Below are 222,837 nucleotides of genomic sequence, written 5' to 3' on the forward strand. Positions count from 1 at the left end.
AGGGCGCCAACGAGATCGCCCGGCGGGCGCGGGGCACGCCGCGGATCGCCGGGCGTCTCCTGCGGCGGGTGCGGGACTTCGCCGTGGTGGCGGAGGCCGAGACGGTGACGCGGGCGATCGCCGACCGGGCGCTGCAGCTGCTCGACGTGGACGCGGCCGGGCTCGACGTGATGGACCGCAAGTACCTGAGCCTGATCGCGCGCTCCTTCGGGGGCGGCCCCGTGGGGATCGAGACGATCGGGGCGGCCCTGTCGGAGCCGCGCGACGCGATCGAGGACATCATCGAGCCGTATCTCATCCAGCGCGGCTTCGTGCAGCGCACCCCCCGCGGCCGCGTCCTCACCCGGCACGCCTACCGCCACATGCAGCTGCCGGAACCCGGGGCGGCCCCGGTGGCCGCCTGAGGCTGCGGCCCGACGGACGGCGGCCGTGCCGGCGGATGGCGACGCGCCGCCCGCCCGTCCCTCAGGCCCTGCGACGCACCGCGCCGGCGTCGTGGTCCATCCGCTGGAGCAGGGCGGCGAGGGGCATCGGCCGGCCGATGTGATAGCCCTGGACGTAGCGGCTGCCGTGCCGCCGCGCCACGTCCAGCTGGGCCTGCGTCTCGATCCCCTCGACGATCCCGTCGAGACCGAGGTTGCGGCACAGGTCCAGGATCGTGGAGATCAGGCTGCAGCCCCGGTCCGTGTTGATGTCGACCATGAAGCTGCGGTCGATCTTGATCTTGTCCAGCGGCAGGCGGTGGACGTAGCCCAGGCTGGAATAGCCCGTCCCGAAATCGTCGAGCGCGATCTTGATGCCGAGGCTGCGCAGGGCGGTGATGGCCGCCTTGGCGTGATCGAAGTCGCGCATCAGGGCGGTCTCGGTGAGTTCGAGCGTCAGCCGGCGCGGGTCGAGGCCGCTGCCCTGCACCGCGGCCAGGATCGCCAGGACGGTCTCCGGCGAGGCGAGATCGTGGGCGGAGAGGTTGAAGGACAGGCCGGTCTCGGGCGGCAGCCGCGCGCCGTCGGCGAGCGCCTTGCGCAGAAGCAGGAGCGTGACCGTGTGGATCATGCCGCAGCGCTCGGCTGCCGCGATGAACCGGTCCGGTCCGACCTGGCCCAGCGACGGGCTCGTCCACCGCGCCAGACCCTCCACGAAGGCGATCCGCCCCGTCTCCGTGTCGAGGATCGGCTGGTAGTGCAGGACCATCTCGGCGGCGAGGTCGGCCGTCCGCAGGGCCGTCTCCACCGCCTGCTCGGCATGGATGGCGTCCTTGTGCTCCTGCGAGAACAGGGTCGTCGCGCCGCGCCGCTGCTCCTTCGAGTGGTAGAGCGCGTAGTCGGCGCGGTCGAACAGGGCGTCCGCGTCGCGCGTGGCCTTGCAGGAGACGGCGAGGCCGCCCGAGCAGCCCGTGACGACCCGGATGTCGCCGATCCGCGTCGGCTGCTGCAGCGCCGTGCAGATGCCGTCGCAGAAGGCGAGCGCCGCCGCGGCCCCTTCGGACGCTCGGAGAATCACGCCGAATTCGTCGCCGCCCAGCCGCGTCACCACCACGTCGGCGCTGGCGAATTCCGCGAGGCGCCGGCCGGCTTCCGCCAGGACGCGGTCGCCGACATTATGCCCGTAGGTGTCGTTGATCGGCTTGAAACGGTCGAGGTCGAAGATGGCCAGGGCGAAGGGCGCGCCCGCTTCCGAGGGCGAGCGGATCGCCTCGTCGAGCTTCTGGAAGAAGTAGCGGCGGTTCGGCAGGCCGGTCAGGCTGTCGGTCTGGGCAAGGCGCGCATTCTCCTCGGAGAGCCGGCTCGCCACGGCCTGGGACGCCACGAGGTCGACGAAGGCCCGGTAGTTGGTGTTGAGGGTCCGGACCATCACCACCGTCACGAAGGCCGTGTTCGCCGCGATGGCGAGGAAGACCTTGTTCCCGCTCGTCACGCAGCAGAACAGGAACACGCTCATGACGATGCCGGTCACCAGGAAGGCCGCGACCGGCAGATGGGTCAGGCAGAAGATGCAGGCGATCACCGTGACGGCCACGAAGATCGCCGCGTGGCCCTGCTCGTAGGGGCCGCCGAACCCGGTCAGGACCATCGCCCAGACCACGAAGACGATCGAGAAGAAGATCGTGAGCACCGTGGTCCGCCGCAGATGATGGACCGCCTGCGCCTCGCTCAACGTCTCGGGCCGCAGGCGCAGCCAGTGGACCCCGCGGATCAGGCACAGCGAGATCACGACCGCCGGAATGCCGAGCGTCAGGATGGCGGGCGCCAGGGCATAATGCGTCGCGGCGAGCGCGCAGGCATTGACCGAGAGCAGTCCGTAGAGGGACGGGACCTGTTTCTGCAGTTCCGCGAGCTGACGGATGGCGGTCAGGCCGCGCGGGGATTTGGTCAGCGCCGCGATCAGTGTCGACAGAGCGTGTTTCGGGCGGTTCATTGGATCTGCAGCTGCGCGATTTTCGCATTACTATTTTCCTTTCATTAAGGAGCCATTTAAGCGGCGCGCGCGGGCGGTGGTCAGGCACGACCCGGATTCGCGTCCTGGACAGCCCCGTCGCAACAGCCCCGGACGCTTGGCTCGCCGACCGGACCGATCTTCGATCGCGGCCGGCACACCGTGATGGACGGGGCTGGACCGTGATCCGTCTTGTCGCGTTGGACAAATCGTGAATTATTTACTGTATTGGTCTTTCGTTTCTGTGCGGCAATGAAATATTCTAGATCAATACAATTGTTCGGTTCCGCGCATTTCAGGTGATCCGGGAAGGCCTCCGATTGCCCGCAGGGCGCATCCCGGCGATGATCGTCGGGACGGCCGCCACGCGGCCGCCGGAACGTGTCTGGAGAGTGGTCGATGAGAATCCCTGCCCGTGCCGTCCGGCCCGCGATCCTCGTGGGCGGCCTGCTCGTGGCCGCCGGGCCGCACGGGGCTGCGGCCGGACCGGGGCGGCCCGAGACGATCCACGTGACCTTCGCCTGTCCGACGGGGCGGACGCTGGCCGTCACGTTCGTGAACGGCGCGGGGCCGGAGCAGGCAATCGTCCGGCCGGGCGACGGCGGCGCCGTCACCCTGCCGGTGCAGCTGAGCGGGTCGGGGTTCCGCTATGCCGACGCCACCCACGAGCTGCGGGGCAAGGGGCGGTCGGTCACGTGGACCGACGGGTCCGGCAAGCCGATCACCTGCACCGATCAGACGCCGGCCGGCTCCGGGCCGCGATAGGCGGTGCCGCATCCGGGCCGCCGGGTCCGGACGCGGATGCCTCCCGTCCGGTCACGCTTCGTGTCCCGGCGCGCCGGGCCGTCGGGACGATCCGCGTCGCGGCGGCCGAGCGGATCCGGGCGGTGAGACGCCTGCCATCGGGGCGATCGCCCAGGAGGCCGGATTCGCCAGCCGCGTGCGGATGCGCGGCGCGATCCGCCGGGCCGCTCGCAATCGTCCGAACCCGCGGGGCCCGTCACGGGCCGGTCACGGGCCGGTCACGGCCCGGACATGGCCGCGTCATCGCGGGTCGCGCCCGTTGCGAGCGGCGCTCCCTGGCCCGGCCGCGCGCGACCCGCTAGGAACCGCCCGTCCCGGAGACCGAAGCGTCGGCGTCCGGCGGCGGCCCCCCTCGACGCGGAGAACACCCTTGCCTGCGGCCCCGTCGCGCTTCGACGCCGTTCTCCTCGATCTCGACGGCACCCTCGTCGACAGCCTGGCCGATCTCCGGACGGCCCTCAACGCGACCCTGGCGCAGGAAGGCCTGCCGCCGGTCTCGGCCGCCGCGGTGCGGGCGATGGTGGGCGACGGCGCCCTGGCGCTGCTGCAGCGCGCCCTGCGGGCCTCCGGTGGCGACGCCGACCGGGCGGCGGAGCTGCTGCCGGCCTTCCTGGCCGTGTACGAGCCGATCGCGGCGGCCGGCACGGCCCTGTTCCCCGGCGCGGCGGAAGCCGTCCGCGCGCTCCGGGAGGCGGGCCTCGCGCTGGCGATCGTTACCAACAAGCCGGCCCGCGCCACCGGCCTGATCCTGGATGCGGTGGGGCTGACGCCGCTGATCGACACGGTGGTGGGCGGCGACACGCTGCCCCAACGCAAGCCCGATCCCGCGCCGCTCCGGGAGGCCCTGCGCCGGCTGGGGGTCGAGCCTGGCCGGGCCGTCATGGTCGGCGACATGCACCACGACATCGCGGCGGCCCGCGCGGCGGGCGTCGCCGCAATCCTGGCCCGCTACGGCTACGGGCGCCCCGAAGACGCAGACGCCGCCGACGCCGTCCTCGACGACATCGGCGGCCTGCGGGTCCTGATCGGGGCGCTGCCCGGGCCGCTGGCGTCGGGCCGCGCCCCGGCCTCCTAGCGCCTCGCCGCGAGGGCGCGGCGGCCGGAGACGCCCGGCGCCCGGGCGGTCCGTTCGCGGAGGGCGGCCGGCAGCGGCGCGAAGCGGGCCGCGCCGGACGCGGTCAGGGCGCCGCGATGGCCTTCTCGACGAAGGCGATGACGCCGGCGATGTAGCGCTGGATCGGGATGCCGCGCTTCCGGTGCTTGGCCCGCTTCACGTACCAGTCCTGCAGGAGCGGCTTGATCAGCGCGGCGGTGAGATCGACGTCGGCGACCGCGAAGACGCCCGCCGCAACGCCGCGGGCGAGGACCTCGGCGAAGATGCGCTCCGTGGCGGCCTCGCTCTCCGTCGCCATCGTCCGGGCGGGGGCCGGAAACCCCTTCGCCTCCATGAAGGCGAAGACGAACCAGGGCTGCATCGCCTCGGTCAGGCGGATATGGGTCTCGATCAGCCAGCGCAGATGCGCGGCCGGGTCCCCCTCGATCCCCGCGGGAGCCTGCCGCAGGACGGCCTCGGCCGTCTCGGCCACCTCGGTGAGGATCATCACCAGAAGCGTGTTCTTGTTGTCGAAGTACGAGTAGAGCCCGCCCATGCTGAGGCCCGAGGCCTGCGCGAGGTCGCGCAGGCTGGTCTCGTGGAAGCCCTGCCGGCTCGACAGCTTCAGCACCGCCTCGATGATCCGGGCGAGGTTGGCGGTGGCGACGTGATCCTTCCGGACGCTGATCCGGTCCCGGTGCCGCGCCAGGATCCGCGCGCAGATCGCCTCGGTCGCGTAGGCGTCCTTCGCCGGCAATTCGGCCGGACGGGCGGACGGGGGAGCGTCAGCGGGTCTCATCGATCCATCGTCGCGCGGGCCGGTCGGGGCGACGGCCGAAGACGGTCCCCGTCCCTTGGCCCGTTGCCCGTCGCCCTTAGCGCGTTGCCAGATCCGAATCCAGGCGATAAAAAGCGAGCGCTCGCTCGATTTTTATCGCCTGGGCCGGCACAGCAGGTGGGCTCATGGATTTCACCATCTCCCCGCGCGTCGAGGATTACCGCGCCCGGATCGCGGCCTTCGTGGACACGCACATCCTGCCGCTGGAGGCCGATCCGACGGCCTATGACGGCCACGGCAACATCAGCCTCACCGAGCTGGCCCGGCTGCGGGGTCTCGCCCGCGACCAGGGCCTGTGGTGCCTGCAGCTGCGGCCCGAGACCGGCGGCGCCGGTCTCGACAGGGTCGGCATGGCGGTCTGCTACGAGGCCATGAACCGGTCGATCTTCGGGCCGGTCGTGTTCAACGCGGCCGCGCCGGACGACGGCAACATGATGGTGCTGGAGAAGGTGGCGACGCCGGCCCAGAAGGCGCGCTGGCTCGCGCCGATCGTCGACGGACGGGTCCGCTCGGCCTTCGCCATGACCGAGCCGCATCCCGGCGGCGGCTCCGATCCGGGGATGATCCAGACCCGGGCCGAGCGGCGGGGCGACCGCTACGTGGTCACCGGCCGCAAGTGGTACATCACCGGCGCCGAGGAGGCCGCGCACTTCATCCTGATGGCGCGCACCTCCGACGACGCGCGCAAGGGGCTGACCGCCTTCCTGTTCCACAGGGACCAGCCCGGCTGGCGGATCCTGCGCCGCATCCCGATCATGGGGCCGGAGGAGCATGGCGGCCATTGCGAATTGCTGTTCGAGGGCCTGGAGATCCCGGCCGAGAACGTGCTGATGAGCGAGGGCGACGGCCTCAAGCTCACCCAGATCCGCCTCGGGCCGGCGCGGCTGACCCATTGCATGCGCTGGCTCGGCCTGTCGAAGCGCTGCGTCGCGATCGCCCGGGCCTATGCGGCCGAGCGGCACGGCTTCGGCGTGCGCCTCGCCGACCGGGAGAGCATCCAGCTGATGCTCGGCGACCTCGCCATGCGGATCGAGATCGGGCGGCTCCTGGTGATGAAGGCCGCCTGGGCGCTGGACCAGGGCAGCTTCGCCCGCAAGGAGGTGTCGATGGCCAAGGTGCACGTGGCCAACCTCCTCCACGCGGCCGCCGACACGGCGATCCAGATCAACGGCGCCCGGGGCTATTCCACCGACACGCCGCTGGAATGGATCTACCGCTACGCCCGGCAGGCCCGCCTCGTGGACGGCGCCGACGAGGTCCACAAGATGGTGCTCAACCGCAATCTGGAGGCCGAGGGCGACGCCTTCTGGTCGTGGGGTGTCGGGGCGTGAGCACGGCCTCGTCCAGGCTGTCCGCTGTCCCATCCGCCGATCGGCCGAGTAAGCCATGGAGCCCAAGACGATGACCGATGTCGTGATCACAGGCGCGGTGCGCACCGCGATCGGCACCTTCGGCGGCGCGCTCGCCGGAACGCCCCCCTCCGTCCTCGCCGCCCGCTGCGTCGCCGAGGCGCTGCGCCGGGCCGGGACCGCGCCCGAGGCGGTCGGCCACGTGGTCCTCGGCAACGTCATCCCCACCGAGCCTCGGGACGCCTACATCGCCCGCGTCGCCGCCCTGGAGGGCGGCCTCCCCAAGGAGGTGCCGGCCATGACGGTCAACCGCCTCTGCGGCAGCGGCCTGCAGGCGATCGTCTCGGCCGCGCAGTCCATCCTGCTCGGCGACGCGGAGATTGCGGTGGCCGGCGGGGCCGAGAGCATGAGCCGCGCGCCCCACCTCCTGACCACCGGGCGGACCGGGTCGCGCATGGGTGACGCCGTCCTCGTCGACTACATGCTCGGCGCGCTGAGCGACCCGTTCGGCAACGGCCATATGGGCGTCACCGCCGAGAACGTGGCCGAGCGCTACGCCATCCCCCGCGCCATGCAGGATGCCTTCGCGGCCGAGAGCCAGGCGCGCGCCGCCCGGGCGATCCGCGAGGGCCGGTTCCGCGATCAGATCCTGCCGATCGACGTGCAGCGGAAGCGCGAGACGGTGGCCTTCGACACCGACGAGCACCCGAAGGCCACGAGCGCCGACGACCTCGCCAAGCTCCGCCCGGCCTTCTCCAAGACCGGCAGCGTCACGGCCGGCAACGCCTCGGGGCTGAACGACGGCGCCGCCGCCCTGGTCCTGTCCAGCGCCGCGCAGGCCGAGCGCGACGGCGCGACGCCGCTCGCCCGGATCGTCGGCTACGCCCATGCGGGCGTGGACCCGTCCGAGATGGGCATGGGCCCGGTGCCGGCGGTGCGGCGCCTGCTGGAGCGGACCGGGCTGCGGGCGGGGGATTTCGACGTCATCGAGTCGAACGAGGCCTTCGCGGCCCAAGCCTGCGCGGTCTCCCGCGCCCTCGACCTCGATCCCGACACGGTCAACCCCAACGGCGGCGCCATCGCCCTCGGCCACCCGATCGGCGCCACGGGGGCGATCATCACCGTGAAGGCCCTCTACGAGCTGGCCCGGACCGGCGGCCGCTACGGTCTCGTGACCATGTGCATCGGCGGCGGCCAGGGGATCGCCCTGGCCCTCGAGCGCGTCCAGTGACGCGGCCCTGAACCCCCATGCTGGACGCAGGTCAAAGGACGGCGCTCTGCGCCTGGATCGGCCGGGCCCTGGGGGCCGGGACGGTCACCCTCGACGACATCCGGCCGCTGACCGGCGGCTCGATCCAGGAGAACTGGATGCTGGCCTGCCGTGTCGACGGCGGCGAGCGGGGTTTCGTCCTGCGCAAGGACGCGCCGGCCACCATCGCGTCGAGCCGCCCGCGGGCCGAGGAGTTCCGGATCCTGCGCGCCGCCTTCGCGGCCGGCGTGCGGGTGCCGGAGCCGGTCGGATTCTGCGCCGATCCGGGCGTGGTCGGGGCGCCCTTCGCCCTGATGGGGCTCGTCTCCGGGGTCGGGCTGGGGCCGCGGGTGGTGAAGGACACGCGCCTCGGCGGCGACCGGGCGGCCCTGGCCGAGCAGCTCGGGCGGGAGCTGGCCCGGATCCACGGAATCCTGCGGGCCGATGGCCCCGGCCGCGCCGCCCTGGCGGACGACCTCGCCTTCCTCGGTGCGCCCGACGCGCATCCGGCGCTCACCGAGATCCGCACCCTGCGGGCGAATCTCGACGGGATCGGCGCCGTGCGCCCGGCCCTCGAATGGGGCCTGCGCTGGGCCGAATGCCACGCGCCGCCCTGTCCCGAGCCGGTCCTGGTGCATCGCGACTTCCGCACCGGCAACTACATGGTCGATGCCGAGGGCCTGACCGCGATCCTCGATTGGGAATTCGCCGGCTGGGGTGACCCGGTCCAGGATATCGGCTGGTTCTGCGCCGCCTGCTGGCGGTTCGGCCGGCCCGACCTGGAGGCCGGCGGCATCGCCCCGCGGGCCGCCTTCTACCGCGGCTATGAAGCCGAGAGCGGACGCAGGATCGACCCGGAGGCCGTGCGCTACTGGGAGATCATGGCGCATCTGCGCTGGGCGGTGATCGCCCTGGAGCAGGGCCACCGCCACGTCTCGGGCCAGGAGACGTCGCTGGAGCTCGCGCTCACCGGCCGGATGGCGCCCGAACTCGAAGCCACGATCCTGCGCGAGACCGCGCCCGAACGATGGGGAGCCCGATGAGCGCCGCCTTCCCGGACGCGCCCGCGGGCGCCGCCCTCCTGGCGGTGGCCCGGCAGAGCCTCCTCGACGAGGTCGCCCCCGCCCTGTCGGGGCGCCAGCGTTACGTCCTGCTGATGGCCGCCAACGCGATGGGCATCGTCCTGCGGGAGATCGAGCAGGAGGGTGCCGCCGCCGAGGCCTGGGCGCGGGTGCTTGGCGTGCTCTCCGCCGAAGGGGACGCCACCGAAGGGGACGCCGCCGCGCCGGCGGCTCTGGTCGCAGCCATCCGCGCCGGCCGCTGCGACGGCGACGCGGCGCTCCACGCGGCACTGGTCGAGACGACGCGGATCGCCGCCAGCATCTGGAAGGCGCCCGGATAGCGGCCCGCGGGTCGCGTCGCCCCGGCGGGTCTCCCGGCGTCCGCGACCGGGGCGGGCGCGGGAACGACGGCCGCCGCGACGGCGCGTTACCTCAGTAGGTCCGGCCGGTGCGCTGGCGCCGGTCGAAGCGGCGGCCGACATAGGCGATGAGCTTCGGCACGATGAAGGCCGTCAGGATCTTGCGCAGCATGGGGGCCTCCTTCAGCGGGTGCGGCGGACGAGCCAGCCGGCCGCGAAGGCGAGCGCGGCCAGACCCAGCAGGGTGTTCGTGCGGTTGGCCTCGACCGTGCGGATCGCCTGCCGGCCGTAGACCGCGCCACGGCGGCGCACGTCCCGGGCGCGTTCGCGGCCCTCGCCGATGAGATGGTCGGCCCGCGTCCGGGCGGCCTCGGCCAGATGGCGGCCATCGTCGGCCAAATCCTCGGCCCGGTCGCGGGCGCGACCGTAGGCATACTGAGCGCCGCCGGCCACTTGGTTGACGGCGCCGCGCACTTGGCGGGCCGGGTCACCGGTCAGGCCGCCCAGGGCGGTCTGGGCGCGACCCTTGAGGTGGCGGGACGCGCCACGGATCTGGTCGCGGTTCATGCTGCTCTCCTGTCTCGGGGTGATGGGACCTCGCCGGGGGGCCGCGGCGCCGGTGGCCCGGCGCCGCGGGATGAGGATCAGTGCTTGCCGGTGATCTTGTCGGCGAGGGTCTTGGCGCCGTCCTTGACGTCGCCGACGGTCTTCTGGGCCTCGCCCTTCAGCTCCTGCGCCTTGCCCTCGGCCACCAGCTTGTCGTTGCCCGTGGCCTTGCCGGCCGCCTGCTTGACGTTGCCGACCGCCTCGTTGGCCAGGCCCTTGATCTTGTCGGTGGTGCTGCTCATCGCGTGTGCTCCGTGCGGTTGGAGGGGGGGCAGGGATCCCGGCCAGGCGCGTTCCGCCCGCCGGGGATGGGCGGCGCCCGCATGGAGGCGCGGGCGCCGAGGGCGGTCAGACGCGCCGGGTCTCGTAGGCGCCGAGCAGGGTCGCGGGCTTCGGCGCGCCCAGGCGGCCGCCGAGGAAGGCCGCCAGGGCCCCCAGGATCAGCGCCAGCGCCGCGTAGAAGGCGCCCTGCGTGGCCGCCGACTTGGCCGTCACGGCCGCGGCCTCGGCCTTCTGCTTGGCGGTGGCCACCGCCTGGTCGTACTGCGTCTCGTAGTCCTGGATCTGCTGGCGGGCCTGATCGACCGGGATGTTCTGCGCCTTGGCCAGGGCGTCGGCCGCGCGGGCCTCGGCCTGCTGCTTCTGCGACGCGTCACCCGTGAACAGCGCCTTGATCGCCGCCACCGCCGCGTCGCGGGCCGCCTGCGGGTCCTGGCCGGCGGTCTGCTGGCGGACCTTCTGCTCGATGCCGTCCAGCGGGTTCGAGATCTTCGCCAGCGACGGCGCCGCCGCCTGGGCCGCCGTCTGCACGGTGCCGCCCACGAGGTTGCCCGCGCCGCCGAGCGCCCCCGAGACCGTGCTCAGCGTGCCGCCGACCAGGCCGCTGGCGGCCGAGGTCAGCAGGTAGAGCACGACCAGCGTCGTCACCGCCCAGGAGACGAGACCGTGCAGGGCGGCCGCGCCCGGCAGGGGCTTGCCCGAGAGCCGGCCGGCGATCAGGCCACCGGCCAGCGAGGCGACGATGCCCGAGGCCACGAACCAGATGCCGGCGCCCATCGAGGCGGTGGAGGCGGAGGGATTGTCGGCCGCCGTCGTGCCCACCGAGGCCAGGCCCACCCCGACGCCGACGAGGTTCACGATCACCTGGGTGACCAGGGCGGTGACGGCGCCGGCGAAGATCGCCCCCCAGGACACTTGGTTGAGCAGGACGGCGCGCGTGTCGGCGTGCGCGTCCGGCGCGAGGGGCGTTGCTACGGTCTGGATGGTGGTCACGCTGTGTCACTCCGGTGGTGGTGGTCGTCGTAGGTCGTCGCAAGGGGGGGCGCCGGTGGGGGCGTCGCCAGGGGACCTCGCGGTGGGGCGGCGCCGGCGAGGGGGCTCAGTCGCGGGCGCCTCGTCCTGCGCGGAAGAGCCCTGGCCGCGCGGAAGATGAGGGCAGACATCGCCCGATCAATGGTCCGCCCATACCGGTACGGCGGTATTCATCCGTCAGGTCTGCTCAGCGGAAAGCCGTTCTCGCGCCCCCACACCACCGCCTCGCTGCGCTTGTGGATGCCGATCTTGCGGTACAAGGCGGCGCCGTGATTGCGCACCGTGTTGCGCGACAGGCCGAGCTTGCGCGCGATCGCGTCGTCGCCGAGCCCCGAGCAGATCAGGTTGAGGATCTGGCGCTCGCGCACCGTCAGGTTCGGCGCCGCCCCCTCGGCGGCCTCCCGGCCGGGGCGGCGCAGGGTCGCGAGCTTCTCGATCAGCCCGCGGCTGAACCACGACGTGTCGGCCATCACGGTCTCGATCGCGTCGAACAGCTCCCGCTCGGTGTGCTTGCGCTCGGTGATGTCCTGCAGGACCAGCAGGGCGAACTCGGCATCGTTGATGGTCACGCGCTCGGCCGAGACCAGGCAGTCGAGATTCGTCCCGCTCTCGTGGCGCAGGCACACCTCGACCCCGAGGACGTAGCCGTGCCGGTCGAGGGCGGCCTCGACCTGCAGGCGCTGCTTGTCGGCGACCCACAGCCCGGCCTCGTCGAGGCTGCGCCCGACGATCCGGTCCTCGCCGTGGCCGAAGACCCGGCTGAACGCCTCGTTGATGCCGGTGACCTGGAACGTGTCCGCCCGCACCAGCACGGTCGGCACCGGCGTCATCCGGAACGCCTTGGCGAAGCGCTCCTCGCTCTGGCGCAGGGCCGTCTCGGCCTTCCGGCGCAGTTCGAGGTCGGCGAAGGTGAACAGCATGCACGGCTCGTCGCCCATCGCGATCGGCTGGCCGGCGACGATCACGAACCGGCTGCCGCCGTCGGGCAGGTCGAGGCAGGCCTCCATCTGGGGGATCGTGCCGCCGGACTCGAGGCGCGCGACCGCGAGGTCGCGGTTGCGGGCGCCGGCCAGGACGTCGACCTCGTAGACGCTGCGGCCGATCACGGCGTCGCGGGTGAAGCCGGTCATCTCCAGGAAGCCGGTATTGACCTTGACGTGGCGCAGGTCGGACAGCCGGGTGATCACCGCCGGGGCCGGGTTGGCGTTGAAGGTCCGCTCGAACCGCTCCTCGGCCTCGAACTGGTCGGAGACGTCCTTGAGGATCAGCGCGAGGCAGCTCGGCTTGCCGTCGCGGTCCGTGGCCACGAGGCTGCGCAGCGAGTGGACGAAATCTATCTCGGGCTTGTCGGCCCGGCGCACCTCGACCACGACATCGTGGAAGCGCTCGCCGGCGACGACGCGCTCGATCGGATACTGGTTGGGCGCGACGTTGTTGCGGTAGCGCAGGCAGAACCGGTCCCGGTACGCGTCCACGGTCGGCCCGAGCTCGTCGAGGCTCTCGGCGCCGTGCATCGCCAGGGCGGCGGCGTTGGCGTACGCGATGGTCTGGTCGGGCTCGACCAGGATCACGCCCTCGCTCAGGCCGGCGATGATCTGCCGGAGTTCGTGCCTGTCGACGCCCGCCGTCACCGCTCTCGCACCCCATGCCGCGCTCGCCGCCCCTCCGGCAGCCGGGCAAAAACGGGTTGCGCACAAGCAGGTTCCCTCACCTAGGTTATTTTCTTGGTATACACGCATCATCGACGCGGGCGTTTTGAGCCAAGGATTGATGCCCGGCCCGTCGAGGCGTTGTCTCGCGCAGATCGCCGGCGAACCGCCCAACAGACCTGGGCGTGCCGAACGTGCGGATATCGACCGAACACCGGGCCAGAAGCGCCGGGGCCGGTGCGACCATTGTTCAGGCGTTGAAGAAGTCGATGCCGCATCGCGTCCGGGGCACCGGCCGGCCCGCCTGCCGGCCGTGTCGGGCACCGCCGGCCGCGCCGCCTGGGCGACGGGCCCTCGCGGAACTCCCCCTGACGGGAGCGGTCGGGCGTCCGGATCGGCGGCGTGAAAAAAGCGCGCCGTACTGGTACAAATCTCTCATTTGAAAGAACGTGTTAGGGGCCATATCGGGGCTGCGGGACGTGCCGTGGGGCCCCAGGCTTCCACGGCGTCCCACCCCTTTGTCGAGGTTGTGCCGGGCGGATGGCCCTCTTGTCCGGCACGGCCGCGAGGCCGGACGCCCGCGCCACTCCGGGCGCGCGTCCGGCCCGTTGCCCTTTCAGGCCCGCACCCGATCGGCCCTGTCGATGATCCGGCCGCGGATGAACCGCGCCCGCGCTTCGAAATCACCACAGAGGAGACGATGACCCGACTTCGTGCTGCACTGCTCGCGCCCGCCCTGTTCCTCGCCGTCGGCGCTCCGACGGGAGCCTACGCGGCCAACCGGTTCGATGGAGCCTGGTCGGTCATAGCCACCGCGGAGAGCGGGAGCTGCACGGGGCCTTACAGCTACCCGATCGTCATCCGGGACGGGACCGTGGACGATGCCGGCGGCAACGGCGTCGACGCGTCCGGCCAGGCGGGCGCGGACGGCCGGATCACCGGCACGATCCGCAAGGGGCTCGCCAGCGTCCTGGTCTCGGGCCGTCTGCGCGGATCCGCCGGAACCGGCCGCTGGACCCTGTCGGGGCTCGGCGCCTGTGCGGGCCGCTGGACCGCGCGCCGCACGGGGTAGGGCAGGGCCGCGACCGGCGGCCCTGCGGGCCTCGGCCGATCCGTCGCGGGCCGACCCGCGACGGTCAGACAACCAGGATGGCCCAGCCGTGGGGCGGAAGGGTCACCCGGGCGCTCGGGCCGCCGGCTTCCGCGAGATCGCCTTGGCCGGCCTCGATCGCCCGCGCATCCGGGACCGGCAGCGGCACGGCCGCGTCGGCGAGGTTCAGGGCCAGCAGGACGCGCGCGGCGCCGTCGCCCAGCACGACCACGATCTGCTCGTTGGCGAGGTGCAGGGTCCGCGTCCGCGCGCGGTGCAGCCCGGCATGACGGCGCCGCAGCGCAATGAGGTCCCGGTGCAGCCGGTAGATCGGCCAGCCGTATGGGGCGAGATCCGCGGGCGTCGGCGGGAAGGCCGGCCGGATCGCGTCGTCGCCGCCGACCCGCTCCTCCTTCACGCCGCGGAAGGCCTGCTCGTCGCCGGCATAGATCGAGGGCGTTCCGCCGCAGGTCAGCAGGATCGCCAGGGCGTGCGGCAGGTGCCGGTCGTCCGTGAGCCGGCTGGCGATCCGCGTCACGTCGTGGTTGCCCACGAAGGTCAGGGGCGCGAACGTGTCGAGGCAGCCGTTGTGCCGGTCCAGGGCGTGGGCCAACTCGAACAGGTTGCGATCGTTGAGGGCGCTCCAGATCGCCTTCCACAGCTCGTACTGGGTCACCGCATCCATGCCGGTGTCCCGCACGAAGCGGGCGTAATCGCCGTGGATCACCTCGCCGACGATGTAGGCCTCCGGGTGGGCGATGCGGACCTGCCGCAGCACGCGCGCCCAGAAGTGCGGGGGGACCGCGTAGGCCGCGTCAAGCCGCCAGCCATCGGCGCCGCGGGCGATCCAGTGGTCCATGACGGCGGCGACATGATCGGCGACCTGCGGCGCGTCGTGATTGAGCGTCACGAGTTGCCGATGGCCCTCGAAGCAGGCGTAGTCCGGCTCGATGCCCGGGCCGGAGCCCCGCGGCCAGGACAGCCTGAACCAGTTGGCCTGCCGGGCTTCGGGCCCGTTGCGCAGGACGTCCTGGAAGGCGGGATGGGCCCGCCCGACATGGTTGAACACCCCGTCGAGCAGGACGCGGAGGCCGCGGGCACGGGCCGCGGCGATCAGCGCGTCGAAATCGGCCTCATCGCCCAGGCGCGGATCGATCCGGAAAGGGTCGATCGTGTCGTAGCCGTGCGTGGAGGCCGCGAAGATCGGCCCGAGCGCCAGCCCGGACACGCCGAGCTCCACCGCGTAGTCGAGCCAAGCCTGCAGGTGGGAGAGGCGATGCACGACCGGTGCGGCCGGGTCGGCCCGGTCGGGGGCGCCGACGAAGCCGAGGGGGAAGACCTGCCACCAGACTGTCTGTTCGATCCAGGGCGCCACCCGGCCTCCGCCTGTCGTCAATCGGGAGCGAACCCCGGTCCGCCGCAATGGTTGCAGGGCCGCCGGTCCGGACGCGGCCGCGCGGCGTGAGACGGCCCGCGGTCGCCCATCCCTCCGCGCCCGCGGATCAGGCGCGGTCCGGGCGCCAGCAGGCTTGAGATCGGTGATCGGACAGGGGCGCAGGGCGCGAAAATCGCGGCTGGTTACCGCTAAGTCCTGGCTGCGACGGCGATATCGCCGCGTCGCCAGGATGCTGAATTGTCACCAGGAAGGCCTGGTGGAGCTGAGGGGATTCGAACCCCTGACCTCCGCAGTGCGATTGCGGCGCTCTCCCATCTGAGCTACAGCCCCGTCGAGGCGCCGGCCTTGTAGGCGCGGGCGGCTCAGCCTGTCAATTCCCTGTTTCAACGTCGCCCGCCGCGCGCCGCTCCGGCGCTGGGGTGCGGGCGCCCCGAGGATAGCGCGCGGACCTGCATGAACGCCCTGATCTGGCTCTTCGACACGGTCGTCCAGCTTTTCATCTATGTCCTCATCGCAAGCGCGGTTCTCAGCTGGCTGGTGGCGTTCAACGTGGTGAACGTGCGCAACCCGATCGTCGCGCAGATCGGCGAGGTGCTCTACCGGCTGACCGAGCCGGTGCTGCGGCCGATCCGCAACCTGCTGCCCAATCTCGGCGGCGTCGACATCTCGCCGATCATCCTGATCCTGCTGCTGCTGTTCATCAGCCGCCTGCTGCACGAGTACGCCGTGCCCGCAACCTACGTTTACGCGCAGTAGGACCGAACGCCCGTGAAGACGAATCCCGGCCGCTTCTTCGAGGATTTCCGCCTCGGCGAGACCATCCGCCACGCCACCCCGCGCACCGTGACGGTGGGCGACGTGGCGCTCTACACCGGCCTCTACGGGCCGCGCTTCGCCGTGCAGTCGTCGGACGCCTTCGCCCGGGCCATCGGCTACCCGAAGAGCCCGCTCGACGACCTGCTCACCTTCCACATGGTGTTCGGCAAGACCGTCCCGGACGTCTCGCTGAACGCGCTGGCCAATCTCGGCTACGCGGAGGGCGGGTTCCGGCGGCCGGTCTATCCGGGCGAGACGCTCTCCACCGTGTCGGAGGTGATCGGCCTCAAGGAGAGCTCGAACCGCCAGACCGGCGTGGTCTATGTCCGCTCGGTGGGCTCCGACGAGCGCGGCGAGACCGTGCTGAGCTATTGCCGCTGGGTCCTCGTGCGCAAGCGCGACCCCGAGGCGGCCATCGCCGAGGAGCACGTGCCGAGCCTCGCCAAGGTGGTCGACCCGCAGGATCTCGCGGGCGCCCTGCCGAAGCTCTCGGCCGCCGCCTACGACACCGACCTCGCCGGCAGCCCGCACCGCTTCGCGGATTACGCGGTCGGTGAGAAGATCGACCACGTCGACGGCATGACCGTCGAGGAGGCCGAGCACCAGATCGCCACGCGCCTGTTCCAGAACACCGCCAAGGTGCATTTCGACGGGCTGGCCGCCAAGGACACCCGGTTCGGCCGGCGCCTGATCTACGGCGGCCACGTCATCTCGCTCGCCCGGGCGCTGAGCTTCAACGGGCTCGGCAACGCCTTCGCCCTCGCGGGCATCAATGCCGGCCGCCACGTGGCACCGCTGTTTGCCGGCGACACGGTCTATGCCTGGAGCGAGGTGCTGGCCACAGCCGATGTCGGCCGCGACGATGTCGGGCTTCTGCGCCTGCGGACGGTCGCCACCAAGAATCAGTCTTGCGGCGCCTTCCCGGACCGCGCGGGCGACGGCTACGACCCGGCGGTGATTCTCGACCTGGACTACTGGGCCTTCGTCCCGAAGTAGGGGGCCGATCAGGGGGCCGCCTCCCGGCACCGCCGGGCGGCGGTGCCGGCAGAGACCGCCTCAGCGGATCCCGGCGCCGACCACGCCCGCCTCGACCGCCAGCGAGAGGCGGTCCGTGACCGCCCACTCGACGCCGACGCCCGCGACCGGCCGCACCGCGATGTCCTGGCGCGTGAACGGCAGCGACCCCGGGGTCGGCCCGACGCGCAGCGTCTGGTGCAGGGCCAGGGCGCCGGTCTTGGCGTAGACCAGCACGTCCGGCGCGACGAGGGTGCCGACCTTCACCTCCAGGGACCCGGCGAAGTCGTTGGAATAGGCGAGCCGCCCGAAGCCCGGCGTGAGGGTGCCGTCGAGCCCGGCCAGATAATCGAACCCGCCGCTGATGCCGTAGAGGATCGGGCCCTCCTGCCACATCCGGCCGCCCTCGAACCCGATCGTCGGGCCCGAATAACTGCCGAAATGCCGGGACGTGCTGACCGCGTAGCCGGTCGAGAGGCGCGCGTAGGAGCCGGTCCAGCGGCCATACGCGTCCTCGGGCATCTGCGGCCAGGCGAAGGAGGGCAGCGGCGCGAAGCCGACGGACGGCCAGAACAGCGCCTGGGCGGCGGCGGGACCCGCCGGGAGACACGCGGCCCCGAGCCCGAGACCGGCCCCGAGCGCGAGACCGGCCGCGAGGCGGCTGAACGGACGGGAATCGGCGCGTCTGATCATCCCGCCATCCTAGCCGAAGCTCCCCGCCCGCGACAGGCGGAACCCGCGCACCCGCGGGATCGTGCGCGGCGCGCCGGGGCCGGCGTGCTCAGCAGGCGGCGACGTTGACCGCGAGGCCGCCCAGGGAGGTTTCCTTGTACTTGGCCTGCATGTCGTGCCCGGTCTGGCGCATGGTCTCGATGACCTGGTCGAGGCTCACGAAATGCACCCCGTCACCGTGCAGCGCCAGGGAGGCGGCGGCCACCGCCTTGTTGGCGCCGAAGGCGTTGCGCTCGATGCAGGGGATCTGCACCAGGCCGCCGATCGGGTCGCAGGTCATGCCGAGATGGTGCTCCATGGCGATCTCGGCGGCGTTGGCCACCTGGGGCGGCTCGCCCCCGAGGATCGCGGCGAGGCCCGCCGCCGCCATGGCCGAGGCCGAGCCGACCTCGCCCTGGCATCCGACCTCGGCGCCCGAGATCGAGGCCCGGCGCTTGATCAGCCCGCCGATGGCCGCGGCGGCGAGGAGGTAGTCGCGGCCGCGCGACTCGCTCCAGCCGGGGCAGAAATCCACGATGTAGCGCAGCACCGCGGGGACGATCCCGGCCGCACCGTTGGTCGGCGCCGTGACGATGCGGCCGCCGGAGGCGTTCTCCTCGTTCACCGCCAGGGCGAACAGGCTGATCCAGTCCATGATCTCGTGGGCCGGACGGCTGTTGGACAGCCGGTTCGCTTCGAGCGTCGCGTGGAGCCGCTTGGCGCGCCGCCGCACCTTGAGGCCGCCCGGCAGCTCGCCGTCCATGCGCAGACCCCGGGCGATGCAGGCGAGCATGGCGTCGCGGATGGCATCGAGCCCGGCCTCGATCTCCGCGTCGGAGCGCAGGGCGCGCTCGTTGGCCATCTGGACCTGCGGAATCGTCAGGCCGGTCTCGGCGCAGGTCCGCAGGAGGTCGGCGCCGCTCTCGAACGGATACGGCAGCGCCACCGCGTCCAGGCCGGCGGTGCCGGGCTCGTCCTCTTCTTCCACGAAGCCGCCGCCCACGGAGTAGCAGACCACCTCGTCCAGAAGCCCGCCGGCAGGATCGTAGGCGCGAAAGCGCATGCCGTTGGTGTGGCGCGGCAGCACCTCGGTGAAGTTGAAGAGAAGGTCCCGCGTGCCATCAAAGGCAATGCCGGGCAGGCCGAGGGCGCCGGTCTCGGCGAGGGCCTGCGTGTAACCGGCCACGGCGTCGGGATCGACGGTGGCGGGCTCGTGCCCCAGGAGGCCGAGGTAGATCGCCACGTCGGTGCCGTGGCCGCGCCCGGTCCAGGCGAGGGAGCCGAAGATCTCCGCGCTCACCCGCGCGACGCCGGACCGGCCGGCGACGCGGTCGCGGAAGCGGCGCGCGGCGACCATCGGGCCGATCGTGTGCGAACTCGACGGGCCGATCCCGATCTTGAACAGATCGAAGGCGCTGATCATGGCGTGGCGTCTCTCCCTATCGGCCCGGGCCCCGGACGCGGCCCTGCAGGAAGCCGGCCATGCGGGTCCCGCAGGAACGCCCGCCGGGTCCGCGCCGCGGCCGCCGGCCGGGAGCCGACGGCGGGAGGCGTGATCGCGGCGCGGACGGGCGCTCAGATCTTCCCGTCGAGGCCCATCTGGTAGTACTTGTGCACGATCTTGTCCTGGTTCTCGAGGAGCCAGTCGATCGAGGGCTCGTTGGTCATGGCCTTGCGGATGGCCTCGGTCATGCCGCGGCGCTGGATGTCGAACAGCGCCTTGTGGTCGACATGCTGCGCCTCGATGACGCCGGGGCTGAGCCAGACCGAGCAGATGATGCCGAGATCGTTGGCCTTGTGCTTGGGGATGTAGCCCGCCCGCACGGCGTCGAGGACGCCGTTGGCGATGGCGAACTGCACGGTGCCCATCAGGATCGAGGTGTACTTGCTCTCGGTGACGCTGACCTTGGACACGCAGAGCGTGACCGGGCGGACCATGATGTCGGTGTTCAGCAGGGCGAAGACGCGGCTGTGGCCGACGACCTGATCGCCGGTCAGCGTGGCGAGGGCGGTGCCGACCGGCCCGTCGAGTTCGCCGATGATGACCTCGGGCTCCGAGGCGGTGTTGGGCGGCCCGCCCGCCACCAGGGCCTCGCCGGCCCGCAGGATGATGCGTTCGTTCATGCTGTCCCTCGTGGAGATCGGGCGATCCGGCTCTGCCCGACGGCGCGGCTCCTATCACCGGCCCGCCGCGCCTGTCGACGCGGACCCGTCCGCAGCCGCAGCCGCAGCCGCGCCGATCCGGCCGCCCGCGCACGGCCTTGCGCGTCGCGGTCGGTCCGCGCGCCGCCCGGGGCCGCTCCGAGGCGCAGGGGAGAGGGCGACGCAGGGGAGTAGGCGACGCAGGGGGGAGGGCGGCGGCCGGGCGCCGCCACCCGCCGCGATCAGTCGCGCACGACGACCTTGGTGCCGACCCGGACCCGGTCGTAGAGGTCGACCACGTCCTTGTTGGTCATGCGGATGCAGCCCGACGAGACCGCCGCCCCCATCGTCTCCGGCTCGTTCGAGCCGTGGATGCGGTAGAGCGAGGAGCCGAGATAGAGGGCGCGGGCGCCCAGCGGGTTGTCCTGGCCGCCGGCCATGTAGCGCGGCAGGTCCGGGCGGCGGGCCAGCATCTGCTGCGGCGGGCGCCAATCCGGCCATTCCTTCTTCATGGTGACGGTCTTGGTGCCCGACCACGAGAAGCCCTGCCGGCCGACGCCGACGCCGTAGCGGACCGCCGCGCCGCCGCCCAGCACGTAGTAGAGCCGGCGCTGGCGCGTCGAGACCACGATCGTCCCGGGCTTCTCCTTGCCGGTCCACGCCACGGTCTCGCGGGGGATCGCCTGGCTGCGGAAGACGTTGAGGAAGTCCGCGATGGGGCCCCTGTCCAGCGGGTTGGCCAGCGCGGGGGCGCTTCCAAGCAGCAACCCCGCGAGCCCGAGCAGCGCGATCCGTCTCGGCATGGTCTCCATCCTCCGTCCGTCGTGGCGCAGACCTTCGCGGTGCCCTGCGCGCATCGGGCGAGCCGGCCCGGACTTCACGGCAAGGTTGAGGCCGGGCCGTCGGGATGTGCACTTCCGGGCGTAGCTGTGTGCTGCATGCAACACTCCGCGGACGCCGCGACGCCGTGGGTGATTGCGCCCGGCGACAGCCGTGCTTATCTCAGATTCGTGATCCGATCCGCCGCCCTTCTGGCCCGCCGTGTCGCGGCCTTGCCGGACCGCCTCGCCCGGGGCCTCGCCGTGCTGGCGCTGCTCGTCCTCGCGGCGGCCGCGATGGCCGCCGTGCCGGCACGGGCCCAATCCGCGCGGCCGGAGGGCCCGGCCTGCGCGATCACGAGCCCGCGCCTCTCGGTTCTGTCGGGCACGCCGGACGCGCAACCCGAGGCCAAGCGGTCCGTCTTCGGCCGCACCGATCTCTGCGCCGCCGACAGCGAGATCCTCACCGAATTGGGGCTGCCGCGCCCGCCGGTCGAGGCGCCGCGGCCCCGTCACACTCTTTCCGCATCGTTCGAATACAGGTCCGACATCCTGCCGGCTTCCGCGCCGGACGGTTCGCCGCACCGGCCTCCCCGCTTGGCCTGACGCGCGCCCCGGCCCTGGCGGCCGGCGAGGATGCGCGCCTGTCCTGATCTCCGTCCGACCGGCCGCGTGACCGGTCCCGAGATCTGCCATGACGATGCGCGGGTCCATGCTCCGCGCCAGCCTCAGCAGACGCATGTTTTCAGGAGCGTCGGAAATCGTGACCCGCACTCTGTCCGTCAGAACCTCATCCTCTCGCCGCCGTCCGGGCCGGGCCAGGACCGTCCTGCCCGCGGCCCTGCTTCTGCTCGGCCTCGCGGCCTGCAACCCGAAGCAGGTGGCCGCGCCGGCGCCGCCGGTGCCCGAGGTCGGCTTCGTCAAGGTCGAGCCCCAGGCGATCCCCTATCTCCGCGACCTGCCGGGCCGTGTCGCGCCCATGCGCATCGCCGAGGTCCGCTCCCGGGTCTCCGGGCTCGTGGTGAAGCGGCTCTTCGAGCAGGGCAGCCAGGTCAAGGAAGGCGACATCCTCTACAAGATCGACCCGGCGCCCTATCAGGTCGAGCTCGCCAGCGCCGAGGCGGCGCTCGCCCGTCAGGAGGCCGCCCTCGTGCTGGCCCGGCAGCAGGCCGACCGGCTCGAGCAGCTGCTGACGCGGGCCACCGCCAGCCAGGCCCAGTACGATGCCGCCTTCGCGGCCAAGAAGCAGGCCGAGGCGGAGGTCGCCGGCGCCAAGGCGGCCCGCGACCGGGCGCAGCTCAACCTCGGCTGGACCGACGTGCGCGCGCCGATCACCGGCCGGATCGGCCGGGCGCTGCTCACCGAGGGCACCCTGATCGAGCCGGGCTCCACGGGGGCGCTCGCCACGATCCAGCAGCTCGACCCGATCTACGTCGACATCACCCAGTCGGTGGGCGAATTGAACCGCCTGCGCCGGGACCTCGCCAGCGGGGAGCTGGCGCGGCTGGAGGAGAACACCGCCAACGTCCACCTGATCATGGATGACGGCTCCCTCTACCCGCTGGCCGGCCGGCTCCTGTTCTCGGACGTCACCGCCGATCCGAGCACCGGCCAAGTGACCCTGCGGGTGCAGTTCCCCAACCCGCACGACGAGCTGTTCCCCGGCATGTACGTGCGGGCGCGGATCAAGCAGGGCATCGATTCCGACGCCATCGCGGTGCCGCAGCAGGCGATCCAGCGCACCGACGACGGCCGCGCGGAGGTCTGGGTGGTGCGCGCCGACGAGACGGTCATGCGCCAGCCCGTCGAGGTCGGGCCGGTGGTCGGGCAGAACTGGCTGATCCGCTCGGGGCTGAAGGCCGGCGAGCGGGTCGTGATCGACGGCTTCCAGAAGATCACCGTCGGCGCCAAGGTGAAGCCCCGCGACCAGACGCCGGTCCACGGCGAGACCGGTCCGAAGCACGATACCGACGAGGCCCCCGACGCCTCGGGTGACAAGGCGGAGGTCGCGCCGCGGGCCGCCGCCGTCCAGCCGCGCCACTGAGCCGGGAGAGCCCGATCATGGCACGCTTCTTCATCGACCGGCCGGTCTTCGCCTGGGTCGTGGCCCTGTTCATCTGCCTGGGCGGGGCCCTCGCCATCCCGAACCTGCCGGTGGCGCAGTACCCGGTGATCGCCCCGCCCTCCATCGCCCTGTCCACGGCCTATCCGGGGGCCTCGGTGGAGAGCCTCTACATCGGCACCACCCGGCTCATCGAGGATGAGCTGAACGGCGCGGCCAACATCATGAGCTTCGAGTCGACCACCGACTCGTTCGGCTCTGTGAACATCACCGCCACGTTCCAGCCCGGCACCGACCCGTCGCTCGCCTCCGTGGAGGTCCAGAACCGGCTGAAGCGCGTCGAGGCGCGCCTTCCGGCGGAGGTGCGCCAGCAGGGCATCCTGGTGGAGGAGGCCTCGGCCGCGACCCTCAACATCATCACCCTCGTCTCCAAGGACGGGTCGATGGACGAGGTGGGCTTGGGCGACTTCCTGATCCGCAACGTCATCAACGAGATCCGGCGCATCCCCGGCGTCGGCCGCGCGACGCTCTACTCCACGGAGCGGTCGCTGCGCGTCTGGGTCGATCCCGACAAGCTGCGCGGCCTCTCGCTCAGCGCCTCGGACGTCACCGAGGCGATCCGCAACCAGAACGTCCAGGTCGCGTCCGGGGCGGTCGGCGCCCAGCCGAGCCCGACCCGGCAATCGCTGACCATGCCGATCATCGTGAAGGGCCAGCTCGGCACCATCGAGGAGTTCGGCGCGGTCGTGCTGCGGGCCAATCCCGACGGCTCGAACGTGCGCCTGCGCGACGTCGCCCGGATCGAACTCGGCGGCGACGCCTACCAGTTCTCGACCCGCCTGAACGGCGGCCCCGCCGCCGGCATCTCGGTGACGCTCGCCCCCGACGGCAACGCCCTCGAGACGGCCCGGGCGATCCGCGCCAAGATGGTGGAGCTGTCCCAGTTCTTCCCGCCGGACCTGAAGTGGGACATCCCCTACGACATCACCCCGGCGGTGGAGGCCTCCATCGAGAAGGTGCTGCACACGCTGGTCGAGGCGGTGGTGCTGGTCTTCCTGGTGATGTTCCTGTTCCTGCAGAACATCCGCTACACCCTGATCCCCACCATCGTGGTGCCGATCGCCCTGATGGGCACCGTCACGGTGATGTGGATCTCGGGCTTCTCGGTGAACGTGCTCACCATGTTCGGCATGGTGCTGGCCATCGGCATCCTGGTCGACGACGCCATCGTGGTGGTGGAGAACGTCGAGCGGATCATGAACGAGGAGGGGCTGCCCCCCAAGGAGGCCACCAAGAAGGCCATGGGGCAGATCACCGGGGCGATCATCGGCATCACCCTGGTGCTGATGGCCGTGTTCATCCCGATGGCGTTCTTCCCCGGCTCGGTGGGCATCATCTACCGGCAGTTCTCGATCGCGATGGTGACCTCCATCGCCTTCTCGGCGCTGCTCGCCCTGTCGCTGACGCCGGCCCTCTGCGCGACCTTCCTGAAGCCGATCGAGAAGGGCCACGGCCACGCCAAGGGCGGCGTGTTCGGGATGTTCAACCGGTTCGTCGACCGGGAGACCGCCCGCTACGGCCGCGGCACCCAGTGGTTCATCCGGAAATCCGGCCGGGTGATGCTGGTCTACCTCGCGCTGGTCGCCGGCACCGCCTACGCCTTCGTGAACCTGCCGGAGGGCTTCCTGCCGGTGGAGGATCAGGGCTTCTTCACGGTCGACATCCAGACGCCCCCGGGCGCCTCCTACAACCGCACCCAGGAGGCGGTCCGCAAGGTCGAGGAGCACCTGCTGGCCCAGCCCGGCGTCGCCACCGTGACCATGCTCAACGGCTTCTCCTTCTCGGGCCAGGCCCCGAGCACCAGCCAGGCCTTCGTCACCCTCAAGCCCTGGTCCGAGCGCGACGCCAAGAACTCGGCCGCCGCCCTCGTCGCCGGCACCAACGCGGCGCTCGCCAATTACCGCGACGCCACGGTGGACGCCCAGGAACCGCCGCCCGTGGACAATCTCGGCAACGCGGCGGGCTTCTCGTTCCGCCTGCAGGACCGGGCCAACCGCGGCTACGCGGCCCTGCTCTCGGCCCAGGAGCAATTGCTCAAGCTCGCGCAGCAGAGCCCGATCCTCCAGAAGGTGAAGATCGAGGGCTTGCCGCCGACCCCGCAGGCGGAGCTGGTGATCGACCGCGAGAAGGCGGCGGCCCTGGGCGTGAAGTTCGAGGACATCAACGCCACGATCCAGCTCAACCTCGGCTCGGTCTATCCGAACGACTTCCCCAACCGGGGCAAGATGCAGCGCGTCTACGTGCAGGCCGAGCAGCTCCAGCGCATGAACGCGTCGGACATCCTCAACTACGCGGTCAAGAACGCCGGCGGCACGATGGTGCCGATGTCGTCCTTCGCGGAGCTGAAATGGGGCATGGGGCCGAGCCAGATCGTCGGCTTCAACGGCTACCAGTCGGTGCGCTTCACCGGCGAGCCGAACCCCGGCTACACGTCGGGCGACGCCATCGCCGAGATGGAGCGGCTGATGCTCCAGCTGCCCAAGGGCTTCGGCTACGCCTGGACCGGCCAGTCCTACCAGGAGAAGCAGGCCGGCAGCCAGGCGAGCCTGCTGCTCGCCCTCTCGGTGCTGATCGTGTTCCTGTGCCTCGCCGCGCTCTACGAGAGCTGGGCGATCCCGGTCTCGGTCATGCTGGTGATCCCGCTCGGCGTGATCGGATCCGTGGCGGCCGTCTACCTGCGCGGCATGCCCAACGACGTGTACTTCAAGATCGGGTTGATCACGATCATCGGCCTCTCGGCCAAGAACGCCATCCTGATCGTGGAATTCGCCAAGGACCTCTGGAAGCCCGGAACCTCGGTGATCCGGGCGGCGGTGGACGCCGCCACGCTCCGGTTCCGGCCGATCGTGATGACCTCGCTGGCCTTCATCTTCGGCGTGGTGCCGCTGGCCATCGCCACCGGCGCCGCCTCGAAGAGCCAGCAGGCGATCGGCACCGGCGTGATGGGCGGCATGATCACCGCCACCGTGCTGGCGGTGTTCTTCGTGCCGGTCTTCTTCGTCGTCGTCATGCGCCTGTTCCGGCGCAAGGCGGTGGCGGAGGGCGAGCGGGCGGACGCGGAGACGCGGCACGAGCCGGCGCGGGTAGCGGCCGAGTAGGCCGGCGCGCTCGCGCCCCGGCCCATGCAACGCGCGACGCGCCCCCTCTCCCGCACGGGGGAGGAGGCGCGCGCTTCCATGCGCGAGGGCCGTCCCGGTCCCGCCTGCCGCGCGATGGCGGCGCCTCGGCCGTCGATCGAGGACGATAGGAGGCGGGAAAAACGCGTTCGGGCGGCCGAATAATGTCACTCACCCGCGACAGCCTCGGCCGCCGCCTTGTATACAGATGGTCCGAAGCTTGCTGACGCCGCGGTGGACACCGCCGGGGCTGTCGGTCGGTGGCGCATTCACGGTTCCGGAGATCCGCTTGTCCCGTTCGACCCTGAAGACCCTCGTCCGCGGCGTGGCCACGGGTGCCGTCGCGACGTTCGCTTTCGCGGTGTTGCCCGCGCAGGCCGCGAACGTCTTCCGTTTCGCCTTCCAGGGTGACCTGAAATCCCTCGACCCGTACTCCCTCAAGGAGAGCTTCACCGAGGGCATGCAGCAGGCGGCCTACGAATCCCTCGTCACCCTCGACAAGAACCTGAAATTCGCCCCCGGCCTCGCCGAATCCTGGGAGACGCCCGAGCCGACCCGCTGGCGCTTCCACCTGCGCAAGAACGTGAAGTTCCACGACGGCACGCCCTTCACCGCCGACGACGTGATCTTCTCCGCCCAGCGGGTCCGCGCCCCGGGCTCGAACTTCACCACTAACGTCCCGTCCGACGCCGAATTCGTGAAGGTCGACGACTTCACCGTCGACATGGTGCTGAAGAAGCCGAACCCCATCGCCATTGCCCAGTTCCCGACCTGGCTGATCATGTCGAAGGCATGGTCCGAGAAGAACGGCGTCGTGCAGCCGACGCCGCCCAACGCCTCCAGCCCGAGCTACGCCACCCTCCACGAGAACGGCACCGGCCCCTTCGTGATCGCCGAGCACCAGCCGGGCGTGAAGACGGTGTTCAAGAAGTTCGACGGCTACTGGGGCAAGGTCGAGTCGAACCTCGACGAGGCGGTGCTGACCACCATCGCCAACCCGGCGACCCGCGTCGCCGCGCTCCTCTCCGGCGAGGTCGACTGGATCGACCCCGTGCCGCTGCAGGACCAGCAGCGGGTGAACGCCAGCGGCACCGCCACCGTGATGGCCGGCCCCGAACTGCGCACGATCTTCCTCGGCATGGACCAGGACCGGGACGAGCTGAAGGATTCGAGCGTCAAGGGCAAGAACCCGTTCAAGGACATCAAGGTCCGCGAGGCCTTCTACCTCGCCATCGACGAGGACACGATCGCCAAGCGGGTCATGCGCGGGCAGGCGGTGCCCTCGGCGCTGATGATCGCCCCGAGCCTCTACGACCGCGGCGCCGAGTTCAAGCGCCCCGCCACCGACCTGAAGAAGGCCAAGGAGCTGATGGCCCAGGCCGGCTACCCGGACGGCTTCTCGCTCACCATGGATTGCCCCAACGACCGCTACGTCAACGACGAGGCGATCTGCCAGGCGGTGGTCTCGATGCTCGCCCGCATCAACGTCAAGGTGAACCTCAACGCGCAGCCGAAGGCCAAGTACTTCGCCAAGGTGCTGGCCCCGAACTACGACACGTCGTTCTACCTGCTCGGCTGGACCCCGTCCTCGCTCGACAGCCACAACATCCTCTACGAGATCGTCGGCTGCCGGAAGCCCGGCGACAAGTCAGGCCGGGGCAGCTGGAACCTCGCGGGCTATTGCGATCCGAAGATCGACGCCATCGCCGACAAGGTCGAGGGCGAGACCGACAAGGCCAAGCGCGACGCCCTGATCAAGGAGGGCTTCGACGTCCTCAACACCGACTGGGGCTACATCCCGCTGCACCAGCAGGCGCTGGCCTGGGGCGTCTCCAAGAAGGTCCACCTGACCCAGCGCGCCGACAACCTGCTCCTGCTCTACTGGGTGTCGAAGGATCCGCAGTAGGATCCGGGCGTGCTCGCCTTCCTGCTGCGCCGGGTGATCCAGGCGGCCGCGGTCCTCGCGGTCGTCGGGCTCATCGCCTTCGCGATGTTCCGGTTCGCGGGCGATCCCGTGAACCAGATCGTCGGCCCCGACACCACCGTGGCCGAGCGGGCGGAGATCCGCAAAAATCTCGGCCTGGACGATCCCGTCCTGGTCCAGTTCGCCCGCTACGCCGGCAGCGTGGCGCGGGGTCAGTTCGGCATCTCCTACCAGTTCCGGCAGCCGGTGGCGCAGCTCCTCGCCGAGCGCATGCCGGCGACGCTGGAGCTCGCCTTCTGCGCGACGGTCTTCGCCCTCGTGGTCGGCGTCCTCATGGGCGTCTACTGCGCCCTGCGCCGCGACTCCTGGCTCGCCGGGCTGTTCCAGGCCGTCTCGCTCATCGGGATCAGCCTGCCGACCTTCCTGATCGGCATCCTGCTGATCTACCTCTTCTCGGTGACGCTCGGCTGGCTGCCCTCCTACGGGCGGGGCGACACGGTCCGGCTCGGCTGGTGGACGACGGGCTTCCTCACCGCGTCGGGGCTCAAAGCCCTGATCCTGCCCTCGGTGACGCTCGGCCTGTTCCAGATGACGCTGATCATGCGGCTGGTGCGCGCCGAGATGCTGGAGGTCCTGCGCACCGACTACATCCGCTTCGCCCGGGCGCGGGGGCTCACCACCCGCGCCGTCCACCTGCGGCACGCCCTGAAGAACACCCTCGTGCCGGTGATCACCATCGCGGGGCTGCAGCTCGGCTCGGTCATCGCCTTCTCGATCATCACCGAGACGGTGTTCCAGTGGCCCGGCATGGGCCTGCTGTTCGTGCAGGCCGTGCAGAACGTCGATATCCCGATCATGTCCGCGTACCTGCTGCTCGTGGCGCTGATCTTCGTGACCATCAACCTCGTGGTCGACATCCTCTACACGGTGGTGGATCCGCGCCTGCGGCTCTCGACCGGGCGGGCGGCGTGAGACCGGACATGACGCACCGTTCCGCTTGCCTGCCGCGCGTCATTGAACGGGACGCGACGGTCACGCCCGCTTCGCAAGAGGCGCGGGTCCCCGCTCCCATGTGGAAGAGGGACAGGGTGAGGGATGAGAACTGTCCGAATGGGGCGCGGCCTGTCGGCGCTTCGAGGGTGCGCTTCACTCTGAGCGGTCTCGACCCTCACCCCGACCCTCGCCCGCATGGGAGAGGGGGCAGGTCGCGCCTGCCAGGCCCGTCGGCGCAAGACGGTCGCGTTCTGGGTTGCCGCTATCGCTTCGCTCCGCTCGCAAAGACGACGGCAGCCGCCCCGAAGCTTTCCACCGGACACGGCGTGAAGGGCGACCGATGAGCGGATACGACCTCGACGCGGGCGATGCCCCGCCGGTCCCCCTGCCGGAGGCGGCGCCCTCCCGCCTCGCGCGCTGGCGGGATTCCGACCTGCTGGCGAGCTTCCTGCGCTCGAAGACCGCCATGGCGGCGCTGGTCGCCACGGTGCTGATGGTCGGGCTCGCCTTCGCGGCGCCCCTGATCGCCCCGCAGAACCCCTACGACCCGGCCCAGCTCGACCTGATCAACTCCAACCTGCCGCCGATCTGGCAGGCGGACGGTCAGGCGCCCTACTATCTCGGCACCGACGACCAGGGCCGGGACGTGCTCTCGGCGGTGCTCTACGGCCTGCGCCTGTCGCTGATCGTCGGCGGGCTCGGGGTGCTGACCTCCGGCGTCATCGGCATCGCGCTGGGTCTGATCGCCGGCTACGCGGGCGGCGTCCTCGACACGCTGATCATGCGGATCGCCGACGTGCAGCTCACCTTCCCGGCGATCCTGATCGCCCTGGTAGTGGACGGCGTCGCCAAGGCAACCTTCGGCAGCGCCCTCGACGTCGGGCCACTGATCGGGCTGATCGTGGTGTCGATCGGCCTGTCCTTCTGGGTGCAGTACGCCCGGACCGTGCGGTCCTCCGTGATGGTCGAGAAGGGCAAGGACTACGTCCAGGCGGCGCGGCTGATCGGCCTGTCCTCCCCGGTGATCCTGGTCCGCCACGTGCTGCCGAACGTCACCGGCCCGGTCTTCGTCATCGCGACGATCAACTTGGCGCTCGCGATCATCACCGAGGCGACCCTGTCGTTCCTCGGCACCGGCCTGCCCGAGACCATGCCGTCGCTCGGCACGCTGATCCGCACCGGCAACCGCTTCCTGTTCTCCGGCGAGTGGTGGATCGTCGCCTTCCCGGGGCTGGCGCTGGCCGGGCTGGTCATCGCCATCAACCTCCTGGGGGATTGGCTGCGCGACGCGCTCAATCCGAAGCTGCAATGATGGGACATCGTCAGCGCGAGCGCAGCGAAGCGACCCAGGGCAGCGCGACCTCGGTGAACGCGGCGCCGCTGGATTGCTTCGCTCCGCTCGCAAGGACGGGGGCGCCCATCCGACGCCCGGTTGCCACCGGAGCCGCCACGCCATGACCGACACGATCCTCTCCGTGCGCGATCTCACGGTCGCCTTCGACACCCGCCGCGGGCCGCTCACCGCCATCGACCGGGTCTCGTTCGACATCGGCCGTGGCGAGATCCTCGGGGTCGTGGGCGAATCCGGGGCCGGCAAGTCGGTGACCGGCTCGGCGGTGATCGGGCTGATCGACCGCCCCGGACGCATCGCCGGCGGCGAGATCCGGCTGCGCGGCGAGCGCATCGACAATCTCTCGCCCGAGGCCATGCGGCGGGTGCGGGGCAAGCGCATCGGCATGATCTTCCAGGATCCGCTGACCTCGCTCGACCCGCTGTTCCGGGTGGGCGACCAGATCGTCGAGACCCTGCGCACCCACACCGACCTGTCGGGGAAAGCCGCCCGCACCCGCGCCATCGACCTGCTCGCCGAGGTCGGCATCCCGGCCCCCGAGCGGCGGATCGACGGCTACCCGCACGAGTTCTCCGGGGGCATGCGCCAGCGGGTGGTGATCGCCCTCGCGCTCGCCGCCGAGCCGGAGCTGATCATCGCCGACGAGCCGACCACGGCGCTCGACGTCTCGGTCCAGGCCCAGATCATCACCCTGCTCAAGCGCCTCTGCCGGGAGCACGGCACCGCGGTGATGCTGGTGACCCACGACATGGGCGTGATCGCCGAGGCCGCCGACCGGGTGGCGGTGATGTATGCCGGGCGCGTCGCCGAGATCGGCCCGGTCGCCTCGGTGATCGCGAAGCCCCACCATCCCTACGCGGTGGGGCTGATGGGGGCGATCCCGACCCTGTCGCAGGAGGCCACGCGGCTGAGCCAGATCCCCGGCTCGATGCCGCGCCTCACCGCCATCCCCAAGGGCTGCGCCTTCAACCCGCGCTGCCCGAAGGTCTTTTCGCGCTGCCGGGTCGAGCGGCCGGAGCCGCAGGCCGTGGAGGCGAGCCGGGTGGCCTGTCACCTGTACGATGCAGCGGAGCGCGCAGCGTGAGCGCCTACGTCGAAGTCACCGATCTGCGCCGCCGGTTCGACGTCTCGAAGCCCTGGCTCAACCGGGTGCTCGAGGGCGAGCCCCGGAAATTCCTCACGGCGGTGGACCGGGTCGGGTTCACGATCGAGAAGGGCGAGACCTTCGCGATCGTGGGCGAATCCGGCTCCGGCAAGTCGACGGTGGCGCGGATGGTGGTCGGCCTGCTGCCGCCCTCGGCCGGGGAGGTGACGATCACCGGCGTCTCGATGACCGACCCGCGCCAGGCCGCAGCCCGGCGGCGCCTGCGGGCGCGCATCCAGATGATCTTCCAGGACCCCTACGCGTCCATGAACCCGCGCTGGCGGGTGGGCCGGATCATCGCGGAGCCGATCCGGGCCTTCGGCCTGATCCAGGGGGAGGGGGCGATCCGCGCCCGGGTCAGCGAGCTGCTCGGCCTGGTCGGGCTCCACCCGGACGATGCGAAAAAATACCCGCACGAATTCTCCGGCGGCCAGCGCCAGCGGGTGGCGATCGCCCGGGCGCTGGCGAGCCAGGCGGAGTTCCTCGTGGGCGACGAGCCGACCTCGGCGCTCGACGTCTCGGTGCAGGCGCAGATCCTCAACCTGATGCGCGACCTGCAGGACCGTCTCGGGCTGACCTACCTGTTCATCTCCCACAACCTCGCCGTGGTCCGCCACATGGCGACCCGGGTGGGGGTGATGTATCTCGGCCGCCTCGTGGAGGTCGCCGCCGCCAAGGACATGTTCGCCAGGCCCCGCCATCCCTACACGCGGATGCTCCTCGACGCGGTGCCCGACCTCGCCCATGTCGGCCGCGCCCGGGTGCCGGTCTCCGGCGAGATCCCGAACCCGATCGACCCGCCGCCCGGCTGCACCTTCAACCCGCGCTGTCCGCTGGCGAACGACCGCTGCCGGACCGAGGTGCCGGCGCTGCTGGACGGCGTCGCCTGCCACGCCGTCCAGGAGGGGCGGGCCTGAGGAGGCCCGCCCGGTCGGCCCGAGGGGCCGTCAGGCCGCCCGGACCGTGGCGAGGAAGCCCGACACTTCGGCCCCGAGCTGCTCGGATTGCCGTGACAGCTCCGACGCTGCGGTGAGCACCTGCGCGGAGGCGGCGCCGGTCTCGCTCGCGGCCTGCGTGACGCTGCCGATGCTGACGGTGACCGACTGGGTGCCCTGAGCCGCCTGCGTGACGTTGCGGACGATCTCCTGGGTCGCCGCGCCCTGCTCCTCCATGGCGGCGGCCACGCCGACGGCGATCTCGCGGAGTTCAGTGATCGTCGCGCCGATCGACTGGATGGCCGCGACGGCCTCGCGGGTCTCGCCCTGGATGGCGTTGATCTGCGCGGCGATGGTGTCCGTCGCCCGCGCCGTCTGCGAGGCCAGCTCCTTGACCTCGCCTGCGACGACGGCGAAGCCGCGCCCCGCCTCGCCCGCACGGGCGGCCTCGATCGTGGCGTTGAGCGCCAGCAGGTTCGTCTGAGCGGCGATCCCGGAGATCAGGCCGACCACCGCCCCGATCTTCTCGGCGCCCTCGGCCAGCCCGCGCACGATCGTGGTGGACTGCGCGGCATCCGCGGCGGCCCGCTCGGCCATGATCGTGGAGCGGGCGACCTGCTGGGCGATCTCGCCGATGGAGGCCGCCATCTCCTCGCTCGCCGCCGCCACGGTCTGGACGTTGGAGGAGGTCTGCTCGGCGGCCGAGGCGACGCTCATGGATTGACCCGCCGTCTGATCGGCCGTGCGGCTCATCGACTGGGCGGTCGCCTCCATCTCGGTTGCGGCCGAGGCCAGGCCGTGCGTGAGCTGCGTGACCTGGCTCTGGAACGCCCGCGTCGCATCGTCCAGCACCTGGGCCCGCCGCATCTTGGCGGCGTTCTCGATCGCCGCGGCCGCGTCGGCGTCCCGCTTGGCGATCATCGCCTCCTTGAACACCTGGACGGCCTGGGCCATCCCACCGATCTCGTCCGCCCGTTCCGCGCCCGTGACCGGCGCCTCGAGCTCGCCGGCGGCCAGGCGGGTCATCGTCGCCGTCATGCCGCCGAGCGGACGGATCACCTGCACGACGATCGTGTAGATGCCGTAGGCGATGCTGAGCGCCGCGAGGACGAGGGCGGCCAGCAGGGCGAGGCGCGACCAGCCCGCGGTGGTCTCGGAGCGCTCGAACTCCGCCTCCGCTTCACGGACCTGCAAGGCCGTGAGCTTGCCGAGGGTCGCGTTGGCGGTCCGCAGGCTCGTCAGCAGGTCCGCATGCGTGGACTCGAAATCCGAAGCGCGACCCGCGGCGATGCGCTTGAGGATCTCGGCCGCGATGGCATCGTTCCGGTCGAGTGACCCCTGCAGCTCGGTGGCCAGGGCCTTCTCCTCCGGGGTCAGGTAGGTCGCCAGATAGGCCGACCACTGCGTGTGAAGGTTGGAGAGATCGCGCTCGATCTGGTCCTTCGCCTGGGCCGGGTCGATCTGCCGGCCGCGCAGCCTGCGCGAGACGTCGATCAGGTCGTCATAGGCATCGCGGATGATGCTGAATTGCCGGAGGCAGACGACGCGGTCGTCGAAGACGGTCTTGAAGCTCTGGTGATTCCAGTGAAGGGCGAGATTGCCCATGGCGGCACATGCGAGCAGGAGCAGGCCCATGACGGCCAGGAGTGCGAGCAGTCTGAGTTTGATGGTCATCGTGGGCGGGTGGCCTTCCAGACGGTGGCATCCGAGACCGGCGGCGGCGCAGACACGCGCGCGGTGATTTCGGAGTTTGCACCTTGGTGAGGCACGATGATTAAAGTTTAGTCGATAAATGCAGTCGAGTTTCGAGCCAAGACAAGATTTCAAACGAACGTGATCGCGACTGCAAAGCGCGTGACTGATTTCTATCTGTAACTGATATTTTCAAGAAACTTCTATCGGAAGGTGTAAGACCCGGCCTGCGACGGGGCTGGCCCGGCGACGGAGCCGGCAGGATCGGCCGCTTCCTCAGGCGTCGCGCCATGCCGAGAAGGTCGCGGCCTGTCCCATATTCGTGCCGTCGCGGTCGAGCTGCCAGACCACCGCCTGGTCGATCCAGAACCGCCGGCCGTCCTTGGCGATCCGCAGGCCGCGATAGCCGCGGCTGAAGCCGTCCCGGGTGACCGCGTCGAGGAGGCTCTGCCGCGCGGCCCGTTCGGGCGCCTCGGCCGAGAGCCGCGAGGGCAGGCCGATCAGTTCGTCCCAGGCGTAGCCGAAGCAGGCCTGGGCGGCCCGGTTGCCGTAGACGAAGCGGGGATCCGCGGCGCCATCGTGGGCGAGGACCGCGAAGGGGGCCGCCGCGTAGAGCCAGGCCGCATCGGCACCGGCCGGCACCAGGGACTCGCCGAGCCGCCGCGCATAGCTGCCGGTGAGCAGGGCGAAGAAGTCCGGGTCGTGCGAGAGGTCCGTCATGATCCGCTACAGGACAGGGTCCGCGTCGATGCGCATGCGCAGAATCGCGTAGGGCGGCTGCTGCAGGTCCCGGCCGCGGTTGAATTCCGGCCGCCGGTTGACCTGGGCCGCCGAGATATAGAGCCATCGGTCCGGGGTGATCCAGAAGGTGTCGGCCCAGATCAGCCGGTCGTCGGCGGCCAGCACCTCCACGGTGCCGTCCGGCAGGCGCCGGCCGACCGCGTTGTGCTCCTGCAGGCTGAGATAGACCCGGTCCTCGGAATCGGTGGTCAGCCCGCCGGTCATGCCCTTCTCGCCGAGATCCTTGACCGTGGCGGCCACGGCCGCGTCCGAGACGTTCGGGTCGCGCAGGGCCGCGGTCTCGACCGCGTAGAGCCGCCGGCTCATCAGCGGCGCGTAGTACAGGCGGCGTCCGTCCGGGCTGATCGCGATGCCGTTGGCGCCGCCCTTCGGGCTCTTCTCCGGCGCGTCGCCCTTCCGCTCCATCACCGGCCGCCGCTCCACGAACTTGACCAAGCCCTCCTCGGAGCGCGTGCTGGGATGGTCCGCGAGGCGCCGCACCACCCGCCCGCTGTCGAGATCGACCGCGAGGATCGCCCCCGCGCCGGCCTGCCCCTGATCGGTGACGTAGGCCAGCGCCCGCCCGTCGCGCACGTCGACCCGCAGGTCGTTCAGCGAGGAATCCGGCACCACGCCCGCGTCGAGGGGGATCGTCCGGCGGATGCTGTTCCGGCCGATATCGATCGCCAGGATCTTCGCGCCGCCCGGCACCGGCCGTCCCTTGCCGGTCGGCAGGCCGGCATCGAGCACCCAGAGGGTGTCGTCACGGTCGAAAACGCCGTTCGGCACATGGAACAGGGTGGCCTGCGGCGCCTGCGGGTCCGGGCGGTTGGCCGCCGCGTCGGGGTAGGGCTTCACTGATCCGTCGGGCAGCACCTCGCCGAGGGTGATCGGCTCCGCACCGGTGAAGCGCGGCATCATCACGAAGATCCGTCCGCCCCGGGCGATGGCGAGTCCCGTGGGGGTCGAGGGCGCATCCGCCGCGATGGCGAGGTCCAGAATCCCCGCAGGCCGGCTCGTCGGGGGCGGCGGCGTCCCGGCGCGGGCGGCGGGGGCGGCGAGGGCCAGGAGCCCCGTTCCGATCAGGCGGCGGCGGTCGAGGCGCATGCGGATCCCGGCGTGGCGGTCATCGGAGTCCCGGCAGGGGCGCGGGGCGCGACCGACGGGATGCCGGCCCAACGCATGGGCCGTCCGGGCGATCCCGCGCGCCGGAATCCGCGCCCCGCCGATCGGGAGCCGGCGACGGGCGGTCCACAGGCGCCGCCGCGCGACGCTGGCCCCAGCCAGCGGCGTCACGGTAAGCACGATCGTGCCGGACCTCGATTCGGCGCCGCACGGGCCGAGGCCCGGGCCTGAGATTGGAGAGGTGGGACACGCATGGATCCCGAAGGATCCGAACCGGCGCCGGACACCGCGCCCCGGCCCGGCGCCGGCTCGCTGCGGGTCCTCGCCCTGGCGGTGCAGAAGGGCGGGACGGGCAAGACAACCCTCGCGGCCTCCCTGGCCGTCGCCGCCGCGGAGGCCGGCGAGCAGGTGACCGCCCTCGATCTCGACCCGCAGGGATCCCTGGCCGGCTGGGGGGCCCTGCGCAAGAGCGACCGCGGGAGCGACCGCGGGAGCGACCGCGAGAGCGACGCCGTCGCGGTCGACCGGATCCAACCCTGGGAGATGGGCCAGCTGTCGGAGATTCTCGGCATCCTCGCCGAGCAGGGCACGACGCTCGCCGTCCTCGACACCGCCGGCAGCGCGTCCGGCCTCGCGCCGGCCCTGAAGGATGCCGATTTCGTCCTGATGCCGGTCCGCCCCTCGCGGCTCGACATCGTGGCCGCCCGGCCGACCCTCCAGGCGCTCGTCGGGCTCGGGCTGCGGGAGCGGCTGGCCCTGGTGCTGAACCAGTGCCCGCCGCCGCCCTCGCCGCGCACCAGCGCCTACGCGGCGCAGCTGCGCGCCCTGGGCGTCCTGGCCGAGCCCGGCATCATCCACCGGGTCGATCACCAGGACGCCCTGGCGACCGGGCTCGGCGTCACGGAATACGCCCCCGTCAGCCCGGCCGCCGACGAGGTCCGGGCCCTCTGGACCTGGATCGACGGGAAGATGCGGTCGGCCTCCGCCCGCTGACGGCTCAGCCCTGGCCGAGGGCCGCGAGGATCCGCGCCCAGGAGCGCGTGCCCTTGTGGAAGCTCGTCAGGTCGTACTTCTCGTTCGGCGAGTGGATCCGGTCGTCGTCGAGGCCGAAGCCGATCAGCAGGGTGTCGCGCCCGAGGATCCGCTTGAAGTCGCCGACGATCGGGATCGAGCCGCCGGCCCCGACGGTCACCGCCGGCACGCCCCACTCGTCCTGCAGCGCGGCCTTGGCGGCTCCGAGCTGCGGCATGTCGAAGGGCAGGCTGATCGCCCGCGAGCCCTTGTAGGTGATGACCTCGACCCGGCAATCTGCCGGCACGCGTTCCCGCACGAACGCCTCGAAGCTCTCGGCGAGCCGCTTCGGATCCTGGTCGTCCACGAGGCGGAACGAGACCTTGGCGGAGGCGGTCGAGGCGATCACCGTCTTGGTGCCCTCGCCGGTATAGCCGCCGATGATGCCGTTGGCGTCGCAGGAGGGGCGCGACTGCACCAGCTCGATCGGCATGCGCCCGCGCTCGCCCGCGGGCTCCTTGAGGCCGATCGGCCCGAGCAGGGTCTCCGGCGTCAGGCCGAGGCCGCGCCACTGCTCCAGCACCTCGGGCGGGCGCTCGTGCACGCCCTCGTAGAAGCCCGGGATCGTCACGCGACCGTCGGCATCGTGCAGGTCGGCGATGATCTTCGACAGGACGTGGATCGGGTTGCGGGCGGCGCCGCCGAAGAAGCCCGAATGCAGGTCCCGGTCGGCGCAGGTCACCTTCACCTCGAAATAGGCGAGGCCGCGCAGGGACGAGGTGATGGCCGGGGTCTTCCGGTCCCACATGCCGGTGTCGCAGACGAGGACCACGTCGCAGCCGAGCCGGTCGCGGTTGGCGGCGACCCATTCGGGGAGCCCCTGCGAGCCGCTCTCCTCGGCGCCCTCGATCAGGATCGTGACGCCGCAGGGCAACTCGCCGTGCATGGCGATATAGGCCCGGCACGCCTCCACGAAGGTCATCACCTGCCCCTTGTCGTCGGAGGCGCCGCGCCCGACGATTTTCTTGCCGCCCTGCCCGTCATCGGCGAGGTGCGGCTCGAAGGGCGGCGTCGTCCACAGGTCGAGGGGGTCGACGGGCTGCACGTCGTAATGGCCGTAGAACAGGACGTGCGGCGCTCCGGGCTTCGGCTTGTGGGCCAGCACGACCGGATGGAGCGAGGTCTCCTCGACGGAGGTCTCGAAGCCCAGCGCGGTCAGGTCCTTGGCGAGCCAGGCGGCGGCCTCGCGGCACTGGCCGGCATAGGCGGGATCGGTGGAGATCGACGGGATCCGCAGGAAGGCGAACAGCCGCTCCAGGGCGTTCTCGAGATCCGTGTCGATGTCGTTGAGGATCGCGTCGAGCGCGGCCATCGGGGGCTCCGGGGTGCGGCGGGGACTCTGCGGGACGAGGGTTAGCCGAGGCGGGGCGGGGGCGGCAACGTCGGAGGACGGGTTGATTGGCCCCGGAGCCGCTTCGCGGACCCGCCAGCGATCATGGGGTGAGACAGCGCGCACCGGAACAGGCGCAGATTGGAATGGTTATCGATCGAGCCCTCAGGCCGGTGCCCGCGCGTCTCTGCCGGTTGCCGCTTCGGCCGATCCGTTCCCGCCCGGCCCCGGCCGGCCCAGACCGTGGACGACATCATGCGACTCGAGACCCAGCCGCCGGTGTCGGCGGATACGCCCATCGGCATCACGCTGACGATCAACGGGCAGCGGCGCGAACTCCGCGTCGCGCCCTGGACCACGCTCCTCGACCTGCTGCGCGAGCGGCTCGACCTCACCGGCACCAAGAAGGGCTGCGACCACGGCCAGTGCGGCGCCTGCACGGTGCTGGTGAACGGCACCCGGGTGAATTCCTGCCTGACCCTCGCGGTGATGAAGGACGGGGCCGAGATCACCACGGTCGAAGGGCTCGCCGCCCTCGGCGACCGGGCGGGCAGCAACGCCCTCCACCCGATCCAGGAGGCGTTCATCGAGCACGACGCCTTCCAGTGCGGCTACTGCACGCCCGGCCAGCTCTGCTCGTCGGTGGGCCTGATGAACGAGGGCCACGCCCACACCCGGGACGAGATCCGCGAGGCGATGAGCGGCAACCTCTGCCGCTGCGGCGCCTACACCAACATCGTCGACGCCATCGAGGACGTCATGCAGGGAGACGCCCGATGAACCGCTTCGATTACGTCCGCGCCGGCACGGTGGCGGAGGCGGTGCAGGCCTTCGGGGCCGGGGCCCGCTTCATCGCCGGCGGCACCAACCTGATCGACCTGATGAAGTACGAGGTCGAGAAGCCGGGCCGGCTGATCGACATCACCCATCTGCCCCTCGACCGGATCGAGGCGCACGGGGACGGGCTCCGGATCGGGGCGCTCGTGACCAACGCCAAGGTGGCGTACGACGACAGAGTGACGGCGCGCTATCCGCTCCTGCGCAACGCCATCCTGGCCGGCGCCTCGGCGCAGCTGCGCAACGCCGCCTCCACGGGCGGCAACCTGCTGCAGCGGACCCGCTGCTACTATTTCTACGACGTGGCCACGCCCTGCAACAAGCGCGCGCCCGGCTCCGGCTGCCCGGCGATCGGCGGGATGAACCGCATCCACGCGATCTTCGGCACGAGCGACAAGTGCATCGCCACGCACCCCTCCGACATGTGCATCGCGCTGGCCGCCCTGGAGGCCACCGTGCAGGTGAACGGGCCGCAGGGCGAGCGGTCGATCCCGTTCTCCGAATTCCACCGCCTGCCGGGGGAGTCCCCCGAGACGGACACGAACCTCGCCCCCGGCGAGATCGTCGTGTCGGTGGACCTGCCGGAGAGCCGCTTCCCGCAGCACTTCACCTACCTGAAGCTGCGCGACCGGTTGTCCTATGCCTTCGCGCTGGTCTCGGTGGCGGCGGGGCTCGAACTCGACGGCGACCGGATCAAGACCGCGCGCCTCGCGCTGGGCGGCGTCGCCCACAAGCCCTGGCGCAACCGCGAGGCCGAGGCCCTGCTCGAAGGCAAGCCCGCCACCCGCGCGAGCTTCCAGGACGCGGCCGACCTGATCGTGGCGGAAGCCAAGCCGCAATCGGAGAACGGCTTCAAGATCGATCTCGCCCGGCGGGCCATCGTGCGCGGCCTCGAACAGGCCGCCGCCGGCACGCCCCAGTCGCTCAGCGACAAGCGCATCCAGTAGGCCCCGCCATGACCCAGACCTCGAACCCCCAGACCTTCAGCTCCACCGGCCGCGACACCTTCGTCGGCACGCCGCGCAGCCGCATCGACGGCCCTGCCAAGGTCACCGGCCTCGCCAAGTACGCGGGCGAGTTCGCCGCGCCCGACCTCGCCTACGGCTATGTGGTGTCCAGCTCCATCGCCAAGGGCCGGATCACCGCCATCGAGTCCGCCGAGGCCGAGGCGGTCCCGGGCGTCCTCAAGGTCATTACCCACGCGAACCGGCCGCGCACCGCGTGGCGGGACAAGAACTTCCAGGACGCGGTGGCGCCCCCCGGCTCGCCCTTCCGCGCCCTCTACGACGACCTGATCGTGTTCAGCGGCCAGCCGGTCGCCCTGGTGGTGGCGGAAGATTTCGAGACCGCGCGCTACGCCGCGTCCCTCGTCCGCGTCAGCTACGCGATGCAGGAGCCCGTCACCGACCTCAAGGCCGTGCGCGGCGACGCCTACGATCCGCCCACCAAGCGCGAGGGCATCAAGCCGCCGCCGGCTCCGTGGGGCGACGCCGACCAGGCGTTCGGCAGCGCGCCGATCCGCGTGCAGGGCGGCTACAGCATGGCCAACGAGCACCACAACCCGATGGAGCCGCACGCCACCACGGTGGTGGTGGAGCAGGACGGGACCTACACGGTCTACGACAAGATCCAGGGCGTCTCGAACAGCCACCAGTACCTCGTCAACGTGTTCGGCCTGAAGCCCGATCAGGTCCGGGTGCTCAACCCCTATCTCGGCGGCGGCTTCGGTTCCGGCCTGCGCCCCCAATACCAGGCGTTCCTGGCGATGCTGGCCGCCCAGGAGCTGAAGCGCTCGGTCCGGGTCACCCTGACCCGCGACCAGATGTGGTCCTTCACCTACCGGGGCGAGGCGCTCCAGACCGTCGCGCTCGGCGCCGAGCCGGACGGCACGCTGACGACGCTGCGGCACGACGCCGTCCAGGGCACCTCCACCTTCGAGGATTACCAGGAGGTGATCGTCAACTGGTCGGGGGTTCTCTACCGCTGCCAGAACGTGGCCCTGACCTACCGCATCGCCAAGCTCGACACCGCCACCCCGGGCGACATGCGCGCCCCCGGTGCCGTGACCGGGGTCTTCGCCATCGAGACCGCCATGGACGAGCTCGCCTATGCGACCGGCCAGGACCCGATCGCCCTGCGGCTGAAGAACTACGCCGAATCCGACGCCACCGCCCAGGGGAAGCCCTTCGGCTCGAAGGAGCTGAAGAGCTGCTTCCGGCAGGGCGCCGAGCGCTTCGGCTGGGCGAAGCGCAATCCCGAGCCCCGCTCCATGCGCGAGGGGCGGGAGCTCGTCGGCTGGGGCGTGGCCACCGGCATCTGGGAATCGATGATGATGCAGTCGAGCGCCATCGCGACCCTGACGCCGGACGGCCGCCTGACGGTGGGCAATTCCACCGGCGATATCGGCACCGGCACCTATACGATCCTGACGCAGATCGCCGCCGACACCCTCGGCCTGCCGATGGACGCGGTGACGACCAAGCTCGGCGACACCCGCCTGCCGGAGGCGCCGGTCGCCGGCGGCTCCTGGACGGCGGCCTCCTCGGGCACCGCCGTGATGAAGGCCTGCCGCAACGTCGGCGAACAGGTGTTCAAGCTCGCCCGCGGGCTCGAGAACTCGCCGCTCGCCAATGTCGACTTCGACCGGGCCGTCTTCGCGGACGGCCGGATCTCGGTTGCCGGCGATCCGGGCCGCAGCGTCTCCCTGGTCGAGGTGATGCAGGCGGCCGGCATCGACAAGGTCGAGGCGGTCGAACAGGCCGGGCCCGACAAGGACTTCAATCAGAAATACGAGGCCTACACCCATTCGGCGATCTTCGTGGAGGTGAAGGTCGACGAGGAGCTGGGTCAGGTCCGGGTGACCCGCGTCGTCTCGGCGATCGCGGCCGGCAAGGTGCTCAACCCGAAGACCGCGCGCAGCCAGATCCTCGGCGGCGTCGTCATGGGGATCGGCTCGGCCCTGGAGGAGGAGTCGATGCTCGACCACCGGATCGGCCGGTTCATGAACCACAATCTCGGCGAGTATCATGTGCCGGTGAACGCCGACATCTACGACATCGACGTGATCTTCGTGGCGGAGGAGGACAAGGCGAACCCGCTCGGCGTGAAGGGGCTCGGCGAGATCGGGATCGTCGGCACCGCGGCGGCGATCACCAACGCGGTGTTCCACGCCACCGGCAAGCGGGTGCGCGACCTGCCGATCACGATCGACAAGCTGCTCTGAAGCCGAGATCCGAGCGCCGCCGCGCCCCGGGCGCGGCGGTCACATCAACGTCCACGGGCGCATCCGCATCGCGAGCGCCGTGATGCGATCTGGGGGTGCGCGCTCGGTCGGCGTGGCACGCCGCCTGTCGCTCCGCGCGCGAAGGCGCCGAGCGCTCGGAACCGAAACGGCGTGAGAGCTCCGTGAGCCACCTGCTGCACTCCTGGCGCTTCTGGGCGCTCGCCGCCGCCGGCTTCGCGGCACTCACCGCGATCCTCGCCAAGGTCGGGGTCTCGGGCGTCCAGTCGGATGTCGCGACCTTCGTGCGGACCGCCGTGATCCTGGTCTTCGCCGGGGCGATCGTCGTCGGCTCAGGGCAGGCCGGCGGCCTCGCGCAGATTTCCGGCCGCAGCCTCGTCTTCCTCACCCTGTCGGGGCTCGCCACCGGGGCGTCCTGGCTCTGCTACTTCCGGGCCCTGTCGCTGGGCGACGCCGCCCGGGTCGCGCCGATCGACAAGCTCAGCGTCGTGCTGGTGGCGATCCTCGGCGCCACCCTGCTCGGCGAAACCCTCAGCCTCGCCGCCTGGATGGGCGTCGGCCTGATCGCCGCCGGGGCCGCCCTCGTCGCATCCGGCTGGTAAGCGCTGGTCAGCGGATGCGTGCCGGCGCACAGATCCGTTAACCGGTGGAGCGCATCCTGACGGTCCCTCGCGAACGGGGACCGTCATGGATTGGGTCTATCGTGGCTTCGAGACCTCGCTGATCGGTCTCGCCCTGTGTCTCGGCCTCGCCGCCTGTTTGACGCTCGGTACCGAGCGGACACCGACCGGCACGCTCTCCGTCACCCTGCCGATGCTCACGGTGACCGCTCCCGCGCCCTGAGGCGAAGGGAGCGGTCGGATCCGGCGGAGCGTCAGGCGGCGCTGTTCACGGCGCGGAACATGAAGCTCCGGGCCTCGTCGTCCATCTCGGCCTTGAAGGCGTGGCGGCCCTTCAGCGCCTCGGCGGCCTGCGCGGCCGGCCGCGCGTTGAGCGCATCGAGGTGGCGCTTGACGTTGGGCAGGTCCCCGAAGGCGCCTTCGCCGAGGATGAACGGCACCATCCGGGCCCAGCCCCAGACCGCCATGTCGACGATCGTGTAGGTGTCGCCCAGCACGTAGGTGCGGTCGGCGAGGCGCTGGTCGAGGATGCCCCAGTGCCGGCGCGCCTCGAAGGTGTAGCGTTCGGTGGCGTAGGCGCCCCCGTCCTGCGCGAAGTGGCGGAAATGCACGCACTGGCCGGAGAACGGCCCGATGCCGGTCGCCACGAACATCAGCCACGACAGCATCTCGCCGCGGACCGGCTCGCCCTCCGGCAGGAACCGGCCGGTCTTGCCCGCCAGATACATCAGGATCGCGTTCGAATCGAACACGGTCACATCGCCGTCGACGATCGCCGGCACCTTCCCGTTCGGGTTGACCGCCGTGTAGGCGGGATCGAACTGCTCGCCCTTGCGGGTATCGACCGGCACCGGCTCGTAGGGCAGCGCCATCTCCTCGAGGCAGAGGGCGACCTTCATGGGGTTGGGGCTGAGATTGTAGAAGAATCGAATCACGGCGCTCTCCCTGAACGACCCCGGCAGGATGTCCGGGCCGGGCGAACGCACAAGCCGCCGCCGCGCAGGGCGGCTATTCCACGATGATCTTGTAGCCGCGACCCGGCACCAGCGCGGCGCCGCGCTCCAGGCCGTTGAGGACGAGGAACCGGTCGAGCGCCCGGTCGGGCACCGCCATGCGGCGGGCGAGATCCTCGGCATTGGCCGACATCGCCTGGACCACCTGCAGCCGCAGGGGACGCAGGACCGCCTCGTCCGGCGACACGGCGACGAGGGTCGCGGTCCAGCGGCGGAAGGCCGGGTCGGGATCGGCGGTGCCCTTGGCGGCCATGATCATCCGGTAGGTCGAATCGCCGATCCGGATCGCCGCGAGGCGGAAGGTCCACTCCTTCCCCCGCGACAGCGCGAAGGCCGCCGGGTGGCCGCCGACCTCCCGGGTCTCGAAGCCGGCCGGGTCGAAGGCGTCGTTCCAGCTCGCCTTGAGCACCGCGTCGAGGGGCTGGCCCTCCTTGGCCTCGATCTGGTCGAACAGCAGGCGCCGGCTGCCGTCCTGGGTCGTCCCGAGCACCGCCGAGCGGGTGTTCTCCAGGGTGAAGCCCTCCGGCACCTCGAAGGCGATACCGAGGCCGGGATGGATGAAGCGGTGCCCGCGCACCGCGCCGTCGCGCGGATTGTCGCCGTAGGCGAGGCCGTCCACCGCCGCGAGATAGGTGGCGCGGTCGTCGGTGCCGATGCCCGGCGCGCCGATGCGGCGGGCCGCCCGGGTGACCTGGGTGATGCGCTCGGCCGTGCCCGGATGGGTCGCCAGCATGTCGGGCGCGTTGGCGCTGCCGGCCTTCAGCCCGGTCGAGCGGCTGAGGGCGGTGAGGAAGCGCCCGGCCGCGAACGGATCGTAGCCGGCCTTGGCGAGGGTGCGCACGCCGGTGGCGTCCGCCTCCAGTTCCTGCTCGCGGGAGAACCGGGCCAGGGCGAAGCGGGACTGGTGCTGGAGCTGCGCGCCGGTATCGGGATCGTTCAGCACGTCGGCCACGACCCGGCTGACGAGCGCCGAGCGCAGCTCCAGCTCGCTGCGGGCCGTGGCGTGGTTGAGGGTCACGTGGGCCATCTCGTGCGCCAGGACGGCGGCCACCTCGGAGGTGTCGCTCGCCAGGGCCACGAGGCCGCGGGTCACGTAGAGCCGCCCGTTCGGCAGCGCGAAGGCGTTGACCACCGGCGAATCGAGGAGCGTCACCGTGTAGCTCTGATCGGGCCGGTCGCTGGCCCGCACGAGGCGGTCCGTCACCTCCGTGAGCAGCCGCATCACGTTGGGCGCCCGCGCCTCGCCCCCGAAGGAGGCCACGAGCTTGAGGTGGTCGGCGTCCGCGGCGCGCTCGCGGCCCGTCGTGCGCGGCGCCTCCGCGGGCACCCGGACCACGGCCGGCCGCACGGTCGCCTCGGTCTGGTCGGCGACGCAGGCGCCGAGCAGCAGGGCGAGCCCGCCGAGCGCCGCCGCACCGCGCGGGCGGCGTCCCGCCCCGTGGACGCACGCCCCGATGATGTGACCCGTGATCCCGCCCATCGCGATCAGCGCCGCAATTCCCGTTCCCCGTCCGGACCGGCCTCCGGCCGGTCCGCCTCGTCCAGAACCTCGATCCCGTCGATGGCGGCCTCCAAGGTCGGGCCGCGCCGGACCTCGAGGAGGCCGCGCACCTGCACGCGCCGGTCTTCGAGCGAGGCCGCACTCAAACCACGGGCGCGCATCATTCGCCAAGTGCGTTTCGATACCGTCACCGTGAGCCCGTCCGTGCCCCGGGCCGCGAAATCGAGATAGGTGCGCGCGCCCCGCTCGCCGATATGGCGGATGCGCCCCTCCACGACGACGAAATGCCCCGCCTTCGCCCGGAGCGCCGGGCCGTCCTGCGCCCCTGGAAGCGGCGCGCGCCAGAGGCCGAGCCTGCGTGCGCGGGCCGCCGCCTCCACGAGGCGCAGGGCGGGGCGGCAGAGCGAATCGGCCTCGTTCGCGTCCGCGACGGCGAGGCCCGCCCCGATGAGGCCGCCCGCCAGATCCTCCTCACCCTCCGCGATCAGGAGATCGGCCCGCACCCGATCCCAGCGGTCGGGCTGCCCGCGCGGAATCATCGTGACCCTGGCGCCCAGACGGGCCTCCAGCCAGGCCTGGGCCGCGGATGCGGCCTCCGGCGCGTCCGGCCACCGCAGCGAGTCCGGCACCGCCCGGACGCCCGACGCGAGGCGGATCTCCCCCCGGGGACCGATCCCCGCGATGACCTCGACGCGCGCCGGCCCCACCATGCATTCGGACAGGCTGGTCCGCGGGGCGGCCCGGACCGGCAGGACGCCCGGCGTCGCGGCGAGGGAGGCCGTGAGCACGACCGCGCGCACCGCTGCGCGCACCACCCGCGCCGCTGCCGCGCTCCGCTGTCTCTTCCAGCCCGTGATCCCGCCCATGGAACACCCCCGAGGCCGCGAGCCCCGGCCGTCCGCCTTTCCACCGGGCGCGGTTGGCCTCGGACGGGGAGAATGCTATGGAGCACGCGGTTGTCTCCGTAGCTCAGCTGGACAGAGCACAGGTTTCCTAAGCAGGTTCAATTGGGCGTCGCGTCGGGAAACCACGCGGCGGATCCGCTCAAAGTCGGGGAAAGCTTCCGGCATCGGCGCTCAGGCGTCCGATGCTCTGCCGATCCCGAGCCAAGCCCGACGGTGCCCCGGCGGGAAGGTGTAGAGACTAGACGGGCGGCACCTAACGGCTGGAGGCGATCCGGCCCACGGTGAAGGGATAGTCCAGGCCACGAACGCGAGCCTTCGGGACGCGGCGGCGAAAGCCGAAGTGGTATGAAACCTGGGGTCGCAGGTTCGAGCCCTGCCGGGGACGCCAAGTTTTCGCGTCTTGCAATTCTCTCCGGCCGCGGAGCCGCGCGCAAATCGTCCGCCACGGTGACCGCCTGCCGGTGACAAGTACCGAGGGCCGCGCTAAGCTTTGCTGCCAGGATTCATGGCGGGGGTGGACGAGCACTTCATGGCGGGCCAGAAGACCGATCAGCGCGACGTTTATGTCGGGCAACGCATCGCCGAGCAGCGCCGGAAGGCGTCGCTCACACAGCGCCGCGTCGCGCAGAGCTTCGGTATGTCTGCTGCCCAGCTCCAGAAGTATGAGAAGGGCACCAACCGGATCAGCGCCGTCCATCTCGATATCTTCTCGCGGATGACCGGCGTGCCGATGGATTACTTCTTCAAAGGCATGCCCCGGAACGATGACTTCGTCGCGCCGGGCTTCGGCGAGCGCGAGCAATCGGCCCTGTCGGATGGCGGCCTGAAGGGGCTGGCCGAAATCGTGGGCCGTCACATCACCGAAAACTTCTCCGAGGAAGCGCGCCGCGACGTGGCCGACGCCATCCGCGCCCTGGAGAGCAAGATCGGCGGTTGAGGCCGCGGCGGGATCCCCGGGGCGGCCGTTCTTTCGGTCGTTTCGTTCGTTATAGCGGATCCGTTCGTTCCTCCATCTTGACCGTCCACTGCTCGGGTGCGAGAACGCCCGCCCCATGAAGGGTCTAACGCCGCGATCGCGACGGCGTACCTCTGAAACCGAGGCCGTCTGATGCCGCGCTCAAACTATCTGTTCACCAGCGAGTCCGTGTCCGAGGGGCACCCCGACAAGGTCTGCGACAGAATCTCCGACACCGTCGTCGACGCCTATCTCGCGGCGATGCCGGAGGCACGGCTCGGCGTCGAGACCCTCGCCACCACCAACCGCATCGTCATCGCCGGCGAGGTGCGCGGGCCCGATTCGGTCACCTTCAAGGACCTCGAGGCCCTGACCCGCGAGGCCGTGAAGGATATCGGCTACGAGCAGTCGGGCTTCCACTGGAAGAACAACGACGTCGCCATCTACCTCCACGCCCAGTCGGCCGACATCGCCCAGGGCGTGGACGCCGCCGGCAACAAGGACGAGGGCGCGGGCGACCAGGGCATCATGTTCGGCTACGCCGCCGACGAGACCCCCGAGCTGATGCCGGCGCCGATCTTCTACGCCCACAAGATCCTCAAGGACCTCGCCGACGCCCGCAAGGCGAAGCAGGGCGACGCCGCCAAGCTCGGGCCCGACGCCAAGAGCCAGGTCACGGTCCGCTATGAGAACGGCCGCCCGGTCGAGGTCACGCAGATCGTGCTGTCGACGCAGCACCTCGACGAGTCCCTCGATTCCGCGGACGTGCGCGCCATCGTCGAGCCCTACATCCTCAAGGCCCTGCCGCAGGGCTGGGTCAACGAGGGCACGGCCTGGCACGTGAACCCGACCGGCAAGTTCGTGATCGGCGGTCCGGACGGCGATGCCGGCCTGACCGGCCGCAAGATCATCGTCGACACCTACGGCGGCGCGGCCCCGCATGGCGGCGGCGCGTTCTCCGGCAAGGATCCGACGAAGGTCGACCGCTCGGCGGCCTACGCGGCGCGCTACCTCGCCAAGAACGTGGTGGCCGCGGGCCTCGCCAGCCGCGCCACGATCCAGCTCGCCTACGCGATCGGCGTCTCGAAGCCGCTCTCGATCTACGTGGACCTGCACGGCACCGGGAACGTGGACGAGGCCAAGCTCGAAGCCGTGCTGATGGACGCCATGGACCTGTCGCCCCGCGGCATCCGCACGGCGCTCGGCCTTAACAAGCCGATCTACGCGCGCACCTCGGCCTACGGCCATTTCGGCCGCGCCCCGGAGGCCGATGGCGGCTTCTCCTGGGAGCGGACCGACCTCGCCGGCAAGCTGAAGTCCGCCCTCGCCTGAGGACTGAATCGCCCCGGACCCGCGGAGCGGGTTCGGGGCAGCGCCGGTTCCGGTGTCGTCCGGGGCCTGCTCCGGACGCACACCCACCGCGATCGGCGCCCCCATGCCTGGGTCCGACCGGTGGCCGGCTCGGGCCGGCAACCGCTCCCTCATCCGGGGCCGCCCCGCGGAGTCCGCATCCAGACGCGCCGGCGGATCCGGATCCGCGTCGGGACGGCGATCCCGGATCCGGGCTTGCCCGCGGCCCCCGGACCGACGGCGCGAGACACCGGCACGGGACGAAGGTCCCACGCCGCCGAGCAACCCCGCTGAGATGCGCAAGCCCTTCGACGGCGCACCGTGACCATGTCTGACACGTCTGGACGCGCCGCACCGCCGGCCGAGGAGCTGGAGCGCGCCTTCTTCGGCCGGCGCAAGGGCAAGCGCCTGCGCGGCCAGCAGGAGCGCCGGCTCGCCGAGCTTCTGCCGGCCCTGCGCATCGACCTGCCGCCGGACGACCGGCCCCTCGATCCGCGGACGCTGTTTCCCGCGATGGCGGCGCCGCCCGAGGCGCTCTGGCTGGAGATCGGCTTCGGCGGCGGCGAGCACCTCGCCGCCCAGGCGGCCGCGCAGCCGACCGTCGGCATCATCGGCGCCGAGCCCTTCGTGAACGGTGTGGTCAAGCTGCTGGCGGCGATCGAGGCGCAGGGTCTGCGCAACGTCCGCATCCGCGACGCGGACGTGACCGCCCTCCTGGCGCGCCTGCCGGATGCCTGCCTCGATCGGGTCTACCTGCTCTATCCCGATCCCTGGCCCAAGCGCCGGCAGCGCAAGCGCCGCTTCGTCTCCGATGCCTCGCTCGCCGAGATCGGCCGGGTGCTGAAGGATGGCGGCCTGTTCCGCTTCGCCAGCGACATCGACGACTACGCCGGCTGGACGCTGGTCCGGGCCGCGCGCTGCCCGGACCTCACCTGGACGGCACGGGGTGCGCAGGACTGGACGCAGCCCTTCCCGGGTTGGCCCGGCACGCGCTACGAGGCCAAGGCGCTGGAAGCGGGGCGGCGGCCCACCTACCTGGAATTCGCCCGGTATCCGCGCTGAGACCGGCCTCGATCGCGCCGCCCGGGCGCCGGGTCGCCGCAGGCGGAGCGGAACGCCTTGCCACAGTCACGCTCGATCGCCATCCTGAAGTCCCGCCGCGGTTGCGGATCGCGGGGCGGGGTTCATCTCCGGCGGGAGCGTGCCACGGCACGTTCGAGGATTCTTCCGAGTGAATGAGAGGGTGGGGCAGGACCCGGCGGCGGCGGACCCGTCCCGCACCGGCTTCGACGACGCCGCGATCGGCCTCGTCGTGCTGTCGGCGGACGAGGCGACGATCGCTGCCGCCAATCGGGCGCTGCACGATCTCCTCGGCTGGCCGCAGGGCGCCCTGCCCGGGCGGCCGGCCACCGATCTCCTGACCGAGGGACCGGAGGGGCTCCGGGACGGCCTCCAGTTCTGGCGCCGCTCGGACGGCACCTCCCTCGACGTGCGGGTCCGGCGCGCAGGCCTGACCCTGGTCGTCGAGGCGGTCGACGTGGATGCGGCCGCCCATTCCGAGGCGAACCGGGAGGCGCTGGCGGCCGCCGGGCTCGGGGAATGGCGCTGGGACCGGGCGACGGGCCTTCTCACCCTGTCGCGCCGCGCCGCCCGCATCCTCGGCCGGCCGCCGGGTCGCTCCGTCTCGTGGGAGGCGCTCAAGACCGGCCTGTCGCAGGCGGAACTCACCCGCCTGAGCGCGCTCATCGACGACGCGGCCGGAACCGACGAGCCCTATCAGTTCGACACGGCCACGACGGTGGCGGGGCGCTCCGTGATCCTGCGGGTGCGGGGGCAGGCCGTGCCGGGCCCGGACGGCAGACCGGCCAGTATGGTCGGCGTCATCCAGGACATCACCACACGGGTCGAGGCCCGGGACGAGATCCTGTCCCGCGACCAGCGCCTGCGGGTCGCGACCACGGTCGCCAAGCTCGGGATCTTCGAGTGGCACATGCTCGAGGACCAGGCGATCTGGGAGAACGAGCACATGTACGAGATCTTCGGGCACACGCCCGAGGATGGGACGATCGGCAAGACCGAGTTCCTCAACGACATCCTCCATCCCGAAGACCGTCCCGCGGTCCGCCGGGCGATCTCCAAGGCGCTGCGGGAGGACGGCGATCTCCACATCAGCGGCCGGATCCGGCGCAAGTCCGACGGCGTGTGGCGCACGATCGACATGGCCGGGCGGTTCGAGCGCGACGCCCCCGGCCGCCTGCCGCGCCGCCTGATCGGCGTCGTCGCGGACGTCACCGACCGCCGGGTCGCGGAGGAGCGCCAGAGCCTGCTGATCCGGGAACTGCATCACCGGGTGAAGAACACGCTGGCCACCGTCCAGGCCATCGTCGGCTCCACGGCGCGGACGGCGTCGAGCATCGAGAGCTTCTACGAGGCGTTCGTCGGGCGCATCAAATCCCTGGCGCATACGCACTCGGTCCTCACCGAGGACACGTGGCAGATGGCGTCCCTGGCCAACCTCCTGCGCAACGAGCTGAAGCCCTACGCGGAGGTGGCGCCGGACGGCGGCGCCGAGGGCCGCATCAGCCTCGACGGGCCGGCGATCGACCTGCCCTCCGAGATCGCGGTCCCGATCGGCATGGCGATCCACGAACTGACCACCAACGCCGCGAAGTACGGGGCGCTCTCGAACCGCACCGGGCGGGTGGCGGTGGAATGGTCGCTGGAGCCCGGCGGACCGGCCGGGATCCTGCGGTTCTCCTGGCGTGAGACGGGCGGTCCCCCCGTCTCGCCGCCGAGCCGTCAGGGTTTCGGGTCGCGCCTGCTGCAACGCGTCCTGATCACCCAGGTCCAGGCCGAGGTAACGACCGACTACGCCCCCGGCGGTTTCGCCCTGACGATGCGGGCGCCGATCCCGCCGCGCAACGACAACCTCAACCCGCTGGTGTGAGGCCGCGTCCCCGCCGCCGGCTCGGACAGGTCACCGTCCTTGCGGGGGACGGGGCCATCGAGCAGCGCACCGCGCCCGCAGACGGCGCGCGGCCCTGGGTCGCTGCGCTGCGCGCGCGCGGACGCGGGGGTCAGGCCGCGCCGCGGGTCCCGGCCTCGCCGCCGCCGTCCACGAAGGCCTTCAGCTCGTCGAGCGACCCGAAGGTGAAGCGGCCCTGCGGCGTCTCCGCCTCGATCGAGCCGTCCTCGAACATCACGTAGGTGTTGCCGCCCGAGGCGTAGCGCCCCACCACGGTGCGCGTGGCGGGCTTCGGAGCCGGCTCGGGCTCGGGGGGAGTGTCGAGGCTCGGGCGCAGGGCGGGTGTCTCCTCCTGCGGTCCCTCCTGCGGTCCCTTATGGGGCTCCTCCGACCGGGATTCCGGAGGCGGCTCGGGGGCGGCGAACAGGTCGTCGTCGGGCGCGAGCGCGGCTTCGGCCTTCGGGGCTTCCGGCGCGGGTGCGCGGATCGGCTCGGCCACGTGGACGGGAGGCGCCACATGCAGCGGCGGCGGCTCGGCCGGAACGGGTCTCTCCACCTCGGCCAACGAGGGACCCGCGACGGGCGTGCGGGCCTCGTCGGCCCGAAGTTCCAGGTTCGGCTCGATCCGGGGGCGCTCGGGGTCGAAGGCCGGCTCCACCACCGAAGGCACGATAAAGGCGGGCGCCGCCGGCAGGACCGGCGGCAGCCGGATCCGGCCCTCGTCGGGGGACATGGTCGGTGCGGCGCCCGCGGTGGCCTCCCGCGCGCCGGCCATCGGACCCCGCCCGATCGCCCGTTCGACCCGTCGGAAACCGAGGGCCACCACGCCGAGGCCGAGGAGGACCGCACCCGACGAGGCCGCCACAGACCCCGCGATCACCATCGCGAGCCCGCTCTCCAGACGCACGTACGGGAAGCCCTGGATCACGGCGGCGCAGCCCCCGATGATCATGGCGGCGGCGAGCGCGAACAGCGCAGCGATCATGATACTCTCTAGACACGGGCCGGCTGACGGCCGGCACTCAAGGCGGTCGCACAGTAAGGCCTACCGGTCATATTGCAAAACTCGGAGCTGAGATTGTCCGGGAAAGCGGAATAGTCCGGATCTCACCCGGCAATCCGCCGCGCGGACCGATCCGCCGCCGCGGCTTCGGGATCGACGGAACGTCCCGCGCTGCGGCCGAACGGCGTTGCCGTCCCGCGGTCGCCGACTTACCTAGCGGGCTCTCGACTCGGGACCCCCCGCCGGGGACGAGGCCGCCCCCTGCTAAGCGGAGAAAGACGCGATGACCTTCACCCTGCCGGAACTGCCCTACGCCTACGACGCGCTGGGGCCGTACATGTCGAAGGAAACCCTCGAGTTCCACCACGACAAGCACCACAAGGCCTATGTCGACACGGGCAACAAGCTGCTTGAGGGCACGGATCTCCAGGGCAAGAGCGTCGAGGAGATCGTCAAGGCCGCCTACAACACGAATCAGCCGCTCTTCAACAACGCCGGCCAGCACTACAACCACATCCATTTCTGGCAGTGGATGAAGCCGAATGGCGGCGGCGCGATCCCCGGCGCGATCGCCAAGAAGATCGACGAGGATCTCGGCGGCGCCGAGAAGTTCAAGGCGGACTTCATCCAGGCGGGCGTCGGCCAGTTCGGCTCGGGCTGGGCGTGGCTCGCCGTCAAGGACGGCAAGCTCGCGATCATGAAGACCCCGAACGGCGAGAACCCGCTGGTCCACGGCGCCAAGCCGATCCTCGGCGTCGATGTGTGGGAGCACTCCTACTACATCGACTACCGCAACCGCCGGCCCGACTACCTGAAGGCGTTCATCGAGAACCTCGTGAACTGGGAGCACGTGGAGAAGATGTACGCCGAGGCGACCCGCTGAGGCGTTTCCCCGGTGCCGCGGGCTTTGTGTCCGCGGCACCCTTGAGGTGGCGGCGGAAACCGGCTCTTGATGCGCCCGACGCCGGATGACCCGGTGCAAAGGGTCCGGCCATTTCCCTCCCAGCGACCTCCGCGACGTTCCCAGGGCGCGCCTATCCGCCTCCGCGGTGGGAGACACCATCCCGGCAGCGCCCCGCCCCATGATCCGCTCCATCCTGTCCGTCGGCGGCTGGACGCTGGTCTCCCGCGTCACCGGCTTCGCCCGCGACGTGGTGATGGCCGCCGTGATGGGCGCCGGGCCCATGGCCGACGCCTTCGTGGTCGCCTTCCGGCTCCCGAACCACTTCCGCGCGATCTTCGGCGAGGGCGCGTTCAACACCGCCTTCGTGCCGGCCTATGCCGGGCTCGCGGAGGCCGGCGAGCCCGGGGCGGCGCACCGCTTCGCCGACCGCGTCTTCACCCTGATGCTGATCGTGCAGCTCGTGCTGCTCAATCTCGCCCTGCCGGCCATGCCCTGGGTGGTCCACGCCCTGGCGCCGGGCTTTGCCGAGGACGGCGAGCGCTTCCAGCTCGCCGTGGCGCTGACCCGCATCACCTTCCCGTACCTGCTGTTCATGACGCTGGTGACGCTGCTGTCGGGCATCCTGAACGCCCACCGGCACTTCGCGGTGGCGGCGGGCGCCCCGGTCCTGCTCAACCTCGCCATGCTGGCGGCCTTGAGTGTGAGCTTCCTGTTCCCGAACGCCGCCTATGCCGCCGCCTGGGGCGTCGCCGTCTCCGGCGTGCTCCAGTTCGGCCTGCTCTGGTGGGGCTGCCGCCGGGTCCGGGTGATGCCGGACCTCGCCGTCCCGCGCCTCGATCCGGCGCTGAAGCGCTTCTTCACGGTGCTCGGTCCGGCGGTGGTCGGCTCGGCCGGCTTCCAGATCGCGGCCTTCGCCGACACGATCATCGCGAGCTGGCTGCCCACCGGGGCGGTCTCGGCGCTCTACTACGCCGACCGGCTCTACCAGCTGCCCTTCGGCGTCATCGCCATCGCGGCCGGCACCGTCCTGCTGCCGGAGATGAGCCGCCGGATCGCGGGCGGCGACGTGGCCGGGGCCCACGCGGCGCAGAACCGGGCCGCGGGTTTCTCCCTGGCCCTGTCGGCGCCGTTCACCGTGGCCTTCCTGACCATCCCGGGCCTGATCATGGCGGCCCTGTTCCAGCGCGGCGCCTTCAGCGCCGAGGATGCGGCCCGGGCGGCCTCGGTGCTGGCGGCCTACGGGCTGGCGCTGCCGGCGGTGGTGCTGGTGCGCAGCGCCGTGGCGAGCTTCTACGCCCGCCAGGACACCAAGACGCCGCTCTGGGCCTCCCTCACGGCGATCGGCGTCAACGTGGTCCTGAAGCTCTGGCTGACCGGCCCCTACGGCGTCACCGGGCTGGCGCTCGCCACCGCGGTCAGCCAATGGGTGAACCTGCTGCTGCTGCTCGTCCTGGCCAAGCGCCGGAACTGGACGGCGCCGGGGCGCACGCTCGGCCTCACCGTCGCCGGGGTGGCCCTGGCCTGCCTCGGGCTGGCGGCGGTCGCCGTCTTCGGCCAGGGACTCGTCCAGGCGCTGGTGCCGGCCCTCCCGCACGGGCGCGACCTCGTCGTCCTGGCGGTGCTGGGGCTCGTGGGAGCGCTGGTCTATGGCGGCCTGCTGGCCGGCCTGCTGCACCTGTTCGGCCTGCGCCTGCGCCGGGCCTGAGTGACCCGGCCGGGCTCGCCGCAGCGCGGGTCCGGCCCCAGATCGGGCGAGAGCACCGAGTGAGGAACACCATGACCGACGCATCAGGACCCCTCGCGGGCGTGAAGGCCGCGGTGTTCGACGCCTACGGCACACTGTTCGACGTGAACGCCGCGGTCCAGCGCTACGCCGAGGCGGTGGGGCCGGACGCCGCCCACCTCTCCGAGGTCTGGCGCAACAAGCAGCTCGAATACAGCTGGACCCTGTCGCTGATGGGCCAGTACGCGGCCTTCTGGGACCTCACCGTGCGGGCCCTCGACTACGCCCTGGCGGTCCACCCGCAGGTCGATCCCGGCCTGCGCGAGCGGCTCCTCGACGCCTACCGCGACCTCGATGCCTATCCGGAGGTGCCGGGCGTGCTGGCGGCCCTGCGCAAGCACGGGATCCGCACGGCGGTGCTCACCAACGGCAACGCCGCCATGGTCGACCGGGCGGTGGCCTCGGCGGGGCTGGCCGACCACCTCGACGCGGTTCTCTCGGTGGACGACGCGCAGGTGTTCAAGGCCCATCCCGACGCCTACCGGATCGCCCTGACCCGGCTGGCGGTGGGGCAGGGCGACGTGCTGTTCTGCTCGTCGAACCGCTGGGACGTGGCGGGGGCCGGGGTCTTCGGGTTCCGGACCGCCTGGGTCAACCGCAAGGGCCTGCCCGACGAGTACATGGATTCGGCGCCGACGGTCGTGATCGGGGCCCTCGACGGTCTGCTTTGACATCCGAGCCCGCGGGGGACGCGGTGCACCGGATGGCCCGCAGCGCGGCCGGGGCGGAATTTTTCGGCCGCGTCTTGGACTAAAGTCGACCTTGCAACGTGGGCGTGTCGCTCTTGGTTTGGGCCTGACTCGGACGCCGGGAAATCGAGCGTCGAGCGGGAGGAAGCGACTGATGAAGCGTATGTTGTTGGCGGCCGCCGCGATCTGCCTCGGGGCGGCGGGGCCGGCCTGGGCCCTGGACGTCACCAAGTCGGTGGATGTGGCCGCGTCGCCCGAAGCCGTGTGGAAGACGATCGGCGGGTTCTGCGGGATCGGCGACTGGCATCCGGTGATCGAGAAATGCGCCCTGTCGAAGAAGGGCGGCAAGGCGGTCCGGACGCTCAGCCTGAAGGGTGGCGGGACGATCGTCGAGGAGGAGGAATCCCGCAACGACACCAAGATGGACTACACCTACACCATCCTGGAAGGCCCGCTGCCCGTCACGGACTATCATTCCACGATCATGGTCGCGAAGGCCGGCAGCGGTTCCAAGGTGACCTGGAAAGGGACGTTCAAGGCCAAGGGCGCTCCCGACGCGAAAGCGGAAGAGGCCATCGCGGGCGTCTATGAGGCCGGCCTGAAGGGCATCGCCGACAAGGCGAAGTAGCCGGCCGGCGGAGGCGGGCCCTGCGCGCCTCCGCCCAGGAACTTCGGACGGGCCGATGCCATATCCGGCACACAATTCAATTGGCCCACTTCGGGGATTCTTAATCCTCCCGGTGTTGGATCGTCCTCAACACGAACGGGAGATCTTTCGCGTGTCCTTGAACGGTTCCTTCACGATGATTCGCGCTGGGGCCGCAGCCCTCGCGGCGACCCTGGTGCTCGGGGCGGTCGCCCCGGCCACCGCCCGCGACCAGACCGGTGCCATCGTCGGCGGCCTCGCGGCCGGCGTCGTCGGCGGCATGGTCGGCAGCGCCCTCGTCAACGGCGCGAACCCGCCGCCCCCGCCGCCCCCGCCGGAGTACCGCCCGCGCCGCGTCGTGGTCGAGGAGCCCGAGACCATCGTGGTGCGCGAGCGCCGTGGCCCGATCTGCCACTACGAGCGCCGCAAGGAATGGCTCGGCGACGGCGAGTTCACCTACCGCCGCGTCGAGGTCTGCGAGTAAGGCATCCGCGCGGTCGCGCGACCGGCGCCGCGTCCCCCGGGGGCGCGGCGCTTTTCATTTCACCACCAGCCAATCCTCGACCACGAGGGCGTCGAGGCCGGTGGTATAGAACATCAGGATCGCGTCCTCCGCGCCGTGGAGGATCGGCTTGCCCATCACGTTGAAGCTCGTGTTGAGCAGGATCGGCACGCCGGTGATCGCCGCGAAGGCGCCGATCAGGGCCGCGTAGGCCGGGTTCCGCGCCGCCGTGACGCTCTGGAGCCGGCCGGTCCCGTCCGCGTGGACCACGGCCGGAACCCGGGCCCGGACCGCCTCCCGCCAGACCAGGGTGCGCTCCATGTAGGGGCTGTCGGCGTAATCCTCGAACCAGTCCGGCCCGGCCTCGGCCAGGATCGACGGCGCGAACGGCCGGAACGCCTCCCGGTACTTCACCTTGGCATTGAGGGCGTCCTTGGCGCCCTCCGGCCGCGGATCGGCCAGGATCGACCGGTTGCCGAGCGCCCGGGGCCCGAACTCCGCCCGGCCCTGCACCCAGCCGACGAGGCCGCCCTCGGCGAGGATCCGCGCCGCCGCGCGCGTCGCCTCCGCGTGGCCGACGCGCTTGGCGCGGGGCTCCTGCTCGGCGAGCCGCTCCATCGGGCCGGTGGAGACCCGCGAGCCGAGATAGGGGGTCAGCGGGCGCTGCGCGTGCGGCGGCCCCGCCCAGTCCGGATGGTCCTCCGCGTAGGCGAGCCACGCGGCGCCCACGGCGTTGCCGTCATCCGCCGGGGCGGAGGGCACGTGCAGCCGGGTGAAGCCGGAGCGGCCGAGCACCCGGCCGTTGTAGGAGGAGTTCAGCCCGCAGCCGCCGGCGATCACGAGGTTTTCGGCGGGCGCCAGGGCGTAGGCTTCGGCCACCAGCGCGTCCATGAGGGTGCCGAAAAGATCCTGGCCGCAGCGGGCGAGATCGGCCCAGCCGGTCTCCAGGGCGTCCGCGGGGCGGCGGGCGCGGATCTCCGCGGCCACGGAGCGGATCGTCTCCGCGTCGGCATAGCGCAGGCGGTGGCCTTCGACCGTGCAGAGCCGGCCGAGCAGCGCGGCGAGATCCGGATCGGACCGCCCGTAGGGGGCGAGCCCCATGATCTTCCACTCCTCGCCCTTCACCTGGTCGAAGCCGGCGAGATCCGTGATCAGCCCGTACAGGAACCCCAGCGAGCCGCGCCCGCGATGGCGGCGCAGCTCCGTGATCCGGCCGCCCTCCAGGCGGTGGATCGCCGCCGCGCCGGTCTCGCCCATGCCGTCGACCACCAGGGCCGTGGCCGTGTCGAAGGGGCTGCCCCAGAGGCCGTAGGCGGCGTGGCAGAGGTGGTGCGGGTAGCGCCGCTGCCCGGCGATGGTCGCCCGGGGCGCCGCGCCGGTGATCCGGGCTTCCTGGTTCAGGGCCAGCAGGGTGCCATGGCCGGCCCGCTCCTGCGCGCCGTGGAGGTCGGCGATGAACACCCGCTCGGCCTGCTCGGGCACGAAGGAGCGGTTGAGCGCCGTGGTGTGGGCGGACAGCGCCATGAGGTCGAAGGCGCCGGTGCCCGCCTGACCACGCAGGAAGTCGGTGAATTGCGGGCCCCAGCTGGAGGCGACGACGAGTTCGGAGCCCGGCGGGACGTGGTCCTTCAGCAGCGACGCCATCACGGCCGGGGCGTCCGGCTCGCAGTTCGGCGCGCGCTTGTACTGCAGGACCCGCTCCGCCGCCTCGGCGAAGAGCAGGGTGCCGTCGGGTCCGACCAGGGCGAGGGCCGGGTCGTGGAAGGTGGTGGCGAGGCCGAGATAGAAGCGCATGCCGACGCGGGGTAGCGCATTTTTCCGCGCAGCGGATCCCGCCTCGTGCGCGGGACGCCGCTATCGCGTGGCGGTCCGCGGCTTGGCCAGCAGCAGAATCGCCGCGCCGGCGAGCCCCGACAGGACCGAGCCCGCGAGCACGCCGAGCTTCACGGCGGTCTCATGCTCCGGATCCGGGAAGGCGAGGCCGCCGATGAACAGGCTCATGGTGAAGCCGATGCCGCACAGCACCGCGACCCCGTAGACCTGCCCCCAGCCGGCCCCGGCCGGGCGCTTGGCCCATCCCAGCGCCACCGCCAGCCGGAGGCTCGCGAACACGCCGGCCTGCTTGCCGAGGAACAGCCCCGCCGCGATGCCGAGCGTCACCGGCTGGAGCAGGGCCTCGGGGGTGAGGCCGGAGAGGTCCACGCCCGCATTGGCGAAGCCGAAGACCGGCACCACCAAGTAGGTGATCCAGGGGGCGAGGGCGTGCTCCAGCCGGTGCAGGGGCGAGAGCGCATCCTCCGGCCGGCCCGGGCTGACCCGGATCGGGATGGTGAGCGCGAGCAGCACGCCCGCGATCGTCGCGTGGATCCCGGAGCGCAGCACGAGGACCCAGAGCACGAGGCCGAGGAGCCCGTAGGCCGGAAGCCATCCGATCCCCGCCCGGTTGAGGCCGTAGAGGGCGGCCACCACCAGGGCGGCGAGCCCCAGCATGGTGAGGTCGAGGCCGGAGCTGTAGAACAGCGCGATCACCACGACGGCGCCGAGATCGTCGACGATGGCGACCGCGCTGAGGAAGATCTTGAGGGAGACCGGCACCCGCGATCCGAGGAGCGCCAGGACCCCCAACGCGAAGGCGATGTCGGTGGCCGCCGGGATCGCCCAGCCCCGCAGGGTGCCGGCGCCGAGATTGGCCAGGGCGTAGAAGGCGGCCGGCACCGCCATGCCGCCCAAAGCCGCGCAGCCGGGCAGGATCCGGTCGGGCCAGGTCCGCAGCCGCCCGTCGAGGGCCTCGCGCTTGATCTCCAGCCCGACCAGCAGGAAGAACCCGGCCATCAGGCCGTCGTTGATCCAGTGCTGGACGCTCATCGGCCCGAGGGCCGCGTGGAGCCCGTGCGCGTAGGTTTCGGCGAACGGCCCGTTGGCAACGACGAGCGCCAGGGCGGCGGCCGCCATCAGGATCAGCCCGCCCACCGCCTCGCCGGCGAGCAGCGTGCGGATGATCGAGAGGGGGCGCGGGCCCCGCCTCCGCGGCGCGGTGTGGGGAGATGTCATCGCAGCAGGCCTTGCCGCGCATCCCAGGTGGGCGCAAGGGCGCGACCGTAACCTCTATGGCGCCAACCTCTATGACGTCCGTCCCAGCGCCGCGCGGATCAGGGCCAGCCCGTCCGGGCTCGACCACGCGGCCGGTCCCTTCATCACCCCGAGGGTGCAGCCCTGCGCGTCGATCAGCATCGTGGTCGGCAGGCCGGGCGATTGCGTGTCGCGCTGGATGATCGGAAGCACGCGGCCCCCGGGATCGGCATAGAAGGCGAGGTCGCGGATGCCGGCCTGCTTCAGCCAGGCCGGCGGCGTCTCGAGGTTGCGGGTGTCGACGTTGATGGCGACGACCTGGAAGTCGGGCCCGCCGATCTGCGCCTGGAGCCGGTCGAGGGCCGGCATCTCGGCCTTGCAGGGGGCACACCACGTCGCCCAGAGATTCACGAGGAGCAGCCGGCCCTTGAGGTCGGCGAGGCCGGTCTCGGCGCCGTCCGGCCCCTTGAAGCGGATGTCCGGCGCGGGCCGGGCCTGTGGCAGGGCCTGCATGGCGGCGACCTCGCCCTTCGCGGCGGCGTCGACCCGGGCGAGGGCGGGCTTGGCGGCGGCGCAGGGCTGAAGGGCGCCGCCCATGTTGCCGGGCAGGAGACCGCTCCCGTATAGGGCGAGGCCGAGGACGGCGAGCGCGGCGACGCCCGCGCCGGCCAGGATGGGCGTGCGGCCGGGCATCAGGCTCGGGCCTCGGGACGGTCAGGGCGCGGAAGGATCGACATGAGCAACCGGATGTGGGGCGGCCGCTTCGCGAGCGGCCCGGCGGAGATCATGGAGGAGATCAACGCCTCCATCGGGTTCGACAAGCGCCTCGCGCCCCAGGATATCCGCGGCTCGCTGGCGCATGTGGCGATGCTGGGCCAAGCCGGCATCCTGCCGGCGGAGGATGTGGCCGCGATCGAGGCCGGGCTCAAGTCCGTGCGCGACGAGATCGAGGCCGGCACCTTCACGTTCAAGCGCGAGCTCGAGGACATCCACATGTCCGTGGAGAGCCGCCTGACCGAGATCGTCGGGCCGGCCGCCGGCCGCCTGCACACGGCGCGCTCGCGCAACGACCAGGTCGCCACCGACATGAAGCTCTGGGTGCGCGACACCCTGGATTCGCTCGACCAGCAGGCCGCCGATCTGCAGCGCGCCCTCAGCCAGACGGCGCTGCAGCACGCCGGCACCGTGATGCCGGGCTTCACCCATCTCCAGTCGGCGCAGCCGGTGACCTTCGGCCACCATTGCCTCGCCTATGTCGAGATGCTGGCCCGGGACCGGGGCCGGTTCCGCGACGCCCGGGCGCGCCTCAACGAGTGCCCGCTGGGCGCCGCGGCGCTCGCCGGCACCTCCTTCCCGATCGACCGGCACGCCACCGCTTCGGCCCTTGGCTTCGACCGGCCGACCGCGAATTCCCTGGATTCCGTCGCCGACCGCGACTTCGCCCTGGAGGCCCTGGCGGCGGCCTCGATCTGCGCGGTGCACCTGTCGCGCTTCGCCGAGGAACTGGTGGTCTGGACTTCGGCCCAGTTCAACTTCGTGCGCCTGTCGGACGGCTACACCACCGGCTCGTCGATCATGCCGCAGAAGCGCAACCCCGACGCCGCCGAGTTGGTGCGGGCCAAGAGCGGCCGGATCATCGGCGCGCTGACCGGCCTGCTCATCGTCATGAAGGGCCTGCCGCTCGCCTATTCGAAGGACATGCAGGAGGACAAGGAGGGGACGTTCGACGCCCTCCAGGCCCTGTCGCTGTGCCTCGCCGCCATGACCGGCATGGTGAAGGATCTGGAGCCCAACGCCGAGGTGCTCAGCCAAGCCGCCGGCTCCGGCTACGCCACCGCCACCGACCTCGCCGACTGGCTGGTGCGCGAGCTCGGCCTGCCGTTCCGGCAGGCCCACCACGTCACCGGCCGTCTCGTCGGCGTCGCCTCCGCCAAGGGCGTCGGGCTGGAGGCGCTGTCGCTGCCCGAGATGCAGGAGGCGGAGCCGCGGATCACCGATGCGGTCTACGCGGTGCTCGGCGTCGCGAACTCGGTGGCGAGCCGCACCAGCTACGGCGGCACCGCGCCCGACAACGTCCGGCGGCAGGCGCAGGCCTGGATCGAGCGGCTGGGCTGAGCCGGCGCGCCCCGCGGGCCTCCGCCGCTCCTCCGTGCTCCTTGGCAGTGGCGCCCGGCGGATGTCAGAGTGGGTTCATGACCTTGTCGATTCACGGCGGAGGGGCCGCGTTGCGCGGGCGAATTCGGAACCCGGCCTGATCCGTCAGGCCGGGCCGACCCGCCCGTGAGCGCCCCGCGGCCGTCGCGCCGCATCCAAGGTCCCCGCCATGCCCACCCACGTCCCGACTCTGCACCTCGTGTGCGGCAAGATCGCCGCCGGCAAATCGACGCTGACCGACCGCCTGGGGCAGCAGCCCGGCACGGTCGTGGTCGCGGAGGATCACTGGCTCGCCCGGCTCTATCCCGGTGAGCAAACCTCCCTGGCCGACTACGCGCGCAACGCGGCGCGCCTGCGCGACGCGATGGCGCCGCACCTCGTGGCGCTGCTGCGACTCGACCTCTCGGTCGTGCTGGACTTCCCGGCTAACACCGTCGCCAGCCGGGCCTGGATGCGGACCCTGTTCGAGGCGGCCGGCGTCGCCCACCAACTCCACGTCCTCGACGTGCCCGACGCGGTCTGCAAGGCCCGCCTCCGCCTCCGCAACGCCGAGGGTGCCCATCCCTTCACGGTGACGGATGCCGAGTTCGACCTGTTCAGCCGCTACTTCGTGCCGCCGGACCCGGAGGAAGGCTTTACCCTCGTCGTTCACCGGGCGTAGCGCGGGCCGGGGGGCGTTTCGCTCCGCCGACAGGGCGGCGCCCCGATCGCCTCGGGCCCGATGACGGGCGCCCGGTCATCCACAGCGCCCATTAAAATTGTGCATTGCAACCCTCGGCCCGCCCGTGCGTTCAGCGTCTGGATAAGTCCGCTCAGTTACAAGCTTCGCCGTTCGGATCGGAGTTCGCAGGATGCCTGTCGAGAGTTGGCTTAACCCGGAGGACGTGCCGGATTTCGCGGCGCATGCCACGGCGATGATCGACGCCGCGTTGACCGGGTCGGGCCTGACGCGCGAATCCTACTGGGCCGCGGTCCGCAAGGGCTACAACACGCCCTACAACGATCCGCCCCGCAAGCGCGCCGCGCCGGCCCAGCCGGACGCGATCGCGGTCCCGGCCGGCCAGGCGGTCGAGCCGCTGCCGGTTCCGGCCGGACTGATCGCGGCCCGGGCGACGGAAGCCCGCGCGGTCTGATGTTCGAGAGATCCGGCCTCGCCATCTTGCCGACGTTTTACGCAAGCTTCACTAATCCCGATCCCCGGCCCGGCTCCTGACGGAGCCGCCCGTCGTCAGGAAGTGAAGATGGTCCGCGTTTCCCGCTCGCTCCCGGTCGGAGCTCTCGCCCTGCTCGCATCCGGGCTGGCCACCGGTTTGCTCGGCGGGGTCGGCCTTTCGGCGACGACGGCCCATGCCCAGGAGGTGGCGCAGGCCCCGGATGCCGGGGGCGGCGACGCGGCCCCGGGCCGCCGGGGGCGGCGGCATGGGCGCGAGCGGACCAAGCGCGCGGAGAAGGCGGCGACGCCGCCCGGCATGCAGCAGGCCACGCCGGTGGCGATCTTCGGCGACTGGAACGTGTTCGTGAACGGCGACGGCCGCAACAAGCTCTGCTACGCCATCGCGCAGCCGCAGACGCGCTCGCCCAAGACCCTGAAGCGCGACACCGCCTATCTGTTCGTGAGTGTGCGCAAGGGCGAGAACGTCCAGAACGAGGTGGCGGTGATGCTGGGCTTCCCGTCGAAGCCCGCGGCCTCCCAGATCAAGCCCGGCTCCGCGGCCGCGCCCACCGATCCGAGCCTCAACCTCGGTGCCAGCCGCTACGGCCTCGTGGTGAAGGACGGCAATGCCTGGCTGCAGAACCCCGCCGAGGAGGCGCGGGTCGTCTCGGAGATGAGCGCCCGCAACCCCAAGCTCGTGATCAAGACCACCTCGCTGCGCGGGAACCCGACGAGCGACGAATACGCCCTCGGCGGGTTCGCGGAAGCCCTGAAGCGCACCCGCGACGAGTGCGGCCGGTAGCGCGCGGGGCGGCGCGCGGGTCAGGCCCGGCGCAGCGCGGGGCGATGCGCCCGCGCGGCCGGCCGGCTCGGGGCACGCATGCGCGCGCGGGCCGCCCGGGCCGCCTGCTCGGCCGTGCGGAACACGGCGCCGTCGAGACCGTCGAACGCGCGCGCCGATGAGAAGAACCGGACGCCGCGCCCCTCGGGCACGGCGATCCCGGCGGTGACCTCACCGATCTCGATCACCCGGGCCGGTTCGGCAGGCCCGATGGCCGGGTCTGCGAAATCGGGACGGTCTTCGGGTTGGAACTCTGCGAGACTGTGCATCGGACTGGGAACTCCCTGGGCCGGCATATCGCCGTGCCGGATCGCGTGGGCTGCTGCGGACGGTCGGCGGGGCTAGCGTCGACAGCGCCGACGGGCGGCGGGGCAGCAGGGCGCGTTCAGGAGCGGGTGTCGAAGGGACGGTGTTCGCAGGACCATCGGATGTCCTCCAGACTGAAGGACCGCGCGGCACGGGGCCGTCGCAGTGCTTTAGCGTTTGATCACGCGGCGCAAGCTACGCTTCTCAAATCACCGCGGCCGGACCGGCGGAGCGCCCGGGCGTTCAGCCCGGCCGGCACCCTGAAAATGGGCGTGGCGCCGCACACCGTCAACGGAACGGACTTCCGATTTTCGGTGCCCGCCTGGCAGGAAGCCGGTGCCGGCCGCGCTCGGGGGAGGCGGGATCGTTCAGGCGGCGGCGATCACCGCGGCGAGGTCGGAGAAGTCCGAGAAGATCCGGGTCGCGCCGGCCTCCGCGAGGCCGGTGCCCGCCGGGTCGTGCCCCCAATGGCCGCCCCCGGTGAAGCCCGCCACCCGCATGCCGGCGCTCCGGGCCGCCGTGACGCCGGGCACGCTGTCCTCGATCACCAGGCAGGCGGCCGGAGCGGCGCCCATGCGCGCGGCGGCGAACAGGAACAGGTCGGGGAACGGCTTGCCCCGTGCCACCTGGGCCGAGGAGAAGACGTGCTCGCCGAACAGCGGCAGCAGCCCGGTCAGGGTCAGGGAATGGCGCAGCCGCACCGGGTCGCTGCTCGACGCGACGCAGACCGGCAGGCCCACGGCGGCGACCGCCTCGGCGACGCCGCGCATCGCCCGCAGCTCCGCGTCGAACAGCGCCAGGGTCTCGGCCTTCACCGCCTCGACGAAGCCGGCGGGTGCGGCGACCCCGTAGTCGCTGGCGATATGGGCCATGATCGAGGGCATCGCGGTGCCGGTGAAGCGGGCCCGCACGGTGGCGAAGTCGATATCGACGCCGATCCGGTTCAGTCCGGCCGTCAGGCAGGCGAGGCTCAGGGGCTCGCTGTCCACCAGAACGCCATCGCAATCGAAGATGACGAGGCCGAGATTCGTCGCGCGCGCGTTCAAGGTCGACCGCTCTCCCGCGGCCCGCCGCCGCGGGGCGAGCCTGTGGCACGGGCCCGGCGACCCGGCAACCGCGCGGATCGACGCTCGCCCCGGCCGCGCCGCAGACGCGCCGCTGGCGCTTGCACCTTGCGGTCCGGACCCATACTCCCGGGGCGGGCGCCCTCGGGCGCGCCGGCGAAAGCCCAAACGGTCCGTAAGGCAAGGCTCAGAAGGCCCCGCGATGTTCCGCTTCCTGGCCCGCGTCCTGGGCTTCCTGCTGATGGCCGGCGGCTTCGTCGCGCTGATCTATGACGGCGCCCGTTCCATCGCCAACAACGGCCTGCGGGTGACGCCCCTCTCCGACGTGATCGCCACCCTGTTCAAGGACAAGGCCAGCGCCCTGCAGGGCAGCGTGGAGGGGGCGGCGCCCTGGCTCTGGCACATCCTGGGCCTGCCGCTCACCCTGGCGCCGGCCTCCCTGATCGGCCTGGGGCTCGGCGCGGTGCTGCTCTGGCTCGGCCAGCCGGGCCGCGAGCCGATCGGCTTCCTGACGAAGCCCTGACGAAGTAATGACGAAGCCCTGGCGCTCGGGCGCGGCCTAACGGCCCGCGAGCCGGGCCTCGGCCTCCGCCAGCGCCCCCTTCAGCCGTTCGACCTCGGCGGTCAGCGCGTAGCGCTCGCTGACGTCGAACTGCGAGGCGAAGAAGTAGACGACCCGGTCCGCCTCATCCCGCACCGGCCCGACATAGAGGGCGTTCTGGAAGGTCGAGCCGTCCTTGCGATAGTTGAGGAGGTCGACCCGGATGTCCTCCTCCCGCCGGATGGCCTCGCGCAGGCGATCGACGGCCTCCGCCTCGGTTTCGGGACCCTGCAGGAAGCGGCAGTTGCGGCCGATCACCTCCATCCGGGTATAGCCGGTCAGCGTCAGGAAGGCGTCGTTCACGAAGACGATCGGGTTGTCGTGCTGGGCCGGATCCGTGATGATCATCGGCATCCGCGTCGCGCGCACGGCTGCGGCGAACGGATCGCCCCGCTGCGACCCCACCTTCACATTGTCCGGCACGTGGCTCGTGGCAGTCCCGCCCGTCTCCATGCGGATCAGCCCTTCCCAACGCCGCTCGGAGCGGCCATTCGATCAGTGTCTCTCGGGGGTACAAGCCGGAATTCGCGTCCGAGGTCCAGTCTCGCGTCAAGGTTTCGCGTCGCCGGGCCGCCGAACGCTTTTCTGGCCGCCTCCGCCTCCCCATATCGGCGGGAGTTCGACACCGGAAGGCAAGCCGATGTTTTCGTTCCGCAAGCGTCCCGAAATGCCGGCCCCGGCCGACGCCCTGCCGGGCCGCCCGACGCCGGTCCCGACAGCCGAGACGCATTTCGTCAACGGCAACCCGCTCAAGGGGCCGTATCCGCCGGGCATCGAGACGATCGTGCTGGGGCTCGGATGCTTCTGGGGCGCCGAGCGGCGGTTCTGGCAACTGCCCGAGGGCGTGTTCGTGACGGCGGTCGGCTATGCCGGCGGCTACACGCCGAACCCCACCTACGAGGAAGTCTGCACCGGCCAGACCGGCCACAACGAGGTCGTGCTGGTGGCCTTCGATCCGGCGGTGCTGTCCCGGGAGGCGGTGCTGCGGACCTTCTTCGAGAGCCACGACCCGACGCAGGGCATGCGCCAGGGCAACGATGTCGGCACGCAGTACCGCTCCGGCATCTACACCGTCGGCCCCGACCAGGAGGCCACGGCCCGGGCCGTGCGCGACGCCTACGCCGAGGCGCTCCGGACGCGCGGCTTCCCCGACGTCACCACCGAGATCAAGCCGCTGGAGCGGTTCTATTTCGCGGAGGCCTACCACCAGCAGTACCTCGCCAAGAACCCGGCGGGCTATTGCGGCCTGGGCGGCACCGGCGTCAGCTGCCCGGTGGGAACCGGCGTCGCCGCCTGAGCCTCACGGGCTCCGTCCGTCGGGCCGCGTCTGCGGGCCCGGCAACGGGGCGGCGCTGCCGTGCGGCGGCGGCGTGCTGTTCGGGCTGCGGAGCACGATCAGCACGCTGCCCAGCACCGAGAGGGCGACGGCGGTCGCGAAGAGGATGAAGAGCCAGCGGGGCATCCGCAGGCGTTAGCACATCGCGTCCGGCGCGCCGAGCGACCAGTCTCGCCGGGCGGATCGTTTCCGCGCCGCTCATCCCCTCGGCGGTGCCACCGTCAGCGCGGGTGGCGCGCGGACGGGTCGCCTCGCCCGCGATGGCGGCCGCCCCGCCTCCGCGCCTCCGCCCTACGGCGCCTTCAGAACCGCCCGGCAGGCGTTGGGGAGCGCGGCCATGGTCATGGCGGGCTTGGGTTTCGGCGGCACCTTCGGGGGCTTCGGATGCAGCACCGCATCCGAGAACCAGTAGCTGAGGTCGTCGCAGCCGTCGCCCGGCGGCGGCGCGCCCTGCGGCTGGCAATCCTCCTGGCCGGCCGGACAGGCGAGCCGGATATGGTAGTGGTAATTGTGCCCGTACATCGGGCGCACCTTGGACATCCAGCGGCTGCCCGCGGCGTCGCGGCACAGCGCCTTCTTGATCGCCGCGTTGACGAAGATGCGCTCCACCTCCGGCTGCTCGGCGGTGACCTTGATCAGTTGCAGGTGCGTCGGCGTCCAGACCTCCGGATCGATGTCGAGGCGGTCGCGGCGGACCATGTCGGTGGCCGAGGTCTCCTCGCGCTCCGCCCGGCTCATGCGGTGGTCGGGCATCGGCGTCAGCCAGACATCGGCGTCGATGCCGATCTGGTGCGAGGCGTGGCCGGTGATCATCGGGCCGCCCCGGGGCTGGGCCATGTCGCCCACGAGGAGGCCGGGCCAGCCGACCCGGGCCGCCTTCTGCGACAGGCGCTCGATGAAATCGACGAGGTAGGGCGTGCCCCACATCCGGTTGCGGGACGGGCGCATGACCTGCCAGTTCGGACCGTCCAGCGGCAGCGCCTCACCCCCGGAGAAGCAGCCCTTGGCATAGAAGCCGTAGATGTGCGCCGGCCCGGAGGCCGCCTTGGTGACGCGCCCGAACAGCGCCTTGGCGGGCGTCGAGGGCGCGTCCGGATGCTCCAGGGGCGGCAGGGGCTTCGGATTGACGCTGCCGCGATCCTGGGCCTGCGCGGCGGCGGGCAGGAGCAGGGCGGCGAGCGCGAGGCTCGGGGCGAAACGCGGCATCGGCATGCGGGGGCTGTTCGTCCGGCTGGAGGGGGCGGGCGCGGGCGGCCCCCCCGAACCTCGCCCAGGGGCGGGGCGTTTTTCGGGCAGACAGCCCGCCGCGTCACGCGAAACGGTCGGGCGGATCCACCGCGACGACCCGGCGGCGCCCTAGCGGATGGGGCGGGTCACCGGTCCGCACCAGCCGGGCAGGTAGTCGGCGTCCTTGGATTTCGCCAGCGCCATCGCCCGCTCCAGGGCGGAGGAGAAGTCGCCCTCGATCCGCTTCTCCTTGATGTTCCGCCGCAGGAAGTCGGCCCACAGGAACTCGCTGAACGGGGTGGTATCCTTCGCGAAGCCGCCGGCCCGGCGCAGCTCGCCGGCGAGGCTGCGGTAGGGATCGTCCGCCAGGGCATCGACCGATTTCGGGATGTCCTTGAAGTGCTGGCGCACGCCCTCGGCATCGTAGGGATGCGCCCAGGATTTGTGGTCGCACACCGTCCAGAAGGCGTCCTTGTCGAGGTAGTGCAGGTCGGCCACCACGGTGACGAGCACGCTCTCGACCCCCTCCTCGTGCAGGGCGCGGGAGAGGTGGTGATGATCGATGATGTAATGGCGCTTCTTCGGCCCGAGCAGCGTCGGGATCATATGGGCGCCGAGGAACTCCTCTTTCTTCTCGCCGTCGTATTCCCGCCAGCGCCGCCGCTTCTCCGCCACTTCACGGTAGCCCACCGTCATCTGCGTCGGGCGCAGCTCGGCGATCGGGATTGTTCTGAGCAGCGGCTCTCGGGTGGCCATGGGATCTCCTGACTGCGGGATTTTGTCACGCGCACGTCACAAGCTATTCGGGACCGGCAGATCGGACAGGGCGCGACGCGCTCACGTTTCCGGCATCGCGCGCACGGCTTCGAGGACGAAGACCCGGATCGCCGAAGACAGGTTCTGCCCGTCGCGCCCGGCATCGATCGCCCCGATGAGGGCCTGGACGGACTGGCCCCGCGCCTCCGCGATCTCCCGCAGCGCCGCCCAGAACGGATCCTCCAGGGACACGCTGGTGCGGTGACCGGCGATCATCACGGAGTGCTTGGTGAGGCCGGCGCTCACGGGAGGCGGATCATGCGTTCGGGTCGGAATCCGGCTCGTGCCGCGCGAGGCGATGGCCCTCGTGGCGCTCGGTCTCGAGGGCCTTGCGCCGCTGCTGGAGGGTCTTGGCCTTCTTCGGCTGGCCGAAGGCGATCCGGTTGGCCTCGGCCTTCGTGTCGGCCTCGGCACGGGCCTTCGCCTTGCGGATCTGGCGCAGATTGATGATCTCGGCCACGGATCGACTCCCGTAACCGGCGCGGGAGGCTCCGCGCCGGGACGTCACACAACAATCAGTCGGCGCTGGGCGCCAGCATCGTCTCCGGCCGGACCACGCGCTCGAACTCCGCCTCGGTGACGTAGCCGAGGCGCAGGGCCTCCTGCTTGAGGGTGGTGCCGTTCTTGTGCGCGGTCTTGGCGATCTCGGCGGCCTTGTCGTAGCCGATCGAGGGGGCGAGCGCGGTCACCAGCATGAGCGAGCGGCTCATCAGGTCGGCGATCTTGTCCTCGTTGGCCTTGATGCCGACGACGCAATTGTCGGTGAAGCTCACCGCCGCGTCGGCGAGCAGCCGCACCGATTGCAGCACCGCGTTGGCGATCACCGGCTTGAAGACGTTGAGTTCGAAATTGCCCTGGCTGCCGGCGAAGCTCACCGTCGTGCCGTTGCCGATCACCTGGGCGCAGACCATGGTCAGCGCCTCGCACTGGGTCGGGTTGACCTTGCCGGGCATGATCGAGGAGCCGGGCTCGTTCTCAGGGAGCGACAATTCGCCGAGGCCGGAGCGCGGGCCCGAGCCGAGGAAGCGGATGTCCTGGGCGATCTTGAACAGGCCGGCGGCGAGGGCCGCGAGCGCGCCCTGCGTGAACACCAGCGCGTCGTGGGTGGCCAGCGCCTCGAACTTGTTCTCGGCGGAGGTGAAGGGCAGGCCGGTCAGCTCCGCGACCTTGGCGGCGAAGCGGTCGGCGAATTCCGGATGGGCGTTGAGGCCGGTGCCGACCGCGGTGCCGCCCTGGGCGAGTGCCAGGACCCCCGGCAGGGTCGCGGCGACCCGCGAGCCGCCGAGCGCCACCTGGGCGGCGTAGCCGGAGAATTCCTGGCCCAGCGAGACCGGCGTCGCGTCCTGCAGGTGGGTGCGGCCGATCTTGACGATCGACGCGAACGCCTTGGCCTTGGCGTCCAGCGCGCCGTGCAGGTGGGAGAGCGCCGGCAGCAGGCGCCCCTGGATCTCCCGCGCCACCGCGATGTGCATGGCGGTGGGGAAGGTGTCGTTCGAGGACTGGCCGCGGTTGCAATGGTCGTTCGGGTGGACCGGCGACTTGCCGCCGCGCTGGCCGCCCAGCCGCTCGTTGGCGAGGCTCGCGATCACCTCGTTGGCGTTCATGTTCGACTGCGTGCCCGAGCCGGTCTGGTAGATGACGAGCGGGAACTCGTCGTCGTGGCGGCCCTCCACCACTTCGGCCGCCGAGGCCGCGATGGCGTCGGCGAGCGTCGCGTCGAGGGCGCCGAGATCCTTGTTCACCAGGGCGGCAGCCTGCTTCACCACCCCGAGGGCGTGCACGAGGGGCGCCGGCATCCGGTCGGTGCCGATCTTGAAGTTCTGGATCGAGCGCTGCGTCTGCGCGCCCCAGTAGCGATGCGCCGGAACCTCGATCGGCCCGAAGGTGTCGGACTCGGTGCGGGTGGCGGTCTCGGTGGGCGACATCGTGGCCTCTACGTCTGGTGCCGTGCGGTGCCTACTTAAATGAGGCGCGGGTGAATCGCGATGCCGGTTTTCCCGGCACCCCGACAAGAGCGAAGCTCTGTTCCCGCCGGACAAGGAGCCGATGAGCGCGACGATCGATCTGTCCGAACCCGCCGCCCGGTTCCGCCCCGTCGTGCCGCCGCCGCTGAAGGCGCCGCTCGGCCTGTTCGACTTCCTGCGGGCGGCCCGGAAGAATCCGATCACCACCTGGATGGACGCGCATTTCAAGCTGCCGGTGGTGGCGGCCGAGGGCGCGATGGGCCGGATCACCCTGGTGAGCGACCCGGCGCTGATCCGCTACCTGCTCATCGAGAACGCCGACGGCTACCGCAAGGACGACCTGCAGCGGCGTGTCCTCGCCCCGGGGCTCGGCAACGGTCTGCTCAGCGCCGAGGGCGACGAGTGGCGCCTCCAGCGCCGGACGCTGGCGCCGATCTTCAACGCCCGCACGGTCCAGGGCTTTTCGGAGGCGATGAACGCCGCCGGCGCCCGTCTCGGCCGCCGCCTCGTCCGCCGCGACGGCAAGCAGGTCGATGTGGCCCTTGAGATGACCCGCGTCACGCTCGACGTGCTGGAGCGGACGATCTTCACGCAAGGCCTGCCGAGCGATCCCGATGCCCTCGGCCGTGCGATCACGCGCTTCCTGGAAGCGGTCGGGCCGATCGACCCCCTCGACGTGTTCGGCGTGCCCGATTTCGTGCCGCGGATCGGCCGCCTGCGGGCCCGTCCGGCGGGCCGCTTCTTCGCCGAGGTGGTCGATGAGCTCATCGCCCGCCGCAAGGCGCTGATGGCGCGGGGGGAGGCGCCCCGGGACCTGCTGACCCTGCTGCTCGAAGCGCAGGATCCCGAGACCGGCAACGGGCTCTCGGATCTCGCCGTGAAGGCCAATATCGTCACCTTCATCGCCGCCGGGCACGAGACCACGGCCAATTCCCTGACCTGGACGCTCTACTGCCTGTCGCAGGATCCGGCCGCCCAGGCGCGGATCGAGGCCGAGGTCGACGCCGCCGGGCCGGGGGATTTTTCCGCGGAGCGTCTGCCGTTCACCCGGGCGGCGATCGAGGAGGCCATGCGCCTGTTCCCGCCGGTGCCGTTCCTCAGCCGTCAGGCGATCCGGGACGACCGGCTCGGCCGGATCAAGGTGCCGCGGGGCTCGCTGGTCATGGTGGCGCCCTGGGTGCTCCACCGCCATCATCTGCTGTGGGAGGATCCGGAGGCCTTCGTGCCGGAGCGGTTCCTGCCCGAGAACCGCGACACGATTCCGCGCTTCGCCTATCTGCCGTTCGGGGCGGGGCCGCGGGTCTGCATCGGCCAGAGCTTCTCGATTCAGGAGGCCGTGATCGTGCTGGCGCATGTGGTGCGGGCGGTGCGCTTCCGGCTGCCGGCGGATCATCCGCCGGTGACGCCGCTCCACCGGGTGACGCTGCGGCCGGAGCATGGCTTGCGCATGGACGCGGTGGCGCGGGGCTAGGCCGGGCCCGGTCACCGTGCCGCGGTGCAGGCCGGCGCCGTGCAGCAGGACGGCCGGAGGGGAAGGCGACCGGATCTGATCGACGGTCTCGAGGGTCGCGCATCGCCTGGCGATCGGGCGCGGGCTCCCCGCAGCCGCCGACAGCATCGGCGGCGCGACCGTGTCGTCTCCCGTATGACGTCCCGGCCGTCGATCCGGCCCGGGAGACGCTCAGCTCTTCTTGCGGAAGGCGTCCAGGCTCACGACCTCGGCGCTGCCCTCCTCGCCCTCCTTCTTGGCGGCGGGGCGGGGGGCCTTGTCGTCGGACTTGCCGGCGGCTTTCTCGCCCTGAGCGGCGGGAGCGGGCAGCCCCTTCGGCGCGCCGGAGCCGATCGTGGCGAGACCGGCGCTCTTGGGCCGCACCTCGCCGGGTTCCGAACCGGCCCCGCGCGGGCCGGGCTTGGCCGGGGCGGCGTTCGCCTCCTCGGGGGTCTCGCCGGCTTCGCTGAGATCGAACTTCAGGCCGAACTGCACGGAGGGATCGAAGAAGCCCGACAGGGCGTCGAACGGCACCAGCAGCCGCTCCGGCACCCCCGAGAAGGACAGGCCGACTTCGAAGGCGTGCTCGGTGACGTTGAGGTCCCAGAACTGGTGCTGCAGGACGATCGTCATGTCCTGCGGGTACTTCTCCCGCAGGGCCTGCGAGATCCGCACGCCGGGCGCTTCCGTCCGGAACGAGACGTAGAAGTGATGCTCGCCCATCAGGCCCTCGCGGGCCGCGTCGGTCAGCACCTTGCGGACCACGCCGCGCAGGGCGTCCTGTACCAGTAGATCGTAGCGGATGAGGTCGTCTGCCATCTGCGGTTGCGCTCTCGCCCGGTCTGCCCGGCGCCCCGCCGCGGATGGCTGGACCGAGGATTGGAAGTGGAGGCTTCTGTTGCCAGGTGCCTCCGAACCCCGCCTATGCGGTGCTACCCGCTAGGACTTTAGGTCGGTATTGGGGACCGCTTACGCGGCCACCGCCACCGGAGCAAAGTTGTCGTTGGCAACTATTGCAAAGGCCCGATAACGGCGGAACCATGCCGAGCGAAAGTCCAACCTTTACGCCCTCGTCGATCCTATTTCGCCCCCGCCAAAGCCCAGGCTAAGATCACGCGCCTTGCGGCAGCATGTCCTGGGCTCGGGTGGAGGCGCCGGGTACCGCCCCCGGGTCCGATAGGTTTATTGCGAAGAACGTTTATCGCCATAGCCGGCCTCGCGACCGGCTCCCAAGATATAGAGGGGATCGGTCCGGTTTTGAAGCCCGATCGTGTCGCGCCGCCGTCTCATTTGGAGCCTCCGGGTGAGGCTGTTGCCGGAAGCGCGCAGTCGTCTTCCGGCGCGGTGGCCGACGCCCCTCGTCCCGGCATCTGGTCGGCGACCTGGCATCTCGGCGGGCTGGTCGCGCTCGTCGTCTTCTATCTCGGCGCCGCGAGCCTGCTCGCGCTGGCGGTCGTGCGCGTCGGGTTCGATCTGTGGAGCGGGATCGATCCGTTCCTGCCGCCGGAGCGGCGCCCGTTCCTCGGTGCGGTGGAGCTGACCCACCGTGCCTTCGCCACGGACGTCCTGCGTCAGGTGTTCCTCGCCGTTCTGGTGGTGGGTGCGGCCTGGTGGCGCGACCGGACCGGCTGGCGCCGCCGCCTCGCCCTCGACCGCGAGCGCCCGAACGGGATGCGGCCCGTCGCCCTGCTGGGGCTCCTCCTCGTCTGGCCGGTTCTGCACATCGCCTGGGTCACCGGCACCGCGGAACTGTTCGGTGCCAGCTTCGGCCAGCACGTGCGGCTGTCCCCGTTCATGAGCCAGGCCGCGGTGGCGGCGTGGCTCGCCTATCTGGCGATCCTGGCGCCCGTGGCCGAGGAGCTGCTGCTGCGCGGCGAGGCCTTCGCCCGTGCCAGGGCGGTGCTGGGGCCGGCGGGGGCGATCCTGGTCACGGCGGTCATCTTCGCCGCCGCCCACATCTCGTCCTGGGGGCTCGCCCGGCCGGTCTCCCTGCTGCCGCTCGCCCTGGCGCTCGGCTGGCTGCGCTGGCGGACCGGCCGGCTCTGGCCCGGGATCGCCCTGCACGGCTGGTCGAACCTCGCCCTCGTGACCTACCTGCTCTGGCCGGCCTGACCGCCAGCTGGTGACGGCGGTGGACAGATGTCGGCGGCGCGCTTGCCCGCCGTCGCGTCGGCGCGCAGGAATGACCGATGGACGCTTATCAGGACCTGCTCCGGCGCATCCTCGACGAGGGCGTGGCCAAGGACGACCGCACCGGCACCGGCACGCTCTCGGTGTTCGGCCACCAGATGCGCTTCGACCTGTCGGCCGGCTTCCCGCTGGTCACCACGAAGCGGCTGCACCTGCGCTCGATCATCCACGAGCTGCTCTGGTTCCTGACAGGCGATACCAACGTGGCCGCGCTCCAAGCCAACGGCGTGACGATCTGGGACGAGTGGGCCGACGCGCACGGCGATCTCGGGCCGGTCTACGGCAAGCAGTGGCGCTCCTGGGAGAAGCCCGGCGGCGGCACCGTCGACCAGATCGCCTGGGTGCTCGACGAGATCCGGCGCAACCCCGATTCCCGCCGCCTGATCGTCTCGGCCTGGAACCCGGCCGACCTCGACCGGATGGCGCTCGCCCCCTGCCACTGCCTGTTCCAGTTCTACGTGAGCGAGGGGCGGCTCTCCTGCCAGCTCTACCAGCGCTCGGCGGACGTCTTCCTCGGCGTGCCCTTCAACATCGCGAGCTACGCCCTGCTGACCCACATGATCGCCCAGGTGACCGGCCTCGGGGTCGGCGACTTCGTCCACACCTTCGGCGACGCGCATCTCTACCGGAACCACCTGGAGCAGACCCGGACCCTGCTGGGCCGGACCCCGCGCCCGCTGCCGCAGCTGCGGCTCAACCCGGAGGTCCGCGACCTCTTCGCCTTCCGGTACGAGGACATCGCCATTGCGGGCTACGAGCCGCACCCGGCCATCGCGGCCCCGGTGGCGGTATGAGCCCGATCGTCTCCCTGGTCGCCGCGGTCGCCCGCAACGGCGTGATCGGCCGCGACAACGGCCTCGCCTGGCATCTCTCCAGCGACCTGAAGCGCTTCAAGGCCCTGACCATGGGCAAGCCGATGCTGATGGGCCGGCGGACCTGGGATTCGATCGGCCGTCCCCTGCCGGGGCGCCGCACCCTGGTGCTCACCCGGGATGCCGGCTTCCGCGCCGAGGGGGTCGAGACCGTCCATGACTGGCCCTCCGCGCTGGCGGCCGCCGCCGGGGCGGAGCTGATGGTGGTGGGCGGGGCCGAGATCTATGCGCTCGCGCTCCCGCAGGCCGACCGGCTCCATCTCACCGAGGTCGAGGCCGAGCCCGAGGGCGACGTGCGCTTCCCGGCCTTCGACCGCGGTCGCTTCCGGGAGACGTTCCGCGAGGCGCATCCGGCGGGACCCCGGGACGAGCACGCCTTCGCGTTCGTCGATTGGGAGCGCGTCCGCTGAGGCGCGCCGCCGCAATTGCGTTCCATGCCGCGCATGCCCACCTGCCAGCCTTGACAGCACGGGGCGCGCGCCCGCAGGTGCCTGTCGGGTGCGCGTGCTCACGCCGGGCCTGCGCATCCTGCGGGAAGATGCGTGCGTGCAGGCTCTTAAGGCTTGAGGCCGGATGCGGTCGCCTCGCGATCGATCCGGATGGCCGGGACTAGGCGGGCGAGCGTGGCCGTTCAGGCAGGGGGCGCCGGCCGGGGTATGGGCCGGGCGCGGACAGGCAGGAGACGACGTCTAGGATGCCTTGGAGCAATCAGAGCGGCGGCGGGGGCCCGTGGGGCCGGCCCGGCGGCAACGGCGGCGGTCCCTGGGGTGGTGGCGGCGGCGGCGGCAAGACGCCGCCGAATCTTGAGGACCTGCTCCGGCGCGGGCAGGACCGCCTGCGCGGTCTGATCCCGGGCGGCGGTGGCGGCTCGGGCGGCTATGGGGGCGGCGGGGCGCAGGGTGTCGGCGGCGGCCGCAGCGCGGCGGTGATCGCCGTGCTCGCCGTCGCGATCTGGCTCGCCACCGGCTTCTACACCGTCTACCCCCGTCAGGTCGGCATCGAGACGATCTTCGGCCGCTATGTCGGCACCAAGGGCGAGGGCCTGCGCTACAACTTCCCCTATCCGATCGGCGGGGTGGTGAAGCCGGATGTCGGCTCCCAGAACTCGATCCAGATCGGTTTCCGCGCCGGTCCGAACGGCCAGGGCCGCACCCGCGACGTGCCGGACGAGAGCCTGATGCTCACCGGTGACGAGAACATCGTCGATCTCGATTTCGAGGTGCAGTGGCGGGTCAACCCGCTGAAGGCCTCCGACTTCGTGTTCAACCTCCAGAACCCGGAAGGCACCATCAAGGCGATCTCCGAGAGCGCGATGCGCGAGGTGATCGGCCGCCGCAACATCCAGGCGATCCTCACCAACGAGCAGTCGAGCATCGCCCAGGAGGTGAAGGAGATGGTCCAGAAGGCGCTCGACGAGTACGGCGCCGGCGTACGCATCGAGGTGGTGCAGCTCGTCTCGGTCAATCCGCCGCCGGAGGTGCGCCCCGCCTTCATCGACGTGAACGCGGCCCAGCAGGACGCCGACACGGCGCAGAACGAGGCCAAGACCTACGCGAGCCGCGAAGTGCCGCAGGCCCGCGGCAAGGCGTCCCAGATCGTCCAGCAGGCCGAGGCCTACCGGACCAAGGCGACCGCCGACGCCACCGGCCAGGCGGCCCGCTTCAGCGAGGTCTACGCCTCCTACAAGGCCGCCCCGGCGATCAGCCGCGAGCGGATCTTCCTGGAGACGATGGAAAAGGTACTGGGGTCCGTGAACAAGGTGATCATCGACCAGAACGGGACGCAGCCCGGGGCGGCGACCGCCGCCGGCGTGCTGCCGGTGCTGCCGCTCTCGGAGTTCGGCGCCCGCGCCCAGACCCAGACGGGAGCCGCCCGATGAAGCAGGCTCTCCGCACCGGCCTGATCGCGATCGCGGCGATCGTCGCGATCGGCCTCTACGCGTCGATCTTCACCGTCGGCCAGATGCAGCAGGCCCTGGTCCTGCAGTTCGGCCGCGTCCGCGCCGTCCTCAACGCCACCGGCGAGGAGAAGCCCGGCCTGTACTTCAAGATCCCGTTCATGGAGAACGTGGTCCTGTTCGACAAGCGCGTGCTCGACCTCGACCTGCCGGTGCAGACGGTGCTCACCGCCGACCGGCAGAACCTGGAGGTGGACGCCTTCGCCCGCTACCGGATCCTCGACCCGCTCCGCTTCTACCAGGCGGTGGGCAATATCGGGCTCGCCAACCAGCGGCTCGCGAGCTTCACCAATTCCGGCCTGCGCAACGTGCTCGCCCGCTCGACCCGCGACGCCATCGTGAAGACCGACCGCGGCCAGCTGATGCACCAGATCCAGGAGGACGTGAACCGGCAGGCCAAGGCGCTGGGCATCGAGATCGTCGACCTGCGCATGACCCGCGTCGATCTGCCCGCGCAGAACTCGGCCGCCGTCTACCGGCGGATGAAAACCGAGCGCGAGCGCGAGGCCGCCGACATCCGCGCCAACGGCGACCAGATCGCCGCCACGATCCGCGCCAAGGCCGACCGCGAGGTCACGGTGATCCTCGCCGACGCGACGCAGACCTCCGAGCAGCTGCGCGGACAGGGTGACGCGGACAAGAACCGCATCCTCGCCGAGGCGTTCGGCAAGGATGCGGACTTCTTCAGCTTCTACCGCTCGATGCAGGCCTACGAGAGCGGGCTGAAGGGATCCGACACCCGTCTGGTGATCAGCCCGACTTCGGACTTCTTCCGGTACTTCAGCGACCCGCAGGGCCGGCCCCCTGCCCCGGCGGCCCGCGGGCCGCGCGGACCGGCCGATCCGAGCGCCGCCACCGGGTCCACCACCGGGTCCGCGGCCGGGACGGCACGCTGATCGGGATGCGAGTTGGCGCCCCGGCGTCCGGAGACTACCTTGCAGGAAAACCCGCGGGCCCCCGATCATCGGTCGAGGCCCGCGGCGCCGGAAACGCGTTCTTGAAGAGGTCGACCATGCACCCCGTCGCGAGCGCCCCCGTGGCGCCCTTCGGCCGCGCCACCGCGCAGCCCCGTTCCCGCGCCCGCGCGCTGATGGCCTCGATCCTGATCGGCGCCTCCGTAGCCGCGGCCGCCCTGCCGGTTCCCGCCCTCGCCAAGGGGCCGGCCTCGCTCGCGGATCTCGCCGAGCAGGTCACCGACGCGGTGGTCAACATCTCCGCCTCCACCACCGTGGAGGCCCGCGGCGGCCGCGCCATGCCGCAGGTCCCCCCGGGCACCCCGTTCGAGGACCTGTTCGAGGAGTTCTTCAACCGGCGCGGCGGCCGCGGCGGCGGCGGTGGTGACGGCGAGGCGCCGCGCGCGCAGCGCAAGTCCAATTCCCTGGGCTCCGGCTTCATCATCGACGCCGCCGGCCTCGTGGTGACGAACAACCACGTCATCGGCGACGCCAACGACATCCAGGTCATCCTGCACGACGGCACCAAGCTCAAGGCCGAGATCGTCGGCAAGGATTCGAAGATCGATCTCGCGGTCCTGCGCGTGAAGCCCCCGGCCGATCACCCGCTGAAGGCGGTGCCGTTCGGCGATTCGGACAAGATGCGCCCGGGCGACTGGGTCATCGCCATCGGCAATCCGTTCGGGCTCGGCGGCTCGGTCTCGGCCGGCATCGTCTCGGCCCGGGGCCGTAACATCGAGTCCGGACCCTACGACAACTACATTCAGACCGACGCGGCCATCAACAAGGGCAATTCCGGCGGTCCGCTGTTCAACATGGACGGCGAGGTGATCGGCATCAACACGGCGATCCTGTCGCCGACCGGCGGCTCGGTGGGCATCGGCTTCGCGGTCCCGTCGGGTACGGCCAAGCCCGTGATCGATCAGCTCCGCGATTTCGGCGAGGTCCGCCGCGGCTGGCTCGGCGTCCGCATCCAGAACGTCGACGACACCACCGCCGAGGCGCTCAACCTCAAGGGCGGGGCGCGGGGCGCCCTGGTGGCCGGCGTCGACGAGAAGGGCCCGGCCAAGACCGCCGGGATCGAGGTCGGCGACGTGATCCTGAAGTTCAACGGTGCGCCGGTGAAGGCCTCCGGCGACCTGCCGCGGATCGTGGCCTCGACCCCCGTGGGTCAGAAGGTCGACGTGGTCGTGGTCCGCAAGGGCGAGGAGGTGACGAAGCCCGTCACCCTCGGCCGCCTGGAGGACAGCGACAAGCCGCAGCTCGCCAACCTGCGCCAGCCGGAGCCCGAGAGCGCCACCCGGCAGGCGCTGGGCCTCAACCTCTCCGGCATGACCGACGAGCTGCGCAAGAAGTTCTCCATCAAGGACACCGTGAAGGGCGTGGTCGTCACCCGGGTCGACCCGAACTCGACGGCGGCCGACAAGCGGATCCAGCCCGGCGAGGTGATCGTCGAGGTCGGCCAGGAGGCGGTGAGCACCCCGGCGGAGGTGACCAAGCGGATCGACGCCCTGAAGAAGGACGGGCGCAAGTCGGTGCTGCTGCTGGTGGCGAGCGCCACAGGCGACGTCCGTTTCGTGGCCGTCGGGCTGGACTGAGCGCTGTCCCACACGAGATCGAAGGCCGTCGCTTCGCGAGGAGCGGCGGCCTTCCTGCGTTCAGGACACTCGTGGTGCCGCAGCGCGGCACGCCGGTGCCGCGAGGCGCAGCGGTTCGCGAACCAACCGGAGATCGAGAAGCTCCGCGTATCGACACGCTCTGACATCGCGGCTGCGATGAGCGCCGTCGCCTGCGCGAAGGTCGAGCCGGTGCGCCGGCGGGTCGGTGCGATCGGCGTTCAGGCCCCGGCCGTTCCGGGCGCGGTCCGCGCCCCGACCCGCACCCTTCAGTGAGGGCTCACCCCACGAACTCCGCCGCCGCATAGCCCTGCAGGTACAGGAGCGCGGTGAGGTCGCCGTGCTCGACCCGGACCCGCGCCGCGGCGGCGACCGCGGGCTTCGCGCGGAACGCCACGCCGAGGCCGGCCTCGGTCAGCATGTCGAGATCGTTGGCCCCGTCGCCCACCGCCAGCGTCTCCGCAGGGCCGAGGGACAGCGCCTCACGGAGTTCGATCAGCGCCGCGCGCTTCTCGGCCTTCCCGACGATCGGATCCTCCACGAAGCCGGTGAGCCGTCCGTCCGCCACGCCCAACAGGTTGGACCGGTGCTCATCGAAGCCGATCATCGCCGCGATCGGGCCGGTGAACAGGGTGAAGCCGCCCGAGACCAGGCAGGTGTGGGCGCCGTGCGCCCGCATCGTCCGCACCAGGGTGCGGCCGCCCGGGGTCAGGGTCAGGTGCTCGGCGATCAGCCCGTCGACCGCACCGACCGGGATGTCCTTCAGGAGCGCCACGCGCTCGCGCAGCGCCGGCTCGAAGGCGATCTCCCCGCGCATCGCCCGCTCGGTGATCCTCGCGACATGATCCTTGAGGCCGAGCGTTCCGGCGAGCTCGTCGATGCATTCCTGCTCGATCATGGTGGAATCCATGTCGGCCAGGAACAGGCGCTTGCGCCGGTGCGCGTCGGCGGGGAGCACGGCGAGGTCGATGGGTTCACCGGCGAGGGCCGTCCGCAGCGCGTCGGTGAGGGACGCCGCGGCGGCGGGCTCGCCCGGGACGAGCAGCTCGGCCGCCACCGCGCCGTGCAGGATCCGGGGCTGGTGCTCCGTCCGCAGCACCGCGCGGGCCTCGGCCAGCACCGCATCGGTGATGGACGGCCGATCCGGGTTTGCTATCAGGACCGCGACCAGCATCGTGGAGTTTCACCTTGCCGCCAGACCGGGAGGAAGCCGGGGGGCGCCCGGCGGCGATCCTCATCGCAGGGCCCACCGCGTCGGGCAAGTCGGCGCTGGCCGCCCGGCTGGCGGAGCGTCACGGCGGCGTGGTGATCAACACCGATTCCATGCAGGTCTACGGCGACCTGCGGCGCCTCACCGCCCGGCCCGACCCGGACGAGGAGGCACGGGTGCCCCACCGGCTCTACGGGCATGTCGACGGCGCCGTGAACTATTCCGTGGGGCATTTTTCACGGGATGTGGCGGCGCTGCTGACGACGCTCGGCGGGCAAAGGCCGGTCTTCGTCGGCGGCACGGGCCTGTACTTCCGGGCGCTGGAGCAGGGGTTTTCGGAGCTGCCGCCGGTGCCCGAGGCCGTGCGCGCGCAGGTGCGGGCAGAGGCCGAGGGCCGCCCCACCGAGGCGCTGCACGCCGACCTCGCCCGCCACGATCCCGAGGGCGCCGCCCGCCTGCGCCCGAGCGACCGGATGCGGGTGATGCGGGCCCTGGAGATTTTTCTCGCCACCGGCCGGCCGATCGCGAGCTTCTACGGCGATCCGATACCCGGGCCGCTCGCCGGGTGGGCCCTCGAAAAAATCTTCCTGGCCCCCGACCGCGCGGTGTTGCGCGCCCGCATCGACGCCCGCTTCCGGACCATGATCGCCGAAGGGGCGCTGGACGAGGTCGCCCGCCTGCACAGGCGAACCCTCGACCCGCTGCTGCCGGTGATGCGCGCCCACGGCGTGCCGGGCCTGATCGCGCATCTCGAGGGGGCGATCGGACTCGAGGAGGCGATCGTCCGGGGACAGGCGGATACCCGGGCCTACGCCAAGCGCCAGTTCACGTGGTTCCGCCACCAGATGGGGGAGGACTGGCGCTGGATGGATCCGGAGGAGGCCGCGGCGGCGCTGTGAGGCTTCCCGCGGGCTCCCTCCCCGTGCGGGTGAGGGAGCCCGGCTTCCGGAGAAGGCAGGGCCTGCACGCGGAGCAGAATCCTGTTCTGCACCGACGCTGTCCTCGCCCGACACCCCCTCTCCCGCGACGGGGCGAGGGAGGGGGTACACGGGGCCGTTTCCGACCCCTCCGGACCGCGAGGGGAGCCGCCGCCCCTCAGCGCTCCAGCCGGGCCACGAGGCTCGACGTGTCCCAGCGGTTGCCGCCCATGGCCTGAACCTCGGCGTAGAACTGGTCCACCAGCGCCGAGACCGGCAGCTTGGCGCCGTTGCGGCGGGCCTCGTCCAGCAGGATGCCGAGATCCTTGCGCATCCAGTCGACCGCGAAGCCGAAGTCGAACTTGCCCGCGTTCATGGTCTTGCCGCGGTTCTCCATCTGCCAGGAGCCGGCGGCGCCCTTTGAGATCACGTCGAGCACCGCTTCCACGTCGAGGCCGGCGCGCTTGGCGAAGTGGACGCCCTCGGAGAGGCCCTGGACGAGGCCGGCGATGCAGATCTGGTTGACCATCTTGGTGAGCTGGCCGGCGCCCGCCGGGCCCATCAGCCGGCAGGCCCGGGCGAAGGACCCGATCGCGCCCTCGACCTTGGCGTAGGTCGCCGCGTCGCCGCCGCACATCACGGTCAGCACCCCGTTCTCGGCGCCGGCCTGGCCGCCGGAGACCGGCGCGTCGATGAAGCCGAGCCCCTTGGCCTCCGCGGCCGCGGCCAGTTCCCGGGCCACCTCGGCGGAGGCGGTGGTGTGGTCCACGAAGACCGCGCCCGGCGTCATGCCGGCGAGCGCCCCGTCGTCGCCCAGCACGACGCTGCGCAGGTCGTCGTCGTTGCCCACGCAGGCGAAGACGATCTCGGCGCCCTCGGCGGCCTGTCGGGGCGTGGGGGCGAAGGCACCGCCATAGGTCTTCACCCAGGCTTCCGCCTTCGGCGTGGTGCGGTTGTAGACGGTGACGTCGTGGCCACCCTTCTTGGCGAGGTGGCCGGCCATCGGCCCGCCCATCACGCCGAGACCCAGGAATGCGACCTTCGCCATGGTTGTCAGCTCCTCGCAGGCCCGGACCGCGCCGGCGCCCTTCCTTCTCCGACGGCGGGCGGCGACGGAGCTCGGCAGCCTGGCCGTGAAGGGGGTCGGGGCCGTGCCGGAGACCCGATGTGACACATTGGGCGTCGTGCCGCCGCCGACGCTGCATCACAGCTCGGATCGCTTGCGTCAACGGCGGACCAATAGGATAACCCGCCCGTGTAGCCCGGGACCACGAAGTCCCAGCCGGAGCCCCCGCGCGTGGCCCCGTGCGCGAGGCGGTCGGTCAGGGAGTGGGACATGGGTACGGCGCTCGGCAGGCATGGGCCATGGGCCCTCGTGGGCGCCCTCGGCGCCGCGGCGCTGGCGATCGTGGCGAGCCAGCGGGGCGAGACCATCAACGCCCTCTGGGTCGTGGTCGCGGCAGTCTGCGTCTACCTGATCGCCTACCGCTACTATTCCCAGTTCATCGCCGACAAGGTGATGCGCCTCGACCCGAAGCGCATGACGCCGGCCGTGCGGCACAATGACGGTCTCGATTACGTCCCCACCAACCGCGGCGTCCTGTTCGGCCACCACTTCGCGGCGATCGCGGGCGCGGGCCCGCTGGTCGGCCCGGTGCTCGCCGCCCAGATGGGCTACCTGCCCGGCATGCTCTGGATCCTGGCCGGCGTGGTCCTCGCCGGCGCTGTGCAGGACTTCATGGTCCTGTTCGTGTCGATGCGCCGAGACGGCCGGTCGCTCGGCGAGCTGATCCGGGCCGAGCTCGGGACGATTCCCGGCATCATCGCGCTGTTCGGCACCTTCCTGATCATGGTGATCCTGCTGGCCGTGCTGGCCCTCATCGTGGTCAAGGCGCTCGCCGAGAGCCCCTGGGGCACCTTCACGGTGATGTCGACGATCCCGATCGCCATGCTGATGGGCGTCTATTCCCGCTATATCCGGCCCGGCAAGATCGGCGAGGTCTCGATCCTGGGCTTCGTCCTGCTGATGCTGGCGATCGTGGCCGGCGGCTCGGTGGCGGCGAGCCCGGTCTGGGGCCCGGCTTTCACCTTCACGGGCCCGCAGCTCTGCTGGATGCTGATCGGCTACGGCTTCGTCGCCTCGATCCTGCCGGTCTGGCTGCTCCTCGCCCCGCGCGACTACCTGTCGACCTTCCTCAAGATCGGCACCATCGTGGGCCTCGCCCTCGGCATCGCGGTCGTGGCGCCGCACATGCAGATGCCGGCGGTCACCAAGTTCGTCGACGGCACCGGTCCGGTCTGGGCGGGCAGCCTGTTCCCGTTCCTGTTCATCACCATCGCGTGCGGCGCGGTCTCGGGCTTCCACGCCCTGATCTCGTCGGGCACCACCCCGAAGCTGATCGCCAGCGAGGCCGATGCCCGCTTCATCGGCTACGGCGGCATGCTGATGGAATCCTTCGTGGCGATCATGGCGCTGGTCTCGGCCTGCGTGATCGACCCCGGCGTCTACTTCACCATGAACTCGCCCGCCGCCCTGCTCGGCACCACGCCCGAGACCGCCGCCGCCGCGGTGACCAAGCTCGGCTTCGCCACCACCCCGGAGGTGATCACCCAGACCGCCGCCGATGTCGGCGAGCACACGATCATCTCCCGCGCCGGCGGCGCCCCGACGCTTGCAGTGGGCATGGCCCACATCATCTCGTCGGCCATCGGCGGCAAGGCGATGATGGCCTTCTGGTACCATTTCGCGATCCTGTTCGAGGCGCTGTTCATCCTCACGGCCGTGGACGCGGGCACCCGCGCCTGCCGGTTCATGGTGCAGGATCTGGTCGCGCTGGCGGTGCCGTCGTTCAAGAACACCACGTCGTGGGGGCCGAGCATCGCGGCCACCGCCATCTCGGTGGGGGCCTGGGGCTACTTCCTCTACCAGGGGGTGACCGACCCGCTCGGCGGCATCAACACCCTGTGGCCGCTCTTCGGCATCTCGAACCAGATGCTGGCCGCGGTGGCGCTGACGCTCTGCACGGTGGTGATCTTCAAGATGAAGCGCGAGCGCTACGCGTTCGTGACCATCATCCCGACCGCGTGGCTGTGCATCTGCACCCTCACGGCCGGCTGGCAGAAGATCTTCTCCGCCGATCCGAAGATCGGCTTCCTGGCGCACGCCCAGCGCTACGCGGCCGCCGCCGCGGAGGGCAAGATCCTGGCCCCGGCCAAGAACGCCGACCAGATGAGCCAGATCATCCTCAACGACCGGATCGACGCGGTGCTGGCGGCCCTGTTCATCGGCCTCGTCGTCGCCATCGCGGGCTTCGGCATCGCCGCCTGCCTGAAGGCGTGGCGCGCGGATCGCTGGACCGCCCTGGAGACCGAGCCCCACATGGTCCCGGCGGAGTAGGGGGGAGGGCCATGCGGCAGCCGTCGAACCTGCGGGATCGCCTCCGGACGCTGTCCAAATGCGTCTGCGACGGCGCCCGTCTGATGGTGGGGCAGGGGGACTACGCGGCCTATGCCGAGCATGTCCGCCGCACCCATCCGGACCAGGCGCCGATGACCGAGGTGGAGTTCTTCCGCAACCGAGAGAACGCCCGCTTCGGCGTCGGCAACACCGCGGGCTTCCGCTGCTGCTGAGCGCGGACCCGATGCGGCCCGGCCGGCGTTCTCCAGGCCGGAGGGCCGCCCCGCCCTCGCGAGACGCGGAGCACCGATGACCGACGAGAGCGTGCAGGCCCCGATCGAGCCCCGGGCCGTCAACATCGCCCATGCCTGGGAGCGGGCCTACTGGGCGCGCCGGTTCATGGTTCCGGTGGAGCAGGTCGAGGCCGCCGTGGCGGCGGTCGGCGACGATCCGGCCCGCGTGGCGGCCCATCTCGGGCGGGACTGGCCGGGCCACGAGCCCGCCACCTGAACGCTCGTCCTCCACGATCCCGGGCTTAAGCTCGGCCGCATCTTGACTCGGCGGCCACAATATCCGCCATCTCAGGCCCGACGGGAGGTCGGCATGAGCATTTTCCAGGACGCCATCCTTCGGTTTGGCCGCACGATCATGTCGTATGCGGGCGACGCGGTCTTCCTGCAGGCTGCGGTTTCGTCCGCCGCCAACGTCATCGTGGCGGATGGGGACGTGGGCGAGGAGGAGATCGAGTCGGCCATCACCGGCATTCGCGCCAACCCGATCCTCGAGAAATCGTACGACACGCTGCGCGTCGAGCAGGAGCTCTATGAGGCGATCGCCCGAGCCAAGACCCGGGCCGGGCGCATTGAGAACCTGCGCCACGTCGGCGCCATCGCGGAGCGGCCGATCGAGCAGCGCCAGGACGTGTTCCTGATCGGCGCCGACGTGGCCGATATCGACGGGATCAGCGCGGTCGAGCACAAGGCGCTCGACGAGATCGCCGCCGCGCTGCAGGTCGACAAGTCCGCGCTGCTGCGGTGATCCAGAGGGCGCAGCGCCCGGCGGACGCGGGGACGCTGCGCCGAGATGTCTCGCCAACCCGCCCCCTCATCCTGAAGGGCCGGAGCGCCGCGGAGGCCTCGAAGCAGACCGCCAGTCGGCGCCGCGATCCCTGGCGCCCGCCTTCGAGTCCCGCGACGCGGGCACCGCAGGATGAGGGCGCAGCGGGATGCGGGGCATGAGGGGGGGCGACCGCAACCCTGCGGCGATGCGGTCCGGCCCTTGCTTGATCGGACGTGATCGCGAAACAATCCGGGTCTAGCCGGTGAGCCGGTACACAGCGCGGAATTGCCGGCCCGCCGCCGGCCGGCGGAGACCGCATGGGCCTCGTCCTCTACGCCCTCAAGTTCCGGATCACGACCTACGTGCTCGCCGTGCTGATGATGCTCGGCGGCGTCGGCGCGATCCTCGTCACGCCCAAGGACGTGCTGCCGGTCGTCGACATCCCGGTCGTCGTGGTGGTCTGGACCTATACCGGCCTGTCGGCGCCGGAGATGGAACAGCGCATCACGACCTACGCCGAATACGGGATCTCCAATAACGTCAACAGCATCCGACGGATGGAGTCGACGACGCTCCAGGGCACGGCGGTGCAGCGGATCTACTTCGACCCGTCCGTCAGCCTGGATCTCGCCATCGCCCAGGTGGTCTCCTCCACCAACTCGATCCGCGCCGTGATGCCCACCGGCACGCAGCCGCCGGTGATCGTGCGCTACTCCGCCTCCTCGGTGCCGGTGATCCAGCTCGCCCTGACCTCGGCCAAGCAGAGCCTCAACGAGGTCTACGACTACGCCCAGTACCGGATCCGCCAGACCCTCGCGCAGGTCCCGGGCTCGACCCTGCCGTCGCCGTTCGGCGGTGCGCCCCGGCAGATCATGGTCGATCTCGACCTGAACGCCCTCCAGGCGCTCGGCCTGACGCCGCTCGACGTCACCAACGCCATGACGGCCCAGAACCTGACGGTGCCGTCCGGCCTCGCCAAGATCGGCGAGCAGCAATATCCGGTCCAGCTCAACGGCACCCCGCCCTCGATCGAGACCCTGAACCTCGCGCCGATCAAGGTTGTGGCCGGCCAGCCCGTGCTGATGCGCGACGTCGCCTATGTCCGCGACGGCGGCCCGCCGCAGGTCAACGTGGTCAGCGCCGACGGCCAGCAGGCCGTGCTGATGCAGATCATCAAGAACGGCAACGCCTCGACGCTGAACGTCGTCAACAACGTCAAGGCGGCGATGCCGACGATCCGCGCCGCCGCCCCCGACGGCCTGTCGATCAAGCCGCTGTTCGACCAGTCGGTCTTCGTGTCGAACGCCATCGAGGGCGTGCTGCACGAGGCGCTGACCGCCGCGGCCCTGACGGGGCTGGCGATCCTGCTGTTCCTCGGCTCCTGGCGCTCGACCATCATCGTGCTGATCTCGATCCCGCTCTGCGTGATGACCTCGCTCGCGGTGCTGGCGGCGCTCGGCGAGACCATCAACGTGATGACGCTGGGCGGCCTCGCCCTGGCGGTGGGCATCCTGGTGGACGACGCCACGGTGGCGATCGAGAACACCTACCGGCTGTTCGAAGAGGGCGAGGAGTTCCGCGAGAGCGTGGTCCACGGCGCCGCCGGCATCGCCAAGCCGGCGCTGATCTCAACGCTCGCGATCTGCGCGGCCTTCACGGCGGTGTTCGCGCTGACCGACACGCCGAAATACCTGTTCACCCCGCAGGCGCTCGCGGTCGTGTTCGCGATGCTGACCTCCTACCTGCTCTCGCGCACCCTGGTGCCGCTGCTGATCGACGTGATCGTGGCGCCGGAATACCGGCAGAAGCACGCCAAGGACCGGGCGGAGCACGAGGCCCCCCGCCGGGGCCGGATCGCCCGGGCCGCCGGTCTCGTCGGCGCCCCCGTGATGCGGCTCGCCGGCTGGATCCATGGCCACTTCGAGCGCGGCTTCGCGCGGTTCCACCGGGGCTATGTCGGCCTGCTCCACGCGGTGCTGCGCCACCGGATCGTCACCGTCGGCGTCGTCGGCGGCGTGCTCGGGCTGACCGGCGTGCTGTTCGCCTTCGTGGGCCAGGATTACTTCCCGCAGATCGAGGCGAGCCAGATGACCCTGCATCTGCGCACCCGCACCGGCATGCGCATCGAGACCGCCCGGCAGGTCTTCGCCGAGGTCGAGGGTACCGTCCGCGAGGTGATCCCGGCGGATGAGATCGATCAGATCCTGCAGAATCTCGGCCTGCCGTCGAACAACTACAACTTCGCGTTCTCGGACGGCTCGTTCGTCTCCTACAATGACGGGCAGATGCTCATCAGCCTGAAGGAGGGGCACGGCCCGGTGGCCGGCTACATGAAGCGCCTGCGCGACGTGCTGATGAAGCGCTTCCCCGACGTGACCGTCTATTTCCAGCCCGCCGACATGATCACCCAGATCCTGAATTTCGGCGTCCTCACACCGATCGACGTGCAGGTCTCAGGCCGGCACAAGGAGAAGGATCTGGAGGTCGCCCAGCGCATCGTCCAGCGGCTGAAGCACACGAAGGGCCTCGTCGACGTCCACCTGCAACAGATCGTCAACGCGCCGCAATTCTACGTCGACGTCGACCGGCGCCTCGCCTCCGAACTCGGCCTCACCGAGCAGCAGGTGGCGCAGAACATGAACATCTCGCTGTCGGGCAGCTACCAGGTGACGCCGAACTTCTGGCCCGACCCGAAGACCGGCATCCCCTATCAGCTCTGGGTGCAGACGCCCGAATACCGCAACAGCTCACTCACCGATCTGCGCAACACGCCGATATTCGTGCGCGCGGCCGCCACCTCCGGCTCGGGCCCCGGCGTGCTCACCCTGCTCTCGAGCCTCGCCGACATCCGTCGGACGCCGACGCAGACCATGATCAGCCACGTCAACATCCAGCCGACCTTCGACATCTTCGCTTCGGTGCAGGACCGGGATCTCGGCACGGTGGCCCGCGCGATCGACGCGATCGTCCAGGACGAGCAGAAGAACCTGGAGGCGCCCGACAAGATCGTGGTGCGCGGCCAGATCGAGAACATGCGCTCGGCCTTCTTCCGCCTGGAGATCGGCCTCGGCATCGCGCTGATCGCCGTCTACCTCTTGATGGCGGTGAACTATCAGAGCTGGGGCGACCCATTCGTGGTGATCGCGGCCCTGCCGATGGCGTTCTGCGGCATCACCTTCGCGCTGTTCGTCACCGGCACGACCTTCTCGATCCCGTCGATCTTCGGGGCGATCATGTCGGTGGGCATCGCCTCGGCGAACTCGATCCTGCTCGTCACCTTCGCCAAGGAGCACCGGGAGGCGACGGGCTGCAGCGCCCTGGAGGCGGCGATCACCGCGGGCGAGACCCGGCTCCGGCCGGTGCTGATGACCGCCTCGGCGATGTTTTTGGGATTGATCCCGATGGCGCTGGGCACCGGCGAGGGCGGCGAGCAGAACGCGGCGCTGGCCCGCGCCGTCATGGGCGGCATCGCCTTCGCGACGCCCGCGACCCTGCTGCTGGTGCCGTTCCTCTACGTGCTGATGCGCGGCGGTCCGGCCCGGCCGGTGCAGGATTACCTGGAGCCGGAGGGGCGACCGGCGGCGGCCTGAGCGCCGGACGCGCGGCTCTCGCCTCCCCCGCGTGGGGAGGCGTCGGAGGTGGGGGGCAGGCGGCGCCGGGACGCTCGATCCTGCACCTTCCCGAGCCCCACCCCATAAGGAGGAGGGGAAACGGCTCACCTCTCCTTGAACCCGCATTCCGGCGTGTCGTCGGCGTTGCCGTGATACGTCTACGGCAGGAACAGCCTCGGCCCGGCGTGGTGGCGTCGTGCGGTGCCTATCCGATCAGTAGCGCCGCTCCATCCGTCGCTCGTGCCGATCCATCCTCCGGTCCTGCCGGTTGACCTGCCGGTCCATGCGTCGCTCGTGTCGATCCATCCTGCGATCGTGCCGACGCTCCATGCCGAGGGTCTGCGCCTTGAGGATCAACCCGTCTGCGACGCCGGCCGCCTCGACCGCAGGCCGAGATGTGCCGAAGGGCGCTGCCATCGCGCCGCTTCCCAGGCCGAGCGCGAGGGCTGCGGCGACGGAAAACCCCGCCAACTTCAGATGCGACATCGCCCTCTCCCTCGCTTGGTCGTTGCCGTCAGGACCGACCCTCGCAGTCTTGCGGATTTTTCGTGCGCTGCTTGATCGACGGAGACAATCCGAACGGAATGCGGCGCACGCCATGGCGCGACAGCGCAGCCGGGATCGTCGCGGATCGGAGGCGTCCGGCGGATTGACGGGATCGATCGGGTTCAGGCCCTGACGGACGCCGCGCGCGCCCTGCGGCCTCCGGGGCGACGAGATCCACGCCATCGCTTGCCGGAGCCGCGCTCCTCCCCCTTGCGGGGTGGAGTTGGAGGTGGGGGCGCAGGATGAGGCGGTGCGGTGCCTTCTGCACCACCCCACCCGTAACCCCTCCCGGCAGGGGGAGGGGATGCGCGCTGCCCTGTCGGAACGGGGTGTCAGACCGAGCGGTGTGGATCCGGTGGTCCGCAGGGGGAGAGGAGCGGCGGGCGTCGGTTCGGAACCGCCACGCCCGGACACCGCTGGCCCGTGCGGACCGCACGAATGTCCTCAGCCCTCCTTGAAGCCGTATTCCGGCGTGTCGTCGTCGTTGCCGTAATACTTGTACGGCAGGAACTTGCCCGACATGGTGAGCTTCACCCGGTCGCCCTTGTTGTTGGCCTCGCGGGCCATGTCCATGTTGAAGTCGATCGCCGACATGATGCCGTCGCCGAACTCCTCTTGGATCAGCTCCTTGAAGGTCGTGCCGTAGACCATCACCAGCTCGTAGAACCGGTAGATCAGCGGGTCGGTGGGCGGCAGCGACGGGATCGAGCCGCGGTAGGGCGGCTCGTTGAGCATCCGCTCCTCCGCCTCGGTGAGGCCGAAGAGTTCGGCCGCCCGCTTGGCCTGGGCCTTCGGCAGCTTCATCTGGCCGAGGCACGCGGCGGTGATCAGGAACGGCGACAGGCCGCCGATCGCCTCGTGGATGTGCTTCCAGGTCCAGCCCTTCTCGCGCTTGATGTCGAGAAGCTTCTCGGTGAGGTCCTCGCGCTTCATGGTCGGCTCCTGGGTTTCAATCTGCGATGGGTTCGGTGAGGCCGCGTCGTCCGCGGCCCCACCCACCCCGATGCGGGGTGCGCGTCCGGATCGCGACCGGTGAGGGGATACGGTCGCGACCGGACGCGGACATCCGCCGATCATCGGCCTGGCCGCTATCGGGAGCGGCGCCGGACGACGGGCGGACCCCCTTCGCTGCGCAAGCGGTATGCCAGCCGCGGAAATTCCGGAATCGCCAGCGCCGGCAGGAGGTTGGCCGGCCAGTGCGAGAATCACGACATCTCGTTGGAAACGAGATATCGTCAGACCATGACGACATATCGTGACACCCGCGAGATGGGCGCGTTCGGGGCGGTCTTCGAGGCGAGCCCGGATCCCATGCTGGTGCTCCTGCCCGAGGAGGACCGGATCGCCGACGCCAACGCGGCGGCGGCGCGTCTGCTCGGTCACGGGCGTCCGGCGCTGCGGCGGGCCCGGGCCAGCGCGCTGTTTCCGGGCCAGCTCGCGGCCCTCACGGCGTTCACCCAGGCCGTCCTGGCGAAAGGGCATTGGTGGACGCGGACCCTGGCGCCCCGCGACGCGGCGGGCCGCGACCTGCGGGTCGAGACCGTGGCCTTCCCGCTTCCGGGCGAACAGATGCGCCTCGTCGTGGCGCTCGCGGATCCGGACGCCCTCCACCGCCGTCAGGTCGACGGCGAGGCCGAGGCCCATATGCGCGCGGGCCTCTCCGAGTGGCAGCGGATGGAGCGGATCTTCCGCGACATCGAGCGGGGCAACCAGCTGATCCTGCGCGCGGCCGGGGAGGGGATCTACGGCGTCAACGCGGAGGGCGTGACCACCTTCGTCAATCCGGCTGCCGCGCGCATGCTCGGCTGCGAGGCCGCCGACCTCGTCGGCCGGGACATGCATGCCGCCGTGCACCACACCCGCGCCGACGGCAGCCACTACCCCCATCGCGACTGCCCGATCTACGCGGCGTTCCGCGACGGGATCGTGCATCAGGTCGATCACGAGGTCTTCTGGCGCGCCGACGGGACGTCCTTCCCGGTCGAGTACACCTCGACGCCGATCCGCGACCGGGGACGCCTGCTCGGCGCCGTCATCGTGTTTCGCGACATCAGCCAGCGCCGGGAGGCCGAGGCCCGGCTGACGAGCGCGCTCGCCGAGGTCGACTCCCTCCGGGAGCGCCTCGAGCTGGAGAACGCCTATCTCAAGGAGGAAATCCGGGCCGAGCGCCAGCACCAGGGCATCATCGGCCGCTCCCCCGCCATCGCGGCCACGCTGCGCCAAGTCGACCTCGTGGCCGGAACCGACGCCACGGTGCTGATCACCGGCGAATCCGGCACCGGCAAGGAACTCATCGCCCGGGCGATCCACGAGGCGAGCCGCCGCAGCGCCCGCCCGATGATCCGGGTGAACTGCGCGGCGATCCCCCGCGAGCTGTTCGAGAGCGAGTTCTTCGGCCATGTCAGGGGTAGCTTCACCGGGGCGCTGCGCGACCGGATCGGGCGGTTCGAACTCGCCGATGGCGGCACGCTGTTCCTCGACGAGGTCGGCGAGATCCCCCTCGACCTCCAGGGCAAGCTGCTCCGCGTCCTGCAGGAGCGCTCCTTCGAGCCGGTCGGCGAGGCCCGCACCCGCGCGGTGGACGTGCGCGTGGTCGCGGCCACCAATCGGGACCTGCGCGCCGAGGTCCGGGCGGGCCGCTTCCGGGAGGATCTCTACTTCCGCCTCAACGTCTTCCCGATCCAGGCGCGGCCCCTGCGCGAGCGGCCCGAGGACATCCCGCCGATCGCCCTGCACCTGCTCCGGGTCGCCGCGCGCCGCCTCACCGTCCCGGAGCCGCGGCTCTCGGAGGGCGATGTCCGCCGCCTCTGCCGCTATCCCTGGCCCGGCAACGTCCGCGAGCTGGAGAACGTGATCGAGCGGGCGGTGATCCTCTCCGCCGGGGGCCGGCTCCGCCTCGATCTGCCCGACGGCGAGGCGACCGGGCCCACGGACCTGGCCGCACCGGCCGCGGCGCCCGGCGGGCGGCCGGCCACGGAGGCCGAGCGCCGCGCCCGGGATCGCGCCGAGATCGTCGCCGCCCTGTCCCTGGCGGGCGGCCGGGTCTCCGGGCCGGGCGGCGCGGCCGAGCTGCTCGGCCTGCGCCCGACGACGCTCGCCTCGCGGATCAAGGCCCACGGGATCCCGCGCGGCTGATCCGGCAGGTCCTTGATCCGATCTTAAGATCGCTGTGCCAGGGGTCGCTCCGGCCTTCCCCGTCGACGTCGCAGCGCCCCGGCCGATGCAGGATCTCTCCGAGCCCGTCACCCTCCCGGCCGGCGCCGTCCTGTTCGAGGAGGGGGCGATCGGGCACTGTGCCTACCTGATCCTGAGCGGGCGCATCGCGATCTTCCGGCGGCGCGACGGTGGCGAGACGGTGCTCGGCCGGCGGGGGGCCGGCGAGCTCTTCGGCGAGATGGCCATCCTCGACGCCCTCCCGCGCTCCGCCGGTGTCCGCGCCGAGGAGGACTGCGTGCTCGTGCCCGTGGGGGCGGCGCAGATCCGCCAGCGGCTCGCCGGCGCCGATCCGATCCTGCGCCTCTGCCTCGAGGGGCTCATCGCCCGGTTCCGGGAGACCCTGCCGCGCCTCGGACCGGCGGTGGCGGGGAGCCGGCCGGCGGCGCTGTCGCCGGCCGCCCGAGCCGATTTCGACGCGACGGTCGCCGCCCTCGCGCAGGAGCGCGCCTTGCGGCGGGCCCTGGCCCAGGACGAGTTCGCGCTGTTCCTGCAGCCGATCGTGCGGCTCGCCACCGGGCGGCTCGCCGGCTTCGAGGCCCTGATCCGCTGGCACGATCCCGAGCGCGGGCTCGTGCCGCCCGCGGCCTTCATCCCGGCCGCCGAGGCGAGCGGCCTGATCGTCGCCATCACCGCCTGGGTGATCGGCGAGATCGGCCGGATCGTGCCCCCGATCCTGCAGGCCGGCCTGCAGGCCCCCGCCTCCGTCGAAGCCTCCCTGTTCGTCAGCTTCAACGTCACCGCCCAGGACCTCGCCCGGTCGGACATTCCGGGCCTGATCGACGCGATGCTGCGCCGGACCGGTATCGCCCCCGGGGCCCTCAAGCTCGAGATCACCGAGAGCACGCTGATGCAGGATCCGGCCGGCGCCGCCGCCGCCCTCGCGCGCTGCCGCGCGGCCGGCCTCGGCATCGCGGTGGACGATTTCGGCACGGGCTATTCCTCGCTCAGTCATCTTAGCGCCCTGCCGATCACCACGCTGAAGGTCGACCGGGCCTTCGTCCGGGCCATGCTGTCGGAGCCGCGCGATCGCCGGATCGTCCAGACCATCCTGCGGCTCGCCGAGGAGATCGGGGTCGCGGCGGTCGCGGAGGGCATCGAGGGTCGCGCCGAGGCGGAGGCCCTGGCGGCGATGGGCTGCGCCCTGGGCCAGGGCTACCATTTCGGTCGTCCGATGCCGCAGGCCGATGCCCTTGCGGCGGCGGCTGCCTGGGATGCCCTGCGCTGGCGGTGCGGGCCGGCCGAATTGGCCGATTCCGGGCGGCAGGGGGGCCACGGCGCCCAGATCTGAGGGAGTCCGGGCCTCGGCGGCGACGTTTGCCGCCTCCGCGAGCGTGGTTTCGATGCACCGGGCCGGCGGGAAGCGCGCGGCTCCGGGCGGAAACGCTTGCATCCGGTGCGTGTTTTCGGACCATGCGTCTTCGGGTCTCGGAGGCGGGCTTTGGGCGGAGACGAGCGGGACGGGCAGATGGCCGATGGGGCGGCAGGCGCATCCGCGCGGCCGGTGCCCTGGGAATTCGTGCTGCCGGACGAGACGGCCACGGAGGATCTCGGCCTGTTCCTCTCCGAGTTTCTGCTCCCCGGCGACGTCGTCGCCCTGTCGGGTGGCCTCGGCGGCGGCAAGACCACGCTCGCCCGCGCGGTGATCCGCGAACTCGCCGGCGACGCGCAGCTGGAGGTTCCGAGCCCGACCTTCACGCTGATCCAGCCCTATGCGGCCCGGGATGGTCGGCCGATCATCCATGCCGACCTCTACCGGCTGCGTGACCCGGACGAATTGGTGGAACTCGGCTTCGACGAGATGGCCGAGGGCGCGATCACCCTGGTCGAGTGGCCGGACCGGATGCCGCCCCGCGACGGTCCGGTGCTGACCGTCGACCTGTCCCTGCGGGCGGAGTTCGGCCCCGAGGCGCGGCTCGCCCGGATCGACGGCACCGGCGGCATGCGCGCCCGCCTCGATCGGGCCCGGGCGGTGCGCCGCCTCCTCGACCGCAGCGGGTGGGACATCGCCGAGCGGACGCTGATGCAGGGGGACGCCTCCTCCCGCGCCTACGAGCGTCTGACCAAGCCCGACGGCACCAGCGCCGTGCTGATGATCGCGCCGCCTCGGCCGGACGGGCCCCCGGTGCGGGACGGCAAGCCCTACAGCGCGATCGTGCACCTCGCCGAGAGCGTCCACGCCTTCGTGGCCCTGGACCGCGGCCTGCGGGCGCTCGGCCTCTCGGCGCCCAAAATCTACGGCGAGGACCTCGCCGAGGGCCTGCTGATCCTCGAGGATCTCGGCAGCGAGCCGGTGATCGAGGGGGGCGCCCCGCGGCCCGAGCGCTACGCCGAGGCCGTGCGCGTGCTCGCCAAGCTCCACGCCAACCCGCTCCCCTCGGCCCTGCCGGTGGAGGACGGGATCGAGCACGTGCTGCCGCCCTATGACATGGAGGCGCTGCTGTTCGAGGCGGAACTGATGCCCGAATGGTACGCGCCGGCGATCCGGGACGTCCGCCTGACGGCGGAGGCGCGGGCGGCGTTCGTCGACCTGTGGCGGGAGGCGCTTCAGGGCGCGATCCCGGACCGGCCGACCTGGACCCTGCGCGACTACCACTCCCCGAACCTGATCTGGCTGCCCGAGCGCGACGGGCTGGAGCGGGTCGGGCTGATCGACTTCCAGGACGCCGTGATGGGCCACCCGGCCTACGACGTCGCCTCCCTGCTGCAGGATGCCCGGGTCGATTCCAGCGCCGAGTTCGAGCTGCGGCTGCTCGGCCTCTACGCCCGCGAGCGCCGCGGCCGGGACCCGGCCTTCGATGTCGGGGCCTTCGCCACCGCCTACGCGCTGCTTGCGGCCCAGCGGGCCACGAAGATCCTCGGCATCTTCGCGCGCCTGGACCGGCGCGACGGCAAGCCCGGTTATCTCGCCCATCTGCCGCGGATCGAGGGTTATCTCGCCCGCAACCTCGCCCATCCGGCGCTCGCCGGACTGCGGGCGTGGCACGCGGATCATCTGCCGGGCCTCGTCGCTCCGGCTCCCGAACCCTGACCATCGGATTCCCGACCGCATGAGCGAGCCCGCCCCCGCCGTCAGCCGCGCCTTCGTCCTGGCCGCGGGCCTGGGCAAGCGCATGCGGCCGGTGACCGCCACGGTGCCGAAGCCCCTGGTGGAGGTCGCCGGCAAGGCTCTGCTCGATCACGCCCTGGACCGGGTCGCCGAGGCCGGAATCGGGACCGCGGTCGTCAACGTCCACTATCTCGCCGACCTGATCGAGGGGCATCTTGCGGGCCGGACCGAGGGGCCGGCCACGCTCGTGTCCGACGAGCGTGGAGCGTTGCTGGAGACGGGCGGTGGCATCCGCAAGGCCTTGCCGCTCCTGGGCGCGGGGCCGTTCGTGGTGCTGAACTCGGATTCGTTCTGGCTCGAGGGGCCGGCCTCCAACCTGCGCCGGTTGATCGAGAGCTGGGATGGGGACCGCATGGATGGCCTGTTGCTGGTGGCCCCCACCGCCACCAGCCTCGGCTACGAAGGGGCCGGTGACTTCGTGATGGACCCGGACGGGCGCCTGGAGCGGCGCGGCGAGCGTGAGGTGGCGCCCTTCATCTACGCGGGCGTGGCGATCCTCACGCCGAGCCTGTTCGCGGACACGCCGACGGGCGCCTTCTCCCTCAACCTGCTGTTCGACCGGGCGATCGCGGCGGGGCGGCTTTTCGGGATGCGGCTCGACGGCCAGTGGCTGCATGTCGGAACGCCCGAGGCGATCCGGGCCGCCGAGGAGCGCGTGCGGGCGAGCGCGCGGACTCCGTAGGTCCGGGGGAGCGAGGTGGGACGCATGGGCCGCGCAAGTCGTTGTCCAAAGTGTCTTGCCAAGCCGGATCCGAGCCTCTAGAAGCCCCTTCACACCGGCGGGCCAAGACCCCGCCGCCGTGTCAGGCGCCCGTAGCTCAGCTGGATAGAGCACCAGACTACGAATCTGGGGGTCAGAGGTTCGAATCCTTTCGGGCGCGCCACCTAACCTTTTGCTAGACATTAGCTTTTCCCTTTTCGGCTCTCTCGGCTGGATCGACAGTTTGCAGTTGGTTTGCAAACTTCGTTCGCGGTGAGTTCTCGAAATTATGGATCGCCTGCTCGGCGAGCCCCCGGGTTCGCGCGAGGTATCGCTCCAGGATCGCGTGCACGGTCTTGAGCGAGTGACCCGTAATGGTCGCGATCTGCTGCGGCGTGCACCCGGCTTCCGACAGCAGCGTCACCGCCGTCCCGCGCAGGTCGTGGAAGTGAAGCTTCACCGGCTCTTCGAGGCTCGGGAGCTCGACCTTCTCCAGGCCTGCGAGCTTGGCCGCCTTCTCCCACGTCTCGGCGAAGTACCGCTTCAGGAACGGCTGCCCGGTCTTGGTGGTCAGGATCAGCGGCGAGGTGCGTTCCATCCCGTTCAGCATGGCCCGTAGCGCCGAGGTGCATGGGATCGTCAGGAGCGGGCCCGGCTTGCCGTTCCGGCGGCTCTTGCCCTGTCGGAGCCGGATGACCTCGCCGTCGTAGGCGATCCACTTCAGGCTCAAGATATCCGCCTGGCGCTGGCCGGTGTGCAGCGCCAGGATCAGGGCCCGCTGCAGTTCGATCGGCGCCACCGCCATGAACGCCGCGATGTGCTCCGGCAGCCAAACGATCTCCGAGCGGTCGGCGTGATAGAGGCGCTTGAAGCCCTTCAGGTGATTCGCGGGCAGCCGGCTGCCGTCGACCGCCCAGGTCAGCATGGCCGAGATGGCGGAGAGCCTGTTGTCGGCCTCACGGTCGCCCGAGGCCCGGGCCACCTTCTGCCGCCAGTCGAGGAAGTCGCGACGAACGCGAGGATCCTCAAGCGCCTCGATCGGCATGTCACCGAATTCGGGCTCAGCCTTGGTCAGCATGCGCTTGTACTCGCGCTGCGTGGCCGCTCCGAGCCGGTCGGTGAACTCCGGCGCGGTCGTATAGGCGCGGACAAGCGCCGCGAAGGTCTCGCCGCTGTGCCGAGCCTTAAGCGTCTCCTGGGCCCGCGCATACGACGCGATGAACTCTGGCGATCCGGGCTCGCCTTCCAGCGGCAGGCCCGTCGCGCGATGGTAGCGGTAGACAGCTCGTGAGCCGTCCGCGAGCTGCTTTCGGACCGTGTTGATGCCCTTGAGCCTAACGCGCGTCACGGCGGCCCCTCCAGGCGTCGAGCTTAGACGTGGGCTCCGGTCGTATCTCGTCGCTGGAATAGACGACGATACGGCCATCCTCGATCTCGACGCGGCCCACTTTGAGACCAGCGGCTTGCATCCCGTTCACGGCCCGTCTGATCGCGGCCTCGGTGATGACCTGGCGACGCGGCACGCTCAGCACTCGTTCTGCGAGGGGAAGTGCTCGCTCCACTCCTTGATGCGCGCCTGGATCTCCTCAACGTTGATGACGACGAGGTCGGTCGCGCGGCGGAACGTCTGCCCCTCGGGGGAGTAGGTCGGGTCGATCGCGTGCTCAATCGCGGTGCGAAGGTTCCCGGATTTGGCGGGTATCTGGAGACCGTCTCCGACGAACACTTGGTATGGCTCGATGCCGCGGCCGTCCTGGATCCGTTCAACCCATTCCGCAGACTTCGTCTTAGCGTCCTGGGGCGCGAACCCCCGACGCGTCAGCGCCGTAACGAAAGCGATGTCGAGCGCGGCTTCATCGGTGATCATGGTGGCGACCCCGGGACGACCTTCCGGGATCGCGAAGTTGTAGTGGTCGCTAATCTTCGAGTTGTTGAACTTGCTCCGGGTGGAGCCAGCGAGGCGGAGGGCAAGGGGCAAAGGCAGCATGAAATGTCTCCCACAGACGTTTTATAATGTCGGCAGGAGACATTTGCAAGCGCGCCTCCTGCGCGCGGCGCTAGGCGTCCGGTCGCAGGTTGGACAGCCACACGACCCGCTCCGCCGCCGGCTTGGAGGTTTGGTGCTCGATCGCGTTTCCACGCTCGGCGCCGTCACCGTCGAGCTGATCCAATACGGCCACCAGTTCGTCGGTGGCGTCGAGGGCGAGCGCGAGCGCGCTCTCAATGCGAAAGCGCGTCTCGGGTGCGCGCTGCCGCGGCGGGCGCGGCTCGAACGAGATGACGTCGCCCATGGATCACAACCTCGACGGCATGGATTCGACGACCTCGACGAGCTGCTGCTCCAGCCCGTCGCGACCGGCCGGCGCACCGACTTCCTCGAGGCGGTCGACGACCCGGTCCAGGAGCGCAGTGCACACGCTCATCTGCCAACCGGCGAAGCGGCCGGCCGGGCTGGGCTCCTCAGAGCCGTCGGCGGCCAAGGCGATGCTGCGAGGCTGGCACGTGATCGCGGAGCAGATTTCGGCGATCAGCGCCGCCACATCGTGCAGCGCCGTGAGCTCCGGCGCGGACAGCGGCCCCAGATCGATCGCCGCGGCCACGGCCGCCGGTGTCGGCATGGTCGGCGCGGGCCGCACCCGGCGGCGGACGCGCTCCCGTAGCGAGGCGGCACGCTGGCGCAGGTCCGTGGAGCGGACGAGAAGGCGATAGTTGCCACCCATCAGCGGCCCCCGTGGCGGCAGGCATGGATGGCGCGAGTGACCGGTCCGCCGGATGCGATCAGGCGTACGGGCGCAGCGGGGCGTTCACCGGCGCGGGCCGGTGGTGTAGGGTGACGGGTAGCCATTTCGATCCTCACACGATCGGGTTGGTCAGGGCCGCCCCGGTGTTGGTAGCACCTTGGCGGCCCGTGCCGTTTCTGATATTACTTACCTATGGCGTTGTCAATATCAGAAACCAAGAGCAAGGGCGGCCGTCCTCGCGTTGACGCCACGCCAATCATGGTGCGCGTCGCCCCAGGCCTGCTCGGACCGCTCGACGCCTGGATCGCTCAGCAGCCAGACCCCAAGCCCTCGAGGCCCGAGGCCATCCGGCGCCTACTCGAACGTGCTCTCAAGGTCGGAGCGACCTGATGGCCGATAACGTGAATTTCGAGCGCCTCACAGCCGACGGCCTTAGTAAGGCGTTCGCCGACCTGCAGGCGGTCCGACTTATGCTCGCTGTCGTCTTAGGTGAGCTTGCCAGCAATAAAGAAAATGATGCTGAGGCCGCCAAATTTCTAGAAAGTCGGAAAAATTATCTGTATCAAATCTTAGATCAGGCACTGTCTTCCGTAGACAATCCTGATGAAGAATACATATCTAGGATCAAAGAAACGATCCATGTGACCTTCGAATCGATCCACGTTGGCAGGACAAAGGCATGAGCGCGGCTCAAGAGGCTGAGAAGCTGTCCGCCACATGGTTCAACAACGTAGGCGTAGCGATCGTGGCCACCGGCTTCATCGGGCCCGGCATCAAGGCGCGCGATGCCCTGGTAAACCATGAGGCCAGCGCGCTATATATCTTCTCCATGCTCCTGTGGTTGGCTGCCGGTTGGGGCGTGCATCTGTACGCTCGCGACCGCCTCGTCAGGAGGTATGAGGAATGACCGCCTTCGAGATTTTCTACTATTTTCTCCTGCCCGCTGCGATCCTGCTTGCGACTTACATCGCGCGAAAGTCGATGAGTCGGCCCGTCGTCAAGAATCCAGGCCGGCCAATGGGCCCACCTCCCTTGGTCATTGTGCGGGCAAATCCGCAGGATTTCACAAGGCCTCGGGCCGCAAACGAATAGCGTACCTTTTTGGTGCCCGGGACGGTGTGTTCCGCCCGGGCAGACAATCTGACGCTACTTCAATACGCCCGTCCAAGTAATGATCGCCCGCATCACCCCGGCTTCATCGACGCCCAGATGCTGGAAACCGGATGGCCGTGCCGATGGGCTGGTCCTCTCGATAACGTCGAACTTCCCGTCATCGAGGAAAGACACTTCCAAATAAGGTCCGTCGGGCGAGTTGAGCTCGAATTTTCCGCCCTTCTCGGTCGGCATAAAGTCCGCCCCGTATTTGTTTCTAAACATCCCTAGTTTGCGGATAAAGTCATCTTTGGACTGCTGTAGTTTTTCCTCTTTGGCTTTAGCGGCAGCAATGTTCTGCGCTCGCTCTTCCTGCATCCGCTCGAACATGGCATCGAAGTCGAACATCGTACCTTCCCATGCGTGGCCGTGGGACACGATGCCTGTGCTGCTCGTGTCGCCTTCACCTATGCACGGGTGACGTTCGTGACGGAACAGCTCCTTACGTCGGCATCATCGAGTCGCGCACTTCAGTAACCGGACCTCAATCCACGTAGGTCCAAGGTGGGCAATCCGCGTATCCATGCGCCCCACCCGGATGCGCACACATCCGTCCGAGAGACCTGATGGCAAAGCCTGGACGCTTGCAGATCAAAACAACTGAAGGCCGAGATGGCCGGGTAGTGGTCACGATGACCGCCCATAATGGGCGAGATTATGAACTGAACCTTTCGGTGTTCGAGGTATCTACCCTTGTTTCGGCTCTGTATGTCGCTCGATCAGAGGCGTTTCAACATCCAGATCCGCAGGCTCCGGAAGGCGTTCTTCGGATGCAGGGGATGAAGATCGGCGAAGAAGGGCGTCATGTTCTGATGCGGGTGTTCTTGACGGATCATCTCTACCAAGATTTCGGCGCAGAGAAGGGAACGCCTCTCGCCCAGGTGCTAGAGCGCATTGGCGAAGATGTGGCCAATGCCCTTCAACAAGCTCCTGAGGAGTTTGGCGACCCTGGCAAGACGCACTGATACTGCTACGCCATCTTCCGGGTCCCACTCGGATGTATTGAACGTTCATCGATCCCCCCTCGTCTGGAATAGCTCCTCCCGCCGCGACTGGCGCCCCTCCACGCCCGTCGGCTGCAGCTCGAACTGATCCTCGAACCACTTCACGATGCGGGTCTCGATCCGATCCCGCCGGATGGTAGTGAGCTGAACGAAGGCGCCCACACAGCCGGCCGGCATGGCGCCCTGGGCCTCGATCAGCGCGGCCGACTCGGTCTCCGGATCGAACGTGGAGTCCTCGAGAACCTCTCGGCCGCCCATGCGCTCGGCGAGGCTGCCATCGTCCGGCGACACCACACCCGACACGCGGATGGCCTCGAATGCGGGCGGGCCCCACTTCGAGTGGTCGACGGCGAGCCAGCATTCCGGGCCGTCCCGCGACTCCGGCCAGCCGATCAGCACCACGTCGTGCATGGCCAGATCCGGCATCTTCTGGCGCATGCCCGTCACGGTGTCCTGCAGATCAGTTCCGAGGAAGGCTGCGGCCTCCTCGAACGTCGAGCGCAGATGCGCGATGCGGCTGTAGAGGATCGGCAGGAGCGCCGCGGAGCCGCGGCTGGCCAGAGCAGCGTTCATGTGCGGCAGCGGCAGCACCTTCGGGCGCGGCGCGAGCTCGGAGCCGGGTAGGCCTCCGAGGCTCTGCCGGCTCTCTCCGTCGGTGATCAAATAAGCCGCGTCAGGCCGCAGGATCGCGTTCAGCGCCGTCACGGGCGGTCTCCTCATCGGGGATTGCAGTGAAGGTGAGCCCGAGGCTGGATGTGCCCAGGATGGCGTAGCCGACGACGAGGGATGCCCCTTCCGAGGCGGCCAAGGTAGCGAGGCCGATCTCGCCGAGCACGGCGGCTCCGATGGCTGCGGGCATGGTGTGCTCCTCTGGAATGGTCGCCCCAGCCGGCCGGTACATCCGCGGTCCGGCCGGGGCATCGGCGCCCGGGGGCGCCGAAGGGGTAGCCCGTCAGGGCGTGGTGGCGAACTCACCGTGCACCAGGGCCTTGGGCTGCTTCACCGCCAAGCCGATGCGCTCCTCCGCCAGGATGGCGACGAGGTTGCGGACGAAGAAGTCCGCGTGCTCGGTGGCCACTTCGACCCGCGGCTCCCACCGGTCGTAGATCGTGCCGGCGGCGCGGAAGTTGCCGACCAGGAACTCGCCGGCCGCCATCGCGGTCGTCGGGACCACCGGGAGGCCGAAGAGCTGCGGGACGACGTTCGAACCGGGCGGGCCCAGCACGTAGTCGCCATCCGAGTTTTTGAGCAGCCGCATCAGCATCCAGTCGCTCGGATGCAGCACGATGCCGTCCGCCGGCAGGTCGGCGAGCGAGGTCTGCAGGATGGCCAGGGCGATCGTGTCGAGAGACGTGCCACCCGTGAAGGCGACGGGCGCAGCGTAGGGCGTTGCCTGCGGGACCATGCCCAAGAGGTTCTGGCCGGTGCCGTCGCCGTACAGGAGCTGCTGCTCCTCCTTCAGGGCCAGGCCGTAGCGCATCTCACCGTCGATCATGCCCGCGAGCTGCGGGGTATCCTCCAGCACCTGTCGCGAGGCCGGGATCCAGTGGGCGATGACGCGCGTCGGCGTGCTCAGCAGCTCGAACGCCATCTCGGCCTCGGGCTTCACCGTGGTCTCGGCCACCATGCCGGGCGCCCCAGGGCGGATCGTCTGGCGCGGGTACTCGACGGAGCCGCTGTTGACACGCAGGACCGGCAGAAGGTCGCGGACCGTGAGATTGCGGCGCGGCAGCAGCACCGCCTCATCACGAGTCGGCCGCGACAATGCACCGGCAGAGTTGTCCGCAAGCGTCAGCGTCGTCTTCATCTGCATGCGCAGCCGGCCGGGGCGGGTCGTCTGGGCAGCGAAGTCCTTCAGCTCCGGGGCATCGACGAACTGCTGGCCCCAGGTCTGCGGGGCGGCGGGCTCGCCGCTGCCGCCGCGGCGGGCCATCTTCTGCTCGATCTCGAGCATCCGCGCGTCGAGGCCGCCGATCGTCTCTACGCTCTTCTCGCCGTGGGTCTCGATGCTCTTCAGCCGGGCGTCGACCGCCCGATGGTTGTCCTCGACCGCGCGCATCAGCCCGTCGATGCCGACGGAATCCTTCGTGCGGAGGATCCTGCCGGCGGCGCGGGCCGCCAGGAGGCCTGGAGGGGTATGCATGTTCATCGGGGCTTCTCCATCGACTTGGTGAGTTGCTGGATGCGGGCGGCAGCGGCCCTGATCTGCCGGGCCGCGTCTTCGTCATCGTCCTGCCCAGCGAGGGCGGGCCATCCGCCGGAGGCCAGCCGCGAGGCCGCTTCCTTCGAGAGGCCGGACTTCCGCAGGAGGTCGACCACCTCCGCCTTGCTGTTGAGCCGCGCCCGGCGGTTGGCCGGCAGCGCGACGACGCTGATCTCCATCAGGTCGAGGTCGGTCAGGATGACCGTTCCCCGCTCGCCGGCCCTCATGCCGCCTTCGGCGACGAAGAAGCCGATGCTGAGCCCGCTCACGTCGCCCGCCTTGGCGTGCGCGTGCGCGTCGCGTCCCCGCGTGGTTTCCAGGTTGAACTGGCCGCGGACGAACAGGCCGTGATCGTCCTCGCGAAACTCCGTCCACCGCCCGACCGGCTCCGCCATGTCGTGCGACCAGAGCATGACGGGCGCCGTACCGGCGGCCTTGTGCTCCCGAAGGCTGCGCGAGAACGCCCCCGGCGCGATGATGTCGCCATGGGCGTCGGGCGGACCGCCGAAGGTGCTGGCGTAGCCCGACACCGCGCCGACCGTCTGCGATCCAGCGTCGAGCTTGATCTGGAGCGGAGGCGCGAGCCGAGCGGCCGCAGGATCGTATTTCGTGAACTTTGACATGGGCACCGGTCACGACAAAGCGACGGCTCGAATGAGCCTGAAGGCTTCGCGACCCGGGCCAGCCGGTGTCCTGAAGATCGACCGGAGAGGATACCCCAGCAAGCCGGTGGCATCCGCGATGCGGTCGACATCCAATGTGCGCGAAGCAGCGAGGAAATCAAGCGGCTTCAGTGCCGAGACACCGGCGCCCTCAAAGGATTCTGGTGCTCATCAGCGAATTTCACGGCCATCGCGTAGAGATGCCGAGCCACATCCTTGCGACCGTGCGTCTGCACCATCGAACTCATGGCATAGGCGAACAGGACGTTCGCCAGATCCTGAGGGTCGTGTCCCTCTTCGATCAGACGGCCGATGGCTTCATGAACGGCGACGTTCGCCGCCTCGACTTCGCGGGATCTGTCCATGGGGCTACTCCTCCTCAACGGGCCGCGGCCGATACGGCGGCGGCAGGGGCTTCCAGGGTGTGTTGAGTTTGCGGACGCGCTCCGCGATCTTCTCGGCGCTGAACCAGCCATGCCGGTAGTTGCCGTTGCGCTCGCCCGGCGGCGCGCCGCTTCCCGGGGCCCCGCCATGCAGCCGGCACCGACGCTTCCCGGCAACCGGATAGCGCCGGCATGGCGTGCCGGATCGCGTCTTGGCGCCGCAAAACATGCTTTGTCTCCATGGGGTTGATGGGCACGATTTTGCGAAAACCCACGGCATCGCGCGTCGAGTTTGGGAACCGCCCTTCAGCGCAATCGCGCCGGAGTTTCGATACCCCCCGGGGTGGGTGAAGCTCATGCGCGCACCTTCGACGGCGTGCGGTACTGCTTCAGGCGCGCTTCGCGCTCGGCCCGCTCGCGCGCATCGCGCTCGTACCGGCGGGCCTCGTCGACGATGTAGTTGGGCTCGAACTCAGCGAAGCGCCTGCGGAAGGCCTTGTCGGCCTCGGCGAGCCAGGCGAAGTACAGATCCTCGGGCTCGCGGTGGGGGTGACGCGCCAGAGATAAGCGCTCTAGCTCCTTGATCGCATCCTGTTTGCGACCCAGGCCCGACCGGCGATGGTAGGTCCAGGCGAGATGCCGGCCGACCTGGGCACCATGGGCGCCCTCGATCCGCAACCGCAGGGCCTCCGGATCCGCCGCGGCCTCGGCCTTCATCCGGTGGAACCGGGCCCTCCATTCCTCGGGGGTCTCTTCGCCCGCCTCGGTCTGCCGGAACATCAGGTCGGTGTTCAGGTCGAGGTCGTACCACCACTCGTTAGTCGAGCCCTTGGCGTACTCGGCCACGATCAGCGGCTCATCCGGGCACGGGGAGTAGGCCGCAGACTCCTGCGGATCCGGATCGCCACCGGTGTGGTGCAGGGTCAGATGCACCGCCCTCAGCCGCTCGGCGTAGCGGTCGTGGCCCGCATGCACACCCATGGCGTACGCGCGCTTCGCCTCGCAACGCTCCAACACCTCGGCGATGGACGGCCGGAACTTCGAGGTGCGCCGCAGGTCCATGCACGCCGCGGCGATCGTCGCGTTCGAGTAGCCGGCATCATCAAGGTCGAATGCTAGGGTCTGGAAGAACGCCTCGGGGTTGTTCAGTTTGTCCGCGGGGTAGCAGTCGAGCAGCTGGGCGACGAGCATCAGGGTGACGGGCGGATGCTGCGGCCCCGAAAACGCGGCTCTGACGGCCGCGGCCGCCTTTTCGGCAGCTGGGGTGCTCAGAAGCTGCCTACGCTGCCCCAAGGCCCGCTCTCGCCAATACTGGGCCTGTCCAGCCACCAGGGCATGGGGCTTCGGCAGATCCGGCAGGTTGCGGGCGCGGTCCTGCCGGGCCGCGTAGCTCGTCACCTTGCGGTTCGCCTCGATCAGATCGGCCAATGTCGGCAACGATCCGCTGCTGTGCGCGGGGATGTGGCCCGGACCGGGAGACAGGTTCGTGATGTCGGTCATTGCTGCCAGCCCCCGATGATGCGCTGGGCCATGTCGAGGTACGATTCACGGCGGGACTGACCGCGGCTCTCGGTGCCGGCCGCGCGGGGCGGTGCAGGCACGTCAAGCCAGCGCTTCTTCCGCAGCCAGGTCTTGGGCTCGACGTGATGGGTGCGGCCGGCGGTGGCCTCGGCGTGGCGTCGCATGGCTGCCACCAGATCTGCCGCCGTCGCTTCGCCCGTGGCCACCACGCGCTCGAACTCGGCGCGGGCATCCACCTCGGCGACCTTGTGCCTGCACGCGTCCCAGAACTCAGAGAACCCGGGCCCAACGGGCCCGGGGGAGCAGCCCTCTCCCCCCACCGGCGAAGCCGGTGGGTTGTTCTTCTCTGTTCGGGTGCACGCCTGTGCACCCTTTCGTACCGATCCGTGCACCCTTTCTCCGATAATGGGTGCACAGGCGTGCACCGTTTCCTCACCCTCAAAGGGTGCATCGGTGTGCACCTTTTCCAGTCGGTCGAACCGGAAGGCGAACTGGTTGGGCTTGTGCCGTCCGCCACGCCGCTCGACCGCAATCCACGCGGCCGCCTCTAGGTCGAGCACAGCCAGGATGGTGGCCCGCTTCTTCACCCCACAGGCCTCGCCGAGCTGCTCGTAAGGCGGGTTGCAGCGGCCGGTGCTGGCGTTGTGGAAGTGGAGGAGCAGCACCGCGCCGACGTTCTTCGCGAGCGCCGGCAGCGAGGGGTCCGCCATGATGGCCCGGAACAGCCGCATCTTCTCGGCGAAGCTGACGCTCACGTGGCGCCCCCGCGGAGATAGCTGCGGGCGGCCGAGCGACCCGGGAACACGCCGCACACGCACCCGTGGCTGTCGAGAATGGCGACCAGCGCGCTTGCCAGCGTGGGGCGATCCGCCCTATCTCTCTGCCCGGTTCTTTGCTCTGAACCCTTCAGCTTTACGCCGTTGCGGGCCTTCACCCCCGCGACGGCGTTTTCATTTTCGGGGCGGTTCAGCGACAGTTTGCGGTTTGTAGAGCCCTGGCTAACCCCTTGATACTTCGTGGTCTGTTTCGGTGCTGTTTTGCAGAAAACGCCAATGTTTTCAGTGGACCGGGTCAGCCTACGAATCTGGGGGTCAGAGGTTCGAATCCTTTCGGGCGCGCCATCACCTAGCTAGATTTCAAGACATTTCCGAACGCACCGGGTTAACGCTGTGGGTAACAGCGGAACCACGCGGTAACGGCTGACGCCTGCACTGGATGCGCGATCAGCGTTCGTGAGGTCGGGACATGATCCGGCAAAGCTCGCTTGCTACTGCCGAGCTTGTCGGTGGCCTAAGCCCCCACTGACCTTCCACGCTCGCCTCGCCACACCTCCGACCGTAGCGGGCGGGCGTGGATGCCAGGGAGATCGCGCAATGCGACTCCTCCTTTGGCCGCTGGCTTGCCCTCGTTCTGAAGCGAGAGTCCGTCGATCAGGGGACGGACGATGAAGAAGAGCCGGTTCAGCGAAGCGCAGAGCATCGGATCCTGAAGGAGCAGCAGGCCGGATTGCCGGTTGTTGAGATCTGCCGCCGTCGCGGCATCGGCGACGCGACGTTCTACACGTGGTGCTCGCGCTGGGGCGGCACGGAGGTCTCGGATGCGCGCCGGCTGAAGGCGCTCGACGAGGAGAGCCGTAAGCGCAAGACGCTCCTGGTCGAGGCGAGGCTCGACGTGGCCACGCTGCGCGAGGCTCTGGAGAAAACCTTCTGACGTCCAGTGCATGCAGCAGAGCGGCTTCGTCGAGGCCCTCAACGGCCGCTTGCGCGACGCGTGGTTGAGCGAGCAGCTGTTCCGGAGCCTGCCGGCGGCTCGGACCATGGCCGAGGTGTGGCGGGCAGACTGCAACACCTGCCGCCCTCACACGAGCTTCGGCGGGCTCAACCCCGAACGCATCTGCAACCCGGTCCGAGCACGACCAGAACCGGAACGGGCTCCGGTTATGAACGAGGGCAAACAGGGGGCAAGGTCGCCCATCAGGAAGCGATCAAACTCCGCAACCCTCGAATGTCGGTGAGGTTTTCAAGGTCGTTGAGACGCGCGATCAGCGCGTCGGCGCGCGGCACACCGAGCACCGGCGTGATGAGGTCGCGCACCTTCGCGTTCACCCGCTCCGTATTCAGGGGGTTCTCCTTGGTCCCGGGCGGAAACTTCGTGAAATGTTCCAGCCTCCTCCCGTCGGTGAGGGTCACCTCGACCCGCGCGCTGCGCGGGGCCTCCCGCGTCATCAGGCCGGGATCGCCCACCACCTCCACCTTCTCGCGTGCGGACCGAATCGAAGGATTCTGCATCAGGCCCGCATCATGGCTGTCCGTGAAGGAGACGGCTCCTCTCACAAGCGCCAGGGCGACGAGATGCTGGCAGTTCACATCCGGCATGGCGCTGTGCCCGACGATGCCAACCGCGTCGGTCGGCAGGTGCACGACGATCCGCTGCACATCTGCGGCGCGCAGGCCGTGGCGCTCGCGCAAGGTCAGGATTGCATCGAGGGGCGACTGGATCGGATACCCGACCGAGAAGGTCTTGATCGCGGTTTCCGTGATGAAATACCGGCTTCCGAGCCCATCCAGCATCGCTTCGGGCTTGGGGTCGGTCGAGAGCGCGATGAACAGATTGTGCGTGCCGTCGAGGACGTCGGCGACGCCAGTCAGGCCGGCCTGGACCATCGTGACCGCGGTGACCCCGTTGCGGGCGCCCATCCCGGCGAAGTCGAAGGCCTTCTCGATATGGTCCTCGTCCTTGACCCAGCTCCAGAGCCCGGAGACCTGCTGGGCCGCATAGGAGAGCGCGAAGCGCGTGCGCCGCTCGTCGAGGCGGGCGAGCGCGGCCGCTGCGCCCAGGGCCCCGAAGGTGGAACTCGTTCCCTCGGCGCTCCGGTGGGAGCCCCGGACGAGATCCGGCCCGAGCGCCAGGAGGAGGCGGCAGCACAGATCGTAGCCGAGAACGACGGCGCGGATCATGTCCTGACCCGAGCGGCCCTCCTTCTCAGCCATCGCGAGAGCCGCCGGCACGGTGGCCGAGCCGGGATGCGCTTTGGTGACAGGCTCGAAATCGTCCGTCTCGTCGGCATGGGCGCACATGGCGTTGGCGAGGGCGGCGTTGATCGCGGTGGTGCGCAGATCCGAGGCCACGACGGTGGCCTGATCGATGCCGCCGAGGCTGCGGACATAGGCCGTCGCCATCTCGCCTGGCCGCATGCGAGCACCGGAGATCATGGCGCCGAACGTGTCGAGGATGCGGTGCTTGCAGGCCAGCACGACATCCGGCGGAAGCGGCCTGTCGCGTGCCTCGACCATGTAGCGGGCGAGCCGCCCGGTGATCTCGGCCCCGGCCGGGGCCGCCCGGGCCGGCACGGCGGCGGTGGCGAGGAGGCCGCCCGCCGCCTGCAGAATCCTTCTCCGGCTCGTTCCGCGTGCCGTGGTGTCCTGGGCCATGCCGTGCTGCTCCCTGAGCCCTGCCGTGGGCAGCGTGGCCCTCATGCGTCGGTTCGAGCGAGATGGGGCGTCACGGCGTGACCGTCTGCCCGGCCGGGCGCAACGGGGCGCGGGTCCCGGGCGCCCGGGTCACCGTGCAGATCCGCGCCGGCGGTCTCCGGGAGAAGAAGGGTCGCGCAGAAGGCGACGCCGTAGGCGCACAGGGCGCAGGCGCCCATCGCGGTGCCCAGCGGCAGGCTGGCCGCCAGGATGCCGACCGTGGCGGGCACCACCGAGCCGAACCCGCGTCCGCCACCGAGGCAAAAGCCCTGGCCGCTCGCCCGGATCGACGTGGGGAACAGCTCCGCGAAGGTCGGCAGCATGCCGGCGGCCAGGGCGCCCTGGAACGCGCCCAGGAAGAAGCTCAGCACGATCGTGGTGCCAAGGCCGATCGGCGCGAGCAGGAGGATCGCGACGTTGCCCGATTGCAGGACGAGGAACGTCATGAAGGCGGGACGGCGGCCGATCCGGTCCGACAGCCAGCCGTAGAGCAGCGGGCCGACGAGGGAGCCCAGGATATTCATCGCGAGATAGCCGGTGCTCGACTTGATCGAGAGGCCGAGGGCCGTCCGCAGATAGGTCGGCAGCCACGTGATCATCACGTAGGCGCCCCCGAAGATGCCGGTGGACATCACCGCTGCCGCGAGGGTGCGGCGCAGATGCCGGCCCGTGAAGATCGTCCAGACCGGCGGCGACACCGCGCCGTCGGATTGCGCGGCCTTTGCCTGCATGTAGATGCCGGATTCCGGCACGAGCCGGCGGATGAAGAAGACGAGGCCGGCCGGCACGATGCCGAGGGCGAAGAACACCCTCCAGCCCATCTCCTCCGAGAAGAGCGCGGCGATGACCGGCAGAAGGCTGACCGAGATCGCGTAGCCGACCGCGTAGCTGCTCTGGACAGAGGCCGCGACCCGGCCCCGAAGGCCCGGCCTGATGACCTCACTGATCAGCACCCCGCCAACGGCCGCCTCGCCGCCATAGCCGACGCCCTGCAGGAACCGGACGGCGGCGAGCGACCAGAAATCGCTCATGAACGCGGCGAGGCAGGTGAAGCCGGCTACCATCAGGATGGTGAGCTGGAGAATCCGGACCCGGCCGATTCGGTCGGCCAGGATGCCGGCGGCCCAGCCGCCGACCGCGGCGCCCGCGAGGGAGGCAGTGGCGAGGTAGCCGGCCTCGGCCTGCGTGAGGCCGAGCGTTGCGATGAGGGCCGGAATGACGAGCGCGTAGATCGTCGTGTCCATGGCATCGAGGCCGAAGCCCGCGAAGCAGGCCCAGTAGGTTCGCCGCTCCGTATCGTCGAGGTCGTGGTACCAGCCGAGCTTCATCATGGTGCGTTTCCTCCTGGCACGACGGATCGTGCCCTGCGCCGCCTCTTTCGGGCGGTCTGCCGGGCGCCCGGGTACGGGGGGCGTCAGTCCTGCGGATCGTCGACGTATTCCAGGCCGGCGGCCGCGAGGGTCTCGCGCATCCGGTAGAGGTCGAGGCCGAGTTCGCCCGCGGCGAGGCGGGCGCGCTTCGCCTCCTCGTTGGCGGTCCGGGCGTCGGCCTTCTCCGCCACCGCGGCCGCGTCGGCGCAAGGCACGACCACGACGCCGTCGTCGTCCGCCACGATCGCATCGCCCGGCCGGACCAGGGCGCCGGCGCAGACCACCGGGACGTTCACGCTGCCGAGGGTCGCCTTCACGGTGCCCCTGGCCGAGATCGCGCGCGACCAGACCGGGAAGCCCATCTGCTTGAGGGTCCGCACGTCGCGGCAGCCGGCGTCGATGACGAGGCCGATCCCGCCGCGGGCCTTCAGCGAGGTGGCGAGGAGATCGCCGAACATGCCGTCGGTGTTGTCGGTGGTGCAGGCGACGACGAGGACATCCCCCGGCCGGCACTGCTCGATGGCGACGTGCAGCATCCAGTTGTCGCCGGGCTGGGCGAGCACCGTGACGGCCCTGCCGGCGATGGCAGCACCTTCCCAGATCGGACGCATGTAGGGCTTCAGCAGGCCCGTGCGTCCCTGGGCCTCGTGCACGGTGGAGACGCCATGCCCGGCGAGCCGCTGCGCCACCTCGGGCGCGAGGCGCGGAATGTTGCGGACGACGACGTTCCTCATGACAGCACCTCCGCCGCCATCGGGAAGAGCCGCTGGTAGGCCTCGCCGTACGTCATCGCCGTGCCGGAGTTCCGGCCGCCCTGGACGCCGCGGTTGAGGGCGACGCGCTCGTAATAGTCCCAGAGGTGGCGCTGGGCGGCGAGCACCCGGAAGGCCCGCTGCTTCGTCGCCCAGACGGAATCGATGTTGAGGATCACCTGGGGCTTGAAGTTGCACTGCTCGGGCTGGTGCGGCTCAAACAGGAAGACCGGCGGCGCGCTGTAGCGGCGCTCGTGGTCCGGCTTATGGCCGGCGGCCTGTGCGATGACCCGCGCTTCCTGGGCGAGATGGGCGGCGACCGGATGGTCGAAGTTGTAGGGATCCTTCAGCGCGTGCGTCAGCACGAAGGCCGGATTCAACTCGCGGTAGACATCAACCAAGCGGTCGAGCTCGGCCTCGCCCACGCGCAGGGGATAATCGCCGACGTCGAAGAACTCGATTTCGGCGCCGAGGATCGCGGCGGCCTCCTCCGCCTCGGCCCGCCGCTGCGCCTTCACATCGTCGAGGCGCACGCCGGCCGACTTCCAGGCCCACTGGCTCTCGCCGCGCTCACCGTAAGAGAGGCAAACGATCTTGAGGCGGTAGCCCTTCGCTGCGTGGAGCGCGATGGCCCCGCCTGCTCGCCAGACGAAATCGCCGGGGTGGGCGGTCACCACGAGACCTGACTTGGGAACTGAAGTCATGGCCGTCGGTGTCCTCCCTCATTCCAGCGGCGAGGCAGGACCTGCGCGCTGTCTTCAGGATCGATGACTAGTCAACGCCCATGTATGAGACAAATGAAATGATTGCAGTTTTTATTGCATAAAATCGATAGATGGGTGCGATCCCACGGCCCGCCGTCCCCGCTCAGACCGTCTGAAAATACTCGCGGAAGATCCGCGCCAGACGTTCGGCCGGCGACGACAGCGTGTGGCCGCGGCGAGTGACGATGCCGATCGTGCGCGAGATGCTGGGCCCTCGCAGCGGCACGGCGACGAGGTCGCTGCCGGGTGCCGTCTGGAAGGCAAGGCGCGGGACCACGGTGATGCCGAGGCCGCCGAGCACGAGGCCGATCGCCGTGGCGACGCGGTGAACCTCGTATGTCCAGCCCATCTCGGCATAGCGCCCGCCGAGCCCGGCCGCGATGAGCAGGTTGTTGCCGGTCTGCTCGCCGATCTTGACCAAGCGCTCGTCGCGCAGATCGCTCCATGTAACCGCTTTTTCCCCCGCGAACCGATGACCGGCACGACAGACGAGCACGAAGGGCTCCTGATGGATCGGAGCGATGTCGAGGTCGTAGTGCTGGGCGGACATGATGGTAACGCCGAACTCCGCCTCGCCCGCCCGCACGCGCTCCACGATGGCAGTCGCCGAATGGTCCAGAATGCGTACGAGCACCCCTGGGTCGCGCTGGCCGAAGCGCTGCAGGATGAGGGGCAGGTGAGAACTCGCGATGGTTGGCAGGCACCCGATGCGGACGAGGTCCTGGCTCTCGCGCCCCTGCGCGCGCAGCTTTCCGAAGATCTGGGACAGCTCCTCGACGATGCGCTGAGCGCTCGGCAGCAGGTCGACACCGGCGGGGGTCAAGGTGACCTGGCGCGTCGTGCGGGCGACGAGCTTCACCCCGAGTTCGTCCTCCAGCTTCTTGAGGCGATGGCTCAAGGCGGCCTGGGACAGGTTGAGGCTGGCCGCCGCTCGGTTGAAGCTTCCCCAGTTGGCGATGCTGAGAAAGGCCTGGAGCCCCAGGAAGTCCACGCGCTCCATCGTGCCCTACGTCCCACGCGCGACCGCGCTGTCCATCGTGCGGAGTGACATGCTTGCGGCTCGGCGAGAAGCTGCCCCTGTCCGCACGCTCGGGACCGGATCATGCGGCCAAGCCCATCGCACGGGCACGATGCCGCGTTTGCGCATCGGCGGAGACACTGGCCCATTCGCTGCACCGGCGATCGGTGGGTAAGGCCCTGCGGATGACAGCTGTGCCGGCGTTCAAGCCGGTCTGATTTCCGCGTCAGACCTTTGCTTCGCATCAGAGCTTTGCGACGCAGGCATTGGCGCTGGAGCGCTTCCGCTCCGGTCGGCCGTGCGCCGCCTCGTCGGGGCTGACATCGCTGCAGGACTGCAGGGGCGGCCGGGCGATCGCGGCCTGCGCCGCCTGTCCGACCTGGCCGTGCCCGCGGGCATCGTTCTCGCCCATTACGTGCCGCCGGACGGAGCGGGCGATTGACCGATCTTCCACTGGAACGGGGGCTCGGTGCCGTTCACGGCGAAATCCCCGACGATGCGGTCCTTGTAGATCCGCGGATTGTGGGACGCGATCGTCCGGGCGTTGCGCCAGTGTCGGTCCAGCGCGAGACCGGACCGGGTGGCCGACGCGCCCAGGGCGTCGAACAGGATCGTTCCTGCGTCCAGGACGAGTCCGGTGAGAACGCTCTGGGCCTGCGCCAACTCGATCTCCGCCCTCACGTTGATCGCATGGGCTTCCTCCTCCCGCACAGCACCGATGCGGGCGTCGTAGGCGCGCTGGACGGCCTCCGCAGCCCGCAGGGTGATGGCGCCGGCGGCATAGGCGAGGCCGTGGACCCGCCCGACCACCTGGAGCACCTGCGGATCGGAACTCGGCCGGGCCCCCGCCGCATGGGAATAGGTCCGGTTGCGGTCCCGGACGGCGCTCGTCACCTCCGTGGCCGCGGCCCGGGCGATGCCGGTGAGGGTGGCGAGATGGACGGCCTGAAAGAAGGCCGGCCCGTAGGAGAACCGCGAGGCGGTCGGAAGCGGATCCCCTAGAACGTCGGCATCGTCGAAGACGGTCGAACCGCTGGCCGTGAGCCGCTGGCCGAAGCCGTCCCAATCGTCGACGATCTCGAGGCCCGGTCCTTTCGCCGCGACGATGGCGGAGGTCTCTTCGCCATCAGGACCAGTGCCGACCACGTCGATCCAGTCCGCGAAGAGAGAGCCGGTCGTGTAGAATTTCCGACCCGTCACGCCCCACCCCGCACCGCTGCGATGGATGCGGGTTTCGAACACGCCGACTTTGGTCGGGCCGGTCTCGGACCACGCTCCCCCGAACAGGTCGCCCGCCGTCAGACGCTGGATCCACCGCGCGCGGCGCTCGTCTTTCGGGCTGCCGACGGTGTCCTCCGCGAAGCCGAAATGATTTCGCAACGCCTGAGGCAGGTTGGAATCGGCCTCGGCCAACTCGGCGAGGAGCGCGAACAGGTCCGGCAGGCTCGCCCCGAACCCCCCCTCGGCCTCGGGGACCCGAAGGGCACCGAATTTCGCGTCCCGCAACGCGGCGAAGGCCGGATAGGGAAGGTCTCGGTTCCGTTCCCGTTCGATGGCGCCCTCGCGGATTTGGGCAAAGAGCGGCCGAAATCGCCCCGCGAGGGCCTCGTAGCGCGGGCTCGGCGCGACCCCCCAATGGGCAGATCCCTGTCGTTCCGAAGCAGTCATGGCGGTCTCGTGTCCTCCGGATGCGATGGGAGCCGGGCGCGGGTCAGTGGCGTGTCGGCGTGGCGCCCGGCTCACCGAGGTAGAGAGCGTCGAGCCGGCCGCTGGCCGAGAGGTCGCGGCCATTCCCGGTCGCGACGACGCGCCCGTTCTCGAGCACGACCGCGCGGTGGGCGTGCTCCAGGACGAGGTGAGCGCTCTGCTCGGCGATGAGGAGGCTCAGCCCCTCTTCGCGGTTCAGGCGAGCGAGGCTCTCGAAGATCTCGGCGACGACGCGGGGGGCGAGGCCCATGGAAGGCTCGTCCAGCAGGAGCAGCTTCGGACGCGTCATCAGGGCGCGGCCGATGGCCACCATCTGCTGCTCGCCTCCCGAGGTCAGTCCCGCCCGCGTATGCCGGCGCTCCCTGAGGCGTGGGAACCACGCGTAGATCCGCTCCAGATCGCGGGCGAGTTGCGCTCGGCTCGGTCGGCGGAGATAGCCGCCGATCTCCAGGTTCGTCTCGACCGTGAGCTGGCCGAAGACGTGCCGGCCTTCGAGCACCTGCACCAAGCCCCTTCGGACGAGGCTGGCCGGATCGAGCCGCGCGGTCGCTTCCCCCTGCCAGCGGACGTGGCCGCGGCGAAGTGAGCCGCGCTGCGCACCGAGCAGGTTCGAGATCGCCCTGAGCGTCGTGGTCTTCCCGGCGCCGTTCGCGCCGAGCAACGCCACGATCTCTCCTGCACCGAGGGAAAGGGAGACGTCCCTCAGCGCCAGGATGGCGTTCCCATAGACGGCCTCGATGCCGTCCACCTCGAGAAAGGCAGCCGGCGCCGTCATCGCGCGATCGCCTCGGCGGTCTCCTCGCTGCGGGGCGTGATGCCCTTCTCCCGGGCATAGGCCGCGGCGCGCTCGTAGATGCGCGGAAGGAGCAGGTCCCGGTCGGACTTCACCCAGCCGTGGCTGACCACCGCCCATTGCGTGCCGTCCCACTGCAGCACCTTGCCGGCGCCGCCTCCCTCATGGTCCTTCACCGAGAGACGGAGGGGCTGCACCAGCCCTTCCGCGCCCAGCGCCTTCAGGCGGGGCTCGTCGAGGACGAGGTGCTCCAGGCCCCATTGCCCTTGTGCGCCGTCGATCGGCTTGCGGCCAAAGCGCCCCTGCGCCGTCCGGATGGCCTCGACGGCGATGATCGCTTCGATCACGCCGGAATTGTAGTAGACCGATCCGAAGCTCTTCGGGTCCTTCAGGTCGCTCAGGCTCTTGTCGACGATGGCGGCCTTGATCTTCTTGAGGATCTCGAAGTCCTGCCCCGCCGGGAACGGTGTGATGGCGCGATATCCCTTCCCGACGCTGCCGGCCGGGCGCACGTCTTCCTCGGAGCCCGACCAGATCCCGCCGATGATGTGATCGACGGGGAAACCCGTCTTGGCGGCGGTCTTGATCGCCACCGGCGTCATCACGCCCCATCCCCGCAGGAACACCCAATCCGGCTTGATCTGCCGGATCCGCGCCCATTGCGCGGACTGGTCGTTGCCGGGATGCGGCACCGCGATCTGGATATTCTCGAAGCCGTAGGTCTTGGCCAGAAGGTCGAGGGGGATCTGCGTCTCCTTCCCATACGGGCTGTCGTGGTAGACGGTGGCGATCTTCAGGCCCTTGAGCCTGTCCTTCCCGCCCACTTGCTCGGCGATATAGTTGATTGCCGAGGAGGCCTCGCTCCAGAAGCTGAACAGAACCGTGAAGCTGTAGGGAAACACGCGGCCGTCGATGGCCTCCGTTCGGCCGTAGCCGGTGGTCACGAGGGGGATCTTGTCGGCCACCGACTTCTCGGTGAGCGCCTTCGAGACCGGATCGCCGTGGGGCAGGAAGAGGGGCACGGGCGAGCCGTCACGGCCGCCTTTCACCCGCTCGTAGCACTCCACGCCCTTCTCGACCGCCCATTCGGTCTCGCACTCGTCCCAGAACAGCTTGACGCCGTTGATGCCGCCTTCGACCTCGTTGATGTAGCGAAGGTAATCGATGGTCCCGGCCCAGACGGGAATGCCGGACGAGGCGTAGGCGCCCACGCGGAATGTTGGGAGCGGGAAGTATTGCCGGGCCGCGTCTCCGGCCGGGGCCGAGGTGACCGTGCCGGTTCCGAGAAGGGCGGCCAGCGCAACGATGCGCATGGTCCGTGCGAGGCGGGTCATCTGTCTTCTCCGAGAGGGTCAGGTCGGTGGGCCAGACGGCGCAGGCGGTCTACGAGGCTCCCGAGGAGCGCGGCGAGGCCGTTCGGCTCCTTGATCAGGAAGCCGATGATGAGGGCGCCGAAGACGACGCGCTGGAGATTGGCGATCTGCCCGCCGTCGAGGCCCGTTCCCAGGATCGTGCCGGACAGGTGCGAGAGCAGGATCGGCGTGAGCACGATGAACGCTGCGCCGAGGAAGCTTCCCGACAGGCTGCCCAGACCGCCGACGATGATGATGAACATCGCCTGGAACGAGCGATCGAGATCGAAGCTTCGGGCATCGACCGTACCGAGATAGGCGAAGGCCCAGAGTGCGCCGGCCACGCCGCTCACGGCAGCCCCGACGAAGAAGGCCGACAGCTTCGCTCGGGACACCGGGACGCCGATGATCGCGGCAGCCGTTTCGCCGTCGCGTACGGCGCGCCAGTCGCGGCCGGTCCGACTCCGCACGAGCCGCCACGCCACGGCCGTGACGACGACGACGCTCGCGAGCGTCAAGGCGTAACGCCCGGCCGGGCTCGACAGATCGCGGCCGAGCAAGGCCAGATGGGGGGCCGAGATCGCGCTCGACGTGGCGTAGTTCGAGAACCAGCCGACCTGATTGAAGGTCCACGCGATCAGGAACTGCGCCGCCAAAGTCGGCGCCACGAGGTAGAACCCCCTGATCCGCAGGCTCGGCAGGCCGACGACGAGGCCGACGAGGCCGGCGATCAGCCCTCCACCGAGCAGGCTGAAGGGCAGCGGGAGCACCGGCACCCTGAGCAGGAGGTTGTAGGTTGCGTACGCGCCGACCGCCATGAAGGCGCCCGTGCCGAGGGACGCTTGGCCCGCGAAGCCCATGGTCAGGTTCAGGCCGAGGCCCGCCAGCGCCATGATCAGGAACGGAATCAGGATCGCGTTGTACCAGTAGTCGTCCGCGACGACCGGCACCGCCACGGCGGCGATGGCAAGGGCGGCGAGAATGCCCGCTGCCCGGATCGGTGAACCGGCCGGCGTGGACGTCGCGGCGAGGGCGCGGCCGTCGAGGGCCGCGGCGGCGGGAGGCATCGCGTCAGACCCTTTCGATCGGCCGCTCGCCGAACAATCCGGCCGGCCGTACCAGCAGGAAGGCGACCGCAAGCCCGTAGGCGAACCACGTGGAGACGGATCCGCCGAGGAGCGGCCCGAGATAGATCTCGGCCAGGGCGTCGCCCGCCCCGACGATGAGGCCGCCGGCGATGGCGCCGGTGATCGAGGTGAATCCGCCGATGATGAGCACCGGCAGCGCCTTCAGCACCACGAAGGTCAGTGAGAACTGGACGCCCTGCCGTGCGCCCCAGAGCAGTCCCGCCACCAGCGCGACGAACCCGGCCACGGCCCAGACGGCCGCCCAGAGTGCCGGAAGCCGGATTCCCACGGACAGCGCGGCCTGTGGGTCGTCCGCGACGGCGCGCAGGGATTTGCCGATCCGGGTGCGTTCGAAAAACAGGGCGAGACCCAGGACCAGCGCGCCGGCACTGGCGGCGGCCACCAGATCGAACGAACTGACTTGGATCGGTCCGAGCGCGACCGGAAGGTCGGCGATCCCGAGGTCGAGTTCGTGGACGCGCGCGTCCATGAGAAACTGCGAGCCGCCCTCGATGATGTAGGACAGGCCGAGCGTCGCCATGAACAGGGTGACCTGCGAGCGGTTGACCAGCGGGCGCAGCACCACCCGCTCGACCGCCACGGCGAGCGTCACCATGATCGCCAAGGCGACGAGACCGGCGAGCCAGAACGGAAGTCCCTTCTCCGTCAGGGTCACGAAGGTCAGCGCAGCGCAGAGCACCATCGAGCCCTGCGCGAAGTTGAACACGCCGGACGCCTTGTAGATCAGCACGAAGCCGATCGCGACGAGGGCATACATCACGCCCGCGAGCACTCCGCCCACGAGCGTCTCCAGGAAGAAGCTCATCGCGCGGTCCTCACTGCGGCTTGCCGAGATAGGCGGCGATGACGGCCGGATCGCTGCGGACCTGGGACGGTGGGCCGTCCCCGACCTTGCGCCCGTAATCGAGGACGACGACGTGGTCGGAGAGACCGAGGACCACGCCGATATCGTGCTCGATCAGGACGATCGTCGTCCCGAGGGTGTCGCGCGCGGACCTGATGAAACGCGCCATGGCCCGCTTCTCCTCGCCGTTCATCCCGGCCATGGGCTCGTCGAGAAGCAGGAGCTTCGGTTTCGCGATCAGCGCCCGCCCGAGATCGACGCGCTTCTGAAGGCCGTAAGGAAGGGTCGAGACGAGGCGGTCGCGGTGGGCGGCGAGATCGAGGAAGCCGAGGATCTCGTCGGCTGCAGCGAGAAATCCGCGCGTCTCCGCGCGCGCGCGCGGCAGGCCCAGGGCATCGTCGAGGAGCGTCGTCCGGCTCTTGCGCGACAGGCCGGCGAGAACGTTGTCACGCACGCTCAGGCCGCCGAACAGGGCCGCGTGCTGGAAGGTCCGCCCGATGCCCCGCCGCGCGGCCGTGAACGGACGGATCTGTCCCAGGCGGCCGCCGTCGAACACGATCGCCCCGCCATCGGCGCGATAGACGCCGTTGAGGATGTTGAGGACCGAACTCTTTCCCGCGCCGTTCGGACCGATCAGGGCGCAGATCTCGCCGCGCGTCACCGAGAAGCTCAACGCGTCGAGCGCCTTCAGGCCTCTGAAGGAGAGTGAGACGTCCAAGACGTCGAGAAGAGGTTCGGGCATCGCCGCCCTCACTCGGCCGCCGCAAGGCCCGCGGCCTCGCGCGTCTTCACGGCTTCGATGTCCCGGTAGCCGTGAGCCGGATGGGACTCGGGCAAGTAGGCGCCGCGTCCGAACAGTTTCTCGCGCAGGGTCCCGGGCCTGTACGCCTTCGGATAGACACCGCGACGCTGCAGTTCCGGCACCAGCAGGTTGACCGTATCCTCGAAGGTCTCGGGCGTGACCGCATAGGCGAGGTTGAAGCCGTCGACCCCGGTCTCCTCGACCCATTCCTGCAGAATGTCGGCGACGGTCGTCGGCGAGCCGACGAAGACCGGCCCGATTCCGCCGATGCCGCCCCACCGGGCCAACTCGGCGATCGACCAGGGTTTCTCGTCCGCCGTGAAGGTCTCGACCATCGAGACAATGGCGTTGGTCTCGACCTTCTTCACGAGATCGGTCGGTGCGTATTGCCCGAAGTCGATCCCGCTCCAGCCCGACATGAAGACGAGCGCGCCGTCGTAGGATGCGTAGTTTTGATAGTCCTCGAACGTCCTCTGCGCGGCTTCGTCGGTCTCGGCGACGATCACGGTCGTGAGGTTGTAGATCAGGATGTCCTCAGCCGACCGCCCCGCGGCGACGGCCTTGGCGCGGACATCGGAGACATAGGCCCTGAGCATCGCCTTGAGGGGCGCGGCCACGAAGACGCATTCGGCATGCGTTGCCGCGAAGGCCTTGCCGGGGCCCGACGCGCCGGCTTGGTAGAGCACGGGTGTGCGCTGCGGTGAGGGCTCGCTGAGATGATAGCCGGGGACCGTGAAGTGCCGCCCGCGGTGGCCGATCTCATGGACCTTCGACGGGTCCGTGAAGATCCGCCTATCCCGGTCCCGCAGGACCGCCCCATCCTCCCAACTCCCCTCGAAGAGCTTGTAGAGAACTTCGACGTATTCCGACGCGACCTCGTAGCGGTTGTCATGGCGCTGCAGGCCGCTCTGGCCGACATTCCTGGCTCCGCTCTCCAGGTAGGACGTGACGATGTTCCAGCCGATCCTGCCCTTGGTGTGGTGATCCGCCGTCGAGAGTCGCCTTGCGAAGGTGTAGGGGGGCTCGAAGGATGTGGATGCAGTGATGCCGATCCCGAGATGGTCCGTGGCGAGGGCGATCGGCGCGGCCAGCTGCAGCGGATCGTTCACGGGGATCTGGGCCGCCTGCTCGAGGGCGTGCCAGTTGGAGCCCTTGTAGACATCGTAGTATCCGACGACATCCGCGATGAAGACGCCGTCGAAGATGCCACGCTCCAAAGTCCGAGCGAGATCCTGCCAGTATTCCAGGTCCTTGTATCGCCACGAACGGTCTCGCGGGTGGGCCCAGAGGCCGGGCGATTGATGGCCGACGCAATTCATGGCGAAGGCGTTGAAGCGAATGGTCTGGCCGGGCATGGCAGCGCGTCGCAGTCGGTGTGGTGAGGGCGGGAAGGTCGGGCGGTTCAGCCCGGAGCGAGGCCGAAGATCGCCGCCAGCGGGACGATCCGCGTGGCGTCAACGTAGACGCCGTCTTTCGAGCGATTATCCGTGTGCGGATTCCAGTACGGATCACCGTTCACGACGTACTGGACCACCGGCTCGAAGAAGATGCCGTTCCCTACGGCAAGATGAGCGTGGACCTCGAACACGAGCTTGTCGCGAGAACAGGCGCCGCCGGTGCCTCCTGAGATCAGGTTGGCCTGACAACCCCGCCGCAGCCAGCGAGGCCGCGTCGGGCGCCCGCGGCCCATGCCATTTGACGCCGCCATGGGGGGCGCCGCCGATCGCGCCGGCATCCGTCTGCGGGCCCGCCTCGCCCGTGACGGTCTCGACGGCGCTCGGCGACAGGGCCTCGGCGGAGAGAGGGGCAAGGAGTGCGAGACAGCCTCGCCGAACCCCGAGCCGGGATGAGACTCTGCGAGAGATGGCGGAAGGTGCAAACTGCATCGGCGAGTCGTCTCGGTATAGCAAGGACATCCGAAGTGATGCCCCAGTAAAGAATCATATTGTTTATATTTTTTCGGGGAAAGATCGCTTGTGTCCCCTCAGGCAAAGAACTTATGCGCAAAAGATATCGTCGTTCAAGAAAACAGAATGCCATTTTGCTTGAGGCGACGAGGCTAAGATTCCGCTTCGTCGAGGGCGGGTGGAAGGACTCTTCGATTGGCCTGCAGCGCCTCGGATCTGCGCACCGGACGCACTGGGGGCGAGGGTCGGCCGGTTGGAATGTTGTTCGTGTGACTTGCTTCGTCGGCGAGCGGCGTTGCGTCGGAGGCGCAGATCCTCGCTTGAGCCGCCCCTTTCCATCGCGGCGCGTTCAGCGCGCTACCGGTCCGGCCGGTGAAGCGCACGACCCTCGACCTGGAACGATGTCCATGTTTCCTGGTTTCGAGATCCCTAAATATTCGCCCGTCTCAAGTGCAGTTCTGTTCGGCTGGTTCAGAAGCACCTTGAGGCTGCTGCCGAAGAGCCGGCACTTGGATTTTGGCCCTGGCAGCAAGCGTGACCAGTCTCGACCTTGGCCCCGACGGACCGGACCGTGCACGCCATCGTCGTGTGACCGCGCGGCACAAAGCCATTCTGCTCGATTTTCGACGCTGCCGTCCTGCCCTGGGGCGACAAGCGTCACCATGGGGCAGGTTCGCGTTGCGCAGAGGTGCCCGCCCGCAACGATCCGTGGGGCATATTGGCTGGTCTCGGTTGGCTGCCGTTGTCATGCGCGCAAGCCGGCGCACGCCGTCATGTCGCGTGCCGCTTTCGGGCACTGCCTTGGGGGACTTGGACGACCCAAATGGGCGCGCATCCGTCGACCGACACGATCCGGGCGAACGGGCGAACTTACGGATTCGGCCGCCGAAAGCCGATGGGCAGGAAAGCACCCAACCCAGTCATTCTGAAGCGCCCCCGATCCGGCGGTCATGGCCGGAAGCAGAATTCCCGCTTTGTGAACCTTATACTTGGGACGCGGACCTTTCATCGTTCCGCGATGGATTGCTTCCATGCCTGACCGGCGCGTGCCCATGGCGGAACCGTCAAGGGGGGCTCGCAACGGTCGAGATCGCGAGGCCCCGCAGGAGTAGCGCTAGGTCGCGGGCGACATCGCCGCCGCGGGCGCGGACTTGCGGTCCATCGCCGAGACCACGAACGCCGTGAGGAATGCCAATGGCATCGTCACGATCGTGGGCGGATCGATCGGGAAGATCGGTGCGGCGTTTCCGAGCACCTTCACCCAGACCGGCGGGCCGAGAACCGTCAGGACGGTCGCGCCGACGAGCCCGGTCACCCCTCCCGCGATGGCGCCCCGGGTCGTCAGGCCGCTCCAGTACAGCGCCAGGATCAGCAGCGGCAGGGTCGAACTGCAGCTGACCGCGTAGGCGAGGCTGATCATGTAGGCGACGTTCTGGGTCTGGAAGGCGATGCCGAGCAGTACCGAGATGATGCCGAGGCCGACCGTGGCGAGCCGCGAGGCGCGGATTTCGCTGCGCTCCGTTGCCCGGCCCCGGCCGATGATGCGGGCGTAGAGATCGTGCGAAACCGCCGAGGCTCCCGTCAGCGTCAGTCCTGCGACCACCGCCAGGATCGTGGCGAACGCCACGGCGGAGACGAGGCCCATGAGCGTGTCGCCACCCAAGGCGTGCGACAGATGGACGGTGGCCATGTTGCCGCCGCCGCGGATGGCGCCCTTGGCGTCGAGATAGGCCGGGTCCCCGCCTATGATGGCCAGCGCTCCGAAGCCGATGACGAAGATGAGGGCGAAGAAGCCGCTCTGGCACATCACCGCCCAGAACACCGACACGCGGGCGGCACGGGTATCCGGGACGGTGAAGAAGCGCATCAGGACATGCGGCAGGCCTGCCGCCCCGAGCATCAGGGTCATGCCAAGGGAGATCGACTGCCACACGCTGCCCGAATAGACCTGGGGCATCATCATGGCCGCGTGCTTCGGATGCACCGCTATGGCCTGGGCGATGAGGCTGTCGTAGTCGAATCCGAAGCGCGCCAGGATGAGCAGCGCGATCGCGACGCCGGCGGCGAGCAGCAGCGTCGCCTTGACGATCTGCACCCAAGTCGTCGCCACCATGCCGCCGAACATCACGTAGCAGATCATCAGCGCGCCCACGAGGATCTGCGCGTAGAGATAGTCCAGCCCGAAAAGCAGTCGGATCAACTGTCCCGCCCCGACCATCTGGGCGATGAGGTAAAACATCACGATGACGAGGGTGGCGACGGCAGTAAAGATGCGGATCGGCGTTTCCGACAGGCGCGTCGCGAGGACGTCGGCCACCGTGTAGCGGCCGAGCTTCCTCAATCTCTCGGCCACCAGGAAGACGACGAAGGGCAGGCCGGTCGCGTAGCCGACGGCGAAGATCAGGCCGTCGAAGCCGGAGGAGCAGATCAATCCGGCGAGGCCGAGGAGCGCGCCGGCCGATATCATGTCACCGGCCAGCGCGATGCCATTCTGGAAGCCGGAGATCTGGCCCCCGGCGGCATAGAACTGATCGGCGGATTGAGCGCGCCGGGCCGCCCAGTAGGTGATGCCCAGCGTCACGATGACGATGCCGACGAACATTCCGATCGCCGCGGCGTTCAGGCCGCCGCCGGGATCGCCCGCGAGCGCCGGGGCGGTCGCGCCCAGGAGCAGCAGGGTGGCCAATAGGGATCTTCGCATGGGGTCGCCTCCTCAGCGCGCGGTGAGACGGTTGGCGAGCAGGACGTAGAGTCCCGTCAGGATCATGGTGGACAGGATGGCGAGGAGGCCGCCGACGGTGGCGACCGTCACGGCCATCCCGGGCGCGATCGGCCGCGTCATGGTGGCGGGCGAAACGATGAAGGTGCCGACGAAGCTGCCGTAGATCACCGTTTGAATGCACGCCATGATCCATCCGAGTCGGGCCTGCGGCAGATCGTTCTTCGGGACTTCGAGATGTGTTTCCTCTGCTGACACCGTTCGACCTCCGGCTTCGACGCGTTGATGTTGGATCGGGCGTTTATTCGGCAGCCTTCGATGCGGCATCGGCGACCACGTGGCCGAATCCGTTGTTGACGCGGCTGCGTTGATACTTGTTGAGCCAAGTTTTGAACTGGACGGGCAGCATGTCGTAGGGGCGCGCCTCGCCCAGAACCATCGCCGCGTAGACCGGCCAGTGGGGGTTCGCGAGCATCGGCCTGCCGAGCATGACGATGTCGACTTGGCCCTCCCTGACGATCGACTCCGCGAAGACGGGATCAGCCAGGTTCCAGTTCGCGGCGGTCAGGACCCCCGCCTCCTTGCGGATTCGCTGCGCCGCCGGGACCATGAAGCCCTCCTCGTCCCACGGCGTTTGGGCGCGGCCCGAGTTGCCGCCGAAGGAGACGTCCACGAGGTCGAGTCCCCGGGGCGCGAGGAGGCGAGCCAGTTCGACCGACTCGTCGATGGTCTGGCCGCCGGGTGCGAATTCCGTCACGCCGAACCGCATGGAGAGCGGCAGCCGCTCGGGCCATTCCGAGCGGACGGCCTCGAAGACCTCGACAAGCAGCCGGCTGCGCCCGGCGAAATCGCCGCCGTATTCATCGGTGCGCCGGTTGGCCAGGGGCGAAAAGAAGCTCGACAGGAGGAAGCCGTGCGCGCAGTGGATCTCCAGCCACTGAAAGCCGGCGTCCCGCGCCCGGCGTGCGGCCTCGGCGTACTGGCGCGTGACGGTCGCGATATCGTCGTGCGTCATGGCCCGCGGGATGCGCGGCATGACCCCGCCGAACGCATCCGCGGAGGGGCCGATCATCTCCCACGCGTCGGGGTGATCTTCCGGCAGGTGGCCGCCGCCTTTCCACGGAGGCTCGACGCAGCCCCGCCGGCCCGTGTGGCCGAGCTGGATGCCGGGCACGGCCCCGACGGCCGAGACGAAGCGGGCGATCCGGGCCAGGGCCTCACCCTGCTCGTCGTTCCAGATGCCCGCGCATTGCGTGGACATGCGGCCTTCCGGCGACACGGCCGCCTGCTCGACCACCACGAGCGCGGCGCCGCCCGCCGCCTTCGAGCCCAGATGGACCAAGTGCCAATCGTTCACGAGGCCGTCCGGCGACGAGAACTGGGTCATCGGCGAGACCGCGATGCGGTTGCGCAACGTGACATCGCGGACCCGGAGTTCGCTGAACAATGAGGACATCGTGCCCGCTCTCCACGCACGCTCCGTCCAGCCGAATATCCTGCCGGAGAAGCGGGCTATCTGCTCGAAATTGAGCCAATACAGTTGCGGAACGAGCAGTCGAATGCCGAGCTGTCCGCCAGTGATGACTTGTTCAAGCCCTAGACTGCCCTTAGCTTTGGACGGCACTCTTCCAAATTCGGGCCGGGCTCGAACAGATTCCGGACAGCGTGCAGCGCGGAGGCTGGCGGGACGTGCCGACAGGGTCGGGGACATGACGAGCGCGACGATGCAGACGCGTGACATCGGCTCCTGGCCGAAGAATATCGCGCTGGCCCGCAGCACGGGGCGGGGCTGGCGGGACATTCACGCGCAGCACGTCGCCGTCGAGCCGTGGACGGGGACACTCGATCCGGTCGGCAATCCCTGCCTCGGCTACTGCGTCGCGCGTCCGGCCCAGATCCGTCGACGCATCGGGCGCGGCGGCGCGACCGAGGCGAGCACGTTGCGCCCCCGGCAGTTCCACCTGATCCCCGCCCACCACAAGAGCGAGTGGCAAAGACGCGGACGCTCCGAGATGCTTGCGATGCATCTCCGCCAGGGCTTGATCGACGAGACCGCGCGCCAGATGTGGAGTGCGACGGCGCCACGGGTCGAGCTCGACATTCCGCTCGGAACGTCTGATCCGCTCCTCGAGCAGCTGGCCCTGGCCATCCTGGAGATCCTGCGGGAGGAGCCCGATGCCTCATCGGCGCTCTATGTCGACGAGCTGGTCCACGCGATGGTCGTGCGCCTTGTCCGGGCCTATACGGCGAACGGTCGCTCATCACGGACGGTATTGGACAACGATGCGCTGGATCGCGGCGAGATGCGGCGCATCCGCGACCTGATCGAAGAGCGGCTCGCCGAGGATCTCTCCCTCGAGGCGCTTGCCGCCGAGATCGGCGTATCCCCCCGCACCCTATCCCGCGTGTGCCTCAAGCAATGGGGAACGACGGTTCACCAGTATGTCCTCTCACGCCGTGTCGAGCGGGCCAAGACCATGCTCCTCTCGACCGACCTTGCCGTCACGGCGATTGCCTTCGATACGGGCTTCTCCAGTCAAAGCCATCTGGCAACGGCTTTTCGGCGGTTGACCGGGCTCACACCGAAACATTACAGGCTCATTGGCAGATCGTAAATCTCAAGTTGTTCTGACCAAAATTATACTGGAAGCATTTCCGCCACGTTGCGAGTCGCCGATCGGACCTGATTTCATTATGATTTGAGCCCGTATTCCGGCCTGTCGTCGTTGTTGCCGCAAGACTTGTGCGGCGGGAACTTGCCCGACATGGTGAGCCGCACCCGGTCGCCCTTGTTGCTGGCCTCGCGGGCCATGTCCATGTTGAAGTCGATCGCCGGCATGATGCCGTCGCCGAACCCCTCCTGGATCAGCTCCTCGAAGGTCGTGCCGTAGACCATCACCCGCTCGTAGAACCGGTAGATCAGCGGCTCGTTGAGCATCCACTCCTCCGCTTCGGTGAGGCCGAGGAGTTCGGCAAGTCACGCCTCGCGTTCGCGCACCGGGGGAGGGCGACGGGCGAAGCGGTTTACCGTCGGGACTGCCGATGCCTTCCGCGCGATCCGGCGGCCATCCCGCCGCGTGGGCGATGGCCGCGGATCAGGCCCGGCGGGCTGGAGGCTCGGCGGCGCCGGCTGCCGCGTCCGCCTCGCTCAGGGAAGGCCGCACGACCGGCGGATGGCGCGGGTCGTACCCGTCCGGCATCGCGTCCCGCAGCGTCGTGGAGCGGGTCACCAGGAAGTCGATCAGGTGGTTGCGCAGGGCGTAATACCCGGGCGCATGGTGGAGCTGCGTGCGATCACGGTCCTTCGGCAGCGGGTTCTCGACGATCTCCGCGACCCTCGCTCGGGGTCCGTTGGTCATCAGCACGATCCGGTCGGCGAGATAGATCGCCTCGTCGACGTCGTGTGTGATCATGAACACCGTCTGGCCGGTCTCGACGCAGATGCGGCGGACCTCGTCCTGCAGGGTTCCCCGGGTCAGCGCGTCCAGCGCCGAGAAGGGCTCATCCATCAGCAAGATCTTCGGCTCGATCGAGAGCGCCCGGGCGATGCCGACGCGCTGCTTCATGCCGCCCGACAGTTCGGACGGGCGCTTGTGCTCGGAGCCCGCCAGTCCCACCGTGGCGATGGCCTTCCTCGCGCGCGCCTCGACCTTGGCCCTGGGCGCCGTCCGCCAGCGCGCGGAGACCGCGTAGGCGACGTTGCCGAGCACGCTGCGCCAGGGCAGCAGGGCGTGGCCCTGGAAGATCACCGCCCGATCGAGGCTGGTTCCTTCGATCGCCTGCCCATCCACGATGACGACGCCCTCGGACGGGGCCTCGAGCCCCGCCAGGATGTTGAGCACCGTGGTCTTGCCGCAGCCCGAGTGCCCGATCATGCACACGAACTCTCCCCGGCGCATGGGCAGCCACAGGTCCTCGAAGATCGTGGCCGTCTTGCCCCCTGGCCCCGGATAGCGCCGCGCGATCCCCTCGATGGAGATGAACTTCTCTGCGTTCGACATGCGGCTGGTCCCGGCCTGAACGGGAGCGGGGGCGGCACGGCTGGAGCGCCGCACGAAGGGAAGCAGCTTGCTCATCGGGTGCCTCATTCGGGGAAGGTGACGAGGCGCTGCGCGCGCGCCAGCAGCTGGTCGAGGGCCATGCCGACGACGCCGATCACCAAGATCGAGGTGATCACGTTGGTGATCGAGAGGTTGTTCCACTCGTTCCAGACGAAGTAGCCGATGCCGGTGCCGCCCACGAGCATCTCGGCCGCGACGATCACGAGCCAGGCGATGCCGATGGAGATGCGCATTCCGGTGAGGATGGTCGGCGCGGCGGCCGGCAGGATCACCGTGAACGCCCGGCGCACCGGCCCGACCTCCAGGGTCCGGGCGACGTTGAGCCACTCCTTCCGCGTGCTCGACACGCCGAACACGGTGTTCATCAGCATCGGCCAGAGCGAGCAGATGAAGATCACGAAGATCGCCGACAGGGCCGAGTCCTTGATGGTGTAGAGGGCGAGCGGCATCCAGGCGAGCGGCGAGACCGGCTTCAGGATCTGGATGAACGGATCGAGCGCCCGGCTCATCAGCGGCGACATGCCGATGAGGAAGCCGACCGGGATCGCCACCAGCACCGCCAAGCCGTAGCCGAGCGCCACGCGCCCGATCGAGTAGGCGAGCTGGATACCGATGCCCTTGTCGTTCGGGCCGCGGTCGTAGAACGGGTCACTCAGGTGCCCCCAGATGGTCGCCCCGACATCCAGGGGGCCGGGCATGGCCGACTTGCCGGTGGTGGCCGACTGACCCATCAGGGCCGCGTATTCCGGATCCATCGCCTCGGTCTTGGCCGTGCCGCTCACCGCGACCTGCCAGCCGAGTAGGATCACCGCGAGGAGCGCCAGGGAGAGGATGCCGGCGCGCAGGGTCAGGGTGCGTTGCATGACTCAGCTCGCGCGCTTGATCTTGAAGGAATCCAGGTATTCCTGGGGCTTGGCCGGATCGAAGGGCTTGCCCATCACCACGAACGTCTTCGTGGTGGCTTCCGGCGGGGCGAGGCCGTCCTGCTTCATCAGCTTGGCGGCATCGGTGGCGCGGTAGACCTGCCTCGCTACGGCGGCGTAGTCGACATCGCCCTTGATCTGGCCCCAGCGCTTCATCTGGGTCAGCGTCCAGATCGCGAAGCTCTCGTACGGGAACGGGTCGAAGGCGACCCGCCGCGGATCCTTCCTGACGCTGCCGAGGCCGTCCGCGTAGGTGCCGGTCAGGACTTGCTCCACGACGGTGAGCGGCTGGTTCAGGTAGTTCGCGGGCGCGATTGCGGCGGCGATCTCCTTGCGGTTCTCCAGTCGCGAGGCGTAGGCGGTCGCCTGGAGGATGGCGCGCAGGAGCGCGGCCGTGGCGTTCGGCATCTCGCGGATCGTGTCCTGCGCGACCGAGAACGAGCAGCAGGGATGCCCGTCCCAGATCTCCTTCGACAGCACGTGGATGAAGCCGACGCCGTCGTAGACCGCGCGCTGGACGATGTTGTCCGGCGCCAGGAAGCCGTCGATGTTGTCGGCGCGCAGGTTCGCGACCATCTCGGGCGGCGGCACCGAGCGGAGCTGCACGTCGGTGTCGGGATCGATGCCGTGCTCGGCCAAGTAATAGCGCAGCAAGTAGTTGTGGTTCGAGTAGTCGAACGGGATGGCGAGTTTGAAGCCCTTCCAGTTCTTCGGGTCGCGATTGTCCTTGTGCTTGTTGGCGAGGCAGATCGCCTGGCCGTTGACGTTCTCGATCGCCGGCACCGCGAAGGGAACGGGATTCGAGCCGAGGCCGAGCGTGATCGCGATCGGCATCGGCGCGAGCATGTGGGCGGCGTCGTATTCCTTGTTCAGGGTCTTGTCGCGCACCACCGCCCACCCGGCGGTCTTGACGACGTCGACGTTCAGGCCCTGCTTCTCGTAAAAGCCCATGGGCTTGGCCATGATGATCGGCGTGGCGCAGGTGATCGGGATGAAGCCGACCTTGAGATCCGCCCTTTCCGGCCTGCCGGCCTCGGCGAACGCCTCGGCCACGAACTGCGTGGGCAGGAACTGGGCGACCGCCGCTGCGGCGGTCGCGGCGCCGACGCTCTTCAGGAAGGCGCGGCGTCCGGCATCGTGCGGGAACAGCGCCCGCAGCATCGCCGCCTCGACGACGCGCACGACCGCGGCGTCGCCCGACGGGAGAGAGGCTTCGTGCGCGGCTTGGTCCGCATGCGCACCGCAGGAGCAGCCGCCGAGCCTGCGCCGGGCATCAAAAGGATTGTCGGAACGGGCCATCGAGAACTCCGGCGTTGAAGTCTTGAAATTCGCAGCAACTGTCGCGCCAAGCGCGCCGCATCATGAAATCTTCGCTCGGATCAGCATCCCCCCGCCTGGCTGGCGAAGGTCGAGACGGTGGGCCGGTGACGGTCTCTCGGCAGCGTCGAGCCGTGCCGGATCACCGGAGCAGCATCGCGAGGCCGGCACCTCCGATGAGCCTTACCGGCACCGTGTCGAGCGGGCTCTTGCGGGTTGCACGGGCGGCGGGCCGGGGAAGCCCAGAGCGGCCGCTGCCGGCGCCTTCCGCGAAGGCCGGGACCAGGGCTCAGTCGACGCGGGAGACGCGGGAGACGCGGGAGACGCCCGCGATCGCGAACGCTCCCGTCCCGACCGTCACGGAAGCCGTCACCCTCGTCGAACAACCGGTCGAACGCGGCGCCTGGGCGGGCGACCTCAGTCCCCGCGTTGAACAGCGTGCCGCACGCGTCCTGCACCTGGAGGATGCCGCACCCGATCCCGAGCCGGCCGCCAAGACCCTCCCGGCGGTGCGGCGCGGCCGAGAGGGGGTCGGCGTGGCCGGGGGTCTCCAGGATCCACGCGACGGTCCGGCCCTGTTCGCCGACCTGGGCGATCACGCTGTCGATCACCGCCGCGGCGCGGCTCCGGGGATCGTGCATGGCGAAGGTTGCGGTATGGGTCGGTTCGTCGATGAGGCCGTGCACGGCGGGGCGCGGGGTCGTGGCCGAGAGGCTGGCCTCGACCTGCCCGTGCGCCTGCGCCAAGGCGGGATCGGTTGCGTGAAAATCGTTCGTCATCGTCAGCGCCTCAGGCGGCCAGCCAGGCGGTGACCTCGCCGTCGCGCCGCTGTTCCATCGCGAGCCGGCTCTCGGTGTGCTCGACGATGTGCCAGGGCTCCCCGGGGAGCGGCGCGCCGTGCAGCGCGATCGGTGTCGAACGCGTCTTCAGACGGATGACGGGCGCGGCGTGCGCGTAGCCCTGATGCTCCCGGCCCAGGATCGCGTGGGCGATGGCCTCGGCCTGGCGGGCGATCGGCTCGATGAAGCGGCAGGGTCGCCCCGCGATGCTGATGCAGTCGCCGAGCGCGAAGATGTCGGGTCCGCTCGTGCGCAGGGTCGCCGGATCGACGACGATCCCGCGGTCGAAGGCGAGCCCGGCCCCGCGCACGAGCCGCGAGGGCGTGGCGAGCCCGGTCGCGGCGATCACCGTCGTGGCGACCAGAATCGTCCCGTCCGCGAACGTGAGCGCGACCTCGCCGTCCGGCCGGCGGCCGAGGCCGCGCACGACGGCGTTGGCCCGGTAGCGCACGCCCAGCCCTTCGAGTCCGGCCAGGAGCCGGCGGCCCGCCACGTCCGGCAGGAGCTCGGGCAGCGGCAGCGCCCCGATCCCGACGAGCGTCACGGCGTGTCCGGCCCGGGCGAGGTCCTCCGCGAGTTCGCAGCCGACCATGCCGGCGCCGATCACCGCGACGGCACGGGGGCCCTGTGCGAGTTCGGCGTGCAGGGAGGCCCAGGCCGCGAGGTCGTTCACGCGCCAGCACAGGGTCGGGTCGAGGCAGGCCGGCAGCGCCGGACGCGCGCCGTGGGCCAGGACGAGGGCGGTGTACCCCAGGGTGCCGCGCGTGGTGCGCAGGCTGTGCCGCTCCGGGGAAAGGCCCACGGCCACGGTGTCGGCCATCAGGCGCAGGCCCAGGCGGGCAGCCGCCGCGGCGCCCGTCTCCCGACGCAGCCTGTCCGGCGACAGGTTGCGTCCCAGCGCAACCGAGAGTTCCGGTTTGTGGTAGACGTCGCCGCCGCAGGCCGTCACCAGTGTGATCGGAACCTGGGTGTCCTCGGTCCGGATCGCCTCAGCGGCCGCCCATCCCCCGGCACCGGCGCCGACGATCACCACGCCCGGTCGGCGCTGCGCGGCCGCGGCCGCGGCCGCCGGCGCGACCGGGGCCCGCCGCCGGTACGGTTCGAAGTCGGACTTGGTCACCCCGCAGATCGGGCAGGCCCACTCGTCCGGGATGTCGCCGAACCGGGTTCCGGGCGCCAGGCCGCTGTCGGGATCGCCCTCGCCCTCGTCGTAGATCAGCCCGCAGGCCCGGCAGAGGAACTGGTTCCAGGGGCCGAGGCCGTCGGTGGGTTCCAGGACGGTCATGCCCGACCTCCCACGCCGGCGCCGCTCGGCAGCACCTCCTGGGACAGGCGCGCCATCTCCCAGCGCAGGTGCTTGATCGCCGGCGTGACGATGGCGACGAAGTGCGCCTCGCGGACGCGGCGCTGCGGGGCCGCCGACATCAGGTAGCCGCGCGCGCCCTGATGCAGGAGCGCCGACTGCGACGCGCGCAGGGCCAGCTCGGCGGTCTGGGCCCGGGCGTCGAGGACGTCGATCAGGTAGTCGGTCGAGCCATCGTAGGGCGTCTCGGCGAGCCGCATCACCCGGGCGCGGAGCTCCGCGAGCTCGGCCGCGACCGTGTCGGGGCGGTCATCGAGGAACTGGTTGACGTGCCCGAGGGTCTCCTCAACCGCCAGCATGGCGTCGAGGCTTCCCTCGGCCACGCCGAGCCCCATGCCGCATTGGAGCAGGATGAAGGCGCCCCGGATCCCTCCGATAAAGGGCCGGGCCGGATCGGCGATCAGGTCGTCCTGCCCGACGAAGTACTCGTCGAGCCGCACGCCCCAGGTGCTGGTGCCCTCCATGCCGGAGAAGTGCGGGCAGGGCCGCAGCTCCGCGCGGTCGCAGCGCAGCAGGAACATGATCTCGTGGCTGATGGCGTCGCCGGCGCCGAGGACGCCCGCGATGGCCCCGCAGTACTGGCCGGCGCCGATGTGGCTGACCCAGGGCAGCATGCCGCTGACCCGGTAGCCGCCGGGCACGCGACGGGCGCGCAGCAGGATCGGCTCGATCCCGGCGAACGCCTTCATCGGGTTGGAGAGCGCCGTGCCGCCGAAGGTGCGGCCCGCGACGTGGTCGTCGAGGAATGCGCCGGAGAGCGCCGGGTTGCCCGAGCGCTCCAGGTAGAGGCCGCAGACATCGTGGCACCACATCAGGAAGCCGGTGGCGCCGCAGGCCCGGCTCGCCGCCTGCATGGCGGCGATGGCCAGGCCGACGCGCGCGCCGTGCCGGTCGAGGTGGACGCCGAGCGCGCCTGCGTCTCCGAGCCTGCCCATGATGTCGAGCGGGTACGCGCCGTGGTCGATCTTGCTCGCCGCCGCGCCCAGGGGGCCGTCGGCAATGGCCGTCGTCTCGGCGAGGACGGTCTCGTCCGTCCACGTGCGGCCGGCCGGGCTCGCGAACGGCGCCTCCGTCACGGAGGGCCCGGCCGGTGGAAGGGCGAGGGCGCTCGACATCGTGCAATCTCCTCAGGAAGGGGAAAGGGGGCGGGGCCGCCGGGTCATGCCGACGGGCTCAATCGGCCAGGCCGATCTTGAAGGGGACCGGGTTGCGCAGGGTGTTGGCCACCGGCGAGAAGTGGTTCGCGTGGCGCACGATCTCGTCGAGCGCCTCGCGGGTCGCGTCGCCCTCGATGGTCACGGCGACCCGGATCTCCTGAAAGCCCATATCCTCCGGCTTCTTCTCCGCCCCGCCGGCGCCCCAGGCGGCCGGGTTGCCGATGTCGCCCTCGAGGTGGAGCTCCAGGCGGGAGAGGCGCACCTGCTTCCAGGTCGCCACCGCGGTGATTCCGACCGCGAGGCAGCCGCCGAGGGCGGAGAGCACGATCTCGCCGGGCGCCGGCGCGGTGTTCTCGCCGAACAGATGCAGCGGCTCGTCGACCACGACGGGCGCATGGTCGCCGACGTAGCTGAGGGTGCGGTACTGGCCGTCGACGACCGTGTGCACCTTGTTGGTGCCGCGCGAGCCGGGATTGCAGCGGCCCTTCTCGGCGAACTGCATCAGGCCGTCGCGGTCGATCGGACGCAGGTAGGTGGTGACGGTCTTCGGGGCGGCGCTCGCGCTCATCTGGTGTTCCTTCCGGCTCAGCCCCGCAATTGTCGGGGGCGGCTCGGAAGGACTTGCGCAAGGCAGATGCCAGGATGGCCGAGCCGGTGATTATCTTTGAAAATCCAGGTTTTCCAAATTCTTAGGTGAGGGCCGCGGTGATTTGATCGCCCGGTTCCGACAGTGAATGTCGACATTGTGTCGACATTGTCGGACTTGGGCGAGGCTGGTTAGGCCCTCGGCTGGAGCTTCCGCCAGCGGTAGGAGAACTGGCGCTCGGTGAGGCCAAGCCTCTGCGCGGCGCGGGTCTTGTTGCCACCCGCTTGCGTGAGGGCCATGCGCAACTGCGCGCCATCGTGCGAGTCGGCGGGCAGATAGGGCCGAAGGGCGCCCATCGCATGGACCGGGTCTCCCCCTGTCGGCACGATGAGCCGTGCCGGCCCCGGCGCAACCGCCCCCGAGACAGTCACGCCCCCAAGCATCGGCTGCAGGTCGTGGACGTCGAGAACGCCCTCGCTGGCCAGCAAGACGAGCCGCTCGATGAAGTTGGCGAGTTGGCGGATGTTGCCCGGCCAGGGCTGGCGGGCGAGATGTGCGACGGCCGACCGGGTCAGGTTGACGTTGCGCTGGTTGGCCTGGTTCGCCTGCGTCAGGAAATGCAGCACGAGGTCCGGAATGTCGTCTCGCCGTTCGGCCAGGGGCGGCAGGGTGATCGGGATGACGTTGAGTCTGTAGAAAAGGTCCTCCCTGAAGCGGCCGTGGGCGACCTCGGCCGCGAGGTCCCGGTTGGTCGCGGCGACCAGGCGCATGTCGACGCGGATCTCCCGTTTGCCGCCGAGGCGAACGACCGTCCCCTCCTGCAGGGTCCGCAGCAGCTTGGTTTGGAGGATCGCCGGCATCTCGCCGATCTCGTCGAGGAAGATGGTGCCGCCGCTCGCCTGCTCGAACCAGCCGGCGCGTGCCGCGACCGCCCCGGTGAACGCGCCGCGCTCGTGGCCGAACAGTTCGGATTCGAAGAGGCTCTCGGGAATGGCCGCACAGTTCACCTTGACGAACGGCCGGTCCCGCCGGGGGCTTGCGAGGTGGAGCGCGCGAGCGAACAGTTCCTTGCCGGTGCCGGACTCGCCGAGCAGCAGGACGCTCGCGGTCGCGTCCGCGACCTTCTCGACCTGTACGAGCGCGCGCAGCAGCGCGGGCGAGGTGCCGATGATGCCGTAGCGGGCCCGCTTGATGCGCAACTCGCGAGCCAACATATCGTTGTGCTCCTCGAGCGCGCGTGTCTTCCGCTCGACCCGCTCGTTCAGGGTCAGCAACTGGCTGACCATCGTGGCGATGATGCGAAGGAGGGTGAGGTCGTCGGAGAGCGGTCGCTCCCGGTGGCGGATCCTGTGGCAGGCGATGGCGCCGACAGTTCTCTGCTCGACCCGGATCGGGAGCGCCAGGAACGACACCGCGCCACGGGGCAGTCGCGCGCGCTCGACCGCACGCCCTAGGAAGACCGGGTCATTGTCGATGTCCTGGACGATGACGAGGTGGCCGTCCTGGATGACACGGCCGGTGATGCCCTCGCCCGGCGCATACCGGCCGCGGGCGACCTCTTCGCGGGTCAGGCCGTAGGAATGGGCGATGCGATAGCCGGCGCCGTCAGGGTCCTTCAGGACGATGCGTCCACGGTTGAGCCCGACGATCTCCGAGAGCAGGTGCAGCATCTCGCGGGCGACCTGGTCGAGGTGCAGGCCCTTACCGACGAGGTTCATGACCTCTTGGATGAGGAACATCTCCTGCGTGCGCCAGTAAGTGCTCGACGTTGCGTTGCCTGCCCGCTCCTCCATGGCTGATCGCACCTCAGTTGCCCGACTGCCGTCGGCAACCTGCAAGCCCTGTGCAAGGAGAGGTGCGAGACACGCCAGCACCGCATCCCCGACGACGCGCTGGATGACCGGCAACCCATGCAAAGGCTGAAAGCGGCGCGCTCCGTCCTCCCCGGAGGCGGCGGAAGCCGACATTCCCGCGGACCCCGCCATGTCGGCGATGCTGCGGGCAGACCCCTGAGATCGGGTGTTGGATCCCGCGGGATGCGCGCTGGGCCGAAGGCGCCACGGCAGCGCCCGCACGACGGAGGCGCTCCGTCGCGCAAGACAGCGCCGTCAAGACGGTGTGAGGGCCGCCGCCGGACGCTGCGGCGTCAGCCCGACGACGCCAGACGTGGCGAGCTCGGCAGACGGCGGCCGATGCGGCGAAGGGCCGAAAAGGCGATCAGCGCAAGACACGCGCTTTGCCGATGATGTCATCGGCTATGTCCACATCGATCTCGCAGAGGTCTGGACGGGAGATGGCACCCTCTACCTGTTCGTTGCCATCGATCGAACGTCAGAGCTGGCTTTCGCCAAGGTGGACGCTGACGCGAACCGCATCCTCACCATGTCGCGCCGGACGATCTCGATCGTCCAAGCCCAGAGCAGGTGCCCGAACACCTCCGAGAACACCTCATGGGCGGAAATGTCCCAGACCTGGGGCGCCCAGCCGCCCAGCGGCAGCAGGATGGCGTGGAACAGGAGGGTTATGATCAGTCCGAAGGCCAGTCCTTGCCCCAGCGTCACGAGCGGGCATGCCGTTGCGAGCAGGCAATAGAGCAGGCCGAAGACGATCGAGAAGCCCTGGTGCACCAGGGCGACGCCGTAATTGATGACGTGACCGGTGAAGACGTAGGTCATGTCCTCGGCGTTCAGGCCAAGCGCTTTGAGGATGGCGAAGGGTGGCGAGATGCGGCCGGCCTCCCGGGGCGGGAAAGGGATCTCGGATCCCCACTTGACGAAGCTCGAAAGATTTCCGCCTAGGAATCCCGCCCAAGCCGCGTATCCGTAATCGACAATACCGTCGTTTTTCGAATTTGTCCCCAATTTGTCCTCCATATGTAATTCTATGTCGTCCGTACAATCTCCCTAGGAATTCCAATCTTCTTAGATTTGCGGACATAGATCCAAAAAACGGATCAATCAACTGCCTGTATCACAGTTTTAAACCAAAAATTTGCAAAATCGTAATATGATTTAACCTAGAGATTTTGGTCGATTGCGGAGGTTGTTGTGAAAATATCGACTTTGATCGTCGCTGTGTCGGGATGTGTCGGTGCGCTGTGCGTGACTGTTACTGCAAAGATGGAAATCGACGAGTACAAATCATACAGTGATAGCGTCAATGCGCTGACGGGTGCTTCCGCGTCGTTGAAGATCCTGGGCGCTTCGACCCGCATCGCGCAGGAACGGGGGCCCACCAACAGCAGTCTCGGCAGTGAGAGACCGGTGCCACGCGCTGTCGAGCAGGCGCTCAGCGACGCTCGCACCGACACCGATGCGGCCCTACGAGAGGCCAGCCTCGCCGTGTCCACACTGCCGGAGCGATGGGGAGCCAAGGCTGCCGAGGCCGTCTCCGAGACCGTTCGGCGCCTCGCCACCGTGCGGCAGCAGGCCGATGCCGTGACGGCTCACGTTCAGGCACAGCGATCCCAGGACGCGGTGGCGGGGATCGTGAAGGCCTTGATCGCCGTCCCGCCAGTGCTCGACCAGGCGTTGAATGCTGTGGACGATGCCACGATGTCGGCCGATCCGAGCCTGGGCTCCTGGCTGACGATGGCCCGGACCGCGACGGAGCTGCGTGACTTCGCGGGTCAGATCGGATCCGTGTTCACCCCTGCTCTCGTGACCAAACGGCGTATGACGGACGAGGAGATCGGGCAATACAATCGATTGAGCGGCTATGTCGACGCACAGATGCGGCAGATCCTGCTCGCCCGTGGGAAAATCGGCGACGATGCGGGTGTCGATGAGCTCATCAGGACCATGCGGGCGCAATACATCGAAGGCGGCCAGAAATTGGCCGCCGATCTCGTGGCCCAAAGCTTATCCGGTCAGGCCGCGACCCTGACGGTACACGACTTTGCCGCCCGTTATGTCCCGGCCATGAGCGCGATCGTCGAACTTCGCGATCGATTGTTCGTCCGGGCTTTCGACCTGATCAAGGCGCGCATCGCCGCGGCCCGGACGCGCTTCGTCCTCTTCCTGATGGGCGGCGGCGCGGTGCTCGTGATGTGCGGCGGCGTGATCGTGGTTTGCGTCCGGAGGATCTCGATGCCGATCCGCCGCATGGCACAGGTCATGAGCCGGATTTCCGACGGTGACACCAGCCTCGTCGTTCCCGACACGGCCACGAAGAACGAGATCGGCGCGATGGCGGCGGCCGTGCAGGTCTTCAAGGATAATCTGATCCGGAGCCGGCACCTGGAGCTGGAGGCTGCTCAAGCGCGGGCCGCCGCCGAGGCGCAGCGCAAGCGCACCATGCTGGAGCTGGCCGACGAGTTCGAGCGGGCGGTCGGCAGCATCGTCGGCCAAGTCTCGTCCTCGGCCACGGACCTGCAGGCCACCGCCCAGGCCATGACCGCCACCGCCACCCAGACGGCCGGCCAGTCCACGACCGTGGCGTCCGCCGCCGAACAGGCCGCGAGCAACGTCAACACCGTGGCGGTCGCCGCCGAGGAGCTGGGCACGTCCGTGCAGGAGATCAGCCGGCAGGTGGACGGCTCTTCCAAGCTCGCGCAAGCGGCGGTGGACGAGTCGGATCAGACGGCGGCTTTGGTGCAGGAGCTGAGCGGGACGGTCGCGCGGATCGGCGACGTGGTCGGGCTGATCTCCTCGATCGCCGGGCAGACCAACCTGCTGGCGCTGAACGCCACGATCGAGGCGGCCCGCGCCGGCGATGCCGGGCGCGGCTTCGCGGTGGTCGCTGCCGAGGTCAAGGAACTCGCCGGGCAGACCGCCCGGGCCACCGAGGAGATCTCAGGCCAGATCACGCGTGTTCAGGGCGTGACGGCCGAGGCGGTCGGTGCCATCGGGGCGATCACGGCGCGGATCCGGGAGATCAATGGCGTGGCGGCCTCGATCGCCGCGGCGGTCGAGGAGCAGGGCGCCGCCACGCAGGAGATCGTGCGCAACGTCGCTCAGGCGGCCACCGGCACGGCCGAGGTGACAAGCAACATCACCGGCGTGGCCAAGGCCTCCGAGGAGACGGGCGCGGCCGCGGCCCAGGTGCTCAGCGCGGCGGACGAGCTGTCGCGCCAGTCCGAGCATCTCGGGGCGGAGGTGGCGCATTTCCTCGCCACCGTCCGAGCCGCCTGAGACTGGCGCGGGCTCCGAGCCCCCTCCCGCTCGCCCGACTGCGTGCAGGCGGCTGGATCGGGTGCGATACGGGGCTCGGCCATCCGAGCGTCATCGCCGACGCCGGTCAGCCTGAGGAATGTGTCACGGCCTAAGCTGCTTCACCTTGAGGCAGAACCAAGCCGCCATGACCGGAACGAACATCCCGCTGGGCTCCAAGGAGGATGAGACCGCCGTCGGATCACGGACGGACGCGCTCGCCGCCGATCTGGTCGTGGCGCGGATCGAGACGCTCCTGCAGGTGTTGCGTCGGAGACGGACCGAGCTGAAGGCCCAGATTGCCAATCTGCAGAGCGTGCAGCCGAGTGCCGAGACCCGGCTGACCGAGCTCACCGCGGCGTTGGTCGGCCAGATGAGCGACAGCGTGGCGCATCTGAACCTGCTCGTCGATCAGGCCGAGCTGTTCGTCCAAGAGCTGACACGCGACGCCCCCTCGGCTTGAGCCCGTGTGAGATCAGCCGATCGTGATCGCCTGAGCCGCGTCGAAGGCGGGATTGGCGAAGCGGGGACCGGCCGGGTTGCACAGGATCCGGGTTCCGCCGGGCCGAACCAGGTCGAGGCTGTGGTGGACATGGCCGTGCATCCTCAGAGCCGCGCGGCCGGTATCGGTCAGGGCGGACAGGTCCAAGGTTAAGCTCCCTGCGTTCCAGGTGCCGCGCCAAGCGGGGGCGATGCAGTCCGGATGCGGGGCGTGGTGGGTGACCCCGATGAGCGACAGCGCACCATCACCCTCGTCCATGAGCGCAGCCAGCTCGGCGCGGGCGTGACGGTGCAGGGCCGCGGCGTCCCCGACCGTGAGCAGGTGATGGCCGCCGTCATGGGCGACATCGATCGGCTCGCCGGTCGGCGTGTCGGGATCGAGCTGTCCGGCCAACCGACAATCGCTCCGCAGGGTGGTGCCGACGAACCGGCATCCGGCCAGGATCTGAGCGCGGGCGAGAGCCTCGGGCACGATGTCGTGCCCGTGCTCGTGGTTGCCCATCACGAACACGACGGGTTCGTCGTTGGCGAGGCGGCGCAGGACCCTGAACGTCTGCCGGGGGGCGGCCTCCCACATATCGCCGGCCGCGACCAGCAGGTCGAAGGCGGGCGGCTCGGACCGGAACTGATCCGGATACAGCACCGTCTCGAGGTGCCGGTCGGACAGGATCCAGAGCTTGGCCAAGGATCGCCCGCGCTCTCAGGGGCGCACGATGCGCACGGCGTCGAAGCCTTCATCGGGACTGGGCGGCTCGAAGCGTTCGGCCACGGCACGCAGCGCAGCCCAGGCTCGGATCGTCAACGGATGAGAGTCCTTACCGGGCCACCTCAAGAGCAGCCTGCCGGAACTCGCTCGGCGTCATGCCGTGATGCGCTTTGAAGCGGCGGGAGAAGTGGGCCTGGCTGGAGAAGCCACAGCTATACGCGACTGCGCCGATCTGCAGATGGCCATGCTCGATCTTGCTCAGCTGATGCCCGGCCCTCAGAAGACGGCGCTCCCAGATGTAGTCGGACACGTGCCTGCCACGCTCATGAAACATCTCCTGTAGCCGGCGCAGCGAGACGCCGACAGCCGCGGCGAGTTCCGGAGGTCCGAAGTCGGGGTCACCCAGATTGGCCTCGACATAGGTCTTGGCGCGCTGAACCGTGACTGTTTCATGCAAGGGGCGAGACACCTCCTGTGCCAAGCGCTCGGCGATGCTGGCCGCGATCAGGTCGATGCCGATGGCCGACATGCGGTCTGCCACGGCCGGCGTGAGGCTATCACTGACACGCATCAGCTCAGTGAGGAAGCCTGTCGCCAAGGCGGTGCTGCCGAGGTCTGCACCGATGGTCAGCCCGCTGTAGAGCCGAGCTGGACCGAGGACAGACTCGAGCCGCTCACGGGGGATGTGGAGGGTGAGCATCTGGCTGCCCGAGCTGTATTCCTGCGCCGCCGGACGACAGTCGAGCACCATGAGATCGCCGGGCTGTTGCACCGAGGTCCTGTCGGATTGACCGGTCTTTGCAATTCCTGCCTGCCGGAAGAATATTCCGACAGCATTCTCCTGGCCATGATTCCTGACCAGGTCGGGCGTCGCCTCAGCGCGTAAAGCGCCATGGGAGGTGCGTATCGCTTCGATCGAGCCGACGGTAGCAACTTCTATCTTGGCATCGAATGGATCGTCGGTCAGGCGCTTCTGCTCGGCCGGCACGCGCATGTCAGACATGGCATCGCGCCAGCTTCTAAATCTGTCGCGAGGATGAAATTTCTCCGTTGAAAATAGTGTCCGCATGTATTTCTGTCTATATTTAAATATACCATCACTTGTAATGCATGAATTCTCGACGAACTCTGATGCAATGTGGCTTATGATATGGAAATGGCGTAATGTCAAAATCTAACAAATCTCAGCCAAAAACAAATCTAAGAGTGAGTTATCGGCAAATATACCTTCTCTATGATCGCTGAGGTTGTGAGGCGGTCAGTCAGTATTTGTAGAAACTAAAAACTGTTATTAAGCGCTAAAATTGATTTACATTAGGTGTGAAATGTCGGAAAATACAATCTATTGTGCGATAGACGCTGAGCTGACCAGTATTATTGACCAGGCTGATTGAGAGGCTGCTGCAGGGCCGGGGCCATGGGAAGCCGGAAGGCCAGATCCGGGACGGTGACAGGCGCAGGTGGTCGGTAGCCCGAGGACGAATGCGGCCGGACGCGGTTGTCGGTATCCCGCCACCGCCTGCCGGAGTCGTTCGCAATCCGCACTCTTCATAGAATGTACTGTTAGCCGCAATAATTTATGCACAGTCGCAAAATCAAATTCTAACCACCTCAATGCGCAACAAGTTTTGGAAATTTTTTACTTGGTCAATGCGGGTTGTCGGAAGGATTGCCGTGAAACCCGCGCCTGACCCAATTTATGACGGGCGCCAGAAATTCATCGGTTTGCGTTATGGGTATCAAAAACAAAGGGGACAGCAGAACAGCGGTTACCCAGGCCGGGGCGGACTGGTTCACGACATACACCAGCAGTACTGAAGCGGCAGCAGCGGACACGACGAGCCAAATTCTTATAAAACCTTTGATCATACGCATTGAACAGGCTCCTTGGCGCGCGCAGGATTTTCGATTGTCCTGCTGAAGATAGAGGGTCACAAAAATATCTGGTCGAACGGGCGTAGGGCGGAGGGCTCGTATGGATTTCAAAAACTTACATCCCACCGCATTCCCGCCATCCACTAGCGGTTATGGCATCAACTCATAAATTGATTTGGGCCGACTCGAAGTGACAGATCACACGCTCAGGCTATGCTTAATTTTTATCTATTTCATTCGATAAACAATAGCTCTTTTAGAGATTCGACGGCGAGATGGGGTGTCTTGTACTTTCAGTATTGGACGCACATCCATGAAATATATCTGCTCCTAATTGGCGCGCCGAGCATGATATTTATAGATACGTCTGATCACATCCTGCATCGCCAGGATGATAAAATAGATTGAGATCCCCAATGAGCCTTAAATCGTTCGTCCCGTCGCAAGGCCGCATCGAACAATCGCGGTCATTCCGGGATCGACCTGCCTTGAAGGAGCGCTGGCGCTGCGGGGCGCCTGCGCGGGCCGTTTCGCGCTTGAAGGACCCGGACATTCTGTAGACCGACCCACCGCGTCGTCTCATATCGGCGCCGGACCGTGTCCATAAAACGAGGGCTCCTCCGACGCGTGCCAGAGAGGCAGGCTGGATCACCTCAATCCGGCCCCCATGCTGTCGGGGGATCGTGTCGGCTCGTCAGACCTCGGAAGAGCGGTCTCGCTTACGATCGATCGGGCAGGGGCATGTCCAATCCAGCGCGATGCGCTCCTGGTGCCGAGCGCACGACTGTCGACCCCTGCTGCCACAGCTCGAATGTCTGCGTCCTCTACCGTCCGCGCGGTAGCAGACCGCCACGAGACCACTCCTTTTAGACAGTCGCACGGCCAGGCGGATCGCGCTCACACGCACGGGCGCCGACGGCAGCCCTGGTGCCGGACGCCCCCTGCGCGCAGAGCGAAGCACGCCCGCAGCACCACGCCCGAAGCCGCCTGCGACGCCGGCCTGCTTCGTTCCGCGCGCAAGAACCGGAATGCTGCAACGGATCCCGTTCCGCCGGCTTGGTGACGGGAGGGGCACGCCCGGCCCGACCCGAGAGACGCGCCGCATGGACGACACCGCCTTCAAGCCCTCCCGGCGCCACGCCGAGCTCGGGCCCGCCTTCTTCGATCCGGTCACCCCGGCCCGTTTCCCGCAGACGATCCTGCGCTACCGCAATCAGGCCTGGGCGGAGCGGGTGGGCCTCGGCGGCCTTTCCGAGGCGGCGTGGATCGCCCATTTCGGCCGGTTCGAGCCGCTGCCCGGCAGCTTCGAGACGCCCCTGGCCCTGCGCTACCACGGCCATCAGTTCCGCTCCTACAATCCGGAGCTCGGCGACGGCCGCGGCTTCCTGTTCGCGCAGCTGCACGACCTCGAGGACGGGCGGCTGCTCGACCTCGGCACCAAGGGCAGCGGCACCACGCCCTGGTCCCGCGGCGCCGATGGACGGCTCACCCTCAAGGGCGGCGTGCGCGAGGTGCTGGCCACCGCGCTCCTGGAGGCACAGGGCGTCTACACCTCGAAGAGCTTCAGCCTGATCGAGACCGGCGAGGACCTCGTGCGCGGCGACGAGCCCTCGCCGGCCCGCTCCTCCGTGCTGGTGCGCCTCTCGCACGGGCATATCCGGATCGGCAGCTTCCAGCGCGTCCTGGCGCTCGGCGAACCGGACAACGTCGCCCGGCTCCTCGACCACACGATCGAGACCCATAGGCCGGACCTCTGGCGGGCCGGCCTGGAGGATCGCGGCGTCGCCTTCCTGGAGGATGTGGTTTTCCGGGTCGCCCGGATGGGCGCGCAATGGGCGGCGGCCGGCTTCGTCCATGGCGTGCTCAACAGCGACAACATCAACGTCACCGGCGAAAGTTTCGATTACGGGCCCTGGCGCTTCCTGCCGCATTTCGACCGGGACTTCACCGCGGCCTATTTCGACGAGACCGGGCTCTACAGCTTCGGCCGTCAGCCCGAGGCCCTGTTCTGGAATCTCGCCCGGCTCGCCGACTGCCTGCTGACGCTGGCCCCCCAGGCGCGCCTCGAAGCCGCCCTTTCCGGCTTCGGCCCGGCCCTGCAGGCGGCCTTCGCCGAAGCCCTGTTCCGCCGCCTCGGCCTCGCCGCGGCGCCGCAGCCGGAGACCGACCGGCTGGTCTCGGCAGTCTGGCGGTTCCTCGCCGCGACGCGGGCGCCCTTCGAGCGGTTCTTCTTCGACTGGTACGGGGGGCTCGCGAGCGCCGGGCGGGCGGAGGCGGGACCGGCCGCCGCGCAGTACCGGTCCGAGGCCTTCACGGCCGTGCGGGCCGCGCTGGAACCGCTGGCGCCCGCACCGGGCGCGCGGCTCGACCATCCCTACTTCGCGGAGGCGCCCTGCACGCTCCTGATCGACGAGGTGGAGGCGTTGTGGGCGCCGATCGCCGCGGCGGATGACTGGTCCCTGTTCGCGGCGAAGCTCGCCGGAGTGGCCCGGATGGCCGAGGCCTGCGGAACGGCGCCCGCCTCGGCCTGAGCGGCCTCTTCCTCGGCGAGCCGCCGGCGCTCCTCGGCGTAGCCCCCCGCGATGGCGAGATCGACCAGGCGCCGGGTCAGCCGGAAGGCCAGCCAGAACAGAGCGAGGCAGAGCAGGGTCGCTGCGGCGGCTTTGAGCGGATCCAAGGGCCTCCTCCGGTGATGCCTCCTGACGCGTGAGGACTGATAGAGCCGTAGGCGGCCCGGGCGCAATTGGACTTGACGCCGAGACAGGCGTCCGGTCCTTCCTCGAAGCTGCAGGTTCGCCGGCTCTCTCCGAACGCGCACCATCCCGGAGTGGGACCGGCGTGTGGGGATCTTCCCGTACCTGTACTGGAAATCCGCCAGCGCGGCGCTCCGTCCGGCGGCCTTCGCGGATCTGGACCGTGTGACCCTTCACGACCTCTCAGGCCGACCAGCGGGTCACGCCGAGACAGGGACAAAATCGCTTCCTTATGTCCAACACGAGGGGCGATCTGAGATACGGATGGAATTAATCGAACGGCAATTCATAATAATATATGCAATACATCTTGCTTTAATAATATTATCGCGATGCTTTTGTTCTATTGTCGCAATGCGTTCGCTTTATTTGGGCGGTATCTATCGTCATTGACCGCGCGCAAATTATCCCTTATGGAAATTGACCGTGTAGGAACTGTATTGGCCGTTCGGCCTTCGCCCTGAAACACGAATGCAACCGTTCTTCTCGACCGATGATGTTCATCCCAAGGCCGCGTTCCGGCGTTGGCGGGAGATGGTTTGTGAACGCTTGGTACCCGTCGCGTTGCAGACCGATGACGCCGGCCACTTCCGTGGCAAGCTCGAGGTCACCGATATCGGCGGGGTGCCGATCTCGCACTTCGCCCACACAAGCCTGCGGACGGAAGCGACAGCCGACATGGTCCGGCGGAACGGTCGGCACAGTCGCGTCTATGCCATTCTGAGGCTTTCCGGGAACGCCAGCTACCAACAAGGCGACCAGGAGGCGAAGACCCGGCCCGGCGATCTCGTCGTCCTCAATGCGCGTCCGGCCGTCTGCATGACGGAGCCGAGCAGTTCGCTGGTGCTCGATCTGCCGCGCGAGCGCCTGGAAACCGTTCTGGGCCCGTCCCGGCTGTTCAGTGCCCTCACAGTCGGCGCGGATCTCGCCTCCGCGACCCTGGCGAGCACCTATTTCCGAGATCTTGTCCGGCTGGGTGACCGGCTCGCCCCCGACGCGGCCGCGCGCATGGCGTCGATCGGGATCGACCTGATCGTGGCGAGCCTCGCGGAGCGTCTCGCGCAGAATGTGCCGCGCTCCACCCACGGCACCGTCACGGTCCAGCGCGCCATGGCCTATATCGAGGCGAACCTGAGCGATCAGACCCTCGACCCGCCACAGCTCGCCGCCGCGGTCGGCGTGTCGCTGCGCCGCCTTCAGGAATTGTTCCACGAGCGTGGCCGGCACATCTCAGACTACATCTGGGAGCGCCGCCTGGAGCTCGCGGCCAAGCGCCTGACCGATCCCGCCTGCGCCCATCTGCCGATCGGCATGCTGGCTTACGGAAGCGGCTTCGCCAGCCAGGCCCACTTCGCCCGACGCTTCAAGGAGCGGCATGGCCTGACGCCGACGGAGTTCCGGCTGGCATCCCGGCAGAACACGCCCGATGCGCGGCCCAGGGGGCGGCCGGCGCGCATTCCGGGGCTGGATTGACCGCGAGGGCGCCGGCGCGTCCCTGGGTCGCGTTCCGAAACGTCGGCAGACCGTGTTGACCGAGGGCGGTCGGCGACCCCGGCGCCGGAAGCCGGATCGTGCTATGGCCGCCCGCGACCGGACCACGCGATCCGGCAACCGGATGCCCCTCGATCAGGCGGATGCCCTTGCGCGAGACCTTCCACATCGAAGTCCTCGGACCGGAACCGGACGAGATCCAGACGCGGATCTCCGTGCGGGTCGGCAGTCTGGAGAGCGCGCAGGAGCGGGCTCTGCGCCTGTTCGCCCGCGCCCGGGTGCCGCAGCGGTCGGGGGAGCCGGCCGAGGCCGTCCGGGTGATCGACGGTGCCGGCCGCGAGGTGTTCTATCGCACGCGCTTCGACGCGGGGGATTGAGGCGCGAGGAATCCGTCGATGCGCACAGCCCTGATCCTGCCGCTCCTGCTCCTCGCCGCCTGCGCGCTGTTCCTGCGCAGCTACACCCTGCCGCCGGCCCCCGACCGCCGGGGCGGCACCACGCTCCTGCTGACCTGGCCGAACCGCCCGGCCTTCGGCAGCCCCCGGGCCGATTGCCTCGCCGGGCCCGCGGACGGGCCGGTCCTGCCCTGCCTGATCGCCTCCGTCGCCCGGGCGCGCGACGATGGGTACACGCTGCTGCAGCTGCCGTTCTGCGCGGCCTGCTACGACCTGTCCGGGCGGATCGCCGTCATGGGCGGCGACGCGGCGGCGACGCGGGCACGGCTGGTGCAGATCGCCCGCTTCGGATGGTGACACGCGCCCGGGCGACGCGCTCCCGGGCGCGCTCCAGGGTCCGGGCGACCGGGAACAGGGGATCGCGCCCCCCCTCGACCAGGAGATGGGCGATCGGCCGGCGCTCCGTCCAGAAGGTGGTGCCGAGGGCGAAGCCCGGCGGCGCGCAGGAATCGATCCGGTCGATCGGCCAGTCGCCCGCGGCCAGGGCCTCGGTCAGCCGGTGGACGAGCTGGACGCCCGGCGCGGTCTCCGGTCGGGTCTCGTCGTTGGCGATCTTCAGCACCCAGGCCTCCCGGCCGGTGACCGGCAGGATCAGGGAGGCCAGAAGTTGCTCCCCCCGGCGCAGGCGGGCGATGCGCACGCCATCCGCCGCGCCGAGATCGGCCAGGGCGGCGCGCAGGAAGGCGATCTCCGCCGGCCGCTGCGCCAGGCTCGTCCCGGCCTGCCCCTTCCAGCCGGCGGTCTCGAGGGCGACGTGGGCGTCCAGGGCCGGGCCGAGGGCTTCGGGCGCGGCGAGGATCTCGAAGGTCACGGGCCCCGCCGCCTCCAGGCGCGCGCGGGCGCGGCGCAGCTTGCGGCGGCGCTGACCGGAGAGGTGCCCGAGATAGCCGCTCCGCGCCTCCGGCCCGAACCCGCTCAGATCCAGCAGGCCGCGGTCATGCGGCCAGTAGGCGGCCCGGCGTCCGCCCTGCGCGGTGAGGAGGTCCGGCAGGGGGCCGTCGGCGGGGGCGTTCGGCAGGAGGAGCCGCGGCGGCAGGCCGAGCACGCCCGGCGCGGCGAGCAGCCCCGCGAGTCCGGCCTGTGGATCGGCACCGTCGAGGAGCGGCGCGCCGAACGGGGCGTAGCCGTGGGTCCAGCCCATGAGCAGCGGCAGCGGCAGGCCCCAGCGCCGCCGCGACAGCCGGAACGGCCAGACGGCGACGAGCCGGGCCCCCGGCGCCTCCGGCGGCCGGTCGGCGACGAGGAGGAGCCGGACGCCCGCCCCGAAGGCGTCGCGGGCAGCCAGGGCGTAGCCGGCCTCGTAGAACGGGTTTCGGATGAGGGACGCCGCGCCCAGCGCCCGCCAGGCCGGGATCCAGGGGGCTCGGGGATCGAGGGGCCGGACCGCCGCCACGAACCCCCCCGGTAGCGCGGCGATGTCTGCCATGGCGGGACCGTCAGGCCGCGAGCCGGTGGCGGATCGCGCCGGCGAAGCCGAGCACGTCGTAGCGCCATGCCGTCATGCCGGCGGCGACGGCGAGCAGGACCAGGCGCAGGGCCTGCCCCGGCGGCATCAGCCCGCCCGGGACCAGGGCGATGCCGGCATTCACCGCGCCGCAGGCGAGCGCGATCCCGGCGATCCCCGCCATGTCGGCGAGGGGCAGCGGCATCGTCGTGCCGGCCCGGCGGGCGCCGAGCACCAGCACGAGGCAGGCCGCGCTCTGGCCGCCCGCGAAGGCGAGGGCCGCCCCGGCGGCACCGAACCGCGGGATCAGCAGGAGCGACAGGGCGGCGACCGCGGCGAGGGTCGCGAAGGCGGCGGCGGCCTCCAGGCCGCTGGAGCGGGTGAAGTAGATCACCTGCCCGAAATAATAGGCGCGGAACATCATCAGGATGGAGGCCAGGATCAGGACCGGCGCGAGCTCCCGCGCCTCCGCCCGGTAGGCGGGCCCGAGCAGCACCGCCACGACCAGATCGTCGAAGCACAGGAAGAACACCGCCCCGAAGGCGGCGATCAGCGTCATGGCCCGGGCGGCGTCGCGCAGCACCCCGGAGGCCGCCGCCATCCCGCCCGCCCGCGCCTCGCGCTTGGCGATGGAGATCAGCGACAGGGCGATCGCCTCGCCGAACACGATGAAGCTCTGCTTCAGGAAGTCGGCCAGCGCCCCGTAGGCGCCGAGCCCCGCTGGCCCCACCGTCTTGGCGATGATCAGCCGGTCGAGGCTCTGGGCGAGCGCCGCCGTCCCGAAGGACAGGACCAGCGGCCAGCCATAGGCGAAGAGCCGCAGGGCCTCGGCCCGGCTGCCGCGGCCGGGCATCATCGGCGCGATCGTGGCGGCGGCGGGGAGCGAGGCCAGGACGTTGGCGGCCGCCACCGCGAAGGCGAGATGCAGCGGATCCTGCGAGAGATGCAGCGCGAGGCTGCCGAGGGCGAGGATCAGGACGGCCCGGCTCATCACCGAGGCTGCCACCGCCCCGGCCCGGAGGCGCGTCCGGGCGATCTCGGTGGAGCCCTCGAACAGGGTGCTCCCGAAGGCGAGCGCCAGGATCGCGGCCGCCATCCGCGCCGACATCAGCCCGAGGCCGGCGGCCAGCGCGCTCCCGAGCCCCGCGAGCAGCAGCGTGCCGCCCAGGATCCGCACCACGGTGCCGACCTGCGCGGGCTCGCGCGCCTCGTCGTAGAGGGCGAAGAACGCGAATTTCGGCCACTGGCAGGTCGCCCCGTAGAGCACCAGCGACCAGGACAGGACGTAGAGGTAGGTGCCGTAGCTCTCCACCGGCGCGAGCCGCGTGAACACCGCCACGGAGGCCATGTTCAGGGCTGCCGCGAAGCCCCGGGAGCCGACATAGATCAGGCTGTGTCGGGCGATCATGTCCTAGAACCGGTCACACGCACCACGACCTCGCACCACGCTGGGACAGACCGGCTTCGTGGCGGGACGTAACGCAGGGACGGCGGGCATGACAGCCCGGGCCGTGCAGGCGGCGTGCCGCCGGACCCGGCCCTCAGCCCGCGCCCCGCTTCCGGATCAGCGACGCGCCGGTCATCTCGGCCGGCTGGTCGAGCCCCATCAGGTCGAGGAGGGTGGGCGCCACATCCGCCAGGCGGCCGTCGGCCAGGGACACGCCGTCGACGCCGATGAGCAGGGCCGGGACCGGGTTGAGGGTGTGGGCGGTGTGGGGCTCCCCGGTCTCGGGATCGCGCATCATCTCGCAATTGCCATGGTCGGCGGTCACCAGCAGCGCCCCGCCCTGCGCCGTCACCGCCTCGACTACGCGGCCGAGGCAGGTGTCGACGGTCTCTACCGCCTTCACGGCGGCCGCGAGACTGCCGGTATGGCCGACCATGTCGGGATTGGCGAAGTTCAGGATGATGAGGTCGTAGCGCCCGGAGCCGATCGCCTCCACGGCGCGATCGGTGAGTTCCGGCGCCGACATCTCCGGCTGCAGGTCGTAGGTTGCGACCTTGGGCGAGGGCACGAGGACCGCGTCCTGCCCCGCGAACGGGTCCTCGCGGCCGCCGTTCATGAAGTAGGTGACGTGCGGGTACTTCTCGGTCTCGGCCATGCGCAACTGCGTGCGGCCGGCCCGGGCTACGGTCTCGCCGAGGCCGTTGGGCAGGTCGAGGGGGCCGAACAGGGTCTCGGCGAAGGCGTCGATCTCGACGCTGTACTGGACGATCCCCAGGGCGGCGGCGAACCGGACCGTCCGCGTGCGGTCGAATCCCGCGAAGGCCGGGTCGAGGAGCGCCTCCAGGATCTGCCGGGTCCGGTCGGCGCGGAAGTTGAAGCACAGCAGGCCGTCGCCGTCCCGCATGCCGGCATAGTCGCCGATGATCGCGGGCCGCATGAACTCATCCGACACGTCCTGCGCGTAGGACGCGGCGACCGCCTGCCCGGCCCGCTCGAACCGGGTCCCGCGCGCCTCCGTGAGGGCGTCGTAGGCCGTCTGGACCCGCTCCCAGCGCCGGTCGCGGTCCATCCCGAAATAGCGGCCGCACAGGGTGGCGATGCGCGCGCCCTTGGGCAGGGTGGCCGCCACATCGGCGATGCAGGTGGCCGCGGAGCGGGGCGGCATGTCGCGCCCGTCGGTGAAGCCATGGAGACGGACCGGGATCCCCGCCGCGACCAGCAACCGCGCCAGCGCCACGGCGTGGTCCTGATGGGCGTGGACGCCGCCGGGCGAGAGCAGGCCGACGAGGTGGCAGGTGCCCCCCGATGCGCGGAGGGTCTCGATGAACCGGATCAGCGCCGGATTCCGGGCGAGCGAACCGTCGGCGACGGCGGAGTCGATCCGCGGCAGGTCCTGCAGGACCACGCGGCCCGCCCCGATATTGAGATGCCCAACCTCGGAATTGCCCATCTGCCCCGCGGGGAGGCCGACATCGGCGCCGAAGGTTTTCAGCTGCGCCCGGGGATGCGCCTGCATCAGCGCGTCGAAGACCGGGGTCTTGGCTTGGTGGACGGCGTTGTCGGCCACCGCGTCCCGCAGACCCCAGCCGTCGAGGATCACGAGCATCACGGGACGCGGCGTACTGTCGGGCACGGTCACAACTCTCCTGCGCTGCCGCACGCGGGGCGCGGCCGGTCTCCGGGCCCTGCGCGGCCGGATCGTTGCGCGTGTCGATAATCGCCTTGGCCCCGTGAGGCCACCGCCCCAATGGGCGAATGGGCGACGGATGCGAGAGAGCGTCGGGCTTCTGACATGGCAGGGCCGCGCCCAGCCCATCGCCAGGCGCGGCACCGGCCCGGCGTCAACCGGTCAGTTGACGCGCGCCGCGTCGGATCCCGGCGGGACGCCGAGCCCGGGCCGCTTGCGGCGCAGGGCGGCCCGGAGGACGGTCCGCCAGTAGCCCGGATGGGACAGGAACCCCGCCGCCCAGGACAGATGCATGGCCACCGCCGCCGGTCCGCTCAGGAGCAGGACGGGGTCCCGCGCCTTGAGGGCCAGGGCGAGGCCGCACAGGCCGCAGGCTCCGGCGTAGAGCAGCAGCGGGATCAGCAGGGCGGGCATCAGGGCCGCCAGGGGCAGGGCCGCGACGGCGTAGAGCAGAACCAGGGCCGGCAGCATCTGGCGGGCGCGCGGCAGGCTGGCGTGCTTCTCGAGGGTCCGCGCGCAGCCGCGACCGTACTGACGGTATTGCCGCGCGAGGCTGCCGAAGCGCGCGCGGGGAAAATACGTGATCGCGAGGTCGGCGGCGAGGTAGATCCGCCCGCCCGCCGCGCAGAGCCGCCGGTCGAGCTCGGCATCCTCGTTGTGGGTGAAGGTCTCGTCGTAGCCGCCCACCCGCAGGAACGCCCGCCGGTCGAAGGCCGCGTGGTGGCCGTGGGCGACGTAGCCCGAGATGCCGCCCTGACGGTGGGCCGAGCCGCCGTTGCCGAGGCGGCTGTTCTGCGCCGCCGCGATGGCCCGCTGCAGCGGCGTGACCCCGACGGTCCGGAGCGGCACGACCACCGAGACGGCTTCCCGCAGCTGCATCGTGCCGACGAGGTTCTGCACGAACCCCTCCGGATAGACGGCGTGGCAATCGGCGCGGACCAGGTAGGCGGAGGCGGGATGCGCCAGCCGTGCCGCGAGGTTGAGGGCCGCCGCCTGGATCCGGCGCTCGTTGTGGACGAGCCGGATCCGCGGATCCCCGGCGCTCAGGGCGGCGACGATCGCGCAGGTGCCATCGCGGCTGCCGCCATCCAACACCAGCAATTCGCAGGCGACCGCATCCCGGTCGGGCAGAACGGACGCGATGGCCTCGGCGATGTGGTCGGCCTCGTCGAGGGCCGGCATGGCGATCGTCACGAGCGGAGCACCGGCGGCGCGCGCGGGGGGGCTCGTGGGTGATCTCATGGGGGCTCTCCCGACACCGGGCCCCGGTGGTCGGCGGATCCGGGCCGGCCGTTCCGGAGGGAAGCGGACGCCGACGGTCCCGCATCCGAGGGCTCATCTGCCGTGATTGGCCGCGATTACGGGCATTGATCACAACCACCACTTCGGTTGGCCGCACCGATACGACGAAAGGTGTAATTCTGACCGCCCCACCGCAATGATAGCCCGTTCCGGCGGGACAGCCGGACGGCTCGACAGTCGATTCGAACCGGATCCCGCGAGCTCGATCACGGGCTCGAAGCGTCATGCGGGACCCCCTCGAATGATGAAATCTCTGGATGCGCTTGCCCTCGGCCCGTCGGAATGCGGGCTGACCGAACAGCGGGGCGATCCGTCGACGCTGCGGGTCACCGAGATTGCGCCCGACGACCGGATCATCGCCTTCGACGCCGTGGGCCTCTGGCAGTATCGCGGTCTCTTGCGCGTCCTGATCCTGCGGGACCTGAAGGTCCTCTATCGTCAGACCGCCCTCGGCGCCTGCTGGGCGATCGCACAGCCGCTCTTCACCGTCCTGATCTTCACCGTGATCTTCGGCCACTTCGCCAAGATCCCCACCGACGGCGCGCCCTACGCGCTGTTCGCGGGCAGCGCGGTCGTCCTGTGGACCTACTTCGCCGAAGCGGTCCGGCGCAGCGCCAACGGCCTCGTGGCGGAGGCCGAACTCATCCGCAAGATCTACTTCCCGCGGCTGGTCATCCCGCTCGCCACGGTGATCTCGCCGATGGTCGACTTCGCCATCGCGCTGGCCGTCATGCTGGCCCTGATGGTCTGGTACGGCGTGGTGCCGGACTGGCACCTCGTGCTGGCCGTCCCGACCCTGATCGTCACGGCGATGCTCGCCCTCGGGGTGAGTCTCTGGCTCGGCCCGATCAATGTCCGCTTCCGGGACGTCAAGCACACGCTGCCGTTCCTGATCCAGATCTGGATGTACGCCTCGCCGATCGTCTACGCGTCGAGCATCGTGCCCGCCTCGGTGCGCTGGCTCTACGCACTCAATCCCATGGTCGGCCTGATCGAGGCGTTCCGGTTCGCCGTCCTCGGCGGGACGCCGCCCGACGCCTTCGCGATCACGGTCTCGGTCACGGCAGCGTTCGTCCTGCTCGTCAGCGGACTGATCTTCTTCCAGCGCATGGAGCGCTCCTTCGCGGATGTAATCTGATGTCGATGGCAATCAGCGTACAAGATATCGGCAAGCAGTACTGGCGCGCACCGCGGGCCGCGCACCAGAACTCCCTGCGCGACGCCCTCAGCGAGGGCGTCCGGGGCCTCCTGTCCCGCCGCTCCGAGGCGCGCCCGGCACGGGAATCCTTCTGGGCGCTCAGGGACGTCAGCTTCGGCATCAAGCACGGTGAGAATGTCGGCATCATCGGCCTGAACGGCGCCGGCAAGAGCACGCTCCTCAAGCTGCTCTCACGGATCGCCGCCCCCACCACCGGCCGCATCCGCCTCGAGGGTCGGGTCGGTGCCCTGCTCGAGGTCGGCACTGGCTTCCACAGAGAGCTGACCGGCCGGGAGAACATCTTCCTGTACGGCTCGATCCTGGGCATGGGCCGGCAGGAGATCGCCGACAAGTTCGACGCGATCGTCGCGTTCTCGGAGATCGGAGACTTCATCGACACGCCGGTCAAACGCTACTCGAGCGGCATGTATGTCCGGCTGGCCTTCTCGGTCGCGGCCCATCTCGAGCCCGACATCCTGCTCCTGGATGAAGTCCTGGCCGTCGGAGACTACGCCTTCCAGAGAAAATGCATGGACTTCGCCCATCGCCTGCAAGCGAGCGGCGCCACCATCCTGATCGTGTCGCACAACATGTTCAGCGTGAAGACGATGTGCAAGCGCGTGATCTACATCAAGAACGGGACGGTGGCCTATGACGGGCCCGTGGATGCGGGCCTCAAAATCTACGAGCAGGACAGCTACCTGTCCCACCCCTCGTGGTACAGACCCGAACAGTCGAGCCAGGACTTCCGGATCACCGGCGTCGAGATCTTCGACGCGGCCGGAGAGGGCAAGACGGTCTTCTCCCACGGCGAGCGGATGCGGATCCGCATGCGGTATGCGGCCGATCTGCCGATCCACGACGCGAACGTCTCCTGCTCCTTCACCCGCGCCGACGAGACCCATTGCTGCACGTTCAGCACGCTGCTCGACGCGGCACCGGTGCCGGTGATCACCGGTACGGGGACGATCGAGCTGCTGACACCGCCGCTCCGGCTCACCGCGGACGATTACCGGGTGTCGATCTCCGTGCGCCGCAAGGGCTTCGACACGATCGCCGACGCCAAGATCGGCGCCCGGTTCCACGTTCAGCACCCGGATCTCGATCCGTACATCTTCGGCATCTTCCACGAAGAAGGTCACTGGACCTTCGGCAGGTAGACTTATCGGGAAGGCAAAGAACCATGAGCACGGTCGATGTCGTCGTCCCCTGCTACAATTACGGCCGCTACCTCCGCGCATGCGTCGACAGTATCCTGACGCAGCGCGATGTGGACGTCCGGATTCTCATCATCGACGACATGTCGAACGACTCATCCGAAGAGGTGGGACGGGCCCTGGCCCGGGAGGATGCCCGCGTCACCTATCGGCGCCACACGGTCAACCAGGGACATATCAAGACCTTCAACGAAGGAATCATCGACTGGGCCACGGCCGACTACACGCTGCTGCTTTCGGCCGACGACATGCTGACGCCCGGGGCGCTCGCCCGCGCGGCGCAGGCGCTGAACCGGCATCCCGAAGCGGGGCTCGTCTGCGGGATGGCGGTGTCCCAGGCCGGCGACGTGGAGCCGGTGGCCGTCGCCGACGCATCGGACCCGGAATGCCGGCTCGTCCCGGGGCGCACGTTCATCAAGCGCTTCTGCGACTTCGGAAACCAGTTCGCGTCCCCGGTCGTGATCGTCCGCACATCCGTCCAGCATCGTCTCGGCGGCTACAATCCGAAGATGCGGCACACCTCCGACATGGAGATGTGGATGCGCTTCGCGTGCCATGGGCCCGTGGTCATCCTGAATGCAAAGCAGGCCTATTACCGCTGGCATAACCAGAACATGAGTTCTCATTACTATGCACAGGCGATCAGCGATCGCCGTGAGCAGATGGAAACCTGCCGCGTCATCCTGCAGGAGCAGGGAGACAGGATCCCCGAGCTTCAGGGATGGGTGGCCGCGATGCAGCGGCGGATCGGACGCGAACTCCTGATCACGGCGAGCAACTCCTTCACCCTGCATCACGACGACGACTGGAAGGAGATCCTCGCAGCTGCAGCGGAGTTCGATCCGCACCTGCTCCTGCGGCGCGACTGGTGGAAGCTCGCCCTGAAGCGGGTGATCGGTCGTTCGGCGCTCCATACCTTCCGCAGGCAGCTGCACCGATCGAACGGACGGTCGATCCGGGACTGTCGTCTCGACTGGACGAACCATGGCGAGGTCACCGGCTGGTGGCCCGCCTGAACATCCTGTCGCGGACGGTGGCTTCTCGGCGCCGCATGTCAGCACAGGTGCAATCGAGCGGAGGACGACGTGCAGAGGCCCGTCATAAACGTCGCATTCGGCATCGATCAGTCGTACATCCCACAACTTCGTGTGGTCATGCGCTCGATCGAGACACGAAACGAACGCAACCCGCTGCGGTTTTTCGTCTTCCATGACGGCATCGACGCGGCCAGCCGAGCCCAGGTTTCGACCCAACGCGCCACGATCGAGTGGATTCAGATCTGCGATCCGATCCTGCTCGGGTTCGACGCCCATCGCCCGAGCATGAGTCGGGCGACGTATTTCCGGTTGATGATCCCGCGATTTATGCCGCCTGACGTCAGCCGTGCGATCTATCTCGATTCCGATCTCATCCTTCAAAGCGACATCGCCGAACTCTGGGACTTCGACCTCGGCGCCCATGCGCTCGGAGCCGTGGTCGATGCCGGCCTCAACCCGCGCGACTTCGCCGCGCGGTACGGCCTGCCGGCCCAGGGCCGATACTTCAACGCGGGCGTGCTCCTGCTGGATGTCCAGAAACTCAGAGCGGACCAGAGCTTCGATCACACGATCGCGCTCCTTGCAAGCAACGTCTACGATTACGACGATCAGGATGCGTTGAACATCAGCTTCTGGAACCGCTGGACCAGCATTCCACCGCACTGGAACTTCCAGCGCAATTTCCTCTACGAGAAGTTCGCAACGTGGACCGCCCTGACCCGGAGCGCCCCGCGGCCGAAGATCATCCACTTCACCGACGCGACCAAACCCTGGCGCCGCGACGAATGGCATCCTCTGGCGTGGCTTTACCTGAAGGAGCTGCGCGGTGCCGAGTTCGGCCTGAGCCTCCTGCGGAATGCGGGCATCGGCTTCAAGACCCGGCTCAAATGGCGTCTGCGCTGGCTGCTGTGGAATTTCAGATGCTTCTGCAGATGGAACCTCGGCCTCCAATAGCGAAGCCGGCCTTCTCCTGAGTTTCTCGGAAGCGTGCCGGCGCCGAACGCGCCGACGCGGCCCCGGTCGAACCCCGACACGCCACGGCGCCCGACATGAAGCTGACCTACTTTGCCGGCGATCCGCCGAACTTCGGGGATGAACTCAACCCGCTGGTCTGGAGCGCGATGCTTCCGGACGGCTTTCTGGATGATCGCGAGGAGGCGCTGTTCCTCGGGATCGGCTCGATCATCCAAGACATTTACCCGAGATCGGCAAGAAAATACGTTATCGGGTCCGGCTACGGCGGCTATTCGGCGATGCCGGACGTGCATGACGGATCCTGGGACGTCCTGTTCGTCCGTGGCCCCGGGACCGCGCGGCGCCTCGGCCTCCCGGCGGAGCGGGCGATCTGCGATCCAGCCGTCCTGCTGCGCCTGCTGCCGCTGCCGGAGGCCGCGTCGGGCATCACGGTCGCCTTCATGCCGCATTACGAAAGCCTGGAGCGTGGCTTCTGGCAGGTGGCCTGCCGGATGGCGGGCGTCACGCTGATCGATCCCCGGGACGATGTCGGGCGGATCCTGTCCCAGATCAGGGGCGCCAGGCTCCTCATCACCGAGGCGATGCACGGCGCCATCGTCGCCGATGCCCTCCGCACGCCCTGGATCGCCGCCAAGCCGCTCCATCACTCGCATCGCATGAAGTGGCGGGACTGGTCCGAGTCCCTCGAGATCGACCTGCGCCCGCATGCCTTGCTGCCGAGCAACATCCGCGAGATGTATCACGCCGTTTGGCCCAACGCCGAAGTCTGGCGCGCGGCGCGTTCGAGCACGATGCCGACTCTCAAGCCCGTCAATCAGATGCTGACCTGGATCGCCGCGAAGCGTCTGCAGCAGCTGTCGCATGCGGAGCCGCAGATGAGCCGCGACACCCGGCTGGATGCGGCCGTCGACGGAGTCGCCTCTGCCATAGATCGGTTCGTTCTGTCCCGCGGCGGTTCGGGCCTGCGCGCGACCGGGCGGGCATCGGCTTCGGCCCGTTCCGCGTCGATGCGGTCGATGCGCTTGACGGCGTGAGGGCGGCCGCGGGGGCGATCCCGCCGATCCCCGTGACGGCCCGGCTGGCGTCCGATCAGATCGGCCGATGCATCGAGGCCATCTGAACCAGCGCCCTTCGGCAATCCCGGCGCGCGACCAGATGATAGGTCGCGCGGACCGGGAAGACCCTCAGCGCTCCGACGATGGCCCTGAAGGCCCGGCGCTTCTGGCCGCGCGAGGCTGCGGCGATCATGATCGTGACGAAATACCAGTAAAAGTGCTGCAGCGTGCCTTGATACGCCCTGAGGAACGCGAGGGGCGAGGGCCAGATACGCCATTCCGGCACACTATGCCTGAAGAAGACCAGCCGGTCGTAGGCAAGACGGTCGTACTGAATCGCGTCGTAGGTGCCGTGGGCGCGGCCGCGGAAGAGCATGCAGGGTGTCTCGACATAGCCCAGGGTCCGCCGGCGGGCGATACGGAGCTGCCAATCCAGGTCTTCTCCACCGATGAGCGTCTCGTCGAACAGACCCACCAAATCGCGGACGCGTCTGCGGACCACGAGCGTGCCCAGTTGAGGAAAGTAGCCGCTCAGCATGGTCCGAAGAAGCGCGTCGCCGACGCCCGGATGCCGTTCCGGCCAAGGGGCTGAGGGATTCTTCAGGTCCGGGTCCGTGCCGACGGCCTGCCCCAGAACGCCGTCCAAGGCGGGATCCGCATCGAGGACCGCAATCTGCGCACGCACATTCCCCGGAAGCCACGCGTCGTCATCGTCGAGGAAAGCGATGAAGTCGCCGGTCGCCAAACGCAGGCCCGCATTCCGTGCCGCGCTCGGCCCGCGGCGCTCCACCGCCACGTAGGTGGCCCCGAACGCCTCGGCGATCGCCCGGTTCTCGCACGCGCCCCCATTGTCCGCGACGAGGATTTCAAACGCGAGATCGCGATCTTCGAGGCGCCGGATGCTTGCGAGCGCACCGCGCAGAAGATGGGGCCGCCGGAATGTCGGCACGATGACCGAAACCAGCCTCGGACCGTCTTGCATCGGGGCGCCTCCCAGGCCGATGGATCTGCTGCGACATGACAGGGCAGTACGGCCTCGGACTGTTGGAGCACCCCGAGACGCCGGAGATCAGACCCATTCTTCCCACGCATCGAAGGCGCCGCGCAGCAGGGCCTGGAAGATCAGATCATGGTCGAAGCAGGTGACGAAGGTCCGCCCCACGGTGCCCTCAGGTTTGGTCTCCTCCGCCTGCGCATAGAGGGTCCGGTAGCCGGCCTCGCGGGCCGCCTGTTGGGCGAAGGGCGTCCAGTTCATCGATTGACCGAGCGGGATCGCGAAGCTCGCCGGAGCGACGCCCAGGCGCCGCGCGATGATGGCCCGGGAGACGACGAGTTCCTCGACGGTCCGATCCGTGTCGAGGCGCCCGAAATCCGGGTGCGTCACCGAGTGGCTGCCGATCTCGACCCCGGCCGCAGCGAGCGCCTCGATGGCGCGCCAGTCCAGGATGCCGCGCGGCCCGGTCTCGGGCCGGTCCAGCCAGCCCGCCACGATGAACAGGGTCCACGGGATCCCGTAATCACCCAGGATCGGGGCCGCCGCGCTCAGCACGCTGTGCCAGCCATCGTCGAAGGTGATGGCGAGGTCGCGGGCGCCGCCGCGTCCCTCGGCGATGGCGGCCGCCGGCACGAAGCGGTAGCCCAGACGGAGCGCCCGCTCGATCTGATGCCGGAAGCGCCCGGGGGCGACGTCGTTGACGCCGCATTCCGGCTGGCCCACCGAGTGGTAGCAGAGGATGCGCCCGCCCGGCAGGGCCCGACGCCGGCGGGCGAGGGCGAGCGTCGTGCGCTCGCAGGCCATCCGGGCGGCGGCGACGCGCGGGCGGGTCAGGCCGACCGTCCGGGCGAGGCTCTTGACCGGTGCGGAGATCATCGCAGGGCGGCGCGCAGGCCGTCGACGACCTGATCCTGCGCCGCCTCCGTCATCGCCGCGTAGAGCGGCAGCAGGATCGCGTGGTCGCGGGCCCGCTCGGATTCCGGCAGCGCGAACCGCCGCGGCGCCTCGGCGTAGGGCGGCTCCAGATGCGCGCACATGATGCCCCGGCGGGTGGCGATGCCCCGGTCGAGCATCGCCTGCATGACCGCCTGCTGGTCCGCAGCGTCCGGGAGGCGGACGCAGTAGCTCTGCCAGTTGCTGCGCAGCCCCATCGGCTCGGGCGGCGGCGTCACCCCGGGGAGGTCGGCCAGCCGCGCGCGGTAGCCGTCGGCGAGGTCGCGGCGCCGAACGATCAGGTCGGGCAGCCGCTTCAGCTGCTCCCGGCCGATGGCCGCCTGCACGTCCGTCATCCGGTAGTTGAAGCCCGCGATGGCGTATTCCTCGACCACCACCCGGGCGCTGCCGTGGCGGGCGATGTCGGAGACGCTCATCCCGTGCTGGCGCAGCAGCCGGAAGGTCCGGTCCCACGCGGCGTTGGCGGTGGTGATCATGCCGCCGTCGCCGGTGGTCAGCACCTTGCGCGGGTGGAACGAGAAGCAGGCGATGTCCCCCGCCGGGCTGCCGATCGGCCGCCAGACGTCGCCCTGGAGCCGCTCGGAGCCGATGGCGCAGGCCGCGTCCTCGATCACCGGGATGCCGGACCGGCGCCCGATCGCCACGATCGCCTCCAGGTCGCAGGGCATGCCCATCTGGTGGACGCAGACGATGGCCTTCGTCTTCCCGGTGATCGCCGCCGCGGCGGCGTCCGGGGCCATGTTGTAGGTCGCCGGGTCGATGTCGACGAAGATCGGCGTCGCCCCGCACTGGGCGATGGCGTTGGCGGTGGCGATGAAGCTGTGGCTCACCGTCACCACCTCGTCGCCGGGGCCGACCCCGACGGCGAGGAGGGCGAGATGCAGCGCGGTCGTGCAGTTCGAGACCGCGCAGGCATGGGGCGCGCCGACGATCGCGGCGAACTCCGTCTCGAAGGCCGCGACCTGCGGCCCCTGGGTCAGCCATCCGGAGCGGACGACGGCGGCGGCGGCCTCGGCCTCGGGGTCGCCGACTTCGGGCTTGGCGATCGGGATCATGCCAGCGCCCGCCGCAGGTGTTCCGAGCGGGACTCGTCCTGCCACCAGGCGACGAGGTCGGCGAGGCCCTCGGCCGCCCCGATCTTCGCCTCGAAGCCGATCAGCGCCTTGGCGAGGCTCGTGTCGCAGAGGCGCCGGGGCACCGGGTTCACGGCCCGCTCAGCCTCGTGGATCAGCGGCGTGCCGTCCCGGCCCATGATCCGGGTGAGATGGCCGGCGAGGTCGACCAGCGAGGTCTCGACGCCGGTGCCGACGTTGAGCACCACGTCGGTGGCCGGCGAGATCGCCGACAGGATGTTGGCCCGGGCGATGTCGCGGACATGGACGAGGTCCATGGTCTGCAGGCCGTCGCCGAAGACGATCGGCGACTGGCCCTCGGCCAGGCGCTGCATCCAGCGGACCATGACCTCGGTGTAGCGGCCGGTCAGGTCCATCCGCGGGCCGTAGGCGTTGAAGTACCGGAGCGCGACGTAGTCCAGCCCGTACATGTCGTTGAACGAGCGCAGCAGACCTTCGCCGAAGGACTTGGCGGCGCCGTACAGGGTCCGGTTGTCGTAGGGGTGGTGCTTCTCGGTCGTCGGGAAGACCTCCGCCATCCCGTAGACCGAGGCCGAGGAGGCCATCACCACCTTGGCGACGCCGGCCTCGACGCAGCTCTCAAGCAGGTTGAAGGTCGCGGCGGCCATCACCTCGAAGGCGTGGCGCGGCTCTGCGGCGCATTGCGTGATCCGCAGGGCCGCCTGGTGGAACACCACGTCGGTGCCCTTGACCAGCGTCTCCATCAGGGCGCGGTCGCGGATGTCGCCCTGGACGAGGCGGACGCGGCCGGAGCCGAGGGCGTCCCCGAGATTCTCGGGGCGGCCGCGGATCATGTTGTCGATGGCCACGATCTCGTCGCAGCCGGCCTCGACCAGAAGGTCGATGATGTGCGAGCCGATGAAGCCCGATCCGCCGGTGACCAGGATCCGGGTCCCGCGCAGGTCGCCGCTGAACCGGCTTCCCTTGGTGACCTCACGCAGCTTGGGCATCGGCGACCTCGCAGTAGCTCGCGACGGCCCGGCAGACGGTGTCGATCTGCGCGGACGTCATCTCGGGGAACATCGGGAGGGACAGGGTCCGGGCGGCCAGCCGCTCGGTGACCGGCAGGCGGCCGGCGCCGTCGTCGAGGTGACTGTAGGCGGGCTGCCGGTGGACCGGGACGGGATAGTGGATCCCGGTGGCGATGCCGGCCGCGTTGAGGTACTGGCGCAGCCCCTCGCGGTCCGCCGTCGACACGGCGTAGACGTGGAACACGTGGTCGAGCCCGGCGGGCGCCGGCAGCTCCAGGCCGAGGCCCGCGAGCCGGGCGCCGTACTCCGCCGCCACCGCCTGGCGGGCGCGGGTCCAGCCCTCCAGGTGCGGGAGCTTGACCCCCAGCACCGCGCCCTGGACGCCGTCCATGCGCAGGTTGAAGCCGTGGCGGACGTGGTTGTACTTGCCCTGCTGGCCCCAGTCGCGCAGGCAGCGGGCCGCCGCGGCGAGGTCGTCCCGGTCCGTGACGATGGCGCCGCCCTCGCCGTAGGCCCCGAGATTCTTGCCGGGATAGAAGCTGAAGCAGCCGATATCCCCGATCGTGCCGGCCTTGCGGCCGCCGCGCTCGGCGAGATGCGCCTGGGCGGCGTCCTCGACGAGGGCGAGCCCGTGGCGCCGGGCGATGGCGCCGAGCGCGTCGAGATCGGCCATCCGGCCGTGGAGGTGCACCGGCAGGATCGCCTTGGTGCGGGGCGTGATCGCCGCCTCGACCAGGGCCGGGTCCATGGTCCAGGTGACCGGGTCGATGTCGACGAGGACCGGGGTGGCCCCGGCATACAGGACCGCCGCGACCGTCGCCACGAAGGTCGACGAGACCGTGATCACCTCGTCGCCCGGGCCGATGTCGAGGGCGAGGAGGGCGAGGTGCAGGGCCGCGGTGCCGCTGCTGACGGCGACCGCGTGGCGGGCGCCGCAGGCCTCGGCGAAGGCCGTCTCGAAGGCGCTGACCGCCGGGCCGAGGACGAAGTCGCCGCTGCGCAGGACGTTGAGGATTGCGGTCTCGACGTCGCCGCCGATCGCCGCGTACTGCGCCTTGAGGTCGAGGAAGGGGATCACGAGGCCCTCGCAAGTGGCATGAGGTCGATGGGGGCGCCGTTCTGGCGCAGGGAGCGCATGGCGGCTTCGAGCATCTCGACGACGCGCAGGCCGCTGTGGCCGTCGGTCATGGGCGCGGTGCCGTTCTCGATGGAATCGGCGAAGTGCTCGATCTCGACGATCAGCGCCTCGCGGAAGGACAGGTGCGGCGACCACATGTCGCCGGTCCGGTAGGAGACCATCAGCTCGGTGATGTCGTCCGAGCCGCCGCCGACCGTGACGCCGCGGTCGTAGACCTTGACCTTCTCGATCGGGTCGAGGTCATTGTAGACGATCATCTTCTTGCTGCCGCCGATCAGCGTCTGCCGCACCTTCACGGGCGCGAGCCAGTTGACGTTGATCTGCGCGACCACGCCGCGCGGGTAGAAGACGGTCAGGTGGGCCATGTTCTCGGGACGGCCGCTGAAATGGCCGGTGCCGCTCGCCGAGATCGCCACCGGGGCGAGATCCAGGATGTGGTCGAGGATCGCGAGGTCGTGGACCGCCAGGTCCCAGATCACGTTCACGTCGCGCTGGAACAGGCCGAGGTTCACCCGGGTCGAGTCGTAGTAGAACACGTCGCCGATGGCGTCGGTCGTGACGAGCTCGTGGATCTTCTCGACCGCGCCCGTGTAGACGAAGGTGTGATCGACCATCAGCCTCAGGTTGCGCTTGGCCGCCTCCTCGATCAGCAGCCGGGCCTCGAAGGCCGAGGGCGTGATCGGCTTCTCGATGAAGACGTGCTTGCCGGCCCGGAGCGCGTTGATGGCGATCTCGAAATGCGAGCTCACCGGCGTCGCCACCATGACGGCGTCGATCGCGGGATCGGCCACGAGGTCGCGCCAGTCCTGATGGAGCTGGACGGCGGGGTAGCGCTTGCCGGCCCGGGCGAGCGCGGCGGGCGACTGGTCGGCGATGGCCACCAGCTGGCAGCGCTCGCTCTCCGACGTGCACCGGGCGAGGTTCGGCCCCCAGTAGCCGTATCCGACGATACCGATCGAGATCATGAGTGCATTCCCCTCAAGCAATCTGCAGAGGCTCGGCCGGCTCGGGCCGCGGCGACTGGACGGAACGGGCGCGCGCGGCGCTTTCGGCGCGCTTGGTGCGCGTGTCCCCGACGACCCGCGCGGGGCATCCGGCGACGATGGCGAAGGCCGGGACATCCCGGGTGACGACGGCGCCGGCGCCGACCAGGGCGCCCTCGCCGATGGTGATCCCCGCCACGATGGTGGCGTTGGAGCCGATGGAGGCGCGGGCCTCGACCACGGTCTCGACGAGCTCCCACTCGCCGTCCCGCTTCAGGCTCCCGTCCGCGTTGGTGGCTTCCGGATAGAGCTCGTTGGTGAAGACCACGCCGTGGCCGATGAACACCTCGGCCCCGATCGAGACGCCCGCGCAGATGAAGCTGTGCGAGGAGATCTTGCAGCGCGGGCCGATATGGCTGCCGCGCTGGATCTCCACGAACGGGCCGATGCGCGAGCCGTCTTCGATTCGACATCCATAAATATTGACCAGATCTGGGTACAATATGCCCACATCGGAACCAATATTGACATCATTAATCGGCATACCGGTCGCTCCACCCGCCGAATTTCCGTGCGGTAAAGCTGCACAGAGCTGCAGGTGGCCGGGAACCCAGGCTTTCGATGTCGTTCGTCCGTCGAAAGGCGAATAGCGTCTGCCCGATGCTGCCGGCCGTCGCGATCCGGCGGCGCTCCGGTCGCCGCGCCTACGCCGAAAGGCGGGGATCCTGCCCCGACGGGACGGCGCCGGCCCACCTTTTGGAGGAGTCCCGGCGGACTTTGCCGTTACGCATCATGCCGCCTCAGCCACCCATAAGCCCGTGAGGCCGACGCGCGGTTCGCCGCTCGATGGCCACGCCCGGACATGGCAGCGCATTCGAGGGGACGACGCGTGTCGAGGATTCTGGCGAAGACTGAGCCTATGCCTGCCGGATATCGGTCCGCCGTCACCCGGCGCGCCTCCCGAGCCGGCATCATGGCCTGCCTGCTCGCCCTGTTCACGGTCCCCGCGGCGGCGGAGTACCGGATCGCCCCCGGGGACACGATCGAGGTGTCGGCCCTGAGCCTCCCGAACTTCAAGCAGGAATCCACGGTCTCGACCGATGGCGCCCTCATGGTCCCGCTGCTCGGGGACGTGCCGGCCGCCGGCCTGACCCTCGCTGAGCTGCGCCGGAACCTGCAGAAGACCCTGGCCGCCAAGGCGGTGCGGCAGCGCGGCCCGGACGGCAGGGAAACGATCGCCGTGATCGAGCCGGACGAGATCGGCGTGCGGGTCGCGAAGTACCAGCCGATCTACCTGAGCGGCGACGTGACCAAGCAGGGCGAGCACCCGTTCCATCCGGGCATGACCGTCCGGCAGGCGGTCGCCCTCGCGGGCGGCTACAATCTCCTGCGGTTCCGGATGGAGAACCCGATCATCGAATCCGCGAACCTGCGCGCCGACTACGATGCGACCTGGGCGAGCATCGCGCGGGAGAATGCGACGATCTGGCGCCTGAAGGCGATCATCGCCGCGCCGCGGGACAGGAGCGCCCCGGCCGCGGACCCGCAGGCCGCCTCGGGCGGCCGCCCGACACCGGCGCAGAAGCTCGCCGAGCAGCAGCTCCGGATCCAGCTGACCGACATCGCGAAGGAGAAGGAGCATCTGCAGCGCTCCCTCGCCCGGGCCCAGACGCAGTACGCCAATCTCAGCGAGCAGCAGGTCAAGGAGAAGGAGGGCGTCAACGCCGATGCCGAGGAGTACGACACGGTGCGTGCCCTGTTCCAGCGCGGCGCGGTGGTCACCACGCGGCTGACCGACGCCCGGCGGGCGGTGCTGCTCTCCTCGACCCGCGCCCTGCAGACGACGGTCCAGCTCACCCAGCTCGACCGTGACAAGAGCGACGTCGCCCGCAAGCTCGAGCGGGTCGAGGACCTGCAGGCCATGGACGCCCTGGAGAAGCTCCAGGCCGCGGAGAGCAACCTGTCGGCACTTCGCTCGAAGCTGAACAGCATCAACGACAAGCTCGTCTACACCGGCGCCCTGCGGGCCCAGCTCCTATCCGGAAGCCGGGCGCAGGCCGCGATCTCGGTCTTCCGCCAGGGCAGCACGTCCCGGACCCAGCTCGACGCCGCCGAGGACATGGAGCTTCAGCCGGGCGACGTCCTGGAGGTCGCGCTCAAGCCGGATCCCACCCTGCGGGGCATCGGTGACGGAGCCGGCCAGAACTGACGCCCCCCGGTTCGGCACCCCATGGGCCGAGCCGACATCCCCTTCGACAGAGAGCGCTCCGAGGCGGTGTCCGCCGCGGTGAGGAGAGAGCCATGAACCGACACTCGACCAGCGCGTCCTTCCTGCCGATCGGTGCGGCCCGCGCCGGTGGGACGGGCCCCTGGCGCAGCCTGCCGTTCTCGTCCGAGGCGGAGGCGCAGGTCTCCATCCTGACGATCGCCCGGCAGAACTGGCGGTCGATCCTGGTCTTCGCCACCATCGGCCTGGTCTGCGCCGGATTCTACGTCGCGACCGCACCCGCGATCTTCACGGCCCGGACGCGCATCTACATCGAGAGCCGCACCAGCCCGGTGACGGCCCGCGACACGCCCAATGCCGGGGCCCCGCTCGAGATCGCCGAGGTCGAGAGCCAGGTCGAGTACATACGCTCGGAGAAGATCGCGCTGGCCGCCGTGCGCCGGCTCGGCCTCCCCCCCCTGCAGGACCTCGCGGTGCCCTCGCACCCGCTGGTGGCGAAGATCCGTGAGGTCGTGAAGGCCCTCAAGGCGCTCCCCCATCGATTGATCGGCACCGAACCGCCGGTCCGGGAGACTGCCCCCGTGAGCCCGGAACTGAGCCAGGCACGGACCCTCCGGGAGAACGTGGAGGCCAACCGCATCGGCGCGGCCTACGTCATCGAGGTCGGGTACAGCGCCGACAACCCGACCACCGCCGCCGCCGTCGCGAACGCGGTGGCCGAGGCCTATGTCAGCACCGAGCTGGAAAACCGGGCCCAGATCTGGAAGGTCGCCGGCGAGTGGATGCTGCCGCGGCTGAAGGAACTCCAGCAGCGCGCCAGCCAGGCCTCGCGCGAGGCCCAGACCTACAAGGCCGAGCACACCATCATCGACCTGGGCAAGCGCGGCCTCGTGGGCGAGCAGCAGGTGGAGGAGCTCAACACCGCCGTGGCCGCGGCCCGCGCCAAGACCATGGATGCCCGGGCGGTGCGCGACCAGATCCGCGGGCTCCTCGATTCGGACATCGCCGATCCCGGGATCACCGAGGCCTTCAAGGATAGCGTGATCATCCAGCTGCGCCGGCAATATGTCGACCTCGTGCAGCGCGCCGACGACCTGAAGCGCCGGCTCGGCCCCGACCACGAGGCGGTCCAGGCGATCCAGCGGGACATTCAGGCGGCCAAGCAGTCGCTGCGCACCGAACTCGAGCGCCTCGCCATGTCCCTGGACCACGATTACGAGGTCGCCAAGGCACGCGAGGACAGCATGACGGCGGCCTTCGACGCCCTGATCTCGAAGACGCTGATCATGAGCAATGCCCGGGTCAAGGCGAAAGAACTCGACCGCACCGCCGAGACCTACGACCAGATCTACACGAACCTGCTCCAGCGCTACATCGACGCCGTCAACCAGCAATCCTATCCGCAGCCCTCCGCCCACGTGATCACGCCGGCGACCGTGCCGGAGGCTCCGAGCGCGCCCCGCGGCAGCCTGATCCTGCTTCTCGGCCTCTTCGTCGGCACCGGGTTCGGGGTGAGCGGCGCCTTCGCGCGGCACTGGTTCGACCGGACGATCCGCTCGCCCCGGCAGCTCACCGGCCACGGCCTGACCTGCCTCGCCGCTCTCCCCGAGCTGCGGCGCGAGCCGGGCTTCCGGGCCGCCCTGGCGCTGGCTCAGGCCCATGCCAGCGAGGCGCAGCGCCCGGCCAATGTCGAAGCGTTCAAGGCGAGCGCGGTGCGGTTCATGCCCCAATCGGTCTTCGTCGAGCGCCTGCACAGCCTGAAGGCCCATGTGCTGGGCAGCGATCGCCGCGGTGCGGTCTTCGCGATCGGCGTCACCTCGGTGGGGTCCGGCGCGGGCAAGACCCTGTTCGCGAGCAATTTCGGTCAGCTCCTCGCCCGCGTCCGGTCGAGCGCCGGGCGGGTGCTGGTGATCGACGCGGACGTCAGGCGTGCGACGCTCTCGCAGATCAACCGGGCCACGGACCAGCGCGGCCTGCTCGATGTGCTCGCCGGCCGCTGCTGCGCCACGGAGGCGGTCCGGCCCCAGCCCGGGGAAGTCCGCCTGCTCGCCTGCGGGAACCGCCACCCGAACGACCCCCATTTCAGCGACCTGATGACCCCGGAAGGCGTCGCGTCGGTCGTCGGGGACGAGCGCACCACCCTCGACCGCGTCGTCGTCGATCTGCCGCCGGTGGACGAATTGCCCACTCTCCAGCCGCTCCTCGACAGCCTCGACGGTCTGATCATCGTGGTGGAGGCGGGGCGGACGAGCATCGACGAGGTCGCCGCCGCCGTCCACGATCTCGAGTCGAGCGGCAGCACCGTCCTGGGCATCGTGCTCAACAAGACGAGCGACGGGACGACGGTCCGGCGCGGCGGCCTCAGGAGCGCGCTCCGGCGCTGGGCCACGGCCCCGCGGCGGACCCACGACGCAACCCAGGCGGCTCTGTGATCGGCCCGCTCAGCCGGGGCATCGGCCGGACCTCGGCCTTCGGGCCGGGCGCGGCCACCGCGCCCCCGGCGGTCGCGAACCCGAAGACCGCGCCCGGCCGTCGGGTCGCCTTCTTCGGCCACGATCTGGCCGAGCCGACGGTCCGGAAGCGGGTCGATGCCATCCGGGAAGCCGGCTGGTCCGTGGTCGTCTACGCCTTCGAGCGGGCCCGACCCGGCGGCGCAGCCACGCCCCGGGAGGCGGACGATGCCGTCCCGCTCGGCCGGACCGTCGACCGGAACTACGCAAGCCGGCTGCCGCGCCTCGCCCTCGGCATCCTCCGCGCCCTGCGCCGCGGGCCCGACCTGCGCGCGGCGGACGTGATCTACGTGCGCAACCTCGACATGGCCCTCGTGGCCTGGACCTCTTCACGCCTCGCCGGAAGCCGCGCGCGCCTCGTCTACGAGGTGCTCGACATCCAGCGGCTGATGGTCCGGCCGGACGCCCCGGGGCGGATCGCCCGCACGGTCGAGCGCTGGCTCCTCCGCCGCAGCGCCCTCCTCGTCGTGAGCGCACCGGACTTCATCGACCGGTACTTCCGGCCCGTCCAAGGCTTCACCGGCGCGTGGCATCTGCTGGAGAACAAGGTCATGGGCCATCGCCTCGGCGAGGTGGCGGACCGGCTCGATCGCACCCGCGCGGCTGAGCCGCCCTGGGTGATCGGCTGGTTCGGGACGCTGCGCTGCCGCAGGAGCCTGACGCTTCTCGCCGCCATTGCCGACGCCCTCGGCGACTCGGTGCGGATCGTCCTGGCGGGGCGTCTCTCCGAGGAGGACATAGCCCCGCGCGTGCTGGCCGAAACCCTGGACGGCCGTGCGAACATGGCGTTCCGCGGTCCTTACGCCAATCCCCGCGATCTCCCCGAGATCTACAGTGGGATCCACTTCAGCTGGGCCGTCGATTACCTCGACGACGGACTGAATTCGGACTGGCTGCTGCCGAACCGGCTCTACGAGGGCGGCCTGTGCGGGGCGCTGACGCTCGCGCGCGCCTCGACCGCCACCGGGCGCTACGCGGTCGCCGAAGGGCTCGGCTGGGCCTTCCCCGAGCCGCTCGCGGATTCCGTGACGGCGTTCCTGCGGACGCTGACGCCCGCCGTCTACGCGCAGCGACACGCCCGCCTGCTCGCCTGCGACCTCGCCACGTTCGTCGATGTCGGCGGCATGCGCGATCTCCTGGTCCGGGTGGACTGAACAGGCCTCTTCAGAGCAGTCCGGGCATCGCAATTCCGGCGCGCAGGCGCGGGCTGATTCGCCCGCCGCGCCGGGCGGCACGCCCAGCCGCGCCGCGGATCCGGATGCCCTGCCATTCGGTGCCGCAGCGTACCCATGAAATCAGTACTCGACTCAAAACAGCCCCAACAAACACCCACATATGTTGCATTTTAGCCTCATCATTTGACACCGGATCGCATTGGGGCGAATACTTGCAATCTAATACCTGAAGCGCATTCGGATCATCGAAATCGGTTCGAAAGCCAAGCCAAACGCCTTAGCAATAAGCGGAGGCAAGCAAAGCAAAGTTTGATCATTCAGAAAATCGATGAACGATGGACTACATTCGCAAAGATCTTGAGACCGATCGCTGCCCGACGACAAACGACCTTGCGAATGCACATCTCGATCAGTTCAAGAACCGGCTATCAAACAAATCACCCTGTACGTACGTAGTGAGCGATGATTGTATTTAGAGAAGAAATTTAGGCAGTTAATTTCATACAGGGTATTTACAGGCGATTTTACGAAAGTTAGCATTGTATCCGTGGTCATCGGCCATCGCCCCAGACGACCGGAGCGACCGCGTATCTCAGTGTCACGCCGTCGGCGGGCTCATTGGGTACTCACGTCATCGCTGACAATGGACTTCCTTCGAAAGGAGGTAATTTCTCATGGCCAGTCTTGGTACTCGAGACGCGCTCATCATCGTTGAGCGGGACACGGCCGAGAGCCGCGGCGGCTTTTCGGGTGCACATGCCGGTGACAACCCGGCCGTCGTCGAGCAACGGGACCAGTCCCGGGGCCGCTCCAGCCGCATCGTGATCATCGATCGACGCCAACTCGTCGGCCGATGCCTCGCCGCCTCGCTCAGCGAGGCCGACCGGGAGACTTCGTTCGAAGTCTTCGCGGACATCGAATCGTGGAAGCGTCAGACGCCCTTCGTTCCGGCGAGCGTGGTCGTCCTCTGCCGGCCGGACGGCAATCTGTCCGAGACCGAGTGGGCCGAGATCACCCGGGAGCTGACCTTCCTGCAGGGCGAGGCCGGCACGCCGCCGGTGGCGGTCATCTCGGACGGCGAGCACCTCGAGCAGATCGTGCGGATCATCAAGCTCGGGGTCAAAGGCTACATTCCGACGACGACCTCCGTCGACATCGCCCTGCAGGCCCTCCAGCTCGTGCAGGCCGGCGGCGTCTACATCCCGGCCGAGTGCCTCCTGCCCCTGCTGGCCAACATCAAGGTGGACGAGCCGGTCGAGGCCGGCGACGATGAGATCTTCTCGCCGCGGCAGCTCTGCGTGGCGCGGGCGCTGCGGAAGGGCACGCCGAACAAGATCATCGCGTATGAACTGAACATGTGCGAGAGCACCGTGAAGGTTCATGTCCGCAACATCATGAAGAAGCTCAAGGCCAAGAACCGGACGGAAGTCGCCTATCTGACGAACAAGTACTTCCTCCGGGAGGATTCGAGCCTGGCGAGCGTGAAGGCCCCCGCGGCCTGATCGCTCCCGGCGCCCCTCCCGCGGTCGCGGGGTGACCCCGGCGAGACCGCGATCCGGCGGCGCCAAGCGGGGCTTCACGGACTCCTCTCCGGTCGACGGCTTGATCGGCCCGGGAGGGGCCTCGTCAGCCTCGCCGCCGCTCGAGGCATCGGGCTCCTGAAGCGGACGGATCGCCCGCGCCGCCCCGGCGGGCGCGATCATCGGCGCAGATCCCGGCTCGCGCGGCGACGGGCCCCATCGTGGGCGAAGTCGAGATCGCTTCCCTGCCGGCCGCCCCACTCCGTCGCGGGCAGTTCGCGCAGCGTCTCGCCCGCCCCGTCGGGCATGCGGGCGCCGGGCCGCACCGGAACTGGCCGCTTCGGCCGCTGGTGGGCCGCCGCCCGTCCAGGCATCGCGCACCCGGCCGCCGACCGCCGCCACCCGCATTCAGGGCCACGCCCGCCTCGCGCTTGGCGGCGCCCCGCAGCGCGGCGCCGGACGCGTCTCCCCGCCCCAGCCTGGGGGCTTGGGAGGCGCCGGCACGTCCGCGCAGGGCTCGACATCCCCCGTCCTTCGGTCCGCACCCGTGCTGCCCCGACATCACCGTCCGGACATCGCGGGTGTCAGACGGCTACGCCCTTCGGCCTACGTCGAGCCATCCTTCGGCGATCCGGCGAAGATTGCGCACAGGCATCACCCGAATTGCCAAAGACGGCTGCTCTTTTCTGACCGCTTCATCTCAGGGCGCACGCGGCTAAGATGCGCGCATCGGGCTATAGCAGAGAACTCCCGAAAGAGTTCCGACCGAGGAGAATCCTGTTGGCGGCGCGTTTCTACTTCGAGATCGCAAATGCCGAGGAGACGATCCGCGACCTGGTCGGCGTCGAGGCCGCGGGCCTCGAGGAAGCCCTGATCGAGGCCCGCAGCGTGATCGCCGAGATGGCCGAGGAGATCACCGGAGGCGGCCGAGAACCGCTCTGGACCCTGCTCGTGCGCAACGAGGCCGGCTGGCTGGTCGGCCGGTTGCCCATCCGGAAGTGACGGCACTGGCCGCACCCGCCGCCTCCGAGGCGCGCCTGTTAAGATATCGTTAACGGATCGTCTTGAGGATCGGGCCAGCCCTCGCACCGTCGCAGCCATGGCCGGAATGCCCCTCTCCTCGACCGACCCGCGCGCCGCCCTGCAGGCTGATGCCATGGCCGCCCAGATGGCGCTGGCCGCCGACGCCCTGCAGTTGCGCGGCGATATCGAGACGGCCGAATCGCTTCGCGCCATGGCGCGGCACAACCGGATCCTCGGACTCAAGCTGCGGGTCGAGCACGGTCTCGCGCCGCTCCCGAGCCGCGACCGCGTCCGGCATCAGGGCAGCGCGACCCGCTGACGGTTCCGCCCGGAGCGACGCGGCACGCCCGGTTTCGCTCCCCTTGAGACAGGGCGTCCCGGGCACAGGCCCCCACGCCCGCACCGGCGCCGATTGCTCGCCGCGCCTTAACGGCCGGCGCCTGCCCCGTCTTGCGACGGGCCCGACCCTGACCGATGCCCCCGGGGCGGCCGATCCGCCGATCGAGCCATGCGGCGGCCTTGCCTGTCGGCGCCGGCGGATGCGGGCTCTCCACGTGCGGTCGCCCGCCTCGCGCCCGATCCGGCCGAAGCGGCACGCCGTGTCCTGGACAGTCCCCCCGCGGGCCAGCTCCGCCGGAAAGCGGGTTCGGGACGGTCGCGGTCCGAACGGGATGCGTGAAAGGCGCCATCCCATTGAAAAAATTCGACATGGCTGGCGTCGAATTGAGAGTGTGATAGAGTAGCAGCTCAGCTTGCGACAGGAAATTCAGTCGTCGTGCCGGCGCCAGAAGCGGAAAATTCGGATATCAGTACAACCCTGGCGCTGGACATGGTCGGGCGCGCCTATTTGGCCCTCGCCCTGCTCTATGAGACGGCTCATCCTGGCGAGTTCGGCGATGTTCAGCAGAAGATCCGCTCGTTCGTCGAAGATAATTTCCGCATCATTCAAGAAACAAGCCGCAACGGAAGCCTGACAACCGGGACAGTCGACGACGCCGTTCAACTTGTGAACAGCGTCCTCGTTGAGGTTGAAAACAAGATTGCCACGATGATCCGGCCGACACGACCTATGCGCAGCTAGGTATCGTCTTGAGATAGGCTTGCGCTGAGCTTGTCCGTTCTGCGACTGTTGCAGTCGAGCCATGGGCCTCCGCTAAATCGCCGTGCGGCACGCCTTGTCGAAAAGTGCAATTGGCCTCAATATCGACAGATATAATTGAGCATGTTACCTGGAGAAAAGGGCGGCAATAGAATATCAATCACGATGATATGCAGCGATGATTGTGATCGAGGCGCGCGCAGTGCGGATGTCGCGCTCGAGGTCCTGATCCGGGCCTATCACGCTCTTGCGGTGGTCTACGAGCTGTCCAGCCCCGGTGCCTACGTGGCGCTCCATGGCAAGATGATGCCCTACCTGCTGGACAGCTTCCACCAGGGCACGAAGCGGGACGCCGTCGATCCGAATCTGGACGCGGCGTTCTCGACCGCCCTCGAACGGGTCCGCTGCGCGCTGGACGACGTCTGCTCCGACGTGGCGGCCGTCCGCACCCGCAAGGCGGAGCGCGACCGCTGATCCGCCAGGCAGGCTCGGCCGGAGCCTGGGATCAGCGCACGGGCTCGAGGCGGCGCTCGGGCCCGAGGAGCAGGCGCGGCCGGATCTCCCGGTCCGGCGCAGCCGTGGGCACCAGGCGCGCGAGCTTGGCCGCCAGAGTCACCGACAGGATGTGCCGCCACGCCATGGGCGTGCCGAGCAGTTCCCTCACGGCCGCCGCGTAGCCCTGGGCGCGTCGCCGGTCGAGAACGCGCCGGTGTTGCCAGCGCTTGGCCGTCGCGGTCCGGTGAGCCCGGAGCGCCGCCCGGGCGTCCGGGGTGAGACCCGGCCGGGCCAGCATGGCGTCGTCGAAGGCCAGGATCGCCGCGAGATCGTCCGTCCGGTGCTGGGCGCTCAGCGAGTTCGCCCGTTCGACCGCCACATAGCCGCAGGGCGCCGTCACGGCGAACACCGCCCCGGCCGCCAGCGCCTCCACGTAGAGGGCGTAATCCTCCCCGAGGCGCAGGCGCACGTCGTAGCGCAGCCCCTGCCGCTCCAGGAATCCCCGCCGCATGACCGGCTTCAGGAAGCCGAGTTCGCGCCGGTACGCGCCGGGACGGGGGATGTTGCCGGCCACGAAGGTCGCGAGGGTGAGCCGCTGCGGCCGCCCGGGCCCGGTCACGAGGCCGGCGGCGGAGCCCGCCTCGCGGCCGCGGACCATGATGATGTCGTCGGCGATCAGGTCCCAGGTCCGGGGCGCGGACAGGAGCCGGCCGAGCCGGCCGTCGATGAAGTGGTCGTCGGCGTCGAGGATGCAGAGCAGCGGGGCGGTCGCGGCCGCGATGGCCCGGTTGCGGGCGGCCGCGGGTCCGACATTGACGGACAGCCGGATCAGCTTCAGGCGGCCCGAACCGTCGTCGGCCGCCGCGGCGGCCGCGCCGGTCCGGTCCGCGGAGGCATCGTCCACCACGATGACCTCCGCGACCTCCGGCTGCCGGAGCGCCGAGGCGATGGCGGTCGCGATCGTGTCCGCGGCGTCCCGGGCCGCGATGATGACGCAGACCTCCGGGACGGGGGACGGGGCCTGTAATCTGCGCACCGGACGACTCCGCGACTCACGGGCCGGTCCGCGCCGCGGCCGGTCCGCCGCACGGTAGGACGGCTCCGCCGCGGGGCGCGAGATCGTCCGAAAGGAGAGGGAGCGCCCCGGCCCGGATCGTCCGAATGATCACCGGTCCGCGGCGCCCCCGTCGCTACGATCCGCACCGCCGCGATCGGGCGGCGAAGATAAGGACGCGCGCATGACGATCTGGTCCGGCCCGGTCCGCCGCCTCTGCGTGGCGGCGACGCTCCTCCTGCAGGCCCATCCCGGCAGCGCCGGCGAGACCGCCGCTCCGCCGGCCGGCGCCCCGGCCGAACAGGGCGGCGGATCCTTCGTCGAGACCTTCAACACCTTGAGCGACCGCCGCTGGTACATCTCGGACGGCTGGGCCAACGGCGACTGGCAGGGCTGCATGTGGTCGAAGCAGCGCGTCCGGATCGCCAAGCCCGGCGAACTGACGCTGGCCCTGGCGAACATCGCCTACAAGGAGCGCCCGTTCAGCTGCGCCGAGATCCAGACCCACGAGCGCTACGGCTACGGCACCTACGAGGTCCGGATGCGGCCCGGCGCCGGGTCCGGCATGGTCTCGGCGTTCTTCACCTACAACGGCCCCGAGAACGGCGACCGGCGCACGAACGACGAGATCGACTTCGAGTTCCTCGGCAAGGACACCGGCAAGGTCCAGCTCAACTACTTCGTCGGCGGCGTCGGCGGCCACGACAGCTTCGACCCGCTCGGATTCGACGCCGCGACCGCCACCGCCGACTACGCCCTCGAGTGGCTGCCCGACCGCCTGCGCTGGTACGTCAACGGACGCCTGCTGCGCGAGGTGCGCGCCGCGCCCGACCGGCCGCTCCCGTCGCATCCGGGCAAGATCATGCTCAGCGTCTGGTCGGGACAGGGCCAGGATTTCGCGTCCTGGCTCGGACCGACGGTCTATCCGGGACGGCCGGTCATCGCGCTGTTCGAGCGGGTGGCGTTCACCCGGATGGGCGATCCGTGCGGCTTCAAGGAATCGATCGTCTGCCGGTAGCGGCCCCCGTCTGTCGGCCTCGCCCCGGACACCGGACGGGGCGGAATCTTAACGTCTCCGCATCAGGCTCAGCCCGCGAATGTGCCCGGAGCTGCGCGATGCATTGGTCGAGCCTCGTCATCGCCGCCTACGCCGCCGGATTCGTGGAGTTCTGGCGCCTCTGCATCGAGGCGCCCACCGCCGAGGACGATGCGGCCTGACGTGCCCGCGTCGCCGCGGCGGCCCGGGCCGGCCCCGGGGGCGTCACCGCTGATTGGCGATGGGCCGCAGCAGCGCGCCGAGCAGAAAGGCCAGCTGGCCGCAGATCAGCAGCGCCGTACCGCGGCGCAGACACGCACCTGCGCTCAGGTTGTAGACGCAGAGGCCGTAGCCGACCTCCGCCGCCACGATCGGAACGAAGACCAGCAGCCGCCAGACCGAACCGAAGCGTCCGAGCATCACGCCCAGCAGGGCGTTGAGCATCATGCCCTTCATCGGCGCATTCCACGGTGTGCGCGGCGATTGGGACGCGGCCGCCAGGCCATGGCCCTAGCGGCTGCCGCGCTGGCTCAACACGGCCGGCACCGTCTTGAGCAGGATGCCGAGGTCGCGGGCGAGGCTCCACTGGCTGGCATAGGCGCAATCCAGGGCGACGCGCTCGGCGTAGCCCGTGTCGCTGCGCCCGGAGACCTGCCACAGGCCGGTCAGCCCCGGCGGAACCGAGAAGCAGGTGATGAAGTCGGCGCCGTAGCGGACGACCTCCGCCTGCACGATCGGCCGCGGACCGACGAGGCTCATCTCTCCGCAGAGCACGTTCCAGAGCTGCGGCAGCTCGTCGAGGGAGGTCTTGCGCAGGACCTGGCCCAGCGCCGTCACGCGGGGGTCGTGCGTGAGCTTGTAGGACGCCTCCCACTCGGCCCGGGCCTCGGGATGCTCGGCGAAGTGCCGCGTCAGAACCGTGTCGCTGTCCGGCACCATGGACCGGAACTTCAGGCAGCCGAAGGGGCGCCCGTACCGGCCGAGGCGCTTGTGGCGGAAGATCGGCGACCGGCCGTCGCTCCCCCAGATCAGCAGGGCGATGAACAGCAGGAGCGGCAGCAGCAGGAGCAGGGCCGTCAGGGCGATGGTGGCGTCGAGGATGCGCTTCGTCACCCAGCTCGCCCTGAGGCCCGGGCCGGCCTGCACCGTCGCCGGCAACGTCTTGACCAAGGCCTCGTTGATCGTCTCGACCACATCCTGCGGCGTCGACGACTCGATCGGCGTCGGGGTCCCGGCCGGGCGCAACATGTCGGCTCCTTGACTCGAAGCGAGACGGGGTCCGAACCTGCGGAGCGGCGTGCGCGCCCGGCCGGTCCGGCCCGCGTCGCCGCAGCCGGCTTCGACGGCTGTCAGCCGGTCCGAAGGGGCGTCGATCGCAGGCGGAACCCTTGCGCCGACTCTGGGCCGGCGAGAGGTTCGGCAACAAGACGGCCGCCGATCCATCAATGGAGGTAAATCGTTGCTGGTGGTGCTGGTCTTCGCTGCGCTGATAGGAGGAGCGATCGGCTTCACACTGGTCCTGCCGAAGGGGATCCTGGTCGCGCTGCTGGCCGCCCAGGCTGCGGCGGCCGTTTCCGTCGGCCTCGTCGCCCTCCTCGCCCGGCGCCGCTGAGCGGCAAGACCGCTTTCGGGGAGCCCCGCTCCCCCGATCGAGGTAGGGACCTCCGGCTCTCAGCCCGGTCTATGGCGGCGTGTCCGGCCCTTCCGGACGCGAACGAAGCCGCACGGGCGAGATCGGCACTCAGGTCTGCCCCGGCGCGGCGCGGACGATCACCGGACGAGGCGCGCCGTGGCCCCTCCAGAGCGCCGCATCATCGGGTTCGACGGCCTCCGGGCCGTGGCGTTCCTGATGGTGTTCATCAGCCACAAGGCGTCGAGCCCGAGGACCGAAGCCCTCGGCACAGCCGGGGTGTGGCTGTTCTTCGTCCTGAGCGGCTTCCTGATCGTCCGCATCCTCGACGCCGCCCGCGCGGCGGTGGAGGCCGGCACGGCGACGCCGCTCGGCAGCCTCGGACTGTTCTACCGGAACCGGATCGCCCGCATCGTGCCGGTCTACTACGTCTTCCTGTTCGTGCTCTACACGGTCCGGCCCGGCGACCCGTCCAGTCTCGGCACCGCCGCGTTCAAGGGCGCGACGTGGTTCTACGTCACGAACGTCTACATCGCGCAGAACGGCTGGGGGACCGAACTCGGCCACCTCTGGAGCCTCGCCGTCGAGCAGCAATTCTACCTGCTGTTCGCGCCGGCGGCGCTGTTCCTGCCGCGGCGGCACCTCGGCACGCTGTGCGGGATCCTGATCGGGGTCAGCGTCGTGACGCACGGCGCCCTGTGGCTGTCGGGCGCCGGGCCGACGCGCTTCGATGTCGATACGCTGGCCAATCTCGGGCTGATCGCGCTGGGCGGCCTCGCCGGTCTGCGCACCAAGCCGCTTCCGGCCTGGCTCGCCCACGACGCCGCCCTGGCCGGCGTGGCGATCCTGTTCCTGACCCTGCCGCTCGTGGTCGCGCCGACCGGCTGGTGGCTGATCCTCGGCCGCCTCAGCGGCGTCCTGGCGGCGCTGCTCCTGCTGCAGGTGGTTCAGGTGCGGGACGGCCGCGCGGTCGCCCTGCTGGAGATCCCGTGGCTGCGCCGGATCGGCGTGATCAGCTACGCCGCCTACCTGTTCCACGTTCCGCTCCACGCGGAACGGGTGCTCGCGCCAATCGGCCTCGACGTCGCCGGCCCGCGCCCGGTCTCGATGGCGCTTGACCTGATCCTGACGCTGTTGCTGGCGGAATTGTCGTGGCGGCTCCTCGAGGCGCCGGCCCGCCGGCTCCTGCGGGCGCCACCCCGGCGGGTCGGCTCGTCTGCGCTGATCGGCCCGTAGCCGCGTCCCGCGGCGGCAGCGGCCGGGCCGGTTTGCGGATGCCCGCGGGCGGGCCCCGTCTAGCTCTTGATCGGCAACCGGCCGACCTCGGCACCGGTGGCGTCGCGCACGACGAGCGTCCACCTGCCGTCCGAGCCTGCGGCACCCAGATCGCCTGCCACTTCGTCGATCACGCTGCGGGCCTCCGCCAGCGCCTCGGCCAGGTCTTCGGCTTCCACGCCCTGCGCGTCGCGGATCGTTTCCTTGCCGTTCTCGATATCGAAATAGAAGCGACTGGGCACCCATCTCCTCCCTGAATGCTGCCCTCGGGAGGGCCCCCTCGGATACTACCTACGTAGTTCGCCCGTGCCCGACAATGCTCAGTAGGAGACATAAACCTTAACAAACACCAAAACTGTTTTCGCCAGTCGCGTTGCAATAATGTCGAGATTCCATCCAAATAATCCATTATAGGTATCGCCGATCACCCTTCCGGCCGCGTCGGCCATGGCGACGCGCGGTGACGGGCCTCAGCGGCGTTCGACATGACAGCCTCCGGCGATTCGAGCCTCAAGAAGGATTCTCCCGCCTCGGCGGAGCGGAAGCAGAAATTGCGCGCCCATGTCCGGTCGATCCTGACGCAGGGCCTCACCCCGCAGGAGCCGCGTCCCGGCGGCGAATCGAAGCCCGGGTCGCGCTGAGCGCCCTCCGCCACCGGAGCCATCCGCCGCAAGAGGAAGGGCTTCCGGCGGCCCTACGCCCTTTGAGCGTCGTGCGCCCCGATCACTTCGGGCTCATGTCGAGGGCGGCCCGGGAGGCCGCGCCCGTCGGGCCAGGAAACGCGATGGCGGATCAATTCTTGTCCGATGCCCGGGGCACGTCCGTGGACGTCTCGTTCATCATGGCCGCGCACGATGCGGCGCCCTGGATCGAGATGGCCGTTCGCTCCGCCCTCGCCCAGACCGGCGTCGCCGTGGAGGTCGTGGCGGTCGATGACGGCTCGCGGGACGGGACCGGGACCGTGCTGGCGCGCTTGGCGGAGGCCGATCGGCGCGTCCGCGTGATCTCCCTCGCCGGGGCCGGGCCGGGATCGCCCCGGGGCCCGTCGAGCGCCCGGAACGCGGCCCTGGACGCCGCCCGGGGCCGCTGGATCGCGATCCTCGACGCCGACGACCTGATCCTCCCAGATCGCTCCCGGTCGCTGCTCGACCTTGCCCTGGCGGCGGATGCCGACATCGTCGCCGACAACCCGATCCCGTTCACGGACGTGTTCGATCCCCGGGGACCGGGCATGATGGAGGGCGGCCGGGAGCCGTACCTGTTCGAGATCGATCTCGCCAAGTACATCGCCTGCAATCAACTTCTCAGGCCAGGGACCAAGCTCGGCTACCTCAAGCCCATGATCCGGGCCGAGACCCTCAACCGGCACAAGATCCGGTACGACGAAGGCGTCCGGATCGGCGAGGACTTCCTGCTGTGCCTCGAGGCCCTCGCGGCGGGCGCGCGGTTCGTGGTCACCAGCGACGCGGGCTACGGCTATCGGCGCGGCCCGACCTCCCTGTCCCACCGGCTGCGCCAAGCCGACATCGCGCGCCTGGAGGCGGCCTTCGCGGCCCGGGCGGAGCACGGCCGCCTCGCGGAGGCCCGGGCGCGGTCCGCTGAGATCCGCCACGGCAGCCGCGCCTACCGCGACGGCCTCGCGATGATGCGCATGATGGCCCAGGTCATCGAGGCCGCCCAGGCCGGCCGGTGGATCCAGGGCGCCGCCCTGGCGCTCCGGCATCCCCGGATGTGGCAATCCCTGGCCGCGACGCTGCTGGAAGCGGCGGGCAAGCGCCTGCGGCCGAGGCTACACGCCCTCCCGATCGGACAGAGGTGAGACGATGCGCCTGTGCATCTGTATCTGCACCTGCGAGCGGCCCGCCGGGCTCGCGCGCCTTCTCAAGGCGCTGGACCAGCAGCGGCTCGGCAACCTCGCCGAGACCGCCCTGCGCATCCTGATCATCGACAACGGGCGCAGCCGCGCCGCCGTGCCGGTGGTGGAGGCCTACCGGGCGACCGGCCGTTTCCCGGTCACCTATGCCCGGGAGGAGACCCGCGGCCTCGCCGCGGTCCGCAACCGGAGCCTCGCGGAGGCCTCCGCGGCCGGCGCGGACTGGGTCGCGCTGATCGACGACGACGAGTTCCCCGACCGGGACTGGCTCCACAACCTGCTCGAGACCGCCCTCGGAACGGGGGCCGCGGCCTGCATCGGGCCGGTCGTGCCGTTCTTCGACCGGGTGCCGCCCACCTGGGCGGCGGCGGGGGGCTTCTTCGCCAAGCGCCTGCCGGTCCGCGACGGCTTCGTGCAGGACGGCTACACCGCCAACGCGCTCCTGGACCTGCGGGTGATCCGGGCGCTGGGCCTGTCCTTCGACATGCGCTTCAACACCCTGGGCGGCGAGGACACCTTCTTCTTCCGGTCCCTGCTGCAGGCCGGGCACCGGATCGCCTGGGCCGAGACGGCTTTGGTCTACGACAGCATCCCGACGCACCGGATGCGGGTGCGCTGGCTGCTGGCCCGCTGGTACCGCAGCGGCAACGTCGAGGCCTATCTCGGCCGGCTCCGCCCGGAGACGGTGACCGGCCGCCTCGCCAATGCGGGCCGCGGCCTCGCGCGCCTCGGCGGTGGCCTGCTGCGGCTCGGGATCGCCGGCCTGTCCCTCAGGCCGGAGACCCTGATCGGCGGCGGCTACACGCTGTGCCGGGGGGCCGGCCTGCTCGCGGCGGTCATCGGCCTGAGCTACCGGGAATATCACCCGTCGCGCTACCGGTAGCGTCTCCTAGCGGGTCGCGAACGCGATGCTGAGCGCCGCCTTGGCCACGAGGCCCGGGCTTGCCAGGGCGTCGCGGTACTGGCGGTAGCGCCGGTCGAGGGCGTTCTGGACGACGACATCCGCCGTGACCCGGTCGGTGACCGCATAGGTGGCGAAGAGGTCCACCAGCCCGTAGGCCTTGGTGGCCCGGTTCCGGGAACCCGCCGGGAGGTCGGTGCGCGCATCCACCAGGGTCAGGCGCGTCCCGACGGTGAGCCGGTCGGCGAGGAAGCGCAGGCCCAACGTCGTGCCGATCCGGTCCGGCGGCACCGTGAGCAGGCTCTCGCGGGTGGCGCGGTCGCGACCGTCGATATGGGTGGCGGCGAGCGACACGAAGCCCCGGCCCCAATCGTAGGTGCCCTCCAGTTCCACGCCCGACAGGTCGGCCCGGGCGATGTTGCGGTACTGGTAGGAGCGCACCGGGATCACGCAGGGGAAGCGCCCGGGCCGGGCGGCGCAGGCCGAGGCCGGGATGCCGGGGATCGCCGGGACGAAGTAGGTCGGTCCGACCGCCTGCATGTCGATGAAGGCGTCGACCGCGGTGTCGAACACGGCGAGCTTGGCGCGCAGGGAATCCTCCGGCCCCATCACGGCGTCGGCGCGCAGGTTGACGCCGCCCTCGACGGTGCGGGCCACCTCCGGCCGCAGGGCCGGATTCGGCAGGATCGTGAAGGCCGGGAACGGGTGGAGGCCCTGCACCAGCGTCTCGGTGACGGTGGGGGCGCGATAGCCCTCGGCATAGGTGCCGTAGAGTTCGAGGCCGCCCAGCGGCGCAACGCCGATCGTGATCTTCGGCGAGACCCGCGCGCCGCCGGCGCGATAGGCCCCGCCGTCGAGTCGGTAGCTGTCGCGCCGGAGCGCGCCGACGATCCGCAGCCACGGCGCGGCTTGGATCTCGTCCTGCAGGAAGGCGCCGGCCAGGTCCCGCCGCCCCGACGGCGTGAAGGCCGCCCCGAAGCCGCCGGCCCGGTCGGTGGTCCGGACGCGATTCGCCACGCCGTCGCCGCCGAGCGTGAGCGCGTGCGCGACCGGACCGGTCTCGAACCGGGCGGTGTTGTGGGCGTCGAAGCCCAACGTCGCGAGGTCGTAGGTCAGACGGTCGCCGGCCCGGGTGCCGAGCCGGCCGTAAACGCCCCGCGGCGAGTCCTGCAGGAAAGTCAGGGCGTCGTGCGTCGTGGTCGCGTAGCCGTCGAGGCTGAGATCGACGAGCGGCACGTCCGGCCGGGCGAAGCGGTAGCCGACGGTGTAGGTGTCGGCCTGCACGGCGTTGGCGAAGCGGGCCCCGCCGCCGGTGTCGCCGCCATTGACGAAGTCGAAGCGCTGGAGGAGCGCGGTGGCGTGGATCGCGTGTCCGTCCGCGGGCCGCAGGGTGAGCTTGGCGAGGCCCGCATTCAGGTCGCTGCCGGTATCGGGCACCGGCAGGCCGGCGCCGTCGCGATAGGGCGCGGTGTCGCGGAAGACGAACTGCCCGAACAGGTCCGCGGCGGTGCCGATGCGAGCGCCGAGCGCCGAGCTGTTCACGAAGCGCTGGCCGTTCGTGCCGAAGCCCTGCTTCTGCACGAAGCCGGCGGTCTCGTCGGGGGCCAGGATGTCGTCGATCGACCGGGTGCGGAACGCCGCGACGCCCCCGATGGCGCCCGAGCCGTAGATCGTCGCCGTGGGCCCGCGGGTGATGTCGACGCCGCCGACGAGTTCGGGATCCAGGTAGAACACGCCGTTGGCGCCGTGGCCCGAGACCTGGAAGTCCTGCCGCGCGCCGTCGACCAGGACGTTGACCCGGCCGAAATCCTGCAGGCCGCGGATGTTGATCGCCTGCGCGGGATCGGTCCGGTTCTCCTGGGTGGTCACGCCGGGCACGTCGCGCAGCACCTCGGACAGGCGTCCGGGCTGGAGCCGGTCGAGGGCCGCGCGCGGGACGACGCTCGTGCCCGCCAGGGCGTCGACGGCCGGAACGGCGGTCTTCGTCGCGGTGACCGACAGCGTATCGAGGCCGATCTCGGGCTCGAGGCGCGCGGCCGGGCCGGACTCCTCCGCCCGGGCGCCCGGCAGAGTCGCCAGCGCAACGCCGAGGGCGACGAGCGCCCGGTGGAAAGCATAAGCCATGATGATGGTCGCCCCCGCACAGTCGTTTCCAAGAGCTGGCTGGCGGATGGCTGGCTTGCTGAAGCTTTTCTCGCCGATCGCGACGGCGATGCGCAACAGATTTTTCTGGGATGTCGGGCCGGCATGCCGAGAAGGCCGTCCTGGCGCCGGCCGGACGACGTCGAGGATCCACGAAATCCGGTCAGGTCGGTGTCCGGCCGGCCACATCCCGATGCGGCAGGAGGAAGGGCTGGTCGCCCTCGGGCACCCGGCCGACCGGCCAGCGGACGCCGAAGACCCGCGCGATCAGCTCGTCCGTCAGGACCTCGGCCGGTCGCCCGCGCGCGACCAGCCGGCCCCCGTCCAGAACCAGAAGCCGGTCGGCATAGGCCGCGGCGAGGTTGAGGTCGTGCAGGATCGCCACCACGGCGACGCCGGCCGCTGCCAGCCCGGCCGTCGCGTCGAGAAGCGCGCCCTGGTGGCGGAGGTCGAGACTCGCGGTCGGCTCGTCGAGGAACAGCACCTGCCGCTCCGCGACCGTGCGGCCGGCCTCCAGCTGGCAGAGCACGCGGGCGAATTGCACCCGCGCCTGCTCCCCGCCCGACAGGGTCGGATAGGCGCGCCCGGCGAGATGGGCCACGTCGGCCTGTTCGAGGGCCCGGGCCAGGATCGCGGCGCGGTCGCGGGCGCCGAGGCCCCGGCCGATGCCGTCGAGGCCGATCCGGACCACCTCGGCCGCCGTGAACGGGAAGGCGAGGTGCGCCGCCTGCGGCAGCACGGCCCGCATCGCTGCGAGCCGCCAGGGCGGGATCGTCTCAATTGCCGCGCCGGCATAGGCGACGGTGCCCCGGGTCGGGCGCAGGGCGCCGCTGAGCAGGCGGAGGAGGGTGGACTTGCCGGCCCCGTTCGGGCCGACGATCACCTGGAGGGTGCCGCCTTCCACCCCCAGGGAGACGTCGCGCACGAGGTCGCGCCCCGCCACCGTGACGGTCAGGTCGCGCGCCGTGAGCAGGGCCGGATCAGACATCGTCCGGCCGCACCCGGTCGAGGAGCAGCCACAGGAAGACCGGCGCCCCGACCAGCGCCGTGACGATCCCGATGGGCAGTTCGGCGGGCGCGGCGACGAGGCGCGCCACCACGTCGGCGAGGATCAGGAAGGCGCCGCCGAGGAGCGCCGAGGCCGGGAGCAGCAGCCGGTGCCCCGGGCCGATCAGCAGCCGCAGGGTGTGCGGCACCACGAGGCCGACGAAGCCGATCACCCCGGCCGCCGCCACGCTGGCGCCGACCGCGACCGCCACCAGCACGATGCAGGCGCGCTTCAGCCGCTCCACCGGGACGCCGAGATGGAACGCCTCGGCCTCGCCGAGGACCAGGGCGTTCAGGCCGCGGCCGAGGAACGGGACCGCGGCCAGCACCGGCAGGATCAGCGGCGCCGAGGCCGCGACCTTGGCCCAGGTGGCGCCCCCGAGGCTGCCGAGGGACCAGAAGGCGAGATCGCGCAATTGCCGGTCGTCGCTGACGAAGGTCAGCAGGCCGGTCAGCGCGCCGGTCAGCGCGCCGAGGGCGATCCCGGCGAGCAGCATCGTCGCCACGGCGGTGCGCCCGGACCGCGTGGCGAGGACGTACAGGATGAGGGTCGCGCCCAGGCCCCCGAGGAAGGCCCCGGCCGGCAGGACCGCGTAGGGCAGCGGCCCGGGCAGCCCGAGATGGGCGAGGATGCGGTCGCCGAGGACGATGATGAGCGCGGCGGCGAGCCCCGCCCCCGACGAGACCCCGACCAGCGCCGGGTCGGCCAGGGGATTGCGGAACAGCCCCTGCATCAGCGCGCCGGAGACCGCCAGCCCCGCCCCGACCATCAGCCCCAGCAGAGTGCGGGGCAGGCGGATGGAGAGGATCACGAGGGCGTCCCGGGCGCGCGCCGGATCGCTGCCGTCCCCCAGCAGGACCGCCAGGACCCGCTCCACCGGGATGCGGATCGCCCCGAGGCTCACGGAGAGCAGGGCGGCGGCCACCACCAGGGCCGCCAGGATCCCCAGCACCCAGGGCGCCGTGGACCGCCGGCTCACGCGCGCCGCCCGCCGCCGTGCGGCTCAGTCACGCGGCAGGTCCGGGTAGAGCGCCCGCATCAGGTCCGTGGCGGCCTGCGGCGTGCGTGGACCGAAGCCGAGGAGGTAGAGCCCGTCCATGGCCACCAGCCGGCCTTGGGCGCCCGCGGGGGTCTGGGCTAGAGCCGTGCCGGGGGCGAAGATACCCTCGGGCTTCGGCGGCTCCGGGCCGTTCTGCATCATCACCACCGCGTCGGGAGCGGCGGCCACGATGGCCTCGTCGGTCATCGGCTTGAAGCCCTCCAGGCCCGTGGCCGCGTTGGCGATGCCCGCCAGGGTCAGGATGCCGTCCGCCGAGGAGCCGGCACCGCCGACGACGGTCCGGCCGCCCTGGACCGAGAGGACGACGAGGGCCCGGGCCGGCCGGGCGATCCGGGCGCGCCGGGCCGCGAGGTCGGCGAAACGGGCGCGGACCTCGGCCTCCAGGGCCTCGGCCGCGCGCTCCAGCCCGGCGAGGCGCCCGACCGTCTCGATCTTGTCCAGCACGCCCTCGGGGCTCGGCGGCTCCGTCACGGTCTCCACACGCAGCCCGGCCTCGCGCAGCTGCGCCAGGACCGCGGGCGGGCCCGCCCCCTCGGCGGCGATGATCAGGTCGGGCTGCTGCGCCAGCAGGCCCTCGGCCGAGAGCGCCCGCAGGTAGCCGACATTCGGCTTCTCGCGCAGCGCCTCGGGCGGGTAGAGGCTGGTCGTGTCGACCGCGACGATCCGGCCGCCGGCGCCGAGGCGGTAGAGGATCTCGGTGACGGCACCGCCCAGTGCGGCGATGCGGGTGGCCGCCTGCGCGGCGGCGGCGCGCGGTGCGAGCGCACCGGCCGCGGCGGCGGCCAGGAGGGTGCGGCGCGATATCGGGGCGGGGCCGTTCATTTGGTCAGGATCAGCTTGTCGCTCGCGGTCACGCGCAGGCGATAGGCGTGGCCGCCGTGGCGGATGACGATCTCCCGGCGCCCCTGCAGGAGACGCGCGGAGCCGATCTCGGCCGCCGGCTCCGGCAGCGGAACGGGCTGCGTCGCGCCGGGCCCCGCGCGGGTCCCAGCCGGAAAGCCGCGCTGCCCCTCTCCTTCGGCACGCAACATGGACCGATCGCTCCAGAGCTGTTGTTTGTAAATCTTCAAATGAAAGACTTACTTGGATAGAGGAACAGCTTAGCGGCAATCGATTGCGGGCGCCACCCCGCTGCGGTGGTGTCGTAATACTTCATAAATCTCCTGTAGAGGCTGGGCGATTCCGATTTTCGGATCCGCCGATGCGGCGCTGGACCGGTTCGGCTCCGTCGAGACCCTCGACCCGAGCGATATCGGCCGGAGCGCTGTCGACCGCGACGACCGGGTGCCATCGGGGCCCGCGCCCAGAGCGGGCCGGCATGGGCCGCCACGCTGCGCGCCCAGTCCGGCCGCGCGATCGCCGCAGCGGTGAGGCGGGCGAGGCGCTGCGTCCGATCGCCGGAGCGGCGGAGCTGAGCGGCCTCAGGCCGCCGCGCCCTGACGCGGGCCCGCGTCCCAGTCGCCCCCCCAATCCTGGACGCTGTGGCCAGGCGCGACCTCCCGGTAGAGCCGCTCCGGCGCCACGTAGTCGGGCGCGCGGATCGGGCTGCGGATCTCGTCGTCCGGCAGGGCGTGCCGCGCGCCCCGCCGGGCCGGATCCGGGACCGGCACGGCGGCGAGCAGCTTCTTCGTGTAGGGGTGCTGCGGGTCGCCGAAGATCGCGGCGCGCGGTCCGATCTCCACGATCTCGCCGAGATACATCACCGCCACCCGGTGGCTCACCCGCTCCACCACCGCCATGTCGTGCGAGATGAACAGGTAGGCGAGGCCGAACTCGGCCTGGAGGTCGAGCATCAGGTTCACGACCTGCGCCTTCACCGAGACGTCGAGCGCAGAGACCGCCTCGTCGGCGACGATCAGCCGGGGGTTCAGGGCGAGCGCCCGGGCGATGCAGATGCGCTGGCGCTGGCCGCCGGAGAATTCGTGCGGGAAGCGCCCGGCCGTCTCGGGCGCGAGTCCGACCCGGGCCAGCAGGTCCTCGGCCCGAAGCCTTGCCTCGCGGGGCGTGGCGAGGCGGTTGATCAGCAGCGGCTCGGCCACCGCTGCGCCGACGCTCAGGCGCGGGTCGAGGCTCGCGAACGGGTCCTGGAAGATCATCTGCATGCGCTGGCGGCGGGTGCGCAGGGTCTTCGGGTCGAGGCCCGTGATGTCCTCGCCGTCGAGCAGGACCGAGCCCGACAGCGGCTCGACGAGGCGCAGGATCGCGCGGCCGGTGGTGGACTTGCCGCAGCCGGATTCGCCGACCAGCGCCAGGGTCTCCCCGGCCGCGAGGCTGAACGAGACCCGCTCCACCGCGTGGACGCGGCCGGTCACGCGGCCGAGGAGGCCGGAGCGGATGTCGAACCGGGCGGTCAGGTCGCGCACCTCCAGCACCGGGCGCTCGGCGGCCCTGACGGTGTCGGGGGTCTCGGGCGTCGGCGCCGCCAGGCCGGTCGCCCGGTCGACCACCGGGAAGCGCATCGGGCGGGCGCGGCCCGCCATGGTCCCCAGCCGCGGGACCGCGGCCAGCAGCGCCCGCGTGTAGGGCTCGGCGGGGGCGTCGAAGATCCGTGCGGTCGGACCGGCCTCCACGGCGCGGCCCCGGTACATCACCACGGTGCGGTCGGCGATCTCGGCGACCACGCCCATGTCGTGGGTGATGAACAGGACCGACATGCCCTCCTCGTCCTGCAGGCTCTTGATGAGGTCGAGGATCTGCGCCTGGATCGTGACGTCCAGCGCCGTGGTCGGCTCGTCGGCGATGAGGAGCTTCGGCCGGCAGGCGAGCGCCATGGCGATCATCACCCGCTGGCGCATGCCGCCGGAGAAGCGGTGCGGGTATTCGTGCAGGCGCGACCGGGCGGCCGGGATCCGGACCTTGTCGAGGAGCCGGAGCGCCTCCGCCTCGGCGGCGGATCGCGACAGGCCCCGGTGCCGGATCAGCGCCTCGGCGATCTGGAAGCCGATGGTGAGCACCGGGTTCAGGGAGGTCATCGGCTCCTGGAAGATCATGGCGATGGAATCGCCGCGCACCCGCCGCATCTCGACCTCGGGGGCCGTGAGCAGCTCGCGCCCCGCGAAGCGCACGCTGCCGCCGATGCGGCTCGCGTCCCGCGGCAGGAGGCGCAGGATCGACAGGGCGCTGACGCTCTTGCCGGAGCCGGACTCGCCCACGAGCGCCACGGTCTCGCGGGGCCCGACATCGAAGGAGACGCCGTGCACCACCGCGTGCCAGCGGCCCTCCGAGCGGAAGGACACGGTGAGGTCGGAGACCGAGAGGATCGGATCCGTCACGGGCTTCACTCCTGATCCAGCGGGGTTCGACGGGGCGACTCCACACCGTCCCCGCGCCCTCCGACGCGACGATGTTCCCGCCTCTCCGATGCGCACCGACGCTGATGACGGAGCGCGACGGGCCCCCTCTCCCGTGCGGGAGAGGGTTGGGGTGAGGGATGAGAAGGTTCAGGACCGAGCACACCGTCGACGCTCCGACAGGGCGCGCCCCATCCTGAAAGACCTGATCCCTCACCCTGTCCCTCTCCCGCCCGGGAGAGGGGACCCGCGCCCGATCCTGAAGCCCCAGTGCCGGAAAGGGCCTTCCGGTCTGTCCGCCCCTCTGCGGGGGCAGGCGCGGTCACGGCAAGCCGGCAGCCCTCGAAGCCCCGCCGCATGCCCTAGAGCACCCGGCGCGGGTCGAGGGCGTCGCGCAAACCGTCGCCGATGAAGTTGATCGACAGCACCGTCAGGAAGATCGCGCCCCCCGGGAACAGCGCCCAGTGCGGGGCGACGTCGAGATGGTCCTTGGCGTCGAACAGCAGCCGCCCCCAGGTCGGGATGTCGGGCGGGAAGCCGAGCCCCAGGAAGGAGAGCGTCGATTCCGCGATGATCGCCGACGAGACCTCGATGGAGGCCGCCACGATCACCGGCCCCAGCGCGTTCGGCAGGATGTGGCGGCGCACGAGGTGCCCGGTGGTCGCCCCCTGCGAGCGGGCCGCCTCCACGAACTCCTTCTCGCGCAAGCTCAGGAACTGCGCCCGCACCAGCCGGGCGACCGGCATCCAGCGCAGGCCCCCGATCACCGCGACGATCATCAGGAACACGCCGCCCTGGCTGCCGAACACGGCCTTCAGGCTGTCGCGGAACAGGTAGATCACCAGGAGCAGCAGCGGCAGCTGCGGCAGCGACAGGAACAGGTCGGTCAGCCACATCAGCACCGGGTCGAGGAACCGGCGCGACATGCCGGCGAGCGCGCCCACCAGCACGCCGATCAGGCTCGCCACCGCCATGGCGGCGAAGCCCACGGCGAGCGAGATCCGGCCGCCGTAGATCATCCGGGCGAGGAGATCCTGGCCGAGATCGTCGGTGCCGAACGGGTGGTCCCAGGACGGACCCTGGAGCTGGGCCGCGAAGTCGATGTCGTCGATGGCGACCGGCCAGAGCAGGCCGCCGAACACCACGCCGGCGACGAGGAGCGCCAGCACGCCGACGCTGGCGAGCGCCAGCCGGTGCCGCCGGAAGCGCCGCCACGTCTCCCGCCCCGGCGAGGCCGGCGCGCGGGCGACGGGCACCGCCTCATCGGAGGGCGATGCGAGGGTCGAGCCAGCCATAGAGCAGGTCCGCGACGAGGTTGAACAGGATGACGAGGCCGGCGAACACGAAGGTCACCGCCATCACCACCGGCGTGTCGTTGGCCAGCATCGCGTCGATCAGCAGCGAGCCGATGCCGGGTATCCGGAAGATCTGCTCGGTGACGATGGCGCCGCCGAACACCGCCGGGATCTGGAGGGCGACGAGCGTCACCACCGGGATCAGGGCGTTGCGGGCGATGTGCCGGCGGGTCACCGTGCCCTCCGACAGGCCCTTGGCGCGGGCCGTGGTGACGTAGTCGAGGCGGGCGACGTCCAGCGCCGAGGCGCGCACGTAGCGGGTGTAGGAGGCGGCCTGAAAGAAGCCCAGCACCGCCACCGGCATGATCGCCTGCCGGACATTCGCCCAGACCCAGGGCAGGCCGGAGCCCGGCAGGTCGGCCTGGTAGACGAAGGGCAGCCAGCCGAGCTTGATCGAGAACAGCAGGATGAACAGCAGGCCGGTGAAGAAGGTCGGCAGCGAGAAGCCCACGAAGGCCAGCGTGTTGGCGATCTGGTCGGCGAGCGAGTAGGGCCGGCGCGCCGCGTAGAGGCCCACCGGGACCGCGATCAGCAGCGCCAGAACCTGCGAGGAGCCGACGATGAACAGGGTCGTCGGCAGCCGCTGCAGGATCAGGGTGTCGACATTCACCCGGCTGGCGAAGGAGAAGCCCCAATCGCCCTGCAGCATGGCGGTGAGCCAGTGCAGGTAGCGGGTGAGGATCGGGTCATCGAGGCCGAACTTGACCCGCAGGGCCGCCCGCACCTCCGGGGGCACGTTCGGGTTGCTGGCGAGTTCGCCGAACGGGTCGCCCGGCGCGAGCGCCAGGACGGTGAACAGGATCAGGCTGATGCCGAGCAGGCTCGGGATCGCGATCAGGAGCCGTCGCAGGATGTAGGCGCCCATGGCCCGCGCTCCCGCTCAGGCCTCCCTGTACCAGTCGGGCAGGAACGACAGGTCGTTGTCCCAGCCGCTGCGGGGGGCCGTGAGCGTCGCGCCCACCGCCGAGACCTCGGCGCGGTGGATCAGCGGCAGCACGTTCTCCGAGACCGCGAGGTCGTTGCAGGTGATCAGGAGCGCCGCGCGCTTGACCGGGTCGAGCTCGCTCTGGGCGGCATTGTAGGCCTTATCGTAGGCGTCGTTGCGCCAGCGCACGACGTTGCGGCCCTGCCACTTGTTGGCCTTCTGGGCCACCTCCCAGGAGGCGTACATGAGCAGCCAGATCGCCGGATCGGCCTGGGTCATGCTGTAGGCGTACATCTCCATGTCGGCGTAGAAATGCGTGCAGGTGTCCGGGTTCGCCGGGTCGGAGGAGAAGAACACCGAGCCGGTCACCGATTTCAGCTCGATCTCGATCCCGGCCTTGGCGGCCGCCTGCTTGATGATCGCCTGGGTCTTCTGACGCGGCGCGTTGATCGAGGTCTGGAAGAGCAGCTTGAGCTTCTTGCCGTCCTTGGCGCGGATGCCGTCGGAGCCCTTCTTCCAGCCGGCCTCGTCGAGCAGCGCGTTGGCCTTGGCCGGGTCGAAGGCGAAGTTGGTGTTCTTCGAGACGAAGCGCTCCGGGCCATTGACCGTGTTGGCGGTGGGCTTGCCGGTGCGGCCGTAGATGTAGGTCTGGATCGACTTGCGGTCGACCAGCAGGTTCATCGCCTGACACACCTTGGGGTCGGAGAAGGCGGGGTGCTTGGTGGTGACCGAGGCGCGCTCGCCGTCGACCTCGACGTTCGGGTCGGTGGCGTTGAGGAGCAGGAACTCGAGCTTGCCGCCGTAGACCACGTCGACCCGGCCCTTGCCGCCGGTCTCCAGGCGCTTGAGCACCTCGTCCTCGATCAGCATGTTCCAGGCGTAGTCGTACTCGCCGGTCTGGAGCACCGCGCGGGCCGCCGAGACCGCGTCGCCGCCGCCCTTCATCTCGATCGTGTCGAAGTACGGCCGGTTCGGCAGGTGGTACTCCGGGTTGCGCTCGCCGCGGACGATGTCGCCGGGCCGGAACTCGACGAACCGGTACGGGCCGGTGCCCACGGGGGCGAGGTTCTGCGGCGCGTCCCGGGACTTGGCGCCGCTATAGGGCCCGAACAGGTGCTTCGGCAGCACCATCCCGACGATGCCCACGAAGGCGTCGCACCAGTAGGGCGTCGGCTTGTCGAACAGCACCCGGACGCTGAGGTCGTCGACCTTCTCGACCTTGCAATCCTTGTAGGAGCCGGCCGTCACCGCCGCGGTGGCGGGGTCGCGGGCGTAGTCCCAGGTGAAGACGAGGTCGTCGGCGGTGAGCGGCTTGCCGTCGTGCCACGTCACGCCGGGCTTGAGCGTCCAGACCACCGAGCGGCCGTCGGCGGCGAGCGCCCCGTTCTCCTTGGACGGGATCGAGGCGGCCAGCACCGGCACGAGGTTGCCGTCCGCGTCCCAGGCGGCGAGCGGCTCGTAGAAGATCCGCGAGGCGTCCTGGTCCTTGGTCCCGATGGCGAAATGCGGGTTGATCAGGGTCGGCGCCTGCCACCAGAGCAGCTTCAGGGCGCCGCCGCCGCCGGCCTTGGTCGGCTTATAGCCGGCCCGGATATCGGCCGCCATCGCGACCCCGTTCCCGGCCAGCATCAGCCCGGCCATGGGCGCGGTGAGGCCGAAAGCCACCATCCGCTGCACGAAGGCGCGCCGCGACAGGCGGCCGCCCTTCACCTGCCCGATGAGGCCGCGCAGATCCCGCTCGTCCATGTACGCATTCCCGTTGACCGCCGCGCGGCACAGCAACATTCCGGTGGCGGCCTTGGCAAGGGGCGGGCCAGTGACGGTTCAACCGAAACGTGTTGAGGAAGGTTCGCTTCGTGCGCAGCATGGCCCCGGCCCTGCATGCCAGTCCCTCTCCTGCCGCACCGAGCCGAGCAGCGCGACGCCGCCGTCTCTGCGAGCGCAGCGAAGCAATCCAGCAGCGCCACGTCCCCTGACCGTGCGCAGCCCTGGGTCGCTTCGCTGCGCTCGCGATGACGGCGCGGAGCCCGCTATGATGGCGCGAACGCGACGCGCGACCTTCCGGGAGACGACACGATGGACAACCGCAACACCGTGTGGCGCCACGTCGACGCGCAGACGGAGCGGCTGATCGCCCTGTCCGACCGGGTCTGGGGCATGCCGGAGGTCTGCTACACGGAAGCGCGCTCCTGCGCCGAGCACGTCGCCGAGCTGCGCCACCAGGGCTTCCGGGTAACCGAGCAGGTCGCCGGCATCCCCACCGCCGTGATGGGCGAGGCCGGTGAAGGCGGGCCTGTCATCGCCTTCCTCGGCGAGTACGACGCCCTGCCGGGCCTGTCGCAGGAGGCGGGCGTCGCCGAGCACCGGCCGGTGGAGGCGGGCGGCCACGGCCACGGCTGCGGCCACAACCTCCTCGGCTCGGCGGCTTTGCTCGCCGCCACCGCCCTGAAGGACTGGCTCGCCGAGACCGGCACCCCCGGCCGCGTGCGCTACTACGGCTGTCCCGCCGAGGAGGGCGGCGCCGCCAAGGCGTTCATGGTCCGCGCCGGCGCCTTCGCGGATGCCGACATCGCGATCACCTGGCATCCGGGCAGCTTCTGGGAGGTGGCGCCGCCGGTGGCGCTCGCCAACACCCGGGCGGACTTCGTCTTCACCGGGCGCACCGCTCACGCGGCGGCCGCGCCCCATCTCGGGCGCTCGGCGCTGGACGCCGTCGAGCTGATGAGCGTCGGCGTGAACTACATGCGGGAGCACATGCCGTCCGACGCGCGGGTCCACTACGCCTATCTCGACGCCGGCGGCATCGCCCCGAACGTCGTCCAGGCCGGCGCCACGGTGCGCTACTCGATCCGGGCGCGCGACCTGCCGGGCATGCTGGCGCTGGTCGAGCGGGTGAAGAAGATCGCCGAGGGCGCCGCCCTGATGACCGAGACCGCCCTCGAGGTGCGGATCGTCAGCGCGGTGTCGAACCTCCTGGGCAACGATCCCCTTGAGCGGGCGCTGCACGGCGTGATGGAAGAACTCGGGCCGCCGCATTTCGACGAGGCCGACCGGGACTTCGCCGGCCAGATCCGCGCGACGCTCACCGACGGCGACATCGATGCGGTGTACCGCGCCATCGGGATGCCCCGCACGGAGGCGCCGCTCGCCGATTTCCTCGTGCCCCTCGACGCGCCGCGCAACCCGGCGGTCGGCTCCACGGATGTCGGCGATGTGAGCTGGGTGGTGCCCACCGTCCAGGCCCACGCGCCGACCGTGGCGATCGGCACGCCGTTCCACACCTGGCAGGTGGTGGCGCAGGGCAAGACCCCGGCGGCCCACAAGGCGATGGTGCAGGTCGCCAAGGCGATGGCCGCCACCGGCGCACGGGCGGTGACCGACGCGGCCCTGCGCGATGCCGCGAAGGCGGACCTCGCCCGCCGGGTCGGCGCGTCCGGCTACGTCTCGCCGCTGCCGCCGGAGGTCGCGCCGCCCCTCGGCATGTCGCTGGGGCGGTGAGGCCCCCTCAGAGCGTCCGGGCGCGGAGCGCCGTCACGACGATCTCGGCCAGGATGACGACGCCGAAGATCGCGGCGAGCACCACGGCGACCTGATCCCAGTAGAGCAGGTTCAGGGCGGTATCGAGCGCGACGCCGATGCCGCCCGCGCCGACCAGCCCGAGCACGGCGGATTCGCGGATGTTGATGTCCCACCGGAACAGCGCGATCGACCAGAAGGCCGGCTTCACCTGCGGCCAGTAGCCGAGCAGCAGCGTCGAGAGCCGGCCGGCGCCCGCGGCCTGCAGGGCCTCGATCGAGCCGCGATTGGCCTCCTCCAGCGCCTCGGCGAACAGCTTGCCGGTGAAGCCGACGGAGCGGAGCGCGATCGCCAGGGTCCCGGCCAGGGGTCCCGGGCCGAACACCGCCACGAACAGCAGCGCCCAGACCAGAGAGTTCACCGAGCGCGAGGTCACGAACACGAACTTGGCGAACAGGTTCAGCGCGCGGTTGGGCGTGACGTTGCGGGCCGCCATCAGCCCGATCGGCACCGCGATCGCGATGGCGATCAGGGTGCCGAGGGTCGCGATGTGGAGCGTCTCAACCAGCGCCCGCAGGGTCGGCCCGACATAGCCGGCATCCATCGGCCACATCCGGCCGAACAGGTCGGCCAGCTGCTCGGGGGCGTCGTAGAGGAATTCCGGGATCACCTCGATGGTGCGCAGGCTCGCCACGAAGGCCGCCACCGCGCAGAGCGTGAAGGCGAGCCGCGCCAGCCGCTTCCACAGGGGGAAGCGCTGCCAGTGGCGCGGGCCGGCGGAAGCGGGGGCGAGGGCGACGCTCACTGGAACACCTTGCGGGCCCAGCCGGAGACGATCTCGGCCACCATGATCAGGGCGACGATGACGATCAGGATCGCCAGCACGACGTCGAAGTCGAAGCGCTGGTAGGCGGTGAACAGCGTCGCGCCGATGCCGCCGCCGCCGACGATGCCCACCATGGTGGAGTTCCGCAGGTTGGAATCGAGCTGGTAGGTGGCGAAGCCGATGAAGCGCGGCAGAACCTGCGGCTGCACGCCCATGATCAGGGTCGACAGGAAGCCGGCACCGGTCGCCCGCACCGCCTCGACCTGCTTCAGGGAGATCTCCTCGATCGCCTCGGCGAACAGCTTGGCGATGAAGCCCACCGAGGCGACGATCAGCGCCATGACGCCGGCGAGCGCCCCGAAGCCGATCGCCTTCACGAACAGGATCGCCACGATGATCGGGTGGAACGATCGGCAGAGCGCGATCAGGATGCGGGTCGGCCACGTCACCCAGGGCGGCATCAGGTTGCGGGCCGCCAGGAAGCCGATCGGCAGGGCGACCGCGATGCCGATCACCGTCGCGATCACGGCGATCTGCAGGCTCTCGAGGATGCCCGACTGGATCAGCTCCCAGCGGGAGAAGTTCGGCGGGAACATCCGGGCCAGGAACTGCTGCCCGTGGGCGAGGCCGCCGGCGAAGCGCTCGGGCGAGAAGCCGAGCTGGGTCGCCGCGTAGACCGCGTAGAGGGCGAGGAGCGCCCAGCCGGCGCGGGCGGTCCAGTTGGGCCGGAACGCGACGCGGCCGGCGGCGTCGGAGGAGGCCGGTCGGGCGGTCGGAATCATTCGAGCCAGTTCTCGCCGCCGTAGATGCCGCGCAGGTCGGCCTCGCTCAGCCGGTCGGGCGGCCCGTCATAGACCACGTGCCCGCCCGACATGCCGACGATCCGCGCCGCGAAGCGCTGGGCGAGCGCCACGTTGTGGATGTTGACCACCACCGGCACGCCGCGCTCGGCCGCGAGCCGGGACAGGATCTCCATGATCTCCACGGAGCTCTTCGGATCGAGGGACGAGGTCGGCTCGTCGGCGAGCACGATCTCGGGCTCCTGCATGATCGCCCGGGCGATGCCGACGCGCTGGCGCTGGCCGCCCGACAGGGCGTCGGCCCGGCGCGTGGCGAAGCCCGACAGGCCGACCGCGTCGAGGAGGTCGAAGGCGCGGGCGATGTCCGCCTCGGGGAAGCGGCGCAGCCACGCGCGCCAAGCCGGCACGTAGCCGAGGCGGCCGCAGAGCAGGTTCTCCATCACCGAGAGGCGCTCGACCAGGTTGTACTCCTGGAACACCATCCCGATCCGGCGGCGCGCCCGGCGCAGGGCGGGGCCGGAGAGCCGGGCGAGGTCCTCGCCGCGGAACAGGATCTCCCCCGCGGTCGGCTGGACCAGCCGGTTGATGCAGCGGATCAGGGTGCTCTTGCCGGTGCCGGACGGCCCGATGATCGCCGTGAGCCCGGTGCCGGGCACCACGAGGTCGATGCCCTTCAGGACCGGCTGGCCGGGCCGGTATTCCTTGGTCAGCCCGCGGATCACCAGGGCGCGGGGATCCTCCGCCCGGGGATCGCCGTCGGGTCCGTCCTTGACCGCGCGCATCGCGCTTCCCGCCGTCACAGCCTGCATCACGGCTTGGGCGCGTCCGCGGCCTTCTTGCGGGCGGCCTCGGCCTCGCGGGCGGCCTCGCGCTCGTAGGCGACCTTGTTGTACGGCGTGCCCGATTCCTCCGCGACCTTGCGGACGATCGCCCAGTCCTTGAGGTAGGTGATCGGCGCGAACCGGTCGTCGCCCTCGAAATCCTTCACCATGTCGGGTGGGAAGCGGAAATCGTAGAAGCACTGCTTCAGCTTCTCGGCGAGGTCCGGCTTGAGATCGTGGGCATAGGCGAAGCCCGAGGTCGGGAACTTCTCGCTCGTGTAGATCACCCGGTAATCGTCGCCCTTGATCGTGCCGCGGGCGACCATCCGGTAGAACACGTCCGAGGCCACCGGGGCGGCGTCGTAGTCGCCGGTGCCGACGCCCAAAGCCGACTTGTCGTGCCCGCCCGAATAGATGAGCTTGTAATCCTCGCCGGGCTTCAGCCCCTGCTCGGGGAAGAGGGCCTTGGGGGCGAGGTTGCCGGAATTCGACGACGGCGCCGTGTGGGCCACCCGCTTGCCCTTCAGGTCGGCCAGCGTCTTGTACGGGCTGCTCGCCTTCACCACGACGATCAGGTTGTAGCCCTCAGACCCCTTCTCGGTGCCCTTGGCGGCGAACGGGACCGCGCCGGCCATGTTGACGGCGAAGCCGAGGGGCCCGGTCGAGAAGCCCGCCACCGTGAGCCGGCCGGAGCGCATCGCCTCGATCTCGGCGGAGTTCGACTGGACCGGATAGTAGACGACCCGCTTGCCCGTGCACTGGCTGAGGTAGGTCGTGAACGGCTTGAACGAGTTCTCGTAGACCGCGGGATCCTCCACCGGCGTGTAGGCGAAGACGATGACGCTCGGGTCGCGGGTCTTGGCCGGGACGTCGGCGACGAGATCCTTGTCGGCGTCGCAATAGGCATCGTCGAGCTGGCCGCGGTTGGGACACGCGTCGGCCCTGACGGGCGACAGGGAACCGAAGCCGCAGAGCAGCGCCAGGGCTGCGCCGTATCGGGCGAATGTCACGCGGTATCCTCCCTGCGGAGCCGTGCCTCGGGCCGGCGCCGTCATGTCCTCGCTCGATCGCGGCCGAGCCTTAAGTCGGCAAACTTGTAGGCGGCGGCTTCCGGGCGATGCAAGGCAGTCCGTGGAACAGAAGTTGAAGGACACGGCCCGGTGACAGGGGCCTGCGGCGGATCCGAAGCGTCCCGTTTCCGTCGGCATCCAGGTGCCCACCGCCGGAGCCCCAGGGCGTGACACCGGGCGCCGAAGGGAAACCGGTTCCGTCCTGGCGCGCCGCGACAGGGCCGCCGCGCCGCTAATACGGTATCGCGCGGCTGTGGAGCGTTTCGATGCGGCGATCAATCCTGTTCCTGACGGCCGGCCTCCTGGCCTGCAGCCCGCGTGCGGCCTCCGCCGAGCCGGCGCAGGACGGCGTCGCCGATCTCGGCAGCTATGCCGCCCGCGTGGAGATGCATCCCTTCGAGAGCCTGACGCTGACCGACCGGCAGTTCCTAGCCGGCACGTCCGAGGGTGCGAAGCCCGTCACGGTCGCCGGGCTCCTGCGCATCGCCAAGCCGGGGTCGGAGCGGTTGCCGACCGTGATCCTGATGCACGGCTCCGGGGGCCTCGGCGGCAACATCGAGTTCTGGCAGCGGGCGCTGGCGGCGCGGGGGATCTCGACCTTCGCCATCGACGGCTTCACCGGCCGGGGCCTGACCAGCGTCAACACCGATCAGAGTCTCCTCGCGCGCACGAACCTGATCCTCGACATCTACCGGGCGCTGGGCGTGCTGGCCCAGCATCCGCGGGTCGATCCGGCGCGCATCGCCGTGATGGGCTTCTCGCGCGGCGGCCAGGCTGCGCTGTATGCCAGCCTCAAGCGCTTCGACGCGGCCTGGAACCGCTCCGGCGTCACCCCCGCCCTCTACCTGCCGGTCTATCCCGACTGCGCGATCCGATTCCGGGACGACACCGCCCTGGTGGACCGGCCGATCCGGATGTTCGGGGGCAGCGGCGACGATTACAATCCGGCCGCGACCTGCGCCGCCTACGCCGAGCGACTGAAGGCGGCCGGCGCCGATGTCGGCCTGACCGTCTATCCCGGCGCGCAGCACGTCTTCGACAACCCGAACGGGCCGGCCCACCCCGTGGTCGCCAAGGGCGCGCAGACGGTCCGGGCCTGCGCGATCCGCGAGGCGGAGGACGGCGCCCTCGTGGAGGGCCCGAACGCCACGCCGTTCACCTATACCGCCCCGTGCGTGCAGCACGACCCGCATATCGGCTCCGACGCCGCCGCCCGCGCCGCGACCCTGTCGAGCGTCTCGGACGCGCTCGAGGCCGCGTTCCGGCGGCCGTGACGGCCGGATCGACGCCGGATCGACGCCGGATCGACGCCGTGCAGGCGTCACTGGAGATCGATGACCGTCCGTCCCGACGGATGGGCCCGCGGTGCGGGCTCCCGCCTGTTGCCGAGGAAATCCGTCGGCGGCAGGGCGCCGGGCTTGGCGCCGGGCTTGGCGACCGGGGCGCCGCGCGCGGCCTGCACCACCTGTTCGGGGCGCTCGGATGTGGCCGGCCCCGCGACCGGCGGCAGGGGCGCCACCACGCGTCCCTCCGCCTGATCGAGGCAGCGCCGCAGGGCGCCCGGGTCCGGCAGCAAGGTGCAATCGTTCACCGAGAGCGGGCTCGGCTGCGCGGCGGCGGGGGCCGCACCGAGGCCGGCCAGCAGGGCCAGGACGGCCTTGGCTTGCCGGGACCTGGCTTGCCGGGACCGGGTCGGGATCATGGCTGCGCCTGCCGGATCCGCGGGTTGACCTGCCGGATCTCGACCTCGCTCGGCTCCGACGGAAGCAGCCTGCGTGGGACCGGCGCCCCGACGCGGCCAGCCTGCTGCTGCGCCTGGGGCGCCATCGGCTGCGGGGACGGAGCATTGGCCCGGACCTGCTGCGGCGGCTGTGCGGGCGCGTCCGCCTGGTCGAGCCGGCCGAGCCGCACCCGCACATACGCGACCGAGCGGTTGGCCGCATCGAACCCGCACTCGTAGGTCACCCGCACCCATTCCTTCGCGGGGCTGAGGAAGCGGATCGAATCCCCCCGATAGCGCACCACCGTGGCGGCGCCCTCGGGCGCCTCCGCCTGCTGGAAGATCTTGGCGAAGGGCCGCGAGACCCACTCGAAATCCGTCGGCGCCTGCGCCTCGATCCGCGGCGCGCAGATCTGGGACGCGATCTCGTTGTTGGCGCGCACGCAGGTGGCGTCGCAGCCCGCGGGGGCGGGCGCCGGTTGCGTCGACGCGGCCCTGGCGGAGGCTGGCTGCTGCGCGGGCGGTGTCTGTGGTGAGGCTGCCGGCGGGGCCGGGGCCGCGGGCGGAGCCTCGGCCGAGTTGGCGCCGACGGACCCCAGGGTCGCGGTGGCGAGCAGGACCTGCATCAGCGATCGGCCGCGCTGCCTCATCGTAGCCTCCCACCCAACGCATATCGCAGACGATTTTTCGTCTTGCGGTGAATTCGATCTCTTCGTCGTCCGCGAAAACCTTTCGGCTCAAGCACAGTCGACGGATCCTAAGCGGCGACGGCGGCATGGCCCTGTGAGACCCGTCCCACATCACCTTTCGGAGCATTCTTGCTTGGCCAGCAACATACCACTTTCAGCCATAACTGATGTGACCAATTTAACACGCCTATACCGACCTGTGATGGCACTAACGAAGACTGCCTATCCCGTGGAATGGATTCTAAGTCAGCGATCGCGGCAGGGCCACTTTAAACAGTTGAGAATGTTCGTCTTTCGACGCGCCATCCATACTGAATTCACGGCATTTTTATCTGAAAAATGAATCCAGAAAATTGTAAAGATTGTAGATTTTTGCCTAACTCACGCTTGACACCCATCATCGGCTTATGGATACGCTTAACAAGCCGTTAAATCGCTGTAACGATAGAGCGACTGCGATGGCATAGATTGTGTTCGAGAGGACACATAAATAAAAATGGGAGTTTATCTATGTTCAAGTCAGTTGTTCTGGCGTCCGTGGCGGTCGCCGGTCTGACGGCCTTTGCGACAGGCGCCTCGGCGCAGTCCCAGACCCCCGTCATGGGCGCTGGAACTACCGCGAACGAAGCCTTCGTCATCCAGCGCGGTCTATCGAACTCCGCGACTGTCGATCAGACCGGAACGAACAATAAGGCCGGCAAGCTCTCGACCAATGTCGACCTGTCAGTCCCGAATCTGTCGGAGAGCAACCTGAACGGCGTCTCGAACGGCGCCCAGACCATTCTGCAGAACGGTGCGTTCAACGAACTGAAGGTCACGCAGGGCGGCTCGAACAACACCGTGAGCACGATCGCCGGCAATCGCTACGGCAATCCGACGATCGGCGTCGCCAACGGCTCGTTCCAGCAAGGCATCGCCAACTCCGTCGACTCGAATCAGCTCGGGACCAACGGCGTGGCGCAGTTCCAGCAGAACGGCGACAAGAACAAGGCGTGGATCACCGCCGAGGCCGGATCGAAGAACACCTACGCGGGCATTTTCCAGTTCAACGGCGACAACAACAGGGCCCGCATCACGCAAGACTACAGAGCTGACAACGCCTATGCCGCGATCGTCCAGTCCGGCGACTATAACGTAGGCAACATCAGCCAGAACGGCAACACCAACTACGCCGCCCTGCTCCAGATCGGCCGAGGCAACGAGGCGTCGATCACGCAGACCGGATCGTCTGTCGGCGCCTTCGGCTATCAGAACGGCTTCGGCAATTATGGATCCATCACGCAGTCGGCGAACTCGGCCAATGCTGCTTTCGCGCAGATCGGCGGCTTCAACAGCGTGACGATCCGCCAGCACTAATGGATCGGGCTGAGGCCCATCCCCAGTCTGACGTGTCCTGGAAGGGGCGCTCCTGCGGGAGCGTCCCTTCTCTCGCCATCCCAGCGTCTTCGATCGCAGGCGCAGTCTCGATCATGCCCAGCCTCACCGTCGATCCGCCCGTCCTCTGTCGCGTGGTCGAGAGCCGCTCGGCCGAAACGACGCGTCTGGCTCTTCGCGTCGAGGCGCCCCGCGGCACCGCAGGGCGGTACAGCCTGGTCGTGCGGAAATCGGATCCGGCAGGCACCGCGACGATGCAGCAGGGCGGTGGCTTCGACCTCGCCCCCGGCGAAACCCGGGATGTCGGCAATCTGACCGTCAGCGTCCTGCCGAACGGCCAGCTCCGGATCGACGCGTCCGTGCTGATCGACGGGCGCAAGATCAACTGCGGTCATATCAGCATATACGATCTTTGATCGGCTGATCGATAATCGCCGATGTCAGTCGGTTGACATACCACTTTTTCGTTATCGGGAAATTATCCGTCGATTCATTGACATGGGCTGCCAACGGCGGCAGCGGGTCGATTCTTATCAGAATTCATTGTGCCATAGTCACCACACGCCGGCTTAGAAGCCGTGTGGATAAGATATTTTGCTGTACGTTATCGAATAGCACTGATTTAAGGTGGGCCAAACAAGCAGGGGGGACAGATGATGCGCCGCACGCGCCGCAGCCGGACCGCAGGTCAAGTGCTGCTCTTCGTCCTCCCGCTCATGGCCGGCTCGGCGGCGGCCCAGGATCGCGTCGCGATCGAACAGATCCAAGCCCTAGCCCAACGCGCCGCGGCCGGTGCTCCGGGGCGGGCGATCCAGGAGAGCGACTACATCCTGGGCAACCAGTCCGGCATCCTGCTGCTCAGCCCGAGCCTCCCGCCCCAGCCGGCAGCCAATCAAGCCCGGGCCCTTCAGGTCGGAACAGGCAACATCTCCACGATCGACATGTCGGGCTACGGGAATGTCGCGATCCAGAGCATCATCGGCGCGCGCAATACGGTGACGCAGCAGCAGACAGGCTCCTACAATCAGTCGACAGTCTCGGTCTTCGGCGATTCCAACACCGTCGGCACCCGGCAGGACGGCAGCGGCGCGGTCGCGACGATCACGGTCCGCGGCGACAACAACGCCATCTCGGCGCAGCAGCAGGGCAACAACGCCCTGCCGATCAGCATCACGCAAGTCGGCAACGGCGCCAACGTCTCGGTCACCCGGAGGTAACCCCATGCGCTTGTCCCGTCTCCTCGGGCCGCTCGTCTGCGGCACGGCTCTCCTTGCGGGCGTAGAGGCGCAGGCCAGCAGCCTCGTCTACCAGCCGATCAACCCGTCCTTCGGGGGAAGCCCCCTGAACGGCGCCTGGCTGCAGGCCGAGGCCGCCGCCCAGAACGACGCGCAACGGTCCGCCCAGCGCGACCAGCAGCTGTTCTCGGCGGCCCAGAGCAACGCCAACACCAAGACCCCCGGTCAGATTTTCGCCCAGCAGTTGCAGACGCAGATCTACAGCTCGCTGGCGAACCAGATCACCCAGGCCCTCTTCGGCGAGAACGCCCAGCAGAGTGGCAGCTACAGCTTCGGCGGATCCCAGGTCACGTTCCAGCGTCTGGGGACCAACATCCAGCTCCAGATCTTCGACGGCCAGTCGACCACCACCATCGTCGTCCCGGCGACGGCGGCGGCCGGCGGCAGCGCGATCGCCACGACGCCGCTCTCGGGCGCGCCCTGAAGCCGGGCGCAGGACGATGGAAACCGATCATCCTTGGCGGCCGGCTTCGCCGACCTGTGCCGCGCGAGCGGACGCGGCGGACCGGCATGCGGACCGGAACGGAGACGGCGTTGCCCGTGCGTAGCCTTCTGAACAGCCTGGTCGGCGCCGTCATCCTGTGTGCGGGCCTCGCCGCCTGCGCCCCCTGGGAGCGGGAGCTGCTCGCCCAGGCCCCGGTGGTGACGCCGCCGTCGCCCACCGACCTCAATCTGGAGACGCTGCCGCCGCCGACTCGCCGGGTCGACATCGCGATCTACAGCTTCCCGGACCTCACCGGTCAGAACAAGCCGAACGACAACATCGCGGAATATTCCCGCGCGGTCACGCAGGGCGGGGGCGCCTTCGTGGTCGACGCCCTGCGGCGCGCCGGCCGCGGCCAGTGGTTCTCGGTGGTGGAGCGCACCGGTCTCGCCAATCTGCTGCAGGAGCGGCAGCTCATCCGGGCCACGCGCCAGGAATTCGAGGGCGTGGAGGCCAAGCCGCTGCCGCCGATCCGGTTCGCCGGCCTGATCGTGGAGGGCGGCATCATCGGCTACGATGCCAACACCGTCACGGGCGGCGCCGGCGCCAACCTTCTGGGCATCGGCGGCGACACCAAATACCGGCGCGACGAGGTGACGGTGGCGATGCGCATCGTCTCCGTGCAGAGCGGCGAGGTGCTCAACAGCGTCACGGTGACGAAGACGATCTACTCGGTCGCCCTCAACGCCAACGCGTACCGCTACGTGGCGGTGGCCAAGCTGCTGCAGGTCGAGGCGGGCGTGACCCGCAACGAGCCGACCCAGATGGCCGTCCGCGAGGCGATCGACCTCGCCGTCTACGCGACGATCATGGAAGGCACGCGCAAGAAGCTCTGGCGCTTCCGGGACCCGGTGCTCGGGACGCGCTTGGTCGACGCGTACCTCGCCCGCGACAAGCCGACGCCGCTCGAGGTTCCGGCCGCAGAGGCGCCGGTGGCGCCGGTGGGGCCGGTGGTGGTCAAGTCCTGAACCGCCATGCTGGAGCCCGTCGCACGCCCGCTCCAGTTCGGCCACCGCCGCAGGGGCGTGCGGGGGCCGCTCGCCCTCTGTCTCGTTCTGGCCGCCGCCCTGACCCCGATCATCGCGCCCCGGGCATCGAGCACCGCGCGTGCCCCGATGGCGCCGGATGCGGCCGACCTCACACCCTTCGCGCAAAGTGCGCCGCCGCCGATTGGGCCAGTGGCCAGCCTGGTCCGGTGGCCGGCGATCAGTCCGGCGATCAGTCCGGCCATGGCCGACCTTCTGGTCCTGGATCGGGGCGCGTTCCAGCCGATCGATGCCGCGTCGCTGCTGTTCTCGCGGGGTGATGGCGACCTGGACCGGCTGATCGCGACCGCGGCCGCGGCCAACGACCTGCCGCCCGACTTCTTCCTGCGCCTTCTGCGTCAGGAGAGCGGCCTCAATCCCTATGCGGTCAGTCCGGTCGGCGCACAGGGAATCGCCCAGTTCATGCCCGGGACCGCCGCCGAGCGCGGCCTGCGAAACCCGTTCGATCCCGTGGAGGCGATTCCGAAATCCGCCGAACTCCTGCGCGAGCACCGCGCGCGCTTCGGCAATCTCGGTTTGGCGGCCGCCGCGTACAATGCCGGCCCTCAGCGCGTGCGCGGATGGCTCGACGGCCGTTCGGGCATGCCCGCCGAGACGCGCGACTACGTGATCCGCATCACGGGCCGCCCCCTGGAGGAGTGGGCCCTGCAGAGCGGCCGGTCCCTGCCGGGGACGGCGCTGGCCTTCCTCGCCCCGCGCAGTCTCGGCTCTGCCTGGGCCGGCCGCGCCGACCCGCTCCTGCGTCCTGCGTCCCTGCTGGGGACCGAGCCGGTCTTGCGCGACGGGCCCGTGCCGTCGACGGCGCGCTCCGCCAGGACGAGGCCCCAGCGCCCGTCGGCACGGAGCCCGCAGCCGCGCTCCGAGCAGGCCCTCTGCGCGGTCCTGAACGGCGAAGGCCGCACCTGCCTCGTCCAGGCGGTCTATTGAGGGGGCGCGAGCTGCTCGATCCGGACCGCCTGGGCGGGCGTGGTCGGCTGGCGGCTCTGCCGAAGCCTGCGCCGCTTCCCGCGCCGTGATGCCCCCGCCGCCGGGATTGGGCCCGCCGCCTCAAGCAGGGACCGGTCGATCACCGGCGCCCGCTGAAACGCAGCCGGTCGCGGGCCGGGCGCGAGGCGCTGCCCCTCGTAGAGTTCGATGCAGTCCCGGAGGGCCGTCGGGTCGCGGATGAAGGTGCAGTCGTTCACGTTCGGCACCGGCGCGCCCTGCGCCGCAGCGGCGGTGATGCTCCCCGCGGCGGCGGCGGCGAACACAATCGTCCGCAGTGCAAATCCGGACATGGACGAACCTCACGGCCGTGCAGGCGAGTCGCTGCGTCGGCCTGAACCTACATTATTCAGCGTCTATCAGAACATTCACCTATCCTGCCAGTTCCGAAATTCTGATTTCGCTCGATCTCCAGAGGCCAGATCTGGGCCGCGGCCGCCGGTCGGGCGCGCGGCCGAGGCCCGCCCGACTTCGCTGCCCCGTTTCGCAGCATCGACCGGCGCACGGCGGACCGCCGCGCCGCCGAGGGGGCCATCTCTACATCCGCAAGTCATATCGGCGAGACGGCCGGCTCCTGGTGGCCTGCAAGCGGCGGAACCTGGCGCAGGCGCCCCCTCGTCCGACCGATGCCTCCAGGACGGGCCTGATCGGCAACGGCACGGCGATCCGGTGGGATGTCGGTGAGGGCCGCTCGAAGCGATCCGCCGGAGCGCGGCAAGCTGCAGCGCCAAAAGGACTGCCCCTTCACGGGGGGGCGGATCACTCTGCCGACGGCCCCGTGCAGCCCGCACGGTCCGCCTAAGGGATGGCGTCACAGTCCGCTGAGTGACGGCATCGGGTCGAACGCAGCCGTTCGCGCGGCCAATCCGGCCGCGTTCAGATTCTAGACGCCGGCCCGCGATGGCCCGCCCACCTGCCGCACGGCTTCGCCGGCGATCATCGCGGCCGCAACCGCGACGTTGAGCGAGCGCAGTCCGGGCCGGATCGGCACCACGATCCGGGCATCGGCCGCCGCGTGCACCGCCTCCGGTACGCCGGCGGATTCGCGTCCCATCATCACGCAATCGTCCGGGCGGAAGGCGAAGTCCGTGTAGGGCAGGGCGCCCGCCGTGGTTGCGAGGACGAGCCGGATCCCGGCCTCGGCCCGCCACGCCGCGAAGGCCGCGAAGGAGCGGTGCCGCGTGATCGCCACGTGGTCGAGGTAGTCGAGCCCGGAGCGGCGCAGGTGCCGGTCGGAGACATCGAAGCCCGCGGGTTCCACGATCTCCACCGCGAGCCCCAGGCAGGCGGCCATGCGCAGCATCGTGCCGGTGTTCTGGGGAATGTCGGGCTGGTAGAGGGCGAGGCGGAGCATGACACCCGCCTTGTGCGGGGTGGGGCCCGCGCCGTCAAAGGCCCGCGCCGACGACGCACAGCCGGCAAACCGCCGCGGCGGCCCCCGTCGACGCCGAGACCGGGCGGAACTTAAGCCCCGCCAGAACCTTGAGGCGGCGCCACCCCATGTTCGGCCTCCGTCTGAAAGACCTGCTCCGATGCGCACCCCGCTCCTCGCCTCGGCCCTCCTGCTGGCCGGCCTCGCCACCGCCTCGGCGCAGACCGACGGCACCAAGCCGGACGGCGGCAGCGCCGCGACCCCGGTTCCCGGCGCACCCGCCACCATGGCCGACAACCTGCGCCCGACCTTCGTGGCTCAGACCCCCGACGACATGGTCGCCAGCAAGCTGATCGGCTCCAGCGTCGTCAACGGCGCCAACGAGACGATCGGGCAGATCGCCGATTTCGTCCTCGACCAGAAGGGCGCCGTGAAGGCCTGGATCATCGGGGTCGGCGGCTTCCTGGGGATCGGCTCGAAATACGTCGCGGTCGACCCGTCCGTGCTCAAGCTCGACCGCACCGACGGCAAGACCCTTCAGGCACGGATCGACACGACCAAGGACCAGCTCCGGGCGGCGCCGGAATACGTCTATCTCGGCAAGGAGCCGCCGAAGGGCGCCGCTCCGGCGAGCCCCGCGGGGGAGCCGGCGCAGAAGCCCTGACCGCGCCGACGGCGCGGGGCCGGGCGGCCGGCGGCACCGCGCCGGCTTGCCTCCGCGCGCCGTTGTGTGCTGTGCCGGCCTCCCCCGGAGGTCGGAACCCGTCCCATGCGCCGCGCCCTCGTCCCGCTTCTCGCCTTCTGCCTCGGCCTCGTGGGCCTCACCGGGGCGGCGGTGTTCGCGTTCCTGCCCGACAAGGCGCCGGTGGGCGTACCCGGCGTCGGCGGCCCGTTCACCCTCGTGAACCAGGACGGACGCACCGTCACCGAGCGCGATTTCGCCGGGGCCACCCATCTCGTGTTCTTCGGCTTCACTCACTGCCCGGATGTCTGCCCGACCACCCTGCAGCAGATCTCCGCCGTGCTGGCCGCCCTCGGGCCGAAGGGCCAGGCGATGCGGGTCGCCTTCATCACGGTGGATCCCGAGCGGGACGATCCGGCGAGCCTGAAGACCTACCTGTCGAGTTTCGATCCGCGCATCACCGGCCTCACCGGGACCCCCGAGCAGGTCACCGCCACCGAGAAGGCGTACCGGGCCTATGCCCGCAAGGTGCCGGCCAAGGACGGCGACTACACGATGGAGCATACCGCCCTGGTGTACATCATGGACGCGCAGAACCACTTCCTCGGCGCCCTCGACCTGACCCGGCCGGCCGACGAGGTCGCTGCGCAGCTCGCCAGGAAGATCTGAGCGCGGGGTGGTCCGGCCGGGGACGCGCTACAGCGTCATCCCGGCATGGAAGCGGTCGGGGGAGAGGGGCAGCAGGAACTGCACGCCGAAGCCGCCCTCGAAATAGCGGACCAGCCGCCCCGGCGTGCTGCCCACCGTGACGGCGGCGCCGAGAGGCAGCGGCACCGGGCAGGAGATCGCCACGCCCGACATCGAGATGTCGATGAGGCGTGCCCTGATCTCGCGGCCGCTCTCGACGCGCAGGATCACGGCCGTGTTGGTCGGGACGAGACGCTCGTGCGAGCGCCCCTCCGGCAGCCCCAGCATCTCCCGGTTGGCCAGCCAGGTGAGCTGGGAGGCGAGCTTGTCCCGCTTGCGCGGCGTGGCGTTGAGCTGGACCGCAAAGCCGTCCGCGCAGGGGCGGGCGATCACGCCTTCGATCCGGCCGATATGCTCCAGGTAGAGCACCACGCGTTCGCCGACTTCGCCCTGCACCGCGCAGGTCAGCCGCACGCCGCCCGGCGACATGTCCACCGTCTGGCAGGGGTACTCCCGACGATCGGCCAGCATGTAGCGGCCGAGCACGGCGACCCGCACGCGCTGGTGCCGGCGCTGGTCGGCCGCACCGCGCGCCGGCTCGGGGGGCGCCCCGCGTCGATCTGTTCCGGCGGTGGCCGCGACCGCGATCATTCCGAGATAGGTCCTACGCCGAGATAAAGGCCGGTACAGACTAAGCTCGGACTGTTACGAAACCCTTTTTTCCTGCTTCTGCGTGTTTCGGCCCTGTAGAAGCATTCACTATCGGACGTTGCCTCGACGGGCGCGATCGACTTTCGCCGTGACGGTGTTCTCGGATTCCCGCGCGGATCCGCTCGTGGCAGCGAGCGTCATCCCAGTGAATCTTCGAATGAATACAATCCTCAGGCGCGTCCGCCGGCGTGGACGAGGAGGTGACCGTGGCGCACCGGTCCGGGATAGGTGGCGCTCGTGCGCACGGCGGTGCGGGCGGGCGGCCCCGCCTCGGGACGGCGGCTGGGCAGGATGCGTAGGGAGGTTGTCTCGGCTTCCATCAGCGGGCGCAGGCCGAGCCAGTGCGGCGCACCGTCGAGGCTCAGGGTGCCGAGGGCGCGGACCTGGGTCCGGCCGCGGTGGCGCAGGGGCAGGAGCAGGAGTTCGAGGTCCGCCGCCTCGCCGGCCGCATTCGTGCCGCGCAGGCCCGCCACGACGCCGAGCGTGTCGCTGGCGACGATCTCGACGATCCGCCAGGGATCCGGGGCCCGGGAGCCCCAGAGCCGGGCGAAGGGCTCACCCTTCAGTTCACGGCCATACAGGGCGCAGACCCGCGTCCCTGCGAGCCGGATCGTCGCGGAACGGGCGAGCATGTCGAGTTCCAAAATCAGGCTGTCGGCGAGAAGGTGCCGGATCTCGCCCGGCTCGATCTCGGCGCGCTCCGGAGCAGCCCGCTCTCCGCGCAGGCGCTCCCAGTAGGCGTGGAGCATGCGGCTGGTGGGATGTTTCATCGGTGTCCCGATTCTCAACGCCTGTGGTTCATCCCCGGATCACTCTGGCACATCCGCGCGGGTGTGACGGGCCGATCCGGGCGCTCACCGCGTCTGGGCGCATGGGCCGTGCCGGCCCGGTGCGTCCGCGCATCGCTGGACCGACCGGCGACGCGCGGCCCGGGGGTTAGCGCGTCAGGGCCGGCGACACAATCGTCGCACCCCGCGCGGCGCTCAGCCGTCATCCGGGGCGGAACCGGTGCGAAGACAGATGGGCGCCGTGTGATGGACTGGTATCCTCTGCGTCTTTGCGAGCTTCAATACGTCGCCGGGGCTTGCCCAGTCGCGCCGCGCCCCGACATGGTGCCGCGATGGATGCCTCCCCCGACTTTCCGCGGCAGAGCCGCGTGCCCGTGTTCAACATGCCGGGGGTTGTCACCCTCGCGATCGGGCTACTTCTGGCGATCCAGGCGGTGCGCGAGTTCCTGCTGCCGGACACCTGGGACATCCGCCTCGTCCTCGATCTGGCGCTGATCCCGGCGCGCTGGACCCTCTGGTTCGATCCCGGCCAAGCCACCGAGGTGATCCGCGCGGCCGCCGATACGGGCGATCCCAGCCTTGAGGCGGCCCGCGAGGCCTTCGCCCGCTACATCGTGGGCGAGCACGCCCTCCAGCCCTGGACGCTCGTCACCTACGCGCTGCTGCACGGCTCGTGGATGCACGTGATCTTCAACAGCGTCTGGCTCGCGGCCTTCGGCGCCCCGGTGGCGCGCCGCTGCGGCGCCCTGCGCTGGTGCGTCCTCGCCCTTGCCGGCACCGCGGCCGGGGGCCTGTTCCACATCCTGATCGATCCCCTGGGCGCCGGGCCGCTGGTCGGCGCCTCGGCGGGGATCTCGGCCCTGATGGCCGCCGCCGCCCGCTTCGTGTTCCAGCCGCCGGTCTCCGGCTACGGCGCGCCGGCCTGGCAGGTGCCGCCGGCCCGGCCCGCCGAGACGATCCCCGAATTGCTGCGCAACCGGACGGCCGTGTCGTTCCTGGTGATCTGGCTCCTGACCAACCTGCTCTTCGGCCTCGTCAGCATGCCGCTGGTCGGCGAGAACGCCGCCATCGCCTGGGACGCGCATCTCGGCGGCTTCATCGCGGGCTTCTTCCTGTTCCCCCTCGTCGACCCTCGGGAGCCGCGGCGGCACTGAGCACCTTGCCATCCGGCCGGATCGGTCACACACTCGCCACAATGTGAACGCGCCGGGCCCAACCCGGCCGAGAACGCAATCAGGGCGCCGCGGGCTGACGGCGTACCGGACGCGTCACAAGGGAGAGAGCCATGACCGTCGCACGCATCCTCGCCGAGAAGGGAAGCTCCGTCGTCACCGTGAGCCCCGACAAGACACTGGAGGACGTGATCCAGATCCTCGCCGACAAGCGGATCGGTGCCCTGGTGGCCGCCCATGCCGACGGGACGGTGGCGGGCATCATCTCCGAGCGGGACATCATGCGTGCGCTGGCCCGGCACGGAGGCTCGGCCTTCGACGCGCCGGTCTCGGCCCATATGACCACCGCGGTCACGACTTGCGGTCGGAGCACCACGATCGAGGAGGTCATGGCGCTGATGACCGATGGGCGCTTCCGCCACGTGCCGGTCTGCGAGGACGGGCGGCTGATCGGCCTCGTCTCGATCGGCGACGTGGTGGCGCGCAAGATCGCCTCCGTCGAGGCCGAGCAGCAGGCCCTGCGCGACTACATCACGATGGCGTAGGGGCGCGAAGCCTCACGTCTCTCGCGCCCTCCGCCCCCGGGCTTCACCGGTTCAGAGCAGGCGGCCGGTGCCGGAGCGCGACGCGCGCGCCCTCTCCCGCACGGGAGAGGGGACCTGCGCGTCTCCGCGTCGACGGACGAGCGGGCCGACAGCTCAAGCCCATGATCGCCCGCGGTCCGTTTCACGCCTTCACGGGATCGAGGGTGACGTGCCAGAGGTCGGTGTCGGCCGCGTCCTTGAGGGTCACGGTCATCTGCTCGGTCCGACCGTCCACCGCCACGTGCCCGAAGAACTGGTAGCCGGCGGCCGGCGACAGGTTCACCTGACCCTTGTCGGGCGCCTTCACGAAGCGCAGCTGCGGCCCGAACGTGTTGTCCAGGGCGTTCGGCCCGAAGGTGCCCGCGTGCAGCGGGCCGGAGACGAACTCCCAGAACGGGTCGAAATCCTGGAACTGCGCCTTGTTGGGGTCGTAGTAGTGGGCGGCCGTGTAGTGCACGTCGGCCGTGAGCCAGACCGTGTTGCGGATCCCCGCGCTCTTGATGAAGCGCAGGAGGTCGGCGATCTCCAGTTCGCGCCCCAGGGGCGGCCCGTCGCCCTGCGCCACCGCCTCCGAGCCGAAATTCCGGTCGACGTCGTAGGTCACCACGAGGCCGAGGGGCATGTCGGCGGCGATCACCTTCCAGGTCGCGCGGGAGTCGAGCAGCGCCTGCTTCAGCCACGCGAGTTGCTGCGGCCCGAGGAAGTGGGATTCGGGGCCGTACTCCGTCTGCTTGTTCTCGCCGTTCGGCCCCCGGTAGGAGCGCATGTCGAGCATGAACACGTCGACCAGCGGACCGTAGGCGATCTTGCGGTAGACCCGGCCGGGTTCCGCCGGCTCGAAGCGCATCGGCATGTACTCGTGAAACGCCTTGGCCGCCCGCAGCTGCAGGGCCAGGACGTTCGGGTCGGAGTATTTCTTCTTGAGGTGCTCGGCCCGGGTGAGGGGTTCGCCCGGCCACCAGTTGTTGGTGACCTCGTGGTCGTCCCACTGCGCCAGGATCGGCACGGCGGCGTTCATCGCCAGCACGTTCCGGTCGGTGAGGTTGTACTTGTGCCGGCCCCGGAACTCCGCGAGCGTCTCGGCGGGCTTGGCCACCTCCTCGGTGACCCGGTTGCGCCACAGGCTGCCGTCGGGGAGCTTCACCTCGGACTGGATCGGCCCGTCGGCGTAGATCGTGTCGCCGGAATGGATGAAGAAGTCCGGCCGGTTCTTCAGGATGGCCGAGTAGATCGTCATGCCGCCGCGGGCCTCGTCGATGCCCCAGCCCTGGCCCGCCGTGTCGCCCGACCAGCAGAACGACACCGTGCGCCTGTCCGCCGGCGCGGTACGGAACCGGCCGATCTGAGCCGGTCCGACAATCGTCGGGGCGGCGATGTCCTGGAGGCGGACCCGGTAGAACACGTCCTGGCCGGCCGGCAGCCCGGTCAGGGCCACCTTCACGGTGCCATCGGTCTCGGGCAGGGCGTCGGCGAAGACGCCGCCGCGGATGTCGGAAAAGCTCTCGGTGGTCGCCCATTCGACGATCGCCCGGGCGGGCCGGTCGGAGCGCGCCCAGACGACCGCCGAGTCGGTGCCGACATCGCCCGATTGCAGGCCGTGTGTGAGGACCGGCCGGTCGGCGGCACGGCTCAGGCTGGGGCGCCCGAGGCCGGAGGCCAGCCCGACGAGGCTCGCGCCCCCGGACAGCAGGATCTGACGGCGACTCGTATACATTGGAAGCCCTCCAGTATGCAGGGCGCCCATCGCAGGCGGTCGCGACAGCCGGATGACGGGCGGGCACGCAGGCGGGCTGGATCGGGTCCCGACAGCCTCACGCCCGAGCCGCGGCACCTTCAAGCATAGTGCGGATCCGGGGCAGGGCGGCCCGGGCGGCGCGGTGCCCCAGAGCAATGCCCTCCGCGGCGCGGTGGAAATCGAACAGCCCGAAGGCGCCGAGATCCGGGCCGATGGCGACGTCCGGCGGGTCGCGTTCCAGCCGCGCCCGCGAGATCCGATCCTGGGTGGTGTTGAAGGCGTCGAGCACCACCCGGGCGATGCCCGGTACGGCGAGCTCGGGCTCGGGACGGTCGAAACCCGGCAGGCGTCCGCGCACCACCTGCAGAAGGCCCCGGCGCGGGGGCGGATGCGGCGCCTCGCGCACCACCGGACCGCCGGTATCGCCGTTGAGGTTCACGCAGATGACCAGGTCGGCACCCAGCGCCCGGGCCAACGCCACCGGCACCGGGTTGACCAGAGTCCCGTCCATCAGCACGCGGCCCGCGTGGGCCACCGGTGGGAACAGGCCGGGAATCGCGTAGGAGGCGCGCACCGCATCCACCGCCGGGCCCTCGGTGAGGCTGATCTCGTCGCCGGTGCCGTACTCGGTGGCGACGCAGCCGAAGCGGATGGGCAGCGTCTCGATGCGGCGCGCGCCGAGATCCGCGGCGAGGCGCTGGCGCAGGCGGTTGCCGGCGATCAGGCCGGAGCCCGGCAGACGGGGATCGATGAGCCCGACGACGCGGCGCCGGGTCAGCGCCCGGGCGAAGGCTTCGAGCCGGTCGAGGCGCCCGGCCGCGTAGCAGGCGCCGACCACCGCGCCGATGGAGCAGCCCGCCACAACGGTCGGATGGATGCCGGCTTCCTCCAGGGCACGGATCACCCCGATATGCGCCCAGCCCCGGGCCGAGCCGCCGCCGAGCGCGAGCCCGACCCGCGGTCCGGCACTCGGCGACGGCCGGACCGGCTCGACGGTTCCGGGAAGGAAATGGGGATCGGCGGATTCGTCTTGCCACCGTGTGGCAAGAGGGTGGTTCATCGCCCGGCGGCCTTCAGGACGACCTGGCCGTCCGCCTCACGGACGACGCTGCGGTAGAAGCAGTCCCGCCGGCCGGTGTGGCAGCAGCCGCCGTCGCCCCCGACCTCGACGCGGATCAGCAGGGCGTCCTGGTCGCAATCGACCCGCATCTCGACCACGCGCTGGATCTGACCGCTGGTCGCCCCCTTGTGCCAGAGTTCGCCCCGCGAGCGCGACCAGTACCAAGCCTCGCCGGTCTCGAGCGTGCGCGCCAGCGATTCGGCGTTCATGTGGGCGAGCATCAGCACCCGCCCGTCTTGCGCGTCCACCGCGATGCAGGCGACGAGCCCGTCGCGGTCGAATCGGGGCGTGAGGGCCGTACCTTCCTCGACCTCGGCGCGGGTGCCGGGGGGAGCGAAAGCGATGTCGCGGGCAGTCATGGGCAGGTCGTCGCCTGAGGCTACTTGGCGCCGCCGCGCACCAGGGTCAGGAAGCGGACCTGCTCGTTGGCATTGTCCTTGAAGACGCCGCGGAACTGGCTGGTGATGGTCGAGACGCCGGCCTTCTGGACGCCGCGCATCGCCATGCAGAGATGCTCGGCCTCCACCATCACGGCGACGCCGCGGGGCTTGAGGATGCTCTCGATCACGTCGGCGATCTGGGCGGTCATCGTCTCCTGGGTCTGCAGGCGGCGGGCGAAGGTGTCGACCACGCGGGCGAGCTTCGACAGGCCGACCACGCCCCGGGTCGGGTAGTAGGCGATGTGGGCGAGGCCCATGAACGGCACCATGTGGTGCTCGCAATGGGAGTGGAACGGGATGTCGCGCACCAGCACGATGTCCGAGTAGCCCTCGACCTCCTCGAAGACGCGTTCGAGGAGCTTCTCGGCATCGACCCCATAGCCGCCGAACAGCTGCTCGTAGGCCTTGGTCACCCGGGCCGGCGTGTCGAGCAGGCCCTCGCGGGTCGGATCGTCGCCGGCCCAGCGCAGGAGCGTGCGCACGGCGGCCTCGGCCTCGGCGCGGCTCGGGCGGCCGGTCTCGATCCCGTCCGGGACGCGGGTGGCGGAAGCTGGCTCGGGCGCGACCTCGATGGGACGCCCGTCATCCACCGGCCGATTGTCATTGCGCATGCCGTTCAGCCCTTGCCCATCACTCCCGTTCCGGCCGAAACCCTGGCCATCGCCCTGGTAGGACAAGGATTTGAGCGCGGCATCCATGGCATCTCCGGCCCGCGCGATGCGGGACTTCATCGGGGTGCTGTCGGGCTTTGCGTACATCGTCGGATCGGGTCGGGCGTTCGAGGGAAGTTCCCGGGCTCGAAAAGGTTTCAAGCCGGCGCCCCGGGATGGTCTAAAGCCGTGAGCACCACCGTGGCCGTGGGCGCGACCCTGGTCGACGGCCCGCCTCCTCGCGAAGCGACCGTACGGCGCCTATATCATCGTTCGCGGGGCAACGCGCAATGCGCGATGCACGCGGCAGAGTCCCGATGGGATTGACGCCTCCGGTTGAGGACCCGATGCTCGACGATATCTACAACCGCCGTATCCTGGAACTCGCCGCCGACATCCCCCGGCTCGGTCGGCTGGAGAACCCGGATGCCAGCGCCACCGCCCATTCCCGCCTCTGCGGCTCGACCGTGACGGTCGACCTCGTCCTCGGCGAGGACGGCCGGGTGACGGATTTCGCCCACGAGGTGAGGGCCTGCGCCCTGGGCCAGGCCTCCTCGTCGCTGATGGGCCGGCACGTGGTCGGCACCACGGCGGAGGAGCTGCGCGGCGTCCGCGAGACCATGCGGGCGATGCTCAAGGAGAACGGGCCTGCGCCCGATGGCGCCTGGGCGGACCTCGCGGTGCTGGAGCCGGTGCGGGCGTTCAAGGCGCGCCATGCCTCGACGCTCCTGACCTTCGACGCGGTGGTGGACGCCCTCGATCAGATCGCCGCCAAGCGACGGGCCGCCTGAGGGCATGGTCCGGCGCGCCGCCCATTGGGCGATCCGCCTGTATCAGCTCACCCTGTCGGGTCTGATCGGCCGCCAGTGCCGTCATTGGCCGAGCTGCTCCGAATACACCGATACGGCCATCGCCCGGCACGGGGTCTGGCCCGGCGGCTGGATGGGCGTCGCCCGGATCTGCCGCTGCGGCCCGTTCGGAACCCACGGGATCGATCTCGTGCCGGAGCAGCTGCCCGCGGGATCGGCGTGGTACCGCCCCTGGGCCTATGGCCGCTGGCGCGGCGTCGAGGCGCCGCCGTCACCCTTCGCCTGTGAGGCGGTGGCGGAGGGGCGTGGAGCGGACGCGCGGTGAAGGTCGCGATCCCGGCCTGTTTCAGCTGAAGCAGCAGGCGACGGGGTCGATGCTCCGGCACCCGATCAGCCCGTAGCTCCGACCCGTCCACTAGGCCACGTCGACCCGGTACGGGATACGGTCCGCGAGCCGGCGGCGCTCGCCGTGCGACCGGCCGCAACCGAAGGCTTCGACCCCGGTTGTCCTTGCGGAGAGCCCGGCATGTCCGCGGCTCACGGCGAACCGGAGCGGGCACAGAATGTCCACCGAATTCAGAGGCAAGACGCATATCGACATCTATGACCGCGCCATCCGCGAGGAGTGGGCACAGCGCTTCGGCGTCAGCGAGGAGCGGCTGCGCAAGGCTGTGACCATGGTTGGAAGCCGGATCACGAGCGTGGCCGCCTATCTCGACAAGCCGGCCTCCTGAGCGCGGTGGCATCGTGGACGTGCCCCCCGATTTCCGACCGCCCCCGGAGCTTCCGGCGGCGGTGACGCCGTCGGTTGAGCCCGGGCCCTCGTCCGGATCCGACGACGCTGTAACCCAGCCTCCGGCCAGGTCGCCCGATGCCCTCACGTTCGAGCAGATCCGCGAGCGGGCCTACGAACTCTGGGAGCGCAACCACCGGCCGGAGGGTTTCGAGATCGAGTTCTGGCTGCTGGCCGAGCGGGAATTGCGCAAGGAGCGGGAGCGCCGGAAGAGCGCGGATCGGCCGAACCATCCGGCATCCGGTTCGCCGCCGGCCTGAGCGGCGGTCTAGCGAGACCGGGGCATCATCCGCCATCGACCAGGCGGCGCGGGATGACAGCCCCCGGGGCGCGGCATCTGGTCGGCGGGGCCGGCTTGTGCGAGATCGGCGGAGGGCCATCACAAGGTCGCTGGGGATCGCCCGCATGGCCGCGCAACGCGCAGGGCGCGATCTGCGCTGGGCCTTGCGCGATCCGCGCGCCGTGAGAAACCTTCGGCCCCGAAGGCCCGGTCTCCACCGCAACGGGCCGTCCGCTCACCCGTGCGACAGGAGCCCCCGTTGAAGCCCTCCGTCCCCGCTGCCCGAGCCCGGCCCGGTGCGAAGACGGGACCGGTCGCGTGACCGGTCTCGCCGCCCTGAACGACATGGATGCGCCGGCCTTCGAGGCGCTCCTCGGCAGCGTCTTCGAGCATGCGCCCTGGGTGGCTCGGGCCGCCTGGGCCCGGCGGCCCTTCGCCGGCATCGCCGATCTGCACGCGGCGATGATGGCGGCGGTGCGTGCCGCCCCCGCCGAAACCCGCCGCGCCTTCCTGAACGGCCATCCGGAACTCGCCGGGCCCGAGGCCCGCGCCCGCAGCCTCACCGCGGATTCCGCGAGCGAGCAGGGGAGTGCGGGCCTCGACCGCATGGGCGAGGCCGACGCGCAAGCCTTCGACCGCCTGAATGCCGCCTACCGGGCGCGTTTCGGCTTCCCGTTCATCATCGCCGTTCGGGGCCGGGGACGGGCCGAGATCCGGTCCATCTTCGAGGCTCGGCTCGGCCGGGATCCGGCGGTCGAGGAAGCGACCGCGCTGGAGGAGGTCGCCCAGATCACGCGGATGCGCCTGGACCGCCTGATCACGCCGTGAGACGACCCACGACGCGACGGTCCCGGAACCGGCTCGGGTCTCAGGCCTCGATCGACGACCGGGCCTCCTTCACGGCCGCCTCGAAGGCGACGAAGGCCGTGGTCGCCTGATCCCAGGCCTGGCTGCGCACGTGGCGGATCAGGGCGGCTGCCTGTTCGCGGGCCTGCGCCAGCGGCCGCTCGATGGCGGCGGCGCGCGTCGAATCGGCGGGGATCCCCTCCGGCGGCGTGTCGGTCGAGCGCATCCCGACCAGGGTCGCCGCGATCGCGCGGCGCCAGGCCGCGCAATCCGCC

Annotated in this window: 216 protein-coding genes, 2 tRNA genes, 1 other RNA gene and 7 pseudogenes (1 of these 226 only partly in view); 106 read left to right on the top strand and 120 right to left on the bottom strand. The window is 70.1% G+C overall.

The features are described 5' to 3' along the window. The coding region (locus BM396_RS08130) for a Holliday junction DNA helicase RuvB C-terminal domain-containing protein (protein WP_280142395.1) at window positions 1–404 on the top strand (404 nt) is incomplete at its 5' end. A 61-nt stretch (window positions 405–465) separates the two neighbouring features. On the opposite strand, the gene BM396_RS08135 is transcribed toward BM396_RS08130, so the two are convergent. Beyond that, entirely contained in the window at window positions 466–2,415 is a 1,950-nt protein-coding gene (locus tag BM396_RS08135) for a putative bifunctional diguanylate cyclase/phosphodiesterase (protein ID WP_043379420.1), read from the bottom strand. A 417-nt stretch (window positions 2,416–2,832) separates the two neighbouring features. On the opposite strand from BM396_RS08135, the gene BM396_RS08140 reads away from it, so the two are divergent. Next, on the top strand, window positions 2,833–3,198 hold the full coding sequence (locus tag BM396_RS08140; RefSeq protein WP_043351262.1) for an MliC family protein: 366 nt from the start codon (window positions 2,833–2,835) through the stop codon (window positions 3,196–3,198). A 409-nt stretch (window positions 3,199–3,607) separates the two neighbouring features. Further along, window positions 3,608–4,312 (top strand): phosphoglycolate phosphatase, encoded by a 705-nt coding sequence (gene gph, locus BM396_RS08145; protein ID WP_043379417.1) that lies wholly within the window; start codon window positions 3,608–3,610, stop codon window positions 4,310–4,312. 103 nt (window positions 4,313–4,415) lie between these two features. Here gph and BM396_RS08150 read toward each other — a convergent pair whose 3' ends face one another. After that, on the bottom strand, window positions 4,416–5,129 hold the full coding sequence (locus BM396_RS08150; RefSeq protein WP_081948562.1) for a TetR/AcrR family transcriptional regulator: 714 nt from the start codon (window positions 5,127–5,129) through the stop codon (window positions 4,416–4,418). Between the two features lie 164 nt (window positions 5,130–5,293). Here BM396_RS08150 and BM396_RS08155 point away from each other — a divergent pair, with 164 nt between their 5' ends. The 4 genes from BM396_RS08155 to BM396_RS08170 all read left to right on the top strand — a co-directional run bounded on the left by BM396_RS08155 (window position 5,294) and on the right by BM396_RS08170 (window position 9,168). Continuing rightward, window positions 5,294–6,499: an acyl-CoA dehydrogenase family protein gene (locus BM396_RS08155; RefSeq protein ID WP_043379413.1), complete on the top strand. Its 1,206-nt coding sequence runs from the start codon at window positions 5,294–5,296 to the stop codon at window positions 6,497–6,499. 70 nt (window positions 6,500–6,569) lie between these two features. After that, a complete protein-coding gene (bktB, locus tag BM396_RS08160; protein WP_043379482.1) occupies window positions 6,570–7,748 on the top strand; it encodes a beta-ketothiolase BktB in 1,179 nt (392 codons plus the stop codon). A 17-nt stretch (window positions 7,749–7,765) separates the two neighbouring features. After that, window positions 7,766–8,809, top strand: a complete 1,044-nt coding sequence (locus BM396_RS08165; RefSeq protein ID WP_043379410.1) for a phosphotransferase family protein — start codon at window positions 7,766–7,768, stop codon at window positions 8,807–8,809. Continuing rightward, window positions 8,806–9,168 carry a DUF6285 domain-containing protein gene (locus BM396_RS08170; protein ID WP_043379409.1) on the top strand — a complete coding sequence of 121 codons (363 nt, stop codon included), beginning with the start codon at window positions 8,806–8,808 and terminating at the stop codon, window positions 9,166–9,168. Before BM396_RS08165 ends, BM396_RS08170 begins: the two co-directional genes overlap by 4 nt. A gap of 201 nt (window positions 9,169–9,369) precedes the next feature. Here BM396_RS08170 and BM396_RS08175 read toward each other — a convergent pair whose 3' ends face one another. From BM396_RS08175 to BM396_RS08190, 4 genes are all read right to left on the bottom strand, one after another. Then, window positions 9,370–9,753, bottom strand: coding sequence for a CsbD family protein (locus BM396_RS08175; protein WP_043350215.1), 384 nt, complete (start codon window positions 9,751–9,753; stop codon window positions 9,370–9,372). A 77-nt stretch (window positions 9,754–9,830) separates the two neighbouring features. Then, entirely contained in the window at window positions 9,831–10,034 is a 204-nt protein-coding gene (locus BM396_RS08180) for a CsbD family protein (protein WP_043350217.1), read from the bottom strand. A gap of 106 nt (window positions 10,035–10,140) precedes the next feature. Further along, window positions 10,141–11,064 carry a hypothetical protein gene (locus BM396_RS08185; RefSeq protein ID WP_043350219.1) on the bottom strand — a complete coding sequence of 308 codons (924 nt, stop codon included), beginning with the start codon at window positions 11,062–11,064 and terminating at the stop codon, window positions 10,141–10,143. Window positions 11,065–11,273: 209 nt separating this feature from the next. Further along, entirely contained in the window at window positions 11,274–12,734 is a 1,461-nt protein-coding gene (locus BM396_RS08190; protein ID WP_043379406.1) for a helix-turn-helix transcriptional regulator, read from the bottom strand. A gap of 718 nt (window positions 12,735–13,452) precedes the next feature. Here BM396_RS08190 and BM396_RS08195 point away from each other — a divergent pair. Continuing rightward, window positions 13,453–13,824, top strand: a complete 372-nt coding sequence (locus tag BM396_RS08195; protein WP_043379404.1) for a hypothetical protein — start codon at window positions 13,453–13,455, stop codon at window positions 13,822–13,824. Between the two features lie 64 nt (window positions 13,825–13,888). Here the strand turns inward: BM396_RS08195 and BM396_RS08200 are convergent, their stop codons facing one another. Together BM396_RS08200 and BM396_RS08205 are read right to left on the bottom strand one after the other, a co-directional pair. Beyond that, a complete protein-coding gene (locus BM396_RS08200; RefSeq protein WP_043379400.1) occupies window positions 13,889–15,217 on the bottom strand; it encodes an alpha-amylase family protein in 1,329 nt (442 codons plus the stop codon). Between the two features lie 275 nt (window positions 15,218–15,492). Continuing rightward, window positions 15,493–15,568, bottom strand: a tRNA-Ala gene (locus BM396_RS08205). Between the two features lie 123 nt (window positions 15,569–15,691). Between BM396_RS08205 and BM396_RS08210 the strand changes: the two genes are divergently transcribed. Together BM396_RS08210 and BM396_RS08215 are read left to right on the top strand one after the other, a co-directional pair. Next, entirely contained in the window at window positions 15,692–15,994 is a 303-nt protein-coding gene (locus tag BM396_RS08210) for a YggT family protein (protein ID WP_010684838.1), read from the top strand. 12 nt (window positions 15,995–16,006) lie between these two features. Further along, a complete protein-coding gene (locus BM396_RS08215; protein WP_043379397.1) occupies window positions 16,007–17,050 on the top strand; it encodes a MaoC family dehydratase in 1,044 nt (347 codons plus the stop codon). Window positions 17,051–17,110: 60 nt separating this feature from the next. Here the strand turns inward: BM396_RS08215 and BM396_RS08220 are convergent, their stop codons facing one another. The 4 genes from BM396_RS08220 to BM396_RS08235 form a co-directional block, all read right to left on the bottom strand. Continuing rightward, window positions 17,111–17,761, bottom strand: a complete 651-nt coding sequence (locus BM396_RS08220; RefSeq protein ID WP_043379395.1) for an outer membrane protein — start codon at window positions 17,759–17,761, stop codon at window positions 17,111–17,113. An 88-nt stretch (window positions 17,762–17,849) separates the two neighbouring features. After that, the gene (locus BM396_RS08225) at window positions 17,850–19,202 is read right to left on the bottom strand and encodes an L-serine ammonia-lyase (RefSeq protein WP_043379391.1); all 1,353 of its coding nucleotides are present in this window, start codon (window positions 19,200–19,202) and stop codon (window positions 17,850–17,852) included. A gap of 152 nt (window positions 19,203–19,354) precedes the next feature. Further along, window positions 19,355–19,903 carry a formaldehyde-activating enzyme gene (locus BM396_RS08230; protein WP_043353007.1) on the bottom strand — a complete coding sequence of 183 codons (549 nt, stop codon included), beginning with the start codon at window positions 19,901–19,903 and terminating at the stop codon, window positions 19,355–19,357. Window positions 19,904–20,163: 260 nt separating this feature from the next. Further along, complete coding sequence (locus tag BM396_RS08235) at window positions 20,164–20,724, bottom strand: L,D-transpeptidase (RefSeq protein ID WP_043379390.1); 561 nt, start codon at window positions 20,722–20,724, stop codon at window positions 20,164–20,166. A gap of 207 nt (window positions 20,725–20,931) precedes the next feature. Between BM396_RS08235 and BM396_RS08240 the strand changes: the two genes are divergently transcribed. The 8 genes from BM396_RS08240 to BM396_RS08275 all read left to right on the top strand — a co-directional run bounded on the left by BM396_RS08240 (window position 20,932) and on the right by BM396_RS08275 (window position 32,306). After that, window positions 20,932–21,345, top strand: a complete 414-nt coding sequence (locus BM396_RS08240; RefSeq protein WP_043379479.1) for a hypothetical protein — start codon at window positions 20,932–20,934, stop codon at window positions 21,343–21,345. 157 nt (window positions 21,346–21,502) lie between these two features. After that, the gene (locus tag BM396_RS08245) at window positions 21,503–22,783 is read left to right on the top strand and encodes an efflux RND transporter periplasmic adaptor subunit (protein ID WP_236952749.1); all 1,281 of its coding nucleotides are present in this window, start codon (window positions 21,503–21,505) and stop codon (window positions 22,781–22,783) included. A gap of 17 nt (window positions 22,784–22,800) precedes the next feature. Beyond that, a complete protein-coding gene (locus tag BM396_RS08250) occupies window positions 22,801–25,959 on the top strand; it encodes a multidrug efflux RND transporter permease subunit (protein WP_043379387.1) in 3,159 nt (1,052 codons plus the stop codon). Window positions 25,960–26,266: 307 nt separating this feature from the next. Beyond that, window positions 26,267–27,883, top strand: coding sequence for an ABC transporter substrate-binding protein (locus BM396_RS08255; RefSeq protein ID WP_043379476.1), 1,617 nt, complete (start codon window positions 26,267–26,269; stop codon window positions 27,881–27,883). Between the two features lie 9 nt (window positions 27,884–27,892). Then, window positions 27,893–28,873 (top strand): ABC transporter permease, encoded by a 981-nt coding sequence (locus BM396_RS08260; protein WP_043379385.1) that lies wholly within the window; start codon window positions 27,893–27,895, stop codon window positions 28,871–28,873. Between the two features lie 361 nt (window positions 28,874–29,234). Continuing rightward, window positions 29,235–30,206, top strand: coding sequence for an ABC transporter permease (locus BM396_RS08265; RefSeq protein ID WP_043354011.1), 972 nt, complete (start codon window positions 29,235–29,237; stop codon window positions 30,204–30,206). A 142-nt stretch (window positions 30,207–30,348) separates the two neighbouring features. Then, the gene (locus tag BM396_RS08270) at window positions 30,349–31,329 is read left to right on the top strand and encodes an ABC transporter ATP-binding protein (protein ID WP_043379383.1); all 981 of its coding nucleotides are present in this window, start codon (window positions 30,349–30,351) and stop codon (window positions 31,327–31,329) included. Further along, a complete protein-coding gene (locus BM396_RS08275) occupies window positions 31,326–32,306 on the top strand; it encodes an ABC transporter ATP-binding protein (RefSeq protein ID WP_043379380.1) in 981 nt (326 codons plus the stop codon). Before BM396_RS08270 ends, BM396_RS08275 begins: the two co-directional genes overlap by 4 nt. A gap of 30 nt (window positions 32,307–32,336) precedes the next feature. Here BM396_RS08275 and BM396_RS08280 read toward each other — a convergent pair whose 3' ends face one another. The 3 genes from BM396_RS08280 to BM396_RS08290 form a co-directional block, all read right to left on the bottom strand. Continuing rightward, window positions 32,337–33,998: a methyl-accepting chemotaxis protein gene (locus BM396_RS08280; RefSeq protein ID WP_043379378.1), complete on the bottom strand. Its 1,662-nt coding sequence runs from the start codon at window positions 33,996–33,998 to the stop codon at window positions 32,337–32,339. Between the two features lie 294 nt (window positions 33,999–34,292). Continuing rightward, complete coding sequence (locus BM396_RS08285; RefSeq protein WP_043379375.1) at window positions 34,293–34,736, bottom strand: MEKHLA domain-containing protein; 444 nt, start codon at window positions 34,734–34,736, stop codon at window positions 34,293–34,295. Window positions 34,737–34,742: 6 nt separating this feature from the next. After that, window positions 34,743–35,903: an SMP-30/gluconolactonase/LRE family protein gene (locus tag BM396_RS08290; protein ID WP_081948563.1), complete on the bottom strand. Its 1,161-nt coding sequence runs from the start codon at window positions 35,901–35,903 to the stop codon at window positions 34,743–34,745. A gap of 270 nt (window positions 35,904–36,173) precedes the next feature. Here BM396_RS08290 and BM396_RS08295 point away from each other — a divergent pair, with 270 nt between their 5' ends. Next, window positions 36,174–36,914 (top strand): ParA family protein, encoded by a 741-nt coding sequence (locus tag BM396_RS08295; protein ID WP_043379372.1) that lies wholly within the window; start codon window positions 36,174–36,176, stop codon window positions 36,912–36,914. A gap of 4 nt (window positions 36,915–36,918) precedes the next feature. On the opposite strand, the gene BM396_RS08300 is transcribed toward BM396_RS08295, so the two are convergent. Beyond that, window positions 36,919–38,304, bottom strand: coding sequence for a M20/M25/M40 family metallo-hydrolase (locus tag BM396_RS08300; protein WP_043379370.1), 1,386 nt, complete (start codon window positions 38,302–38,304; stop codon window positions 36,919–36,921). A 273-nt stretch (window positions 38,305–38,577) separates the two neighbouring features. Here BM396_RS08300 and BM396_RS08305 point away from each other — a divergent pair, with 273 nt between their 5' ends. The 5 genes from BM396_RS08305 (at window position 38,578) to BM396_RS32700 (ending at window position 43,243) form a co-directional block, all read left to right on the top strand. Next, window positions 38,578–39,102: a (2Fe-2S)-binding protein gene (locus BM396_RS08305; protein WP_043379471.1), complete on the top strand. Its 525-nt coding sequence runs from the start codon at window positions 38,578–38,580 to the stop codon at window positions 39,100–39,102. Next, the gene (locus tag BM396_RS08310) at window positions 39,099–40,106 is read left to right on the top strand and encodes an FAD binding domain-containing protein (protein WP_043354027.1); all 1,008 of its coding nucleotides are present in this window, start codon (window positions 39,099–39,101) and stop codon (window positions 40,104–40,106) included. Before BM396_RS08305 ends, BM396_RS08310 begins: the two co-directional genes overlap by 4 nt. An 8-nt stretch (window positions 40,107–40,114) precedes the next feature. Further along, the gene (locus BM396_RS08315) at window positions 40,115–42,382 is read left to right on the top strand and encodes a xanthine dehydrogenase family protein molybdopterin-binding subunit (protein ID WP_043379366.1); all 2,268 of its coding nucleotides are present in this window, start codon (window positions 40,115–40,117) and stop codon (window positions 42,380–42,382) included. 182 nt (window positions 42,383–42,564) lie between these two features. Then, window positions 42,565–43,002 (top strand): EamA family transporter, encoded by a 438-nt coding sequence (locus BM396_RS08320; protein WP_043346438.1) that lies wholly within the window; start codon window positions 42,565–42,567, stop codon window positions 43,000–43,002. Window positions 43,003–43,087: 85 nt separating this feature from the next. Beyond that, the gene (locus tag BM396_RS32700; RefSeq protein WP_167380420.1) at window positions 43,088–43,243 is read left to right on the top strand and encodes a hypothetical protein; all 156 of its coding nucleotides are present in this window, start codon (window positions 43,088–43,090) and stop codon (window positions 43,241–43,243) included. Window positions 43,244–43,274: 31 nt separating this feature from the next. On the opposite strand, the gene BM396_RS08325 is transcribed toward BM396_RS32700, so the two are convergent. From BM396_RS08325 to BM396_RS08335, 3 genes are all read right to left on the bottom strand, one after another. Further along, window positions 43,275–43,955, bottom strand: coding sequence for a glutathione S-transferase family protein (locus BM396_RS08325; RefSeq protein WP_043379468.1), 681 nt, complete (start codon window positions 43,953–43,955; stop codon window positions 43,275–43,277). Between the two features lie 73 nt (window positions 43,956–44,028). Then, window positions 44,029–45,513 (bottom strand): M48 family metalloprotease, encoded by a 1,485-nt coding sequence (locus BM396_RS08330; RefSeq protein ID WP_043379364.1) that lies wholly within the window; start codon window positions 45,511–45,513, stop codon window positions 44,029–44,031. 5 nt (window positions 45,514–45,518) lie between these two features. Next, on the bottom strand, window positions 45,519–46,400 hold the full coding sequence (locus tag BM396_RS08335; RefSeq protein ID WP_051975933.1) for a thermonuclease family protein: 882 nt from the start codon (window positions 46,398–46,400) through the stop codon (window positions 45,519–45,521). A 568-nt stretch (window positions 46,401–46,968) separates the two neighbouring features. On the opposite strand from BM396_RS08335, the gene BM396_RS08340 reads away from it, so the two are divergent. From BM396_RS08340 to BM396_RS08355, 4 genes are all read left to right on the top strand, one after another. Next, complete coding sequence (locus BM396_RS08340) at window positions 46,969–47,376, top strand: helix-turn-helix domain-containing protein (RefSeq protein WP_043346443.1); 408 nt, start codon at window positions 46,969–46,971, stop codon at window positions 47,374–47,376. Window positions 47,377–47,547: 171 nt separating this feature from the next. Further along, window positions 47,548–48,726 (top strand): methionine adenosyltransferase, encoded by a 1,179-nt coding sequence (gene metK, locus BM396_RS08345; protein WP_043379362.1) that lies wholly within the window; start codon window positions 47,548–47,550, stop codon window positions 48,724–48,726. Window positions 48,727–49,071: 345 nt separating this feature from the next. Continuing rightward, entirely contained in the window at window positions 49,072–49,806 is a 735-nt protein-coding gene (locus BM396_RS08350) for a tRNA (guanine(46)-N(7))-methyltransferase TrmB (RefSeq protein WP_043379359.1), read from the top strand. Between the two features lie 169 nt (window positions 49,807–49,975). Next, window positions 49,976–51,691: a sensor histidine kinase gene (locus BM396_RS08355; protein ID WP_043379356.1), complete on the top strand. Its 1,716-nt coding sequence runs from the start codon at window positions 49,976–49,978 to the stop codon at window positions 51,689–51,691. A gap of 130 nt (window positions 51,692–51,821) precedes the next feature. Here the strand turns inward: BM396_RS08355 and BM396_RS08360 are convergent, their stop codons facing one another. Next, the gene (locus BM396_RS08360) at window positions 51,822–52,694 is read right to left on the bottom strand and encodes a hypothetical protein (RefSeq protein ID WP_043379354.1); all 873 of its coding nucleotides are present in this window, start codon (window positions 52,692–52,694) and stop codon (window positions 51,822–51,824) included. Window positions 52,695–52,995: 301 nt separating this feature from the next. Between BM396_RS08360 and BM396_RS08365 the strand changes: the two genes are divergently transcribed. From BM396_RS08365 to BM396_RS08385, 5 genes are all read left to right on the top strand, one after another. Further along, window positions 52,996–53,595 carry a superoxide dismutase gene (locus BM396_RS08365; RefSeq protein ID WP_043351079.1) on the top strand — a complete coding sequence of 200 codons (600 nt, stop codon included), beginning with the start codon at window positions 52,996–52,998 and terminating at the stop codon, window positions 53,593–53,595. A gap of 199 nt (window positions 53,596–53,794) precedes the next feature. After that, window positions 53,795–55,321, top strand: coding sequence for a murein biosynthesis integral membrane protein MurJ (gene murJ / locus BM396_RS08370; RefSeq protein WP_043351082.1), 1,527 nt, complete (start codon window positions 53,795–53,797; stop codon window positions 55,319–55,321). A gap of 71 nt (window positions 55,322–55,392) precedes the next feature. Beyond that, window positions 55,393–56,070, top strand: a complete 678-nt coding sequence (locus BM396_RS08375) for a haloacid dehalogenase type II (protein WP_043379351.1) — start codon at window positions 55,393–55,395, stop codon at window positions 56,068–56,070. 172 nt (window positions 56,071–56,242) lie between these two features. Beyond that, entirely contained in the window at window positions 56,243–56,716 is a 474-nt protein-coding gene (locus BM396_RS08380) for an SRPBCC family protein (protein ID WP_043379349.1), read from the top strand. Between the two features lie 175 nt (window positions 56,717–56,891). Continuing rightward, on the top strand, window positions 56,892–57,218 hold the full coding sequence (locus BM396_RS08385; RefSeq protein ID WP_043351105.1) for a hypothetical protein: 327 nt from the start codon (window positions 56,892–56,894) through the stop codon (window positions 57,216–57,218). Between the two features lie 54 nt (window positions 57,219–57,272). Here the strand turns inward: BM396_RS08385 and BM396_RS08390 are convergent, their stop codons facing one another. The 3 genes from BM396_RS08390 to BM396_RS08400 all read right to left on the bottom strand — a co-directional run bounded on the left by BM396_RS08390 (window position 57,273) and on the right by BM396_RS08400 (window position 60,998). Next, complete coding sequence (locus tag BM396_RS08390) at window positions 57,273–59,030, bottom strand: carbamoyltransferase family protein (protein ID WP_043379345.1); 1,758 nt, start codon at window positions 59,028–59,030, stop codon at window positions 57,273–57,275. 60 nt (window positions 59,031–59,090) lie between these two features. Further along, window positions 59,091–60,287 (bottom strand): Na+/H+ antiporter NhaA, encoded by a 1,197-nt coding sequence (gene nhaA, locus BM396_RS08395; protein WP_043379344.1) that lies wholly within the window; start codon window positions 60,285–60,287, stop codon window positions 59,091–59,093. Between the two features lie 69 nt (window positions 60,288–60,356). After that, window positions 60,357–60,998, bottom strand: a complete 642-nt coding sequence (locus BM396_RS08400) for a thiol:disulfide interchange protein TlpA (RefSeq protein WP_043351090.1) — start codon at window positions 60,996–60,998, stop codon at window positions 60,357–60,359. 42 nt (window positions 60,999–61,040) lie between these two features. Between BM396_RS08400 and argH the strand changes: the two genes are divergently transcribed. The 4 genes from argH (at window position 61,041) to BM396_RS08420 (ending at window position 64,414) form a co-directional block, all read left to right on the top strand. Beyond that, on the top strand, window positions 61,041–62,420 hold the full coding sequence (argH, locus tag BM396_RS08405; RefSeq protein ID WP_043379341.1) for an argininosuccinate lyase: 1,380 nt from the start codon (window positions 61,041–61,043) through the stop codon (window positions 62,418–62,420). Between the two features lie 208 nt (window positions 62,421–62,628). Next, a complete protein-coding gene (locus tag BM396_RS08410) occupies window positions 62,629–63,120 on the top strand; it encodes a P-loop nucleotide/nucleoside kinase family protein (RefSeq protein ID WP_043379337.1) in 492 nt (163 codons plus the stop codon). 190 nt (window positions 63,121–63,310) lie between these two features. Next, entirely contained in the window at window positions 63,311–63,592 is a 282-nt protein-coding gene (locus BM396_RS08415; RefSeq protein ID WP_043379336.1) for a hypothetical protein, read from the top strand. Window positions 63,593–63,700: 108 nt separating this feature from the next. Next, a complete protein-coding gene (locus BM396_RS08420; RefSeq protein ID WP_043379333.1) occupies window positions 63,701–64,414 on the top strand; it encodes a hypothetical protein in 714 nt (237 codons plus the stop codon). A gap of 20 nt (window positions 64,415–64,434) precedes the next feature. Here BM396_RS08420 and BM396_RS08425 read toward each other — a convergent pair whose 3' ends face one another. Together BM396_RS08425 and BM396_RS08430 are read right to left on the bottom strand one after the other, a co-directional pair. Beyond that, window positions 64,435–64,722, bottom strand: coding sequence for a hypothetical protein (locus tag BM396_RS08425; protein ID WP_043351096.1), 288 nt, complete (start codon window positions 64,720–64,722; stop codon window positions 64,435–64,437). A 405-nt stretch (window positions 64,723–65,127) separates the two neighbouring features. Beyond that, window positions 65,128–65,805, bottom strand: a complete 678-nt coding sequence (locus BM396_RS08430) for an HAD family hydrolase (RefSeq protein WP_043351098.1) — start codon at window positions 65,803–65,805, stop codon at window positions 65,128–65,130. A gap of 220 nt (window positions 65,806–66,025) precedes the next feature. On the opposite strand from BM396_RS08430, the gene BM396_RS08435 reads away from it, so the two are divergent. Beyond that, window positions 66,026–66,346 carry a hypothetical protein gene (locus BM396_RS08435; protein ID WP_043351099.1) on the top strand — a complete coding sequence of 107 codons (321 nt, stop codon included), beginning with the start codon at window positions 66,026–66,028 and terminating at the stop codon, window positions 66,344–66,346. Between the two features lie 48 nt (window positions 66,347–66,394). Here the strand turns inward: BM396_RS08435 and BM396_RS08440 are convergent. Next, window positions 66,395–66,877: pseudogene (locus tag BM396_RS08440) on the bottom strand (PAS domain-containing protein); the annotation flags it as partial. Window positions 66,878–67,064: 187 nt separating this feature from the next. On the opposite strand from BM396_RS08440, the gene msrA reads away from it, so the two are divergent. Next, the gene (gene msrA, locus BM396_RS08445; RefSeq protein WP_043379331.1) at window positions 67,065–67,721 is read left to right on the top strand and encodes a peptide-methionine (S)-S-oxide reductase MsrA; all 657 of its coding nucleotides are present in this window, start codon (window positions 67,065–67,067) and stop codon (window positions 67,719–67,721) included. A gap of 3 nt (window positions 67,722–67,724) precedes the next feature. Here msrA and BM396_RS32705 read toward each other — a convergent pair whose 3' ends face one another. From BM396_RS32705 to fumC, 6 genes are all read right to left on the bottom strand, one after another. After that, window positions 67,725–67,886, bottom strand: coding sequence for a hypothetical protein (locus BM396_RS32705; RefSeq protein ID WP_164706358.1), 162 nt, complete (start codon window positions 67,884–67,886; stop codon window positions 67,725–67,727). 165 nt (window positions 67,887–68,051) lie between these two features. Next, on the bottom strand, window positions 68,052–68,972 hold the full coding sequence (gene mepA, locus BM396_RS08450; protein WP_043351108.1) for a penicillin-insensitive murein endopeptidase: 921 nt from the start codon (window positions 68,970–68,972) through the stop codon (window positions 68,052–68,054). A gap of 144 nt (window positions 68,973–69,116) precedes the next feature. Further along, window positions 69,117–69,743, bottom strand: coding sequence for a ParB-like protein (locus tag BM396_RS08455; RefSeq protein ID WP_043351110.1), 627 nt, complete (start codon window positions 69,741–69,743; stop codon window positions 69,117–69,119). A gap of 81 nt (window positions 69,744–69,824) precedes the next feature. After that, window positions 69,825–70,049 carry a ribbon-helix-helix domain-containing protein gene (locus BM396_RS08460; RefSeq protein ID WP_043351112.1) on the bottom strand — a complete coding sequence of 75 codons (225 nt, stop codon included), beginning with the start codon at window positions 70,047–70,049 and terminating at the stop codon, window positions 69,825–69,827. A gap of 10 nt (window positions 70,050–70,059) precedes the next feature. After that, entirely contained in the window at window positions 70,060–70,263 is a 204-nt protein-coding gene (locus BM396_RS08465) for a DUF4169 family protein (protein WP_043351113.1), read from the bottom strand. Between the two features lie 55 nt (window positions 70,264–70,318). Then, window positions 70,319–71,728 (bottom strand): class II fumarate hydratase, encoded by a 1,410-nt coding sequence (gene fumC, locus BM396_RS08470; protein ID WP_043351115.1) that lies wholly within the window; start codon window positions 71,726–71,728, stop codon window positions 70,319–70,321. A 121-nt stretch (window positions 71,729–71,849) separates the two neighbouring features. Here fumC and BM396_RS08475 point away from each other — a divergent pair, with 121 nt between their 5' ends. Next, window positions 71,850–73,238 carry a cytochrome P450 gene (locus BM396_RS08475; RefSeq protein WP_043379328.1) on the top strand — a complete coding sequence of 463 codons (1,389 nt, stop codon included), beginning with the start codon at window positions 71,850–71,852 and terminating at the stop codon, window positions 73,236–73,238. A 210-nt stretch (window positions 73,239–73,448) separates the two neighbouring features. Here BM396_RS08475 and BM396_RS08480 read toward each other — a convergent pair whose 3' ends face one another. Both BM396_RS08480 and ssrA read right to left on the bottom strand, forming a co-directional pair. Then, complete coding sequence (locus BM396_RS08480; RefSeq protein ID WP_043379326.1) at window positions 73,449–74,075, bottom strand: SspB family protein; 627 nt, start codon at window positions 74,073–74,075, stop codon at window positions 73,449–73,451. 65 nt (window positions 74,076–74,140) lie between these two features. Beyond that, window positions 74,141–74,522, bottom strand: a transfer-messenger RNA (tmRNA) gene (ssrA, locus tag BM396_RS08485). A 78-nt stretch (window positions 74,523–74,600) separates the two neighbouring features. Here ssrA and BM396_RS08490 point away from each other — a divergent pair. From BM396_RS08490 to BM396_RS08515, 6 genes are all read left to right on the top strand, one after another. After that, window positions 74,601–75,368 carry a CPBP family intramembrane glutamic endopeptidase gene (locus BM396_RS08490; RefSeq protein WP_244538841.1) on the top strand — a complete coding sequence of 256 codons (768 nt, stop codon included), beginning with the start codon at window positions 74,601–74,603 and terminating at the stop codon, window positions 75,366–75,368. A 77-nt stretch (window positions 75,369–75,445) separates the two neighbouring features. Further along, window positions 75,446–76,240, top strand: coding sequence for a thymidylate synthase (locus BM396_RS08495; protein WP_043379321.1), 795 nt, complete (start codon window positions 75,446–75,448; stop codon window positions 76,238–76,240). Next, the gene (locus BM396_RS08500) at window positions 76,237–76,728 is read left to right on the top strand and encodes a dihydrofolate reductase (protein WP_043348252.1); all 492 of its coding nucleotides are present in this window, start codon (window positions 76,237–76,239) and stop codon (window positions 76,726–76,728) included. Before BM396_RS08495 ends, BM396_RS08500 begins: the two co-directional genes overlap by 4 nt. A 284-nt stretch (window positions 76,729–77,012) precedes the next feature. Then, the gene (gene hflK, locus BM396_RS08505) at window positions 77,013–78,197 is read left to right on the top strand and encodes an FtsH protease activity modulator HflK (protein WP_043348254.1); all 1,185 of its coding nucleotides are present in this window, start codon (window positions 77,013–77,015) and stop codon (window positions 78,195–78,197) included. Beyond that, entirely contained in the window at window positions 78,194–79,171 is a 978-nt protein-coding gene (locus BM396_RS08510; protein ID WP_043379318.1) for a protease modulator HflC, read from the top strand. Before hflK ends, BM396_RS08510 begins: the two co-directional genes overlap by 4 nt. Window positions 79,172–79,287: 116 nt before the next feature. Beyond that, complete coding sequence (locus tag BM396_RS08515; RefSeq protein ID WP_043379315.1) at window positions 79,288–80,826, top strand: DegQ family serine endoprotease; 1,539 nt, start codon at window positions 79,288–79,290, stop codon at window positions 80,824–80,826. A 298-nt stretch (window positions 80,827–81,124) separates the two neighbouring features. Here BM396_RS08515 and serB read toward each other — a convergent pair whose 3' ends face one another. Continuing rightward, window positions 81,125–82,018: a phosphoserine phosphatase SerB gene (serB, locus tag BM396_RS08520; protein WP_043379312.1), complete on the bottom strand. Its 894-nt coding sequence runs from the start codon at window positions 82,016–82,018 to the stop codon at window positions 81,125–81,127. A 14-nt stretch (window positions 82,019–82,032) separates the two neighbouring features. Here serB and miaA point away from each other — a divergent pair, with 14 nt between their 5' ends. After that, window positions 82,033–82,953, top strand: coding sequence for a tRNA (adenosine(37)-N6)-dimethylallyltransferase MiaA (miaA, locus tag BM396_RS08525; RefSeq protein ID WP_043379310.1), 921 nt, complete (start codon window positions 82,033–82,035; stop codon window positions 82,951–82,953). A gap of 196 nt (window positions 82,954–83,149) precedes the next feature. Here miaA and BM396_RS08530 read toward each other — a convergent pair whose 3' ends face one another. Further along, window positions 83,150–84,019 carry an NAD(P)-dependent oxidoreductase gene (locus tag BM396_RS08530; protein ID WP_043354879.1) on the bottom strand — a complete coding sequence of 290 codons (870 nt, stop codon included), beginning with the start codon at window positions 84,017–84,019 and terminating at the stop codon, window positions 83,150–83,152. Window positions 84,020–84,307: 288 nt separating this feature from the next. Here BM396_RS08530 and BM396_RS08535 point away from each other — a divergent pair, with 288 nt between their 5' ends. The 5 genes from BM396_RS08535 to BM396_RS08555 all read left to right on the top strand — a co-directional run bounded on the left by BM396_RS08535 (window position 84,308) and on the right by BM396_RS08555 (window position 91,017). Beyond that, window positions 84,308–86,368, top strand: a complete 2,061-nt coding sequence (locus BM396_RS08535) for a carbon starvation CstA family protein (RefSeq protein WP_043379307.1) — start codon at window positions 84,308–84,310, stop codon at window positions 86,366–86,368. Between the two features lie 11 nt (window positions 86,369–86,379). Further along, a complete protein-coding gene (locus BM396_RS08540) occupies window positions 86,380–86,601 on the top strand; it encodes a YbdD/YjiX family protein (protein WP_043354884.1) in 222 nt (73 codons plus the stop codon). A gap of 76 nt (window positions 86,602–86,677) precedes the next feature. Beyond that, window positions 86,678–86,878, top strand: coding sequence for a DUF3606 domain-containing protein (locus tag BM396_RS08545; protein WP_043354886.1), 201 nt, complete (start codon window positions 86,678–86,680; stop codon window positions 86,876–86,878). 93 nt (window positions 86,879–86,971) lie between these two features. Continuing rightward, window positions 86,972–87,406 carry a tellurite resistance TerB family protein gene (locus tag BM396_RS08550; RefSeq protein WP_043354888.1) on the top strand — a complete coding sequence of 145 codons (435 nt, stop codon included), beginning with the start codon at window positions 86,972–86,974 and terminating at the stop codon, window positions 87,404–87,406. Between the two features lie 338 nt (window positions 87,407–87,744). Further along, window positions 87,745–91,017: an efflux RND transporter permease subunit gene (locus BM396_RS08555; RefSeq protein ID WP_043379305.1), complete on the top strand. Its 3,273-nt coding sequence runs from the start codon at window positions 87,745–87,747 to the stop codon at window positions 91,015–91,017. 234 nt (window positions 91,018–91,251) lie between these two features. Here the strand turns inward: BM396_RS08555 and BM396_RS32120 are convergent, their stop codons facing one another. Continuing rightward, window positions 91,252–91,767, bottom strand: coding sequence for a hypothetical protein (locus tag BM396_RS32120; RefSeq protein WP_139231560.1), 516 nt, complete (start codon window positions 91,765–91,767; stop codon window positions 91,252–91,254). Window positions 91,768–92,028: 261 nt separating this feature from the next. Next, window positions 92,029–92,517: a cyanase gene (gene cynS, locus BM396_RS08565; protein ID WP_051044981.1), complete on the bottom strand. Its 489-nt coding sequence runs from the start codon at window positions 92,515–92,517 to the stop codon at window positions 92,029–92,031. Between the two features lie 378 nt (window positions 92,518–92,895). Between cynS and BM396_RS08570 the strand changes: the two genes are divergently transcribed. The 5 genes from BM396_RS08570 to BM396_RS08590 all read left to right on the top strand — a co-directional run bounded on the left by BM396_RS08570 (window position 92,896) and on the right by BM396_RS08590 (window position 98,790). Beyond that, a complete protein-coding gene (locus tag BM396_RS08570; protein WP_043379462.1) occupies window positions 92,896–94,719 on the top strand; it encodes a sigma-54 interaction domain-containing protein in 1,824 nt (607 codons plus the stop codon). Between the two features lie 85 nt (window positions 94,720–94,804). Then, window positions 94,805–96,088 carry an EAL domain-containing protein gene (locus tag BM396_RS08575; RefSeq protein WP_043379460.1) on the top strand — a complete coding sequence of 428 codons (1,284 nt, stop codon included), beginning with the start codon at window positions 94,805–94,807 and terminating at the stop codon, window positions 96,086–96,088. Between the two features lie 177 nt (window positions 96,089–96,265). Further along, entirely contained in the window at window positions 96,266–97,828 is a 1,563-nt protein-coding gene (gene tsaE, locus BM396_RS08580; RefSeq protein WP_051975932.1) for a tRNA (adenosine(37)-N6)-threonylcarbamoyltransferase complex ATPase subunit type 1 TsaE, read from the top strand. Between the two features lie 19 nt (window positions 97,829–97,847). After that, window positions 97,848–98,588 (top strand): nucleotidyltransferase family protein, encoded by a 741-nt coding sequence (locus tag BM396_RS08585; RefSeq protein ID WP_043379300.1) that lies wholly within the window; start codon window positions 97,848–97,850, stop codon window positions 98,586–98,588. 125 nt (window positions 98,589–98,713) lie between these two features. After that, window positions 98,714–98,790, top strand: a tRNA-Arg gene (locus tag BM396_RS08590). Window positions 98,791–98,802: 12 nt separating this feature from the next. On the opposite strand, the gene BM396_RS08595 is transcribed toward BM396_RS08590, so the two are convergent. The 4 genes from BM396_RS08595 to BM396_RS32710 all read right to left on the bottom strand — a co-directional run bounded on the left by BM396_RS08595 (window position 98,803) and on the right by BM396_RS32710 (window position 101,326). Then, complete coding sequence (locus BM396_RS08595; RefSeq protein WP_043379297.1) at window positions 98,803–99,954, bottom strand: tyrosine-type recombinase/integrase; 1,152 nt, start codon at window positions 99,952–99,954, stop codon at window positions 98,803–98,805. Between the two features lie 177 nt (window positions 99,955–100,131). Beyond that, window positions 100,132–100,593, bottom strand: a complete 462-nt coding sequence (locus BM396_RS08605; protein WP_043379293.1) for a hypothetical protein — start codon at window positions 100,591–100,593, stop codon at window positions 100,132–100,134. Between the two features lie 70 nt (window positions 100,594–100,663). Further along, a complete protein-coding gene (locus BM396_RS08610; RefSeq protein ID WP_043379290.1) occupies window positions 100,664–100,897 on the bottom strand; it encodes a hypothetical protein in 234 nt (77 codons plus the stop codon). A 3-nt stretch (window positions 100,898–100,900) separates the two neighbouring features. Further along, entirely contained in the window at window positions 100,901–101,326 is a 426-nt protein-coding gene (locus BM396_RS32710; RefSeq protein ID WP_043379287.1) for a hypothetical protein, read from the bottom strand. A 410-nt stretch (window positions 101,327–101,736) separates the two neighbouring features. Between BM396_RS32710 and BM396_RS32125 the strand changes: the two genes are divergently transcribed. Together BM396_RS32125 and BM396_RS08620 are read left to right on the top strand one after the other, a co-directional pair. Continuing rightward, window positions 101,737–102,030, top strand: coding sequence for a hypothetical protein (locus tag BM396_RS32125; RefSeq protein WP_139239467.1), 294 nt, complete (start codon window positions 101,737–101,739; stop codon window positions 102,028–102,030). After that, window positions 102,027–102,254 (top strand): hypothetical protein, encoded by a 228-nt coding sequence (locus BM396_RS08620; RefSeq protein ID WP_043379285.1) that lies wholly within the window; start codon window positions 102,027–102,029, stop codon window positions 102,252–102,254. Before BM396_RS32125 ends, BM396_RS08620 begins: the two co-directional genes overlap by 4 nt. 239 nt (window positions 102,255–102,493) lie before the next feature. Here BM396_RS08620 and BM396_RS08625 read toward each other — a convergent pair whose 3' ends face one another. After that, window positions 102,494–102,847, bottom strand: coding sequence for a hypothetical protein (locus tag BM396_RS08625; protein WP_043379283.1), 354 nt, complete (start codon window positions 102,845–102,847; stop codon window positions 102,494–102,496). A 218-nt stretch (window positions 102,848–103,065) separates the two neighbouring features. On the opposite strand from BM396_RS08625, the gene BM396_RS32130 reads away from it, so the two are divergent. Continuing rightward, complete coding sequence (locus BM396_RS32130) at window positions 103,066–103,464, top strand: hypothetical protein (RefSeq protein ID WP_139239468.1); 399 nt, start codon at window positions 103,066–103,068, stop codon at window positions 103,462–103,464. Between the two features lie 45 nt (window positions 103,465–103,509). Here BM396_RS32130 and BM396_RS08630 read toward each other — a convergent pair whose 3' ends face one another. From BM396_RS08630 to BM396_RS08665, 8 genes are all read right to left on the bottom strand, one after another. Further along, window positions 103,510–104,208 (bottom strand): hypothetical protein, encoded by a 699-nt coding sequence (locus BM396_RS08630; protein ID WP_043379280.1) that lies wholly within the window; start codon window positions 104,206–104,208, stop codon window positions 103,510–103,512. Further along, window positions 104,177–104,362 (bottom strand): hypothetical protein, encoded by a 186-nt coding sequence (locus BM396_RS08635; RefSeq protein WP_139239470.1) that lies wholly within the window; start codon window positions 104,360–104,362, stop codon window positions 104,177–104,179. Before BM396_RS08635 ends, BM396_RS08630 begins: the two co-directional genes overlap by 32 nt. A 93-nt stretch (window positions 104,363–104,455) precedes the next feature. After that, a complete protein-coding gene (locus BM396_RS08640) occupies window positions 104,456–105,652 on the bottom strand; it encodes a phage major capsid protein (RefSeq protein ID WP_043379276.1) in 1,197 nt (398 codons plus the stop codon). Further along, the gene (locus tag BM396_RS08645) at window positions 105,649–106,329 is read right to left on the bottom strand and encodes an HK97 family phage prohead protease (RefSeq protein WP_043379274.1); all 681 of its coding nucleotides are present in this window, start codon (window positions 106,327–106,329) and stop codon (window positions 105,649–105,651) included. Before BM396_RS08645 ends, BM396_RS08640 begins: the two co-directional genes overlap by 4 nt. Before the next feature lie 167 nt (window positions 106,330–106,496). Further along, window positions 106,497–106,733, bottom strand: coding sequence for a hypothetical protein (locus tag BM396_RS08650; RefSeq protein WP_043379272.1), 237 nt, complete (start codon window positions 106,731–106,733; stop codon window positions 106,497–106,499). A gap of 4 nt (window positions 106,734–106,737) precedes the next feature. Beyond that, window positions 106,738–107,109, bottom strand: a complete 372-nt coding sequence (locus BM396_RS33645; protein ID WP_348273016.1) for an HGGxSTG domain-containing protein — start codon at window positions 107,107–107,109, stop codon at window positions 106,738–106,740. Continuing rightward, window positions 107,106–108,251, bottom strand: coding sequence for a hypothetical protein (locus tag BM396_RS08660; protein ID WP_139239471.1), 1,146 nt, complete (start codon window positions 108,249–108,251; stop codon window positions 107,106–107,108). Before BM396_RS08660 ends, BM396_RS33645 begins: the two co-directional genes overlap by 4 nt. Beyond that, window positions 108,248–109,027: a helix-turn-helix domain-containing protein gene (locus BM396_RS08665; RefSeq protein ID WP_043379268.1), complete on the bottom strand. Its 780-nt coding sequence runs from the start codon at window positions 109,025–109,027 to the stop codon at window positions 108,248–108,250. Before BM396_RS08665 ends, BM396_RS08660 begins: the two co-directional genes overlap by 4 nt. 689 nt (window positions 109,028–109,716) lie before the next feature. Between BM396_RS08665 and BM396_RS08670 the strand changes: the two are divergent. Further along, window positions 109,717–110,215, top strand: a pseudogene (locus tag BM396_RS08670) (integrase core domain-containing protein). Between the two features lie 30 nt (window positions 110,216–110,245). Here the strand turns inward: BM396_RS08670 and BM396_RS08675 are convergent. From BM396_RS08675 to BM396_RS08750, 17 genes and pseudogenes are all read right to left on the bottom strand, one after another. Beyond that, entirely contained in the window at window positions 110,246–111,703 is a 1,458-nt protein-coding gene (locus BM396_RS08675) for an MmgE/PrpD family protein (RefSeq protein WP_043379265.1), read from the bottom strand. Window positions 111,704–111,744: 41 nt separating this feature from the next. Then, the gene (locus tag BM396_RS08680; protein WP_244538842.1) at window positions 111,745–113,073 is read right to left on the bottom strand and encodes an MFS transporter; all 1,329 of its coding nucleotides are present in this window, start codon (window positions 113,071–113,073) and stop codon (window positions 111,745–111,747) included. 83 nt (window positions 113,074–113,156) lie between these two features. Further along, window positions 113,157–113,846, bottom strand: a complete 690-nt coding sequence (locus tag BM396_RS08685; protein WP_043379263.1) for a 4-carboxy-4-hydroxy-2-oxoadipate aldolase/oxaloacetate decarboxylase — start codon at window positions 113,844–113,846, stop codon at window positions 113,157–113,159. Then, a complete protein-coding gene (locus tag BM396_RS08690) occupies window positions 113,843–114,568 on the bottom strand; it encodes a PIG-L deacetylase family protein (RefSeq protein WP_043379261.1) in 726 nt (241 codons plus the stop codon). Before BM396_RS08690 ends, BM396_RS08685 begins: the two co-directional genes overlap by 4 nt. A gap of 163 nt (window positions 114,569–114,731) precedes the next feature. Then, entirely contained in the window at window positions 114,732–115,628 is an 897-nt protein-coding gene (locus BM396_RS08695; RefSeq protein ID WP_043379259.1) for a LysR family transcriptional regulator, read from the bottom strand. A gap of 262 nt (window positions 115,629–115,890) precedes the next feature. Continuing rightward, window positions 115,891–116,058 carry a hypothetical protein gene (locus BM396_RS32715; protein WP_158713267.1) on the bottom strand — a complete coding sequence of 56 codons (168 nt, stop codon included), beginning with the start codon at window positions 116,056–116,058 and terminating at the stop codon, window positions 115,891–115,893. Continuing rightward, window positions 116,058–117,314 carry an acyl-CoA dehydrogenase family protein gene (locus BM396_RS08700; protein WP_043379256.1) on the bottom strand — a complete coding sequence of 419 codons (1,257 nt, stop codon included), beginning with the start codon at window positions 117,312–117,314 and terminating at the stop codon, window positions 116,058–116,060. The genes BM396_RS32715 and BM396_RS08700 overlap by 1 nt, the downstream gene beginning before the upstream one ends. A 43-nt stretch (window positions 117,315–117,357) precedes the next feature. Then, the gene (locus BM396_RS08705) at window positions 117,358–118,128 is read right to left on the bottom strand and encodes an ABC transporter ATP-binding protein (RefSeq protein ID WP_043379252.1); all 771 of its coding nucleotides are present in this window, start codon (window positions 118,126–118,128) and stop codon (window positions 117,358–117,360) included. Next, window positions 118,125–119,480 (bottom strand): ABC transporter substrate-binding protein, encoded by a 1,356-nt coding sequence (locus BM396_RS08710; protein ID WP_043379247.1) that lies wholly within the window; start codon window positions 119,478–119,480, stop codon window positions 118,125–118,127. The genes BM396_RS08705 and BM396_RS08710 overlap by 4 nt, the downstream gene beginning before the upstream one ends. Continuing rightward, window positions 119,477–120,565, bottom strand: a complete 1,089-nt coding sequence (locus BM396_RS08715; RefSeq protein ID WP_043379245.1) for a branched-chain amino acid ABC transporter permease — start codon at window positions 120,563–120,565, stop codon at window positions 119,477–119,479. Before BM396_RS08715 ends, BM396_RS08710 begins: the two co-directional genes overlap by 4 nt. Before the next feature lie 4 nt (window positions 120,566–120,569). After that, window positions 120,570–121,451, bottom strand: coding sequence for a branched-chain amino acid ABC transporter permease (locus tag BM396_RS08720; RefSeq protein ID WP_043379242.1), 882 nt, complete (start codon window positions 121,449–121,451; stop codon window positions 120,570–120,572). 10 nt (window positions 121,452–121,461) lie between these two features. Next, window positions 121,462–122,232 carry an ABC transporter ATP-binding protein gene (locus BM396_RS08725; RefSeq protein ID WP_043379239.1) on the bottom strand — a complete coding sequence of 257 codons (771 nt, stop codon included), beginning with the start codon at window positions 122,230–122,232 and terminating at the stop codon, window positions 121,462–121,464. Window positions 122,233–122,240: 8 nt separating this feature from the next. Beyond that, the gene (locus BM396_RS08730) at window positions 122,241–123,647 is read right to left on the bottom strand and encodes an LLM class flavin-dependent oxidoreductase (RefSeq protein WP_043379236.1); all 1,407 of its coding nucleotides are present in this window, start codon (window positions 123,645–123,647) and stop codon (window positions 122,241–122,243) included. A gap of 47 nt (window positions 123,648–123,694) precedes the next feature. Beyond that, window positions 123,695–123,931: pseudogene (locus BM396_RS08735) on the bottom strand (porin); the annotation flags it as partial. Window positions 123,932–125,313: 1,382 nt separating this feature from the next. Beyond that, window positions 125,314–126,900, bottom strand: a complete 1,587-nt coding sequence (locus BM396_RS08740) for a sodium:solute symporter family transporter (RefSeq protein ID WP_043379231.1) — start codon at window positions 126,898–126,900, stop codon at window positions 125,314–125,316. Between the two features lie 12 nt (window positions 126,901–126,912). Next, complete coding sequence (locus BM396_RS33650; protein WP_274926487.1) at window positions 126,913–127,245, bottom strand: DUF485 domain-containing protein; 333 nt, start codon at window positions 127,243–127,245, stop codon at window positions 126,913–126,915. Then, the gene (locus tag BM396_RS08750; protein ID WP_244538843.1) at window positions 127,220–128,698 is read right to left on the bottom strand and encodes an NADH:flavin oxidoreductase/NADH oxidase; all 1,479 of its coding nucleotides are present in this window, start codon (window positions 128,696–128,698) and stop codon (window positions 127,220–127,222) included. The genes BM396_RS33650 and BM396_RS08750 overlap by 26 nt, the downstream gene beginning before the upstream one ends. Here BM396_RS08750 and BM396_RS08755 point away from each other — a divergent pair. Continuing rightward, complete coding sequence (locus BM396_RS08755) at window positions 128,643–129,533, top strand: helix-turn-helix domain-containing protein (protein ID WP_244538844.1); 891 nt, start codon at window positions 128,643–128,645, stop codon at window positions 129,531–129,533. The genes BM396_RS08750 and BM396_RS08755 overlap by 56 nt on opposite strands. Window positions 129,534–129,610: 77 nt before the next feature. On the opposite strand, the pseudogene BM396_RS08760 reads toward BM396_RS08755, so the two are convergent. The 4 genes and pseudogenes from BM396_RS08760 to BM396_RS08775 form a co-directional block, all read right to left on the bottom strand. Next, window positions 129,611–129,892, bottom strand: a pseudogene (locus BM396_RS08760) (cyanase); the annotation flags it as partial. Between the two features lie 121 nt (window positions 129,893–130,013). Next, window positions 130,014–130,994, bottom strand: a complete 981-nt coding sequence (locus BM396_RS08765; RefSeq protein WP_043379220.1) for an ABC transporter ATP-binding protein — start codon at window positions 130,992–130,994, stop codon at window positions 130,014–130,016. An 8-nt stretch (window positions 130,995–131,002) separates the two neighbouring features. Further along, the gene (gene ntrB, locus BM396_RS08770; protein ID WP_043353336.1) at window positions 131,003–131,842 is read right to left on the bottom strand and encodes a nitrate ABC transporter permease; all 840 of its coding nucleotides are present in this window, start codon (window positions 131,840–131,842) and stop codon (window positions 131,003–131,005) included. A 3-nt stretch (window positions 131,843–131,845) separates the two neighbouring features. Beyond that, window positions 131,846–133,201 (bottom strand): CmpA/NrtA family ABC transporter substrate-binding protein, encoded by a 1,356-nt coding sequence (locus BM396_RS08775; protein WP_043379219.1) that lies wholly within the window; start codon window positions 133,199–133,201, stop codon window positions 131,846–131,848. Window positions 133,202–133,395: 194 nt separating this feature from the next. Between BM396_RS08775 and BM396_RS32135 the strand changes: the two genes are divergently transcribed. After that, window positions 133,396–134,031, top strand: a complete 636-nt coding sequence (locus BM396_RS32135) for a hypothetical protein (protein ID WP_139239472.1) — start codon at window positions 133,396–133,398, stop codon at window positions 134,029–134,031. Here the strand turns inward: BM396_RS32135 and BM396_RS08785 are convergent. From BM396_RS08785 to BM396_RS08800, 4 genes are all read right to left on the bottom strand, one after another. After that, on the bottom strand, window positions 134,009–135,343 hold the full coding sequence (locus BM396_RS08785; RefSeq protein ID WP_043379217.1) for an FAD-dependent oxidoreductase: 1,335 nt from the start codon (window positions 135,341–135,343) through the stop codon (window positions 134,009–134,011). The genes BM396_RS32135 and BM396_RS08785 overlap by 23 nt on opposite strands. Then, window positions 135,340–136,536 (bottom strand): acyl-CoA dehydrogenase family protein, encoded by a 1,197-nt coding sequence (locus tag BM396_RS08790; RefSeq protein WP_043379215.1) that lies wholly within the window; start codon window positions 136,534–136,536, stop codon window positions 135,340–135,342. The genes BM396_RS08785 and BM396_RS08790 overlap by 4 nt, the downstream gene beginning before the upstream one ends. 58 nt (window positions 136,537–136,594) lie before the next feature. Further along, window positions 136,595–137,146: an OsmC family protein gene (locus BM396_RS08795; RefSeq protein ID WP_043379212.1), complete on the bottom strand. Its 552-nt coding sequence runs from the start codon at window positions 137,144–137,146 to the stop codon at window positions 136,595–136,597. Window positions 137,147–137,355: 209 nt separating this feature from the next. Beyond that, a complete protein-coding gene (locus tag BM396_RS08800) occupies window positions 137,356–138,957 on the bottom strand; it encodes a sigma-54-dependent Fis family transcriptional regulator (RefSeq protein ID WP_043379207.1) in 1,602 nt (533 codons plus the stop codon). A gap of 457 nt (window positions 138,958–139,414) precedes the next feature. Here BM396_RS08800 and BM396_RS33290 point away from each other — a divergent pair. After that, a pseudogene (locus tag BM396_RS33290) lies at window positions 139,415–139,519 on the top strand (IS481 family transposase); the annotation flags it as partial. A 53-nt stretch (window positions 139,520–139,572) separates the two neighbouring features. Here BM396_RS33290 and BM396_RS08805 read toward each other — a convergent pair. Further along, a pseudogene (locus BM396_RS08805) lies at window positions 139,573–140,037 on the bottom strand (DUF1440 domain-containing protein); the annotation flags it as partial. Window positions 140,038–140,427: 390 nt separating this feature from the next. On the opposite strand from BM396_RS08805, the gene BM396_RS08810 reads away from it, so the two are divergent. Further along, complete coding sequence (locus BM396_RS08810) at window positions 140,428–142,296, top strand: methyl-accepting chemotaxis protein (RefSeq protein WP_244538845.1); 1,869 nt, start codon at window positions 140,428–140,430, stop codon at window positions 142,294–142,296. A 166-nt stretch (window positions 142,297–142,462) separates the two neighbouring features. Further along, window positions 142,463–142,777, top strand: a complete 315-nt coding sequence (locus BM396_RS08815) for a hypothetical protein (protein ID WP_043379206.1) — start codon at window positions 142,463–142,465, stop codon at window positions 142,775–142,777. Between the two features lie 12 nt (window positions 142,778–142,789). Here the strand turns inward: BM396_RS08815 and BM396_RS08820 are convergent, their stop codons facing one another. The 4 genes and pseudogenes from BM396_RS08820 to BM396_RS32140 form a co-directional block, all read right to left on the bottom strand. Beyond that, window positions 142,790–143,500, bottom strand: coding sequence for a metallophosphoesterase (locus tag BM396_RS08820; RefSeq protein ID WP_043379204.1), 711 nt, complete (start codon window positions 143,498–143,500; stop codon window positions 142,790–142,792). A gap of 130 nt (window positions 143,501–143,630) precedes the next feature. Beyond that, on the bottom strand, window positions 143,631–144,524 hold the full coding sequence (locus BM396_RS08825; protein WP_244538846.1) for a helix-turn-helix domain-containing protein: 894 nt from the start codon (window positions 144,522–144,524) through the stop codon (window positions 143,631–143,633). A 371-nt stretch (window positions 144,525–144,895) separates the two neighbouring features. Further along, window positions 144,896–145,036 (bottom strand): annotated as a pseudogene (locus BM396_RS33295) (IS3 family transposase); the annotation flags it as partial. Between the two features lie 132 nt (window positions 145,037–145,168). After that, window positions 145,169–145,456, bottom strand: a complete 288-nt coding sequence (locus tag BM396_RS32140; protein ID WP_139231562.1) for a hypothetical protein — start codon at window positions 145,454–145,456, stop codon at window positions 145,169–145,171. 1,043 nt (window positions 145,457–146,499) lie between these two features. On the opposite strand from BM396_RS32140, the gene BM396_RS08830 reads away from it, so the two are divergent. The 4 genes from BM396_RS08830 to BM396_RS08845 all read left to right on the top strand — a co-directional run bounded on the left by BM396_RS08830 (window position 146,500) and on the right by BM396_RS08845 (window position 150,392). Further along, entirely contained in the window at window positions 146,500–147,927 is a 1,428-nt protein-coding gene (locus tag BM396_RS08830) for a protein adenylyltransferase SelO (RefSeq protein WP_043379200.1), read from the top strand. Between the two features lie 693 nt (window positions 147,928–148,620). Continuing rightward, entirely contained in the window at window positions 148,621–149,622 is a 1,002-nt protein-coding gene (locus BM396_RS08835) for a helix-turn-helix domain-containing protein (protein ID WP_091994767.1), read from the top strand. 167 nt (window positions 149,623–149,789) lie between these two features. Continuing rightward, window positions 149,790–150,017, top strand: a complete 228-nt coding sequence (locus tag BM396_RS08840) for a hypothetical protein (protein WP_020091174.1) — start codon at window positions 149,790–149,792, stop codon at window positions 150,015–150,017. Window positions 150,018–150,035: 18 nt separating this feature from the next. Then, window positions 150,036–150,392, top strand: a complete 357-nt coding sequence (locus tag BM396_RS08845) for a hypothetical protein (RefSeq protein WP_043379198.1) — start codon at window positions 150,036–150,038, stop codon at window positions 150,390–150,392. On the opposite strand, the gene BM396_RS08850 is transcribed toward BM396_RS08845, so the two are convergent. The 4 genes from BM396_RS08850 to BM396_RS08865 all read right to left on the bottom strand — a co-directional run bounded on the left by BM396_RS08850 (window position 150,328) and on the right by BM396_RS08865 (window position 155,915). Continuing rightward, window positions 150,328–151,521 carry a GNAT family N-acetyltransferase gene (locus BM396_RS08850; protein ID WP_043379195.1) on the bottom strand — a complete coding sequence of 398 codons (1,194 nt, stop codon included), beginning with the start codon at window positions 151,519–151,521 and terminating at the stop codon, window positions 150,328–150,330. The genes BM396_RS08845 and BM396_RS08850 overlap by 65 nt on opposite strands. A gap of 10 nt (window positions 151,522–151,531) precedes the next feature. Beyond that, a complete protein-coding gene (locus BM396_RS08855; protein WP_043379193.1) occupies window positions 151,532–152,947 on the bottom strand; it encodes a lipopolysaccharide biosynthesis protein in 1,416 nt (471 codons plus the stop codon). 133 nt (window positions 152,948–153,080) lie between these two features. Next, window positions 153,081–154,592: a 2,3-bisphosphoglycerate-independent phosphoglycerate mutase gene (gene gpmI / locus BM396_RS08860; RefSeq protein WP_043379441.1), complete on the bottom strand. Its 1,512-nt coding sequence runs from the start codon at window positions 154,590–154,592 to the stop codon at window positions 153,081–153,083. A gap of 243 nt (window positions 154,593–154,835) precedes the next feature. Further along, the gene (locus tag BM396_RS08865) at window positions 154,836–155,915 is read right to left on the bottom strand and encodes a glycosyltransferase family 2 protein (RefSeq protein WP_043379190.1); all 1,080 of its coding nucleotides are present in this window, start codon (window positions 155,913–155,915) and stop codon (window positions 154,836–154,838) included. Window positions 155,916–156,216: 301 nt separating this feature from the next. On the opposite strand from BM396_RS08865, the gene BM396_RS08870 reads away from it, so the two are divergent. The 5 genes from BM396_RS08870 to BM396_RS08890 all read left to right on the top strand — a co-directional run bounded on the left by BM396_RS08870 (window position 156,217) and on the right by BM396_RS08890 (window position 161,436). Beyond that, complete coding sequence (locus BM396_RS08870; protein WP_043355138.1) at window positions 156,217–157,113, top strand: ABC transporter permease; 897 nt, start codon at window positions 156,217–156,219, stop codon at window positions 157,111–157,113. Then, window positions 157,113–158,333 carry an ABC transporter ATP-binding protein gene (locus BM396_RS08875; RefSeq protein WP_043379188.1) on the top strand — a complete coding sequence of 407 codons (1,221 nt, stop codon included), beginning with the start codon at window positions 157,113–157,115 and terminating at the stop codon, window positions 158,331–158,333. Before BM396_RS08870 ends, BM396_RS08875 begins: the two co-directional genes overlap by 1 nt. A 23-nt stretch (window positions 158,334–158,356) precedes the next feature. Next, window positions 158,357–159,406 (top strand): glycosyltransferase family 2 protein, encoded by a 1,050-nt coding sequence (locus BM396_RS08880; RefSeq protein ID WP_051975928.1) that lies wholly within the window; start codon window positions 158,357–158,359, stop codon window positions 159,404–159,406. A 69-nt stretch (window positions 159,407–159,475) separates the two neighbouring features. After that, window positions 159,476–160,381, top strand: a complete 906-nt coding sequence (locus tag BM396_RS08885) for a glycosyltransferase family 8 protein (protein WP_081948558.1) — start codon at window positions 159,476–159,478, stop codon at window positions 160,379–160,381. Between the two features lie 95 nt (window positions 160,382–160,476). Beyond that, window positions 160,477–161,436, top strand: a complete 960-nt coding sequence (locus BM396_RS08890) for a polysaccharide pyruvyl transferase family protein (protein WP_199807236.1) — start codon at window positions 160,477–160,479, stop codon at window positions 161,434–161,436. Between the two features lie 55 nt (window positions 161,437–161,491). Here the strand turns inward: BM396_RS08890 and BM396_RS08895 are convergent, their stop codons facing one another. The 7 genes from BM396_RS08895 to BM396_RS08925 all read right to left on the bottom strand — a co-directional run bounded on the left by BM396_RS08895 (window position 161,492) and on the right by BM396_RS08925 (window position 168,174). Then, entirely contained in the window at window positions 161,492–162,439 is a 948-nt protein-coding gene (locus BM396_RS08895; protein ID WP_043379183.1) for a glycosyltransferase family 2 protein, read from the bottom strand. An 87-nt stretch (window positions 162,440–162,526) separates the two neighbouring features. Further along, a complete protein-coding gene (locus BM396_RS08900) occupies window positions 162,527–163,327 on the bottom strand; it encodes a polysaccharide deacetylase family protein (RefSeq protein WP_043379180.1) in 801 nt (266 codons plus the stop codon). Further along, entirely contained in the window at window positions 163,324–164,460 is a 1,137-nt protein-coding gene (locus tag BM396_RS08905) for a DegT/DnrJ/EryC1/StrS family aminotransferase (protein WP_043379178.1), read from the bottom strand. Before BM396_RS08905 ends, BM396_RS08900 begins: the two co-directional genes overlap by 4 nt. After that, the gene (locus BM396_RS08910) at window positions 164,457–165,488 is read right to left on the bottom strand and encodes an NAD-dependent epimerase/dehydratase family protein (RefSeq protein ID WP_043355148.1); all 1,032 of its coding nucleotides are present in this window, start codon (window positions 165,486–165,488) and stop codon (window positions 164,457–164,459) included. Before BM396_RS08910 ends, BM396_RS08905 begins: the two co-directional genes overlap by 4 nt. Continuing rightward, window positions 165,472–166,587: a DegT/DnrJ/EryC1/StrS family aminotransferase gene (locus BM396_RS08915; protein ID WP_043379175.1), complete on the bottom strand. Its 1,116-nt coding sequence runs from the start codon at window positions 166,585–166,587 to the stop codon at window positions 165,472–165,474. Before BM396_RS08915 ends, BM396_RS08910 begins: the two co-directional genes overlap by 17 nt. Beyond that, on the bottom strand, window positions 166,584–167,612 hold the full coding sequence (locus BM396_RS08920; protein WP_043379174.1) for a Gfo/Idh/MocA family protein: 1,029 nt from the start codon (window positions 167,610–167,612) through the stop codon (window positions 166,584–166,586). The genes BM396_RS08915 and BM396_RS08920 overlap by 4 nt, the downstream gene beginning before the upstream one ends. A 13-nt stretch (window positions 167,613–167,625) precedes the next feature. Then, window positions 167,626–168,174 carry an acyltransferase gene (locus tag BM396_RS08925; protein ID WP_043355152.1) on the bottom strand — a complete coding sequence of 183 codons (549 nt, stop codon included), beginning with the start codon at window positions 168,172–168,174 and terminating at the stop codon, window positions 167,626–167,628. A 429-nt stretch (window positions 168,175–168,603) separates the two neighbouring features. On the opposite strand from BM396_RS08925, the gene BM396_RS08930 reads away from it, so the two are divergent. The 8 genes from BM396_RS08930 (at window position 168,604) to BM396_RS08965 (ending at window position 177,658) form a co-directional block, all read left to right on the top strand. Continuing rightward, the gene (locus BM396_RS08930; protein ID WP_244538847.1) at window positions 168,604–169,839 is read left to right on the top strand and encodes a polysaccharide biosynthesis/export family protein; all 1,236 of its coding nucleotides are present in this window, start codon (window positions 168,604–168,606) and stop codon (window positions 169,837–169,839) included. A 92-nt stretch (window positions 169,840–169,931) separates the two neighbouring features. After that, entirely contained in the window at window positions 169,932–172,289 is a 2,358-nt protein-coding gene (locus BM396_RS08935; protein ID WP_043379168.1) for a GumC family protein, read from the top strand. Further along, the gene (locus tag BM396_RS08940) at window positions 172,286–173,521 is read left to right on the top strand and encodes a glycosyltransferase family protein (protein ID WP_043379166.1); all 1,236 of its coding nucleotides are present in this window, start codon (window positions 172,286–172,288) and stop codon (window positions 173,519–173,521) included. Before BM396_RS08935 ends, BM396_RS08940 begins: the two co-directional genes overlap by 4 nt. Window positions 173,522–174,216: 695 nt before the next feature. Then, a complete protein-coding gene (locus tag BM396_RS08945; RefSeq protein WP_043355160.1) occupies window positions 174,217–175,044 on the top strand; it encodes a LuxR C-terminal-related transcriptional regulator in 828 nt (275 codons plus the stop codon). A 798-nt stretch (window positions 175,045–175,842) separates the two neighbouring features. Then, complete coding sequence (locus BM396_RS08950) at window positions 175,843–176,064, top strand: DUF6894 family protein (RefSeq protein ID WP_043355162.1); 222 nt, start codon at window positions 175,843–175,845, stop codon at window positions 176,062–176,064. Between the two features lie 97 nt (window positions 176,065–176,161). Beyond that, on the top strand, window positions 176,162–176,404 hold the full coding sequence (locus tag BM396_RS08955) for a hypothetical protein (protein WP_043379164.1): 243 nt from the start codon (window positions 176,162–176,164) through the stop codon (window positions 176,402–176,404). A 456-nt stretch (window positions 176,405–176,860) separates the two neighbouring features. After that, window positions 176,861–177,166 (top strand): hypothetical protein, encoded by a 306-nt coding sequence (locus BM396_RS08960; protein ID WP_091994769.1) that lies wholly within the window; start codon window positions 176,861–176,863, stop codon window positions 177,164–177,166. A 183-nt stretch (window positions 177,167–177,349) separates the two neighbouring features. Beyond that, window positions 177,350–177,658, top strand: coding sequence for a hypothetical protein (locus tag BM396_RS08965; protein WP_043355166.1), 309 nt, complete (start codon window positions 177,350–177,352; stop codon window positions 177,656–177,658). A gap of 31 nt (window positions 177,659–177,689) precedes the next feature. Here BM396_RS08965 and BM396_RS08970 read toward each other — a convergent pair whose 3' ends face one another. Then, entirely contained in the window at window positions 177,690–178,715 is a 1,026-nt protein-coding gene (locus BM396_RS08970; protein WP_043379161.1) for a glycosyltransferase, read from the bottom strand. Window positions 178,716–178,917: 202 nt separating this feature from the next. Here BM396_RS08970 and BM396_RS08975 point away from each other — a divergent pair, with 202 nt between their 5' ends. Then, window positions 178,918–179,751 (top strand): family 16 glycosylhydrolase, encoded by an 834-nt coding sequence (locus BM396_RS08975; protein ID WP_043379159.1) that lies wholly within the window; start codon window positions 178,918–178,920, stop codon window positions 179,749–179,751. Window positions 179,752–179,994: 243 nt separating this feature from the next. Here the strand turns inward: BM396_RS08975 and BM396_RS08980 are convergent, their stop codons facing one another. After that, entirely contained in the window at window positions 179,995–180,225 is a 231-nt protein-coding gene (locus BM396_RS08980; RefSeq protein ID WP_043355172.1) for a hypothetical protein, read from the bottom strand. A 54-nt stretch (window positions 180,226–180,279) separates the two neighbouring features. Beyond that, the gene (locus BM396_RS08985; RefSeq protein ID WP_051045014.1) at window positions 180,280–181,017 is read right to left on the bottom strand and encodes a sugar transferase; all 738 of its coding nucleotides are present in this window, start codon (window positions 181,015–181,017) and stop codon (window positions 180,280–180,282) included. A gap of 211 nt (window positions 181,018–181,228) precedes the next feature. Here BM396_RS08985 and BM396_RS32720 point away from each other — a divergent pair, with 211 nt between their 5' ends. Continuing rightward, window positions 181,229–181,381 carry a hypothetical protein gene (locus BM396_RS32720; protein WP_164706357.1) on the top strand — a complete coding sequence of 51 codons (153 nt, stop codon included), beginning with the start codon at window positions 181,229–181,231 and terminating at the stop codon, window positions 181,379–181,381. A gap of 177 nt (window positions 181,382–181,558) precedes the next feature. Further along, entirely contained in the window at window positions 181,559–182,635 is a 1,077-nt protein-coding gene (locus BM396_RS08990) for an acyltransferase family protein (protein WP_043379157.1), read from the top strand. 59 nt (window positions 182,636–182,694) lie between these two features. On the opposite strand, the gene BM396_RS08995 is transcribed toward BM396_RS08990, so the two are convergent. Then, entirely contained in the window at window positions 182,695–182,916 is a 222-nt protein-coding gene (locus BM396_RS08995; RefSeq protein WP_043355176.1) for a DUF6894 family protein, read from the bottom strand. 243 nt (window positions 182,917–183,159) lie between these two features. Here BM396_RS08995 and BM396_RS32725 point away from each other — a divergent pair, with 243 nt between their 5' ends. The 3 genes from BM396_RS32725 to BM396_RS09005 all read left to right on the top strand — a co-directional run bounded on the left by BM396_RS32725 (window position 183,160) and on the right by BM396_RS09005 (window position 185,430). Further along, entirely contained in the window at window positions 183,160–183,315 is a 156-nt protein-coding gene (locus BM396_RS32725) for a hypothetical protein (RefSeq protein ID WP_158713266.1), read from the top strand. 143 nt (window positions 183,316–183,458) lie between these two features. After that, window positions 183,459–184,493, top strand: coding sequence for a glycosyltransferase family 2 protein (locus BM396_RS09000; protein ID WP_051975926.1), 1,035 nt, complete (start codon window positions 183,459–183,461; stop codon window positions 184,491–184,493). 4 nt (window positions 184,494–184,497) lie between these two features. Next, a complete protein-coding gene (locus tag BM396_RS09005) occupies window positions 184,498–185,430 on the top strand; it encodes a glycosyltransferase family 2 protein (RefSeq protein WP_043379154.1) in 933 nt (310 codons plus the stop codon). Between the two features lie 6 nt (window positions 185,431–185,436). Here the strand turns inward: BM396_RS09005 and BM396_RS09010 are convergent, their stop codons facing one another. The 9 genes from BM396_RS09010 to BM396_RS09055 all read right to left on the bottom strand — a co-directional run bounded on the left by BM396_RS09010 (window position 185,437) and on the right by BM396_RS09055 (window position 197,014). Then, complete coding sequence (locus BM396_RS09010) at window positions 185,437–187,572, bottom strand: TonB-dependent hemoglobin/transferrin/lactoferrin family receptor (protein WP_043379428.1); 2,136 nt, start codon at window positions 187,570–187,572, stop codon at window positions 185,437–185,439. A 181-nt stretch (window positions 187,573–187,753) separates the two neighbouring features. After that, window positions 187,754–188,578 (bottom strand): heme ABC transporter ATP-binding protein, encoded by an 825-nt coding sequence (locus BM396_RS09015; protein ID WP_043379151.1) that lies wholly within the window; start codon window positions 188,576–188,578, stop codon window positions 187,754–187,756. Next, window positions 188,571–189,617, bottom strand: a complete 1,047-nt coding sequence (locus BM396_RS09020) for a FecCD family ABC transporter permease (RefSeq protein ID WP_043379149.1) — start codon at window positions 189,615–189,617, stop codon at window positions 188,571–188,573. Before BM396_RS09020 ends, BM396_RS09015 begins: the two co-directional genes overlap by 8 nt. A 24-nt stretch (window positions 189,618–189,641) precedes the next feature. Further along, a complete protein-coding gene (locus tag BM396_RS09025) occupies window positions 189,642–190,520 on the bottom strand; it encodes a heme/hemin ABC transporter substrate-binding protein (RefSeq protein WP_043379146.1) in 879 nt (292 codons plus the stop codon). Beyond that, window positions 190,517–190,729: a hemin uptake protein HemP gene (locus tag BM396_RS09030; protein ID WP_043353304.1), complete on the bottom strand. Its 213-nt coding sequence runs from the start codon at window positions 190,727–190,729 to the stop codon at window positions 190,517–190,519. Before BM396_RS09030 ends, BM396_RS09025 begins: the two co-directional genes overlap by 4 nt. Before the next feature lie 390 nt (window positions 190,730–191,119). Further along, entirely contained in the window at window positions 191,120–192,970 is a 1,851-nt protein-coding gene (locus BM396_RS09040; RefSeq protein WP_043379426.1) for an ABC transporter ATP-binding protein, read from the bottom strand. Between the two features lie 380 nt (window positions 192,971–193,350). After that, on the bottom strand, window positions 193,351–194,283 hold the full coding sequence (locus tag BM396_RS09045; protein ID WP_012321500.1) for an ABC transporter permease: 933 nt from the start codon (window positions 194,281–194,283) through the stop codon (window positions 193,351–193,353). Further along, the gene (locus BM396_RS09050) at window positions 194,249–195,208 is read right to left on the bottom strand and encodes an ABC transporter permease (RefSeq protein WP_043379060.1); all 960 of its coding nucleotides are present in this window, start codon (window positions 195,206–195,208) and stop codon (window positions 194,249–194,251) included. The genes BM396_RS09045 and BM396_RS09050 overlap by 35 nt, the downstream gene beginning before the upstream one ends. Before the next feature lie 15 nt (window positions 195,209–195,223). Next, window positions 195,224–197,014, bottom strand: coding sequence for a peptide ABC transporter substrate-binding protein (locus tag BM396_RS09055; protein WP_043379063.1), 1,791 nt, complete (start codon window positions 197,012–197,014; stop codon window positions 195,224–195,226). A 330-nt stretch (window positions 197,015–197,344) separates the two neighbouring features. Between BM396_RS09055 and BM396_RS09060 the strand changes: the two genes are divergently transcribed. Further along, window positions 197,345–198,766 carry a M20 family metallopeptidase gene (locus BM396_RS09060; protein ID WP_043379066.1) on the top strand — a complete coding sequence of 474 codons (1,422 nt, stop codon included), beginning with the start codon at window positions 197,345–197,347 and terminating at the stop codon, window positions 198,764–198,766. A gap of 7 nt (window positions 198,767–198,773) precedes the next feature. Here BM396_RS09060 and phnE (BM396_RS09065) read toward each other — a convergent pair whose 3' ends face one another. The 4 genes from phnE (BM396_RS09065) to phnD are packed head-to-tail and all read right to left on the bottom strand — an operon-like array spanning window position 198,774 to window position 202,241. After that, window positions 198,774–199,589, bottom strand: a complete 816-nt coding sequence (gene phnE / locus BM396_RS09065) for a phosphonate ABC transporter, permease protein PhnE (protein WP_043379068.1) — start codon at window positions 199,587–199,589, stop codon at window positions 198,774–198,776. Then, window positions 199,586–200,392, bottom strand: a complete 807-nt coding sequence (gene phnE, locus BM396_RS09070; protein ID WP_043356475.1) for a phosphonate ABC transporter, permease protein PhnE — start codon at window positions 200,390–200,392, stop codon at window positions 199,586–199,588. Before phnE (BM396_RS09070) ends, phnE (BM396_RS09065) begins: the two co-directional genes overlap by 4 nt. Then, complete coding sequence (gene phnC / locus BM396_RS09075) at window positions 200,389–201,192, bottom strand: phosphonate ABC transporter ATP-binding protein (protein WP_051045083.1); 804 nt, start codon at window positions 201,190–201,192, stop codon at window positions 200,389–200,391. Before phnC ends, phnE (BM396_RS09070) begins: the two co-directional genes overlap by 4 nt. Before the next feature lie 26 nt (window positions 201,193–201,218). Then, a complete protein-coding gene (gene phnD / locus BM396_RS09080; protein WP_043353999.1) occupies window positions 201,219–202,241 on the bottom strand; it encodes a phosphate/phosphite/phosphonate ABC transporter substrate-binding protein in 1,023 nt (340 codons plus the stop codon). A 326-nt stretch (window positions 202,242–202,567) separates the two neighbouring features. Between phnD and BM396_RS09085 the strand changes: the two genes are divergently transcribed. Further along, window positions 202,568–203,575 carry a dienelactone hydrolase family protein gene (locus BM396_RS09085; protein ID WP_043379071.1) on the top strand — a complete coding sequence of 336 codons (1,008 nt, stop codon included), beginning with the start codon at window positions 202,568–202,570 and terminating at the stop codon, window positions 203,573–203,575. Between the two features lie 47 nt (window positions 203,576–203,622). Here the strand turns inward: BM396_RS09085 and BM396_RS09090 are convergent, their stop codons facing one another. Both BM396_RS09090 and BM396_RS09095 read right to left on the bottom strand, forming a co-directional pair. Beyond that, entirely contained in the window at window positions 203,623–204,003 is a 381-nt protein-coding gene (locus BM396_RS09090) for a hypothetical protein (RefSeq protein WP_043379074.1), read from the bottom strand. After that, window positions 204,000–204,671: a hypothetical protein gene (locus BM396_RS09095; RefSeq protein ID WP_139239473.1), complete on the bottom strand. Its 672-nt coding sequence runs from the start codon at window positions 204,669–204,671 to the stop codon at window positions 204,000–204,002. The genes BM396_RS09090 and BM396_RS09095 overlap by 4 nt, the downstream gene beginning before the upstream one ends. A 576-nt stretch (window positions 204,672–205,247) precedes the next feature. On the opposite strand from BM396_RS09095, the gene BM396_RS09100 reads away from it, so the two are divergent. The 6 genes from BM396_RS09100 (at window position 205,248) to BM396_RS09125 (ending at window position 209,836) form a co-directional block, all read left to right on the top strand. Next, window positions 205,248–206,066 carry a hypothetical protein gene (locus BM396_RS09100; protein ID WP_170867475.1) on the top strand — a complete coding sequence of 273 codons (819 nt, stop codon included), beginning with the start codon at window positions 205,248–205,250 and terminating at the stop codon, window positions 206,064–206,066. 152 nt (window positions 206,067–206,218) lie between these two features. Further along, window positions 206,219–206,500 (top strand): curli-like amyloid fiber formation chaperone CsgH, encoded by a 282-nt coding sequence (gene csgH, locus BM396_RS09105; protein WP_139239475.1) that lies wholly within the window; start codon window positions 206,219–206,221, stop codon window positions 206,498–206,500. A 237-nt stretch (window positions 206,501–206,737) separates the two neighbouring features. Then, on the top strand, window positions 206,738–207,301 hold the full coding sequence (locus BM396_RS09110; protein ID WP_244538848.1) for a hypothetical protein: 564 nt from the start codon (window positions 206,738–206,740) through the stop codon (window positions 207,299–207,301). 4 nt (window positions 207,302–207,305) lie between these two features. Continuing rightward, window positions 207,306–207,803, top strand: a complete 498-nt coding sequence (locus BM396_RS09115; RefSeq protein WP_043355333.1) for a curli assembly protein CsgF — start codon at window positions 207,306–207,308, stop codon at window positions 207,801–207,803. 116 nt (window positions 207,804–207,919) lie between these two features. Next, complete coding sequence (locus BM396_RS09120) at window positions 207,920–208,831, top strand: CsgG/HfaB family protein (protein ID WP_043379424.1); 912 nt, start codon at window positions 207,920–207,922, stop codon at window positions 208,829–208,831. Between the two features lie 6 nt (window positions 208,832–208,837). Beyond that, on the top strand, window positions 208,838–209,836 hold the full coding sequence (locus BM396_RS09125; RefSeq protein ID WP_043379084.1) for a lytic transglycosylase domain-containing protein: 999 nt from the start codon (window positions 208,838–208,840) through the stop codon (window positions 209,834–209,836). Here BM396_RS09125 and BM396_RS09130 read toward each other — a convergent pair. Both BM396_RS09130 and BM396_RS09135 read right to left on the bottom strand, forming a co-directional pair. Further along, a complete protein-coding gene (locus BM396_RS09130) occupies window positions 209,830–210,186 on the bottom strand; it encodes a hypothetical protein (protein ID WP_043355336.1) in 357 nt (118 codons plus the stop codon). The genes BM396_RS09125 and BM396_RS09130 overlap by 7 nt on opposite strands. 590 nt (window positions 210,187–210,776) lie before the next feature. After that, window positions 210,777–211,247, bottom strand: a complete 471-nt coding sequence (locus BM396_RS09135) for a tRNA (cytidine(34)-2'-O)-methyltransferase (protein WP_043379087.1) — start codon at window positions 211,245–211,247, stop codon at window positions 210,777–210,779. A gap of 178 nt (window positions 211,248–211,425) precedes the next feature. On the opposite strand from BM396_RS09135, the gene BM396_RS09140 reads away from it, so the two are divergent. Together BM396_RS09140 and BM396_RS09145 are read left to right on the top strand one after the other, a co-directional pair. Then, complete coding sequence (locus BM396_RS09140; RefSeq protein WP_043355339.1) at window positions 211,426–211,929, top strand: PRC-barrel domain-containing protein; 504 nt, start codon at window positions 211,426–211,428, stop codon at window positions 211,927–211,929. A gap of 105 nt (window positions 211,930–212,034) precedes the next feature. Beyond that, window positions 212,035–212,616 (top strand): SCO family protein, encoded by a 582-nt coding sequence (locus BM396_RS09145; protein ID WP_043355341.1) that lies wholly within the window; start codon window positions 212,035–212,037, stop codon window positions 212,614–212,616. Between the two features lie 27 nt (window positions 212,617–212,643). On the opposite strand, the gene BM396_RS09150 is transcribed toward BM396_RS09145, so the two are convergent. Then, window positions 212,644–213,285, bottom strand: coding sequence for a PilZ domain-containing protein (locus tag BM396_RS09150; protein ID WP_043355343.1), 642 nt, complete (start codon window positions 213,283–213,285; stop codon window positions 212,644–212,646). Window positions 213,286–213,515: 230 nt separating this feature from the next. Next, window positions 213,516–214,115 carry a PAS domain-containing protein gene (locus BM396_RS09155; protein WP_043379090.1) on the bottom strand — a complete coding sequence of 200 codons (600 nt, stop codon included), beginning with the start codon at window positions 214,113–214,115 and terminating at the stop codon, window positions 213,516–213,518. Between the two features lie 350 nt (window positions 214,116–214,465). Between BM396_RS09155 and BM396_RS09160 the strand changes: the two genes are divergently transcribed. Then, complete coding sequence (locus tag BM396_RS09160) at window positions 214,466–215,287, top strand: rhomboid family intramembrane serine protease (protein ID WP_043355351.1); 822 nt, start codon at window positions 214,466–214,468, stop codon at window positions 215,285–215,287. Between the two features lie 131 nt (window positions 215,288–215,418). Further along, on the top strand, window positions 215,419–215,850 hold the full coding sequence (locus BM396_RS09165; protein ID WP_043355353.1) for a CBS domain-containing protein: 432 nt from the start codon (window positions 215,419–215,421) through the stop codon (window positions 215,848–215,850). A gap of 181 nt (window positions 215,851–216,031) precedes the next feature. Here the strand turns inward: BM396_RS09165 and BM396_RS09170 are convergent, their stop codons facing one another. From BM396_RS09170 to folE, 4 genes are all read right to left on the bottom strand, one after another. After that, window positions 216,032–217,603, bottom strand: a complete 1,572-nt coding sequence (locus tag BM396_RS09170) for an alkaline phosphatase D family protein (RefSeq protein WP_043379093.1) — start codon at window positions 217,601–217,603, stop codon at window positions 216,032–216,034. A gap of 97 nt (window positions 217,604–217,700) precedes the next feature. After that, window positions 217,701–218,684, bottom strand: coding sequence for a patatin-like phospholipase family protein (locus tag BM396_RS09175; protein WP_043379096.1), 984 nt, complete (start codon window positions 218,682–218,684; stop codon window positions 217,701–217,703). Beyond that, window positions 218,681–219,103, bottom strand: coding sequence for a phosphoribosyl-AMP cyclohydrolase (gene hisI / locus BM396_RS09180; RefSeq protein WP_043355359.1), 423 nt, complete (start codon window positions 219,101–219,103; stop codon window positions 218,681–218,683). The genes BM396_RS09175 and hisI overlap by 4 nt, the downstream gene beginning before the upstream one ends. 20 nt (window positions 219,104–219,123) lie before the next feature. Next, a complete protein-coding gene (gene folE, locus BM396_RS09185; protein WP_043379097.1) occupies window positions 219,124–219,942 on the bottom strand; it encodes a GTP cyclohydrolase I FolE in 819 nt (272 codons plus the stop codon). 239 nt (window positions 219,943–220,181) lie between these two features. Here folE and BM396_RS09190 point away from each other — a divergent pair, with 239 nt between their 5' ends. The 5 genes from BM396_RS09190 to uraD all read left to right on the top strand — a co-directional run bounded on the left by BM396_RS09190 (window position 220,182) and on the right by uraD (window position 222,544). Continuing rightward, the gene (locus BM396_RS09190) at window positions 220,182–220,625 is read left to right on the top strand and encodes an iron-sulfur cluster assembly scaffold protein (RefSeq protein ID WP_043355362.1); all 444 of its coding nucleotides are present in this window, start codon (window positions 220,182–220,184) and stop codon (window positions 220,623–220,625) included. Between the two features lie 4 nt (window positions 220,626–220,629). Further along, the gene (yidD, locus tag BM396_RS09195) at window positions 220,630–220,968 is read left to right on the top strand and encodes a membrane protein insertion efficiency factor YidD (protein ID WP_043355364.1); all 339 of its coding nucleotides are present in this window, start codon (window positions 220,630–220,632) and stop codon (window positions 220,966–220,968) included. 238 nt (window positions 220,969–221,206) lie between these two features. Next, entirely contained in the window at window positions 221,207–221,377 is a 171-nt protein-coding gene (locus BM396_RS09200; RefSeq protein ID WP_075381142.1) for a DUF3606 domain-containing protein, read from the top strand. A 13-nt stretch (window positions 221,378–221,390) separates the two neighbouring features. Further along, window positions 221,391–221,696: a DUF2934 domain-containing protein gene (locus BM396_RS33775; protein ID WP_043379099.1), complete on the top strand. Its 306-nt coding sequence runs from the start codon at window positions 221,391–221,393 to the stop codon at window positions 221,694–221,696. Between the two features lie 338 nt (window positions 221,697–222,034). Next, a complete protein-coding gene (gene uraD, locus BM396_RS09210) occupies window positions 222,035–222,544 on the top strand; it encodes a 2-oxo-4-hydroxy-4-carboxy-5-ureidoimidazoline decarboxylase (RefSeq protein WP_043379102.1) in 510 nt (169 codons plus the stop codon). Window positions 222,545–222,584: 40 nt separating this feature from the next. On the opposite strand, the gene BM396_RS09215 is transcribed toward uraD, so the two are convergent. Next, on the bottom strand, window positions 222,585–222,837 hold the 3' portion of the coding sequence (locus BM396_RS09215) for a methyl-accepting chemotaxis protein (RefSeq protein WP_244538849.1). The gene runs 896 nt beyond the window's last position; the window shows 253 of its 1,149 coding nt (coding positions 897–1,149); the start codon falls outside the window, past its right edge; the stop codon is at window positions 222,585–222,587.

Origin of the sequence: Methylobacterium sp. UNCCL125, assembly GCF_900116795.1 — a bacterium.
GTDB lineage: Bacteria > Pseudomonadota > Alphaproteobacteria > Rhizobiales > Beijerinckiaceae > Methylobacterium > Methylobacterium fujisawaense.

What these genes read in the sequence shown, in the direction of transcription:
- BM396_RS09085 (WP_043379071.1), top strand. Translation starts at nt 202,568, where the DNA reads ATGCGGCGATCAATCCTGTTCCTGACGGCCGGCCTCCTGGCCTGCAGC.
- BM396_RS08170 (WP_043379409.1), top strand. Translation starts at nt 8,806, where the DNA reads ATGAGCGCCGCCTTCCCGGACGCGCCCGCGGGCGCCGCCCTCCTGGCG.
- BM396_RS32135 (WP_139239472.1), top strand. Translation starts at nt 133,396, where the DNA reads ATGAGCCTTACCGGCACCGTGTCGAGCGGGCTCTTGCGGGTTGCACGG.
- BM396_RS32725 (WP_158713266.1), top strand. Translation starts at nt 183,160, where the DNA reads ATGACAGCCTCCGGCGATTCGAGCCTCAAGAAGGATTCTCCCGCCTCG.
- BM396_RS32710 (WP_043379287.1), bottom strand. Translation starts at nt 101,326, where the DNA reads ATGGGTGGCAACTATCGCCTTCTCGTCCGCTCCACGGACCTGCGCCAG.
- BM396_RS08280 (WP_043379378.1), bottom strand. Translation starts at nt 33,998, where the DNA reads ATGACCATCAAACTCAGACTGCTCGCACTCCTGGCCGTCATGGGCCTG.
- argH (WP_043379341.1), top strand. Translation starts at nt 61,041, where the DNA reads ATGAGCAACCGGATGTGGGGCGGCCGCTTCGCGAGCGGCCCGGCGGAG.
- metK (WP_043379362.1), top strand. Translation starts at nt 47,548, where the DNA reads ATGCCGCGCTCAAACTATCTGTTCACCAGCGAGTCCGTGTCCGAGGGG.
- BM396_RS08305 (WP_043379471.1), top strand. Translation starts at nt 38,578, where the DNA reads ATGCGACTCGAGACCCAGCCGCCGGTGTCGGCGGATACGCCCATCGGC.
- BM396_RS08290 (WP_081948563.1), bottom strand. Translation starts at nt 35,903, where the DNA reads ATGCGCCTCGACCGCCGCCGCCTGATCGGAACGGGGCTCCTGGCCCTC.
- folE (WP_043379097.1), bottom strand. Translation starts at nt 219,942, where the DNA reads ATGTACGCAAAGCCCGACAGCACCCCGATGAAGTCCCGCATCGCGCGG.
- BM396_RS09010 (WP_043379428.1), bottom strand. Translation starts at nt 187,572, where the DNA reads ATGGCTTATGCTTTCCACCGGGCGCTCGTCGCCCTCGGCGTTGCGCTG.
- BM396_RS09160 (WP_043355351.1), top strand. Translation starts at nt 214,466, where the DNA reads ATGGATGCCTCCCCCGACTTTCCGCGGCAGAGCCGCGTGCCCGTGTTC.
- BM396_RS09135 (WP_043379087.1), bottom strand. Translation starts at nt 211,247, where the DNA reads ATGCTCCGCCTCGCCCTCTACCAGCCCGACATTCCCCAGAACACCGGC.
- BM396_RS32715 (WP_158713267.1), bottom strand. Translation starts at nt 116,058, where the DNA reads ATGGGCGAGAACGATGCCCGCGGGCACGGCCAGGTCGGACAGGCGGCG.
- BM396_RS08135 (WP_043379420.1), bottom strand. Translation starts at nt 2,415, where the DNA reads ATGAACCGCCCGAAACACGCTCTGTCGACACTGATCGCGGCGCTGACC.
- BM396_RS08635 (WP_139239470.1), bottom strand. Translation starts at nt 104,362, where the DNA reads ATGCCCGCAGCCATCGGAGCCGCCGTGCTCGGCGAGATCGGCCTCGCT.
- BM396_RS08300 (WP_043379370.1), bottom strand. Translation starts at nt 38,304, where the DNA reads ATGGCCGCGCTCGACGCGATCCTCAACGACATCGACACGGATCTCGAG.
- BM396_RS08730 (WP_043379236.1), bottom strand. Translation starts at nt 123,647, where the DNA reads ATGCCCGGCCAGACCATTCGCTTCAACGCCTTCGCCATGAATTGCGTC.
- BM396_RS09200 (WP_075381142.1), top strand. Translation starts at nt 221,207, where the DNA reads ATGTCCACCGAATTCAGAGGCAAGACGCATATCGACATCTATGACCGC.
- ntrB (WP_043353336.1), bottom strand. Translation starts at nt 131,842, where the DNA reads ATGCAACGCACCCTGACCCTGCGCGCCGGCATCCTCTCCCTGGCGCTC.
- BM396_RS08660 (WP_139239471.1), bottom strand. Translation starts at nt 108,251, where the DNA reads ATGACCGACATCACGAACCTGTCTCCCGGTCCGGGCCACATCCCCGCG.
- BM396_RS08930 (WP_244538847.1), top strand. Translation starts at nt 168,604, where the DNA reads ATGGCCTGCCTGCTCGCCCTGTTCACGGTCCCCGCGGCGGCGGAGTAC.
- BM396_RS08235 (WP_043379390.1), bottom strand. Translation starts at nt 20,724, where the DNA reads ATGCCGAGACGGATCGCGCTGCTCGGGCTCGCGGGGTTGCTGCTTGGA.
- BM396_RS09170 (WP_043379093.1), bottom strand. Translation starts at nt 217,603, where the DNA reads ATGTATACGAGTCGCCGTCAGATCCTGCTGTCCGGGGGCGCGAGCCTC.
- BM396_RS32700 (WP_167380420.1), top strand. Translation starts at nt 43,088, where the DNA reads ATGGATTGGGTCTATCGTGGCTTCGAGACCTCGCTGATCGGTCTCGCC.
- BM396_RS08410 (WP_043379337.1), top strand. Translation starts at nt 62,629, where the DNA reads ATGCCCACCCACGTCCCGACTCTGCACCTCGTGTGCGGCAAGATCGCC.
- BM396_RS09015 (WP_043379151.1), bottom strand. Translation starts at nt 188,578, where the DNA reads ATGTCTGATCCGGCCCTGCTCACGGCGCGCGACCTGACCGTCACGGTG.
- BM396_RS08830 (WP_043379200.1), top strand. Translation starts at nt 146,500, where the DNA reads ATGGACGACACCGCCTTCAAGCCCTCCCGGCGCCACGCCGAGCTCGGG.
- BM396_RS09130 (WP_043355336.1), bottom strand. Translation starts at nt 210,186, where the DNA reads ATGTCCGGATTTGCACTGCGGACGATTGTGTTCGCCGCCGCCGCCGCG.
- BM396_RS08825 (WP_244538846.1), bottom strand. Translation starts at nt 144,524, where the DNA reads ATGTCTGACATGCGCGTGCCGGCCGAGCAGAAGCGCCTGACCGACGAT.
- BM396_RS08720 (WP_043379242.1), bottom strand. Translation starts at nt 121,451, where the DNA reads ATGAGCTTCTTCCTGGAGACGCTCGTGGGCGGAGTGCTCGCGGGCGTG.
- BM396_RS08480 (WP_043379326.1), bottom strand. Translation starts at nt 74,075, where the DNA reads ATGGCAGACGACCTCATCCGCTACGATCTACTGGTACAGGACGCCCTG.
- BM396_RS08765 (WP_043379220.1), bottom strand. Translation starts at nt 130,994, where the DNA reads ATGAGCAAGCTGCTTCCCTTCGTGCGGCGCTCCAGCCGTGCCGCCCCC.
- BM396_RS09165 (WP_043355353.1), top strand. Translation starts at nt 215,419, where the DNA reads ATGACCGTCGCACGCATCCTCGCCGAGAAGGGAAGCTCCGTCGTCACC.
- BM396_RS08180 (WP_043350217.1), bottom strand. Translation starts at nt 10,034, where the DNA reads ATGAGCAGCACCACCGACAAGATCAAGGGCCTGGCCAACGAGGCGGTC.
- BM396_RS09150 (WP_043355343.1), bottom strand. Translation starts at nt 213,285, where the DNA reads ATGATCGCGGTCGCGGCCACCGCCGGAACAGATCGACGCGGGGCGCCC.
- BM396_RS08340 (WP_043346443.1), top strand. Translation starts at nt 46,969, where the DNA reads ATGGCGGGCCAGAAGACCGATCAGCGCGACGTTTATGTCGGGCAACGC.
- BM396_RS08700 (WP_043379256.1), bottom strand. Translation starts at nt 117,314, where the DNA reads ATGACTGCTTCGGAACGACAGGGATCTGCCCATTGGGGGGTCGCGCCG.
- cynS (WP_051044981.1), bottom strand. Translation starts at nt 92,517, where the DNA reads ATGAAGCGCGAGGACCTCACCGAGAAGCTTCTCGACATCAAGCGCGAG.
- BM396_RS08270 (WP_043379383.1), top strand. Translation starts at nt 30,349, where the DNA reads ATGACCGACACGATCCTCTCCGTGCGCGATCTCACGGTCGCCTTCGAC.
- BM396_RS08350 (WP_043379359.1), top strand. Translation starts at nt 49,072, where the DNA reads ATGTCTGACACGTCTGGACGCGCCGCACCGCCGGCCGAGGAGCTGGAG.
- BM396_RS08220 (WP_043379395.1), bottom strand. Translation starts at nt 17,761, where the DNA reads ATGATCAGACGCGCCGATTCCCGTCCGTTCAGCCGCCTCGCGGCCGGT.
- BM396_RS33650 (WP_274926487.1), bottom strand. Translation starts at nt 127,245, where the DNA reads ATGCCGCATCGAAGGCTGCCGAATAAACGCCCGATCCAACATCAACGC.
- BM396_RS08850 (WP_043379195.1), bottom strand. Translation starts at nt 151,521, where the DNA reads ATGGCAGACATCGCCGCGCTACCGGGGGGGTTCGTGGCGGCGGTCCGG.
- BM396_RS08895 (WP_043379183.1), bottom strand. Translation starts at nt 162,439, where the DNA reads ATGCAAGACGGTCCGAGGCTGGTTTCGGTCATCGTGCCGACATTCCGG.
- BM396_RS09140 (WP_043355339.1), top strand. Translation starts at nt 211,426, where the DNA reads ATGCGCACCCCGCTCCTCGCCTCGGCCCTCCTGCTGGCCGGCCTCGCC.
- BM396_RS08540 (WP_043354884.1), top strand. Translation starts at nt 86,380, where the DNA reads ATGCGGCAGCCGTCGAACCTGCGGGATCGCCTCCGGACGCTGTCCAAA.
- BM396_RS08155 (WP_043379413.1), top strand. Translation starts at nt 5,294, where the DNA reads ATGGATTTCACCATCTCCCCGCGCGTCGAGGATTACCGCGCCCGGATC.
- BM396_RS08150 (WP_081948562.1), bottom strand. Translation starts at nt 5,129, where the DNA reads ATGAGACCCGCTGACGCTCCCCCGTCCGCCCGTCCGGCCGAATTGCCG.
- BM396_RS08545 (WP_043354886.1), top strand. Translation starts at nt 86,678, where the DNA reads ATGACCGACGAGAGCGTGCAGGCCCCGATCGAGCCCCGGGCCGTCAAC.
- BM396_RS08800 (WP_043379207.1), bottom strand. Translation starts at nt 138,957, where the DNA reads ATGGAGGAGCGGGCAGGCAACGCAACGTCGAGCACTTACTGGCGCACG.
- BM396_RS08845 (WP_043379198.1), top strand. Translation starts at nt 150,036, where the DNA reads ATGCGCACAGCCCTGATCCTGCCGCTCCTGCTCCTCGCCGCCTGCGCG.
- BM396_RS08715 (WP_043379245.1), bottom strand. Translation starts at nt 120,565, where the DNA reads ATGCCTCCCGCCGCCGCGGCCCTCGACGGCCGCGCCCTCGCCGCGACG.
- BM396_RS08400 (WP_043351090.1), bottom strand. Translation starts at nt 60,998, where the DNA reads ATGCCCGGCCGCACGCCCATCCTGGCCGGCGCGGGCGTCGCCGCGCTC.
- BM396_RS09155 (WP_043379090.1), bottom strand. Translation starts at nt 214,115, where the DNA reads ATGAAACATCCCACCAGCCGCATGCTCCACGCCTACTGGGAGCGCCTG.
- BM396_RS08585 (WP_043379300.1), top strand. Translation starts at nt 97,848, where the DNA reads ATGAGCGAGCCCGCCCCCGCCGTCAGCCGCGCCTTCGTCCTGGCCGCG.
- BM396_RS08815 (WP_043379206.1), top strand. Translation starts at nt 142,463, where the DNA reads ATGACCGGAACGAACATCCCGCTGGGCTCCAAGGAGGATGAGACCGCC.
- BM396_RS08925 (WP_043355152.1), bottom strand. Translation starts at nt 168,174, where the DNA reads ATGCCGATTAATGATGTCAATATTGGTTCCGATGTGGGCATATTGTAC.
- BM396_RS32125 (WP_139239467.1), top strand. Translation starts at nt 101,737, where the DNA reads ATGGCCGATAACGTGAATTTCGAGCGCCTCACAGCCGACGGCCTTAGT.
- BM396_RS08335 (WP_051975933.1), bottom strand. Translation starts at nt 46,400, where the DNA reads ATGGGCGGGATCACGGGCTGGAAGAGACAGCGGAGCGCGGCAGCGGCG.
- BM396_RS09110 (WP_244538848.1), top strand. Translation starts at nt 206,738, where the DNA reads ATGATGCGCCGCACGCGCCGCAGCCGGACCGCAGGTCAAGTGCTGCTC.
- BM396_RS08605 (WP_043379293.1), bottom strand. Translation starts at nt 100,593, where the DNA reads ATGCTGCCTTTGCCCCTTGCCCTCCGCCTCGCTGGCTCCACCCGGAGC.
- gpmI (WP_043379441.1), bottom strand. Translation starts at nt 154,592, where the DNA reads ATGCTCGTGATCCTCGACGGCTGGGGTCTGCGGGACGCGGTGGCCGAC.
- BM396_RS08610 (WP_043379290.1), bottom strand. Translation starts at nt 100,897, where the DNA reads ATGGGCGACGTCATCTCGTTCGAGCCGCGCCCGCCGCGGCAGCGCGCA.
- BM396_RS09090 (WP_043379074.1), bottom strand. Translation starts at nt 204,003, where the DNA reads ATGATCCCGACCCGGTCCCGGCAAGCCAGGTCCCGGCAAGCCAAGGCC.
- BM396_RS08360 (WP_043379354.1), bottom strand. Translation starts at nt 52,694, where the DNA reads ATGATCGCTGCGCTGTTCGCGCTCGCCGCCGCCATGATCATCGGGGGC.
- BM396_RS33645 (WP_348273016.1), bottom strand. Translation starts at nt 107,109, where the DNA reads ATGAGCTTCACCCACCCCGGGGGGTATCGAAACTCCGGCGCGATTGCG.
- BM396_RS08645 (WP_043379274.1), bottom strand. Translation starts at nt 106,329, where the DNA reads ATGTCAAAGTTCACGAAATACGATCCTGCGGCCGCTCGGCTCGCGCCT.
- murJ (WP_043351082.1), top strand. Translation starts at nt 53,795, where the DNA reads ATGATCCGCTCCATCCTGTCCGTCGGCGGCTGGACGCTGGTCTCCCGC.
- BM396_RS08225 (WP_043379391.1), bottom strand. Translation starts at nt 19,202, where the DNA reads ATGATCAGCGCCTTCGATCTGTTCAAGATCGGGATCGGCCCGTCGAGT.
- BM396_RS08475 (WP_043379328.1), top strand. Translation starts at nt 71,850, where the DNA reads ATGAGCGCGACGATCGATCTGTCCGAACCCGCCGCCCGGTTCCGCCCC.
- BM396_RS08865 (WP_043379190.1), bottom strand. Translation starts at nt 155,915, where the DNA reads ATGAGATCACCCACGAGCCCCCCCGCGCGCGCCGCCGGTGCTCCGCTC.
- BM396_RS08140 (WP_043351262.1), top strand. Translation starts at nt 2,833, where the DNA reads ATGAGAATCCCTGCCCGTGCCGTCCGGCCCGCGATCCTCGTGGGCGGC.
- BM396_RS08755 (WP_244538844.1), top strand. Translation starts at nt 128,643, where the DNA reads ATGCAGACGCGTGACATCGGCTCCTGGCCGAAGAATATCGCGCTGGCC.
- BM396_RS08640 (WP_043379276.1), bottom strand. Translation starts at nt 105,652, where the DNA reads ATGAACATGCATACCCCTCCAGGCCTCCTGGCGGCCCGCGCCGCCGGC.
- BM396_RS08650 (WP_043379272.1), bottom strand. Translation starts at nt 106,733, where the DNA reads ATGGACAGATCCCGCGAAGTCGAGGCGGCGAACGTCGCCGTTCATGAA.
- BM396_RS08500 (WP_043348252.1), top strand. Translation starts at nt 76,237, where the DNA reads ATGAGCCCGATCGTCTCCCTGGTCGCCGCGGTCGCCCGCAACGGCGTG.
- BM396_RS08870 (WP_043355138.1), top strand. Translation starts at nt 156,217, where the DNA reads ATGATGAAATCTCTGGATGCGCTTGCCCTCGGCCCGTCGGAATGCGGG.
- BM396_RS08330 (WP_043379364.1), bottom strand. Translation starts at nt 45,513, where the DNA reads ATGGGCGGGATCACGGGTCACATCATCGGGGCGTGCGTCCACGGGGCG.
- BM396_RS08695 (WP_043379259.1), bottom strand. Translation starts at nt 115,628, where the DNA reads ATGGAGCGCGTGGACTTCCTGGGGCTCCAGGCCTTTCTCAGCATCGCC.
- BM396_RS08910 (WP_043355148.1), bottom strand. Translation starts at nt 165,488, where the DNA reads ATGCCCAAGCTGCGTGAGGTCACCAAGGGAAGCCGGTTCAGCGGCGAC.
- BM396_RS08790 (WP_043379215.1), bottom strand. Translation starts at nt 136,536, where the DNA reads ATGTCGAGCGCCCTCGCCCTTCCACCGGCCGGGCCCTCCGTGACGGAG.
- serB (WP_043379312.1), bottom strand. Translation starts at nt 82,018, where the DNA reads ATGCTGGTCGCGGTCCTGATAGCAAACCCGGATCGGCCGTCCATCACC.
- BM396_RS09025 (WP_043379146.1), bottom strand. Translation starts at nt 190,520, where the DNA reads ATGAACGGCCCCGCCCCGATATCGCGCCGCACCCTCCTGGCCGCCGCC.
- BM396_RS09060 (WP_043379066.1), top strand. Translation starts at nt 197,345, where the DNA reads ATGGACAACCGCAACACCGTGTGGCGCCACGTCGACGCGCAGACGGAG.
- BM396_RS08515 (WP_043379315.1), top strand. Translation starts at nt 79,288, where the DNA reads ATGCACCCCGTCGCGAGCGCCCCCGTGGCGCCCTTCGGCCGCGCCACC.
- BM396_RS08725 (WP_043379239.1), bottom strand. Translation starts at nt 122,232, where the DNA reads ATGCCCGAACCTCTTCTCGACGTCTTGGACGTCTCACTCTCCTTCAGA.
- BM396_RS08210 (WP_010684838.1), top strand. Translation starts at nt 15,692, where the DNA reads ATGAACGCCCTGATCTGGCTCTTCGACACGGTCGTCCAGCTTTTCATC.
- BM396_RS08195 (WP_043379404.1), top strand. Translation starts at nt 13,453, where the DNA reads ATGACCCGACTTCGTGCTGCACTGCTCGCGCCCGCCCTGTTCCTCGCC.
- BM396_RS08620 (WP_043379285.1), top strand. Translation starts at nt 102,027, where the DNA reads ATGAGCGCGGCTCAAGAGGCTGAGAAGCTGTCCGCCACATGGTTCAAC.
- BM396_RS08685 (WP_043379263.1), bottom strand. Translation starts at nt 113,846, where the DNA reads ATGAGGAACGTCGTCGTCCGCAACATTCCGCGCCTCGCGCCCGAGGTG.
- BM396_RS08575 (WP_043379460.1), top strand. Translation starts at nt 94,805, where the DNA reads ATGCAGGATCTCTCCGAGCCCGTCACCCTCCCGGCCGGCGCCGTCCTG.
- BM396_RS08935 (WP_043379168.1), top strand. Translation starts at nt 169,932, where the DNA reads ATGAACCGACACTCGACCAGCGCGTCCTTCCTGCCGATCGGTGCGGCC.
- BM396_RS08295 (WP_043379372.1), top strand. Translation starts at nt 36,174, where the DNA reads ATGGATCCCGAAGGATCCGAACCGGCGCCGGACACCGCGCCCCGGCCC.
- BM396_RS08385 (WP_043351105.1), top strand. Translation starts at nt 56,892, where the DNA reads ATGATTCGCGCTGGGGCCGCAGCCCTCGCGGCGACCCTGGTGCTCGGG.
- BM396_RS08415 (WP_043379336.1), top strand. Translation starts at nt 63,311, where the DNA reads ATGCCTGTCGAGAGTTGGCTTAACCCGGAGGACGTGCCGGATTTCGCG.
- BM396_RS08310 (WP_043354027.1), top strand. Translation starts at nt 39,099, where the DNA reads ATGAACCGCTTCGATTACGTCCGCGCCGGCACGGTGGCGGAGGCGGTG.
- BM396_RS08265 (WP_043354011.1), top strand. Translation starts at nt 29,235, where the DNA reads ATGAGCGGATACGACCTCGACGCGGGCGATGCCCCGCCGGTCCCCCTG.
- BM396_RS08690 (WP_043379261.1), bottom strand. Translation starts at nt 114,568, where the DNA reads ATGACTTCAGTTCCCAAGTCAGGTCTCGTGGTGACCGCCCACCCCGGC.
- BM396_RS09005 (WP_043379154.1), top strand. Translation starts at nt 184,498, where the DNA reads ATGCGCCTGTGCATCTGTATCTGCACCTGCGAGCGGCCCGCCGGGCTC.
- nhaA (WP_043379344.1), bottom strand. Translation starts at nt 60,287, where the DNA reads ATGACATCTCCCCACACCGCGCCGCGGAGGCGGGGCCCGCGCCCCCTC.
- BM396_RS09055 (WP_043379063.1), bottom strand. Translation starts at nt 197,014, where the DNA reads ATGGACGAGCGGGATCTGCGCGGCCTCATCGGGCAGGTGAAGGGCGGC.
- BM396_RS08890 (WP_199807236.1), top strand. Translation starts at nt 160,477, where the DNA reads ATGAAGCTGACCTACTTTGCCGGCGATCCGCCGAACTTCGGGGATGAA.
- BM396_RS08955 (WP_043379164.1), top strand. Translation starts at nt 176,162, where the DNA reads ATGGCCGGAATGCCCCTCTCCTCGACCGACCCGCGCGCCGCCCTGCAG.
- BM396_RS08420 (WP_043379333.1), top strand. Translation starts at nt 63,701, where the DNA reads ATGGTCCGCGTTTCCCGCTCGCTCCCGGTCGGAGCTCTCGCCCTGCTC.
- phnE (WP_043356475.1), bottom strand. Translation starts at nt 200,392, where the DNA reads ATGATTCCGACCGCCCGACCGGCCTCCTCCGACGCCGCCGGCCGCGTC.
- BM396_RS08250 (WP_043379387.1), top strand. Translation starts at nt 22,801, where the DNA reads ATGGCACGCTTCTTCATCGACCGGCCGGTCTTCGCCTGGGTCGTGGCC.
- BM396_RS09095 (WP_139239473.1), bottom strand. Translation starts at nt 204,671, where the DNA reads ATGAGGCAGCGCGGCCGATCGCTGATGCAGGTCCTGCTCGCCACCGCG.
- tsaE (WP_051975932.1), top strand. Translation starts at nt 96,266, where the DNA reads ATGGCCGATGGGGCGGCAGGCGCATCCGCGCGGCCGGTGCCCTGGGAA.
- BM396_RS08785 (WP_043379217.1), bottom strand. Translation starts at nt 135,343, where the DNA reads ATGACCGTCCTGGAACCCACCGACGGCCTCGGCCCCTGGAACCAGTTC.
- BM396_RS08570 (WP_043379462.1), top strand. Translation starts at nt 92,896, where the DNA reads ATGCTGGTGCTCCTGCCCGAGGAGGACCGGATCGCCGACGCCAACGCG.
- BM396_RS32130 (WP_139239468.1), top strand. Translation starts at nt 103,066, where the DNA reads ATGGCAAAGCCTGGACGCTTGCAGATCAAAACAACTGAAGGCCGAGAT.
- BM396_RS09115 (WP_043355333.1), top strand. Translation starts at nt 207,306, where the DNA reads ATGCGCTTGTCCCGTCTCCTCGGGCCGCTCGTCTGCGGCACGGCTCTC.
- BM396_RS09030 (WP_043353304.1), bottom strand. Translation starts at nt 190,729, where the DNA reads ATGTTGCGTGCCGAAGGAGAGGGGCAGCGCGGCTTTCCGGCTGGGACC.
- BM396_RS09000 (WP_051975926.1), top strand. Translation starts at nt 183,459, where the DNA reads ATGGCGGATCAATTCTTGTCCGATGCCCGGGGCACGTCCGTGGACGTC.
- BM396_RS08710 (WP_043379247.1), bottom strand. Translation starts at nt 119,480, where the DNA reads ATGACCCGCCTCGCACGGACCATGCGCATCGTTGCGCTGGCCGCCCTT.
- hflK (WP_043348254.1), top strand. Translation starts at nt 77,013, where the DNA reads ATGCCTTGGAGCAATCAGAGCGGCGGCGGGGGCCCGTGGGGCCGGCCC.
- BM396_RS08775 (WP_043379219.1), bottom strand. Translation starts at nt 133,201, where the DNA reads ATGGCCCGTTCCGACAATCCTTTTGATGCCCGGCGCAGGCTCGGCGGC.
- BM396_RS09050 (WP_043379060.1), bottom strand. Translation starts at nt 195,208, where the DNA reads ATGGGCGCCTACATCCTGCGACGGCTCCTGATCGCGATCCCGAGCCTG.
- BM396_RS08985 (WP_051045014.1), bottom strand. Translation starts at nt 181,017, where the DNA reads ATGTTGCGCCCGGCCGGGACCCCGACGCCGATCGAGTCGTCGACGCCG.
- phnC (WP_051045083.1), bottom strand. Translation starts at nt 201,192, where the DNA reads ATGCGCGCGGTCAAGGACGGACCCGACGGCGATCCCCGGGCGGAGGAT.
- BM396_RS09045 (WP_012321500.1), bottom strand. Translation starts at nt 194,283, where the DNA reads ATGGCTGGCTCGACCCTCGCATCGCCCTCCGATGAGGCGGTGCCCGTC.
- BM396_RS08900 (WP_043379180.1), bottom strand. Translation starts at nt 163,327, where the DNA reads ATGATCTCCGCACCGGTCAAGAGCCTCGCCCGGACGGTCGGCCTGACC.
- fumC (WP_043351115.1), bottom strand. Translation starts at nt 71,728, where the DNA reads ATGTCGCCCACCGAGACCGCCACCCGCACCGAGTCCGACACCTTCGGG.
- BM396_RS08165 (WP_043379410.1), top strand. Translation starts at nt 7,766, where the DNA reads ATGCTGGACGCAGGTCAAAGGACGGCGCTCTGCGCCTGGATCGGCCGG.
- BM396_RS08625 (WP_043379283.1), bottom strand. Translation starts at nt 102,847, where the DNA reads ATGTTCGACTTCGATGCCATGTTCGAGCGGATGCAGGAAGAGCGAGCG.
- BM396_RS08675 (WP_043379265.1), bottom strand. Translation starts at nt 111,703, where the DNA reads ATGGCCCAGGACACCACGGCACGCGGAACGAGCCGGAGAAGGATTCTG.
- BM396_RS08455 (WP_043351110.1), bottom strand. Translation starts at nt 69,743, where the DNA reads ATGGCCACCCGAGAGCCGCTGCTCAGAACAATCCCGATCGCCGAGCTG.
- BM396_RS09145 (WP_043355341.1), top strand. Translation starts at nt 212,035, where the DNA reads ATGCGCCGCGCCCTCGTCCCGCTTCTCGCCTTCTGCCTCGGCCTCGTG.
- BM396_RS08510 (WP_043379318.1), top strand. Translation starts at nt 78,194, where the DNA reads ATGAAGCAGGCTCTCCGCACCGGCCTGATCGCGATCGCGGCGATCGTC.
- BM396_RS09125 (WP_043379084.1), top strand. Translation starts at nt 208,838, where the DNA reads ATGCTGGAGCCCGTCGCACGCCCGCTCCAGTTCGGCCACCGCCGCAGG.
- BM396_RS32705 (WP_164706358.1), bottom strand. Translation starts at nt 67,886, where the DNA reads ATGCCCCGCTGGCTCTTCATCCTCTTCGCGACCGCCGTCGCCCTCTCG.
- BM396_RS08365 (WP_043351079.1), top strand. Translation starts at nt 52,996, where the DNA reads ATGACCTTCACCCTGCCGGAACTGCCCTACGCCTACGACGCGCTGGGG.
- BM396_RS08875 (WP_043379188.1), top strand. Translation starts at nt 157,113, where the DNA reads ATGTCGATGGCAATCAGCGTACAAGATATCGGCAAGCAGTACTGGCGC.
- msrA (WP_043379331.1), top strand. Translation starts at nt 67,065, where the DNA reads ATGTTTTCGTTCCGCAAGCGTCCCGAAATGCCGGCCCCGGCCGACGCC.
- BM396_RS08905 (WP_043379178.1), bottom strand. Translation starts at nt 164,460, where the DNA reads ATGATCCCGATCGCCAAGCCCGAAGTCGGCGACCCCGAGGCCGAGGCC.
- yidD (WP_043355364.1), top strand. Translation starts at nt 220,630, where the DNA reads ATGGTCCGGCGCGCCGCCCATTGGGCGATCCGCCTGTATCAGCTCACC.
- mepA (WP_043351108.1), bottom strand. Translation starts at nt 68,972, where the DNA reads ATGCCGATGCCGCGTTTCGCCCCGAGCCTCGCGCTCGCCGCCCTGCTC.
- BM396_RS08855 (WP_043379193.1), bottom strand. Translation starts at nt 152,947, where the DNA reads ATGATCGCCCGACACAGCCTGATCTATGTCGGCTCCCGGGGCTTCGCG.
- BM396_RS08680 (WP_244538842.1), bottom strand. Translation starts at nt 113,073, where the DNA reads ATGATGAAGCTCGGCTGGTACCACGACCTCGACGATACGGAGCGGCGA.
- BM396_RS08285 (WP_043379375.1), bottom strand. Translation starts at nt 34,736, where the DNA reads ATGACGGACCTCTCGCACGACCCGGACTTCTTCGCCCTGCTCACCGGC.
- BM396_RS08920 (WP_043379174.1), bottom strand. Translation starts at nt 167,612, where the DNA reads ATGATCTCGATCGGTATCGTCGGATACGGCTACTGGGGGCCGAACCTC.
- BM396_RS08555 (WP_043379305.1), top strand. Translation starts at nt 87,745, where the DNA reads ATGGGCCTCGTCCTCTACGCCCTCAAGTTCCGGATCACGACCTACGTG.
- BM396_RS08530 (WP_043354879.1), bottom strand. Translation starts at nt 84,019, where the DNA reads ATGGCGAAGGTCGCATTCCTGGGTCTCGGCGTGATGGGCGGGCCGATG.
- BM396_RS08435 (WP_043351099.1), top strand. Translation starts at nt 66,026, where the DNA reads ATGTTCCGCTTCCTGGCCCGCGTCCTGGGCTTCCTGCTGATGGCCGGC.
- BM396_RS08740 (WP_043379231.1), bottom strand. Translation starts at nt 126,900, where the DNA reads ATGCGAAGATCCCTATTGGCCACCCTGCTGCTCCTGGGCGCGACCGCC.
- BM396_RS08495 (WP_043379321.1), top strand. Translation starts at nt 75,446, where the DNA reads ATGGACGCTTATCAGGACCTGCTCCGGCGCATCCTCGACGAGGGCGTG.
- BM396_RS08880 (WP_051975928.1), top strand. Translation starts at nt 158,357, where the DNA reads ATGAGCACGGTCGATGTCGTCGTCCCCTGCTACAATTACGGCCGCTAC.
- BM396_RS08795 (WP_043379212.1), bottom strand. Translation starts at nt 137,146, where the DNA reads ATGAGCGCGAGCGCCGCCCCGAAGACCGTCACCACCTACCTGCGTCCG.
- bktB (WP_043379482.1), top strand. Translation starts at nt 6,570, where the DNA reads ATGACCGATGTCGTGATCACAGGCGCGGTGCGCACCGCGATCGGCACC.
- BM396_RS08175 (WP_043350215.1), bottom strand. Translation starts at nt 9,753, where the DNA reads ATGAACCGCGACCAGATCCGTGGCGCGTCCCGCCACCTCAAGGGTCGC.
- BM396_RS08535 (WP_043379307.1), top strand. Translation starts at nt 84,308, where the DNA reads ATGGGTACGGCGCTCGGCAGGCATGGGCCATGGGCCCTCGTGGGCGCC.
- BM396_RS08390 (WP_043379345.1), bottom strand. Translation starts at nt 59,030, where the DNA reads ATGCGCTTCTATCTCGGCCTCGCCACCACCTTCCACGACCCGGCCCTC.
- BM396_RS09190 (WP_043355362.1), top strand. Translation starts at nt 220,182, where the DNA reads ATGCTCGACGATATCTACAACCGCCGTATCCTGGAACTCGCCGCCGAC.
- BM396_RS08230 (WP_043353007.1), bottom strand. Translation starts at nt 19,903, where the DNA reads ATGAACGAACGCATCATCCTGCGGGCCGGCGAGGCCCTGGTGGCGGGC.
- hisI (WP_043355359.1), bottom strand. Translation starts at nt 219,103, where the DNA reads ATGACTGCCCGCGACATCGCTTTCGCTCCCCCCGGCACCCGCGCCGAG.
- BM396_RS09175 (WP_043379096.1), bottom strand. Translation starts at nt 218,684, where the DNA reads ATGAACCACCCTCTTGCCACACGGTGGCAAGACGAATCCGCCGATCCC.
- BM396_RS32120 (WP_139231560.1), bottom strand. Translation starts at nt 91,767, where the DNA reads ATGGCGTGGATCTCGTCGCCCCGGAGGCCGCAGGGCGCGCGCGGCGTC.
- BM396_RS08705 (WP_043379252.1), bottom strand. Translation starts at nt 118,128, where the DNA reads ATGACGGCGCCGGCTGCCTTTCTCGAGGTGGACGGCATCGAGGCCGTC.
- BM396_RS08550 (WP_043354888.1), top strand. Translation starts at nt 86,972, where the DNA reads ATGAGCATTTTCCAGGACGCCATCCTTCGGTTTGGCCGCACGATCATG.
- BM396_RS08315 (WP_043379366.1), top strand. Translation starts at nt 40,115, where the DNA reads ATGACCCAGACCTCGAACCCCCAGACCTTCAGCTCCACCGGCCGCGAC.
- BM396_RS08945 (WP_043355160.1), top strand. Translation starts at nt 174,217, where the DNA reads ATGGCCAGTCTTGGTACTCGAGACGCGCTCATCATCGTTGAGCGGGAC.
- BM396_RS08835 (WP_091994767.1), top strand. Translation starts at nt 148,621, where the DNA reads ATGCAACCGTTCTTCTCGACCGATGATGTTCATCCCAAGGCCGCGTTC.
- BM396_RS08380 (WP_043379349.1), top strand. Translation starts at nt 56,243, where the DNA reads ATGAAGCGTATGTTGTTGGCGGCCGCCGCGATCTGCCTCGGGGCGGCG.
- BM396_RS08975 (WP_043379159.1), top strand. Translation starts at nt 178,918, where the DNA reads ATGACGATCTGGTCCGGCCCGGTCCGCCGCCTCTGCGTGGCGGCGACG.
- BM396_RS08375 (WP_043379351.1), top strand. Translation starts at nt 55,393, where the DNA reads ATGACCGACGCATCAGGACCCCTCGCGGGCGTGAAGGCCGCGGTGTTC.
- BM396_RS08425 (WP_043351096.1), bottom strand. Translation starts at nt 64,722, where the DNA reads ATGCACAGTCTCGCAGAGTTCCAACCCGAAGACCGTCCCGATTTCGCA.
- BM396_RS08965 (WP_043355166.1), top strand. Translation starts at nt 177,350, where the DNA reads ATGATATGCAGCGATGATTGTGATCGAGGCGCGCGCAGTGCGGATGTC.
- BM396_RS08980 (WP_043355172.1), bottom strand. Translation starts at nt 180,225, where the DNA reads ATGAAGGGCATGATGCTCAACGCCCTGCTGGGCGTGATGCTCGGACGC.